General features: G+C 72.2%; 161 protein-coding genes and 4 tRNA genes. 65 read left to right on the forward strand and 100 right to left on the reverse strand.

Annotated features, from left to right (window positions below):
- Positions 1-59 precede the first annotated feature (59 nt).
- Entirely contained in the window at positions 60-701 is a 642-nt protein-coding gene (locus DEI86_RS09885) for a DsbA family protein (RefSeq protein ID WP_111013790.1), read from the reverse strand.
- A gap of 113 nt (positions 702-814) precedes the next feature.
- Between DEI86_RS09885 and pepN the strand changes: the two genes are divergently transcribed.
- The 3 genes from pepN (at position 815) to DEI86_RS09900 (ending at position 5,142) form a co-directional block, all read left to right on the forward strand.
- Positions 815-3,406 (forward strand): aminopeptidase N, encoded by a 2,592-nt coding sequence (gene pepN, locus DEI86_RS09890; RefSeq protein ID WP_111009930.1) that lies wholly within the window; start codon positions 815-817, stop codon positions 3,404-3,406.
- A 186-nt stretch (positions 3,407-3,592) separates the two neighbouring features.
- Entirely contained in the window at positions 3,593-4,630 is a 1,038-nt protein-coding gene (locus DEI86_RS09895) for a mechanosensitive ion channel family protein (protein WP_111009932.1), read from the forward strand.
- The gene (locus DEI86_RS09900; RefSeq protein WP_111049436.1) at positions 4,627-5,142 is read left to right on the forward strand and encodes a globin; all 516 of its coding nucleotides are present in this window, start codon (positions 4,627-4,629) and stop codon (positions 5,140-5,142) included. The genes DEI86_RS09895 and DEI86_RS09900 overlap by 4 nt, the downstream gene beginning before the upstream one ends.
- On the opposite strand, the gene DEI86_RS09905 is transcribed toward DEI86_RS09900, so the two are convergent.
- Positions 5,111-5,815 carry a hypothetical protein gene (locus DEI86_RS09905; RefSeq protein WP_111009935.1) on the reverse strand — a complete coding sequence of 235 codons (705 nt, stop codon included), beginning with the start codon at positions 5,813-5,815 and terminating at the stop codon, positions 5,111-5,113. The two genes, DEI86_RS09900 and DEI86_RS09905, sit on opposite strands and share 32 nt — an antisense overlap.
- A gap of 76 nt (positions 5,816-5,891) precedes the next feature.
- Here DEI86_RS09905 and DEI86_RS09910 point away from each other — a divergent pair, with 76 nt between their 5' ends.
- Positions 5,892-6,779: an acyl-CoA thioesterase II gene (locus tag DEI86_RS09910; protein WP_181439752.1), complete on the forward strand. Its 888-nt coding sequence runs from the start codon at positions 5,892-5,894 to the stop codon at positions 6,777-6,779.
- Positions 6,780-6,880: 101 nt separating this feature from the next.
- Complete coding sequence (locus DEI86_RS09915) at positions 6,881-7,621, forward strand: SDR family oxidoreductase (protein WP_111009937.1); 741 nt, start codon at positions 6,881-6,883, stop codon at positions 7,619-7,621.
- Between the two features lie 61 nt (positions 7,622-7,682).
- Here DEI86_RS09915 and DEI86_RS09920 read toward each other — a convergent pair whose 3' ends face one another.
- The 6 genes from DEI86_RS09920 to msrA form a co-directional block, all read right to left on the reverse strand.
- Positions 7,683-8,150: a thioesterase family protein gene (locus DEI86_RS09920; RefSeq protein WP_258368554.1), complete on the reverse strand. Its 468-nt coding sequence runs from the start codon at positions 8,148-8,150 to the stop codon at positions 7,683-7,685.
- A 17-nt stretch (positions 8,151-8,167) separates the two neighbouring features.
- On the reverse strand, positions 8,168-9,853 hold the full coding sequence (ettA, locus tag DEI86_RS09925) for an energy-dependent translational throttle protein EttA (protein WP_111009941.1): 1,686 nt from the start codon (positions 9,851-9,853) through the stop codon (positions 8,168-8,170).
- Positions 9,854-9,915: 62 nt separating this feature from the next.
- Positions 9,916-10,407, reverse strand: a complete 492-nt coding sequence (locus DEI86_RS09930; protein ID WP_146242799.1) for a DUF6993 domain-containing protein — start codon at positions 10,405-10,407, stop codon at positions 9,916-9,918.
- Between the two features lie 89 nt (positions 10,408-10,496).
- Complete coding sequence (locus DEI86_RS09935; protein WP_111009944.1) at positions 10,497-11,171, reverse strand: single-stranded DNA-binding protein; 675 nt, start codon at positions 11,169-11,171, stop codon at positions 10,497-10,499.
- Between the two features lie 94 nt (positions 11,172-11,265).
- Positions 11,266-11,493, reverse strand: a complete 228-nt coding sequence (locus DEI86_RS09940) for a methyltransferase (RefSeq protein ID WP_111009946.1) — start codon at positions 11,491-11,493, stop codon at positions 11,266-11,268.
- A 54-nt stretch (positions 11,494-11,547) separates the two neighbouring features.
- A complete protein-coding gene (gene msrA / locus DEI86_RS09945) occupies positions 11,548-12,075 on the reverse strand; it encodes a peptide-methionine (S)-S-oxide reductase MsrA (RefSeq protein ID WP_111009948.1) in 528 nt (175 codons plus the stop codon).
- Between the two features lie 204 nt (positions 12,076-12,279).
- On the opposite strand from msrA, the gene DEI86_RS09950 reads away from it, so the two are divergent.
- Together DEI86_RS09950 and DEI86_RS09955 are read left to right on the forward strand one after the other, a co-directional pair.
- The gene (locus DEI86_RS09950) at positions 12,280-12,543 is read left to right on the forward strand and encodes a hypothetical protein (RefSeq protein ID WP_111009950.1); all 264 of its coding nucleotides are present in this window, start codon (positions 12,280-12,282) and stop codon (positions 12,541-12,543) included.
- Between the two features lie 85 nt (positions 12,544-12,628).
- Positions 12,629-13,927: a hypothetical protein gene (locus DEI86_RS09955; protein ID WP_111049437.1), complete on the forward strand. Its 1,299-nt coding sequence runs from the start codon at positions 12,629-12,631 to the stop codon at positions 13,925-13,927.
- A 69-nt stretch (positions 13,928-13,996) separates the two neighbouring features.
- On the opposite strand, the gene DEI86_RS09960 is transcribed toward DEI86_RS09955, so the two are convergent.
- The 3 genes from DEI86_RS09960 to DEI86_RS09970 form a co-directional block, all read right to left on the reverse strand.
- Positions 13,997-14,068, reverse strand: a tRNA-Arg gene (locus DEI86_RS09960).
- A gap of 66 nt (positions 14,069-14,134) precedes the next feature.
- Positions 14,135-14,398, reverse strand: coding sequence for a thioredoxin family protein (locus tag DEI86_RS09965; protein ID WP_111049438.1), 264 nt, complete (start codon positions 14,396-14,398; stop codon positions 14,135-14,137).
- Positions 14,399-14,453: 55 nt separating this feature from the next.
- Positions 14,454-14,744, reverse strand: a complete 291-nt coding sequence (locus DEI86_RS09970; RefSeq protein WP_111009955.1) for an oligoribonuclease — start codon at positions 14,742-14,744, stop codon at positions 14,454-14,456.
- A gap of 111 nt (positions 14,745-14,855) precedes the next feature.
- Between DEI86_RS09970 and DEI86_RS09975 the strand changes: the two genes are divergently transcribed.
- The 5 genes from DEI86_RS09975 (at position 14,856) to DEI86_RS09995 (ending at position 19,335) form a co-directional block, all read left to right on the forward strand.
- Entirely contained in the window at positions 14,856-15,287 is a 432-nt protein-coding gene (locus DEI86_RS09975; protein ID WP_111013794.1) for a MarR family winged helix-turn-helix transcriptional regulator, read from the forward strand.
- Positions 15,288-15,376: 89 nt separating this feature from the next.
- On the forward strand, positions 15,377-16,582 hold the full coding sequence (locus DEI86_RS09980) for an MFS transporter (protein WP_258376520.1): 1,206 nt from the start codon (positions 15,377-15,379) through the stop codon (positions 16,580-16,582).
- Positions 16,583-16,681: 99 nt separating this feature from the next.
- Positions 16,682-17,317, forward strand: coding sequence for an oligoribonuclease (gene orn / locus DEI86_RS09985; RefSeq protein WP_111009960.1), 636 nt, complete (start codon positions 16,682-16,684; stop codon positions 17,315-17,317).
- Positions 17,318-17,419: 102 nt separating this feature from the next.
- Complete coding sequence (locus DEI86_RS09990) at positions 17,420-18,484, forward strand: beta-ketoacyl-ACP synthase 3 (protein ID WP_111013797.1); 1,065 nt, start codon at positions 17,420-17,422, stop codon at positions 18,482-18,484.
- A 47-nt stretch (positions 18,485-18,531) separates the two neighbouring features.
- A complete protein-coding gene (locus DEI86_RS09995; RefSeq protein WP_111049440.1) occupies positions 18,532-19,335 on the forward strand; it encodes an enoyl-CoA hydratase/isomerase family protein in 804 nt (267 codons plus the stop codon).
- A gap of 6 nt (positions 19,336-19,341) precedes the next feature.
- On the opposite strand, the gene DEI86_RS10000 is transcribed toward DEI86_RS09995, so the two are convergent.
- Both DEI86_RS10000 and DEI86_RS10005 read right to left on the reverse strand, forming a co-directional pair.
- Positions 19,342-20,286: an SDR family oxidoreductase gene (locus DEI86_RS10000; RefSeq protein ID WP_111013799.1), complete on the reverse strand. Its 945-nt coding sequence runs from the start codon at positions 20,284-20,286 to the stop codon at positions 19,342-19,344.
- A gap of 104 nt (positions 20,287-20,390) precedes the next feature.
- Positions 20,391-21,374 (reverse strand): NADPH:quinone oxidoreductase family protein, encoded by a 984-nt coding sequence (locus DEI86_RS10005; RefSeq protein WP_111049441.1) that lies wholly within the window; start codon positions 21,372-21,374, stop codon positions 20,391-20,393.
- Between the two features lie 128 nt (positions 21,375-21,502).
- Between DEI86_RS10005 and DEI86_RS10010 the strand changes: the two genes are divergently transcribed.
- Positions 21,503-22,726: a beta-ketoacyl synthase gene (locus DEI86_RS10010; protein WP_111049442.1), complete on the forward strand. Its 1,224-nt coding sequence runs from the start codon at positions 21,503-21,505 to the stop codon at positions 22,724-22,726.
- Positions 22,727-22,744: 18 nt separating this feature from the next.
- Here the strand turns inward: DEI86_RS10010 and DEI86_RS10015 are convergent, their stop codons facing one another.
- Together DEI86_RS10015 and DEI86_RS10020 are read right to left on the reverse strand one after the other, a co-directional pair.
- The gene (locus tag DEI86_RS10015; protein WP_111049443.1) at positions 22,745-23,737 is read right to left on the reverse strand and encodes an amidohydrolase family protein; all 993 of its coding nucleotides are present in this window, start codon (positions 23,735-23,737) and stop codon (positions 22,745-22,747) included.
- A 47-nt stretch (positions 23,738-23,784) separates the two neighbouring features.
- Complete coding sequence (locus DEI86_RS10020) at positions 23,785-24,255, reverse strand: MarR family winged helix-turn-helix transcriptional regulator (protein WP_111049444.1); 471 nt, start codon at positions 24,253-24,255, stop codon at positions 23,785-23,787.
- Between the two features lie 56 nt (positions 24,256-24,311).
- Between DEI86_RS10020 and DEI86_RS10025 the strand changes: the two genes are divergently transcribed.
- A complete protein-coding gene (locus DEI86_RS10025; protein ID WP_111049513.1) occupies positions 24,312-25,214 on the forward strand; it encodes an alpha/beta hydrolase in 903 nt (300 codons plus the stop codon).
- A 7-nt stretch (positions 25,215-25,221) separates the two neighbouring features.
- Here the strand turns inward: DEI86_RS10025 and DEI86_RS10030 are convergent, their stop codons facing one another.
- The gene (locus tag DEI86_RS10030; protein WP_111049445.1) at positions 25,222-25,836 is read right to left on the reverse strand and encodes a TetR/AcrR family transcriptional regulator; all 615 of its coding nucleotides are present in this window, start codon (positions 25,834-25,836) and stop codon (positions 25,222-25,224) included.
- Positions 25,837-25,932: 96 nt separating this feature from the next.
- Here DEI86_RS10030 and DEI86_RS10035 point away from each other — a divergent pair, with 96 nt between their 5' ends.
- Together DEI86_RS10035 and DEI86_RS10040 are read left to right on the forward strand one after the other, a co-directional pair.
- Positions 25,933-26,895 carry a zinc-binding dehydrogenase gene (locus DEI86_RS10035; RefSeq protein ID WP_111049514.1) on the forward strand — a complete coding sequence of 321 codons (963 nt, stop codon included), beginning with the start codon at positions 25,933-25,935 and terminating at the stop codon, positions 26,893-26,895.
- A gap of 51 nt (positions 26,896-26,946) precedes the next feature.
- On the forward strand, positions 26,947-28,029 hold the full coding sequence (locus DEI86_RS10040; RefSeq protein WP_111035585.1) for a spore photoproduct lyase family protein: 1,083 nt from the start codon (positions 26,947-26,949) through the stop codon (positions 28,027-28,029).
- A gap of 60 nt (positions 28,030-28,089) precedes the next feature.
- On the opposite strand, the gene DEI86_RS10045 is transcribed toward DEI86_RS10040, so the two are convergent.
- From DEI86_RS10045 to DEI86_RS10080, 8 genes are all read right to left on the reverse strand, one after another.
- Complete coding sequence (locus tag DEI86_RS10045; RefSeq protein WP_111049446.1) at positions 28,090-29,130, reverse strand: dipeptidase; 1,041 nt, start codon at positions 29,128-29,130, stop codon at positions 28,090-28,092.
- Positions 29,131-29,247: 117 nt separating this feature from the next.
- On the reverse strand, positions 29,248-30,129 hold the full coding sequence (locus tag DEI86_RS10050; RefSeq protein ID WP_111035583.1) for an ABC transporter ATP-binding protein: 882 nt from the start codon (positions 30,127-30,129) through the stop codon (positions 29,248-29,250).
- The gene (locus DEI86_RS10055; RefSeq protein WP_111035582.1) at positions 30,126-31,079 is read right to left on the reverse strand and encodes an ABC transporter ATP-binding protein; all 954 of its coding nucleotides are present in this window, start codon (positions 31,077-31,079) and stop codon (positions 30,126-30,128) included. The genes DEI86_RS10050 and DEI86_RS10055 overlap by 4 nt, the downstream gene beginning before the upstream one ends.
- Complete coding sequence (locus tag DEI86_RS10060; protein ID WP_111049447.1) at positions 31,079-31,987, reverse strand: ABC transporter permease; 909 nt, start codon at positions 31,985-31,987, stop codon at positions 31,079-31,081. Before DEI86_RS10060 ends, DEI86_RS10055 begins: the two co-directional genes overlap by 1 nt.
- A gap of 1 nt (position 31,988) precedes the next feature.
- The gene (locus tag DEI86_RS10065) at positions 31,989-33,020 is read right to left on the reverse strand and encodes an ABC transporter permease (protein WP_111049448.1); all 1,032 of its coding nucleotides are present in this window, start codon (positions 33,018-33,020) and stop codon (positions 31,989-31,991) included.
- A 1-nt stretch (position 33,021) separates the two neighbouring features.
- Positions 33,022-34,587, reverse strand: a complete 1,566-nt coding sequence (locus DEI86_RS10070) for an ABC transporter substrate-binding protein (protein WP_111013809.1) — start codon at positions 34,585-34,587, stop codon at positions 33,022-33,024.
- Positions 34,588-34,615: 28 nt separating this feature from the next.
- A complete protein-coding gene (locus DEI86_RS10075; protein WP_111049449.1) occupies positions 34,616-36,022 on the reverse strand; it encodes an NtaA/DmoA family FMN-dependent monooxygenase in 1,407 nt (468 codons plus the stop codon).
- 150 nt (positions 36,023-36,172) lie between these two features.
- Positions 36,173-36,892, reverse strand: coding sequence for an alpha/beta hydrolase (locus DEI86_RS10080; RefSeq protein ID WP_111049515.1), 720 nt, complete (start codon positions 36,890-36,892; stop codon positions 36,173-36,175).
- A 122-nt stretch (positions 36,893-37,014) separates the two neighbouring features.
- Between DEI86_RS10080 and DEI86_RS10085 the strand changes: the two genes are divergently transcribed.
- Entirely contained in the window at positions 37,015-38,319 is a 1,305-nt protein-coding gene (locus DEI86_RS10085; RefSeq protein WP_111049450.1) for an O-acetylhomoserine aminocarboxypropyltransferase/cysteine synthase family protein, read from the forward strand.
- Positions 38,320-38,345: 26 nt separating this feature from the next.
- Positions 38,346-39,398, forward strand: a complete 1,053-nt coding sequence (locus tag DEI86_RS10090; protein ID WP_111035578.1) for an LLM class flavin-dependent oxidoreductase — start codon at positions 38,346-38,348, stop codon at positions 39,396-39,398.
- Positions 39,399-39,407: 9 nt separating this feature from the next.
- Here the strand turns inward: DEI86_RS10090 and DEI86_RS10095 are convergent, their stop codons facing one another.
- The 5 genes from DEI86_RS10095 to DEI86_RS16700 form a co-directional block, all read right to left on the reverse strand.
- The gene (locus tag DEI86_RS10095; RefSeq protein WP_181439753.1) at positions 39,408-40,712 is read right to left on the reverse strand and encodes an FAD/NAD(P)-binding protein; all 1,305 of its coding nucleotides are present in this window, start codon (positions 40,710-40,712) and stop codon (positions 39,408-39,410) included.
- A gap of 120 nt (positions 40,713-40,832) precedes the next feature.
- Entirely contained in the window at positions 40,833-42,236 is a 1,404-nt protein-coding gene (locus tag DEI86_RS10100) for an LLM class flavin-dependent oxidoreductase (RefSeq protein ID WP_258376511.1), read from the reverse strand.
- Between the two features lie 84 nt (positions 42,237-42,320).
- Positions 42,321-42,770, reverse strand: coding sequence for a Fe-S cluster assembly sulfur transfer protein SufU (sufU, locus tag DEI86_RS10105; protein ID WP_111049452.1), 450 nt, complete (start codon positions 42,768-42,770; stop codon positions 42,321-42,323).
- Positions 42,767-44,119 carry a SufS family cysteine desulfurase gene (locus DEI86_RS10110; RefSeq protein ID WP_111049453.1) on the reverse strand — a complete coding sequence of 451 codons (1,353 nt, stop codon included), beginning with the start codon at positions 44,117-44,119 and terminating at the stop codon, positions 42,767-42,769. The genes sufU and DEI86_RS10110 overlap by 4 nt, the downstream gene beginning before the upstream one ends.
- A gap of 127 nt (positions 44,120-44,246) precedes the next feature.
- Entirely contained in the window at positions 44,247-44,612 is a 366-nt protein-coding gene (locus DEI86_RS16700) for an Rv0909 family putative TA system antitoxin (protein WP_111013816.1), read from the reverse strand.
- Positions 44,613-44,698: 86 nt separating this feature from the next.
- On the opposite strand from DEI86_RS16700, the gene DEI86_RS10120 reads away from it, so the two are divergent.
- Positions 44,699-45,004 (forward strand): hypothetical protein, encoded by a 306-nt coding sequence (locus DEI86_RS10120; RefSeq protein ID WP_111009979.1) that lies wholly within the window; start codon positions 44,699-44,701, stop codon positions 45,002-45,004.
- Positions 45,005-45,073: 69 nt separating this feature from the next.
- Here DEI86_RS10120 and DEI86_RS10125 read toward each other — a convergent pair whose 3' ends face one another.
- The 3 genes from DEI86_RS10125 to ald form a co-directional block, all read right to left on the reverse strand.
- On the reverse strand, positions 45,074-46,366 hold the full coding sequence (locus DEI86_RS10125) for a chloride channel protein (RefSeq protein ID WP_258376512.1): 1,293 nt from the start codon (positions 46,364-46,366) through the stop codon (positions 45,074-45,076).
- Entirely contained in the window at positions 46,357-47,340 is a 984-nt protein-coding gene (locus DEI86_RS10130; RefSeq protein ID WP_111013817.1) for a magnesium and cobalt transport protein CorA, read from the reverse strand. Before DEI86_RS10130 ends, DEI86_RS10125 begins: the two co-directional genes overlap by 10 nt.
- Before the next feature lie 64 nt (positions 47,341-47,404).
- Entirely contained in the window at positions 47,405-48,505 is a 1,101-nt protein-coding gene (ald, locus tag DEI86_RS10135; RefSeq protein ID WP_111035576.1) for an alanine dehydrogenase, read from the reverse strand.
- 278 nt (positions 48,506-48,783) lie between these two features.
- Here ald and DEI86_RS10145 point away from each other — a divergent pair, with 278 nt between their 5' ends.
- Positions 48,784-49,110, forward strand: coding sequence for a hypothetical protein (locus DEI86_RS10145; RefSeq protein ID WP_111009985.1), 327 nt, complete (start codon positions 48,784-48,786; stop codon positions 49,108-49,110).
- A 16-nt stretch (positions 49,111-49,126) separates the two neighbouring features.
- The gene (locus DEI86_RS10150; RefSeq protein WP_111049455.1) at positions 49,127-49,594 is read left to right on the forward strand and encodes a DUF4383 domain-containing protein; all 468 of its coding nucleotides are present in this window, start codon (positions 49,127-49,129) and stop codon (positions 49,592-49,594) included.
- A 66-nt stretch (positions 49,595-49,660) separates the two neighbouring features.
- On the opposite strand, the gene DEI86_RS10155 is transcribed toward DEI86_RS10150, so the two are convergent.
- The 4 genes from DEI86_RS10155 to DEI86_RS10170 form a co-directional block, all read right to left on the reverse strand.
- Positions 49,661-49,900 carry a CDGSH iron-sulfur domain-containing protein gene (locus tag DEI86_RS10155; RefSeq protein WP_111009989.1) on the reverse strand — a complete coding sequence of 80 codons (240 nt, stop codon included), beginning with the start codon at positions 49,898-49,900 and terminating at the stop codon, positions 49,661-49,663.
- The gene (locus DEI86_RS10160; RefSeq protein ID WP_111049456.1) at positions 49,897-50,949 is read right to left on the reverse strand and encodes a glycosyltransferase family 2 protein; all 1,053 of its coding nucleotides are present in this window, start codon (positions 50,947-50,949) and stop codon (positions 49,897-49,899) included. The genes DEI86_RS10155 and DEI86_RS10160 overlap by 4 nt, the downstream gene beginning before the upstream one ends.
- Positions 50,946-52,031, reverse strand: a complete 1,086-nt coding sequence (locus DEI86_RS10165) for an iron-containing redox enzyme family protein (protein ID WP_258370201.1) — start codon at positions 52,029-52,031, stop codon at positions 50,946-50,948. Before DEI86_RS10165 ends, DEI86_RS10160 begins: the two co-directional genes overlap by 4 nt.
- 137 nt (positions 52,032-52,168) lie before the next feature.
- Positions 52,169-53,131: a sugar-binding transcriptional regulator gene (locus DEI86_RS10170; RefSeq protein ID WP_111009993.1), complete on the reverse strand. Its 963-nt coding sequence runs from the start codon at positions 53,129-53,131 to the stop codon at positions 52,169-52,171.
- Positions 53,132-53,387: 256 nt separating this feature from the next.
- Between DEI86_RS10170 and DEI86_RS10175 the strand changes: the two genes are divergently transcribed.
- Positions 53,388-55,133, forward strand: coding sequence for a glycerol-3-phosphate dehydrogenase/oxidase (locus tag DEI86_RS10175; RefSeq protein ID WP_111049457.1), 1,746 nt, complete (start codon positions 53,388-53,390; stop codon positions 55,131-55,133).
- A 37-nt stretch (positions 55,134-55,170) separates the two neighbouring features.
- On the opposite strand, the gene DEI86_RS10180 is transcribed toward DEI86_RS10175, so the two are convergent.
- On the reverse strand, positions 55,171-55,860 hold the full coding sequence (locus DEI86_RS10180) for a histidine phosphatase family protein (protein WP_111049458.1): 690 nt from the start codon (positions 55,858-55,860) through the stop codon (positions 55,171-55,173).
- A 57-nt stretch (positions 55,861-55,917) separates the two neighbouring features.
- On the opposite strand from DEI86_RS10180, the gene DEI86_RS10185 reads away from it, so the two are divergent.
- The 4 genes from DEI86_RS10185 to DEI86_RS10200 all read left to right on the forward strand — a co-directional run bounded on the left by DEI86_RS10185 (position 55,918) and on the right by DEI86_RS10200 (position 59,490).
- The gene (locus DEI86_RS10185) at positions 55,918-56,445 is read left to right on the forward strand and encodes a DinB family protein (protein WP_111009998.1); all 528 of its coding nucleotides are present in this window, start codon (positions 55,918-55,920) and stop codon (positions 56,443-56,445) included.
- Between the two features lie 72 nt (positions 56,446-56,517).
- Complete coding sequence (locus DEI86_RS10190) at positions 56,518-57,636, forward strand: outer membrane lipoprotein carrier protein LolA (protein WP_111013825.1); 1,119 nt, start codon at positions 56,518-56,520, stop codon at positions 57,634-57,636.
- Positions 57,633-58,577 (forward strand): ABC transporter ATP-binding protein, encoded by a 945-nt coding sequence (locus DEI86_RS10195; protein ID WP_111049459.1) that lies wholly within the window; start codon positions 57,633-57,635, stop codon positions 58,575-58,577. The genes DEI86_RS10190 and DEI86_RS10195 overlap by 4 nt, the downstream gene beginning before the upstream one ends.
- Positions 58,564-59,490, forward strand: coding sequence for an ABC transporter permease (locus DEI86_RS10200; RefSeq protein ID WP_111010003.1), 927 nt, complete (start codon positions 58,564-58,566; stop codon positions 59,488-59,490). The genes DEI86_RS10195 and DEI86_RS10200 overlap by 14 nt, the downstream gene beginning before the upstream one ends.
- An 82-nt stretch (positions 59,491-59,572) precedes the next feature.
- Here the strand turns inward: DEI86_RS10200 and DEI86_RS10205 are convergent, their stop codons facing one another.
- The 3 genes from DEI86_RS10205 to DEI86_RS10220 form a co-directional block, all read right to left on the reverse strand.
- On the reverse strand, positions 59,573-60,565 hold the full coding sequence (locus tag DEI86_RS10205) for an NADP-dependent oxidoreductase (protein ID WP_111035567.1): 993 nt from the start codon (positions 60,563-60,565) through the stop codon (positions 59,573-59,575).
- 208 nt (positions 60,566-60,773) lie between these two features.
- Complete coding sequence (locus DEI86_RS10215; RefSeq protein WP_111049460.1) at positions 60,774-61,688, reverse strand: metallophosphoesterase; 915 nt, start codon at positions 61,686-61,688, stop codon at positions 60,774-60,776.
- A gap of 80 nt (positions 61,689-61,768) precedes the next feature.
- Positions 61,769-62,005, reverse strand: coding sequence for a hypothetical protein (locus DEI86_RS10220; RefSeq protein WP_111035565.1), 237 nt, complete (start codon positions 62,003-62,005; stop codon positions 61,769-61,771).
- A gap of 706 nt (positions 62,006-62,711) precedes the next feature.
- On the opposite strand from DEI86_RS10220, the gene DEI86_RS10225 reads away from it, so the two are divergent.
- Positions 62,712-63,071, forward strand: coding sequence for a hypothetical protein (locus DEI86_RS10225; protein ID WP_111013880.1), 360 nt, complete (start codon positions 62,712-62,714; stop codon positions 63,069-63,071).
- 78 nt (positions 63,072-63,149) lie between these two features.
- Here the strand turns inward: DEI86_RS10225 and DEI86_RS10230 are convergent, their stop codons facing one another.
- The 6 genes from DEI86_RS10230 to DEI86_RS10255 all read right to left on the reverse strand — a co-directional run bounded on the left by DEI86_RS10230 (position 63,150) and on the right by DEI86_RS10255 (position 67,876).
- Entirely contained in the window at positions 63,150-63,578 is a 429-nt protein-coding gene (locus DEI86_RS10230; protein WP_111035564.1) for a hypothetical protein, read from the reverse strand.
- 172 nt (positions 63,579-63,750) lie between these two features.
- Positions 63,751-64,215 (reverse strand): hypothetical protein, encoded by a 465-nt coding sequence (locus tag DEI86_RS10235; RefSeq protein WP_111035563.1) that lies wholly within the window; start codon positions 64,213-64,215, stop codon positions 63,751-63,753.
- A 5-nt stretch (positions 64,216-64,220) separates the two neighbouring features.
- The gene (locus DEI86_RS10240) at positions 64,221-65,609 is read right to left on the reverse strand and encodes a hypothetical protein (protein ID WP_146244901.1); all 1,389 of its coding nucleotides are present in this window, start codon (positions 65,607-65,609) and stop codon (positions 64,221-64,223) included.
- A 17-nt stretch (positions 65,610-65,626) separates the two neighbouring features.
- A complete protein-coding gene (locus DEI86_RS10245; protein WP_111049461.1) occupies positions 65,627-65,932 on the reverse strand; it encodes a hypothetical protein in 306 nt (101 codons plus the stop codon).
- A gap of 341 nt (positions 65,933-66,273) precedes the next feature.
- Entirely contained in the window at positions 66,274-67,035 is a 762-nt protein-coding gene (locus tag DEI86_RS10250) for an SDR family NAD(P)-dependent oxidoreductase (RefSeq protein WP_111013834.1), read from the reverse strand.
- Positions 67,036-67,378: 343 nt separating this feature from the next.
- On the reverse strand, positions 67,379-67,876 hold the full coding sequence (locus DEI86_RS10255; RefSeq protein ID WP_111013835.1) for a MarR family winged helix-turn-helix transcriptional regulator: 498 nt from the start codon (positions 67,874-67,876) through the stop codon (positions 67,379-67,381).
- A gap of 323 nt (positions 67,877-68,199) precedes the next feature.
- On the opposite strand from DEI86_RS10255, the gene DEI86_RS10260 reads away from it, so the two are divergent.
- The 3 genes from DEI86_RS10260 (at position 68,200) to DEI86_RS10270 (ending at position 71,544) form a co-directional block, all read left to right on the forward strand.
- The gene (locus DEI86_RS10260; protein ID WP_111035559.1) at positions 68,200-69,345 is read left to right on the forward strand and encodes an NAD(P)/FAD-dependent oxidoreductase; all 1,146 of its coding nucleotides are present in this window, start codon (positions 68,200-68,202) and stop codon (positions 69,343-69,345) included.
- A gap of 199 nt (positions 69,346-69,544) precedes the next feature.
- Positions 69,545-70,546, forward strand: a complete 1,002-nt coding sequence (locus DEI86_RS10265) for a low specificity L-threonine aldolase (protein ID WP_111049462.1) — start codon at positions 69,545-69,547, stop codon at positions 70,544-70,546.
- A gap of 245 nt (positions 70,547-70,791) precedes the next feature.
- A complete protein-coding gene (locus DEI86_RS10270) occupies positions 70,792-71,544 on the forward strand; it encodes an SDR family NAD(P)-dependent oxidoreductase (RefSeq protein ID WP_111049463.1) in 753 nt (250 codons plus the stop codon).
- A 112-nt stretch (positions 71,545-71,656) separates the two neighbouring features.
- Here the strand turns inward: DEI86_RS10270 and DEI86_RS10275 are convergent, their stop codons facing one another.
- Together DEI86_RS10275 and DEI86_RS10280 are read right to left on the reverse strand one after the other, a co-directional pair.
- Entirely contained in the window at positions 71,657-73,312 is a 1,656-nt protein-coding gene (locus DEI86_RS10275) for a catalase (RefSeq protein ID WP_111049464.1), read from the reverse strand.
- Positions 73,313-73,485: 173 nt separating this feature from the next.
- On the reverse strand, positions 73,486-74,019 hold the full coding sequence (locus tag DEI86_RS10280; protein ID WP_111010030.1) for a hypothetical protein: 534 nt from the start codon (positions 74,017-74,019) through the stop codon (positions 73,486-73,488).
- Positions 74,020-74,135: 116 nt separating this feature from the next.
- Between DEI86_RS10280 and pnuC the strand changes: the two genes are divergently transcribed.
- The gene (gene pnuC / locus DEI86_RS10285; RefSeq protein WP_111010218.1) at positions 74,136-74,801 is read left to right on the forward strand and encodes a nicotinamide riboside transporter PnuC; all 666 of its coding nucleotides are present in this window, start codon (positions 74,136-74,138) and stop codon (positions 74,799-74,801) included.
- A gap of 110 nt (positions 74,802-74,911) precedes the next feature.
- Positions 74,912-76,219: a GNAT family N-acetyltransferase gene (locus DEI86_RS10290; RefSeq protein ID WP_111049465.1), complete on the forward strand. Its 1,308-nt coding sequence runs from the start codon at positions 74,912-74,914 to the stop codon at positions 76,217-76,219.
- Positions 76,220-76,547: 328 nt separating this feature from the next.
- Here DEI86_RS10290 and DEI86_RS10295 read toward each other — a convergent pair whose 3' ends face one another.
- Complete coding sequence (locus DEI86_RS10295) at positions 76,548-77,933, reverse strand: sugar porter family MFS transporter (RefSeq protein WP_220035646.1); 1,386 nt, start codon at positions 77,931-77,933, stop codon at positions 76,548-76,550.
- A gap of 500 nt (positions 77,934-78,433) precedes the next feature.
- Between DEI86_RS10295 and DEI86_RS10300 the strand changes: the two genes are divergently transcribed.
- Positions 78,434-79,930, forward strand: a complete 1,497-nt coding sequence (locus DEI86_RS10300) for a glycoside hydrolase family 6 protein (RefSeq protein ID WP_181439754.1) — start codon at positions 78,434-78,436, stop codon at positions 79,928-79,930.
- Positions 79,931-80,001: 71 nt separating this feature from the next.
- Positions 80,002-80,667 (forward strand): DUF4232 domain-containing protein, encoded by a 666-nt coding sequence (locus DEI86_RS10305; RefSeq protein WP_111049467.1) that lies wholly within the window; start codon positions 80,002-80,004, stop codon positions 80,665-80,667.
- 51 nt (positions 80,668-80,718) lie between these two features.
- On the opposite strand, the gene DEI86_RS16705 is transcribed toward DEI86_RS10305, so the two are convergent.
- From DEI86_RS16705 to DEI86_RS10350, 10 genes are all read right to left on the reverse strand, one after another.
- Positions 80,719-81,909 (reverse strand): M20 family metallopeptidase, encoded by a 1,191-nt coding sequence (locus DEI86_RS16705; protein WP_220038508.1) that lies wholly within the window; start codon positions 81,907-81,909, stop codon positions 80,719-80,721.
- Entirely contained in the window at positions 81,906-82,934 is a 1,029-nt protein-coding gene (locus DEI86_RS16710; protein WP_220038509.1) for a ketopantoate reductase family protein, read from the reverse strand. The genes DEI86_RS16705 and DEI86_RS16710 overlap by 4 nt, the downstream gene beginning before the upstream one ends.
- Positions 82,931-83,764 (reverse strand): SDR family NAD(P)-dependent oxidoreductase, encoded by an 834-nt coding sequence (locus tag DEI86_RS10315; RefSeq protein ID WP_111049468.1) that lies wholly within the window; start codon positions 83,762-83,764, stop codon positions 82,931-82,933. Before DEI86_RS10315 ends, DEI86_RS16710 begins: the two co-directional genes overlap by 4 nt.
- Complete coding sequence (locus tag DEI86_RS10320; protein WP_220035649.1) at positions 83,761-85,122, reverse strand: MFS transporter; 1,362 nt, start codon at positions 85,120-85,122, stop codon at positions 83,761-83,763. The genes DEI86_RS10315 and DEI86_RS10320 overlap by 4 nt, the downstream gene beginning before the upstream one ends.
- A gap of 88 nt (positions 85,123-85,210) precedes the next feature.
- Positions 85,211-86,125 (reverse strand): polysaccharide deacetylase, encoded by a 915-nt coding sequence (locus tag DEI86_RS10325; protein WP_111049469.1) that lies wholly within the window; start codon positions 86,123-86,125, stop codon positions 85,211-85,213.
- Between the two features lie 66 nt (positions 86,126-86,191).
- Positions 86,192-87,292, reverse strand: a complete 1,101-nt coding sequence (locus DEI86_RS10330) for an Lrp/AsnC family transcriptional regulator (protein ID WP_111049470.1) — start codon at positions 87,290-87,292, stop codon at positions 86,192-86,194.
- A gap of 354 nt (positions 87,293-87,646) precedes the next feature.
- A tRNA-Arg gene (locus DEI86_RS10335) sits at positions 87,647-87,719 on the reverse strand.
- 162 nt (positions 87,720-87,881) lie between these two features.
- Entirely contained in the window at positions 87,882-88,667 is a 786-nt protein-coding gene (locus DEI86_RS10340; RefSeq protein ID WP_111049471.1) for a dienelactone hydrolase family protein, read from the reverse strand.
- Positions 88,668-88,689: 22 nt separating this feature from the next.
- Positions 88,690-90,066 carry a glucose-6-phosphate dehydrogenase gene (locus tag DEI86_RS10345; RefSeq protein ID WP_111049472.1) on the reverse strand — a complete coding sequence of 459 codons (1,377 nt, stop codon included), beginning with the start codon at positions 90,064-90,066 and terminating at the stop codon, positions 88,690-88,692.
- Positions 90,067-90,177: 111 nt separating this feature from the next.
- Complete coding sequence (locus tag DEI86_RS10350) at positions 90,178-90,960, reverse strand: SDR family NAD(P)-dependent oxidoreductase (RefSeq protein WP_111049473.1); 783 nt, start codon at positions 90,958-90,960, stop codon at positions 90,178-90,180.
- A 156-nt stretch (positions 90,961-91,116) separates the two neighbouring features.
- Between DEI86_RS10350 and DEI86_RS10355 the strand changes: the two genes are divergently transcribed.
- A complete protein-coding gene (locus DEI86_RS10355; protein ID WP_111013849.1) occupies positions 91,117-92,283 on the forward strand; it encodes a Gfo/Idh/MocA family protein in 1,167 nt (388 codons plus the stop codon).
- Entirely contained in the window at positions 92,280-93,218 is a 939-nt protein-coding gene (locus tag DEI86_RS10360; RefSeq protein WP_111010052.1) for a sugar phosphate isomerase/epimerase, read from the forward strand. The genes DEI86_RS10355 and DEI86_RS10360 overlap by 4 nt, the downstream gene beginning before the upstream one ends.
- On the opposite strand, the gene DEI86_RS10365 is transcribed toward DEI86_RS10360, so the two are convergent.
- Positions 93,187-94,941: a 5-oxoprolinase/urea amidolyase family protein gene (locus tag DEI86_RS10365; RefSeq protein WP_258376513.1), complete on the reverse strand. Its 1,755-nt coding sequence runs from the start codon at positions 94,939-94,941 to the stop codon at positions 93,187-93,189. The genes DEI86_RS10360 and DEI86_RS10365 overlap by 32 nt on opposite strands.
- Entirely contained in the window at positions 94,938-95,711 is a 774-nt protein-coding gene (locus tag DEI86_RS10370; protein WP_111049474.1) for a LamB/YcsF family protein, read from the reverse strand. The genes DEI86_RS10365 and DEI86_RS10370 overlap by 4 nt, the downstream gene beginning before the upstream one ends.
- A gap of 164 nt (positions 95,712-95,875) precedes the next feature.
- Here DEI86_RS10370 and DEI86_RS10375 point away from each other — a divergent pair, with 164 nt between their 5' ends.
- Entirely contained in the window at positions 95,876-97,696 is a 1,821-nt protein-coding gene (locus DEI86_RS10375; protein ID WP_111049475.1) for a thiamine pyrophosphate-requiring protein, read from the forward strand.
- Between the two features lie 228 nt (positions 97,697-97,924).
- On the opposite strand, the gene DEI86_RS10380 is transcribed toward DEI86_RS10375, so the two are convergent.
- The gene (locus DEI86_RS10380) at positions 97,925-99,430 is read right to left on the reverse strand and encodes an MFS transporter (RefSeq protein ID WP_111049476.1); all 1,506 of its coding nucleotides are present in this window, start codon (positions 99,428-99,430) and stop codon (positions 97,925-97,927) included.
- 131 nt (positions 99,431-99,561) lie between these two features.
- Between DEI86_RS10380 and DEI86_RS10385 the strand changes: the two genes are divergently transcribed.
- The gene (locus DEI86_RS10385; protein ID WP_111010059.1) at positions 99,562-100,170 is read left to right on the forward strand and encodes a TetR/AcrR family transcriptional regulator; all 609 of its coding nucleotides are present in this window, start codon (positions 99,562-99,564) and stop codon (positions 100,168-100,170) included.
- 41 nt (positions 100,171-100,211) lie between these two features.
- Here the strand turns inward: DEI86_RS10385 and DEI86_RS10390 are convergent, their stop codons facing one another.
- From DEI86_RS10390 to efeU, 3 genes are read right to left on the reverse strand one after another with little or no spacing between them, the layout of a single operon-like run.
- Complete coding sequence (locus DEI86_RS10390; protein WP_258376514.1) at positions 100,212-101,498, reverse strand: Dyp-type peroxidase; 1,287 nt, start codon at positions 101,496-101,498, stop codon at positions 100,212-100,214.
- Positions 101,495-102,721, reverse strand: a complete 1,227-nt coding sequence (gene efeO / locus DEI86_RS10395) for an iron uptake system protein EfeO (RefSeq protein WP_111049478.1) — start codon at positions 102,719-102,721, stop codon at positions 101,495-101,497. The genes DEI86_RS10390 and efeO overlap by 4 nt, the downstream gene beginning before the upstream one ends.
- Positions 102,708-104,324 (reverse strand): iron uptake transporter permease EfeU, encoded by a 1,617-nt coding sequence (efeU, locus tag DEI86_RS10400; protein WP_111049479.1) that lies wholly within the window; start codon positions 104,322-104,324, stop codon positions 102,708-102,710. The genes efeO and efeU overlap by 14 nt, the downstream gene beginning before the upstream one ends.
- A gap of 116 nt (positions 104,325-104,440) precedes the next feature.
- Between efeU and DEI86_RS10405 the strand changes: the two genes are divergently transcribed.
- Entirely contained in the window at positions 104,441-105,244 is an 804-nt protein-coding gene (locus DEI86_RS10405) for a trimeric intracellular cation channel family protein (protein ID WP_258371902.1), read from the forward strand.
- An 18-nt stretch (positions 105,245-105,262) separates the two neighbouring features.
- Here DEI86_RS10405 and DEI86_RS10410 read toward each other — a convergent pair whose 3' ends face one another.
- The 5 genes from DEI86_RS10410 to DEI86_RS10430 form a co-directional block, all read right to left on the reverse strand.
- Positions 105,263-106,135: a glycosyltransferase family 2 protein gene (locus DEI86_RS10410; RefSeq protein ID WP_181439755.1), complete on the reverse strand. Its 873-nt coding sequence runs from the start codon at positions 106,133-106,135 to the stop codon at positions 105,263-105,265.
- 181 nt (positions 106,136-106,316) lie between these two features.
- Positions 106,317-108,086: a Na+/H+ antiporter gene (locus tag DEI86_RS10415; protein WP_111049481.1), complete on the reverse strand. Its 1,770-nt coding sequence runs from the start codon at positions 108,084-108,086 to the stop codon at positions 106,317-106,319.
- A gap of 127 nt (positions 108,087-108,213) precedes the next feature.
- The gene (locus DEI86_RS10420; protein WP_111049482.1) at positions 108,214-110,580 is read right to left on the reverse strand and encodes a DUF3488 and transglutaminase-like domain-containing protein; all 2,367 of its coding nucleotides are present in this window, start codon (positions 110,578-110,580) and stop codon (positions 108,214-108,216) included.
- Positions 110,577-111,800 carry a DUF58 domain-containing protein gene (locus DEI86_RS10425; RefSeq protein WP_111049483.1) on the reverse strand — a complete coding sequence of 408 codons (1,224 nt, stop codon included), beginning with the start codon at positions 111,798-111,800 and terminating at the stop codon, positions 110,577-110,579. The genes DEI86_RS10420 and DEI86_RS10425 overlap by 4 nt, the downstream gene beginning before the upstream one ends.
- On the reverse strand, positions 111,800-112,825 hold the full coding sequence (locus tag DEI86_RS10430; protein ID WP_111013860.1) for a MoxR family ATPase: 1,026 nt from the start codon (positions 112,823-112,825) through the stop codon (positions 111,800-111,802). Before DEI86_RS10430 ends, DEI86_RS10425 begins: the two co-directional genes overlap by 1 nt.
- 113 nt (positions 112,826-112,938) lie before the next feature.
- On the opposite strand from DEI86_RS10430, the gene DEI86_RS10435 reads away from it, so the two are divergent.
- Positions 112,939-113,868 (forward strand): acetamidase/formamidase family protein, encoded by a 930-nt coding sequence (locus tag DEI86_RS10435; protein ID WP_111049484.1) that lies wholly within the window; start codon positions 112,939-112,941, stop codon positions 113,866-113,868.
- A 177-nt stretch (positions 113,869-114,045) separates the two neighbouring features.
- On the opposite strand, the gene DEI86_RS10440 is transcribed toward DEI86_RS10435, so the two are convergent.
- Positions 114,046-114,342 carry an excalibur calcium-binding domain-containing protein gene (locus DEI86_RS10440; RefSeq protein WP_111010079.1) on the reverse strand — a complete coding sequence of 99 codons (297 nt, stop codon included), beginning with the start codon at positions 114,340-114,342 and terminating at the stop codon, positions 114,046-114,048.
- 124 nt (positions 114,343-114,466) lie between these two features.
- The gene (locus DEI86_RS10445; RefSeq protein WP_258376515.1) at positions 114,467-115,621 is read right to left on the reverse strand and encodes a Fic family protein; all 1,155 of its coding nucleotides are present in this window, start codon (positions 115,619-115,621) and stop codon (positions 114,467-114,469) included.
- Positions 115,622-116,296: 675 nt separating this feature from the next.
- Between DEI86_RS10445 and DEI86_RS10450 the strand changes: the two genes are divergently transcribed.
- Positions 116,297-116,385 (forward strand) — tRNA-Ser (locus tag DEI86_RS10450).
- A 75-nt stretch (positions 116,386-116,460) separates the two neighbouring features.
- Here the strand turns inward: DEI86_RS10450 and DEI86_RS10455 are convergent.
- The 5 genes from DEI86_RS10455 to DEI86_RS10480 form a co-directional block, all read right to left on the reverse strand.
- Positions 116,461-118,005, reverse strand: a complete 1,545-nt coding sequence (locus DEI86_RS10455; RefSeq protein WP_111049486.1) for a BNR repeat-containing protein — start codon at positions 118,003-118,005, stop codon at positions 116,461-116,463.
- Between the two features lie 187 nt (positions 118,006-118,192).
- Positions 118,193-119,572, reverse strand: a complete 1,380-nt coding sequence (locus DEI86_RS10460; RefSeq protein WP_111049487.1) for an LCP family protein — start codon at positions 119,570-119,572, stop codon at positions 118,193-118,195.
- Between the two features lie 128 nt (positions 119,573-119,700).
- A complete protein-coding gene (locus tag DEI86_RS10465) occupies positions 119,701-120,576 on the reverse strand; it encodes a LysR family transcriptional regulator (protein ID WP_220035650.1) in 876 nt (291 codons plus the stop codon).
- Between the two features lie 65 nt (positions 120,577-120,641).
- On the reverse strand, positions 120,642-121,331 hold the full coding sequence (locus DEI86_RS10470; RefSeq protein WP_146244903.1) for a GntR family transcriptional regulator: 690 nt from the start codon (positions 121,329-121,331) through the stop codon (positions 120,642-120,644).
- 599 nt (positions 121,332-121,930) lie between these two features.
- Positions 121,931-123,421, reverse strand: coding sequence for an MFS transporter (locus tag DEI86_RS10480; protein WP_181439756.1), 1,491 nt, complete (start codon positions 123,419-123,421; stop codon positions 121,931-121,933).
- Between the two features lie 101 nt (positions 123,422-123,522).
- Here DEI86_RS10480 and DEI86_RS10485 point away from each other — a divergent pair, with 101 nt between their 5' ends.
- Positions 123,523-124,470 carry a DJ-1/PfpI family protein gene (locus DEI86_RS10485; RefSeq protein WP_111049518.1) on the forward strand — a complete coding sequence of 316 codons (948 nt, stop codon included), beginning with the start codon at positions 123,523-123,525 and terminating at the stop codon, positions 124,468-124,470.
- A 93-nt stretch (positions 124,471-124,563) separates the two neighbouring features.
- Entirely contained in the window at positions 124,564-125,583 is a 1,020-nt protein-coding gene (gap, locus tag DEI86_RS10490) for a type I glyceraldehyde-3-phosphate dehydrogenase (RefSeq protein ID WP_111049491.1), read from the forward strand.
- A gap of 8 nt (positions 125,584-125,591) precedes the next feature.
- Here the strand turns inward: gap and DEI86_RS10495 are convergent.
- Positions 125,592-125,676: transfer RNA gene (locus tag DEI86_RS10495), tRNA-Ser, on the reverse strand.
- 360 nt (positions 125,677-126,036) lie between these two features.
- On the opposite strand from DEI86_RS10495, the gene DEI86_RS10500 reads away from it, so the two are divergent.
- Positions 126,037-126,711, forward strand: a complete 675-nt coding sequence (locus tag DEI86_RS10500; protein WP_146244904.1) for a hypothetical protein — start codon at positions 126,037-126,039, stop codon at positions 126,709-126,711.
- 117 nt (positions 126,712-126,828) lie between these two features.
- On the opposite strand, the gene DEI86_RS10505 is transcribed toward DEI86_RS10500, so the two are convergent.
- The 5 genes from DEI86_RS10505 to DEI86_RS10525 form a co-directional block, all read right to left on the reverse strand.
- The gene (locus DEI86_RS10505; RefSeq protein WP_111049493.1) at positions 126,829-127,719 is read right to left on the reverse strand and encodes an HAD family hydrolase; all 891 of its coding nucleotides are present in this window, start codon (positions 127,717-127,719) and stop codon (positions 126,829-126,831) included.
- A complete protein-coding gene (gene serS / locus DEI86_RS10510; protein ID WP_111049494.1) occupies positions 127,716-128,978 on the reverse strand; it encodes a serine--tRNA ligase in 1,263 nt (420 codons plus the stop codon). The genes DEI86_RS10505 and serS overlap by 4 nt, the downstream gene beginning before the upstream one ends.
- A 148-nt stretch (positions 128,979-129,126) precedes the next feature.
- Positions 129,127-130,206 (reverse strand): diacylglycerol kinase family protein, encoded by a 1,080-nt coding sequence (locus DEI86_RS10515; protein WP_111049495.1) that lies wholly within the window; start codon positions 130,204-130,206, stop codon positions 129,127-129,129.
- A 113-nt stretch (positions 130,207-130,319) separates the two neighbouring features.
- Positions 130,320-131,279 (reverse strand): prephenate dehydratase, encoded by a 960-nt coding sequence (pheA, locus tag DEI86_RS10520; protein WP_181434622.1) that lies wholly within the window; start codon positions 131,277-131,279, stop codon positions 130,320-130,322.
- Positions 131,280-131,289: 10 nt separating this feature from the next.
- Positions 131,290-131,802: a MarR family winged helix-turn-helix transcriptional regulator gene (locus DEI86_RS10525; protein ID WP_111010134.1), complete on the reverse strand. Its 513-nt coding sequence runs from the start codon at positions 131,800-131,802 to the stop codon at positions 131,290-131,292.
- A gap of 117 nt (positions 131,803-131,919) precedes the next feature.
- Here DEI86_RS10525 and pgm point away from each other — a divergent pair, with 117 nt between their 5' ends.
- A complete protein-coding gene (gene pgm / locus DEI86_RS10530) occupies positions 131,920-133,542 on the forward strand; it encodes a phosphoglucomutase (alpha-D-glucose-1,6-bisphosphate-dependent) (RefSeq protein WP_111049496.1) in 1,623 nt (540 codons plus the stop codon).
- A gap of 66 nt (positions 133,543-133,608) precedes the next feature.
- Here the strand turns inward: pgm and DEI86_RS10535 are convergent, their stop codons facing one another.
- Positions 133,609-134,322 carry an alpha/beta hydrolase gene (locus DEI86_RS10535; protein WP_181434621.1) on the reverse strand — a complete coding sequence of 238 codons (714 nt, stop codon included), beginning with the start codon at positions 134,320-134,322 and terminating at the stop codon, positions 133,609-133,611.
- Positions 134,323-134,561: 239 nt separating this feature from the next.
- On the opposite strand from DEI86_RS10535, the gene DEI86_RS10540 reads away from it, so the two are divergent.
- Positions 134,562-136,979 carry an MDR family MFS transporter gene (locus tag DEI86_RS10540; protein ID WP_375334764.1) on the forward strand — a complete coding sequence of 806 codons (2,418 nt, stop codon included), beginning with the start codon at positions 134,562-134,564 and terminating at the stop codon, positions 136,977-136,979.
- A gap of 144 nt (positions 136,980-137,123) precedes the next feature.
- Here DEI86_RS10540 and DEI86_RS10545 read toward each other — a convergent pair whose 3' ends face one another.
- On the reverse strand, positions 137,124-137,975 hold the full coding sequence (locus DEI86_RS10545; protein ID WP_375334603.1) for a DNA-methyltransferase: 852 nt from the start codon (positions 137,973-137,975) through the stop codon (positions 137,124-137,126).
- Between the two features lie 139 nt (positions 137,976-138,114).
- Between DEI86_RS10545 and DEI86_RS10550 the strand changes: the two genes are divergently transcribed.
- Both DEI86_RS10550 and DEI86_RS10555 read left to right on the forward strand, forming a co-directional pair.
- Positions 138,115-139,164, forward strand: coding sequence for a biotin/lipoate A/B protein ligase family protein (locus DEI86_RS10550; RefSeq protein ID WP_111010142.1), 1,050 nt, complete (start codon positions 138,115-138,117; stop codon positions 139,162-139,164).
- Between the two features lie 146 nt (positions 139,165-139,310).
- The gene (locus DEI86_RS10555; protein ID WP_146244046.1) at positions 139,311-139,637 is read left to right on the forward strand and encodes a hypothetical protein; all 327 of its coding nucleotides are present in this window, start codon (positions 139,311-139,313) and stop codon (positions 139,635-139,637) included.
- Here DEI86_RS10555 and DEI86_RS10560 read toward each other — a convergent pair.
- A complete protein-coding gene (locus DEI86_RS10560) occupies positions 139,634-139,918 on the reverse strand; it encodes a GNAT family N-acetyltransferase (RefSeq protein ID WP_111049498.1) in 285 nt (94 codons plus the stop codon). The two genes, DEI86_RS10555 and DEI86_RS10560, sit on opposite strands and share 4 nt — an antisense overlap.
- Positions 139,915-140,838, reverse strand: a complete 924-nt coding sequence (locus tag DEI86_RS10565) for an alpha/beta fold hydrolase (RefSeq protein ID WP_258376516.1) — start codon at positions 140,836-140,838, stop codon at positions 139,915-139,917. The genes DEI86_RS10560 and DEI86_RS10565 overlap by 4 nt, the downstream gene beginning before the upstream one ends.
- 124 nt (positions 140,839-140,962) lie before the next feature.
- On the opposite strand from DEI86_RS10565, the gene DEI86_RS10570 reads away from it, so the two are divergent.
- From DEI86_RS10570 to DEI86_RS10585, 4 genes are all read left to right on the forward strand, one after another.
- Positions 140,963-142,114: an inorganic phosphate transporter gene (locus tag DEI86_RS10570; protein ID WP_111010147.1), complete on the forward strand. Its 1,152-nt coding sequence runs from the start codon at positions 140,963-140,965 to the stop codon at positions 142,112-142,114.
- Position 142,115: 1 nt separating this feature from the next.
- Entirely contained in the window at positions 142,116-142,391 is a 276-nt protein-coding gene (locus DEI86_RS10575) for a hypothetical protein (protein ID WP_111010149.1), read from the forward strand.
- Positions 142,392-142,640: 249 nt separating this feature from the next.
- Positions 142,641-143,096 carry a MarR family winged helix-turn-helix transcriptional regulator gene (locus DEI86_RS10580; protein ID WP_220037213.1) on the forward strand — a complete coding sequence of 152 codons (456 nt, stop codon included), beginning with the start codon at positions 142,641-142,643 and terminating at the stop codon, positions 143,094-143,096.
- Positions 143,093-144,439: an MFS transporter gene (locus DEI86_RS10585; protein WP_258376517.1), complete on the forward strand. Its 1,347-nt coding sequence runs from the start codon at positions 143,093-143,095 to the stop codon at positions 144,437-144,439. The genes DEI86_RS10580 and DEI86_RS10585 overlap by 4 nt, the downstream gene beginning before the upstream one ends.
- A gap of 2 nt (positions 144,440-144,441) precedes the next feature.
- Here DEI86_RS10585 and DEI86_RS10590 read toward each other — a convergent pair whose 3' ends face one another.
- Positions 144,442-145,368, reverse strand: a complete 927-nt coding sequence (locus DEI86_RS10590; protein WP_111049499.1) for an alpha-E domain-containing protein — start codon at positions 145,366-145,368, stop codon at positions 144,442-144,444.
- 258 nt (positions 145,369-145,626) lie between these two features.
- Here DEI86_RS10590 and DEI86_RS10595 point away from each other — a divergent pair, with 258 nt between their 5' ends.
- From DEI86_RS10595 to DEI86_RS10605, 3 genes are all read left to right on the forward strand, one after another.
- Positions 145,627-146,634 carry a C4-dicarboxylate transporter gene (locus DEI86_RS10595; RefSeq protein WP_111049500.1) on the forward strand — a complete coding sequence of 336 codons (1,008 nt, stop codon included), beginning with the start codon at positions 145,627-145,629 and terminating at the stop codon, positions 146,632-146,634.
- A gap of 30 nt (positions 146,635-146,664) precedes the next feature.
- Entirely contained in the window at positions 146,665-147,183 is a 519-nt protein-coding gene (locus DEI86_RS10600) for a MarR family winged helix-turn-helix transcriptional regulator (protein ID WP_181435055.1), read from the forward strand.
- Positions 147,184-147,381: 198 nt separating this feature from the next.
- Positions 147,382-147,654 (forward strand): hypothetical protein, encoded by a 273-nt coding sequence (locus DEI86_RS10605; protein WP_111012336.1) that lies wholly within the window; start codon positions 147,382-147,384, stop codon positions 147,652-147,654.
- 117 nt (positions 147,655-147,771) lie between these two features.
- Here DEI86_RS10605 and DEI86_RS10610 read toward each other — a convergent pair whose 3' ends face one another.
- The 3 genes from DEI86_RS10610 to DEI86_RS10620 form a co-directional block, all read right to left on the reverse strand.
- Positions 147,772-148,641 (reverse strand): NAD(P)-dependent oxidoreductase, encoded by an 870-nt coding sequence (locus DEI86_RS10610; protein ID WP_181439757.1) that lies wholly within the window; start codon positions 148,639-148,641, stop codon positions 147,772-147,774.
- An 84-nt stretch (positions 148,642-148,725) separates the two neighbouring features.
- The gene (recQ, locus tag DEI86_RS10615; RefSeq protein WP_111049501.1) at positions 148,726-150,594 is read right to left on the reverse strand and encodes a DNA helicase RecQ; all 1,869 of its coding nucleotides are present in this window, start codon (positions 150,592-150,594) and stop codon (positions 148,726-148,728) included.
- 9 nt (positions 150,595-150,603) lie between these two features.
- Positions 150,604-151,704 carry a CPBP family intramembrane glutamic endopeptidase gene (locus tag DEI86_RS10620; protein WP_111026492.1) on the reverse strand — a complete coding sequence of 367 codons (1,101 nt, stop codon included), beginning with the start codon at positions 151,702-151,704 and terminating at the stop codon, positions 150,604-150,606.
- Between the two features lie 106 nt (positions 151,705-151,810).
- Between DEI86_RS10620 and DEI86_RS10625 the strand changes: the two genes are divergently transcribed.
- Both DEI86_RS10625 and DEI86_RS10630 read left to right on the forward strand, forming a co-directional pair.
- Positions 151,811-152,854: a ketopantoate reductase family protein gene (locus DEI86_RS10625; RefSeq protein WP_111035510.1), complete on the forward strand. Its 1,044-nt coding sequence runs from the start codon at positions 151,811-151,813 to the stop codon at positions 152,852-152,854.
- Positions 152,851-153,351, forward strand: a complete 501-nt coding sequence (locus DEI86_RS10630; RefSeq protein WP_111010166.1) for a GNAT family N-acetyltransferase — start codon at positions 152,851-152,853, stop codon at positions 153,349-153,351. The genes DEI86_RS10625 and DEI86_RS10630 overlap by 4 nt, the downstream gene beginning before the upstream one ends.
- Positions 153,352-153,363: 12 nt before the next feature.
- Here the strand turns inward: DEI86_RS10630 and DEI86_RS16985 are convergent, their stop codons facing one another.
- The 4 genes from DEI86_RS16985 to DEI86_RS10650 form a co-directional block, all read right to left on the reverse strand.
- Positions 153,364-156,435 carry an AAA family ATPase gene (locus tag DEI86_RS16985; RefSeq protein ID WP_111049502.1) on the reverse strand — a complete coding sequence of 1,024 codons (3,072 nt, stop codon included), beginning with the start codon at positions 156,433-156,435 and terminating at the stop codon, positions 153,364-153,366.
- On the reverse strand, positions 156,435-157,589 hold the full coding sequence (locus tag DEI86_RS10640; RefSeq protein ID WP_111049503.1) for an exonuclease SbcCD subunit D: 1,155 nt from the start codon (positions 157,587-157,589) through the stop codon (positions 156,435-156,437). Before DEI86_RS10640 ends, DEI86_RS16985 begins: the two co-directional genes overlap by 1 nt.
- A 143-nt stretch (positions 157,590-157,732) precedes the next feature.
- Complete coding sequence (locus tag DEI86_RS10645) at positions 157,733-159,280, reverse strand: signal peptidase I (RefSeq protein ID WP_111049504.1); 1,548 nt, start codon at positions 159,278-159,280, stop codon at positions 157,733-157,735.
- 178 nt (positions 159,281-159,458) lie between these two features.
- Positions 159,459-160,058, reverse strand: coding sequence for a hypothetical protein (locus DEI86_RS10650; protein WP_111010174.1), 600 nt, complete (start codon positions 160,056-160,058; stop codon positions 159,459-159,461).
- A 206-nt stretch (positions 160,059-160,264) separates the two neighbouring features.
- On the opposite strand from DEI86_RS10650, the gene DEI86_RS10655 reads away from it, so the two are divergent.
- Positions 160,265-160,774 carry a MarR family transcriptional regulator gene (locus tag DEI86_RS10655; RefSeq protein WP_111049505.1) on the forward strand — a complete coding sequence of 170 codons (510 nt, stop codon included), beginning with the start codon at positions 160,265-160,267 and terminating at the stop codon, positions 160,772-160,774.
- 61 nt (positions 160,775-160,835) lie between these two features.
- On the forward strand, positions 160,836-161,345 hold the full coding sequence (locus tag DEI86_RS10660) for a DinB family protein (RefSeq protein ID WP_111010178.1): 510 nt from the start codon (positions 160,836-160,838) through the stop codon (positions 161,343-161,345).
- Positions 161,346-161,422: 77 nt separating this feature from the next.
- Here DEI86_RS10660 and DEI86_RS10665 read toward each other — a convergent pair whose 3' ends face one another.
- A complete protein-coding gene (locus DEI86_RS10665; RefSeq protein WP_111049506.1) occupies positions 161,423-163,594 on the reverse strand; it encodes a DEAD/DEAH box helicase in 2,172 nt (723 codons plus the stop codon).
- 228 nt (positions 163,595-163,822) lie between these two features.
- On the opposite strand from DEI86_RS10665, the gene DEI86_RS10670 reads away from it, so the two are divergent.
- Complete coding sequence (locus DEI86_RS10670; protein ID WP_111049507.1) at positions 163,823-164,878, forward strand: alpha/beta hydrolase; 1,056 nt, start codon at positions 163,823-163,825, stop codon at positions 164,876-164,878.
- Between the two features lie 84 nt (positions 164,879-164,962).
- Here DEI86_RS10670 and DEI86_RS10675 read toward each other — a convergent pair whose 3' ends face one another.
- The 3 genes from DEI86_RS10675 to DEI86_RS10685 form a co-directional block, all read right to left on the reverse strand.
- Positions 164,963-165,217 (reverse strand): hypothetical protein, encoded by a 255-nt coding sequence (locus tag DEI86_RS10675; protein ID WP_146242790.1) that lies wholly within the window; start codon positions 165,215-165,217, stop codon positions 164,963-164,965.
- Positions 165,218-165,284: 67 nt separating this feature from the next.
- Positions 165,285-168,518 (reverse strand): efflux RND transporter permease subunit, encoded by a 3,234-nt coding sequence (locus DEI86_RS10680; protein ID WP_111049508.1) that lies wholly within the window; start codon positions 168,516-168,518, stop codon positions 165,285-165,287.
- A gap of 67 nt (positions 168,519-168,585) precedes the next feature.
- Positions 168,586-169,227: a DUF6518 family protein gene (locus DEI86_RS10685; RefSeq protein ID WP_111049509.1), complete on the reverse strand. Its 642-nt coding sequence runs from the start codon at positions 169,225-169,227 to the stop codon at positions 168,586-168,588.
- A gap of 125 nt (positions 169,228-169,352) precedes the next feature.
- Between DEI86_RS10685 and DEI86_RS10690 the strand changes: the two genes are divergently transcribed.
- The 5 genes from DEI86_RS10690 to DEI86_RS10710 all read left to right on the forward strand — a co-directional run bounded on the left by DEI86_RS10690 (position 169,353) and on the right by DEI86_RS10710 (position 174,306).
- On the forward strand, positions 169,353-170,279 hold the full coding sequence (locus DEI86_RS10690; protein ID WP_111049510.1) for a DUF4097 family beta strand repeat-containing protein: 927 nt from the start codon (positions 169,353-169,355) through the stop codon (positions 170,277-170,279).
- Positions 170,276-170,878 carry a PadR family transcriptional regulator gene (locus DEI86_RS10695; RefSeq protein WP_111026518.1) on the forward strand — a complete coding sequence of 201 codons (603 nt, stop codon included), beginning with the start codon at positions 170,276-170,278 and terminating at the stop codon, positions 170,876-170,878. Before DEI86_RS10690 ends, DEI86_RS10695 begins: the two co-directional genes overlap by 4 nt.
- 63 nt (positions 170,879-170,941) lie before the next feature.
- A complete protein-coding gene (locus DEI86_RS10700; RefSeq protein ID WP_258376518.1) occupies positions 170,942-173,137 on the forward strand; it encodes an APC family permease in 2,196 nt (731 codons plus the stop codon).
- A gap of 56 nt (positions 173,138-173,193) precedes the next feature.
- Positions 173,194-173,997, forward strand: a complete 804-nt coding sequence (locus tag DEI86_RS10705) for a hypothetical protein (RefSeq protein WP_111049511.1) — start codon at positions 173,194-173,196, stop codon at positions 173,995-173,997.
- A 63-nt stretch (positions 173,998-174,060) separates the two neighbouring features.
- Entirely contained in the window at positions 174,061-174,306 is a 246-nt protein-coding gene (locus DEI86_RS10710) for a DUF3072 domain-containing protein (RefSeq protein ID WP_111010194.1), read from the forward strand.
- A 39-nt stretch (positions 174,307-174,345) separates the two neighbouring features.
- Here the strand turns inward: DEI86_RS10710 and DEI86_RS10715 are convergent.
- Positions 174,346-175,107 (reverse strand): pyridine nucleotide-disulfide oxidoreductase (locus DEI86_RS10715; RefSeq protein ID WP_111049523.1); only part of this gene is annotated, 762 nt, incomplete at its 5' end.

The raw sequence follows: 175,107 nt of genomic DNA on the forward strand, positions 1-175,107 counted from the left end.
GGGCGGCCGGGAGGGACGGGGCGGGACCGACCCGCGCCTCCCGGCCGACGGCGGCTGCGTCAGACGGTGTCGAAGATCGGGCCGACGGTGCGGGAGCGCTTGAGCTCGAAGAAGCCGGGGTACCGGGCCGCCGCGACGACGCCGTCCCACAGGTCGAGCGCCTGCTGACCCTTCGGGGCGGGCGAGATGACGGGGCCGAAGAACGCGGTGCCCTCGACGGCGATCACCGGGGTGCCGACGTCCTGGCCGACCCGCTCGATGCCGTCGCGGTGGCTCTCGCGCATCGCGGCGTCGGTCTCGTCGGTCCACGCGGCGTCGGCGAGATCGGCCTCGAGTCCGAGCTCCTCCAGGACGGTGGGCACGACCTGCTGCGGGTCCTTCTCCTGACGGTGGTGGATGTGCTCGCCGAGGGCGTCGTAGAGGCGCTTGACGACGTCCTGGCCGTGGCGGAGGCGCGCCGCGGTGACGAGCCGCGAGTACACCTGGTTCCGGTCGAGCGCCTCCTTGTAGTTCTCGGGGATGTCCTGGCCCTCGTTGAGGACGAACAGGCTCATGACGTGCCACGTGACGTCGAGGTCGCGGTGCTGCTCGACCTCGCCCACCCAGCGGCTCGTCATCCACGCCCAGGGACACGTGGGGTCGAACCAGAAGTCCACAGCGGTCGGGGTCGTCGGGGAGCTGTCCACAGCGGTGTCCGTCATGCCGGTGACACTACGCGCGTCGGTAGGGTTGACGGGTCGCCATCGACGGCGACGACACCCCCGACGCGCCGGGCCCACGACGCCTGCGCGCTCGCAGAAGGATGGAGCGGCCCGTGCCCGGAGAGAACCTCACCCGAATCGAAGCCCAGGAGCGTGCGGCCGTCGTCGACGTCGCCGCCTACGAGGTCGACCTCGACCTGACACGGGGTGACGAGACCTTCGGGAGCACCACGACCGTGCGGTTCTCCGCGACGCCGGGTGCCGCGACGTTCATCGACGCGATCACCGCGGCCGTGCACGCGGTCACGCTGAACGGCACCGCGCTCGACGTGGCGGACGTCAACGACGGCGTGCGCATCCGCCTCGACGATCTCCAGGCCGAGAACGAGCTCACCGTCGTCGCCGACATGCGGTACACCAACACGGGCGAGGGCCTGCACCGCTTCGTCGACCCCGTCGACGGCGAGGTCTACCTCTACTCCCAGTTCGAGGTCCCGGATTCGCGCCGGATGTTCACCGTGTTCGAGCAGCCCGACCTCAAGGCGACGTTCGCGTTCACGGTCACCGCGCCGTCTCGTTGGCAGGTCGTGTCGAACTCGCCGACCCCCGAGCCCCGCGTCGACGGCGACGTCGCGACGTGGAGGTTCGCTCCGACCTCGCGGATCTCGAGCTACATCACCGCGCTCATCGCGGGCCCGTACACCGTGGTCCGCAGCGGACTGACGAGCCGCGACGGCCGCACCATCCCGCTCGGGATCTTCGCCCGGCAGTCGCTCGCCGAGTACCTCGACCCCGAGTACGTCTTCGAGACGACCCGCAAGGGCTTCGCCTACTACGAGGACAAGTTCGACGTCGCCTACCCCTTCGACAAGTACGACCAGCTCTTCGTGCCCGAGTTCAACGCGGGGGCCATGGAGAACGCCGGTGCCGTGACGTTCACCGAGACCTACGTGTTCCGCTCGAAGGTGACCGATGCGATCAAGGAGCGCCGCGTCGTCACGATCCTGCACGAGCTCGCGCACATGTGGTTCGGCGACCTGGTCACGATGAAGTGGTGGAACGACCTCTGGCTCAACGAGTCCTTCGCGGAGTGGGCGTCGACGATCGCGACCGCCGAGGCCACCGAGTGGACCGAGGCCTGGACGACGTTCCAGGCGATGGAGAAGTCCTGGGCCTACCGGCAGGACCAGCTCCCGTCGACCCACCCCGTCGTGGCCACCATCAACGACCTCGAGGACGTCCAGGTCAACTTCGACGGCATCACGTACGCGAAGGGCGGCTCGGTCCTCAAGCAGCTCGTCGCCTGGGTCGGGATCGACGCCTTCTTCGCCGGCGTCTCGGCCTACTTCAAGAAGCACGCGCACGGCAACACCGAGCTGCGCGACCTGCTCGCCGAGCTCGAGGTCACGAGCGGCCGAGACCTCTCCGATTGGTCGAGCGTCTGGCTCGAGACGGCCGGGGTGAACACGCTCCGTCCCGAGTTCACGACGGACGACGACGGCGTGATCACCGCGTTCGCGGTCCTCCAGGAGGCCCCGAGCGACCACCCGACGCTGCGTCCCCACCGCCTCGCCATCGGCGTGTACGCGTTCGGCGGCGACGCCCACGAGGAGGCCGTCCACCCGTTCGGCGCGAACGCCGCGTCCGCCGGTGGCAAGCTCGAGCGCACGCACCGCATCGAGATCGACGTCGACGGCCCGCGGACCGAGGTCCCGGAGCTCGTCGGCGTGCACCGCGGGGACCTCGTGCTGCTCAACGACGACGACCTGGCGTACGCCAAGATCCGCCTCGACGAGCACTCGCGCCGCACGGCGGTGGAACACCTGGCCGCCATCGCGAACCCGCTCGCCCGGTCCATCGTCTGGGGTGCGGTGTGGGACGCCACCCGCGACGCCGAAGCGCCGGCGAGCGACTACGTCCGCCTGGTCCTCGGCAACATCGCCACCGAGACCGAGTCGACGACCATCCGGACCACGCTGTCGCAGCTGCTCCTGGCCGCCCGGAGCTACGTCGCGCCCGCGAAGCGAGAGGCCACCGTCCGCGAGGTCGGCGATGCCCTCTGGCAGCTGGCGGCGACGGCGGAGGCCGGATCCGACGCCCAGTTCCAGTTCGTCAAGTTCTTCGCGCAGATCGCGTCGACCCCGGAGCACGTGGCGACGCTGCAGGGGCTCCGGAGCGGTGACGTCCTGCTCAACGACCTGACGATCGACACGGACCTGCGCTGGGAGTTGCTCGAGGGGCTCGTGCTCAACGGCGCCGCGGGCGAGTCCGAGATCGCCACGGAGCTCGCCGCCGACCCGACGGCGAACGGTGAGCAGGCCGCGGCGCGCGCGCGGGCGACCATCCCCACCGCCGAGGGCAAGCTCACCGCGTTCTCGTCGCTCGTCGACTCCGACGCCCTGCCGAACGCGATCGTGCGGCAGACCGCGGTCGGGTACCAGCACGTCCTCACGCCCGTCGCGCTCGAGGGCATCGTGTCGCGGTACTTCGACGCCCTGACCGAGATCTGGGCCAACCGGACCTACCACATCGCGGAGACCCTGGTGGCGGGCCTCTACCCGGCGCCGCTCGCGAGCGTCGAACTCCGCGACGCCACGCAGGCATGGCTCGACACCCACCCGGAGACCCCGGCGCTCCGCCGCCTGGTCGTCGAGAACCTCGCCGGTGTCGAGCGGGCGCTCGCGGTCCAGGCGGCCGACGCCTGATCGAAGGGAGGGGTGGCGGGATCTCCCGCCGCCCCTCCCTCGGGTACTCCGCCCGCTCCTGGGATCCTCTCCCGGGTGTCATCCTCGTGACAGGCCTCGGGACCCCTGAGAACACCGTGTGACCGCGCCTCGGCCGGGCGCAGCTGAACGTCCGGCCGAGGTCCATCCCCTACCATCGCTCGGACCATGCTCCTCGCCGCGACATCGACCCCATCCCCCACCGACGAAGCGAAGACCATCGTGACGAACGCCTTCACGCAGTTCGTCGACACCTGGCACACGGCGATCACGATCGTGATCGTCGTGGTCCTCGCTGTCGTCCTGCGACTGTTCCTGCGCCGGGTCATCCGGAACCTCGTCGACCGCATCGTCAACGGTGTGAAGCGTCGGCAGAACGTCGAGGACACGCAGGCCCTCATCGCGTCGCCCCTGCAGACCGCGCGTGTGATCCAGCGCACCCGGACGCTCGGCAGCGTGCTCGAGAACGTCGCGACCGTGGTGATCGCCGTCGTGGCGCTCGTCATCATCGCCAGCCAGTTCGGCGCGAACCTGCTGGGGCTCGTCGCGGGGGCGTCGGTGGTCGCCGCGGGCCTCGCCGTCGGGGCGCAGAGCATCGTCAAGGACCTGCTGTCCGGGATCTTCATGATCATCGAGGACCAAGCCGGCGTCGGTGACGTCGTCGACACGGGTCAGGCCACCGGCGTGGTCGAGAACGTCGGCCTGCGGGTCATGCAGGTCCGTGACGTCAACGGGATCCTCTGGTTCGTACCGAACGGGCAGATCCTCCGCGTCGGGAACATGTCGCAGGGATGGTCCCGTGTCCTCGTCGACGTCACCGTCCCGTACGAGACGGACATCGACGCCGTCGAGGACGCACTGCTCGGCGCGGCGGTGGCGATGGCGCAGGAGACCCGCTGGCGGCAGCGCATCGTCGAGAAGCCGGAGATCTGGGGCCTCCAGACGATCACCGACGGTGCGATGGTGTTCCGGCTCGTCATCAAGACGCGCGCTGCCGAACTCGACGCCGTCGGCCGGGAGCTCCGGGTCCGCCTCAAGAAGGCGGTCGACGACCTCGGCGTGACGCTGCCCGCCATGGCGATGATCATGCCCGCCGGATGGGAGAACGCCACCTCGATCAACGGCGCTCGACCCCCGCGCACGCATCCGACGCCCGTCACCCGACCGTCCCGCAAGAAGGCCACGGCGCCCCGGGACCCGGCATGAGCGGCGACGGCACCGAGCGCCCCGCCCACGGCACCGAGCGCCCCGGCGTCGGCGTCGGGCCGCAGCCGATCACGCTCCGCGTCGGCTCGGGCGGCGTGACCCCGGGCGGCGAGCTCTTCCACCGGATCGGCGGCGCCCCGACGTTCGACCGGCTCGTCCGTGCCTTCTACGAGGGTGTCCAGAGCGACCCCGTCATCTGGCCGATGTACCCGGCCGAGGACCTGGAGGGCGCGATCTCGCGACTCTCCCTGTTCCTCCAGCAGTACTGGGGCGGACCGACGACCTACTCGGAGGAGCGCGGGCACCCGCGGCTGCGGATGCGGCACATGCCGTTCCGCGTGACCCCGGATGCGCGGGACCGCTGGTTGCGGCACATGCGCGCCGCCGTCAACGGTCTCGACCTCGCTCCGATGGACGAGGCGATGCTCTGGGCGTACCTCGAGCGCGCGGCGCACGCCATGGTGAACGCCGCGGGCGACGTCAGCGGGACAGGCTCCACGCCCGACGCTTGACGAGCACATGGCCGCGGGTCGTCGTCAGGCGGCTCCACGGCCCCGTCTCGAACAGACGGACGGGTTCACCCTCGGCCAGGAACCCGAGGCTCTCGGCCGCGAACGCGGCTCCAGCGGGCAGGTGCTCCTCACCGTTGACGGGCCTCCCCCAGACCTCGGCGCGGACGCGGCGCACGACGGCGTCGCCGGCGGCCGTCGGGACGGCTTCTGCCACCTCGGCCATGCCCTCGCGCGCGACCCGGCGGAGCGTGCGGGCATCGATGTCGAGCTGCGCGACCCAGCCACCGCGGGGCGGCGAGATCGCGGCCCAGGTCACGGTGTGGACCTCGAGCGGGAGCTCAGCCGTGACGGCGGTCGCCGCGGTCGGGTCCAGTCCGCGTTCCTCGGCGGAGCGGTGCTCCTCGACGAGCGCGTCGAGCCGGTGGACGAACGACGCGATCGGGACGACGGCGTCGAACTCGACCGGGTCGGCCAGCGCGAACGTCCGGAGTCCGAGCACCGTCGGCACCTCGTCGAGCAACCCGACCGGGTAGAGGATCGCCGTGTAGACGGCGAGGACGCCGCCACCGGCGATGAGCCGCACCGATCCGTCCTCCACCCGGGAGGCCCGCCCCAGGTAGGTGCGGAGGTCGCCGAGGGAGGTGGTGTCGGGAAGCGTGAACGACGGGCTCATCAACGGTCGAGGATAACGGACCGCGCCCGCGGACCGCTGGGGCACCCCGCTCGGGTGGCTCGTAGACTACGGGGCGATGAACGGCCCAGCGCACGGAGGCCCGACGACGGGCGAACCGGACTTCATGCCCACCCTCCGGCTCGTGGACACGGGTGCGAGCACCGGCGAGGACATCTTCACCGGCTCGAGCCACTGGTCACCCGGCGGCCGGGTGTTCGGCGGGCAGGTCCTCGCCCAGTGCGTCGTCGCGGCGCAGACCACGATCGACGGGCGGGCCATCCACTCGATGCACGGGTACTTCCTCCGCCCCGGTGCCATCGACGAGCCGATCACGTTCGCCGTCGAGCGGATCCACGACGGCCGCTCCTTCGCCACGCGTCGGGTCCAGGCGTACCAGCGGGGTGTGCCGATCTTCTCGATGATCGCCTCGTTCCAGACGCCCGACACCGGCGTGGAGCACCAGGACACGATGCCCCTGGACGTCCCCGACCCCGAGTCCCTCCCGTCGGCCGCCGAGCTCCTCGCCGGGATCGACCACCCCGTCGCCCGCCACTGGGCGAAACGGTCGATCGACGTCCGGCACCCCGGAGGGCCGGTGTTCATCGAGGTGACCGGTGAGCGCGTCGCCCACCAGGCCGTCTGGCTCCGGGTGGCCGGTCACCTGCCCGACGACCCCGCCCTCCACCGTGCCGTGCTCGGTTACGCGAGCGACCTGTCGATCCTCGAGCCGATCATGCGGCGGCACGGCCTGGCCTGGGGCACGCCGGGGGTCAAGAGCGCGAGCCTCGACCACGCGATGTGGTGGCACCGCGACGGCCGCGCTGATGACTGGGTGCTCTACACGCAGGAGTCACCGAGCGCGCAGAGCGGCCGTGGACTGGCGATCGGCCGGATGTTCGACCGTTCGGGCCGCCTGCTGACCACGGTCGCGCAGGAGGGCATGCTCCGCGTGCCCGGGGCCTGAGCGGGGGTCTGACGGTCCCAGGAAGACCCGACGACTCCCCCACGGCTCCGGGCGCGCCCACGATGCTCATGTCCCCGTCACCAGACAGAGAGCAGAGCACCATGGACATCAACGGACGCAGCGTCTTCATCGTCGGAGGGACCTCCGGCATCGGCCTCGGACTCGCCAGACGGTTCGCCGCGGCGGGCAGCACCGTCGTCGTCGGCGGGCGGAACGTCGACCGTGTCGACGACCTCGAGACCGTCGTCGTCGACGTCACCGATCTGGCCTCCGTCCTCCACGCACGCGACACCGTCCTGCGGGACCACCCGGACCTCGACGTCGTCGTCACGATGTCGGGCGTGATGCTCCTCGAGGACCTCCGCGATCCGGCCCACTTCGCGCAGACCGCGGTGACCGTCGACGTCAACCTCCTCGGGACGATCCGGGTCATCGACGCGTTCACGCCGCACCTCATCGCGCGTGGCGGCGGTGACCTCATCACGGTGACGTCGGGGATCGCGTTCCTCCCGTTCCCCCTCATGGCGAGCTACGCGGCGTCGAAGGCCGGGGTGCACGCGTACTCGGAGGCCCTCCGCGCGCAGCTCGCCGGCACCGGGGTCGCCGTCACCGAGCTCGTCCCGCCCGCGGTCGACACGGGTGACCAGGGCGCGGTCAACCCCGCGGCCCTGCCGCTGGAGGGGTTCCTGGACGAGGTGACCGACCTGCTCACCCAGGACCCGACGCCCCACGAGATCCTGGTGCAGGGCGTGCAGATGCACCGCTGGGCGGAGCGTGACGGCACGTACGCGGACCTCGTGGCACGACGGTCGGCAGCGCTCGCGAACCTGCCCGGGCGCTGACCGGCAGCCGAACCCGGCAAGCGGGTCGTGGGCGGCGGCACGGCCGTCGCCCACGACGGTCCTACGGGCGCGAGAACGCCACGGGCTCCTCGCGGTACGCCTCGCACGCGGCACGCTCGACGTCGGTGAGGCGGCGCGGGCGGTTCGTCTCGGCGTCGACGAGCACGAGCGAGGTGGTCGCCCGGGTGAACACGACGAAGGGGTCGGTACCGGCGGGCGAGCAGACCTCGTACGAGACGTCGATGCTCGCCCCGCCGATCCGCCCGACCCACATCTGGATGTCGAGCGGCCGCCGGAGGTACGGGATCGACTGCAGGTACTCGAGCCGCTGTCCGGCGATCACCGTCAACGTCCCGGATCCGGGGCGACCGTCGATGATCGGCGGCGGCGTCTCGGACGTGCCCTCGAGTTCCTCGGGGTCCGGCGCCCAGAACGCGAGGATGCGTGCTTCCTCCAGGAGCCGGAGCATCGCCGAGTTGTTGACGTGCCCGTACGCGTCGATGTCACTCCACCGGATGCGGACGGGCACGCGCAGTCGTGCCACCGTCAGTCCCGCGTGAGCTTGCGGTACGTCGCCCGGCCGGGCTTGGCGGCATCGGCGCCGAGGCGCTGGATCTTGTTCTCCTCGTACGCCTGGAAGTTGCCCTCGAACCAGTACCAGTTCGGCACGCCGTCCTCGTTCACGCCCTCCCACGCGAGGATGTGCGTCGCGATGCGGTCGAGGAACCACCGGTCGTGGGTGATGACCACGGCACAGCCCGGGAACTCGAGGAGGGCGTTCTCCAGGCTGCCGAGGGTCTCGACGTCGAGGTCGTTCGTCGGCTCGTCGAGGAGCAGGAGGTTGCCGCCCTGCTTGAGCGTCAGCGCGAGGTTCAGTCGGTTGCGCTCACCACCGGAGAGCACGCCGGCCTTCTTCTGCTGGTCCGGGCCCTTGAACCCGAACTGCGACACGTACGCGCGCGACGGGATCTCGGTCTTGCCCACCTGGATGAAGTCGAGGCCATCGGACACGACCTCCCACAGGTTCTTGTTCGGGTCGATGCCGCCGCGCGTCTGGTCGACGTACGAGATGTCGACGGTCTCGCCGATCTTGAGGTCGCCGGCGTCGAGGGGCTCGAGGCCGACGATCGTCTTGAACAGCGTCGTCTTGCCCACGCCGTTCGGGCCGATGACGCCGACGATGCCGTTGCGCGGCAGCGTGAACGACAGGTTGTCGATGATGATCCGCTCGCCGAACTGCTTGTGCAGCTTGGCCGCGTCGATGACCTGCGAACCGAGGCGCGGCCCCACGGGGATCACGATCTCCTCGAAGTCGAGCTTGCGCGTCCGCTCGGCCTCGGCCGCCATCTCCTCGTAGCGGGCGAGGCGGGCCTTCGACTTCGCCTGGCGGCCCTTCGAGTTGCTCCGCACCCAGTCGAGCTCGTCCGACAGACGCTTGGCGAGCTTGGCGTCCTTCTTGCCCTGCACCTCGAGGCGCGCACGCTTCTTCTCGAGGTACGTCGAGTAGTTGCCCTCGTACGGGTACAGCCGCCCGCGGTCGACCTCGGCGATCCACTCGGCGACGTGGTCGAGGAAGTACCGGTCGTGGGTCACGGCGAGGACGGCGCCGGGGTACTGCTGCAGGTGCTGCTCGAGCCACAGCACGCTCTCGGCGTCGAGGTGGTTCGTCGGCTCGTCGAGCAGGAGCAGGTCGGGCTTCTGCAGCAGGAGCTTGCAGAGGGCGACGCGACGCTTCTCGCCACCGGAGAGGTGCGAGACGACCTCGTCCGCCGGCGGGCACTGGAGCGCCGCCATGGCCTGCTCGAGCTGCGAGTCGAGGTCCCACGCATCGGCCGCGTCGATCTCTTCCTGCAGGGTGCCCATCTCGGCCAGGAGCGCGTCGAAGTCGGCGTCCGGCTCGGCCATCTGGGCGGAGATCTCGTTGAAGCGGTCGAGCTTGGCCTTGATCGGGCCGACGCCTTCCTGCACGTTCTCGAGGACCGTCTTGTCCTCGTCGAGCTCCGGCTCCTGCATGAGGATGCCGACCGTGAACCCCGGCGTGAGCTTGGCCTCGCCGTTCGACGGCTGGTCGAGGCCGGCCATGATCTTGAGGATCGTCGACTTGCCAGCGCCGTTCGGGCCGACGACGCCGATCTTGGCGCCGGGCAGGAACGACATCGTGACGTCGTCGAGGATCAGTTTCTCGCCGACCGACTTGCGGGCGCGGACCATTTGGTAGATGTACTCAGCCATGTCTCGTCCAGTCTACTGAGGGGTACGGAGGACAGCGGGGGCGGTGATCACCACCCCCGGCGTCATTGGATGCTCTCGGTCTTGCCGATCAGGCACTTGCCCGTGCTGAGCACGGGAGCCGTCTCGCTCACGAACGCCGCGCCGCGGAACTGACCGATGAGGCAGGTGGACCCGACGAGCACCGACACCTGGATCGAGTCGGCGGCGCGACCGATCGAGGTCGTGTCCGGCGTGATCTGCATCGCCTTCTTCGGGAACCCCGCGTTCACGAGGGAGTTCACGATCGCCGCGTCGTCGGGGTGCGCGTTCGACGTGGTGAGCGTGTGCGCGGCGTCGTCGAACCGGCCCTTCGCCGCGATGGCGGCGGCGTCCATCGTCGCGGTCGGGACGGGGACGTCCGTCGGGGTCGAGATCGCCGTGGCCGTCGTGCTCGCGGAGACGCTGCTGCTCGGCGGTGCGGACACCGTGTCGTGGTCACCGCCGCCCGTGCAGGCGCTCACGCCGATCCCGGCGAGCATCGTGATCGCCAGGACCATCGGGAGCCTGCCTCGCATGGACGCGTCCTTCCTGCGACGGCGGTCCCCCCGGCGGCGCCGCACCAGTGTACGGGCAGGACCCGGGCGGGCCGGGAGACCACTGCCCGTCACGCCGTGGCGTCCACCGCGAGGGCCGAGGGGTCGTGACGGTCCGGGCCAGGGGCCGGTGCGGCGTCGTCGTCGGGCACGACGCCGTCGGGGCCCACGCCCGCGAACTCCGGTGCCACGAACATCCCCGGTGTCGAGGCGAGACCGTCGCCATCCGGGCCGCCGTCGTCCAGGTTCCCGTCCATGGAGCCAGCGTCGTCGGCACCGGGCGTCGCCCCCAGCGCGCCGGCTGCGACCTCGACCGCGACGGCACCGGCCACCGCGCGTTCCTCGGCCGACGGCGCGTCACCCGGAGCCGCCATCTCGTCGGCCGTCTGCCGCGGCGTGCGGCGCCACTGACCGCGCCCGTAGGCCAGGTCGTGCCCGATCGCGTCGGCGTCGATCTCGACCGCGAGCCCCGACCGGTCCTGGCGCTCCCACGTCCGGACCCGCAACCGCCCCGCGACGAGCACCCGGTCCCCCTTGACGACGGAACCGGTGCAGTTCGACGCCAGGCTGCGGAACGCGGTGACCGTGAACCAGTTCGTGTCGCCGTTCACCCAGGCGGAGTTGGCGCGGTCCCACCGCCGCGACGGCGACGCCAGTCGGAAGCTCGTGATGGCCAGGCCGGTCCCCGTGACGAGGTGCCGTGGTTCGGTCGCGACGATGCCGCGGATGGTGATCGTGTCGTTCATGCCCCGATCGTCGGGCCTGGCCCGACGCGGCGAGGCGCTGTCGACCACACCGGTGGACAACCGCCCCGACCGGTCCCTTGGGGACGACGTCCGGTCAGTGGGCGCGGAACTCGGGCCGCTCGGCCAATGGCCCGAGCGCCGCGTGCACGGCACGCTTCGCCGACTCGAGCGTCGGGTACGACGCGTGTCGGTCCTCCCGGCCGTACAGCGCGACGCGGAACCCGGCTTCGGTGCGGTGGATGCTGCCCACCGCACCGGCCGGTCCGATCGCGACCCAGGTGTCCGTCGTGCGTGTGGTGACACGCTCGTCCGTCGTCGTCATCGTCGACCACCTCCTCGTGGTCCCGCGCCGTCCGACGACCGGATCGGTGTCCGGCTACGACGCCAGGATGTACTGAGCGTACGCCCGGCGCACCTTGTTCACCTTGGGCACCGCGACGGCCATGCAGTAGCCCTGACCCGGGTTCTTCGCGAAGAAGTCCTGGTGGTACTCCTCGGCCCGGTAGAACTCCGTGAGCGGCTCGATCGTCGTGACGATGGTGCCGTCCCAGATGTCAGCCGCACGCTCGATCGCGCGCTCGAACAGGGCACGCTGCTCGTCGTCGGCCGGGAACATCGCCGACCGGTACTGGGTGCCGACGTCGGCGCCCTGACGGTTGAGCTGGCGCGGGTCGTGCAGCGTGAAGAAGACGTCGAGGATGACGTCGGCGGGGATCACGGTCTCGTCGAAGGTGACGGCGACCGCTTCGGCGTGCCCGGTCCGGCCGGTGCACACGAGCTCGTACGAGGGGTCGGCGACCGTCCCGCCGACGTAACCGGACACGACGTCCTGCACGCCCTGGAGCGTGCGGTACACCGCGTCGAGACACCAGAAACAACCACCTGCGAGCACGAACGTCGTCATGGGGGCAACCTACCTTCCGCGGCCGGGCGACTCCCGGCTGGGTGGTCAACGACGACGGGCCCCTCGCCATTCCCCGGCCCGCCCTCCACACGGGAGGCACGGCGCCCGTCGTCCACACCGGTCGCGGTCGCGCGCTGCGCTGTCGGCGGGTGCTCCTAGCGTCGTCGTCGAGCCGGGAACCGCCTGGCGGACGAGGAGGCGACATTGGAGACGACAGCAGCTCCCTGGCGGATCGGGACGCCACGGCCGGTCGCGCGTTCCCGTGGCGGCCTCCGCGTCCTCGACGTGCGTGAGGACCTGAGCCGGGTGACCCGCGCGAACGGCGAGATCGTCGGGTACGTGGACCGCGTCGAGGTCGCGGGCGCTCCGGCGTACCGAGCGCGCCGATACGTCCCCGCCGAGCGTCGCTTCGTGGCGCTCCCCACGGTGTGGGACCCGGACGACGCCGTCGACTGCCTGCGCTGGTGACACCGATCGGACCCTCCGCGGGGCGGTTCTCCGCAATGGCCTGTCGCACGCCGACGGCGCCGTGAGCCATGGATATGGTGCGCACATGCAATGGTGGAACAGCTTCATCGACTGGTCGGGTTCGGCCCATGGTTGGCGACTCATCTCGGGCGCGATCATCCCGTTCGTCGCGATCGTCGTCGCGGGCATCGTCGCGGCCCTCATCGGTCGCGGTGCCACCAAGCGCGTCGTGGCGATGCAGGAGCGCGAAGCGAAGAACGCCGCCGTCGCCGGCGTGATCTCCGCCGCCCGCAAGGCGGCGACCTGGGGTGCGCTGGGCCACGACGAGCGTTCCTACGCGGATCACCTGGCCGAGGACGCCGACATCCGGCTGCGGCTCCTGCCCGTGGTCGGTGCACCCGTGGCGGCGAACTGGGCGCAGCACGAGATCGCCGACATCAAGAAGCACTCGTCGACCTTCAGCTTCCAGGCCGAACAGTCGCTGTCCGAGTTCCGTGACCGGATGCTCGAGTGGCAGGCGCGGCCGTCCAGGGCACGCAAGCTGTTCCGCGCGGACCTGGAGCGCTGGAAGTTCGAGAGCCCGGACCCCGACGCCGACCTCGTCAAGCGCCAGCAGGAGTGGAACGCGGACCAGACCGACGCGGTACGGGCGGGATCCGGTGCCGAGCGCGGTGCCACGACGACGCCCCTCCCCGCCGGGCGCTCGGACGCGACGGGCACGACCGCGACGGGCACGACCGCGGCGAGCGGGACCGCCGACGGCGCCGCCGGTGGGGTGACGGTCGGTTCGGGGACCGCTCCGCGTCCGGCGCCGATCGCACCGGTGCTCCCCCGTGTGGATCGCAGCCCCCTGCCCGACCGCAGTGCTTCGGCAGCTCGCGGCACACTGACCGACCGCAGTGCTTCGGCAGACAGCAGCAGCGCCCCGGCGGACCGCGCCCCTTCGGCACGGCCGGTCGGGACACCGGAGCGCGAGGCGGGAGCCGACGGATCGGCAGCGGTGGCGCCGTCCGGCACGGCAGTGTCCGGTACCGGCGGGACCGAGGCGGACCGGCAGACGGCCGTGATGCCGGCAGTGGCCCTCGCACGACCGTCGACGTCGGAGCGTCCGGCGACCCAGTCCCCGACCGCGGCCCCGGCCCCGGCCCCGGTCGCCCCGGTGAGCGCGGATGAGTCCGGCGAGCAGGGCCGACCGGCGGGCGAGCTGACGGACCCGAAGGTCGACGCGGCCGGGCCCGCGACCACGAACACGACGTCGATCCCGACCCGCATCGCCGACGCGCCGGTCGAGCCGGCCGATCCCGACGAAACAGACGAGGCGCCGTACGGTTCGCCGGTCAGCGCAGCGGAACTCCGGCGCCGGGCCGACCAGGACGACGACTGATCGAGCGCGCGCTCAGACGGACCACATGGACGGCCGCTCCCTCGACGGGGGCGGCCGTTCGTCGTCGCGCGCCCCCGGCAGGATTCGAACCCGCGACAGGATGGGTAGAAACCATCTGCTCTTCCACTGAGCTACGGAGGCCTGCGAGCGATTGTACGGCGTGGCCGTGGACGGCGACGGGTCGCGTGCCGGGACGGCGGGGACGCGTCAGGGCAGCGCGCGGGCGAGCGCCGTCAGCAGCTGGTCCGGTCGTGGGACCCCTGCGGCACGGAACACCTCGTCACCGTCCGCCCCGCTGATGACGATGGTCGGCGTGGAGCGGATGCCGAGCGCCTCGAGCCGGTCCGGGTGCGCCGCGACGTCGAGCTCCCGCACCTCTAGCGCGGGGACGAGCCGCTGTGCCTCGCCGACGACCCGTCGTGCCGCGGCGCAGGGGGCGCAGAACGCGGACGTGTACAGGTCGAGGTGCATGCGGGGCGGAACGCGATCCGGCCGGCCTCCATTCCCGGAGGCCGGCGGACGCGGGTCAGGGGCGGTCGAACTCGCCGGTGCGGTCGCCCCGGTTCTCGAGTGCGTCGACGGGATCCGAGTGCTCGGCGTCCCAGCGGTAGTCGACGTGCACCTGGTCGACGACCTGCTTGGCGTTCTCGGCCTTGTAGGTGAACGCGGTCTCGAGCCCGTCGACGATCGCGAACGCCGTCACCTCGTCGTCCCACGTGTCGCTCGTCGCGGTGCGGGTGTCCGTCGTGCCGTTGAAGGGGCCGTCGTGGTAGATGGCGGTGTACTCGTCGCCCTCGTGGATGGTGATGTCGCTCATTCGTCCCTTCTACCAGTCGGGGGCATCGAGCGGCCCGCGCATCGGGCACCACGAGGACGGTCGGGACGGCAGCCCTTGTCGGATACATAGCTCGGCTATAGAATTGTCGGCATGGACGATCGCGAGGCCACCATCGAGGCGCTCCTCGTGTCCGTGAATCGACTGATCCGTCGCGCTGCCCGCGCCAGCGGCAACACGACCTCGTCGGCCGTGTGGCGGACCCTCGGCATCCTCGACAGCGACGGCACGATGCGCCTCGGCGAGCTCGCCGCGGTCAGCCGGGTCAGCCAGCCGACGATGACCAAGCTCGTCGCGGGCATGGTCACGGACGGCCTCGCGAGCCGGACCACCGACCCGGAGGACTCCCGGGCCGGCCTCATCACGATCACCGACGCCGGTCACCAGGCCATCCGGGACTGGCGCGCCACCCTCGCGCGCGAGGTCGGTCCGCTCTTCGCGGACCTCGACCCCGACGAGTGGGACACCCTGCACCGAGCAGCGACCCTCGTCACGGCGAGGGTCAGGACGGAGACACCCGCGTGACGGATCACGCAGCACCGACCGGCACCGGCCACGGCCCCACCGGCCACGGCAGCAGCAGCAGCAGCAGCAGCAGCAGCAGCAGCAGCAGCATTCTCAAGCAGTCCTCGGCGGTCTGGGCGATCGCCTTCGCCTGCGTCGTGGCGTTCATGGGCATCGGGCTCGTGGACCCGATCCTCCCGGCGATCGCGCAGTCCCTCAAGGCCACGCCGACGCAGACCGAGCTCCTGTTCACGAGTTACCTCGCGGTGACGGGCGTCGCGATGTTCTTCACGAGCTGGGTCTCGAGCCGGATCGGCGCGAAGAAGACGCTCATGATCGGGCTCGCGCTCATCGTGCTGTTCTCGGTGCTCGCCGCCACGTCCGGCAGCGTCTGGCACATCATCGACTTCCGCGCCGGGTGGGGGCTCGGCAACGCGCTCTTCATCTCGACCGCGCTCGCCACGATCGTCGGTGCGGCGTCGGGCGGGACGGCCTCGGCGATCATCCTGTACGAGGCGGCGCTCGGGCTCGGCATCGCGATCGGTCCGCTGGTCGGCGGGCTCCTCGGGTCGATCAGCTGGCGCGGGCCGTTCTTCGGCGTGACGACGCTCATGGCGATCGCGTTCGTGGCGATCCTCGTGTTCCTCCGGGGCAACGGGGTGGAGAAGCCGTCGCCCACCCCGCTGTCCGCCCCGTTCCGCGCGCTCGGTCGTCCGGCGCTGGCCGCCCTCGCCGCGACCGCGCTGTTCTACAACATCGGCTTCTTCGTGCTCCTCGCCTACACGCCGTACCCGCTCGGCTTCGGCGCGCTCGGCATCGGCTTCACCTTCTTCGGTTGGGGTGTCGGCCTCGCGGTCACCTCGGTGTGGGTCGCGCCGATGCTGACGGCCCGGCTCCGGCGCACGTCGGTGCTCCGGCTCGCGCTGCCGCTGCTGGCGCTCGACCTGTTCGCGGCGGCGGTCGTGGTGCACAGCCAGGTCGGCCTGGTGATCTGCGTGGTGATCGGCGGTCTCGTGCTCGGCGTGCTCAACACCGTCCTCACCGAGAGCGTCATGGAGGCCACGGACCTGCCCCGTGCCGTTGCGTCGAGCGCCTACTCGGCCGTCCGGTTCATCGGCGGCGCGGTGGCCCCGCCGGTCGCGACGCTGCTCGCGGACGCGATCGCCCCGAGTGCCGCGTACGTCTTCGCCGGCGCGTCCGTCACGGTCGCCTTCGTCGTGACGCTCGTCGCGGCGCGCGCACTCCGCCGCGTCGACGACGGACCCGAGCCCCAGCGCATCGAGGCGGAGGCCGTCAGCGCCGGCGAGGTGAGCTGACCACCGGACGTCCGCCGCGCCTCCCGACCGCACGCGGCCCGGCCGGGAGGCCCGACCCCGCCCCCAGGACCGTCACCGGACCGGCATAGGATCGAGCACATGTCCACGTCACACGACCGCCTCGTCTGGATCGACTGCGAGATGACGGGGCTCGACCTCGACGCCGACGAACTCGTCGAGGTCGCGGTCGTCGTCACGGACTTCGATCTCGAGCCGGTCCACCCGGGCTTCGACATCGTCATCAAGCCGAACCAGTCGGCACTCGACAACATGAACGACTTCGTGCGGAACATGCACACGACCTCGGGCCTCATCGACGAGATCCCGAACGGCGTGAGCCTGGCCGACGCGGAGTACCAGGTGCTCGAGTACATCCTGCGGCACGTCCCCGCCGAGGGCTCGGCCCCGCTGGCGGGCAACACGATCGGCACCGACCGGTCGTTCCTCGCGCGGTACATGCCCCGGGTCGACAACCACCTGCACTACCGCAGCGTCGACGTGTCGAGCATCAAGGAACTCTGCCGCCGCTGGTTCCCGCGCGTGTACTTCAACGCACCGGAGAAGCACGGCGGCCACCGCGCCCTGGCCGACATCCTCGAGTCGATCCGGGAGCTCGAGTACTACCGGCGCGCGGGGTTCGTCGCCGAGCCGGGGCCGGCCACCGAGGACGTGCGCGGGATCGCGGAGCAGGTCGTCGACAAGTGGGAGTCCCGGCTGGCCGCACCGCAGGCCTGACCGGCAGCGCGGCGCCGGACTGTCCGCTCGACGCGGACGCCCCGGACTGGGGTCACCAAACCCCGAGCCGGGCCGCCTCGAACACATAGCGTGTCCAGCACCATGCGCAGCGCGACCACCACCACGGCCTCCCGCATCATCAGCGTCGGGGGCGTCCGCGGGGACCTCGTCGTCCCGAACGACGACCTCGTCGGTCCCATCGACTCGTCCGACGAGTGGATCCGCCGCCGCACGGGGATCGTCACGCGTCGGCACGCGCGCAAGGAGGTCCTGGTCGAGGACCTCGCCGAGCAGGCCGGGCGCAGTGCGATCGAGGCCGCCGGGATCGACCCCGAGCAGGTCGACGTCGTCATCGTCGCGAGCATCTCGTGGATGCAGACCACGCCCGCGATGGCGCCCCTCGTGGCGCATCGGCTCGGCACCGGACCCGGCACCGCCGCGTTCGACGCCAACGCCGCCTGTGCGGGCTACTGCTACGGGATCGGCCAAGCGGATGCGATGATCCGCTCGGGGCTCGCGAGGCACGTCCTGGTGATCGGTGCCGAGAAGATCTCCGACTTCATCGAGCCGACCGACCGCACGATGTCGTTCATCATGGGTGACGGCTCGGGAGCCGCACTCGTCGGACCGAGCGACACCCCCGGCATCGGCCCGACCGTGTGGGGGTCGGACGGCCGCCTCAACGGCGCGATCGGGCTGACACACTCGTGGCTCGACTTCAAGTACGCCGCCGACGACGAGCGTGTGCCGTGGCCGACCGCGCGCCAGGACGGACCGAGCGTGTACCGGTGGACGCAGACGGCGCTGCCGGAGCTCGCGCTCAAGGCGATCGCGGACGCGGGCCTGACCCCGAAGGACATCGAGGTCTTCGTGCCGCACCAGGCGAACCTCCGGATCGTCGAGGGACTGCACGACCGGCTCGGACTCGCCGACGACGTCATCGTCGCGCGCGATATCGTCGACACGGGCAACACGTCGTCCGCGTCGGTGCCGCTCGCGACCGAGCGGCTGCTGCGTGAGGGACTCGCGCAGCCGGGCCAGATCGCCCTGCAGTTCGGGTTCGGCGCCGGGCTGGCGTACGCCGCGCAGGTCGTGCGGCTGCCCGAGCACGTGGGCGTCGCCGGACCCGGCGCGCCCGTCCCGGTCGCGGAACCGGTCGCCGTGTGAGTCCCTGGACGTCGGCGGGCGCCGCGCCTGCCGAACCGAGGAGCACCGTGACCGCCGAACAGCCCACCGTCGTCGTGACCCGCCCCGCGCCGGGCGTCGTCCTGGCGACGCTGTCCCGCCCGGAGCGGCTCAACGCGATCACGGTCGGGATGTTCGCCGAGCTCGAGGAGCTCGCCGCATCGCTCGCCCGCGACGAGCACGTCCGCGTGCTCGTGCTCACGGGCGCCGGCCGGGGGTTCTCGTCCGGCTACGACCTCGACGAGGCGAAGGAGCTCCCGCAGCTCACCGCCATGGGGATGCTCGCCCGCCAGGAGGCCGCGGCACGCGCGCTCGTCGGCCTCCGGTCCCTGCCGATCCCCGTCGTCGCGGCGGTGAACGGTCCGGCCGCCGGTGGCGGGTTCTCGCTGGCCCTCGCGGCGGACATCCGACTCGCCGCCCCCACGGCCACCTTCGTCGCGTCGTTCGTCCGGATCGGCCTGTCCGCCGGTGATCTCGGGTTGTCCTGGCTCCTCCCACGCGTGATCGGGTCGGGCCGCGCCGCGGAGATCACGTTGACCGGTCGCGCGGTCGACGCCGCCGAGGCGGAGCGGATGGGACTCGTGTCCCGCGTCGTCCCGGCGGAGTCCCTGCTCGAGGAGGCGCTGGCCACCTCGGCCGCGATCGTGGGGAACTCGCCGTCGGGCGTCCGGTTCTCGAAGCGAGCGCTGCAGCACAACCTCGAGATCGGGTCGTACGCCGCGGCGGTCGAGTACGAGAGCCGAGGACAGGCGCTGCTGTCCCGGACCGCGGACATGGCCGAGGCGCTCGACGCGTTCCTGAACCGGCGCCCGCCCGAGTTCACCGGGCAGTGACCGCCCCTACCGCTGGTCGGCCCCGGCACCCTCCGCCTGCTGCGCCTTCGTCGCGGCCGCAGCGGCCTTGCCCCGAGCGCGGATCGCGGCCCAGTCGTCCGCGGTGAGGTGGGTGAGGTCCGAGAACGTCGACGGTCCGGCGAGCCGCTGCCCGCCGTCCATCGCGATCGTCTCGCCGGTCAGGTAGTCACACGCGTCGGACAGCAGGAACATGACGAGGTTCGCGACCTCGTCGGGGCGCCCGAACCGGCCCGCGGGGACGCCGCGCACGTCGGTGGCCCCGATGACCGAGCTGTCCCCGGGGTCGAGGACGTCCCAGGCGAACTCCGTCGGCACCGGACCGGGCGCGACGGCGTTCAACCGGATCCCGTAGTGCGCCCACTCGACGGCGAGCGACATCGTCATCGCGTTCACGGCGGCCTTCGACATCGCCGACGGCACGACGTAGGCCGAACCGGTCTCGACCCACGTGGTCAGGAGGGACACGACGGCGCCGGGGAGGCCCTCGCGGATCCATCGGCGACCGACGGCGTGCGTGACGTGGAACGAGCCGTTGATCACCGTCGAGGTCACCGCGGCGAACGCGCGCGCGGACAGCGACTCGGTCGGGGCGATGAAGTTCGCGGCGGCGCCGTTGACGAGCCCGGTGAGGGGACGACCCCCGGCGTGCATCCGGTCGACCGCGGCGTCGACGGCCTCGGCGTCACGCACGTCGACCGAGTCGACGACGATCCGCGACGGGTCACCGAGCATCGCGATCTCGCTCGCGGCGGCGTCGAGCACGGCACGGCGGCGGCCCCAGAGCACGACCTCGGCCCCGTGGGCGACGAGGGCGCCGGCGATCGCCTTGCCCAGGCCGGACCCGCCGCCGGTCACGAGGATCCGATCGCCCTCGAGGAGGGTCGGCGAGTAGGGATCGCGCCGCTCACCGTCCGCTGGTCCACGTGCCAAGGTCCACCACCGTTCCGGTCCACCTGGCAGCCGGTGTCGTTCGGGTCGACACCGTGTCACTGCCGTTCAGCACGCTACCAGGAGGGCGGTCCCCGCCCGTCCGGTCACGGGCCGGTGACGACCACCTTGCCGAGGGCGTCGCGGGACTCGATGAGGCGCATCGCCTCGGCGGCCTCGACGAACGGGAACACACGCCCGACGACGGGGTGGATCCGTCCCGCCGCCATGAGGTCCTGCACGGCGTCGCGGACCATGCGCAGCGTGCCGGGGTACTCGGCGTCCATGGTGTCCATCGAGATCCCCGTGACGGACAGGTTCCGCAGGAGCAGCCGGTTCACCCGGACCTCGGGGATCGAACCGCCGGCGAACCCGATGACGACGAGCATCCCACCCGTGCGGAGCGCCCGCAGCGAGTCGGTGAAGCGGTCGCCGCCGACGGGGTCGAGCACGGCGTCGACCCCGTGGCCGTCGGTCAGGCGCAGGACGTCGTCCTTCCAGGGGCCGTCCGACCGGATGACCTCGTCGGCACCCGCCCGGCGCGCGAGCTCCGCCTTGTCGTCCGACGAGACGACCGCGATCGCGCGGACGCCGAAGGCGTCGGCGAGGTCGAGCAGGGCTGTCCCGACGCCGCCGGCCGCGCCGTGGACGAGCACCGTGCCTCCCGGACGGACGCCCGACCGGTGCAGCGCGAACCAGGCGGTCGAGTAGTTGAGGTACACCGCCGCCCCCTGGGCGAACGACATGTCGTCGGGGAGTTTCGCCGTGTAGTCCGGCGCGACGACCGCCCGCTCGGCCATGCCGCCCCAGAACACGATGCTGCCGACGCGGTCGCCCTCCGCGAAGCCACTCGCCGGGTCCGCCTCGACCACGACACCCGCGATCTCGCTGCCGAGCACGTAGGGGGTGGGCGTGCCGTACTGGTAGCGGCCCCGGCTCTGCAGGACGTCGATGACGCTCAGGCCCACCGCACGGACCTCGACGACGACCCGGACGCCGCCCGCACGGTGGTGGTGGTGTCCGGGTTCCGGGACGTCTCGGACGACCGCCGCGTCGGGACCGTCCAGCCGCTCGATGACGATCGCCTGCACCCGTCGAGCCTAGCCGCGGCTCCGAACACGGCGGGACCGCTCGTTGGAGGATCACCACCGTCCGGTCGCCGAACCGTGGTGGGACCTCCACCGATTCGACCCCCGGACCCGCTGCGAGGATGGACCGCATGACCAGCACCCGCGTCGCCGTCACCGGCCTCGGCGCCGTCTCCCCCGTCGGCGCCGACGCCCCGAGCACCTGGGCGGCGTTCCTCGCCGGTCGCTCCGGTGTCGCCCTGATCGAGGACGACTGGGCGGCGGACCTGCCGGTCCGCATCGGTGCGCGCGTCGACGCGGACCTCGGCGCGCACCTGACGGTGCGCGAGACGAAGCGCATGGACCGCGCGGAGCAGATCGCCATGGTCGCTGGCCGGGAGGCGTGGGCCCACGCCGGGTACGACGGCCCCCTCACGGACGACGACCGGGACCGCGCCGCCGTGGTCGTGGGCACCGCGATCGGCGGCCTGCACTCGACCATCGAGCAGCAGCACGCGCTCGAGCGGTCGGGATCCCGCAAGGTGCTCCCCCACACCGTCACGATGATGATGGCGAACGGCGCCGCGGCCTGGCTCTCGATGGCGATCGGCGCCCGCGGCGGGGCCAGTGCGCCCGTGTCCGCGTGCGCGTCGAGCACCGAGGCCCTCGGGCAGGCGCGGATGCTCATCGCGTCCGGCGCGGCCGACGTCGTGCTCGCCGGCGGCACCGAGGCCTGCGTCGAGGGCCTCACGCTCGCGGCGCTCGCCCAGACCCGCGCGTTGTCGCGGCGGCAGGACGACCCGAGCCGTGCCTCCCGGCCGTTCGCGGCCGACCGCGACGGCTTCGTGCTCGGCGAGGGGGCGGCGATGCTCGTGCTCGAGTCCGAGGACCACGCCCGCGCACGCGGCGCCCGGGTGCTCGCGTGGCTCGACGGGTCGGCCGTGACGAGCGACGCCCACGACATCGTCCAGGCCGACCCGGACAACCAGGCGCGCACCATGACGCTCGCCCTGCGGGTGGCGGGTGTCCCCGGGTCCGAGATCGGGTTCGTGCACGCCCACGCGACCTCGACGCCGCTCGGGGACCTCAACGAGTCACGCGCGATCCTGTCGTCCGTCGGGGCGCACCCCGTCGTGACGTCGACGAAGTCCATGACGGGGCACCTGCTCGGGGCGTCCGGCGCGCTCGGGGCGGTGGCCGTGGTCGAGGCCCTGCGGACCGGGACGGTCCCGCCGACGACGAACGTCGACGCCGTGGACCCCGAGGTCGAGGTCGACGTGGCGACGACACCGCGGACGGTCGACACCGGGGTCGCCCTGCTCAACTCGTTCGGCTTCGGCGGCCACAACGCGTCGCTCGTGTTCGCGCGCGCGTAGGGCGGGCCTCCCGCGGAGCTACCGCGCCACGTCGTCGCCGAGCCCGAACACCCGCCGTGCGTTGCCGCTCGTGAACGCCTCGCGGTCGGCGTCCGAGTCGAACTCGCCGAGGAACCGCTCGACGTCCGCGCGCGTGGGCCGCTGGAACGGGTAGTCGGTCGAGAACACGAGGCGGTCGACCGACGTGACGGTCAGGGCGTGCCGGAGGAGCGCGGGGTTGAACATGCCCGACGTCGTCACGACGACGTTCGACCGCAGGTACTCGACCACCGACCGGTCGAGCCCAGCGGTGCGCGCGAGGCTCTGGATGCGGTCGACCCAGAACAGCAGGAGTTCGCCCCAGTGCCCCAGGACGATCTGGAGGTCCGGGTGCCGGTCGAACGTGCCCCGGGCGATCAGACGGAGCGCCGCCACCGCGGCCTCGAGGTGCCAGCCCCACCCGAAGGTCGACAGCGCGAGGTCGGTCATCGGGTCGAAGCCGGAGTAGGACGCCTCGCGCACGGCCCGCGGTGGGATCTGCGGGTGGATGAACACCGGGAGGCCCCGGGCGGCCGCCGCGGCGAACAGGTCGTCGTACCGTGGGTCGTCGAGGGGGACGTCGCCCGTACGGCCGTAGACCATGGCCCCGACGAAGCCGAGGTCGGCAGCACGCTCGAGCTCGGCGACGACCGCGCTCGGCTCCGCCATCGGCAACGTCGCCATCGCACGGAAGCGCTCGGGACGGCGCGCGACCGCGGCGGCCGCTGCGTCGTTGAGGTCGCGGCTCGCCGCCACCGCGTCGGCGGGGTCGAGTGGTCCGGTCGCGGGCGGGGCCACGGACAGGACCTGCAGGTCGACCCCCTGCTCGTCCATGACGGCGAGGCGCGCGGCGTCGAGGTCCTCGAGCAGGGCGAGGGTGTCCCCGTGCTCGTTGAGGACGAGGCTGTCGTCCCGACGGTCCCCGGGGAGCCGTTCGAGGGCCTCGCGGAGGTCGGGGGTCGTCCAGTGTTCTTCGATGGCGATGACGGTCACGCTCCGGAGCCTGCCACGTGGGCGCGCCGCGGGTTCGTGGCGCGCCCCTAGCCCACGGGGACGCCGATGCGGTCCGCCTCGAGCGACCGCCGGAGCGCGGCGAGCGCCGCGCCCGTCGCGGCGACCTGGTCGTCGTCGAGCACCGGTGCGAGGAGGGAGTCGAGCAGAGCGTCGAAGGTGCGCTCTGCCTCGGCGACCAGCTCCGCCCCGCGTCCGGTGAGCCGGAGGAGCGAGGACCGGCCGTCCACCGGGTTGGGGACGCGCGTGACCCAGCCCCGGCCCTCCAGGCGGTCGACCCCCTTGCTGATCGCGCCGATCCCGGCGGCGACGGTGCGGGCGACGTCACCGACCCGTGCATCGGGGTGCGCGCGGAGGTACCGGAGCATCTCGAACTGGGACGCGACGATGCCGTGGTCGGTGCGGAGCCGGTCGGTGAGGGCGTTGTAGACGCGGGTCTCGCACCGCACCAGGTCGTCGAAGAGCGCCGCGCGGCGGGCGGTTGCCGAAGTACTTGCCATGGCATACAGTCTACGATGCATGCCGCGGCATGCAGTTTCCGAACGAGGAGGACGACATGACGAGAGCAGCACGACGGGCCCTGGACACGGCACTGCGGGCGACGGCGCACGCGGACGAGCCGGGATCGATCGAGGAGATGCGCGCCGACTTCGCGGCGCTGATGGCCCGGTTCCCGGTCCCCGGGGGCGTCCGGCGCAGCGCGGTCGAACTCGGCGGCCGCCCGGCGGTCCTCGTCGAACCCGAGGGTGAGGCCGGTCCGGGGACGATCCTGTACTTCCACGGCGGCTCCTGGCTGCTCGGCTCCCCCGACACGGCGATGGCCCTGACCACGGAGCTCGTCCTGCGGACCGGGGTCCGAGCCGTCTCGCTCGACTACCGGCTCGCGCCCGAGCACCCGTTCCCCGCCGCGATCGAGGACGGTGTCGCGGCCTTCCGCGACCTCGTCGACCAGGGCGAGGACCCCGCGACCATCGCCTTCGCGGGCGACTCCGCGGGTGGCGGCCTGAGCGTCACGACGAGCATCGCGGCGCGGGACGCCGGCCTGCCGACGCCCGCCGCGATCGTCGCGTTCTCACCCGGACTCGACCACACCCGCACGGGTGCGTCGATGACCACGAAGGACGGCGTCGACCCGTTCCTCACCGCGGCCGGCATGCGCCGGACCGGCGCGCTCTACCTGGCGGGCCAGGACCCGTACCAGCCGTTGCTCGCCCCGGCGGTGGTCGGCGACCTGACGGGCCTGCCGCCGATGCTCCTGCAGGTCGGGACGAACGAGGTGCTCCTCGACGACGCCGTCCGCCTGGCCACCCGGGCCGTGGAGGCCGAGGTCGACGTGGTCCTCGACGTCACCGCCGACGTGCCGCACGTGTTCCAGACGTTCGTCGGGACGCTCGACGAGTCGGACCGGGCGCTCGACCGAGCCGCGCTCTTCCTGACGCAGCACCTCGGGCGGGGCTGACCGGCGGTCAGCGGCGGGGCACGACGATCGCAGGTGGTGCCGGGGGGAGCGACGCGTTCGACCGGGAGGCCCGGAACGCGTCGAGCACGAGGGTCGCGGACCGCCGCGCCACGGCCTCCCGGTCGGCCGTCGCCACGGACGGGGCGGCACGTCCGGCGATGAGCACGAGGACGACATCGTCGACCCCCACGTCGATGCGCAGTGCGCCGACGAGCTGCGCCCGCCGCACGAGATCGGCGATGATCCGGAGCAGTGCCGTGCGGTGGGTGTGCAGGGCCTCGCCGGACGGGTGGGCCGCCGTCATCGCTTCCGTGAAGCCCCGGTTCCGCGCGTTGAGCACGGCCAACGCGACGACCATCGAGCAGAAGCCGTGCCACGGGTCCGGATGGGCCGCGCCGTCCTCGACGGCCGCACGACAGGCGCGGAGCTCGTCGGCGAAGGCGGCGTCCATGAGCGCCTGCTTCGTCGGGAACCGGCGGTAGAGGGTCGCCGGCCCGATGTCGGCGCGTCGAGCGACCTCGCGCATCGTGACCGCGAGGCCGCGCTCGGCGAACAGGGCACGCGCGGCGTCGAGTGCTCGGTCGCGGTTGTCCTGGGCGTCGGTCCGCAGGATGTGAGGCAATCGATCCCCCGTGGTTCCCACTTCGGCGAAGTGGACGGGAGCGTCCACTACCGTCCCGAGCGTACCGCGGGTGCGGTGCTCGGAACGGAGGACGACGTGCGTGCAGTTGTGATCGAGCGGTTCGGCGACCCGGACGGGATGGTGGTGACGGACCTCCCGGCCCCGGTCGCCGGACCGGGGCAGCTCGTCATCGGGACCGAGGCGATCGGCGTCGGCGGGGTCGACGCGGTCATCCGGCGCGGCACGCTCGGCGGCCGCGGAGCCGGGGGCGGCCTGGTGCCGGGCAGCGAGGTCGCCGGCACCGTGACGTCCGTCGGCGACGGCGTCGACACCGCGTGGATCGGCCGCCGGGTCTGGGCGTTCACGGGCCGCGGGGGCGGGTACATCGAGCAGGCCGTGGCGAGGATCGGGGACGTCGTCGCCCTGCCGGCCGATCTCACCTCGACCGACGCGGTGACCCTGGGGAGCGCCGCCCCCGTCGCGCACTTCGCGCTCGAGCACGCCCGGCTGGTGCCGGGAGCGTCCGTGCTCGTCCGCGGTGCGGCCGGGAGCATCGGCATCGCCGCGGTGGAGCTCGCCGTCCGTGGTGGTGCCGGCACCGTCGCGGTGACGACGTCGTCGGCGGAGCGGGGGCAGCGACTCCGCGCGCTCGGGGCCACCCATGTCCTGGATCGCGCAGGCTCGGGCGATGCCACGGCGCCCGATGCGTTCGACGTGGTCCTGGACGTCGTCGGCGGAGCGGACGTCGGGCGGTTCATCGACCGGTTGGCCGCGAACGGCCGCATGGTCATGGTCGGCGCCGTCGCGGGGATGCCCCCTGCGGACTTCGGTACGGCGCTCCTCCGGTCGTTCCAGCGGTCACGCTCGTTCGCGACGTTCAGCCTCGACACGGTCCCGACCGCGGCACGGGACGCGTTCCGCGTCGACGCGTTCGCGGCCGCCGCGCGCGGGGAACTCCATGCGGTGGTCGACACGGTGCTGCCGCTCGAACGGGCCGCGGAGGCGCATCGGCGGATGGACGACGGCAGCGTCTTCGGGCGGATCGTCCTGACACCCTGACGGCACATGCGCGCCCTGGGCGTGTCGGTGGTCCGGGCCACGATGGAGGCGATGACCGGCACCACGACGACCGCCCCGCGGCAGCTCCTCGACGTCCGACGCATCTACGCCGAGCCGGCCGCGCTCGCGATGCCGCGCGGGGCCGAGATCGTCGCCGAGTGGCCGGACGCCGAGGTCGTCGAGGTCCCGTCGCACTGGCAGATCCCGGAGGTCCACGGCGACGAGACCAACGTGCGCCGGTGGGTTCGGATCAAGACCGAGGCCCTCGTGCTCGGCGTCAAGAAGTCCCTGGTCACGCGTCCGAACGGGCGCAGCGCCGACTTCATCGCCCCGTCGACGGCGAACGGGTGCGCGATGGCGTGCGCGTACTGCTACGTCCCGCGGCGCAAGGGGTACAGCAACCCGATCACCACCTTCGTGAACATCGAGCAGATCCAACGGCACATCGCCCGCCACGTCGCCAAGCAGGGGCCGAAGGTCGAGCCGAACCAGTGCGACCCGGAGGCCTGGGTCTACGACATCGGCGAGAACTCGGACTGCTCGGCCGACGCCCTGGTGAGCGCGAACGTCCACGACCTCGTCGACCTGTTCCGCATGATGCCGACCGCCAAGGCGTCGTTCGCCACGAAGTACGTCAACCGCGACCTGTTGGACTGGGACCCGATGGGACGCACGCGGGTCCGGTTCTCGCTCATGCCGGCCGAGCTCGCCAAGCTCACGGACATCCGGACGTCACCCATGGCCGAGCGCATCGCGGCGATCGACGACTTCGTCGACGCCGGGTACGAGGTCCACCTCAACTTCTCGCCGGTGATCCTCACACCGACGTGGGAGCAGGACTGGCAGGCGCTGTTCGAGCACCTCGACGACGTCCTGTCCCCGCGGACCAAGGCGCAGCTGGCGTGCGAGGTCATCATGCTCACCCACAACGAGGGTCTGCACGGGGTGAACCTCGGTTGGCACCCCAAGGCCGAGGACGTCCTGTGGCGCCCCGAACTGCAGGAGACGAAGGTGTCCGAGAACGGCGCCGTGAACGTGCGGTACCGGCGGGAGCTGAAGCGGGCTGCGGTGGACCGGTTCACGACGCTGCTCGCCGCGACCATGCCGTACTGCCGCGTCCGCTACGCGTTCTGACGGGCCCGGCCCCGCGCCTCCCGTCCGTCCGTCCGTCGTCGGTTCGCGACGAACGCTGCGTCAGCCCCCGACGAACGCCGCGTCCGTCGCGGCGAGCACCCGGAGCACGTTGCCGCCCGCCAGCGCGCGGAGGTCGTCGTCCGACCAGCCGCGCCGCCGGAGCTCGTCGGCGAGCACCGGGTACCGCGAGACGTCGCGGAGGTCCGGGGGCAGGACGGGCGTGCCGTCGTAGTCGCCCCCGAGCCCGACGTGCTCGATGCCCGCGATCTGGCGTGCGTGGTCGACGTGGTCCGCGACGTCGGCCACGGTGACGATCGGGCCGTCGGCCGGGCGGCTCGCCGGGTCGGCGGCCTCCCACGCGGCCCAGGCCGCGGAGACGAACGCCGGCACGAACGTGATCATGACGACTCCCCCGTTGTCGGTGAGTCGGGCGAGCACGTCGTCGGGGACGTTCCGCGGGTGGTCGTTCACCGCGGTCGTCGACGAGTGGCTGAACAGCACCGGGGCGGTGGCGACGTCGAGCGTGTCGCGCATGGTGTCGGGGCTCGTGTGCGAGAGGTCGACGAGCATGCCGATCCGTTCCATCTCGGCGACGACCGCGCGCCCGCGGTCGGTCAGGCCGCCGTGCGCGCGCGCCCCCGTCGCGGAGTCCGCCCAGGCCGTGTCCGCGGTGTGCGTCAGCGTCATGTACCGGACGCCGAGCCGCGCGAACGTCCGGAGCACGGCGAGGTCGTCGCCGATCGCGTGCCCGCCCTCGGCCCCGAGCAGGCTCGCGATGCGTCCGGCCGAGACGGCCGCGCGGACGTCGTCGGCCGTGAGCGCGAGCCGGAGGTCGTCCGGGTAGCGGGCGATGAGGCGGTGGACCAGGTCGATCTGCTGGAGCGTCGTGCGGACCGGGTCCGGCTCGTCGACGTCGACGTACACGGACCAGAACTGGCCGACGACACCGCCCCTACGGAGCTTCGGCAGGTCGGTGTGGAGCGTGAGCGCGGTGCCGTCGACGCCCTCGACGGACGAGCTGCGCCGCATCTGACACTCCCACGGCAGGTCGTTGTGGCCGTCGATCACGGGGAACGGCAGGGTCGCGAACGGGTCCGTCATGCTGCCGACGGTACTGGAGGCACGACGACCCTCCGCGAGATCGCGATCGGTGCCGTTCTGGCACGCTCCGGAACGACACCGACCGCGATCTGGCGGGCGGGGTGCGCCTGCGGCGCGTCAGCCGGCGTCGACGCGGGCGCGCAGCTCGTCCCGCCAGGCGCGGGTGGCCGCCTCGGTGCCGAGCGTCGGCGCGGACCCCACGAGCAACTGCGTGTACGGGTGCTGCGGGTCGTTGATGATCGCGTCCGTCGTGTTCGTCTCGACCACCCGACCGCGATACAGCACGACGACGCGGTCGGTGATGCCGGCGACGGAGCCGAGGTCGTGCGAGATGAACAGCAGTGACACGTCCGGCCCGGCGAGCCCCTGGAGCAGTTCGAGGATCTGCACACGGTTCGCCGAGTCGAGGGCGCTGACCGGCTCGTCGAGGATGAGCAGCCCGGGTCGGGTGACCAGGGCGCGGGCGATCGCGATCCGCTGCCGTTGCCCGCCGGAGACCTGCCCGGGGAGCCGGTCGAGCAGGCGCTCGTCGAGCCGCACCTTCGCCAGGTACTCGCGGACCGTCGCCGCGATGGTCGTCCGGTCGTACCGGCCGCTCGTCACGAGGGGTTCCGCGATCGACTGCTCGAGGGTGAAACCGGGGTCGAGGCTCCGCATCGGGTCCTGGAACACGTACTGCACCCGGCCGGAGCGGCGGAGCCCCTGCCGCTGCTTCGCGCTCGCGCGGGTGACGTCCTGTCCGTCCAGGATGATCCGGCCCCCGCTCGCCGGCACGAGTCCGAGCACCGCGCGCGCGAGCGTCGACTTGCCGGACCCGGTCTCGCCGATGAGTCCGACCACCTCGCCGGGTGCGATCGTCAGGTCGGCGTCGTGGATCACCTGCTGTCGCCGCGCACCGCGTCCGTACGACACCCGCAGACCCTCGATCTGGAGGACCGGGGCGGCTCCGTCGGCGCGGGTGGCGGTGCCACCCGCGGTCGCGTCGGTCGTGGTGCTCATGCAGGGGCCTCCGTCCGGGAACCGCGGCCGACGCTGGCCGCCGGGTCGTCTCCGGGGGCCCGGAGGAACCGCTCGAGGCCGAACCGGTGGTGCTCGTCGAGCAGGAGCTGCGTGTACTCGTGCTCCGGCCGGTACAGGATCTGCTCGGTGGGGCCCTGCTCCACGACGACGCCGTTCCGCATGACGAGCACCTCGCCGCAGAGCTGCGCGACGACCGCGAGGTCGTGCGAGACGACGATGAGTGCGAGCCCGAGGCGGTCCTTGAGGTCGGTGAGCAGGTCGAGGATCTCCGCCTGCACGGTGACGTCGAGCGCCGTGGTGGCCTCGTCGGCGATGAGCACCGCGGGTTCGCAGGCGACCGCGGCGGCGATGAGGATGCGCTGGAGCATGCCGCCGGACAGCTCGAACGGGTACTGGTGGAACACGAAGTGCGGGTCGCGGATGCGCACGGCCTCGAGCAGGGCGACCGCGGCGTCCTCCGCCTGCCGCCGGGGCACGCCCTTCTTGACGCGGAGGATCTCCTCGAGCTGCTTCCCGACCGGGATCGATGGGTTGAGGTAGGTCGCGGGGTCCTGGAACACCGCGGAGATCGTCGTGCCGCGGAGCGCCGTCCAGTCCTTCCGGCTCAGCGTGGCGGTGTCGCGGCCGTCGATCGTGACCGAGCCGGCCGTGACCTCGAACAACTCCGGGAGCACGCCGAGCAGCGCGCGGCACGTGATCGTCTTGCCGCTGCCGGACTCACCGACGATGCCGAGCGCCTGCCCGGGGCGCAGCGAGAACGTGACCGACTCGACCGCGACGACGTCCTGCAGGTGGTCGTGGATCCGCAGGCTGTCCACGACGACGACCGGCGCGGCGGTGTCGGTCGTGTCGGGCCTCCCGGCCGTGCCGTCGGTGGACGCGCGCGCCGCGCCGGACGTGGGAGCGGGGCGGGGCGTGGGAACGGACATCAGGAACCGGCCTTCCGGACGACGGGGGCGACGGGGGTCGCGATGCCGCGGGCGCGACGCCGAGCTCGCTCCAGGGCGCGTCTGCGGAGCATCACGCGGCCGGACTCGCCCGACGCGTCGCGGAGGACGTCCGCGAGCAGGTTGAGGGACCACACGGTCGCCATGATGAGCACGATCGGCCACACCGGCGCGTACGGCTGGTACGACAGGTACCCGAGGTCGGACGCGAGCATCCCGCCCCAGGTCGGTGCCGGTGGCTGCACGCCGATGCCCAGGAACGTCAGGCTCGCCACGATGACGAGTCCGACCCCGGTCGCGTTCGCGAAGGCGATCCCGACCGGCGCGACGACCTTCGGTGCGATGTGCTTCCGGAGCACCCAGCCCGTGGACGCGCCGCTGAGCACCGCCGCCTCGACGAACTGCGAGCCCGACACGGACAGCGCTGCCGCGCGCGAGACACGGTAGAACATCGGGGCGAGCAGGATGCCGACGCTGAACATCGCCTGCGTGAGCCCGTTGCCGAGCAGGGCCGTCATGGCGACCGCGAACACGAGGAACGGCAGCGCGATGAGGGTGTCGACGACGCGGAGGCTGAGCCACTCGAACACGCGCCCCAGGTACACGGACAGCAGGCCGGGGACCGTGCCGACGACGAGCGCGATGGCGGCCACCTCGAACGCGCTGAGGACGCTCGCCGGGGCGCCGGCGAGCAGGCGACTCAGGACGTCGCGACCGAGGTAGTCGGTGCCGAGCGGATGCGCGGCCGACGGTGCCGCCAGGAGCCGCGACCCACCCTGCAGGGGATCGTGCGGCGCGAGCAGGTGGCCGAACACACCGAGCAGGACGACGAGTGCGAGGACCCCGGTGCCGACCCAGAACGACGGGAGCCGGATGAGGCGAGCGAGCATGTCAGACCCCTCTCGCGGCGGACGGCTGGATGCGGTTCAGCGCGATGTTGACGAGCAGGTTGAACCCGACGACGAGCACGATCGACACGACGAGCACCCCCTGCACGCTCGGGACGTCGCCGTGTAGCGCGGACGTGCTCGCGAAGACGCCGTACCCGGACAGGCCGAACACGGTCTCCGTGACCACCGCACCGCCGAGCAGGTTCGGGAACGTCAGTCCGAGGAGCGCGAGGGCCGGCCCGCCGCCGTTCCGGAGGACGTGCACGAAGAAGATCCGCCGCGGACTGAGCCCGTGCACGGTGGCGCCGAGCACGTAGTTCTCGTCGTACGCCGACACGAGTCCCGCGCGGAGCTGCCGTGCGATGCCGGCGACCATGTCGAGGCTCAGGGCGATCGCGGGCATGATCACGTGCGACAGCCAGGGTCCGAAGCCCTGGCTGAGCGGGATGAACCCCGCGGACGGCAGCAGGTGCAGCTGGACCGCGAACACGGCGACGAGCACGATGCCGACGGTGAACGGGGGCATCACCGAGATGAACGACGTGAACGCCGTGATCGTCCGGTCCACCCAGCTCGTCGCGGTGACCGCCGCGAGCGCGCCGAGCAGCGCCCCGACCAGCACGCCGATCACGAGTGCGACGAGCGCCACGGACAGGCTGATGAGGATCCGCTGACCGATGAGCGTCGAGACCGGGATGCCGTCGAGCCAGCTCGTGCCGAGGGACCCGTGGAGCAGGTCGGTGAACCACGTCCAGTACTGGACGAGGAACGGCTTGTCGAGGCCCCACTGGTGGTTGAGCCGGGCGACCGCCGACGGTGTGGCGGCGTCGCCGAGTTGCACGTACGCGGGGTTCAGGCCGGTGATCGCCCCGAGCAGGAACGTGATGAACGTCCCGAACACGAACACGGGCACGAACACCGCGAGGGGGCGGAGCACCGCCAGGACGACCCGTTTCCAGTGCAGGCCGCCGGCCGACCGCGCCCGGAGCGCGGGGACGCTCCGGACGCGGGGCAGCTCGATCTCGCTCGCCATGTCAGCTCCCGCTGATGGTCACGCCGGTCCAGGTGATGTACGCCGGGATCTTCGGGATGCTCGAGACCGCCTTCGTCTTGACGAGGATGTTCGGCACGCTGTCGGTGAACACCAGGCCCGTGTTGGCGAGCCCCGCGGCGGTCGCCGCCTTGATGTTCCCCGCGTAGTCGGGCGAGTCGAGCGGCGTCGCGAGCGCCTTCGAGACGGCCGCCTGGAACGCACTGCCGGCGTCGACGCCCGACGAGTTCAGCGCGCCCTGCGCACCGAAGTGCGCCTGCAGCGTCTGGATGGGCGAGTCGCGGCCCGTGGTGCTGTAGGTGGACAGCGGCAGCTTCTTGGCGAAGAACGAGGTGGCCCAGTTCGGGTCGACCTTCAGCGTCGCGTCGATGCCCACCTTCTTGAGCTGCGCCTGCACGAGTTCGTTCTCGGCGCTGTTGTTGAGGACCGTCATCGTCACCGTGACGCCGTTCGGGTAGCCAGCCTCGGCGAGGAGCTGCTTCGCCTTCGTGGGGTTGTACGGGTACTCGTTCGCCGACGCGGCGTCGTACGCGATGTAGCCCTTCGGGAACGGCTCACTCGTCGCGGACCCGTAGCCGAAGTCGACCTGCTTGACGATCTGGTTCCGGTTGATGGCGAAGTTCACCGCCTGGAGCACCTTCGGGTCGTCGAACGGCGCCTGCGTCGTGTTCACGCTGACGTTGGCCGCGTTGAACCCGGGCTGGAACACGACGTCGAGACCGGCGGACTTGGCGGACTTGACCTGGCTCGCCGCGAGGTCGGCGAAGTTGTACACCCCGCTCTGCAGACCCGACACGATGCTCGAGGCGTCGACGCCGAACGAGACCGTCACGTTCTGAATGTGGATGTCCTTCGCGTCCCAGTAGCGGGGGTTCTTGACGAACGTGGCCTTGGAGCCGGCGACGATGCTCACCGGCTTGAAGGGACCCGCGCCGTCGGGCTTCTCGTTGAGCTCGGTGGTGGTCTTGTCGGGATTCGTGATCTGCCCGACCCGCTGCGCCAGGACCAGCGGCAGCTGGTAGTCGGCCTGGCTCAGGTGGAGCACGACGTCGGTCGCGTTCGGGGTGTCGATGGACTTGATGACCGAGATGCCCTCGCCGACCAGTGCCGAGTTCTCCTGGGTCTGCGCACGGGTCAGGTACTTCGCGACGGCGGTGGAGTCGAGCGCGCTGCCGTCGTCGAACGTCAGACCCTTCCGCAGGTGGAACGTCACCTGCGTGCCGTCCGCGTTGTAGTCCCAGCTCTTGGCGAGTCCGGGCACCGCCTCGCCCTTGGTGTTCGTGTTCGTCAGGGACGCGTAGGCGAGCGCGGTGATCCGGAAGGACGCGCCACTGCCGTTGACCACGGGGTCCCAGCTCGACGGGCCGTACGACGACGCCCAGTTGAGCGTGCCGGTGGCGGCGCCGGACCCGGAGGCGGAGCTCGAGCTGCCGGTCGCGGTGGAGGACCCGGAGGAGCATCCGGCCAGGACCGTCGCGGCGACGACGGCCCCGGCACCGAGTCCGAGGATCCTCGCCCAGGTGGGTCGGGAGCGGAGGTGTGTTCTCACTGACGTCCTTCGGGGGTTGGGGTGGTGGTCAGGCGGCCGCGCCGGCGGTGGCCGGCTGCTGGGTGGCGTCGACCGGGAGGGACGGTGCGGTTCCGTCCGCCGTCCTCCGTGCCGCGGTGTACCGGTTCTCGGGGATCGGCAGTCCGAGGTTGCCGCGGAGGGTCGAGGCCTCGTACTCGCTGCGGAACAGCCCGCGCTCGCGGAGGATCGGCACGACCTCGGCGACGAAGCGGCGGAACTGGGACGGGGCGGCCATGTGGAGCAGGAACCCGTCGGTGCCCCCGCCGCGGAACCACTCCTCGAGTCGGTCGGCGACGGTCGTCGCGCTGCCGACGAAGTACCCGGGCTTCGGCGCGCTGACCCGTTCGACCGTCTGGCGGAGAGTGAGTCCCTCGGCCTCGACGAGCGCGCGGATGCGGTCGGTCTGGGTCTTCCAACTCGTCTCGCCGAGTGCGGAGGTCTCGGCGGGGAACGGCGCATCGGGGTCGTACTGCGAGAAGTCGTGCCAGCCGAACGAGCGGCCGAACTCGGCGAGTGCGCGGTCGAAGTCCCAGTCACGGGCCTGCGCGGCGCGCTCGAGCTCGCGGCCGTGCTCGTCGGTGTCGCCGATGAACCACTGGATCCCGGGCAGGACGAGCACCCCGTCGGCGTCACGGCCCTTCGCCGTGGCGCGGGAGCGGATGTCGTCGCGGAACGCCGTCGCCTGCTCGAGCGAGCTCGCGTGGGTGAAGACGCCCTCGCCGATCGCGGCGCCGAGGTCCCGGCCCTGGTCGGAGTCGCCGGCCTGGAAGATCACCGGCTGCCCTTGCTCGGATCGCACGATGTTGAGCGGGCCCTCGACGTCGAGGTACTCGCCGTGGTGGTCGAGCCGGTGCTGTCTCGTCGGGTCGAGGAACTGCCCGGTGGCGCGGTCGCGCGGGAACGCGTCGTCCTCGTAGGAGTCCCAGAGGCCGCGGACGACGCCGACGTGCTCGTGCGCCCGGCCGTAGCGGTGGTCGTAGTCGTAGTGCTCGTCGCGGCCGTAGTTCCTGGCCGTCCCGCCGTCACCCGTCGTGACGACGTTCCAACCGGCCCGGCCGTGGCTGATGAGGTCGAGCGACGCGAACTGCCGCGCGAGGGTGAACGGTTCGTTGTACGACGTCGTGGCCGTGCCGACGAGGCCGATGTGCGTCGTCCGGGCGGCCAGCGCCGACAGGAGCGTCAGCGGCTCGAGCCGGTTGAGGTAGTGGGGCGGCGACGACGGCGTGATGAACTGCGAGTCGACGATGAACACGAGGTCGAACCGGGCGTCCTCCGCCAGGCGTGCGTACTCCGTGTACCAGTCGACGTCGACGCTCGAGTCGAGGGGCAGGTCCTCGTCGAGCCAGGTCTTCGGGTGCCCCGGGCCGCCGGCACCGGTGAGGACGACCCCCAGCTTCATCGTGGACTGCGTCATGGTGTCTCCATTCCCGCTCATCGGTGCTTGTGATCACCGATCGCGCTTCTCGATCAAAGACGGTACGGCGGACGGGTAAGAATTTCCTCAGGTCGGCGATGAACGCGTCATGAACCGCAACACAGCGCCGCCCGGGCTGGGCCGGCGGACTCAGATCGTGCGGATCCCCGCCTCCGGCGTGCGCAGCCGCTCGACGTACTCGACGACCGCCGCGGCGACCGTGCGGTGTGTGACGTCGTTGAGCACGTCGTGCCGACCGCCCTCGACGACGCGCACGCCGCCCGGAGTGCGCCCGACCGCCGGAGCGAGCACGTCGAGTGCGGCGTCGACCGGACTGACGCGGTCGTCGGTGCCGTGGAAGGCGAGCACCGCGACGGGCAGCGCGGCGAGCTCCGCCCGAGCCACCACGTCCTCGGCCTCGGGACGGGTGAGCTGCCCGGCGACGAGCACCCCGCCGTCGCGGAGCCGTGCCCCGTGCACCGGGCAGGCCGTCCGTGCCGCCACCTCGTCCTCGTCGTCCGACACCGACACCGCCGCGTCGGTGAGGACCCCGGCGAGCACGACACCGTCGACGCGGACCGCGCCGCCCAGGACGGCACGCACCGCGCGCGCGGCCGCGGCGTCAGCGCCCACGAGCACGGCGGGACCGGCACTCCGTTCGTCGAGCCAGGTCCCCGCCGCCACGAGCTCCGCCGGGTCGTCGGCCCGGACGGCGAGGACCGCGTACCCGTCGAACGCGATCCGGGTGGCGAACCGTTCGTACACGTCGGGGTGCTCACCGCGGCCGGTGAGGACCACGAGGCGACCTCGCGCCGGTGTCGTCGGGGAGCGCAGGAACGGAGCGGTCGCGATGGGGTCAGCAGTCGTCATGGCCGCGATGCTGGACCCCCGGGCCGGACCACCGCACCGATGTGACGCGTCCGTCGTCACCGTGTTACGGACCGTGACCGTCCTCGTCGTGCCGAGCCGCGCCTCCCGGCCAGGGTGGGGGCATGACGACGACCGAGCAGATCGCGACGACGCAGATCCACGGCGGGGTCCAGACGCCCGTGGCGCAGAACGCCGTGGCGCCGGCGATCTACCAGACCGCCGCGTACGAGTTCGCGTCGACGGCGCACGCGCGAGCGGTGTTCGCGCTCGAGGAACCGGGCAACCTGTACAGCCGCAACGCCAACCCGACCGTGGCCGTGCTCGAACGGCGGATCGCCGCGCTCGAGGGCGGGGTCGCCGCGGTCGCCACCGCGTCCGGGCAGTCCGCCGTCGCGGTCGCGCTGCTCACGCTCGTCCGCGCCGGTGGTCACGTCGTCGCCGCCCGACGCCTCTACGGCGGGACGGTCGACCTGTTGACCGACGGGTTCATCGACTTCGGCATCGACGTGACGTTCGTCGAACAGGACGACCTCGACGCGTGGCGCGACGCCGTGCGCCCCGAGACCCGGGCGTTCTTCGCCGAGACGATCGGCAACCCGCTCGCCGACGTGCTGCAGGTGCGTGAGGTCGCCGACATCGCGCACGCGGCCGGTGTGCCGCTCGTCGTCGACGCGACGCTCGCCACCCCCGCCCTGCAACGCGCCGGCGACCACGGCGCCGACGTCGTCGTGCACTCCGCGACGAAGTTCCTCGGTGGGCACGGGACGTCACTCGCCGGCGTGCTCGTCGACATCGGGTCGTTCGACTTCGGCGCCGACCCCGCGCGCTGGCCGCAGTTCACGGGCCCCTACCCGCGGTTCGGGGGCATCGTCCTGTGGAACCGTTTCGGTCCGGGTGCGGGCGGCAACGGCAGCGCGTACACCGTCCTCGCCCGCACGAAGTGGGTGCACGACCTCGGCCCGTCGCTCGCGCCGTGGAACGCGTTCCAGATCCTGCAGGGCGTCGAGACCCTCGAGCTCCGGGTCCTCCGCCAGGCGGCGTCGGCGCTGCGGATCGCGGAGGTCCTGGCCGAGCACCCGGCCGTCGCCCGCGTGCACCACCCGGGCCTCGCGGGCTCACCCGGGCACGACGCGGCCCGGCGGTACCTGCCCCGCGGTGCGGGCGCCGTGTTCTCGTTCGACCTCGCCGCCGGACCCGACGCCGTCGCGCCGGTCGTCGACGCGCTCGAGCGGTTCGCCCTCGTCGCGAACATCGGCGACGTCCGCTCGCTCGTCATCCCGCCCGCGTCGACCACGCACGGGCACCTGTCGCCCGAGCAGCTCGCCGCCGCGGGCCTGTCCCACGCGACGATCCGGCTGTCGGTGGGCCTCGAGGACCCGGACGACCTCGTCGCCGACCTGGTGCAGGCGCTCGACGCCGCCCACTGACCCGACCAGCACCTCGGAGGAACGACATGGAACTCGGCTACTGGACCCCCGTCTACGGCGGGTTCCTCCGCAACGTCGGCGACGAGGGCATGCCCGCGACCTGGGACTACATCCGTCGTGTGTCACGACAGGCAGAGGACCTCGGGTTCACGACCACCCTCGTGCCCGAGCTCTACCTCAACGACCGGAAGGGCGTGGAGGCGCCCTCGTTGGAGGCCTGGTCGCTCAGCACCGCGATCCTCGCCGCGACGGAACGGCTCCGCGTCATGACCGCGGTCCGCGCCGGGTTCCACCTGCCGACCGTCATCGCCAAGGCCGCCGCGACGATCACCGACATCGCGGGCGGTGATCGGTTCGCGCTCAACGTCGTCGCCGCGTGGTGGGCCGAGGAGGCCCGGCAGTACGGCGGGGTGTTCGCTCCGCACGACCGCCGGTACGAGCAGGCGGAGGAGTTCGTCGACGTGCTCCGGGCGTTGTGGACGGAGCTCCCGGCCACCCGACGTGGGTCGTTCTACGACGTCGTCGACGCGGTCTTGTCGCCGAAACCCGCCGTGCCCCCGCGGGTGTTCGCCGGCGGCGAGAGCGACGCCGGCCGTGAGTCCATCGCCGGGTTCGCGGACGCCTACGTCACCCACGGCGGCACCGTCGAGGAGCTCCGCGAGAAGGTCGCCGACGTCAACGCTCGTCGCGAGCGGTTGCAGGGCGCCCCGTTCGCCGAGATCGGCATGGCGGCCTACGTCATCGTGCGCGAGACCGAGGCGGAGGCCCGCGCCGAGCTCGAGCGCATCACCACCGTCGATCCCGCGTCGCCCGGGTACGCCTCGTTCGAGGAGTTCCGGGCGAACTCGAACCTCGACGTCGAGCTGTCCCGCCGCGAGTACTCCGTCGGGACGCGGGGGCTCCGTCCGGACCTCGTGGGGACGCCCGAGCAGGTCGCAGAGCGGATCCTGGCGTTCGCCGACGCGGGCGTGACCCTGCTCCTCGTGCAGGCGTCGCCACTCCACGAGGAGCTCCCCCGCATCGCGCGGGACGTCCTGCCGCTCGTGCAGGCGGGGTCGCCCCGGCTCGCGCTGACCTGACAGTCCCACTCAGGCAGAGACGGCCGCGACCGTGTCGAGGGCCCGATCGGCGACGCGGTTCGCGATGATCCGGATCTCGCCGATCGCCGTCGTCTCCCACAGCGCCCCGCGCAGCGCGTGCCCGATCGCCAGGAGCCGCCCGTCCACGTCGCCGTGGTCGTCGCGGACCGCGCCGGACCAGTCGGCGTCCAGTCCGAGTCCGAGGGGCTCGGGCAGGATCCTCCCGCGCTCGAGCAACGCATCGACGACGGGACTCCAGCCGGGTGTCGTCACGGCGGTGGGGCCGGTGCAGAACACGACGGCGTCGAACCCGGACGGGTCGGCGTCGGCCACGAACCGGAGGACGCCGCCGTCGACGAGCCCCTGGAGCTCGGCGTGGACCGACGGCGCCATGCGGTGCCGGTGGACGTCCCACCGGCGCGCGAGGTGCTCGACGAACCGGCGGCGGTCGGCCTCGTCCATCCCCGTCCAGTGCTCCATGAGCCGAGGGCGCATGCCGTCGATCACCGCCTGCCACGGTGTGGCGGCGTCCTCGGCGGCACGGAGCTGTACGCCGAGCTCGTGGGCGAGGCCGCCGAGCGTCGACACGGTCGGGTCGAGGCCCGGCCCGGGCGCCACCGGAGCCGACAGGTGCTCCGCCGGGAGCAGGAGATGGCGACTCGTCGCGGTCATGGTGATCCCGGCCTCCCGGCGGGCGAGCGACGTCGCGACGTCCACCATCGTCAAGCCCGTCCCGACGAGCAAGACCCTCGAGCCGTCGGGCACACGGTCGAGCGCACCGGACGCCCACGGGTCGCCGATCTGGACCGCCGCTCCCGTCGGCCAGGTGGCAGGCGGCGGGTTCCCGAGCGCGAGGACGGCGACGTCGGCGTCGATCGTCGAGCCGTCCGCGAGGACCACGTGCGCGCCGTCGTCGTCGGTCGTGCAGCCCACCGCCTCGCCCTGCACGACGTGCACCGGGTGGTCCGGGTCGGCGACGAGGTGCTCCGCGACATCGACGAGGTAGTCACCGAACAGCCGGCGCTCGACGTAGTCCCCCGGCGCGACGTCGTACCCGTGGTCGGCGCACCACCGGACGAAGTGCGCAGCGTCGCCCGCGGAGACGCTCATCTTGCCCGCAGGGCTGTTGAGCCGGTGGTGCGCCTCGGCGTGCCCGTACGCCAGCCCCCGGCCGACCGGCGTCTCACGGGCGACGATCGTGACGTCCGGTGCGGGCAGGTCCCGCGCTCCGGCGCGCTCGCGGAGCGCGACCGTGACGTACACGGCGCTCGCCCCGCCTCCGATGACGACGACCGACGTCCCTGTTCCACTCACGAGCACGCTCCTGTCCGGCACGCGCTGTCCGTCGGCGTGCTCACCTCGACGCTAGCGGGTGCACCACAAGAGCCCGATGCGTGCACGCGGAGGGCGCTCGTCGAGGCGGTGTCGACGCACTCACACGGCTGCCGTCCGCGCTCCCACCCGGTGGGACGCGCCACGGTGCTCGTCCGGCAGCCGGTCGCCCCGACCGAACAGCTTGTCGCGCAACGACCCCGCTCCGGATGCCTCCGGATAGGCCCCGCGGGCCCGGAGCTCGGGCACGACGAACTCGACGACGTCCTCCCAGGTCCCGGGGGTGACCGCGTACGCGAGGTTGAAGCCGTCGACGTCGGTCTCGCGCACGATCTCCTGGAGGCGGTCCGCGATCGTCGCGCCGCTGCCCACCTCGACGGGCCCCAGCCCACCGATCGCGGTCCGTCGCGCGATGTCCCGGACGGTCCACGTCGAACCGTCCTCGCCGGTCGCGGCCGAGAGGTTCGCGGCCGCGGACTGGATCGCGTTCGACTCGATGTTGCCGAGCGGCTCGTCGAGGTCGTACTGCGCCAGGTCGACGCCCATCCACCCGGAGTTGAGCACGAGGGCGCCGACCTCGGACGCGTAGGACAGGTAGTCCGCGTACTTCGCCCGTGCGAGTTCGTCCGTGGCGTCGGTGATCACCGTCAGCAGGGTGTAGACGCGCGCGGCGTACCGGTCGCGACCCGCCGCCTCCAGTGCGTCCCGGATCTTGCCCACGGTGGCCGCGAGCTGCGGGATCGTCGGCGCGCCGACGAAGATCGCCTCGGCGTGCTCGGCCGCGAACCGGATCCCCCTGGGGGACGCACCGGCCTGGTAGATCACGGGCGATCGCTGCACCGACGGTTCGGACAGGTGGATGCCCGGCACGTCGAAGTGCCGGCCGTGGTGCTCGATCGGGTGCACCTTCGCGGGGTCGGTGAAGACGCCGGTCTCGACGTCGGCGACCACCGCGTCGTCCTCCCAGGAGCCCTCCCACAGCTTGTAGAGGACCTCGAGGTACTCGTCGGCGACGTCGTAGCGGTCGTCGTGCGCGAGCTGGTCCGTCTGTCCCATGTTCCGCGCCGCACTCGGCAGGTACCCGGTCACGACGTTCCAGCCGATCCGACCCTTCGTCAGGTGGTCGAGCGTCGACATGCGTCGGGCGAACGGGTACGGGTGCTCGTAGGCCGTCCCCGCGGTGATGCCGAAGCCGAGGCGCTCGGTGACGGACGCCATCGCCGACACCAGGAGCATCGGGTCGTTCACGGGGACCTGCGACCCCGTCCGTAATGCGGCCTCGTTCGATCCGCCGTACACGTCGTACGTGCCGAGCACGTCGGCGATGAAGATCCCGTCGAAGTCCCCGGACTCGAGCAGCCGTGCCAGGTCGGTCCAGTAGGAGAGGTCGTTGTAGTGGCGGGAACGATCACGCGGATGGCGCCACAGCCCGGAGGACTGGTGCGCGACGCAGTTCATGTCGAACGCGTTGAAGCGGATCCGTCGGACGTCCTGGAGTTCGGTCACGCTCCGACGCTACGGCCGCCCCCGACCCCGCTGCCGGGTGTGTGACCTCGTGTGACGGGGGCCGACCGGGAGGGACGGGTCGGGTCAGCGCGCCACGGCCAGCTCCGCGGACGCCTCGGTGGCCACCCAGGCGAGCATCGCGCACTTGACCCGCATGACGAACTTCGCGACCCCCTGGAACGCGACCGCGTCGCCGAGCAGTTCCTCGTCGGGCTCACCCACGCCCCGCGACCGCAGCATGGTCCGGAACGCGTCGGCGAGCGCCGTGAACTCCGCGACGGTCCGGCCCGGCGCCATCTCGGCGAGGACGGACGCCGATGCCATCGAGATCGAGCACCCGGCGCCCTGCCAGCGGAGGTCGGCGATGCGGTCGGTACCGGGCTCGAGCCGGATCCGCACGGTGATCTCGTCTCCGCACGTGGGGTTCCGCTCGTGGTGCTCGGCGTCCGCGTCGGGCAGCGGACCCTCGCCGGTGCGGGCCTTCGCGTGGTCGAGGATGACCTGCTGGTAGAGCCCCGCGAGCGCGTCGCTCATCGGTCCACTCCGACCTCGACCGGCGCGCCGGCGTCCGCCCGGGCGTCGGCGTCCGACAGCCCGAAGTACGCGCGGACGCCCGCGACGGCCTCGAGGAACCGGTCGACCTCGTCCTCGGTCGTGTACACGTACGTGCTCGCACGGCTCGTGGCCACGAGGCCGAGTCGGCGGTGCAGCGGCTGCGCGCAGTGGTGCCCGGCGCGGACGGCGAACCCCTGCGCGTCGAGCACCTGCGACACGTCGTGCGCGTGGACCCCGTCGACGTCGAACGCCGCCAGTCCCGACCGCGGGACGCCCACCCCGGGCCCGACGACGCGGACGCCCGGGATCGCGGTGAGTCCTCCGACGAGGCGCTGGGCGAGGGCCTCCTCGTGCTCGCGCACGCGCTCCATCCCGATGCCCTGCAGGTAGCGGACGGCCTCGGCGAGCGCGACGGCCTGCGACACCGGCTGCGTCCCGGCCTCGAACCGCTCGGGCGCGGGCATGAACTCGGTGTGCTCCATCGTGACCGTCGTGATCATCGACCCACCCGTGCGGAACGGCGGCAGCGCGTCGAGGAGTTCCTGGCGTCCCCAGAGCACCCCGATGCCGTTCGGGCCGAGCATCTTGTGCCCGGAGAACGCGGCGAAGTCGACCCCGAGGGCGCCGACGTCGAGCGGCCGGTGGGGTGCGGACTGACAGGCGTCGAGCACGACGACGGCGCCGACGCCGTGGGCGAGCGCGACGACCTGCTCGACGGGCGCGATCATCCCGGTGACGTTCGACACGTGCGCGAACGCGACGACCCGGGTCCGCGGGCCGATCACGGCGGCGGCGTCCTCGGCGGTCCAGCAACCGTCGTCGTCGACGGGGACCCAGCGGAGCGTCGCCCCGGTCGCGGCGGCGAGCTCCTGCCACGGCACGAGGTCGGCGTGGTGTTCGGCCTCCGTGACGACGATCTCGTCGCCGACGGTGAGCCGGAAGCGCTCGGCCGCGGGCCCGCCCCGTCCTCGGCTCGCGTTGCCCATGCCGTACGCGACGAGGTTGAGCGCGTCGGTGGCGTTCGCGGTCCACACGACCTCGGTCGCGGCAGCGGCGCCGATGAACCCGGCGACGGTCGCCCGGGCCTCCTCGTACGCGTCGGTGGCGAGCGCGGCGAGCGTGTGTGCTCCGCGGTGGACGGCGCTGTTGCTCGTCTCGAGGAACCGCCGTTCGGCGTCGAGCACCTGCGACGGCCGTTGCGCGGTCGCACCGGAGTCGAGGTACACGAGCGGGACGCCGCCGACCTCCTGACCGAGGATCGGGAAGTCGGCGCGGATGGCGCGGACCTCGGCGTCGGTGAGCGGGGCGGTGGTCACGGTCGTCGTCACGGTGGTGCGGTCCTCCTGGCGCCCGGGTGGGCGGTGTCGCTCGGCACGGTGCCGGCGACGTCGTCACCCGAGGGCGACCCGTCCATGGTCCCCGCTGTTCCGGATCCCGTCCAGTCGGTGACCGCGGTCAGGCCTTGTGCTTGCCCGATCCGTCGCCGTGGTGCGGTCCGCCGTCGTGCTCCTGGTCCGGTGCGCCGTGCGCCGCGTGGCCCCCGTGACCCGCCACGCCGTGGTCGCCGTGTGCCTGCGCGTCGTGCCCCCGGTCGTCCCCTCCTGGCCCCACGACCTTGCCGATGTGCTTGTCGGCCTGGTCCCGCGCGCCCTTGAGCTGGTCGCTGTACTTGCCGCCGGTGGCCTTGTCCACCGCGCCCTGCACCGCGTCGAGCACCTTGTCGCTGAGGCCCTCGGCCTGCTCGCTGCGGAGGGCGTTCTTCACCTTGTCGTTGCCCAGGAACTCCTGGGCCTTCTTGCTGATGTCATCGAACCCGGCCATGCGCGCGATCCTAGGCGCGATGCCCTGGACGGACACCCGCCGGACGGAGCAGACTCGGGGCACACCCCGAACGAACGAGGACGCCCATGCGCAACGAGCGGTCCGCACGCGTCGCCCGCCGCGAGCGACCTCCACGGCTGACCATGCCGCTCGAGGAGGCCGAGCGGATCTCGACGAACGCGGCCGACGGGCTGCTCGACACGTCCGATCCGGACGTCGCGCGGGTCGTCGCGCAGGCCAACCGGGTCGTCACCCGGTCGCAGATGTGGGGCTCGACCCCGGACCTCCCGACCCGCCGCTGGCGGCGCCTGACCGTCCTGGGTGGCCTGCTCTTCGTGCTCATCTGGGTGGCCGGGCTGATGCTCCCCCTGCTGGCGTCGCTCGGGAAGTAGGCCGCGCCGGCCCCGGCGCCCAGCGAGGACCCCGCCGTCACGAACGGCGCACCCGTGGCCGCTCCGGCGCTACGCCACCCCGACCAGGCGACGCCGCCCGAGGACGTACCCGACGGCCACGGCACCGCCGACCGCCAGGAGCGCCGGGATGAGGATCGTCGGCCCCTGCCCGGTGAACTCGACGACGAGGACGAGCGCCGTGAACGGGGCGCGCATCGTCGTCGCCAGGAACGCGGCGGCGCCGATGAACGCGAACGCGGCGAGCCCCGACCCCGGCCAGACGAGCAGCCACGCGCCGCCGAGGAACGCCCCCGCGGTCGCACCGATCGCGATCGACGGGGTGAGCGTGCCACCGGCGGCCCCGGCACCGATGGTCGCTGTCGTCGTCGCGGTCTTCGCCAGCGACAGGACGCCGACCAGGAGGACCGGGGCCAGTCCGAGCACCGCCGCGTCGTGCAGGTGGGTGCCGAACGCCGCCTGTCCGAGGGCGCGACCGTTGCCGAGGACCTGGGGGAACCAGATCGCGACCGCTCCCACACCGGCGAACACGACGGGCATGACGACCATGACGCGCCACCCGCGCGATCGTGCGGTCTGCAGCCGGTTCGTCAGGCGGACGAACCCGATCCCGGCGAAGCCGAGCACCGGTCCGACGAGCACCGCCCACACGACGAGCGACGGCGACAGGGTGAGCGTCGGCACCGTGTAGAGGGTCTCGACGGGCACGACGGCCCGGGCGACGAGCGCGGCGATCGCACTCGTCGCGAACGCGGGCAAGGCGGTGGCGAAGGTGATCTCACCGAGCAGGACCTCGACGGCGAACAGCGCTCCGCCGAGCGGCACGTCGTACACGGCGGCGAGTCCCGCCGCGGCACCGCAGGCGACGAGGATCCGCGTCTCGCGGCGGGTCAGCCCGGCACGGTCGGTGATCTGCTGGCTGAGCCAGGCCCCGATCTCACGCGGTGCGACCTCCTTGCCGATCGAGGCTCCGAGTCCGACGATGACGATCTGGATCCCGGCGTTCGCGACCGTGACGAGCGACGGCATGTGCCGGCCGTCGACCGCGCCCTGCACGGCGACGACGGGGCGGCCCCACCGGCGGAGCGCCCACCACGCGACCCCGGCCAGGAGGCCCGCGGCGAAGACCGCCAGGAACCGGTGCAGGGCGTCCGGCTCGTCCGCCGCCTCGTCCCCCGTGTGGAACGGGAACCCGAACGCGACGACCTGGATGAGGTGCAGCGCGACCCACACGCTGATGCCAGCGACGCCGCCCGCGACCCCGACGAGCGCGGTGACGACGACGATGCGGAGGGTCCAGTGCGGCGTGGAGTGCGCGCGCGGCCCGGCTCCGGTCAGAACCACCGCTTGACCTTGAAGACGACGAACAGGACGACCGCGAACACGACCATCGCGACGATCGACAGGGGGTACCCGTACCGCCAGTGCAGCTCGGGCATGTTCGTGAAGTTCATGCCGTAGATCGCGGCGATGAGCGTCGGGGCGAACAGGATCGCGGCCCACGCCGAGATGCGCTTGGTGTCGTCGTTCTGCTTCTGCGCCGCCAGGGTGGCGTCGACCGTCAGCGCGTTCTGGAGGAGCGCACGGAACGTGTCGGCGCGGTCCGTGATCCGGATGACGTGGTCGAGCACGTCGCGGAACCGCCGCTGGAGCTCGAGGGGCATGTGGTACTTGTCGGCGCCGCGGTGCAGCGCCTCGAGCATGGCGACGAGCGGCCGGGTCGCACGCTGGAAGTCGACGACCTCGCCGAACAGCTCGTAGATGCGTCGCGACGTGTTCGCGACGCCGGCGAACAGCTGGTCCTCGATCTGGTTGATGTCCTCCTCGAGCCCGTCGGCGACGGGACGGTACCCGTCGACGATGGAGTCGAACAGGGCCCAGAGCTGTGCCTGCGGTCCCGCGCCGACCAGGCCGGACTTGTGCGCCAGGCGGGTGAGGGCGGTGGTGATGGCGACGGACCCTCGCGGGTCCTCCTTGACGACGGCGACGAAGAAGCGGGGACCGACGAACGCGTGGATCTCGCCGAACCGGACGACCTCGTCGGCGTCGACGTAGAGGGCGGGACGCAGCACCGCGAACAGGGTGTCCCCGTAGCGTTCGAGCTTCGGCCGCTGGTGCCCGTGGGCGGAGTCCTCGACGGCGAGTTCGTGCAGCCCGAACGCCACGGCGACGTCCCCGAGCTCCTCGGGCGTGGGGTGGTCGAGGCAGAGGCACGCGGCGGCCTGGTCCTCCGCCACCATCCGGAAGGTCTCCTCGAGCGAGGTCGAGGAGATCGGGGCGATCTGGTCGACGAAGACGGTGTTGAGCGCGACGGGCATGGGTCCTCCGCCCCGAAGCGTACGGGACCGCTCGCGCTGGGTCGGACCACCCACGCCCCAGCGGTCAGGCCGTGGCGACCTCGAGGCCGTGCGCAGCGGCGACGGCCGCGTTGACGACGGCGCCGGCGTGCACGTTGAGGCCCTTCGCGAGCGACGGGTCCGCGGCGAGCGCCCGCTCCCAGCCGGCGTCGGCGATCGCGACGGCGTACGGCAGGGTCGCGTTCGTCAGCGAGATCGTGCTCGTCCGCGGCACCGCGCCGGGCATGTTCGCGACGCAGTAGTACATCGAGCCGTGCACCGCGAACGTCGGGTCGTCGTGCGTGGTGGGCCGGGAGCCCTCGAAGCAACCGCCCTGGTCGATCGCGATGTCGACGAGCACGGAGCCGGGGCGCATGTCCGCGACCATGGCGTCGGTCACGAGCTTCGGCGCGGCGGCCCCGGGGATGAGCACCGAGCCGATCACGAGGTCCGCGTCACGCAGGGCCTCGGCGATCGCGTAGCTGCTCGAACGGAGGGTGGTCACGCGGCCGTCGAACCGCGCGTCGAGGGCACGGAGGCGCGGGAGCGCGATGTCGATGACGGTGACCTCGGCGCCGAGCCCGAGGGCCATCGCCGCCGCGTGTTCGCCGGCGACCCCGCCGCCGATGACGACGACGCGGCCCTTCGGGGTCCCGGGCACGCCGCCGAGCAGCAGGCCACGACCGCCCGCGGTGCGCATGAGCTGGTTCGCGCCGACCTGTGCGGCGAGCCGCCCGGCGATCTCCGACATCGGCGAGAGCAGGGGCAGCGACCGGTCGGGCAGCTGCACCGTCTCGTACGCGATCGCCGTTGCGCCGGACGCCCGGAGCGCCTCGGTGAGCGGCCGGTCCGCCGCGAGGTGCAGGTAGGTGAACAGCACCTGGCCGGGCCGGATGAGCGGGTACTCGCTCGCGACGGGTTCCTTCACCTTGAGCACCATGTCCGCGGCACCCCAGACGGCGGCGGCGTCGGGGACGACCTCGGCACCGGCGCCCGCGTACTCGTCATCGGTGAAGGCACTGCCCGCGCCCGCGCCACCCTGCACGAGCACCCGGTGCCCGTGCAGGGTGAGCTCGGCGACGCCCGCCGGGGTCACGGCGACCCGGAACTCGTTGTTCTTCACCTCGGTGGGGACACCGATCAGCATGGAGACTCCTCGTGGTCGTGCCCGCGGCGGCCCGCGGGGTCGAAGTCATTCAGGCATCCGTTTCGACCGGCCGTGTCACAGCAGCACATCGTTCGGTCGCACGCGCTGATCGTGCTCGTCAATTCGGTCCGGGGCGCCCCGCACGGGCGTGCGCCGAAGGATCGACCGGTGGCGGGCCTCCCGGCCGGACTGTCCCCCGTTCACTGCGCGACCGGGCAGTCCGATCCGGGTACCGTCCAGGCCACTCGACGACGAGCCGTCGAGGGGAAGGACCTGTGATGACCAACGAGGAACTCGCGATCCCCGACTTCGACCACGTGCCGCTCGGGGCGCTCCGGGAACGGATCGTCGCTCTCGATCGCTCGGACCTGCAGGCGCTGCTCGACCACGAACGGGCCCACGGCGACCGCCTGCCGGTCGTCGAGGTCCTGCGCCACCGGCTCGAGGCCCTCGACGCCGGCGCCGAACCCCACGGCTCCGTGCCGGACCACCTGCCGGAGGTCCAGGCCGGCGTGCCCGGGGGCGGCGTGACCCCCGCGACCTCCGGGCCGCCGATCAACCCGCCGTCACACGGCGATCCCACCAACCCGGCCATGCCGCGCTGATCAGGAAGGAACTCCCATGTCCGACTCCTCCGCCCACCCGCCCTACGCCGCGACCGCCGTCCAGAAGGGCGCGCTGATCGTCGGGATCGTCTTCCTGGTCGTCGGGATCGCCGGGTTCATCCCGGGGATCACGACCGGCTCGCTGAGCGGTGCCGGATCAGGCTCGATGGCGATGTTGCTCGGCGTGTTCCAGGTGTCCGTGCTCCACAACATCGTGCACCTGGCCTTCGGTGTCGTCGGTGTCATCGCCGCCCGCGGTGCCGGTGCTTCGCGCGCGTACCTGATCATCGGCGGCATCGTCTACGCCGTCCTCTGGATCTACGGTCTGTTCACCGCGAACCACACGAGCGGGGCGAACTTCGTGCCGCTCAACACGGCCGACAACTGGCTGCACCTCGTGCTCGCCGTCGGCATGATCCTGCTCGGCTTCGTGCTGCCGCGCTCGCGCAGCCGCCGGGACGACCGCATCCGCACCGTGGGCTGACAGCCCCGGACGCACGACAGCGGGCCCGCGACGATCGTCGCGGGCCCGCTGTCGTCATGGTGACGGTCAGACCGGGTCGGCCGCGACGTCCGTGGCGGGCAGCTCCGGCTCGGTCCGGAAGCCGATGATCTTGTGCGTCCCGTCGCAGTACGGCTTGAGCATCGACTTGCCGCACCGGCAGAGCGCGACCGTGCGTCGGCGGCGGGGCAGGTCCTCGCCGTCGGGGTTCGTGATGCGGACGTCGCCGCGCACGAGGAGCGGCCCGTCGGGGCACGCGACGATCTCGATGTCGGGGTCGTGGGTCATGGGCGGGGTCCCTCCGTCGGGGTGTCGGTCACGGAGCCGACACCGGCGAGGCGTCGGCGGAGCAGCGGCAACGGGCTGGCCGCGCGCGGGAGCCGTTCGCCCGCGTACCGCACGCCGCCGCGGGCCCGGGCGACGACGGCGAGCCAGGAGCACACCGCGCGCTCGGCGAGCCACAGCGGCGACCACAGCGCCGCGGTCGGCGGGAACACGGCGGTCCCCCCGGCGCGGCGGCGGCCGAGTTCGGCGAGCCCGACCACGGCGACCGCCCCGCCCACGAGCCACCGCGGCCGACGCACGGCGAGCAGCACCGCGGGCAGGACGGCGAGTTCCAGGGCGAGCCGGAGCGGTTGCGCCCACGAGTCGTACGCCTGGCGCACGCGTTGCCCCAGGAAGTGCCGGACGGTCGGCGGACGGCGGGAGACGAAGCAGTCGTCGAGGCGGACCTGTCGGCCCCCGACGGCCAGCACGGTCCGGACGAGCTCGCAGTTCTCGAACAGGACGTCCCCGTCGTACCCGCCCGTCGCGAGCAGCACCCCGCGTCGGACGCCGAGCGTCCCGGGCCAGTCCGACCCGAGCGCGCGGTTGAGCAGCGTGCGGCCGGTGTCCCAGCGGGCGTGCCACGGCGACGGGTGGAAGTGGTTCTGCGGCCGGACGACCTCCGCGTCAGCGAGCTGCGCGACGACACGGGCGAGCGCGGGCTCGTCGTACCGGACGTCGTCGTCCGCCACCACGACCGCGTCGTGCCGCGCCGTCTCGACACCGGTGACCACCCCGCGGACCTTGCCGTTCCTCCCGGCCCGGTCCCGTGGCGGCAGCAGCCGGACCCCCGGCGGGAACGCGGCGCGGTGCCGTTCGACCGCGACCGTCGACGAGCCGTCGACGACGGTGACGTCGACGACCCCGACGAGGCGCGCCAGGTAGGCGGCGAGTTCCGTCGGGTCGGTGTCGTCGTCCCACCGGAGCGGCAGGACGTACTCGGCCGGCAGGCGCTCGGCGCCGCCGTCGGCGGCGTGGCCGACGGGACGGGGACCCCCGCCGCGTGCGGTCATCCGGCCTGGAGGGACGGTGCGGCCACCTGCACCGGTGCGCGGAGCGAGGACCGCCCGGCCTGGTACGCCTCGAGCAGTTCGGCGGCGGCCCAGCCGTCGACGGTGAGCGACGCGGCGGCGCCGAACAGCACGTCGTCGAGGAGCGCGGGCTCGGCCTCGACGAGGCCGCCCGCGAGGTCGCGCCCGGCGATCTGCTCGTGGACCGCGTCGGCCTCGACGTGCTCGTCGAAGTACCACGTGGCGTCCTCGTCGAAGCCGAGGCGCCGGAAACCGTCCCCGTACAGCTTGTTGGGGATGGACGAGGTCATCTCGTACGCCGCCAGGTGTCCGACAGTCGCACCGCGCAACCGACGGTGCTGCCCGAACAGGCTCATCATCGTGTTCGTCGCGAGCGTCAGCGCCGACACGGCGTCGACGTACGCGCCGTAGGAGTCGTCGAGTCCGGCGGCACGGACGGTGCGGGCGAAGATCGCGGAGTGCATGCGCTTCGGCCGGCCCCCGCCGTACTCGTCCGACTGGATCTCGACGAGCGCGGCCTTGGCGCGGCCGGTCAGGCGCGGGATCGCCCAGGAGTGCGGGTCGGCCTCCTTGAGCGTGTAGACCGTCCGGTTCACGAGGAGGTCGCGGACCTGCTCGAGCGTGGCCTTCCGGGCGACGTAGCGCGAGAGGCTCGGCCCCGAGTCGGCGGAGGTCATCGCGAACAGGGCCGCCGCGACGGCGTCCGCGGTCGGCTCGGGTCGCTCGGGCATCGGCACCCTGCGGCGGAGCTCGGCCTCGAACGCCTCCTCGAGCACGGCACGCACCGCGAGGAGGTCCGGGTCCCACTCGAAGCGGTCGTCGACACCCTGGATGCCCCCGTAGGCGAGCTCCTGGAGCACGAAGAGGCTGCTCTGCACGTCGTCGTCGCGGATGAGGTCCTCGGCGTCGGCGATCGCGCGGCGGGCGGTGTCGGTGAGCGCGGATCGGTCGGCCTCCGGACGCTCGGTGAGCACGGCGCGGATCGCCTCGCCGAGCGGCCCGCGCGGTGCCGGGTACGGCATCGGGGTCTGGGTGAGGACGTCGGCAGCGTCGAGGACGGCCATGGAGGGCTCCTTGCGTGGTCGGACAGCTCGCCATGCCTACGCCCGCCCAGCTGGGAACACGTCCGGGTTCGTCCCCCGACCCGTGTCCCCCGACGGGTCCCCCGTGACCCGGCTTCGGCGGTCGGCCTCCCCGTCGCTCAGGAGCCGAGCAGCGCCTGTCCCGCGCTCTCGTCGACGATGAGGTCCGTCACGAGCCCGGCCGCCAGCGCCCCCTCGAGGCTCGTGACCTTCGAGCGCCCCGCGACGACGCAGATCCGCCGCGGCGCGCGCTTCAGGGTGTCGAGGTCCGGCGCACCGGCGCGGGCGTTCAGGCCGATGTCCCGCCAGGAACCGTCGGCCCGGTAGAACACCGTCGTGACGTCGCCGACGACGCCGTCGCGCTTGAGCTCCTCGCGGTCGGCCGGGTCGAGGTACCCGCCCGAGTACACGTGGCTCGGGACGAGGGCCTGGGGCGAGCCGACCCCGAACAGCACGAGGTCCATGCGCTGATGCAGGTCGAGCACCGGGCGGAGGCTCCGCTCGCGGAACAGCGCGGCCTTCGTCGCCGGGTCGTCGAAGAACGCGGGGACCGGGAACTGCTGGACGACCGCCCCGTACGCGTCGCCGAAGCGGCGGAGGATCTCGCTGGCGTAGACGATGCCGGTCGTGCGTGTGTTGGCCGCACCGTTCACCTGCACGATCGTCGAGCCGTGCGTCGCCTTCGGCACGAGGTACCGGCTGATCGCACTCACCGTCGAGCCCCACGAGATCCCGATCACCATGTTCGAGTCGATGTACTGCGTCAGGATCCGGGCGGCGGAGAGCGCGACGCGTTCGAGCCGGTCGACGTCGCTCGTGTGGTCGGGCACGGGCACGACGTGCGCGTGCACGTCGAACCGGGTGCGCAGGGCACGGCTCAGGGCCGCGGCCTGGTCGAGCGGGGACCGGATCTGGATGTCGACGAGCCCGGTGTCGCGGGCGTACTTGAGCAGCCGCGAGACGGACGACCGGGACGTCCCGAGTTCGTCGGCGATCGCCTCCATCGTCAGGTCCTGCATGTAGTACAGGTGCGCGGCGCGGAGCGCCTGTTGCGTCCGCACCGCCTGTGCCGCGTCGCTCATCGTGCGTCCTCCGCGTTCGTGTGCCGTGCAGCGGCACCAGCGTCGCGCGGCACCATGCTCGCGCGCCCTGCACGCACGTGCAGGGCCGCTGGCTCCATTCTCGCCCCCAGCGGACGTGCGTTGCCACCGGTCGGCGCCGCTCTGGAGGCCCGGTGCACGTTCGTGCAGGCGGGTTGCCCCTCCTGTCAGTGGCGCGCACCATCGAGGAGTCGCCGCGGCGAATCCGGCCGCGTCGCTGAGGAGGAAGACGAACCACATGTCGAAGAAGACCGCGCTGCGACCGAACGTCGCGGCCATCACCGACCGGCCCACCGCCCAGGTCCTCGTCGTCGGTGGGGGCATCAACGGCATCGCGACCTTCCGCGACCTCGCGCTGCAGGGCGTCGACGTCGTGCTCGTCGAGCGGAACGACTACGCGTCGGGGGCCTCGGCCGCGTCGAGCCACATGATCCACGGCGGCATCCGCTACCTCGAGAACGGCGAGTTCCGGCTGGTCCGCGAGTCCGTGCAGGAGCGCAACGGCCTCATCAAGATCGCCCCGCACTACGTCAAGCCGCTGCAGACGACGATGCCGGTGTTCTCCACGTTCTCGGGGATCATGAACGCCCCGCTGCGGATGCTGACGCACAAGCAGCGGTCCACCAAGGAGCGTGGCGCGGCCCTCATCAAGATCGGCATGACGCTCTACGACTCGTTCTCGCGTGACGGCGGATCCGTGCCGAAGCACCGCTTCCTCACGAAGAAGGCCGCGCTCGAGGACATGCCCGCCCTGAACCACGACCTCAAGTACACGGGCACCTACTACGACGCGTCCGTGCACGAGCCCGAGCGCCTGGCGCTCGACGTCCTCAAGGACGGGCTCGCCGCGGGTACCGGGAACGGCAGCGTCGCGACCGCCCGCTCGGCGAACTACGTCGAGGCCGTCGCCACGCGCGACGGCGGCGTCCTGCTCCGCGACGTCGAGTCGGGGACCGAGTTCGTCGTCACCGCGCCGGTCGTCGTCAACGCCTCCGGGCCGTGGACCGACCTGACGAACGCGGCGTTCGGGGGCGAGACGGCGTACATGGGCGGCACGAAGGGCTCCCACATCGTCGTCGACAACCCGGAGCTGCTCGCGGCGACGAAGGGCCGCGAGATCTTCTTCGAGAACGACGACGGCCGCATCGTGCTCATCTACCCGCTCAAGGGCCGGGTGCTCATCGGCACGACCGACATCGACGCCGACCCCGCCGAGCCCGCCGTGTGCACCGAGGAGGAGGTCGACTACTTCTTCGACCTCGTCCGGCACGTGTTCCCGCAGATCGCCCTCGACCGCGAGCACATCGTCTACCGCTACTCGGGCATCCGGCCGCTCCCCCGGCACGAGGACACCGCCCCCGGGTTCGTCTCACGTGACTACCGCATCGTCGAGACGCCGATCGACGGCCTCGGGTCCGCCACGGTGCTCTCGCTCGTCGGCGGCAAGTGGACCACGTTCCGCGCCCTGTCCGCGCACCTGTCGACCGAGGTGACGAACCGCCTCGATGTCACCCGGAAGGTCGACACGACGGGTATGCCGATCGGCGGCGGCAAGGACTTCCCGACGACCGACAGCGACCGCGCCCTGTGGGTGCAGACGCACCGCGACGGGCTCGACCCCGCAGCCGTGGACCGGCTCCTCACCCGGTACGGCACCCGGGCGACCGAGGTCATCGACGTGCTCCTCGACCAGCCCGTCGTGCCGCTCGAGACCGACCCCGAGCTGACCACCGCCGAGGTGGCGTTCTTCGCCGAGCGGGAGCACGCCGTGCACCTGTCCGACGTCGTGCTCCGCCGGACGAACCTGGCGTTCGTCGGCGGCGTGACGATCGAGCTCCTCACCGAGCTCGCCGACGTCCTCGCGACGGCGCTGCAGTGGACCTCCGAGGAGCGCGACGAGGAGATCGCCGCGACGCTCGAGGAGCTCCGCGTCGCGCACGGCGTGGTCGTCCCGCTCGGATCGACCCCGGTCGCGGCGCGCTGACCCTCGCCCCGGCCGGCCCCCGACGCCCGTCTCCCGATCACCGGGAGGCGGGCGTCGCTCCGTCCGGCGGCGTGAACGCCTCGCCCGTGGGATCGGGCGCGCTGCGGTCCGCGACCTCGTCGCCACCGACGGGCTGCCCCTCCCAGCGGACCACGGTCCACCCGCTGGCGGGGTCGCCGTCGAGCTCGACGATGCCGGTGTTCTCCAGTGTGTGGCGCGCGAGCGCGTGGTCCGCGAGGTTCGTCGCGGTCCCACCCGCCCAGCTCCGGATGGCCGCGCCGTGGCTGAACGCGGCAGCGGTGTCGGCGCCGCCCGCGGCGATCGTCGACACGGCGGCGTCGAAGCGCGCGAAGAACGCGTGCCCGTCCGGTCCGCCCGGCATGCGCCGGTCGCGGTCCCCCTCGAGCCACGCGGAGACCGTGCCCATGTACTCGAGGACGGAGGCGCGGTCGCGCTTGCCCTCGAGGTCGCCCGCGTCGATCTCGTGGAGTCCCGGGAGCTCGACCGGCTCGAGTCGGAGCGCCTCGGCGAGCGGTGCCGCCGTCTCGTGCGTCCGGACCATGTCCGAGACGAACACCGCGCCGACACCGCGGTCGCCGAGCGCCTCGGGCAACCGGGCCGCCTGTTCCCGGCCGAGCGCGGTGAGGCCCGGCCCGGGCACGAGCGTGTCGAGCACCCCGTCGACGTTCGCGGGAGTCTGACCGTGGCGGATGAGCAGGAGACGCATGCGCCGAGCCTACGGACCCCGGTGAACGGGCGGGCCCCGGTACGGTAGCGTCCCGCCATGCCGATCGAACCCGACACGAAGAACTGGACCTGGGTGCTCGAGGACCGGTGCCCCGAGTGCGGGTTCGACGGTCGCACCGTGACGTTCGACGAGGTCCCGGGGCTCGTCCGTGCGAACGCCGCCGCGTGGCCGGCCGAGCTGGCGCGCGACGACGTCCGCGAGCGTCCGGACGACGCGACGTGGTCACCGCTGGAGTACGGCGCCCACGTCCGCGACGTGCACCGCGTGATGGCGGGTCGGCTCGAGCTCATGCTCGCCGAGGACGCGCCCCGGTTCCCGAACTGGGACCAGGACGCCACCGCTGTGGAGGACCGGTACGGCGAGCAGGACCCGGCCGTCGTCGCCGAGGAGCTCCTGGCCGCCGCCGATCGGACCGCAGCCGCCTTCGCCGCGGTGCGCGACGACCAGGTCGACCGCCCGGGCCTCCGCTCGGACGGCAGTGCGTTCACGGTGGAGTCCCTCGCCCGGTACTACCTGCACGACCCGGTCCACCACCTGGCGGACGTCCGCCGACCGCGCGCCTGATCCGCACCTCCACAGCGGACGTTCGGGCTGTGGACGTACCGTCAGCGGACCTGCAGTCGAAGGGGATGCGTCATGAAGAAGAAGTCGACCTGGCTCCCGGCCGTCGTCGCGCCGGTCGTCGTCGCCGGGGCGGTCGCCGCCCCGCTCGCCGCCAGCGCCGCGACCCCGTCCCCCGCCACCACCGGCAGCCACCCCACCGCGGCGCAGGTGCTCGCGAGCGTCGCACACAGCGACACCCTGTCGTACTCCGGGCGGATCAGCCAGACGAGTGACCTCGGTCTGCCGTCGCTGCCGTCGACGAGCGGCTCGTCCGGGGCGTCGAGCGCGCAGTCCGGCGCATCGGACGTGCTCGATCTGCTGACCGCGTCGCACGAGGCGCGCGTCTACGTCGACGGTCGCAGCAAGGCCCGCGTGCAGGTGCTCGACCAGCTCGCCGAGCGCGACGTCATCCGCAACGGGCGCGACGTCTGGACCTGGGACTCCAAGGCGGACAAGGCCGTGCACGTCACGCTCCCGTCGTCCGCCGCGGCAGCGAACGGCACCGACACGGGGTCCGCGTCGCCCGCCGACATCGCCGCGCGGGCGATCGCCGGGATCACGCCGAGCACCCACGTCGGCACGCCGACGACCACCTCGGTCGCCGGGCACGCCGCCTGGCAGGTGCGACTGACCCCGAAGTCCTCGTCGACGCTCGTGCACGACGTCGTCATCGCGATCGACAAGTCCACCGGCCTGCCGCTGAGCGCCCGGATCGACGCTCGCGGGCAGTCCACGGCAGCGGTGTCGGTGCGGTTCAGCGCGCTCTCGTACGGCGCACCCAAGGCGTCTCTGTTCGACTTCACGCCGCCGAGCGATGCGAAGGTGACGACGAAGGACCTCTCCGATGCCGCGGAGCACAGCTCGACGGCCAAGCACCCCGGCCTCGTGGCCCCCGGTGACGTGCGGGCCTCCGGCGCACCGACCCCGAGCGTCCAGGGCGACGGCTGGTCGAGCATCGTGACCCTGCCCGCGGGGACGTTCCCGAAGCGCCAGCTCGACGCCGACGGCTCGCAGCTGTTCGGGCAGCTCACCAAGGCGGTCGACGGCGGCCGCGCGGTGCAGACCTCGCTCGTGTCGATCCTCATCACGGACGACGGCCGCGTCCTCGCCGGCGCGGTGCCGGTGTCGGCGCTCGAGGCCGCAGCCGAGTGAGCACCGCGGACCTCGCGATCCGCACCCAGGGTCTGCGCAAGGTCTTCCGACGGCAGCACGCCGTCGACGGCATCGACCTGGCGGTGCCGCGCGGCTCGGTGTTCGGGTTCCTCGGCCCGAACGGCTCCGGCAAGACCACGACGATCCGCATGCTCCTCGGCCTGACCGCGGCGAGCGCCGGGACGATCGAGGTCCTCGGTGAACGCATGCCTCGCGCGCTCCCCAGCGTGCTGCCGCGGGTCGGCGCGCTCGTCGAGGGTCCCGCGTCCTACCCGTTCCTGTCCGGGCGGGCGAACCTGCACCGGTTCGACGCCGCCGATCCCCGCTCCGATCCGACCTCGCGCACGCGCCGGGTGGACGCCGCCCTCGACCGCGTCGGGCTCACGCACGCGGCCGACAAGAAGGCCGGCGCCTACTCCCTCGGCATGAAGCAACGGCTCGGCCTCGCGAACGCGCTCCTCACGCAGCGTGACCTCCTCGTGCTCGACGAGCCCACGAACGGGCTCGATCCGCAGGGCACGCGTGAGGTCCGGAACCTCATCCGGTCGCTCGCCGACGACGGCACCACCGTGTTCGTGTCGAGCCACCTGCTCGCCGAGATCGAGCAGGTGTGCACGCACGCCGGTGTGATGCGCGCCGGCAGCCTCGTCGCCCAGGGTTCGCTCGACGAGCTCCGACGGGTGGGCACCGCGCGGGTCACGGTGCAGACCCCGGACCGGGGCGATGCGCACATCGTGCTCACGCGGCTCGGCCTCCACGTCGACGCGACGAGCCGGTCCGACGGACTCGTGGCGGACCTCCCGGACGAGGTGCCGGCCGAGACCGTCACCGCCGCACTGGTCGAGGCCGGCGTCCGCGTGCGCGGCATCGCCGTCGGCGGCGGCACGCTCGAGGACCGCTTCGTCGCGCTGACCGGGGAGGGTTTCGATGTCGCAGGGTGAGGCAGCGGGCACGGGCCACCGCGCCGCTGACGGGGGCGCGGTCGCGGTGGACGGCACCGCCGTCACGCCGACCGGGAGGCCCGACACCGGTCGCCGGGGCACGCGCGCCACCGCGCTCCTCGGCTCCGAGGTGCGCGTGCTGTTCCGCCGCTGGCGCACCTGGGCGATGCTCGGCGCGCTCGCACTCGTACCGATCCTCATCGCGGTCGCGGTCCGGGTCGCGACGCATCGGACGTCGGGCGGCCCGGCGTTCCTGTCCGACATCACGAACAACGGGCTGTTCGTCGCGTTCACGGCGCTGACGGTGTCGATCCCGCTGTTCCTGCCGCTGACGATCGGGGTCGCGTCCGGGGACACGATCGCGGGCGAGGCCAACCTCGGCACCCTGCGCTACCTGCTCGTCGCGCCGACCGGCCGGCTCCGGCTCGTGCTCGTCAAGTTCGTCGGTGCGGGTGCGTTCGCCCTGGCCGCGACCCTGACGATCGTCGTGGTCGGTGTCGCGATCGGGGCGGCGCTGTTCCCGATCGGTCCGGTGACGCTGCTCTCCGGCACCCAGGTCGGCGGCGTGCAGTACGCCGTGCGGGCGCTGTTGCTCGTCGCCTACGTGACGCTGTCGATGCTCGGGCTCACCGCGATCGGGCTGTTCGCGTCGACGCTCACCGCGGTGCCCGTCGGGGCGATGGCCGCCACGGTCGTCCTCGCCGGCGCCTCGCAGATCGCCGACGCGCTCCCCCAGCTCGACTGGCTCCACCCGTTCCTGTTCTCGCACCTGTGGCTCGGCTTCGGGGACCTGTTACGCGACCCGCTGTCGTTCGAGTCGTTCGGGCACAACGCGCTCCTGCAGGCGGCGTACGTCGTGGTCTTCGGCGGCCTCGCCACACTGCGGTTCGTGCGGAAGGACGTCCTGAGCTGACGTGGACGCGGGCATGCGTCCGCGCTGACGCAGGGGTACGCCTCCGCGGAGGTGCTCGCGCTCGCGCTCGTGCTCGCGCTCGTCAGCGCTCCGCCATCGTGCGCGCCTTCTCGGAGCGGTACCACTCCTGCCGCATCCCGGTCTCGACGGGCTGCATGCCGACGACGACCTTGCCGCGGGAATGGCCCGCTGCGAGGTCCTCGTAGGCGTCGACCAGGTACTCGAAGGGGTAGAACCCCGACACGAGCACCCGGAGCTGGTGCGCCTCGATGCGCCGACCGAGGTCCTGCATGATCGTCGCGGGGTCGGTGTCATCGCCGCCAGCCTGTACGAAGTGCAGCTCGACGTCACGGCGCCGCTCGAGCGACACGAACCGCGCCGGGTCGACCCCGAGCGCCGTCGACAGGGCCGCACCGTCGCCCCGGTTGTCGACGAACGCGGTGACCGGGTGCCCTGCGGCAGCCTGACGGATCCGCTCGACCATGCCATCCCCGTACGTCACCGGGAGCACGCCGATCTGCCGGAGGTAGTCGTGGTTCCGCTCACCGCAGGTGCCGATGACCCGGGCGCCTGCTGCGAGCGCCAGCTGCGCCTCGATGTGCCCCACCCCACCGGCGGCGGCGGCGATCACCACGACGTCGTCCGCGGTGATCGCGAGGTCGTCGATGATCCGCCAGGCCGTCGTCCCGGCCAGGTACAGACCGCCGGCCACCTCGAACGGGATGTTCTCCGGCTTGCGCACGATCGCCGCCGCCGGGACGCACACCCAGCTCGCCTGGGCGCCACCACCGACGGCGTGGCCCATCACGGCCTGCCCGGCGTGCACCCCGCGCACCGACCGCCCCTTCGCCCGGACGATGCCCGCGAAGCACGATCCCTGCCGCGAGGGGAACACTGTCGGAAGCCGGTCCGCCAGGGCCCCTTCGCGGGTCGCGATCTCGATGTGGCTGAGGCCGGCCGCCACGACCTCGACGACGACCTCACCGTCCGCCGGGGTCGGTCGTTCCTGGTCGACGAAGTGGAGCTCGTCGGTCCCGCCGTACCGGTCGAACTCGACCGCTGATCCCACACGCATGGCACGCTCCTGCTGTCGGCACCGTCGCCGTCGCCGTCGCAACCGTGATGCGGTACCGCCGAGCATGCGCTCCCCTGGCTGGGTCCGCGGCCGGTTCCGCGGGTGCGGGTGCAGCGGCTGCGGCTGCGGCTGCGGCTGCGGCTGCGGCTGCGGCTGATCGTGCCGGCGTCCGTGCCCGGTGGGGCTGCTCAGCGTCCAGTGGAACTCCTCAGCGGCGCGGGCCGGACTCCGCCGCGATGCGTGCGACCCGCGCCTCGTCGAACGTGAAGAGCTCGCGCCCCTCGTCCGGCACGGGGACGTGCACGGGCGTCGAGAGCACGGTGCCCTCGGCGGGGACGTCGACCACGAGCGCTCCGGCGCCGGCGAGGATGCGCTCCCGCTCGTAGACGCCCGCGATGTCGGTGTCGTTCGCGACCCCGGGCGCCACGAGCACGGGGACCCCCGTGATCGTGCCGACCATGTGGTGGTGGTAGTGCCCCGCGAGGACGACGCGCACGTCGCTCCCCCGCAGCGCATCCGCCAGCTCGTCCGGGTTCTGCAGTCGTAACGCCTCGTGCAGGGCGGTCGGCGCCGGCAACGGCGAGTGGTGCAGCACGAGGACGGTCCCGTACGGAGCGGGATCGGCGAGCAGCTCGCGGAGCCGTTCGAGCTGCTCGGGCCGCAGCAGGCCGTAGCCGGCGCCGGGGACCGAGGTGTCGAGCGTGATGATCCGGCGCCCGGCCACCATCGAGACGCCATCGACCGGGACGCTCGGCGCAACGTGCTGCAGCGTGTGCGCGACCGGTGCCCCACCTTCGGCGAACACATGGCCGTTCCCGAGGACCTCACGGAACCCGGCGCGCCCGTCGTGGTTCCCGGGCACGGCGACGACGGCCGTACCGTGCGCACGCGCCCAGGCCCCGACGCGGTCGAGCAGGGCCTGGTACGAGGCGGGCGTGCCGTCGTCCGAGCAGTCCCCGGAGACGACGACCAGGCCGACACCGGGGACGTCGGCGACCCGGGCGAGGACCGCGCCGAGTGTGGCCGCGGTGTCCACCACGCCGTTGTGCAGCGAGCCGTCACCGGTCAGGTGGGTGTCGGACAGGTGGAGGACGCGGAGGGCGCCGGGCGCGACGGGCAGCATGCCGTCACGATAGCGACCGCCGGCGACAGCAGCGATGCGACAAGAGCGCCGGTCTCCGGCGCGACCGGGAACGGCTTCCATCACACGATGTACGGCAGGTCGAAGAGGTTCGACCCATCGCGGCGGATCGGTCGGAGCCGGTGAGGTTCTTCTGCGGTGGATCGCGCAACGTCGGGTCGTTCTTCGAGATCTTCGACGAGCTCTTCATCCTCACGGTCGACCACGCGATCCGTGAGCGGCGACTCGACGCGCGGAACGACGATGCTCGGGCAGGAGCGGGCCGACTCGAAGAGCGTGCGCTCGTCCGCCGGCTGCACTCGACCGGAGCTGACACACCAGCTGGGTGCGAATCGAGACGACCCAGCCCCTCGAAACCGTCGTGGATGACCCGCTCTACAAGTGCGGCCTGACCGAGCGCTGATCCGCGCGGCGCTCGGCCTCCCGCCAGCACCCGACCGGCGATCCGTCAGCGGGCGCGGCGCCGGTCGAGGAGCTCGAGCAGCCAGGTGCGCTCACCCTTCGGCCGTGTGATGCCGATGTAGTCGAGTACGCCGCGCAGGGTCATGCTCTGAACCTACGTCGACGTCTCGATGACCGACCGGCGACCAGTCCGGTTGCCCTGCTATCGGCGAGCAAGCTCAACGAGGTCTTCGTCGAGCTGAGCGAGGGCGGGTACGGGTGCTTCACGTGCCCAGACGTCATGAAGCCACTGCTCTGCTTGCACGAGCTCGCTCCGGCTACGGTCCTGCTGGACGACGTGCGTGTGCAAGGTCTCAGCGGCGAGTTCGAACGCACCGGGATCGGGAACGACGTTGGTCCCCGATCCCCTGCGCCCGAACGCCGATGGATCGCGACACATCCAGGACCGCCTGCACGGAGCGTGCGACCCTGCTCGACGCAGAACGATGTGTACGCCAGCCGCTGTTCCTGACCCTCCGCCAGCCGGATGCGATCGATGCCGGCCCCGTCGGTGCCGATGTCGTGGTCGTCGCGGCACCCAGCGGCAGAACCTACCCTGGGCGGATGCTCTCGAGACGTGACGCCGCCATCCGGCTCGACATCCCGATCGAGATGGCGACCCATCACGGGATCCCCTCGCGCCTCAGCGAGGCCGACCTCGCGGCGATCGAGCAGGATCCGCCGGCCTGGCTCGTGCAGTCCAGGGCCAACCGCACGGGCAAGAAGGTCTGGGTGCACCTCGAGTGCGTCGTCTGCGGATTCAGCGAGGATGCGCGGCCCAAGAAGTGGTGGCCCGACTGGGACTACCTGATGTGTGACTACCACGCGGGGTACCAGGCGCCGGAACCGGCCGCAGGGCTCGTGCGGCACGAAGTGGACGGCGTGGGCACGCGATTCGTCGCCCTCGTCGACGAGGCGCCCTAGCCCGAGCCGCGCTCGAGGACACGCCATCTCGAACCCGCGCGAGCGACGGTCCTGGCACACGTGCGACGAACGATCGTGTCAGTGCCGGGCGCTCTCGTTGAACTCGGGGGTCGTCGCTGAGCACTGCACACGCGCTCCTGGCGTGGTGGATGTCGCGGTCGCGATCACGCGTTTCCCGTCGAGCAGGATCCGGCAGGTCGCCGTCGCGCCCTCCCCGGGCGTCGCGGTCACCGACGCTCGTTGCTCGGCCAGGACCACGGCGTCGTGCGTCCACCGCGACCCGTCACCGTCCGTGCGGTCCGTCGTGGCGGACCCGAGCCGCTGGATCTCCGGGGCGTCACCACGCTCCCTGGCACCCTCGACCTCGACCTCGGTGAGTTCCGCGCCGGTCGGTCGGTCGACGTGGATCTCGTACGTGACCGCCCACGCGTCACCGATCTGCTGGTGGATGTAACTGCACCCGGTACCGAGCAGTGCGACCGACGCGGCGATGGCGATCGCGGTCATGGAACGGAGACGGGAGGTGCTGGATCCAGACATGTCGTCAGCCTCCACCTGCGGCCACAGCCGCGTCGCCCGCCAGCAGGAGCACGTCCATCCGACGATCGGCGGATCCGGCCTCCTCCGCCCGACGGAGGACCTTCGATGTCGACGAGGGGTGCCCCGGCTCGGGCGGCGATCACATGTCGTCGATGAGGCGGAGCGTGTACTCGTCGGGCACGGTCCGGTGCCGGAAGTAGTGGTGGAAGATCCGTGCCGCCTCGTCCGCGTCGAACAGTTCCGCCGGGTGCCGTGGTTCGTGGGCCGACTGCACGTCGAGGGTCTCCGTCAACGGCTCGGACAGGTCGTGCTGCCGACCGACGACGTAGAACCGCAGCTGCCCGTCCGCCTCCGCTCGTCGGAGTTCCACCCCCATGCGCTCGGCGGTGCCCCCGGCCTGCAAGTACTGGTCTTCGTACTCGACGCCGTTGTCGTCCTTCGGCCGGTCCTGCCAGCGGAGGCCGTCGGGCAGGTAGTAGAGGACGTACGCGAACCTGCGGTCGTTGTCCAGCAACCCGAGTTCGCGGCGGATCTGCTCGTCGTACGGGCGGAAGCTGTTCGACAGTGTCGTCGTGCTGCGTCCGGGCCAGTCCGTGATGTACATGGTTCCTACTTGACGTTGATGAGCCGAGTCGAGGTGATGAGGATCTTCTTCCCGTCCAGTGTGGCGGTTGCCGGGTTGTCATAGCTGACCGCGTCGTCGAACTCCTCCTGGCTCGTGGACTTGGTCGCGGTCCCGCTCTTCACCTCGACCCCTTCGTAGGTGCCGTCGGGCTTCTCCGCCAGGCCGTCGAACTTCCGGGTGTGTCCGACGCTGTCCACGCGCGCGACCACTTCCTTCGGGTTCGGCGTGATGCCGGTCTCCTCTTCGTAGTCATCCAGCCCCCGCTGCTGCTTGTCCGCGGAGTCCGCTCGAGCCTTGTCGTTGTCCTCGGATCGGTAGCGGCCCTTCTTGTCGCGACCTTCGTACTGCTCGTTCTTCTCCCGCCACCGCTGGACGTGGTCGGTCTGGTTCGGGCTCACGCGGTCGTCGGTCATCGCGTGGACGCCCAACTGCGTCGCCCCGGTCGCCGCGAGACCGGCACCGGCTGTCATGACCGCGGCGCCGGAGATGTTCAGCGGGACCCCGGCGATCGCGCCGACCCCCGTGATGTCGAGCACGACACCGCCGCCCTCCATCGCGGCACCGCCGACCATGGTCGCGATACCGCCGAGGAGCTCGAGCATCTCGTCCGGGTGATCGACCATCGCGTTGCCCAAGGACGCGAAGACGTTCCCTGCGACCGCTGCGGCGTCCTGCATGTGGGGCCACGCTGCCGCTGCCTCCGCACCGATCACCGCGCCGCCGACGCCGACCGCCGCCTTCGCGGTGTCCCATGCACGCTCGAACCAGTTGTGGTCGCCGCCACCACCCGCTCCGGAGACGTGCGCAGCCGTGTGCACGGGATGAGCGTCCACGGTCGAAGGGCTGATGCCGTCGAGCTGCGTAGCGATGCCACTGAGCGTCGCAGTGACGTTGTCGTTGTGCGCTCGGACCTTCATCCGCAGCCCGAGCTCCTCGCCGACGAGCTCCGGCACCTGCTGCCAGTTCGTCACGACCGTACCGACCGCGCCGAGCAGGTCACCGCTCGCGGCTTGCTCCGCCGCCGCCGCGGCGACCTGCCCCGGCGCGGAGGCGTGGAACTGCGCGATCTGCCGCACGAGCCGGTCGTGCTCGTGCGCGAGGTCATCGATGCTGTCCGCGGCGCGGGTGGCGACGCGGAGGAACTCGTGCGCAGCGACCTGCATCTGCTGCGCCTTTTGCAAGGCCGGGTCCATCAACGGTGTCAGCGCCGGCTGCAGCGCGTTGGACGAGAACACCGCCGGCAGCCCCGACCATGACCGAGATGCGTTCGTGGCGGCGTCGAGGACGCCGTCCGCCGCGGTCGAGAACCGGCGCGCGGCCGAGCGGAGACCGTCAGCGTCGTCGGGAACGTCCGTGACGTCGTCGGCGGTCAAGGCGCCATCCAGGACGCTCACCGTTCGATGCCCCGGGCCGTCTCCGCGAGGGCGCTGTCCGTCGTGGTGAGGGCGTGTCCTGCGGCGGTCAACGACGTGCCGAGGCTGGTCATCCTCGTTCCGATGTCGTCGGAGCGCCCGCTGAACCGCGCCGCCAGCCTGCCCATCGCCCCTGCGAGCGGGGCGGACGACACCGCCTCCTCCGCGGCAGCGAGCGCCGCGTCCGCCTGTGCAGCGTGCTCGCCGCTGCTGCCGCCATGCACCTGCAGCCCCCGGGCCAGCGACGCCAGCCCGTCCTCATCCAACCTCAGCTCCCCGGCCATGACACCCCCACTTGACGGGACCGCGTTCCGCAGAGGCCACCATACGACCGCCAGCGAACGACCGCACCCTCGCCGAGGGGCACGCGAGCACCACGGAGGGCCGTTCCCGACGATGTCCGCGAGCGCCCTGGCGCGCACGTCCTGGCATCGGACCCAGCGCTGACGTGCGCACTCGGTCAGTGCGGGCGTGTTGCGGATCAGGTCGAAGATCCCCGGCGCACAGGACCACCGGGCTCCACTCCCCGACGTCGCGCTCGACGGGCTACAGCGGTAGAGCTCGTTGGCGCCTCAGCATCGGCTCGGCGCGACCGACCCCCGCCGGCGCCGCGTCTCCGTTCCGGTCAGCGGGCCGTCCAGCCCCCGTCGATCGGCAGCGCGGTTCCCGTGATGAGCGAGGCGCCCTCGCCGGCGAGGAACGTCACGGCGGCGGCGACCTCGTGCGGTTGTCCGATGCGGTGCAGTGCGGCGATGCGCTCCACCGTGTCGTCCCGGAACGCCTCGTCGGACAGGGCTGGGGCGGTGCCGTCCGTCTCGACGAAGGTCGGCGCAACGGCGTTCACACGGATCCCGTACCGGCCCCACTCGACCGCCAGGCACTTGGTGAGGTGGATCACGGCGGCTTTGCTCGTGCAGTAGGAGGACTCGCCGGGCAGCGCGACGAGCCCGGCTTGCGAAGCGACGTTCACGATCGACCCTCGACCCGCGGCGCGCATGTGGCGCGCGACGTACTGCGAGATGAAGAACGTCGACTTGGTGGTGAGCGACCAGACGGCGTCGAAGTGTTCCTCGGTGACGTCGAAGGCGTCCTCGACGATGCTGCCGCCGGCGTTGTTCACCAGGACGTCGATGGTCCCGAGCTCCTCGACGACCTGGTCGACCGCCGTGCGGCACCCCGCGAGGTCGGTCACGTCCATCGCGACGGTGACCACGCGCCTCCCGAGTGCGCGGATCTCGTCGGCGAGCGGCGAGGCGGCGTCCGGATCGCGCACACCGAGGGCGACGTCGGCGCCGTGACCGGCGAGGTCGAGCGCGATCGCGCGTCCGATCCCTCGGGAGGCTGCGGTCACGAGCGCGACGGATCCGCGCAGGGGTTCGGTTGTCATGGGGGGTCCTCCCGGATCGGTGAACGGTGGTGGCGACCGGAGCCGGACGTGAGCCGCCTGCTGACCACGCTGGGCCTCCAGTCTGCCGGTCGCACGCGAACCGGTCGTCGATGCTCCGGGGTCTGCGATCCCCTGCGAACCCGGGGCGTTCACCAGCCCAGGAAGCGTGTTGACGACCGGGAGCGCGCGACGCCCTTGGCGGTCAGACGCAACGCGGCCCGTTCAGGGACGTCGACGAGCCCTGAACCCACCAGCGGCCCTACGACACGCTCGCGAACGTCTACCGCGCCGCCGTCGTCCTCAACGCCGTCATCGCCTGGGCGAAACGACGAGGAGACGCACCCTAGCTCGGTTCAGTCTCGGATTCCGCTGCCGCTGCACGCACGTACGTCTCGAGCACGGACTGCAGGCGGGCGGCGGCGCGGCTGAGCACGTCGATCTCATCGGGGGTGAAGGCCCCGAACGCGTCATCGAGTTGCCGGGCAAGGGGTTGGAAGTAGGCGTCCGCGGCGTCGTTGATCGCCTTCGTGGAGCGCAGGGTCACGACGCGTCGGTCGGCGACCTCACGGGTGCGCTCGACGAATCCGGCGGTCTCGAGGCGGGAGAGCAGGATCGAGGTCGCTCCGGGCGAGAGACCGATGCGTTCGGCGAGGCGCGCAGGGGTGAGGGGACGGCCACGGTCTTCGTGTTCGATGATCTGCACGACAGCGGCCGCGTCGGTGGAGTGCATCTGGTTCTGGCGGGCGAAGAGCCGCATGAGTTCGTTCTGCGCCGCGCTGAACCCGAGGAAGCTCGCGATGATCTGCTCGCGGCCCGTCGGCTGCGGGGTGACCTCGCTCATCGCTGCACTCATCTCCTGGCCGGTCCGAACGACAGAGTTTAGCGGCAGAACATTCCGGTCATCGTCATCGGAGCGTCCAGGGCAACGGCAACTCGTCGAGCGCGTCGACCCGCTGAGTGTGGTCGATGACCTCGCCGAGTGAGGTCCACGGCCCACTGGTGAGCAGACACAGCATGTCGACGGGCGAACCCGGAAGGGCGAGTGGGGCTGTCCAGGGGAACCGCTTGCAACCTGACTATTTTGTCGCATAATGATTATGCAGCATTTATCACATTGGACAGCCCGTCGGGCGTCCTCCGGCCCACAAGGGAGACCAACCAGTCATGAAGCCGATCGTCATCATCGGAGCCGGCCTCGCCGGGCTCACGCTTGCTCGCGTCCTCCACCTCAACGGCATCCCCGTCGCCATGTACGAGGGGGAAGAGTCCCTGAACGCACGGACCCAGGGCGGTCAACTCGACATCCACGACTTCAACGGGCAGGTCGCCCTCGAACAGTGCCAGTTGATGGACGAGTTCCGGTCGATCATCAACATGGGCGCTGAGGCGATGCGGTTCCTCGGCGCCGACGGTGAGCTCGTCGGGGAGATCCCGGACGATGGCGAACTGACCAACCCGGAGGTGCTCCGGGGAGAGTTGCGGCGCATCCTCGTCGAATCGCTGCCCGAGGGAACCATCCACTGGGGTCACAAGGTCGCGTCGGTCCATGCCGACGCCGGAGCGCACCGAGTCGTCTTCGCCAACGGCGACTCCGTCGACGCGGACCTGCTCATCGGCGCCGACGGAGCCTGGTCACGAGTCCGGACCTACCTCAACGGTGCCGTGCCGGAGTACACCGGCACCATCTGGGCCGAGACGTTCCTCCACGACGTCGAAGAACGCCACACCGCCAGTGCAGCGCTCGTCGGTCGAGGCGCGATGCTCGCAATGCAGCCCGGCCGGGGCATCTTCGGGCACCGCGAAGCGGGCGACGTCATCCACAGCTACGTCGTCATGAAGAAGCCGCTCGCCTGGGCAGACACGCTCGACTCCAGGAACCGTCAGGAGGCGCTCCGACTGATCGCGGACCAGCTCGGCGAGGGCTGGGCTCCAGAACTGCGCGAACTCATCACCGCCGGCGACACCGACCCCGTGATCCGGCCGATCTGGGGTCTCCCCCTCGGTCACACGTGGGACCGCATGCCCGGGGTGATGCTCGTCGGTGACGCCGCGCACCTGACACCGCCGGACGGCGACGGCGCGAACTGGGCCCTCTTCGACGGCGCCGAACTCGGCGCGCTGATCGTCGAGCACGCAGGAGACATCAACGCCGCGTTCGACGCATTCGCCCAACGGATGCTGCCCCGCAGCGCCGAATCCTCCCAGGAGGGCTACCAGTCCTTCGAGCGCACCTTCGGCTACAACGCACCCGACAATCTCCGGAACATGATGGAAGGCGTCAAGACCTACGGCCGCGAGTACCACGAGTAGCCAGCAGTGAGCCGACCGACCGAATGACATCGACGAACGGGGCCGCGTCACATCCCGCGGTCCCGTTCGTCGCGCAGCAGGCGCCGACGTCCTGGCTGCCGCCGTGCCGCCGTCTCCACAGCCGATACACCGCGGGGAAGGCCGGTCACACCACGATCCGGATGCGGGGCTCCACGACCGGTCGGAGTACCGTCATCGGGTGCCCATCGACCTGCGCTCCGACACCGTCACCCGCCCGACCGCCGCGATGCGCGCCGCGATGCTCGACGCCGAGGTCGGCGACGACGTGTACGGCGAGGACCCGGAGGTGAACGCGCTCGAGGCCGAGGTCGCCGATCTCCTCGGGTTCGAAGCGGGCCTCTACGCGCCGTCGGGCTCGATGGCGAACCAGTTGGGACTGCGGATGCTCGTCGCGCCCGGTCAGGAGCTCGTCTGCGACGTCCAGGCCCACGTGGCCCGAGCCGAACTCGGCGCCGCCGCGGTGTTCTCGGGGATCACGACCCGGACGTGGGCGACGCCGTACGGCCGCCTCGACCACCGGGCGGTCGAGCAGATCGCGGAGCCGGACGCCGGGTCGTACATGGTGTCCACCGCTGCGATCGCGATCGAGAACACCCACAACTTCGGCGGTGGCACCGTGCAGCCCCAGAGCGAGGTCCGCGCCGTGCAGGAGTACGCGCGGACGAACGGGCTCGCGGTGCACCTCGACGGCGCTCGGCTGTGGAACGCGCACGTCGCTTCGGGCACGCCGTTGCGCGAGCTGGCCGCCGGGTTCGACACGGTCTCGGTCTGCCTGTCGAAGGGCCTCGGCGCCCCGGTCGGGTCGGTGCTCGTCGCCTCACAGGAGCGCATCGACGCCGCCCGCATCTGGCGCAAGCGTTACGGCGGCGGCATGCGGCAGGTCGGGATGCTCGCCGCGGCCGGCCGGTACGCCCTCCGGAACCACGTCGACCGCCTCGCCGAGGACCACGTGAACGCCCGACTCCTCGCCGCGGCCGTCGGGGTCGACCCCGCGACGGTCGAGTCGAACATCGTGTTCGCGGACGTGTCCGACGCGGCGCGGTTCGCGCACGAGGCCGAGGCCCAGGGCGTGCGCGTGATGCAGTCCGGCCGGACGCGCATCCGCATGGTGACGCACCTCGACGCCACGGGCGACGACATCACCCGCGCGGTCGACGTCCTCCGCGGCATCCAGCGGTAGGGACACCGAGCGGTAGGGACACCGAGCGGTAGGGACACCGAGCGGTAGGGACACCGAGCGGTAGGGACACCGAGCGGTAGGGACACCGAGCGGTAGGGACACCGAGCGGTAGGGACACCGAGCGGTAGGGACACCGAGCGGTAGGGACACCGAGCGGTAGGGACACCGAGCGGTAGGGGTCCGCACCGGCCACGCAGGCCGGCGCCGCCGGGCGCCGGGAACCCGCCGGCGAGTAGGCAGGTGGCATGGCAGATGACGAACGGCCCACGTCGGAACCGAGCCGGGAGGGACGGGTCGCGCTCGTCACGGGCGTCACCGGTGGCATCGGGCGGGCGGTGACCCGGGGCCTCCTCGACGCGGGGTACGCGGTGGTGGGCACGGTACGCGACCGCAGCCGCGCCTCCACGGCCGAACTCGACCCGGGGCGCACGGGCCGACTCGTGCTCGTCGAGGCGGACATGACGGACACCGAGCGGCTGCACGCGGTGGCGGAGGCCGCCGCGGACCCGTTCGGACCGGTCGACGTCCTGCTGCCGATCGCCGGCGTCGGCGACGTCCGCGCGCTCGACGAGATCACCCCTGAGGACTGGGAGCGCGCACTCCGCGTCAACCTGACGGCGCCGTTCGTCCTCGCGCAGGCACTCCTGCCCGGCATGGTCGAGCGCGGCTGGGGACGGATCGTCTTCACCTCGAGCGTCGCCGCGTTCACGGGCGGGTTCGTCGGCCCGCACTACGCCGCGTCGAAGGCCGGGCTGCACGGGCTCGTGCATGCGCTGTCCGCGAGGGCCGCCGCGCACGGGGTCACGGTGAACGCGATCGCCCCGGCGCTCATCGCCGACACGGGGATGATCGACGGCATGCCCTCGTCGGTCCCGACGCCGCCGGTGGGACGGCTCGGGCGTCCGGACGAGGTCGCCCAGCTCACGCTCGCCGTGCTCGGGAACGCCTACCTCACGGGGCAGGTGCTCCTGCTCGAGGGCGGCTCGCGTCCGTCCTGACGTGCGCGGTCCTGCTGTCCGCGTCCAGCGCGGCGTCGCACGACGCCGGACGCACGGGAGGCGCGGTGCGGGACGGACCCGCACCGCGCCTCCCGGACGACGGACGACCCGATCAGGCCATGACGGCGCGCTCGTCCGGTACGCAGTGCGTCATGAGCAGCCCCTCGACGTCGCGCGGGCCGTTGTGCCCGAGGTTCCCCAGGCGGGCGAGCTCGTCGTCGGACAGGGTCTGGGACTGCAGCGGCGGCAGGTCGGCGACCTCCTCGAGGGTGATGCCGAGGCCCTCGCCCACGCGCTGCCCGAGCTCGTCCTCGACCATGTAGAAGTGCCAGAGCATGCGCTCCTGCACCGGGCGGGCCGCCTGCGAGATGAGCGTGACGAAGTTCTGGACGAGGTCGTCGCGCTCCCAGTCCTCCATGAGCCGGAAGCGCTGCCCGGCCTGCGTGTAGTCGTTCGTGCGTGGGATCCGCTTGCGCGTCAGCCGCCCGACGATCTCCGGCCCCTGCTCGTCGTGCGTCGGGTACTCGGCCTCGCGGAGGCTGCCGTCCGTGATCGAGGGCTCGTAGTTGACGTGCGGGTTGGGTCCGCCGCCCTGGTGGTAGGCCATCTGCCCGTCGCGCTGGTTCGTGTGCACGCGCGCGTTCTTCGGCTGGTTGACCGGGAGCTGCAGGTAGTTCGGCCCGACGCGGTAGCGCTGCGTGTCCGAGTACGAGAACGTGCGGCCGACGAGCATCTTGTCGTCCGAGAAGTCGAGGCCGTCGACGAGCACACCGGTGCCGAACGAGATCTGCTCGTTCTCGGCGAAGAAGTCCGACACGTTCCGGTTGAGCACCATGGTGCCGACCTTCTTCGGCGGGAACTCGTTCTCGGGCCAGAGCTTCGTGTCGTCGAGCGGGTCGAAGTCGAGCTCGGGGTGGTCGTGGTCGTCCATCATCTGGACGCGGAGTTCCCACTCCGGGTACTCGCCGCGCTCGATCGCCTCGTGGAGGTCCTTCGACGCGTGGCCGAGGTCGCCCGCCTGGACCGCGGCGGCGTCGGCCTCGGTCATGCTGCTGACGCCGACCGACGGGATCCAGTGGTACTTGACGAGCTTCGTCTCGCCCTCGGCGTTGACCCACTTGTAGGTGTTCACGCCGAAGCCCTGCTGCGTCCGGTAGTTCGCCGGGATGCCGCGCGGGCTGAACAGGTTGACGAGCATGTGCATCGACTCGGGTGTCTGCGACATGAAGTCGAAGATGCGGGCCGGCTCCTGGCGGAACGTCTGGGGGTCCGGCTTGAGGGAGTGGATGACGTCCGGGAACTTGATGGCGTCGTGGATGAAGAAGACGCCGAGGTTGTTGCCGACGAGGTCCCAGTTGCCGTCCTCGGTGTAGAACTTGACGGCGAAGCCGCGCGGGTCGCGGGCGGCCTCGGAGGAGTCCCGGCCACCGATGACGGTCGAGAAGCGGATGGCGACGTCGGTGCGCTTGCCGGGTTCCTGGAACAGCTTGGCGCGCGTGTACTGCGCGATCGGCTCGTCGCCCCACTGGCCGGTCGCCTCGAAGTACCCGAAGGCGACGAAGCCACGGGCGTGGACGACGCGCTCCGGGATGCGCTCGCGGTCGAAGTGGCTGATCTTCTCGAGGAACTGGTAGTTCTCGAGCGTCGCGGGCCCCCGGGCGCCGACGGTGCGCTGGTTCTGGTTGTCGTAGACCGGGTGGCCCTGACGGTTGGTGAGGACCTCGCGGTCGTCACCCTCGGCGGGAGGCTGGGAGGAGACGTCGGTCACGGGTTGTTCCTTTCCTGGACGGCTGCCTTCCCAGTGTCCTCCATCGGCCCCGGGGCGCCTGCACGGCCGGCACCCGGGCGTGCCGCAGCCGGCCGCCCGTCCCCCTGTCCGCGAGATCGCAGTCCCTGCCGCTCTGGCTCCGGTGAGAACGGCAACGACCGCGATCTCGCGCTTCAGGCGCCCTCGGGCGGATGGACGAGCAGGTCGACGCGGTCGGCGAGGTACTGCGCGAGCGGCAGGGCATCGCCGTCCGCGACGGCGGGGCTCCAGCGGACGACGACCTCGCCGTCGCGCACGGACAGGGGACCTGCGGCGCCGCGCAGGTGCTCGTCGAGCGGGATCGGCACGGTGCCGTGGTTGACGGTGTCGCCCGCGCGGAACCCACCCTTGACCGCCGCCGCACGGTACGCCCGACGGATCTCCGCCGACGTCGACTGGTACTGCGGTCGGCCCGGCTCCGTCACGCGGGTGATCAGGCCCGTCGCGCGGACGGTGCCGACCCGGTCGACGAGCAGCACCCCGAGCCGCCACGCGCGCCCCAGGTCGCGCATGGTCGGCTCCCGCCGGATCCCGAGCACGCGGCGCGGTTCGACGTACTCGCCGACGGCCTCGTCACGCGCACCGGCGGCCTCGAGCCGCTGCACGGCCTCGGCGATCGCGGTGCGGGCGCGGGTGATCGCGTCCGCGTCGTCCGTCGTCGCATCCACGCCGACGAGCGTAGGCCGGGTGGCGGGAGCGGGACGCGCCGCCCGGAATGCGACCACGCTGGATGCGGTTGCATGGACCGGTGCGGTCCCGACCCGTGGACCCGGAGTGGAGCAACATGGCGTTCCTGCGGTGGCTGTTCGACGCGCAGCTCGTCATCGGCGACCAGACCGTGCTGTGGCGCGAGATCGTCGGCAACGTGTTCGGCCTGCTCAGCGCGCTCGGCGGCATGCGCCGTCGGGTGTGGGCCTGGCCCGTCGGCATCGTCGGCAACGCGCTGCTGTTCACGGTGTTCATGGGCGCGGTGTTCGACACCCCGAACCCCGTCAACCTGCTCGGTCAGGCCGGGCGACAGATCATGTTCATCGTGGTGTCCGTGTACGGGTGGTGGCGGTGGACGCGGCGACCCGAGCCCGGCGACGCCGTCGTCGAGCCGCGGTGGGCCTCGTGGCGGACGCGCGCCCTGCTCGCTGTCGGCATGGTCGGCGGGACGCTCGTGCTCACCCCGATCTTCCGGGCGCTCGGGTCGTACGAGCCCGTCTGGAGCGACGCGTGGATCTTCGTCGGGTCGCTCCTGGCCACCTACGGCATGGCGAAGGGCTGGGTCGAGTTCTGGCTGATCTGGGTGGCGGTCGACGTCGTCGGGGTGCCGCTGCTGTTCTCGGCTGGCTACTACGCCTCAGGTCTCATGTACGTGTTCTACGGGGTGTTCACGCTCACCGGGTTCTTCGTGTGGCGGCGCACCCGGACGAAGCCGCCGGCAGCCCCGGTGACGGTCGGCTGACCGCGCCGCCCCTCGGCGAGATCGCAGTCGTCGCCGCTCTGACCGATCCCAGAACGGCAACGACTGCGATCCCGCGGAAGGGGGCAGAGGCCGGTCGGTAGCGTGGGCACGTGGACCAGAGCAGCTTCGACGACCGCTACACCATCCGCCGGTTCTCGCCCGGCCTGACCCCGGAGGGCACGGCCGACGCGCAGACCACCGCGTTCTTCGCGAGCGTCGACGCCGGGTTCCACCAGCCCGAGGTGGCCCCCGACCGTCTCGGGCGGATGGTCCGGCACGTGATCGACGACCGGACTGAGCTGCTCGGCGTGCACCGGCGCGACCCCATGCCCGACTCGCTCGAGGTCGACGCTCCCGTCGGCACGTTCGGCAGTCTCCCGAAGCGCCTGAGCTGGGGCGACGGCACCGAGATCGACACCTTCGCGATCGCGTCGGTGACGGTCCGTCCGACCGAACGCCGACGCGGCATCCTCCGGCGCATGATGACCGACTCCCTGCAGCGTGCCGCGGACGAGGGGTACCCGCTCGCGAGCCTGACGGCGAGCGAAGGCACGATCTACCGCCGGTTCGGCTTCGGCGCCGCGATCCGCGAGCGCACGATCGACGTCGACCGATCCGCGGCGCTCCCGCTGCTGGTGCCGGCCAGGGGCGAGATCGCCCCGGTCGACACCGCCGTCCTGGCCCAGGGGCTCGCCCGACAGGTGTACGAGCGGTTCCACGCGCGGACGCCGGGCTCGATGACCCGGAACGAGGGCACCTGGAACGCCCTCCTCGGTCGCCAGGGCGACGGTGAGCCGAACCGGGCGGTGCGCGCGGTCGTGCACCGGCCCTCCCGGTCGGAGCCCGTCGACGGCTACGTGACGTACAAGGCGGAGCAGACGGAGCGGCACGCGGTGCGGCTCGAGATCGTCGACCTCGTCGCCGCGACGGACGAGGCGTACATCGCGCTCTGGCACCACCTGCTCGCCGTCGACCTCGTGCGCGTGGTCCGGTACGGGACGGCCCGCGTCGACGACCCGGTCCTCCACGTGCTCGCCGACGACCGTGCGCTGTCCACCGTGTTCGAGGAGGACCACGTCTGGTTCCGCGTGCTCGACCCGGTGGCGACGTTCGCGTCCCGCCCGTTCGCGGTGGACGGCACGGTGACGATCGGCGTCCACGACGCACTCGGGTTCTCGGACGGGACGCTGCGGTTGTCGGTGGTCCAGGGCCGTGCGACGGTCGAGCGGACCGCGGGCGGACAGGACGAGGCCGACGTCGAACTCGACGTCGCGGAACTCGGCGCACTCGTGCTCGGCGCGGTGGACGTCGGCACGCTCGTCGCCGCTGGCCTCGTCCGTGCGGAAGCCGGGGCGGCCGCGCGGCTCCGCGCCATGCTCGTCCCCATCCGGACCCCCCACCAGATCGCCTACTTCTGACCCCGGCGACGGACGGGAACGCTCCGCGCAACCCCTTGTCTCCGGACCTGGACACACGTACAGTGCGCTGTTGGGACGGTGAATGCGGAACTCGAACAGTTCCGGGTCGGCGTCTCACCGACAACCACAGACGTTCCTCGCGGCCGATCGGGTCGCGAAGGCCGACCATCCCCGTTCCGGTCGGCGCCTCCCGTGTCCCTGGACCACCAGCAGGACACGGCGGCGAACGGCGGGTGTCCTCCCGTGACCCGAAGCGGGAGGACACCCGATCCTCGTCGTCGGACGGGAGGAGCGGTGCGGGTCCGCACCGCTCCTCCCGTCGCCGGTCCTACGCCTCCTCGAGCTGGCGCTCGATGTCCTCGAGGCTCCGACCCTTGGTCTCCGGCAGGATCTTCCACATCGTGATCGTGCCCGCGATCGCGAAGACCGCGAACGCCCAGAACAGGGTCGTGGCGCTGAGGCCCGAGATCACGCTGAGGACCACGAGCGAGATGATCAGGTCGAGGCCCCAGTGGGTGACCGTGCCGAAGGACTGCGCCTTGCCACGGACCCGGTTGGGCAGGACCTCGCTGTTGACGAGCCAGATCGCGATGCCGAGGCTCGCGGCGAACACGCCCTCGTAGATCATGAGGCCGATGACGAGGAGCACGCCGACCGTCGACGACTGCGGGAACAGGTAGAGCGCACCGATCGCGGCGAGCGCGATGGCGACGATCAGGGTCCCGCCGATCAGGAGCCAGCGGCGGCCGAGGAAGTCGACGAGCAGCAGTCCGATCAGGGTGAACAGCAGGAATGCCCCGCCGATGCCGACCGAGCTGAGGATCGCGGACGAGTCCCCGAATCCGGCGGACTTCAGCATGGTGGGCGCGTAGTAGAGGATCGCGTTGACCCCGGACAGCTGGTTCGTGGCCGCGACGACGACGCCGATCACGATGCCGCGACGGACACCGCGGGTCCGGAACAGCGACCGGTAGCTGACCGCGTGCTCGGACTTGATCGCGCCGGTGATGTCACCGAGCTCCGCCGCGGCCTCGGCCACGGTGGACCGGATGCGCTCGAGGACGGCGCGGGCGTCGTCGACCCGGCCCTTCGCGGCGAGCCAGCGCGGGCTCTCGGGCAGCGGCAGGAGGCCGACCAGCATGACGACGGCCGGCACGGCGGCGAGGCCGATCATCCAACGCCAACCCTCGATCGGGGCGAACGCGTAGCCGACCAGGTAGGACACGAAGATGCCGAGCGCCACGAACAGCTGGTTGAACGACACGAGGCGGCCACGGATGCGGGCCGGGGCGATCTCGGCGATGTACATCGGCACGACGAGCGAGGACGACCCGACGCTCAGGCCGAGCAGGAACCGCGACACGTAGATGAGCGGGAGCCAGCCGATGAGCGAGCTGCCGAGCGCGCCGACGATGTAGATCGCGGCGAGCAGGATCAGGGTGCGGCGTCGACCGAGGCGGTCGACCACCGGACCACCGCCCATGACGCCGATCACGGCGCCGGCGAGCAGGATCGCCACGAAGAACTGTTGTCCGAACTCACCGAGGTGGTACTCGGGCGCCACGTACAGCAGCGCGGCCGACACGATGCCCGTGTCGTAGCCGAACAGGAACCCTCCGAGCCCTGCGATCACCGAGGCCCACACCACGATCCCCCTGCGGTGGTGCCCGGTCGTCCTGCGGGCGTCCCGCGCGGTCATCTCCGTCGATGTCATCACAACTCCGTCGTCATCCCATCCGCCGAGTCCGGTTGGCTCGGCGCCCGGTCGAGTGTACGTCGAGGTGAGCGCTCACAGTGAGCGCTCACTCCCCGTTTCGAACGCTGACGGCGAACGTGACCGGCGATGGGCCGTTCGACGCAGCGTTCTGTCCAGAGCACGCCGGGACGGCTGCGTGGTCGTTCAGCCGGGCCGCCACAACCGTCCGTCATCGGGCGGCGCGCCGGGTCAGGACGTGCGCGGCCACCGGGACATCACGGCGACGATCCCCACCGCTCGCGCCGGGGGTGGCGGTCGACCCCCGTTCTGGGGCAGAACCACCCCCCGAACGGAGGCTGCCCCGACACCGGGAGCAGGAGCGATCCTCGATGTCGGCCAGGGGCCGGACCGCTGATCAGGAGCGGCCCGGCCACCGCTCCGGCCGACTCCCCCCGCCCTCCCCCCACCACGGAGCACCAGTGTCGAACCCCTGTGCGCCGCGTCTCCGGCGCGCCCTCGTGTCCAACGTCCGCACGGTCGTCGCCCTCCTCGCGGTCGTCGTGGCCGTCCTCGCGGCGGCACTCGCCCGCCCGGGCGCCGCGTCGGCGGCGACCACCTACACGGGCTACGTCCGCTACGCCTCGGCGCCCGCCGAGGTGATCGGCAAGACCGCCGCGGGCTACCGTCTGCTCACGCCGGCCGAGGCCGCCGCCGTGCCGCCGGACGCCGTCACGTACCTGGCGAACACACAGTTCCTCCGGGTCGGGACCACCGGCCCGATCTACAAGGTGTCGAGCGACCTCGTCAGCACCGTCACCACGGCGCAGTGGACGGCCCAGGGCACGCCGACGCCACGCATCGTCGACCGGGTCCCGGCGATGGAGTACTCGAGCTACGCGTCGAACCCCTCCGAGATCATCGTGCGCACCCCGGTCGGGGTCTGGCGGCACGCCACGGCCGCCGAGACCGCGAGCATCCCGGCATCGTCCGTGACGTACCGGGCCGACACGTACTACCTGAGCAGCGTCGGATCGTCGCAGGTGGTCAAGCGGGTCGCCGGGGTGAGCACACCGATCACGACCGCACAGTGGCGGGCCGAGGGCTCCCCCACGCCGATGGTGCCCCCGGTGCCGAGCGTCGGCACGGACCCCTTCACCACCGCCGCGCCCTACGTCGACCCCGACTACCCCTCCGTCGCCGCCGCTGCGGCGCTCCGGGCCAGCGGCGACACCACCGACGCCGCGGTGCTCGACCGGATCAGCGCGCACGGCGGCACGCGGTGGCTCGGGAGCGGCAACACGATCGCGACCGTCGCCGCCACCACGTCCGCGTACGTCGGAGCCGCCGTCGCCGCGGGCCGCACCGGGACGCTCGTGGTCTACGGGATCCCCGGCCGCGACTGCGGGAGCTACTCGGCCGGGGGCTTCTCGGCGACGGACTACCCGAGGTGGATCGCCCAGATCGCCGCGGGCATCGCGCACCGACGGGTCGCCGTCGTGCTCGAACCCGATGCGCTGCTGCAACTCGGCCGATGCCCCGACGTGCAAGGTGACCGCACGGGCCTCCTGCGCGCTGCGGCGACCACCCTGACCGCCGCGGGCGCCACCGTCTACCTCGACGCCGGGACGAGCAACTCCGGCGTCGACACCGCGACGATGGTGTCCCGCCTCCTCGCCGCCGGCGTGCAGGGCGTGCGCGGGTTCGCCGTGAACGTGTCGAACTACAAGTCGACGAGCGACGTCCAGGCCTACGCCGACGAGGTCTCCCGACTGCTCGGCGGCGCGCACTACGTCATCGACACGTCGCGCAACGGCAACGGCTCCGACGGCGAGTGGTGCAACGCCCGGGGACGCGCGATCGGCCAGGCACCGGCGGCGAGCAGCCACGGCAACGAGGACGCCGCGTTGTGGATCAAGACCGTCGGGGCCTCCGACGGCACGTGCAACGGTGGACCGGCCGCGGGGACCTGGTGGAACACCATCGCGCTCGAGCTCGCGCGGAACGCCGGGTACTGACGTATCGATTCCGCATCGGAGCCTCCGAGTCGCATCGTGGTCCGTTCCAGGCCGGCGCTAGGGTCGGCCTGGTGAAGACGACGACGATGGTGCTCACGTCCGCAACCGCCCTGGCCGCGGTGATCGCCCTGACCGGCTGCGCCGGCTCGGGCAGCGGCTCCGACCGACCGACGGTCACGGCCACGCGGACCGCCACGGCGACCACGACCGCGACCGCCAGCCCGTCGGTCACCGCCGGCGGGAGCGGCACCGGTGGGAGCGGCACCGGAGACTCGGACGGCTCGACCTCGGCCGCCGGCGGCCGCTGCACCACGGATCAGCTCAGCGGAGGTACCGCGGAAGGCACCGGCGGTGCGGCCGGCAGCGTCGGCATCGTCCTGACGCTGACGAACACCGGCACCACGCCGTGCACCCTGCAAGGCTGGCCTGGCGTGTCCTTCGTCGGCGGCGGGGACGGCGAGCAGATCGGCGCGCCGGCCGAGCTCGACCGGACCTCCGAGCACGACACCGTCACCCTCGGGCCGGGAGCGCAGGGTCAGGTCGCGCTCAAGATCACCCAGGCCGCCGCGTACGACGCCGCCGAGTGCTCGCCGCAGCCGGCCGACGGGTTCCGGGTCTACCCGCCCGGGTCGAAGACGTCGCTGTTCATCAAGGACACGGCGTACACGGCCTGCGCATCGGGCACCGTGCACCTGCTGACGACGGGCGCGGTCGTGGTCGGGCCCGCCCACCCCTGACACCGGCGGACGGGAGGCCTGGCCTCCCGTCCGCCGTCCTGCTCGCGGGACTCAGCGTCGCACGTCGGTCCCACTCGCCAGGTCGACGAGGACGCCCGCCGCGAGTGCGGTCCGCTCCACCATGCCCTGCACGCTCGCCCACTCGTGCCGCGCGTGCGCTCCGTCACCGACGGCGCCCAGTCCGTCGAGCACGGCGCGACCGAGCGCAGAGGCGAAGTTCCCGTCACTGGCGCCGCCGACCGCCGTCTCCTGGACCGTCAGCCCCATGCCGCGGGCGACCGACTCAGCACGTGCGAACAGCGCGACGTTGGCCTCGGTGCGCTCCATGACCGGTCGGTTCCACCCACCGTGGACGGTGATCGTCGCCAGTGGGTCCTCCGGGGTGAGCGCCGCGAGCACGCCGTCGATCCTGTCCGCCTCCTCGGACGACGAGACGCGGACGTCGAGCGCCGCGGACGCGTGTCCCGCACGGACGTTGGGACGGGTCCCGCCCGCGACGACACCGACGTTGCAGCTCGTCCCGGCCTCGAGGTCCGTCGCGCCGTGGAGCGTCAGCACGACCCGGGCGAGCTCGTCCACCGCGCTCGCCCCGGCGCGGGGGTCGAGTCCCGCGTGCGCCTCGACGCCGGTGATCTCGATGTCGAACAGCCCGACGCCCTTCCGGGCGGTCTTCAGTGCGCCGTGCTCTCCGGCGGACGCCTCGAACACCAGCACGGGCCCGTCGGTGCGCCGGACCGTGTCCTCGATGACGGTGCGGGAGCCCTTGCTGCCGACCTCCTCGTCGCCGTTGAGCAGCAGGCGGATGTTCGGACGCGGGAGTGCGGCGGCGTCCACGGCACGGATCGCCCACGCGAGCTGCACCAGTCCGGCCTTCATGTCGTAGACCCCGGGTCCGGTCATCCGGTCGCCGTCCACGGCGGCAGGACGCGCAGCGATGGTCCCGGCGGCCCACACGGTGTCGTAGTGACAGAGCGCGGTGACCCACACGTCGGAGCCGAGCGGCGCCTCCAGGTCGAGTACCGCGACGTCACCGTGGCCGTCGGTCGGGTGCACGGCGCGAGCAGTGGGAGCACCGACCGTCTCGCCGAGCCACTGCTCGACCCACGCGAGGCCCTCCGCGAGGAGCGCCGGCGCGTCCGAGGGCGTCTCGATCCCGACGTACGCCAGGACGTCGCCCACCATCGCGTCGCGGTGCCCGGCGACCCAGTCGAGCAGATCGGTGGTCGTCCCGGTGGCGGTCATCGCGCCTCCCCGACCGTCGACGGCGCGAGCGCGGCGATCGCGGCCTCGTCCATCGCACTCTCGCCCTCCTCGAGGCGCACGATCGCGGTGATGAGCGCCTCGATCGCGGGCAGCGCGACGCCCTGCGCGGTACCCATCTCGACGACCGGGCGGTAGTGCGCCGGCACCTCGGTCCGCCGGTGCCGGACGGCGATGTCCCGCCAGATGCCGGACCGCGTCTTCGACTGCGTGGCGAGCCAGGCGACGAGGTCGTCGAGGGCACGCTCGGTGGTCGCCGGATCGGCACCGGAACGGAACGCCTGCGGGTCGAACGCGTCGAACGGCTCGAGTGCGATCCCCCGGCCGTCCGCGACGTCGAACACCTCGCGCGCCAGCGTCGTCATGACGGCGCGGTTGCGGTCGATGAGGTCGCTCATGTCGTCGTCCGCGAGCGCGGTGGCCGTGAGCATCGCGCCGAAGCCGAGCTTCGACCAGAGGAAGCCCTCGACGTTGGCGGACACGACCGGGCTTCCCCAGTGCGCCAGATCGGCGGCCAGGTCGCGCACGCGGTCACTCGTCCCGCCGGCGAACTCGCCGAGGGCCATGCCCCCGTGGCCGCCGTCCTTGACGACCCCCGGCTCCATCACGTCCGCGAAGAGGTCGACGAAGGCGATGACGGTCCGGTCGACACCGACGTGTCCGGCGATGGTGGCCTCGTTGAGTCCGTTCTGGAGCGACGCCACGAACCCGTCCGAGCGGAGCCGCGGTGCGATCCAGGCGGCAGCCGCATCGGTGGCGAGCGCCTTGACGGCGAGCAGGACCCGGCCGAGCTCGTCGGGCGCGTCCTCGAGCGTGTACGCGGGCACGTGCGCGGTCGTCGCCCCGTCGGGCGTGAGCAGGGTGAGCCCGCGCTCACGGATCGCTGCCACGTGGGCGGGATCGGCGTCGACGAGCTGGACCGGGACGCCCGCGGCGTCGAGGTGCACGGCGAGGGTGCCCCCGATCGCGCCGGCGCCGACGATCGTGGTGGTGCGGTCGGTGGTCATGCGGATGTCTCCTCTCGGATGGGCTGGTCGTCCGTGTCGGCACGCGCGTCGACCGGGTCCCAACTCAGGGGCAGTGCGTGAGCTCCGGTCGACGATCCGCCGTCGACCCGGAGGATCGAGCCGGTCACCCACTCGGCCGCCGTGTCGTCGGCCAGCCAGACCACGGCGTTCGCGATGTCGGTCGGGCGGCCTCGACGACCGAGCGGGTTGGCGGACACCGCTGCGGCGTACTCGTCGGTGACACGGTTGACGTCGCTGTCGACGTCGACGAACCCGGGTGCGACCGCGTTGACGCGGATGCCGGCGGCGCCGAGCTCGAGTGCGGAGGCACGGGTCACCATCTCCAGCGCGGCCTTCGACGTGCTGTACGGGGCCGCGCCGGGACGCGCACGCAGCGCAGAACCGGACGAGATGTTCACGACGCACGGCCGCGTCCCCGCCGTCTCGGCCCGCCGCGCGAGCGCGACGGTGGCGAGGAGCGGGGCGCGGACGTTGATCGCCTGGACCGCGTCCCACGTGGCCGCCTCGAGCTGGAGGAACGGGGTCGCCGGGTAGACGCCCGCCGCGTTGACGAGCACGTCGACGACCGCCCGGTCCCATGCCCTGTCGACGACCGCGGCGGGCCCGTCGGGTTCGCGGAGGTCCGCGGTGATGGTGACCACCGCCTCCCGACCGAGTGCGGCGACCGACGCGACCGACGCGGACGCCGCGTCGAGTGGCTCGGCGCGGAGGTCGACCATGGTCACGAGCGCGCCGTCGGTCGCGAACCGGGTCGCGACCGCGAGACCGATGCCGCTCGCGGCGCCGGTCACGAGCACGTGCCGCGTCACTTGAGGACCTTGCCCTTGGTCTCGGGCATGGTCAGGTAGACGACCAGTCCGATCGCCGCGGCGATCGCGCAGTAGACCCAGACGACGTGACCGAGACCCGCGCCGCTCATCCAGGTGGTGATGTACGGCGCGGTTCCGCCGAAGATCGCGACGGCCAACGCGTACGGCAGGCCGATCCCGGTGGCTCGCACCTCGGGCGGGAACTGCTCCGCCATGATCACGGCGCAGTTCGCCGAGTAGCCGAGCAACAGCACGATCCCGATCACCTCGACGAGGACGAGCATCCAGAACGATCCGTTCAGCATCGTGAACGCCGGCCAGGCGAACACGAGGAACCCGCCGGCGAAGATCGACATCGTCGGCTTCCGTCCGATCTTGTCGGACAGGAGACCCGCGAACGGCAGGAGCACCAGGAACACGACCATCGCGATCACGTTGGCCAGGAGCGCCTCGTTGAGCGGCAGGCCCGTCGTGACGGCGGCGTAGGTGGGCATGTACGAGACCCACATGTAGTACAGGAGCGTGCCCGCGATCGTGACGCCGAACACCCGTGCCGTGGCACCGGGGTGGTCGCGGAACATCGCGACGATCGGGTTGCGGCGCCGGACCTCCCCGGCCTCGTCGTCGCGGCGCTGGGTGGTGAACGAGTCGGTCTCCTCGACGCTGGTGCGCAGCCAGATCCCGACGAGCCCGATCGCGGCGCAGAACACGAAGGCGGCGCGCCAACCCCAGGCGTCGAGGGCGCTCGCCGAGAACGTCGAGGTGATGATCGCGCCGATGCCGGATGCCACGAGCACCCCCGCCCCGACGGAGACCTGCTGCCACGAGCCCGCGAACGCCCGGCGGCGCGGTGCCGCGGACTCGACCAGGAACGCGGAGGAGGAGCCGAACTCGCCACCGGCCGAGAACCCCTGGACGAGCCGGGCCAACAGCAGCACGATCGGCGCGCCGATCCCGATCACCGAGTAGCTCGGCGTGACGCCGATCACCAGGGACGCGGCCGCCATCAACCCGATGGTGAGCATGAGGCCCTTCTTGCGCCCGTGGCGGTCCGCGAAGGCCCCGAGCACCGCCGCACCCACCGGGCGCATCACGAACCCGACCGCGAACACCGCGAGCGTCGCCAGGAGCGCGGCGGCGTCGTCACCGGACGGGAAGAAGTGGTGCGAGAAGACGGACGAGAACGTCGTGTAGACGGACCAGTCGATCCACTCGACGACGTTGCCGATGCCGCCGGCGAGGATCGCCTTGCGGCCACGGCGGGACAGCTTCGTGTCACTCGTCGCGACGGGCGGGGGTGTGCTGGTCGCCGTCGGTGCGTTGGGCAGCGCTGCTGCGGGGGTTGCGTCCTGGGTCACGATGACCCCTTCTGGTCGGTGGAACGGGACGGGGTGGATGGGCGGGTGGAGCGGTACGCGGTCGACGGACGGGGTGCTCGCCGGCGACTCAGTCGGCCAGGCCGGGCGCCACGTGCGCGGCGAGGTCGGCGTGTGTGGCGAACCAGACGTCGTCGTGCGTGCGGATGTGGGCGAGCAGCTCGTCGAGCACGAGCAGCCGCGACCGGTGCCCGATGAAGTGGGGGTGCATGGTCAGCTGGAACACACCACCGGCCGCGTACGCGGCGTCGAACTCGTCACGCCAGATCCGGCCCACCTCGCGCGGCGGCGTGTACGGCCGGAGGGACTGGAACCGCTCCATCATCAGGTACGGAGCGTCGTCACGGATCCAGTCCACCGGGATCTCCACGATGCCGGTGCGCTCACCGTCCTGCAGGATCTCGTAGGGGTCGTCGTCCGCCATCAAGGACGAGTCGTACGTGAACCCCAGCTCGCGGACGACGGCGAGCGTCGAGTCCGAGAAGTCCCAGGACGGCGTTCGGATGCCCGTCGGGCGCACACCCGTCTGCGACTCGAGCACCTCCATCGCACGCCCGAGCAGATCGAGCTCGTCGTCGTGCGCCAGCAGCGTGTTCCGCTCGTGGATCCAGCCGTGCACCGCGACCTCGTGGCCGTGCTCGACGTACGTCGGGGCCTCGTCCGGACGCAGCAGCGCGCAGACCGCCGGCATGTAGAACGACGAGGGCGCCTCGTACCGGTCGAGCAGTTCGAGGATGCGTGGCACTGCTGCACGGGCCCCGTACTCCCCTTGCGCCATGCGCCCGGGTGACGTCTCGCCGTCGCGGAGTGCCGGGGTCTCGTGATCCGAATCGAACGAGATCGCCACCGCGACGCGTGCCCCGTCCGGCCAGCGGCCGGGGCCCGCTGGGGGCAGGAGGCTGCGGCCGGCCCGCACCCGCTCCACGTGGCCGCGCCAGACCTCCTCGGGCCAGCGCCAGGGCTCCTGCTGCTCGATCTCGCTCATGGGGTCACTCCTCGTCGGGTGGGTTGGTCGGAGCGGCGACCCCGGTCGGGGCCGCCGCGGTGCCGGTCATGTCAGCACGGGGGCCTGCGCGTCGTCGGCGTCGACGAACCGGCCGTCCTCGATGCGGCGCCACATGCGCTTCCTGGTGGTCAGTTGCACGGTGACGTCGACCTCGCGGACACCCGGCAGCGCTCCGAGCACGTCCGTGGCGAAGGTGTAGACCGCGGCGAAGTCCCGGAGGAACGCTTGGCCGATGAGGTTGTACCGTCCGAGGGTCGCGGCCGCGTAGTGCACGGCGGGGTGCTGGGCGAGCTGTCGTGCGGCCGCACCGAGCAGGTCCGGCGCCACCGAGATCCAGACCATGAGCTCGGTGCCCAGGCCGAGCAGCGCCGGCGCGACCAGTGGTCCGACGCGGACCCGCCCGGAGGCGATGAGCTGCTCGAGCGCGCGACGCGTGGCGGTCTCGGTTCGATCGAGGTGCCGCGCGAGGTCGTTCAGCGGCGTCCGCCCATCACGGACGAGAGCGCCGACCATCGCGCGCTCGAGCGGCGTCGCGGCGACCTCGGTGGGCAGCACCCCGTCATCGGCGCCGAGGTCCGGAGCAGGCGCGTTGGCCGTCGCGCTCAGGGGCATCGGGAGGGACTTCCCCGGGAACACCGTGAAGGGTGCCGTGAACGTGCGGAGCACGGGCAACGCCTCGGTCTCGACATCACCGCCCGGCGCGATGTCGGCGAGCAGGGGTCCGATGTCCGCGATCCGCTCGACCACGAGCTCGGCGACGCAGTCCGCAGTGCCGGTCAGCGTGGCGAGGAACCGGACCTCGGGGCGGCTCTGCAGTCGTGCGACGAGATCGGCCGTCCGGCTCGCGCCACAGCGCATCCGGACCATCGCCGACACCCCGAACCCGGCTGCGAGCACGTCGGTCGCGGCGATGATCCGGACGAAGCCCAGCACGTTCAAGCGACCGACCCGCCGCTGTGCTGTCGATGCCGAGCATCCGGATGCCTCGCCCAGGGCGGCCCAGGAAGCGCGACCGTCCGCAGCGAGCGCTGTCAGGAGCGCGAGGTCGATCGGATCGGGCGTCCCAGCGTTGCCGTCGGCCGGGGTGCCATCGACGTCCCCCGCGGCCGGTGGCCCAACGGACCCGCGATCACCCGAACTCGTCATACGGCGACGGTAATCCGTCACGGAAGCGGCGTCCAGTGCTGAAATCGGTCACGGCAAGGCTGTAACACAGAGTTTTCACGCGCAGGGCGGGACCGATGCGCGCGGATACCGCCGATCAGCGACGCCGTCGTCCAGCGGGCGGCCTCCTCGCGTGGCCGTCCCGGCTCCGGTCGAGGACCGCTGCGCACGGACTGCGGACAGCAGCCGCTCTCGAGCAGCGCGGACGCGGCGGCCGCTGGGCGTCGCCACCAGGACGTTCGACGCGACGTCGCTCCGGTTCCGAGATCACCGGGACAACGAAGAACGCCCCGGCGATGCCGGGGCGTTCTCGTTCACTGCTGTCTCAACACAGTGTGCGCTCGAAGGGACTCGAACCCCCAACCTTCTGATCCGTAGTCAGATGCTCTATCCATTGAGCTACGAGCGCAGTGGCCGAACGGCCGTGGAAGACTCTACCAGGCTCGGGACCCGGCGCGCCAATCGGGGCACGGGACCCGGGGCACGGGACCGGGCGCGCCGATCGAGGCGCGAACGGGTGGTGCCAGCGCGGCGCCGGACGGGAGGCACGCCGCACCTCCCGCCCGGACGGTCAGGCCGCGAGCTGCTCCGGACCGAACACCTCGGTCAGGAAGTCCTCGAGCGCACGCCAGGAGCGGTGGTCGGCGAGCGCCTGGTACTGCGCGCCGTGGTCGGGCGCGTCCGTACCGGGGACGGCGAACGCGTGCATCGCGTTCGCGTACGACACGAGCTGCCAGTCGACGTGCGGCGCCGCGCGCATCTCGTCCTGCCACGCGTGGACCTTGTCGTCCCCGACCATCGGATCGGCAGCACCGGTCAGCACCAGGAGCTTCGCCCGGATGTCGCCGGCGTCGGACGGATCGTGGGTGATCAGACCGCCGTGGAACGACACCGCCCCCACGAGGTCCGCACCGGTCCGAGCGAGTTCCAGGGCCGTGGAGCCGCCGAAGCAGTACCCCATGACCACCACGCGCGAGGGGTCGACCTGCGGGTCCTCGAGCAGGCGGTCGAGTCCGGCGAGAGCACGGGCACGCAGGAGCCCGAGGTCCTGGTAGAAGCTGCCGGCGACCTCTCCGGCCTCTGCTCCGGTCGGGCGCACGCCCTTGCCGTAGATGTCGGCCGCGAACGCGACGTAGCCCAGGCGGGCCAGCATCGTGACGCGGGCCTCGACATGTTCGTTCACGCCGTGCCAGTCGTGGACGACGAGCACGGCGGGACGCCGACCGGTGAGGTTCGCGTCCTTCGCGAGGATGCCCTCGAGCGGAGTGCCGTCGTGGTCGTACTCGACGATGCCGGTGCGGACGTCGGCCCCGACGGGCTCGGGAACGGTGTTCAGGATGTCTTGGATGGTTGCCACGCGTCCGACCGTACGCCCGGGATCAGTGGAGCAGGTTGTCCCAGTTCGACGGACCGTGCGAACCGGCCGGGTACTCGTCGATCGGGCTCTCGCCGTTGCGCCAGGCGTCGATGACCGGCTGGACGATGCGCCAGCACTGCACCGCGCTGTCACCGCGCACCGAGAGCGTGGCGTCGCCCTCGAGCACACCGGCGAGGACCTCGCCGTACGCCGTGAGTCGGCCCGGGTTGAACTTCGTCTCGAGCTTCGCGCGGTCGACGACGTACGGGTCGCCGGGACCGTTGACGTTGAGTTCGAGGCTCATCTCGTCGGGGGCGATCCAGATGCGGAGCCGGTCCTGCTCGTGCTCGCCGCCGACGCCGTCCGGCACGTGCGGCGAGGGGCGGAAGTTGATGACGATCTCGCGCCGCGGTTCACCCAGGGCCTTACCGGAGCGGAGGGTGAACGGAACGCCGGCCCACCGCCAGTTCGCGACCTCGACGGTCATCTGCGCCAGGGTCTCGGTCTGGTTCGCCGGGTCGACACCGTCCTCGTCGACGTACGACGGCAGCTGGCGGTCTCCGACGGTACCGGCGGTGTATCGGGCGCGCTTGCCGGCGGTCGCCGGGTCGTCACCCCACGGCTTGACGGCGCGGAAGACGAGCTGCTTCTGCGTGCGGAGGTCGTCGGCGTCGAGCGTGGCGGGGGCCTCCATCGCGACGACCGCGAGCACCTGCAGCAGGTGGCTCTGGATCATGTCCGTGAGCGCGCCGGCGTGGTCGTAGTACCGCGCGCGGTTCTCGAGGCCCAGGGTCTCGTCGTAGATGATGTCGACGCTCTCGACGTGGGTGGACGACAGCAGGGGCTCGATGATCCGGTTCGAGAACCGCAGGCCCAGGAGGTTGAGCACCGTCGAGCGGCCGAGGAAGTGGTCGACGCGGTGGATGCGCTCCTCGGGGATGAACGAGTGGAGGAGCCCGTTGAGCTTCTCGGCGCTCGCGGCGTCGGTGCCGAACGGCTTCTCCATCGCGAGCCGCACACCGTCGGGCAGGTCCATGCCCTTGAGCTGTTCGCACGCCTGCTCGGTGATCGCCGGCGGCAGGGCGAAGTAGATCGCCGGCGCGTGCGAGCACTGTGCCAGGAGCTCGCCGAGGTCGTCCGCGCTCGTGACGTCCGTCTTCCGGTAGTGGCTGGCCGCGATGATCTGCTCGAAGCGGTCGCCGGAGCACTCGGCGCTCGAGAAGGACTCGCGGACGCGCTGCTTCCAGTCCTCGTCCGAGAGCTCGTCGACGCCCGCGCCGATGAGCTCGATGTCCCAGTCCTGCTTGACGTCGAGGAGTGTGGCGAGGCCGGGCAGCAGGAGCCGCTTCGTCAGGTCGCCGCTGGCACCGAGGATGAGGAGGGTGGTCTGGATCGCCATGGCTCCGAACGTACCGACGCACCGCTGATCTGGTTCCGACCGCCGGCCGAACTGTGGAACCTCGAACGGGCCTCCCGGCTGTTGAGGACCGGGCGCGGTCGCGACCGGTGGTCAGCCGACGACGTGCGCCTGGCCCGTCGACGCCGTGGTGCCTCCGTCGACCGGCAACGTGACGCCCGTGATGTAGCGGGCGTCGTCGCTGGCGAGGAAGAGGAACGCCGGCGCGACGTCCTCGGGTTCGCCGATGCGTCCGAGCGCGGTCCGCTGGGCGTGTGGGGCGACCACGTCCGGGTCGGCGAAGTGCTCCGCGTTCGCCGCCGTACGGGTCAGGGCCGGCGCCACCGCGTTGACCCGGATGCCGCGCGCCCCGAGGTCGAGCGCCAGCGACTGCATGAGCGTCGTCATGGCGCCCTTCGTGGCGTTGTAGACGGCCTGGCGCCAGTCCCCCCGGAGCCCGGAGGCGCTCGTCGTGAACAGGATGACGCCCCGCGCCCGCTCGAGGTGCGGGAGCGCTTCCTGCACGAGGTGCACGGTGCCGTCGAGGTTCGTCGCGACCATGGAGCGGTAGTCGCCCTCACCGAGTTCGTCGATCTCGCCCGCCGTGTAGGCGGCCGCGTTGCTGACCACGACGTCGATCCGACCGAAGCGATCGGCGGCGATCGCGACGAGGTCGGCCACGCTCTCGCGGTCGGTCACGTCGGTGGGCACCGCGATGACGTGCTCGGCCGGCGCGCCCTCGGCGGTCTCGGCGAGTGCGTCCTCGCGCCGTCCGGCGAGGACCACGTTGCAGCCCTGACCGATGAACGCGCGCGCGATCGCCTGCCCGATCCCGGAGCCCGCACCCGTCACGATCACGGTCCGACCCTGCAGCTGGTAGTCCCCGGACACCGTCATCGTTCCTCCACACTCGTCCGCCGAGAACGATCGTCCACCACACGGGGCGGCCAGCGGCACCTGTTGGGGCCCGACGTTACGCTCGCCGGTGAGTCCTTGAACGTGGCCGTGCGTCACCAATACGCTCACTCCGGAACCGAGGAACGCAGAGCATCCATGAACACACCCCCGCTGCGCGTCGCCGTCATCGGCACGGGCATGATCGCGACCGTCCACGTACGATCGGCGCGCGCCGCCGGTGCCGTGGTCACCGGGGTCCTCGGACGCACTCCCGAACGCTCGGCACAGGTCGCCGAGCACCTCGGGCTCCCGCGCGGCTACGCCGACCTCGACGAGCTCCTCGCCGACGCACCCGACGTCGTGCACGTGTGCACCCCGAACGACCAGCACCACCCGCAGACGATGGCGATCATCGCGGCGGGGATCCACGTGGTGTGCGAGAAGCCCCTGGCGGTCGACGCCGCACAGGCCGACGAGCTCACGGCCGCCGCCGAGCGTGCCGGTGTCGTCGCGACCGTCCCGTTCGTCTACCGCTTCCACCCGATCGTGCGCGAGATCCGGTCGCGGATCGCCGGCGGCGATCTCGGACGCGTGCTCGCGATCCACGGCTCGTACCTGCAGGACTGGATGCTCGACGAGGGCTCGTCGAGCTGGCGGGTCGACGCCGGAGCGGGCGGTGTGTCGCGCGCCTTCGCCGACATCGGGTCGCACTGGTGTGACCTCGTCGAGTTCGTCACCGGCGAGCGATTCGCGACCGTGACGGCCACGGCCGACATCGTCTACCCCACGCGCCCGGCGTCGTCGGGGCCGTCCTTCTCCGGCGCCCCCTACCCCGATCCGGTGCCGGGAGGCGCGGTGCCCGTCGCGCAGGCCCCCGTCACCACCGAGGACACCGCGGTGGCCACCTTCCGCACGACCCACGGCCGGATCGGGAACGTCGTCGTGTCGCAGGTCGCGGCCGGACGCAAGAACCGCCTGTGGTTCGAGGTCGACGGGACCCGCTCGAGCGCCGCGTTCGACCAGGAGCAACCGGAGTCCGCCTGGTTCGGCACCGAGACCGGCGCCACGATCCTCGTGCGCGACCCCTCGCAGGGGTCGCCGGACCAGCGGCGGTTGGCCGTCGTGCCATCGGGTCACCCGCAGGGGTACCTCGACGCCTTCACGGCGTTCGTCGGCGACACCTACGCCGCCGTCCGTGCCTCACGGGACGGCGGCGTGTGGCCGGAGGGCCTGCCCACGTTCGCGGACGGCGCGCGCGCCGCCCACGTCATCGACGCCGTCGTCGCCAGTGCCGGTGACGGAGCCTGGAAGGACATCGCATGAAGCTCGGGATGCTCACGGCCTGCCTGCCCGGATGGGACCTCGGCCGGATCGCGGAGTTCGCGGCCGCTCAGGGGTACGAGCGACTCGAGGTCGCCGTGTGGCCGAACGTCGGCGGCCGCGACTTCGAGGCCTCGCACCTGCCCGTCGCGACCTTCACCGACGAGGACGCCAGCGCCACCGAGGACCTGATGGCGCGCACGGGACTCGAGATCAGCGCGCTCGCCTACTACGAGAACAACCTGCACCAGGACCCCGAGCGTCGTGACGCGGTCCGGACGCACCTCAAGCACGCGATCGATGCAGCGCAGCGGCTCGGCGTCCCCTACGTGGGCACGTTCATCGGCCGGGACAACAGCAAGAGCGTGCGCGAGAACATGGCAGAGGGCGACCGCGTGCTGCCCGAGCTCGTGGACTACGCGGGCGAGCGCGACGTCAAGCTCATCATCGAGAACTGCGTCATGGAGGGCTGGCACCCGGACGGCTACCCGGGGAACATCGCCTACAGCCCGGAGCTGTGGGAGTGGGTGACGGGCCTCGGGTTCGGCCTGAACTGGGACCCGTCGCACCTGACGTGGATCGGCATCGACCCGGTCGAGACGATCCTGCCGTTCGCGGAGCACATCGTGCACGCGCAGGCGAAGGACGTCGAACTGTTCCCGGCGCGGCGCGACCGCTACGGCTTCTTCGGGCTCGTCGACAAGGGCGACGACCCGTGGGACATGGGGTGGTGGCGCTTCCGCGTGCCCGGTCGTGGCGTGGTCGACTGGTCGCACGTCGTGGACCGCCTGTACGAGGCCGGGTTCACGGGCACGCTGTCGGTCGAGCACGAAGACCCGCTGTGGAGTGGCCCGGACGACAAGGTGCTCGAGGGGCTCCGGATCGCGCACCGGACGTTACGTCCGCTCATCGCCGAAGAGCACTCGCCGTCGGTGTGAACCGGATCGCGCCGCCGACCGGTACCTGCGCGACGAGCCCGAGGTCCTCGGGCACGACGACGCCGACCACGGGGTAGCCGCCCGTGACGGGGTGGTCGGCGAGGAACACGACCGGTCGACCCTCGGGTGGCACCTGGATCGCCCCGGGTACCGCCGCCTCGCTCGGCAGCTCGCCGCCCACGCTCCGCGCGAGTGCGTGCTTGCCCGCGTCGAGCCGCACCCCGACACGGTTCGAGCGTGGCGTCACCCGCCAGACGACCGCGTGCAGGGCGTCGGCACCCCCGTCGATCCAGTCGTCGCGGGGTCCGGGCACGAACCGGACGTCGACCACGTCCTCGACGGTCGGGAGGACCGGGCCCGGTTCCGCCGCGTCGGCCACCGCCGCCGCCGTGTCCGACCCGATGGGCAGGACGTCGCCGGCCCGGAGCGGTGCCGGCCCGAGACCGGACAGCACGTCGGTCGCGCGTGATCCGAGCACGGGCGGCAGGTCGAGTCCACCGAGGACGGCGAGGGTCGCGACGGCCCCGGTCGTCGGCGCACCGAGCACCAGGACCTCACGGTCGTGCAGCGCGAACGGACGGTCGGGCTCGATCGGCACCGCCCGGCGCGCGGGCTCGTCGTCGCCCGGGAGCAGCACCGATCGCTCGTCGAGCGTCCCTTCCGCCGTGGGCAGGACCTCGATCGCGCCGACGCCGCCCGTGACCGCCAGGACGAGCTCGCCACGAGCCCGCACGGTGAGCCCTCCCCCGACGTGCTCGACCGCCGCGGCGCCCGCCGCGTTCCCGACGAGACGGTTCGCGCGACGGTGGGCGACGCGATCGAGCGCACCGGAGCGGGTGACGCCGAGGGCCGCGCGGCCCGGTCTGCCGAGGTCCTGCACGGTGCTGAGCAGCCCGGGCGACAGGACCTCGAGGCCTCGCCTGGGAGCGGTCGGACGCGACGGCTCCGTTGGAGCGGGTCGGGCCTCCCGACCGACGGCGGTCAGGCGTGCGGCCGGGGACACTGCGGCGGATGACGCAGCGGCGGATGACGCAGCGGCGGATGACGCCGCGTGGACCGCGCGGAACCGGACGCGCATGCCGGGACGGAGCAGGGCCTCCGCCCCGATCCGATGGGGGTCCCACATCACCAGGTCGGTGTGCCCGAGCAGATGCCAGCCGCCGGGGCTCGGCCGCGGGTAGATGCCGCTGTGGCCGCCCGCGATCGCGACGGAACCGGCGGGGATCGCCGTGCGCGGACTGCTGCGCCGCGGCAGGTCGAGGACCGTGTCGCCTCCGACCAGGTAGGCGAACCCCGGCGCGAACCCGGTGAACGCGACCGAGTACTCCGGCGCGGTGTGCCGGCGGACGACCTCGTCCACGCTGAGGCCGGTGCGGTCGGCGACGTGGTCGAGGTCCTCGCCGTCGTAGACCACTGGCACCACGACGAGACCGTCGGCGGCGGGCGGCGGCGCGTCGAGCGGTACGCCGCGCAGCGCGGCGGCGATCGCGTCGGCGGTCGTGGCGCCCGGTGCGAAGCGGACGGCGACGGTCCGCGCGGCGGGCACCAGTTCGGTCACCCCGGGCAGGTCGAGCGTCCGGAGCGCGGCGTGCAGGGCGAGCGCGGCGGCCGTGTCGGGGACCTCGACGAGCACGCCGTCGACGCCGAGGCGCAGCACCCGGGGCGCCCGGGCGCCGGAGTCGGTCACGCGCCCGGACCCGCTCTCGCCCTCCGCGCCGGTCACGCCGCTCGGACCGCCGCGAACGGCGCCAGGACCACGCCCGCTGATCCGAGTGCGGACCGGACGGCGAGCGCCGCGGCGACCGCGCCGGGCGAGTCCCCGTGCAGGCAGATCGACGCGGCGTCGATCGGCACGCTGGTCCCGTCGACCGCGGTGACCGCCCCGCCGGTGACCATCGCGACGACGCGCTGGGCGATCTCGGTCGGATCGTGGAGCACGGCCCCCGGAAGGCGTCGGGACACGAGGGACCCGTCGGCGGCGTACGCACGGTCCGCGAACGCCTCGGCCACGACGGGCAGCCCGGCATCGCGAGCGAGGTCGAGGAACGCGGACCCGGCGAGACCGACGACCGGGAGGCCCGGGTCGACCGCCAGGACCGCCTGCACGACCGCCTCGGCGTGCGGTCCGCCCTCCGCGATGGTGTTGTAGAGGGCGCCGTGCGGCTTGACGTAACGGACGGTCGTCCCGGCTGCCCGGGCGAGGGCGGCCAGCGCGCCGATCTGGTAGATCACGTCCGCTGCGAGTTCGTCCAGGGAGGCGTCCACGTACCGCCGTCCGAACCCGGCGAGGTCCCGGTACGCGACGTGCGCGCCGACCGACACCTGCCGTGCGGCAGCCTGCTCGAGCACGGACCGGAGCGACAACGGGTCGCCCGCGTGGAATCCGCACGCCACGTTCGCGCTCGTGACGACATCGAGCATCGCGGCGTCGTCCCCGAGGGTCCACCGGCCGAAGCCCTCGCCGAGGTCTGCGTTGAGATCGATCGTGGTCATGCTGCCCGTTCCTCCACATCCGGTCCGCTCCCCCGATCCTCCACCACCGGGCGACGGGCTGGGAACCCGGCCCCGTGGAGGGAGCACGCTGGAGACACGAGGACGGCCCCGTCCCACCACCCGAGTCCCAGGCGCCCGACCCCGGCGCCGAAGAGAGGTACGCGATGACCACCGTGAGCGAGTTCCTGATCGAGCGGATCAAGGACCAGGGCGTCAGCCGGATCTTCGGGTTCCCCGGCGACGGCATCGGCGCGTTCGACGGAGCACTCGGCAAGACCGATCGTGCGGGGACGGGCATCGAGTACATCCGCCCGACGCACGAGGAGATCTGCGCGCTCATGGCGACGGCGCATGCCAAGTTCACGGGCGAGGTCGGCGTGTGCGTCGCGACCTCGAGCCCCGGCGCGTTCCACATGCTCAACGGGCTGTACGACGCCCAGATGGACAATCAGCCGGTCGTCGCGATCGTCGGGCAGCAGGGTCTCGACTCGATCGGCACCTTCACCCAGCAAGAGAGCAACCTCGAGCGCGTGTTCACGGACGTTGCCTGCTACGTCGAGACGATCGTGTCGCCCGACCAGGCCAGCGCCGTCATCGACACCGCCTTCCGCACGGCCCGGCTCCGTCTCCAGCCCGCGGTCGTCGTGATCCCCCACGACGTCCAGGCGATGACCATCAAGGCAACGCCGTCGGCCCACTGGGTCTCGCGCTCGAGCGAAGCCATCCCGTCGACGGCGATCACGCCCCCGATGGAGCAGATCCGCCAGGCGGCGGACATCATCAACGCGGGCGAGAAGGTCACGTTCCTGGTCGGCGCGGGTGCGACGGGCGCCACCAACGAGGTCCTCGCCGCCGCCGAGAAGGCCGGAGCGGGCATCATCACCGCGCTCCGCGGCAAGGACGTGATCCCGTCCGACGTGCCGTACCACACGCAGCAGGTCGGTCTCCTCGGGTCCCTGCCGAGCCTCCACCAGATCAAGCGCTGCGACACCATCGTGCTGCTCGGCACGAACTACCCGTACGGCGAGTTCCTGCCCGCGACGGGCCAGGCGCGTGGCATCCAGGTCGACCTCAAGCCCGAACAGCTCGGCGTGCGCTACCCGACGGAGTTGAACCTCTGGGGCGACGTGAAGTCGACGCTCGAGGCCCTCCTCCCCCTGCTCGAGCAGAAGGCCGACCTGTCCTGGCAGGAGCGGATCGCCGCCGAGATGCAGGACTGGGAACAGGAGATGCACGCGCAGGCACAGAAGGAGTACCACGACGGGGTCAACCCGCGGCGCGTGACCGAGGCCGTGAACGCGAACCTGCCCGACGGGGCGATCGTCACCGCGGACGCCGGGACGACCGCCGACTGGTTCGGGCACCACATCCGCCTGAAGCGGGGCATGCGCGGCGACCTCTCGGGCCGCCTGGCGACCATGCTCGCGGCGATGCCCTACGCGGTCGCGGCGAAGCTGGCCCACTCCGACAAGACGGTGGTCTGCACCATCGGTGACGGCGCGTTCCAGATGCTCGGCATGAACGAGCTGATCACCGTGAAGAAGTACATGCAGCAGTGGGAGACCAAGCAGTTCATCATCGTGGTCATGCACAACGACGACCTCGCGCAGGTCTCGTGGGAGATGCGCACGGAGGACGGCAATCCGCTGTGGCGCGGCTCGCAGGACGTCGAGTCGATGGACTACGCCGGCTACGCCGAGCTCCTCGGGTTCCGGGGCGTCCAGGTGCGCAGTGACGACCAGGTGGAGTCCGCCGTGGCCGAGGCCTTCGCGCACGACGGGGTCACGCTCATCGACGCCTACGTCAGCCGCAACGTCCCGCCGCTCCCACCGCACATCACCCGTGAGTACGCGCTCAACACGGCCAAGTCGTTGCTCAAGGGCGACCCGATGGAGGCCGGCGTGATCCGGGACTCGGCATCGGCGCTCGCGACCGAGGGCATCGAGCGGGTGAAGGACGCGCTCCACATCGGCGATCGGAAGTAACGAGGCGGGTGGAACGAGGCTGCTCGTCTGCCGCACCCTGTGTTTTCGGCAGCGGCGGCGGTACCCTGAGGCGTCGCATGGCGACGGCGCCGCTGCGGTGTCCTCTCATCCCGGGCGGTGGTTCCGCCCGACGAACCCGGCGGCGCGGGTGCCCTCCGTCTCCAGGGAAACGGCGGAGGGCACCCCTCCTCCCCGCCCGGATGCACCGGCAGCGTCGAGCTGACCTCGTCAGCGCTCGTCGACGACAGCGTCGATGTCCTCGACGCCCGCCGCGATGGCGTCAGCGCGACGCTTCCGCATGCCGGGAGCGGCGAGGGCGCCGACGATCGCGAGGGCGCCGACCCCAGCGCATGCCCAGAAGCCGATGGTGAACGCCGCGGCCCCAGGGAGCCCCACGTGCCCGGTGGGCAACGTGAACACCTTCGTGTGCGACGAGATCAGCGCGGCGATGATGGCCGTTCCGACGCTCGAGCCGATCGTCCGGACGACGGTGTTGGCGCTGATCGCCTCACCCGTCTGCTCGATCGGCACGCTCTCGATGATCGCGTTGGACGCCGCCGAGAGACCGAATCCGATCCCGGCACCCGTGAGGATGCCGGACACCAGGATCTGCCAGACCTGATCGTGCGCGAGCCCGGGGAGCACGAACGCCGCGGTGAGGAGCACACCCCCGATGACCAGCGGCGGCTTCGGACCCGTCCGTCGGACGAGGGCCCCCGCGACCGGTGAGACCACGATCATCATGAGGACCGTCGGGAGCAGGAACAGGCCGGCCTGCGAGGCGGTCTTGCCGAAGCCGTACCCGGTGAACGACGGCAGCTGGAGCAGCGTCGGGACGAGCACGAACGTGCCGTACATCGCGAACCCGAAGACGAGCGCGACGACGTGAGCGGTCCAGACGCCACGGATGCGGAAGAGCCGGACGTCGATCAGCGGCGCCTTCACGCGGAGCTCGACGACGATGAAGACCACGAGCGCGACGACGCCGACCGCCAGCAGACCGATGGTCTTGACGTCACCCCAGCCCCAGGTCTCGCCCTCGCTGACAGCGAGCAGCAGCGCCACGAGGGAGATCGAGAGGATCGCCGTCCCGGCGAGGTCGAGGCGCCCGGGCTTCCGGACGTCCGATTCCGGCATCCCGAACACGATGCCGGCGAGCCCGACGACGATGAGCGCGAGCGGCAGCCAGAACAGCCAGTGCCAATCGAGGTGCTGCACGATCGGTCCGGCCGCGACGATGCCGATACCGGCCCCGATGCCGAAGATGCCCGACAGCAGACCGATCACGACGCTCACCCGGTCCTTCGGGAGTTCGTCGCGCACGATGCCGATCGACAGCGGCAGCACGGCGCCGGCCGCACCCTGCAGGCAGCGGGCCACGATCAACGTGGCGAGGTTCGGCGCGAGGGCGGCGACGACGGTGCCGACGAGCAGGAGGCTCATCACGACGATGAGGATGCGCCGCTTGCCCATCATGTCGCCCATGCGGCCGAAGATCGGCGTGAGGACGGACGCCGACAGCAGGTAGGCGGTGATGATCCAGCTCACGTTGCTGGTCGAGGCCCCGAGGTCCTTGCCGATCGTGGACAGTGCCGGAGCGACGAGCGACTGGAGCACCGCGTAGGCCAAGCCGCCGAGTGCGAGGTACACGACGATGAGGGTTGTGTTCGGGCTGCTGTGTCGCTCCGCGACGGGGGTCGAGCCCGTGCGGGGGCCCTCGGTGACTCGGGACATCGTTCTCCGTGATCGAAAGACGTAAACAAGCGCTTACAAGTCGTGAGCCTACTGCTCCTCGCGCGGAAGTCAAAGCGCGTTTACACCGCACCTCCCGGTGCGGGTACCGTTGCGGAGATGGAGAGGACGTCATGACGCTCGAGTCGCAGGTGCCGTCGAGGACGCGCGACGCCGCGAAGACCCGGCAGCTCCTGGTCGCCGCGGCTCGACGTCGGTTCGCGTACGACGGCTACTCCGCGACCACCGTCCGGGAGATCGCAGCCGACGCCGGAGTGAACGTCGCGCTCATCAACCGCTACTTCACGAGCAAAGAGGGCCTCTTCGAGGCCTGTCTCGAGCGCGCGGTGGAGGACCTCGATGCCCCCCGGCCGGACGACGACTCGGTCGAACGGATGCTCCAGAGCCTCGTCGAGCGGGTGACGAACGCGCCGACCGGGGAGCACGCGGTCGAGCTCCTCCTGCTCATCCGGTCCTCCGGAGACGAGCAGGCCGACCGGATCCGCAACGCGACACTCACCTCGTACGCGGAGCGCATGGCGCGCATCGCCGGGTGGGACCCCGATGACGTCGACACGAACGGCATCCTGCTCCGCGCCGAGGTCGCGCTGGCCACGGCCTTCGGCATCACGCTCCTGCGTGCCTCCACCCGGCTCGGCCCCCTGGTCAACGCGTCGGCGAGCGACCTGACCGGCCCGTTCAGCGACGTCGTCACCGCGTTGCTGGCGCCGGACCGGCGGTAGGCCGGACCGGCGGTAGGCCGGACCGGCGCCGGCCCCACGGTTCAGCGGAAGAGCCGCTCCCCGATGTACGAGCCCTTGCGCGGTGCCGGCGGCACGGCGAACACGGCCGAGCCGATGTGCGAGATGTACTCGTTCAACCGGTCGGACGCTCCCAGCCGACGCTGGATCCGTGTGAAGTGATCGGGGTCGTTCATGAACGCGGTGAACAACAGCCCGGCGTCGAGCTGCCCGTACTGGTTGAGCCCGTCGGTGTAGTTGTACGGGCGACGCAGGATCTTGACGCCGCCGTTGTTCTCGTGCGCGGCGAGGGCGACGTGTGCGCGCGCGTCGATCTTCGTGTCGCCGGCATGGTCGGTCGCGTGGAAGTCGGGCGTCGTGTGCTCGGTTCCCCCGGAGAGCGGCGCACCCTCGACCTTCGTGCGCCCGAACACCCGCTGCTGGTCGCTGATCACGTCGGCGTCCCAGATCTCGATGTTCATCTGGATCTTCCGCGTGACCTGGTAGGTGCCGCCCGCCATCCAGTCCGCGTCGTCCCCGAGCCGTACGAAGCGCTCATAGTCCGCGTCGGTGGTGATGTTCCGTGTGCCGTCCTTGAACCCCATGAGGTTCCGGGGGGTGGTCTGGTTCGCTCCAGCCGACGCACGCCCGAACCCGAGCACGGTCCAGCGCACGGTCGCGGTGCCACGGGCCATGCGGGCGAGGTCGCGGATCGCGTGGTAGGCGACCTGGGGGTCGTCGGCGCACGCCTGCAGGGACAGGTCACCACCGCTCAGGGCGGGGTCGAGGGCGTCGCTCGGCAGCGCGGGGATCTGGGCGAGCGCGGCGGGCTTGTGGGCCGCCAGGCCGAACCGCTCGTCGAACAGCCCGGGGCCGAGCCCGACGGTGACGGTGAGCGATGCCGGGCCGAGGTCGAGGGCCTCCCCGGTGTCGGCACCGACGCCGTCGGCGTGCGCGGGGACCACGGTGCCGATGGTGCCGCCGGACTGCAGTTGCGCGATGGCGGCGGACCACCGGGCGAGCAGGACCTGCAGGTCCGTCGCCAGGGTGGACGCCATGTCGAACGTCATGAAGACGCAGTACCGCTGGGGTTCGGTCCGGATCCCACCCTGCGGCTGCCCCGCCGCGGTCGCGTAGAACGGATGGATCCGCGACAGGTCGATGGACTCGTCGTCGGGGGCATGTCCGGCGGCTCCCGCGGCGAGGCTGCCACCGATGCCCGCGAGCGCACCGACACCTGCTCCCGCGGCTGCGAGTCCGCCGATGAGTCCGCGGCGCGACACCGACGGACGAGACGACGCCCCGCGCATCTGCTCCTGCTCTCGGCTCACGCGGTGGCGACCTTCTCGGCGAGCCGGGACAGCGGGTCCTGCAGCGCCTGGATCGTCTGCGAGATCGTGTTCGCGTCGGCCGTGCGGGTGGCGGCGTCGTAGGTGCGGAAGCCGCCGAGGGCGGTGCCGTCCCGGTAGCCGTCCATGAGCGTGTCGACGCTGTCGAACTGGGTCGCGATCTGCTTCGTGATCGACGGGTCGAGCTTCTGCAGTCCGGGCTTGAGGTACGCGAACGCCTGCCGCGCGCCCTCGACGTTCGCTGCCAGGTCGACGAGGTCGATGTGACTGAAGCCCTCTTCCTCGCCGGTGATCTTCTCGGACTGGACCTCTTCGAGCAGGCCGGCCGCGCCGTTGGCGAGGTCCTCGGGCTTGTAGGTGAGCGTCGGGACGAGCTTGTCGAGCAGGGTGACGTTCTCGGTGAGCTCGGCCGCGAGCTGCTTCGTGCTCGCGGTGATGGCGCCGCCCTGGAACAGATCGCGCTCCACGGCGTGGAACCCGTGCCATCCGACCGACGGGTCGAGGTTCGAGGCGCGCATGTCGACGAGGTAGTCGAGGTTCCCAGCGTTGTCGGTCGCCTTGTGGCCCTTCTTGACGAACCCGTCGACGTCGCTCTCGACGTGCTCGTAGTACGGGCGCGCGTTCGCGTAGTCCGTCTTCGCGGCGGCGAGGTCCCCCGCGTCGACGTCCTCCTGCAGCTGCCGCACGGCGGTCACCATGTCGTTGACCTGGGCGTCGACGTAGTCCGCGTAGCCCTTGGCGCCCTGTCGGAGGAGGGTCGCCGCGCTGCTGTTCGCGGTCGATGCGGCCGTGCCGGTGACGGTGAAGGTCGTGAGCTCCTTGGTCGCTCCGGGGCAGTACACCTGGTACTTGCCGCCGCCGAGCGTCACGGTGAACTTGACCGGATCGAGTCCGGGAGCCAGGTTCTCCTTCTCGCCGAGGATCTTCTGGTCCTGCAGGAGCTCGACCTCGGTGATCGCGGTCGACGAGGTGTTCCGCACGGTGAACGTCACCGGTCCGGCGGGCACCGAGGTCGTCGACACGGCGCACTTGTCCGAGCCGTCGTTCGTCAGGGTCACGGCGACGCGGTGCACCGCGCCGGACGGCGTCGCGGCGTCCTCGGCCGAGGACGACGCGGTCGAGCAGCCGGTCAGCGCGAGGGCTGCGGCGGCGAGGGTCGCTCCGAGGACGAGGACGGATCGGGTGCGGCGGTCAGCGAACGGCATCGGCGGTCTTCCTGCTGGTCGCCCCGTGCCGGTCGGCGACGGGGGTCGTGGTGGTCGGTCGGGAGGAACGGGTCGCCGCCCCGAGTCGGCGGCGGTCCCGCAGGGCGAGCAGGCACTGGGCGATCGCGGCGATCGCGAGCGCAACGGGGAGCCACGCCTTCCAGAGGAGCGCTTCGCGGTCCGCGGAGGCGCCGCTCGCCATCGCCTCGCCCGCGGCGGTCACCCGGGTGGCCGGGACCGCCCAGGCGGTGGCGTCGAACGAGTAGGTCCGGCTGCTCGGCAGGCCGCCGCCCGACACGGTGAGGACGGCACGCTCGGTCCGGCGCGCGTCGAGGAGGCCGCCGTCGACGGCCCAGAGCGTCCGGGTCGCGGTCGAGGTCCAGTGCGCGGTGAACGGGCCGGGCTGCTGCGCGGGCGAGATGCCGACGGGCACGCGTCCGAACAGGTCGGTGAGCTGGTCGAGGGTCAGCGTCGCGGGTCGGCCGGTGCTCGGGACGCGCGTGGTGGCGCGCCAGCGGTCGGCGGTGACGCCGGCGTGCGTGGTGGTCGTGTGGTCGGCGGAGGAGAAACGGGCGCGCTGCACGGTGTCGCCGGCGCGGACGACGAGGGTCGCGCTGGCACCGTCGACGGTCGCCGTCGCGGTGTGCCGCGTGGTGGGGTGCGGGTCCGCGGCACCGGTGGCGAGGGTGGCGGAGGTGGGCAGGGCCTCCCGGCCGGTGGGGACGGCCACCGCGAGCGCGACCGCCGCGACGGCGAGGCCCGCGGCGACGACGACGCGCACCCGCGGGACGCGAGCCGGCGACGGGCGGAGGGACCGCGGCCAGAGGCTCACGACGAGCACGGGGACGAGGTAGCCGACCCAGCCGACGACCTCGACGACGCGGGGGTCCGCCGGGATCCCGAGCACACCGGTGACGAGGGCGGCCTGCACGGACCCGGTCGGCGCGAGCCACGACAGGTCCACGGTGCGCTGCTGCCCGATGGTCACCCAGCCGGCCTCGTGCGCGGTGCGGAGTGCGGTGAGCACGAGCCCTGCCGCCACGAACACCAGGAACACGCCGGTGCCGGTGAAGAACCGCCGGAGGTCGAGACGGACCCCGCCCGTGGAGATCCCCCAGCCGATGAGCACGGCGACGAGCACGCCGATCACGGCGCCGAGCGCCGCGGCACCCGCCGAACTCGCGGCCTGGAACGTGGCGAGCAGGAACACCGAGGTCTCGAAGCCCTCCTTGAGCACGGCGAGGAACGCCATGCCCGCGAGCGCCCAGGCGGTGCCGCGACCGACGGCCGCGGCGGCGCTCGCCTCGAGGTCGCCCTTGAGGTCGCGGGCGTGCGTCCGCATCCAGATGATCATCCCGGTGACGAACACGACCGCGACGGCCCCGATCACGGACTCCATCGCCTCTTGCTCGGACTGCGGGAGCGCCTGCTCGAACGCCTCGAGCCCGACGCCGACGGCGACGCTGAGCACGACGGCGAGGGCGATCCCGCCCCACATCGGCACGAGCGAGATGCGACCGCGGCGGAGGAACGCGGCGATGATCCCGACGATGAGGGTCGCTTCGAGGCCTTCGCGGAGGCCGATGACGAGCGTGGCGAGCATGGAGTGGGATCCCGGTGGGGTGAGGGGCGACGACCCCGCGGAGTGGAACGGAGGTAAGGCTAACCTAAGAGCGCGGGTGTCGTCCACGGCCCGGCCCGAACCGCGAAGATGGACCGGTGCAGTTCTCCTCCGCTGACGCACTGGTCGTCCCCGCGCACGCGCTCGCGACCGTGACGAACGTCCTCGACCTCGCGGGGGTGTTCGCGTCCGCGCTGCTCGGCGGGTCGCTCGCGCGCGAGATGGACTTCGACCTGTTCGGGTTCCTCGTGGTCGGGTTCGTCTCGGGGCTCGGCGGCGGGATCCTCCGCGACGTCCTGCTCCAGGACGGCCCTCCGGTCGCGCTGACCGACCCGCTGTACGTCCCGGTGGCGCTCGTCGGAGCGCTCGTGGCGTTCTTCGTCTCGATCTCGGAGCGGGCGTGGGACCGCCTGTTCACGGTGCTCGACGCAGCCGTCATCGGGTTCTGGGCCGTGGTCGGCGTGCAGCGGACCTTCGACGCGCACCTGGGCTGGGGTCCGGCGATCATCATGGGCACCGTGACCGCGGTCGGGGGCGGTGCGGCCCGTGACCTCCTGCTCCGGCGGGTGCCCGCGGTGCTCGGCGGGAACGCCCTCTACGCGTCCGTCGCCGTGGCCGCGTCGATCGTCATGGTCGTCGCGTCGGCGTTGCACGTCCCGACGATCGGCATCGTCGTCGCGATCCTGCTGTCGCTCCTGCTCCGGCTCGGCGCCGTCCGGTACGGCTGGGGGCTGCCGAACGGCCGCGACTGGCAGCCGCAGTCCGCGCTCGCGACGCTCTTCCGCCGGGGTCGGCGGCCCGAGCGCATGCGGCTCCTGCGCCGGTCCCGACGCGGCCGCGAGCGCGACGACCAGGACGGGCCGGCCTCCGCGACCTCGGACGGGCCTCCCGAACACCCCTGACGGCCGTCGCCGTCGCCGTCAGCGCAGCAACGCCCGCCGCTCCATGAGCGCGACCCGGCGGAGCAGCGGCCGCCGCTGTCCGGCCGGGAGGACCGCCACCGCGCCCCGGAACCGCCGCAGCTCCTCGCCGATCCCGTCCGGCGCCCCACCCGCCGGCAGTCCGGCCCGACGCCACGCGAACCACGAGGGATGGAACCCGACGGTCGCGAGCGCGAGCGCGTCGAACGCCTCGTGGACGAGCTCGGTGTCCGCGCGGGCGGCCCGCCACCACGACTGTGCCGTGATCTGGCCGGGGTGGCGTCGGTAGAGGACCGCCGGGACCCGGTCCCGCACGAGCCGGAGCCCCGCACCGGCAGCGCGGAGCCAGAGGTCGTAGTCCTCGGACGCGACGGATCGGCATCCGCCGAGGTCTCGGATCACCCGGGTGCGCGCGGTCATCGTCGGGTTCATGAAGGGGTTCTCGAGCAGCAGCGCGAACGGCGCCGCCGCAGCGGACAGTCGCCGGAGCGGTTGCGGGCGCGCGACGGGTGTGCCGGGGAGCCAGTCGACCGCGGGCGCGAACACGAGGTCCGCGGACCGCAGCAGGGCGAGCTGCCGCCGGAACCGGAACGGCGCGCACACGTCGTCCGCGTCCATCCGTGCGACGACGGGCGCCGTGACCTCGTCGAGCAGGGTGTTCATGCCGGCGGCGATCCCGACGCTCGGCCCGACCAGGACGCGGAGCCGGGCGTCCCGGATCCGCTCGAGCACCCCGAGCGTGTCGTCCGTGCTGCCGTCGTCGCGCACCAGGAGCTCGCCGTCCTCGGGGAGCGCGCGGAGGACCGTCCGCACGGCCGTGCCGACCGTGCCGGCCGCGTTCCGGGCAGGCATGACGCAGGTGATCGTGGGCATGGCGGTCCTCCTCGGCGTTCCGGGCATGCTGCCGGGACCGCGGCGCGCCGCATCCGCCGGGAGGCGCGGCACCACCGGTCCGCGCCCGTCGCGTCACCCGCGGCCTCACCCGGAGCGGTGGGGATCCGCCGGAGGGCCGTCGCCCGCCGTCCCGGTCCGCCGCCATCCGCTCGGGCTCGGTTCAGTCGTCCTCGCTGATCGCGGCGAGGCGGAGCTCCTCGACGTCGAACCGGCCCTGCACGCGACGCATCACCGCGTCGTCGATGGCCCGGGAGCGTCGGAGGTCGTCGACGGCCGTCCGCTTCGCTTCGAGCAGCGCGAGCCGCAGCGCGATGTCGGCCTGCTCGGCCTCCCGTTCGAGCTGGATCTCGTCGGGCTCGCCGTCCGTCGCATCCTCAGCAGCCCCGCCGATCGGGTCCTCCTCCGCGTCGGGGCCGTCGGCACCTGCAGCCATGGCTTCGCCGGCCGATCCGCCCGTGCCGCCGATCACCGCGGCGGACACGGTCACCCCGGCGTCCGCCGCCGCCCGACTCGCCGCCGCGGCGTCGCCCTCGGCGGCCTCCGCATCGCGCCGCAGCCGCTCGAGGCGGCGCCCGTAGTCGGCGCGCAGGTCCTCGCGGACCTCCTCGGGCGACTCGAGCCGGCTCGCGACGTCGTCGAGCGAATCGAGCGCCCCCTGCAGGGCCGCCCGCTCTGCCTCGATCTCCTCCCGTTGCTCCTCGGGATCCTCGGGCAGGCGTGCCCATCGCACGATCACGGGCATCGTGAGTCCCTCGACCACGAGCGTCACGAGGATGACGACGAACGTCGCCGCGATGACGAGGTCGCGGTCGTGGACCGGGCTCCCGTCGGACATGGTGCGCGGGACACCGAGCGCGGCCGCGAGCGACACCGCGCCCCGGAACCCGGCCCACGCGATCGGCATGCGCTCCCGGAAGTGCAGGTGCCGGTCGCGCTCCCCCGCCCGCCGGTCGAGCAACCGGCTCGCGTACGGGGTCGTGTTGACCCAGAGGAACCGCATGCCGATCACCGCGGCGGTGCTCCCGAGCCCGAGCGCGAGTGCCGTCACCCAGTCGTCGTGGAGCACGGCGAGGAGCGTCGGGTGGAAGTCGAGTCCGACGAGCACGAACAGCGCGCCGTTGAGTAGGTAGGACGTGACCTGCCAGAAGCCGTACCCCTGGATCCGCGCGTGCGCACTGATGACGCGGTGCCCGATCTGCGTCAGGAGCAACCCCGCCGTGACCACCGAGACGACCCCGGAGACGCCGAACAGCTCGGCGGGCAGGTACGCGAGGAACGGGGTGAGCACGCTGAGCGTGTTCTCGAGCAGCCGGTTGTCGAGGTACCGCCGCACCCAGTAGACGATGAGACCGACCGCCAGGCCGATCGCGATGCCGAACCCGTACGAGGCGAAGAACCGCACGACCGCGCCCCACACGTCGATGTCCTGCCCGCTCACCACGGCGCCCACGGCGACCGAGTAGAGGACGAGCGCGGTGCCGTCGTTGACGAGGCTCTCGGCCCGCAGCGTCGTGATGAGCCGCCGGGGCAACCGCGCGGCCACCGCAGCGACCGCCGTGGCGTCGGTCGGGGCGAGGACCGCGCCGAGCGTGATCGACAGCGCCCAGGTCAGCCCGAGCAGGTGTGCGACGACCGCGACCACCGCGGCCGTGGCGAACACGAGACCCACCGCGAGCAGCGCGATCGTGCGCAGGTTGCTCCGGATCTCGCGCAGTGACGTGTTGAGGGACTCCCAGTACAGGAGCGCGGGGAGGAACAGCAGCAGCACCGCTTCGGACGGCAGCCGCACGCCGCCGAGCCCCGGCAGGAACCCGACCCCCGCGCCGAGCACCAGGAGGACGAGCGGCGCCGCGACGCGGATGCGTTGGGCGACCACGCCCCCGACGAGGATGGTCGCGCCGAGCACGACGGCGAGCTCGAGTCCGTCCACCCGTCCTGTCTACTCGGCGGCGGGCCGGGACACCGCCTCGGGGTCGGTTGCAGCACGTCCTCAGCAGCGCGGCGGGGACCTCCTCGGCGGGTCGCGACGGGACCTCCTCGGCGGGTCGCGACGGGACCTACTCGGCGGGTCGCGGCGCCTGCGGTGCGGCATGTCGGCGCCCGCGACCGGTCCACGCTCTCGACGGCGCGAGAGACGGCGGCCACACCCGGGACAGCACCCGGCGCCAGGGTGACACGGCTGCGTCGAGCCCGACCCGGACCTCCCGAACGGCGTCCCGCAACCGGTCCTGGTCGACCGGTGCGGTACCCGGTCGTGCGTAACGCTCGCGGTCGAGCGCGTCGACCACCGTCCCCAGCGGCGTCAGCGTCGCCGGCGGCAGGGTGGCGCCCAGGCGCGTCAGCACCGCTCGGGCCGTCCGGGCCGCGAGCGCGGGATCGTCCGGCGGCACCGTCGCCGGCGTGAACCCGTGGTCCGCGACGTCGTCGATCACCTCGCGCCAGGCGTTCGCGGCGGGATCGCGACCGGTCTGGACCAGTCCGAGACGACGACGACGACGGAGGGTGCGGAACAGTCCCGGCCCGACCAGCGCACCGAGCGCCACGAGGACCGCCAGGGCGATCTCCCACGTCGCCGAGCCGCCGTCCGATCCGCCCGTGCCAGCGCCGGACGCAGCATCCGGCGTCGGCGACGCCGACGAGGGCTGCGCGGTCGGCTGGTTCGCGGGCGCGGAGCGGAGCGGCGTGACCGTCGGGAGCGAGGTCGGCGACGCGGTGGCGGGCAGCTCGGCGTCCGACTGGTCCTGTGCGACCGGCGTCGGCTCGAAGCCCACCCAGCCGGCACCCTTGATGTACAACTCGGGCCACGAGTGCAGCTGCCGGTTCGAGACGACGTACTCGCCGTCCTTCTGCGTGCCGCCCGGCCGGTACCCGACCGCGATGCGCGACGGGATCCCGAGCACCCGGGCCATGACCGCCATCGCCGAGGCGAAGTGCACGCAGTACCCGGCCCGCACCTGCAGGAACTTCGCGACGACGTCCATGCTGTCGCCGTCGTACCCCTGCTCGACGGGCGCCGTCTCGGAGTAGGTGAAGCGGCCGCTCCGGAACCACGACTCGAGTGCGCGTGCCTGCTCGTACTGGTCGCCCGCCGTCCCGGCGACGCGCTCGGCGGCGGCGCGGATGCTCCCGGGGAGGTTGCGCGGCAGCTGGAGGTCGGTGCGGAGCTGGGCGGACGTCGGACGGTTCCAGTCGCCACTCGCGATCATGCCGAAGCGACCGTGCTGGGCGATCGCGTCGAGGTAGGGGTTGGCGAACGTCGCGACCCCGTACGCCTGGTAGACGTCGCCGCGGCGGGTCGTCTGCCCGGTGGACCGGACGGTGTTCGACCGCCCCATCCACCGCCACTGGGTGAGGTCGAGCGCGGTCGACCGGGACTGGATCCCGACCGCACCCGACGGCAGCGGCAGGTACTGGCTCGACAGCCCGGTGACCCGGACCTGGACGTCCTCGCGGCTGGCGACCCGCGGGTTCACCCCGGTGGCGAACTGGCCCTGGTCGGCGCTCGGGGCGGTGCTGGCATCGACCACCGAGGGCACCCAGTCGCCCGTGCCGAACTCGTCGAGGTCCGCGAGCTTGAGGTACTCCGGCACCCCCGTCGTCGTCCGGTAGCGGAACACCTCGATCTCGCTCGGACGCCGCAGGTCGTCACCGAGTTTGAGGAGGGTGCCGGGGCGCCCGGGGTTGATCGGGGCCTGGATCGCGCCCGTGACCCCCGACAGCCAGCTGGCGTCGATCGGGACGACGGTCGGCAGGCCCACCGCGACGACGAGGGCGACCGCGCCGATCACCATCGCCGGGAACGCCTGCTGCACGGGCCGGACCGACAACCAGAGGACGAGCAGGAACGCCATGCCCGTGAGCACGACGAGCACCACGCTCGGCGCCGTTCCCGTCACGATCCCCGGGACGACGAGTGCGACGAACGCGGGCACGGCGGCGAGGGCGGCCGTGGGCGCGATGACCGCGACGAACAGGGCGACGCCGGCGGTCCAGACGAGCGTCACGGACACGACGAGCTGCACCGCGTCGGTCTCGGGGAGCGGCGCGGGGTTCACCTTGATCGCGAGCAGCGCCTGCCCGAGCGCGCCGCTGCGGTCGAGCCACCCGAGCGGCTCCGTGCCGTCGAGGATCGCCAGCGCGCATGAACCGCCGACGAGGGTGACGACGAGCGCGACGAAGCGGGCCCACCGCGGGCGGGTGCGGACGGCGAGCATCACGCCCACGAGCAGGGCGGTGACGACGAGCGCGGAGACCCACCACGCGATCCCCTGCACGAGCGGGCGGACGGCGAGCGACGCCACGACCACGGGCAGCGCCGCGGCGGCCACGAGCATGCGGCTCGGCGTGCCCGGGTCCTCGTCGGTGCGGTCGTCGCGCTCGAGGACGTCACGGCCCGTGACCGGGCGACGGGCGGTGTCGGTCATCGGGCACTCCCGCCCACGGGAACCACGAGGACGCGCCATCCGGCACGGTCGAGGACCCCGCGAGCGGCGGCGTCCGGTGGCGTGATCGCCACGAGGAGCCCGCGCGAGGCCGGGGGCGTGCGAGCGACGAGCTCTGACGCCTGCTCCGCCGTGCACTGGCCCGTGACGACCGCGGTCATGCCGTGCACGTCGACGGCACGGACCTCGGGCAGGACCTCGGCCACCGGGCGCGCGTCGGAGCGCAGCGTGACGTCGGCGAGTCCGACGAGCACGGACGCCAGGTCCCCCGCGGGCGACGGCTGGACGTCGTCCGCGGTGACGAGGGCGACGCGGGACGTCCGCGCGGCGAGCACCCGTGCGACGCTCGCGGCGACGACGACCGCGTGCTCGAACGCGGCGTCCCCGGCCATGTCGGACAGCTCGGCGAACGGGTCGCGGCCGAGCTCCTGGTAGGAGGCGCGGCGCACGTCGAGCAGGACGGTCGCCTCGGGCGGCTGGGCCTGTGCGGTCTGCCGGACGTGGAGTTCGCCGCGCTTGGCGCTCTGCCCCCAGTGCACGCGGCGGATGGGATCGCCCGGTCGGTAGGGCCGGAGTTCGCTGTCGTCCGCGGACCCGCCCTGGCCGGTTCGTCCGGCCTCGGCCGAGACCGCGCCCGAGAGCACGCCCGTCTCGATCGCGCCGAGCACCGTGGTGCGGGGCACGACCACGATCTCCTGCGCCGCCACGACGACCCGGTCGACGTGGACGAGTCCGAACGGGTCGGCGACACGGACCGTCGCCGGACCCAACCGGGGACGACCGCGGCGCGCGGCGATGGCCTCGACCGTGAGCCGCGCCGGGGGACGACCCGACCCGACGTCGACGAGGGCCTCGAGGTCCCCTGCCGATGCGAAGTGGTCGTCGAGGCGGTCACGCACGAGCACCCGCACGACGCCGAGCGCCCGCTGCCGACCCTCGACCAGCAGCGTGGCGCGGAACACGGCACCGGCCTCGATCGTCGTACGCGGGACCTGCCGCGTCGCCCGGATCGGTCCGGCGGCGACCATCGCGACGACGGCGCCGAGGACGACGAGCACGAGGACGAGGAGCCCGGCCGTCACCGCGAGGCTCGTCGTCGCCACGAGCCCGGCCCCGACCAGACCGATGCCCACCGCGACCGTGGTCCAACCGCGCGAGGTCGGCCGCGGCAGGGCGACCCGACCGCGGCGGGTCCCGGGCATCAGGACCGCACGGCCGCGGCGCCGAACGGCACCGCCGTGTCGGCGACGATACGGACGACGACGTCACGAGCGGCGTCCTCGGCACCGCCGCCGAGGTTCCGGGCGACGGGCACGAGGCGGTGCGCGAGCACGACCGGGGCGAGCGCGGCGACGTCGTCGGGGGTGACGAACGGACGACCCTCGAGCGCGGCGCGAGCGCGTGCGGCGCCGGCGAGGTGCAGGGTCGACCGCGGACTCGCACCGAGCAGCAGGTCCGGGTGCCTCCGGGTCGAGCGGACGATGTCGACGACGTAGCCCTCGACGTCGGGCGCGACGTGCACGGCGTGCACGGCCCGGATCATCGCCGCGAGGGTCGCGACGTCGACGATGGGCCGCAGTGCCGACATCGGGTCGCCGACGCCACGGCTGCGGAGCATCTCGCGTTCGGCGTCGAGGCTCGGGTAGCCCATGGTGATACGGGCCATGAAGCGGTCACGCTGTGCCTCGGGCAGTGGGTACGTGCCCTCCATGTCGATGGGGTTCTGCGTGGCGACGATCATGAACGGCGACTCGAGGGGCCGTGTCACGCCGTCGACCGTGACCTGCGACTCCGCCATGGCCTCGAGCAGGGCGGACTGGGTCTTGGGGCTCGTCCGGTTGATCTCGTCACCGATGACCACGTTCGCGAACACGGGCCCGGGGGCGAACCGGAAGGACCCGGACGCCTGGTCGTAGATGTTCACGCCCGTCACGTCGGACGGCAGCATGTCGCTCGTGAACTGGATGCGGCTCACCGACCCACCGACCGTGGCCGCGAGGGCCTTCGCGAGCACGGTCTTGCCGACACCCGGGACGTCCTCCACGAGCAGGTGCCCCTCGGCCAGCATGACCGTCAGCGCGGTGCGGATCGCCTCGGTCTTGCCGTCCACGACCGTGCCCACCGCACGCACGATCGCGTCGCCCGCGGAGCGGATCTCGTCGACCGGGAACGATGCCCCCGCCCCGCCCGGTCCCCCCGGATCGGCGACGTCAGCGCTGTGTGGCAAGCCGGACCTCCAGGCTCGTAGGACGTGTCCGGGAATGCTACCTCGGGCCGATGGCAGCCCCCTCCGCGACGGCGGGCGCCGTCCTGTACCCCTCTCGGTGGCAGGATCGGTGCATGGCGGACCACGTTCTCGAGCCCACGACCGACACGGCGATCGACGTCTTCACGGCGGAGCGCGCGCCCGTCCTGCGGGCGTCCCCCGGCGACACCGTCACCGTCCGCACGCTGAGCGCGGCCGGGTACCTCGAACGGCAGCAGGAGCCGGGCCAGGAGGTCCCGACACTCATCACGAGCCGCCGCGGCCACTGCCTCGTCGGCCCCGTCGCGCTCACCGGCGCGCTGCCCGGGCAGGTGCTCGCCGTGCGGTTCGACGCCCTGGTCCCCGGGACCTGGGGCTACACCGGCTCGGGCGGCGTCGACAACGAGCTGAACCGGGCCCTCGGTCTCGCCGACGCCGCGACGCGGGGGCCGCTGCTCTGGGACATCGACGCCGAGGCCGGGGTGGCACGGAACCAGCTCGGCCTGGGCGTCCGGACCGCACCGTTCCTCGGCGTCGTGGGCGTGCCTCCCGAGCCGACCGGCGAGCACTCGACCATCCCGCCGCGGCCCGTCGGCGGCGGGAACATCGACTGCCGCGAGCTCGTCGCAGGCGCGACGCTGTACCTCCCGGTCACCGTGCCGGACGCGCTCCTGTTCGTCGGCGACGGCCACGCGGCGCAGGGCGACGGCGAGGTCTCGGGCACCGCCGTCGAGTGCGACATGACGACGACGATGACGCTGTCCCTGCTCGACACGGCACCGGTCCCGGGCGTCCACGCCGACACCCCGGCGGGTCGGATCACCTTCGGGTTCGACGCCGACCTCAACGCGGCGACCGCCACGGCCCTGAACGCCATGGTCGACTGGATCGCTGCGCTGCACGACGTCACCCGCGCGCAGGCCCTGGCGATGGCGAGTGTCGCCGTCAGCATGCGGGTCACCCAGATCGCGAACCAGACGTGGGGCGTGCACGCGCTGCTGCCGCACGACGCGATCCTCGTCTGAGGCGGCGCACCGCCTCCGCCGTCGCGCGGCGTCGCACCGACTCGCACCGACGCGCACCGACGTCGCACCGACGTCGCACCGACGTCGATGAGCCGCGGAACGGACTGTGAACCGGGGCGATGCGCGGCTCCTGGTCCGTTCCGCGGCTCATCCCGCTGGCGCGGCCGCCGCGCCGGGTCAGTCAGCCTCGCAGGCGATCCCGTCCTTGTCGGCGTCGAGCTTGCTGTTCGCCGAGTACAGGGCGTTGTCCTTCTTGACGGTGCCCTTGAGCTTGCGGTGCTCGACGGTGCCGTTGGTGTGGTGCACCGTGTTGTACGTCACCGAGGTCTTGGCGATGCCGCCCGAGTAGACCTTGTGCACCGCGGTGCAGTTGGCGTACTTGGTGGTGGCTGCCTCGGCGGCGGTGGCGTTGCCCACCCCGGCGACCGCGACCGCCGTGAGCACGAGGCCGATGGTGATGGCGCGCTTGCGCATGTTCCCCTCCGTGCGCCGCCGGGTTCGGGTCCGCGGCGCTGCGACCGGATCCACCGATCAGCGTCAGCATAGGGGTAGCGAGGAGTCCTCGCGTACCCCCGAAGTGGCGGTGTCCGGAGGGTCGTCAGTACGACGGATCCTGGCGCCGGCCGCTCCGCTCCGCGAAGGCGTCGAGGGCGTCGAGCACCTCCGGGTTCAGCCACACCCGGTTCCGCCGCTGGCCGTTGACCATCCGGAGGATCCCGCGCTCGGTCAACTGCTGCAGCGCGTTGTCCACCGCCGGTTGGCTCGCGCCCGTGCGCTCGCGTGCGAGCCGAGCGTTGAGTGCCGGGTGCTCGATGGACACCCGCGCGAGCCGTCGCGCCGTCGAGTCCGCACGGAGGCCCGTCAACCGACCGTCCCACTCGCGCTGCAGTCGCGCCAAGTCCTCGGCGAGCACGGTCGCGTTGCGGAGCGCTGCGAGTGAGGCCGTCGCGAACACAGCCACGATCGGGGCCACGTCCCCCCGCCGATAGGCGTCGAGCGCATCGAAGTACGCGTCGACGTCCGTGAGGATGCCGCTGCTGACCGGGATCGTCATGTGTCGGATCAGCCGACCGTTGCGGAGGATGGCCTGCACGAGCGCGCGGCCCGTCCGGCCGTTCCCGTCGGGGAACGGGTGGATGGTCTCGAACTGCGCATGTGCGACGGCCGCCTGGACGAGGACGGGGAGGTCCGTCCGCCTGGTGAACGCGACGAGATCGGCCATCGCATCCGCCACGCGTTCGTGGTGCGGCGGGACGAACGCCGCGTCGTGCGGGAGTGCGCCCCCGATCCACACCTGCTCCGCGCGGTACCCGCCGACCAGCCGGGGTGCGGAGCTCTCGAGCAACTGGCGGTGCATCTCGATGATCGTCGCGTCGCTGATGTCGTCGGCGAGGGCGATCGCTGCTTCCATGGCGCGGACGTTGCGCACGATGAGCGGCGCGTTGCCCTGGATCCGCTCGTCGATCTCCGCCTCGGCGATGGCTCGAGCGCCGGAGGTCAGGTGCTCGATCTGCGAGCTCGACGCGGACTCGCTGCGGAGCAGGACCGCCGAGAACGGCGCCGGGAATCCCGCGAACTCCGCATCGAACCGGGTGATCATCCTGGACGCGTCATCGACCTCGGCGAGGACCTCGGTGGGGATCGTGAAGGGCATCGCGGCGATCGCCGGTGGAACGGCGGCGAGGTAGGACGCGCGACGCCGCTCGGCTGCTCGTCGCGAGAGCAGGTCCGGGTTGTGCACAGGCGGGAGCACGCGCTCCTCGTACCGCACCGCCGGACCGTCCTGCCCTGCCGGACTCGCTCCTGAACTCATCGGTCGCCACCCCCTTGCATAAGGTTATGGCACGACCTTATGTAAGGCCGGCGCAACGACAAGGCTCGGATACCCAAGCGACCCACGGACGCCAGCGGCATCTTCTCAGCATCGCGACTACAGCTCACCCTGGTCCCACAACCCCTCGCTCCGTTGCTCGCGTCGCCATCGTGCCGATCTCGCCGCGGTGATCCGGCGACCCCGTTGGGACGCGAGTCGACATGGCGTCGGCGGCAGGCCGAAGCAATCTGCGGGGCTCGCACACGACGCGCGACGGGCAGCGGCACAGGAGGGGACGCGACACGACGGCCGCGCCCCCTCGAGCCGCTCCCCACCCCGCGCATGCCGATCGGATACGGCCGCGCCCTGGGGCTCGCGAGGAGCGACGCCTCTGCTGTGTACGTGTCCGCGCACCGGATCAGACGACCCGGATGTGATCGCGCGCGCGACGGAGCCGATGCTACGAGTCCCCAGAACGGCGGACAACGGGCGCGTTGTCCCCATTTCGAGGGTCTGCGTGGCGCGGCTCAGGCGCACCGGTCCGGGAGGCGGTGGTCCCGCCCGTCGCTCGGCTCCCCTATGATGGTGGTCGCGTGCTCGCTCCGGTGGGCACCGGGAGACGTCGCATAGTCAGGCCTAGTGCACCACCCTGCTAAGGTGGAGTTCCCTTTTGGGAACCGTGGGTTCAAATCCCACCGTCTCCGCCGTGTCCGGCGTCGAGCTCCACGGATCCCTGCTCTACGGGTTCTGAGCCACCGCTGCCCGCCCCGCCCGACCGCCTACCCCGCGACCCCCGAGTCGTCCACGTCGGTGAGCACCAGCGTCAGGGGCGACCCCTCGGCCGGGAACGCGACGTCGGGCGCCCGCCCATCGTTCCGGTACGGCCCCGCGTCCCACCGGAGCGTCCACGCGACACGACGGCCGCCGTCGTCGAAGGCGTCCGTGACGGCCGTCCGCACGGCCAGACCGGGGTACCGCGCGGGGTCGACGGACCGCTGTGTGAGTTCGGGCGGGGTCGCGGTGGTCGAGATGGGTGCGTCCGCGACGCCGCGTGCGCTGCCGACGCTGGCACCGCTCGCCACCGTGATCGCGCGGGCCGCCCCGTTCGACCGCGCATAGCCGATGACGGCGTCGTCCGGTGCCGCCGCCGGGACCGGTGTCGACACGCTCGTCACCGCGATGCCCTGCTGCGCGGTGCCGAGTCGGGCGAGGTCGTAGGCCCCGCTCCAGGCCGAAACCTGCGTCACGACCCACTGCCGGGAGGCCCCGTCCGGCCTGGCCACGAAGAGCTGCGTCGTCCGCCCGCTCCCGCTGCCGACGTACTTGTAGTAGGCGATCACCGGTCGCCCTGCGCGGTCGAACCCGATGCGCGTCGCGTCGTTGAGCAGACCGCTCCCGGTGAGCGGGAGGTCGTCCACCACGACCCCAGACGTCCCGAACGTGATGGTCGGCGGGAGCGTCGTCCCGTCGAGGCCGTACCACTGGCGCAGGTCCTGGCTCCGCGCCGCCGAGAGCCGTCCGTTCGTGTCCGCGTCCGTCGGGTCCCCGCGCCAGACCCACACCATCCACCACCAGCCGTCGGGACCAGGCACCGGCAGGGTCGGGTAAGGACTGACGTCGTTCGACATGCCCTCGAGCAGGATGCGGCCGTCGGGGTACGGCGCGTACCGCATGTCCTCCCCCGCGACGCTCACCCACCGCTTCGACGACTCGACGTACTCGTACAGGAACTGGTTGCCGCGGCCGGACTCCCCGTTCCGCCACGACAGGAACACCTGCCCCTGGGGGCCTCGGAAGAACGTCGGGTAGCTGCAGGCGCCGAGCTCCGCACCGGCGTCGAGGTACCGCCGGACCTCGGCACCCGTGCGGTCCTTCGCCACCCAGACGCCGTCCATGGGCCCCGGCGCGTCCTTGCTCCGGAGCGTGGTCGGGTCGTCCGCCGACGTGGTCCGCCAGTACCGGAGCGCGGTGTTGTGGTTGTTCCCGGTGACGTGCAGGTCCCCCTGCCGGTCGACGACCGCGGACACCAGGTTGTGCGAGTCGTTGATGTTCCCGTTGCTCGCCGTCGCCGTCGCCTGCCCCTGGTCGAACACGACGGCGGCGCCGGCACCGTCGAGCAGCGTGGTGTCCGATCGGGTGCGGGCCGTCGCGCCGGAGACGTCGACGTCGAGCACGCCCATCGTCCGGTCGGCCCGGTACCGCGCGATGAGGACGTGCCCGTTCCGGGGGTTCCGCACGACCGCCTGCGGGATCATCATCCCCGCCCAGCAGTGCGCGGGACTCCCGTCGGGGGCCGGGACGCTGACGGTTCGGACGACGCTCATGGCACTCCTCCTGTCCGAGCCGACGATGTGTCGACTCGGGCAGGACGGTACGACGAGCGCACCGGCCGGGAGGCCCGGCTCCGGCCCCGCTCACCCCGCACGTCACCTCGTGGTCGCGTCCGCGACCCGAGTGTTCCTCCGGTCACTCGGCCGCGACCGATTCGGCTCCGCTGCCCGATCCGGCTCGTCAACCGGCCGCGACCGCGCAGGTCCGCTGCTGCGCGGTCTGACCGGTCACGCCGCTGATCGTCTCGGGACGTGCGGAGGCCGAAGTCCCCTCGTGCCCCGCGCCTCCCGACCCTGCCGAGCCGGAGCCGGAGCCGGAATCGGCGCCGGAGCCGCCGGAGCCAGCACTGCCGCTGCCGCCTGAGCCACCGCCGCTCGCACCCGAGGACCCGCCCGCCGCGCTGGACACGCCCAACCCGCTCGACCCACCCGACCCGCTCGACCCACCGCTGACCGACTCCGACCCACGGCCCACCGACCCCGCGGCGAGCGAGAACGACCGATCCGAGCGCACCGCCGCCATGAGCTGGCGGGCGGTCGTGGAGTCGGGAACGACCTTGCCGGGGTGGTCCGGGTCATCTGTGGCGCCCGGGTACTGCACGAACGTGATGCGGTCGAGTCCGATGCCCTGGAACGTCCGCGCCATGGCGACCATGGTCGACGGATCCGTGAGTGTCGTCGAGAGCTTGACCGTGTGCGAGGCGACGCGGGCCAGTCCGTACAGCTTCGCCGGATCGCCGAGCGTGCCGTTGCCCTTGACCTTCCGCACGAGCGACGACAGGAACTGCTGCAGGCTCGAGATCCGGGACAGGTCGCTCTGGTCGCCGATCCCGTGGCGGTCGCGGAGGAACGCCAGCGCGGTCGCCCCCGACACCGTGTGCTCGCCGGCGCGTAACCGGAGGCCCGTGTACGGGTCGTCGACGTCGTCCGTCACACAGACGGGGACACCCCCGATCGCGTCGGAGAGTCCGATGATGCCGTCGAAGCTCATCTGCGCGGCGTACGGGATGCGCAGTCCGCTGACCTGCTCGACGGTCCTCACCACGCAGCCCAGACCGCCGCGCCCGTACGCCTCGTTGAGCGGGGTGTCCTGCACCGCGGCAGTCGTCGTCCCGTGGCTCGTGCAGGCCGGCTGGTCGACGAGCAGGTCGCGGGGGAAGCTGATCGCGACGGCCTGCGTGTGGTCCGCGGACACGTGCAGCAGCACGTTCGCGTCGTTGAGCGTCGCCTGCCGGACCCCGTACTCGGTGCCCTGCCCGGGGTCGTTGTCGGCAGCCACGGCCAGGACGTTGAACGCGCCGTCGGTGCTCTGCCCGCCCGCTCCCCCGACGTCGACCGCGTTCTGGGCGATCCGGTGCCCCAGGTCGTAGGCGGCGTAGGCAGTGAGTGAGCCGGCGGTCACGACACTGATGCCGGCGAGCATCGCCACGCCCACCAGGAGTCGCGCCGGCCGGAACCCGCGGTGCCGTCGACCGTGCCGTGCGCCGATCACACGACCGCCCGGACCTCGGAGGATCGTCGGCTCCCGCCGCGGGTCGGTGAGGTCGTCGAAGTCGGACACGACGCTTCCTCCTGGCAGTTCGGGCGGACGGCTCGGGTGCCGTCGTCCGCGGGGACGATACCCGAGCGGGTGGCCACCGCCGGGATCCCCTCGGCGTGCCCCCGAATGGGGGTCACGTCGAGGGAGCGTCAGGCCCCCGCGCGCGCGATCGAATGCCCCTTGATGACGCGGTCCGCGCCCGTACGGATCGCGTTCACGAGTTCCGACATCGCGACGCTCGGCGGTCCGGCACGCGACACGAGCGTGAACTCCGTCCAGCCCGGGTCCGGCAGTCCGGTCAGTGGGACCAACCCGGCCGGGAGGATCGACCCGGGGTGCACGGTCACGCCCAGCCCGGCGTACACCGCTGCCCGGATGCCCTGTTGGCTCGCGGACACGCAGGTGATCCGGTAGGGCCGGCCAGCACCCTCGAGCGCGGCGACGGCGGCATCACGGGTGACGCTCGTGCCGGGATAGGTGACGAGGTGCACGGGTTCGTCCGGGTCGACGACCTCACCCTCGCGCCCGGCCCACACGAGCGGGTCGCGGAACACCAGGTCGCCGACGTCCTCGCTCGGACGGCGCTTGACGAGGGCGAGGTCGAGCCGGTTGCTCCGGACCTCTTCGCGCAGTTCCGCCGTCAGCCCGACCCGGAGGTCGAGGTCCACCGAGGGGTACGCGTTCCGGAAGTCGAGCAGGATGTCCGGCAGACCGGTCGCGACGATGTCCTCGGACGCACCGAACCGGATGTGACCGGCGAGTCCGGTGTCCGTGAAGTACGCCTCGGCCTGTCCCTGTGCGGCGAGGATCTCGCGGGCGAAGCGGACCATGGCCATGCCGTCCGGTGTCAGCTCCACGGCGTGCGTGTCCCGTCGGAACAGTTGACGACCGGTCTGTCGCTCGAGTCGGGCGACGTGTCCGCTGATCGTCGACTGCCGCAGACCGAGGTCCTTGGCAGCAGCGGTGAAGCCCCCCGTGCGCTCCACGGCGAGGAAGCTCGTGAGCAGTGCGGTCTCGAACATCATGGGCCCTCCTATCACGATTTGCGATCACGGTAGCAGCGGTAGCCGAGTTCCGCGATGGCGGTCGTTCAGTGGAGGTCGCGTCTGTGGGTCCCTCGGTCGAACGCAGCGAGCGCGTCGGCGAAGGCGTCGAGGTGACGGATGGCCGCGACGAGGTCCTCGTCCCACACCGCCCCGAGCGCTGACGCCAGCGAGCTCGCGCGTTCCGCGGCCCCGACGGCGACGTCCAACCCGTGCCGGCCGGCGACCTCACGCATGTAGAAGGCGTCGAGCACGGGCAGCTGCGCCGCGAGCCAGTCCGCACTCACCGGGCGATCGAGGCGCCGGAGCGTCCACTCGGCGAGGACGGCGAACCGGCCGGCGTCGGATCGGCAGGCCCGGAGCGCGGTCGCATCGAACGCCCCGACGTCGACCGGCGGGTCGCTCCGATGACGCTCGATGGACGATGTCGGGTACGGCACCGCGAGCAGACCCTGCGCGATCTGCACCCGCTCGACCATGTGCGCCGGCGTCCAGGGCGCGATGACCACGCCGACGTAACGCTGTACCTGGACGAGCCGCAACGCCTCGAGCGGGACCAGGGCCTCGCGCACCGGAGTCCGGGACACCCCGAGTTCGGCGGCGATCCCGTCGAGCCGCAACCGCTGCCCGGACCGGTACTCCCCGCGCAGGATCCGGTGGACCAGCCGCGTGAACACCGCGTCGCGCAGGAGGTCACGGCGCACCGCGCCACCCACCCCTGCGTCCGGACCGGTCATGCCCGCACCCGGCGTCTCGTCGATCGGCTCGACGCCGGTGTCGGGCCCGGCAGCATCCGCGCGCGTCGCTGACCGACCGAGCCCGGCGGCTGGTGCAGCGTTGGTCCGCGCACCACCATCGGCGGGGGACGTCGTCCGTCCACCCGGGACCGGGGCGCGATCTGAGCGGTGCATCACGACACCCTCGCTCAGCGGCATCGGCCCGTGCCCCGCTGGATGTGCCGACTCGGGACGAGCGCACTCGGACCCTCGATGTGGACGGGGCAGCACCTCAGATCGCGGGCGCTGCCGCAGCTGCCGATGGCAGCCGTCCGGCCGACCCCGACGACGGTCGTCCGCGCCACCGCACCCGTCCGCGCCACCGCACCCGTCCGCGCCACCGCACCCGTCCACGCCACCGCACCGACCTGGATGCCCCGCGCTCGCCCCGGTTCGACTCCGCCCTGCGCTGACCCCATGTCGCCTCCGCCCCTGGTCCGGAGCGCGTGGCTTCCACACGCTCGAACCGGAAGGCTGCCAGGCGACCGTTCGATGCGCCAAACATCCTGAATACGGGATACGAAGTACGAAGTCGAACCCCGAGCGGCGCGGAGCCGCGCCTACCGGCGCGCGCGAGCCCGGTCGGCCCGGTCGCTCGTGCGCGCCCCGCCTCCCACGACCGAGAGCGGCTGCGTGACGGACTCCAGGCCCTTCCGCGCCGCGTCCACCCCGAAGATCAGGGCGATCACACCACCGAGCACCATGATCGCGGCGCCCATGAGGTACCCCCAGAACAGCGGGGTGCGGCTCGACCCGTCGCCGATGAACGCGCCGTAGATGAGGGGCGCGACCGCGCCGAAGATCTGCGCGAGGGCGAAGAAGTACGAGATCGCCTGCGACCGCAGCTCGAGCGGGAAGATCTCGCTCACCGTCAGGTACGCGCTCGATGCACCGGCCGAGGCGAAGAAGAACGAGACGCACCAGAACACCGTCTGCCAGGTGGCGCTGATCGCGTCGGCCTGGAACAGGAACGCCGAGACGGCCAACACGATCCCCGACACCAGGTACGTCAGGAAGATCATCTGCCGACGGCCCCAGGTGTCGAACAGCCGGCCGAGCACGAGCGGCCCGAGCAGGTTCCCGATCGCGAACGGGAAGAAGTAGATCGACGTCTGCGAGGTCTGCAGGCCGTAGAAGTTCGTGAGCACGAGCGCGTACGTGAAGAAGATCGCGTTGTACAGGAACGACTGCGTGATCATCATGGTCGCGCCGACCAGGGTCCGCGTGGGGTACTGCCGGAACAGCACACCGACGATCGTGCGGAAGCCGACGCGGTCGAGCGGCGTGACGTCCATCGCCTTCGACTCGTCGACCCGCTCGAGGGGATGCCCCGACTCCCGCTCGACCTCGGCCTCGATCCGGGTCACCGTGTCGTCGGCCTCCTGCTCGCGCCCGTGCGTCATGAGCCACCGCGGACTCTCCGGGATGTGCCGCCGCAGGAAGATGATGAGGATGCCGAGCACCGGGCCGATGAAGAACCCGATGCGCCAACCGACGTTCTCCGAGAAGTTCGCGGTGTTGAGCAGGTAGATGTTCGCGGCCGCACCGATCGCGGCGCCGCCCCAGTAGGTGCCGTTGATCGCGATGTCCACGTGTCCGCGGAACCGCGACGGGATGAGCTCGTCGATCGCGGAGTTGATCGCCGCGTACTCGCCACCGATACCGAGGCCGGCCACGAACCGGAACACCGCGAGGAACGCGAAGTCCGGCGCGAACCCGGCGATGCCCGAGCCGACCAGGTAGATCGCGAGGGTCAGGAGGAACAGCTTCTTCCGGCCGAGTCGGTCCGACAGGCGCCCGAAGACGAGTGCCCCGATCACCTGCCCGAACAGGTAGATGGTCCCGAGGTCGGCGACCTGCTGGGTCGAGAGGCCGAGCGGCTTCTGGAATCCCGCGTTCGACACGATCTGGATCTCGAGGCCGTCGAGGACCCACGAGATCCCGAGGCCGACCACGATCGACCAGTGGAACCGGGTCCAGGGCAAGCGGTCCATCCGCGCCGGGACGAGACTCCTGGTGGGCTGATCACGAACGGCGCCGGTGCTGCTCATGTCGGTGTTCCTCCTCGCACGGCCGCCCCTCGGCGGCACGCACCGGTGACCGTACGCTGGACGCGCGTCGAGTGTTCGCCGGTTCGGGCTACCGTCGCAGGATGGCTGTCCGACCGCACCGTGTGGCGGTGCTCGTGTTGCCCGGCGCGAAGCCGCTCGACGTCGGGATCCCCGCCCAGGTGTTCGCCAACCGGCCGAGCATGCCGTACGAGGTGCGCGTCTGTGGCCCGAGCGTCGGCACCGTCCGCGGCGGGGACGGCCTCGCCTACGCGGTGGGACGCGGGCTCGAGGCCGTCGACTGGGCGCAGACCGTGTTCGTGCCCGGGTACCGGTTCCCGGCGGACACGCCGCCGCCTCCCGAGGTCGTCACGGCACTCCGCGACGCGCACGAGCGCGGCAAGCGTGTCGCCGCGATCTCGACCGGGGCGTTCGCGCTCGCTGCGGCGGGCCTCCTGGACGGGCGCCGGGCGACGACCCACTGGCACTACACGCGCGTGCTGCAGGACCGGTACCCCGGCATCGAGGTGGACGAGGACGTGCTCTTCGTCGACGAGGGGTCGGTGCTCACGAGCGCGGGGGCGGCGAGCGGCATCGACCTCTGCCTCCACATCGTCCGACGCGACCACGGCGTCGGGCTCGCGAACCACGTCGCCCGACGGCTCGTGAGCGCGCCCCACCGGAGCGGCGGCCAGGCCCAGTACATCGAACGGACCGTGCCGGACCCGACCGACGACACCTTCGCGACGACGCGTGAATGGGTGTTGCGTCACCTCGGCGACGCCCTGACGCTCGACGCCCTCGCCGCGCACGCGAACGTGTCCGCCCGGACGTTCTCACGCCGCTTCGTGGCGAGCACCGGCTCCACGCCGATGCAGTGGGTGCTCCGGGCACGCGTCGACCTGGCGCGGGAGCTGCTCGAACGCTCGGACCTCGCCGTCGACCAGGTGGCCGCGCGGGTGGGGCTCGGGACGGACGCCAACCTGCGTCTGCACTTCCGGCGGATCCTCGGCATCTCCCCTACCGCTTACCGTCGCGTGTTCCAGCAGTAGCCCTGGCGCGATCCTCCCGGATCATGACGTTCCTGCCACTGGAGCGGGCCTCCCGGCTCGATGACGATGAGCGGAGGAACGGAAGGAACCCACATGACCCGCATCGGCATCAACGGATTCGGCCGCATCGGCCGCAACACCCTGCGCGCGCTCCTGGCCCGCGGCGGCGAGGACCTCGTGGTCGTCGCCGTCAACGACCTCACCGCACCCGCGACCCTCGCCCACCTGTTCCGCTACGACTCCGCACTCGGCCCCTTCGATGGCACCGTGGAGGTCGACGACGACACGCTCGTGGTCGACGGTCAGCGGATCCGCGTGCTCGCCGAGCGCGATCCGTCGGCGCTGCCCTGGGCCGACCTGGGCGTCGAGGTCGTCCTCGAGTCGACCGGCCGCTTCACGGCACGGGAGGCCGCTGCGCAGCACCTCGAGGCCGGCGCCCGTCGCGTGCTCGTGAGCGCACCGGCCACCGGGGCGGACGTGACGCTCGCCTACGGCGTGAACACCGACGCGTTCGACCCCGCCACGCACACCGTCGTCAGCAACGCGAGCTGCACGACGAACGCCCTCGCGCCGCTCGCGAGCGTCCTCGACGACCTCGCCGACATCGAGCACGGGTTCATGACGACCGTGCACGCGTACACGCAGGAACAGAACCTGCAGGACGGCCCGCATCGGGACCTCCGGCGAGCCCGGGCCGCAGGCGTGAACATCGTCCCGACGACCACCGGCGCCGCGAAGGCCATCGGACTCGTGCTCCCCCGACTCGACGGCAAGCTCTCGGGCGACTCCATCCGGGTGCCCGTCCCCGTGGGGTCGATCGTCGAGCTGAACACCGTCGTGGCCCGTGACGTCACGGTCGACGAGGTGAACGCCGCCTACCGTGCGGCTGCCGACGGGCCACTCGCCGGGGTGCTCGCGTACACGGCGGACCCGCTCGTGTCGACCGACATCACGGGGCGCCCGGAGTCGAGCGTGTTCGACTCGCTCCTCACGCGCGTCGACGGCGGCCGCCACGTCAAGGTCGTCGCCTGGTACGACAACGAGTGGGGGTTCTCGAACCGGGTGGTCGACACGCTCGGACTGCTCGCGCGCGCCGCCGCGGACGCCGCGTAGCCCGTCGGCGGAGGGTGTGGGATTCGAACCCACGAGACATCACTGCCCACTTGTTTTCAAGACAAGCTCCATCGGCCGCTCGGACAACCCTCCTGGCTGGACCACCTGACGGTGGCGACCGGCGCGTGCGAGTCTAGCGAGCCTCGCGGCCGGGAGGCACGGCCTCGGCCAGCCGCGCCGCTCGCCCTGCCGACCCTCCCGTCGAGATCGCAGTTGTTGCCGCTCTGAGCACCCCCAGAGCGGCACCTTCTGCGATCTCGCGATGCGGTGGACGAGCGGCAGCCGGGACGGCCGGGAGGCGCCTCCCGCACCCCGTGACGGAACCGTGATCGGTGTGACGGAACCGTGATCGACAGGCCGCGGCGCACCGACGACGGAACCACCAAGATGAGCGTCGGGGGACGTGGAGCGGATGCCACGGGGCACCGGCGTCTCCCGGAACGGAACGCCTCGATGTCCACCACACCGCGGTCCGCGATCGTCCTGATCGCCGCGACCGCTCTCGTCGTCACCCTCGCCGGCTGCAGCACCTCGACCCCGGCCGACACCGCCACCACGGTCGGCCACACCGGACGCCCGAGCGCATCGGCCACCACGACGACGCCCATGCCCAGCACGACCGCGACGCCCACCACGCCGCCGGCCGCCACACCACCCGCCTCCCCGACGCTCGACCTCGCCGACCCGACGACGTGGACGATCACGGGTGCCGGCGTCGGGCCGCTCACCATCGGCGGTTCGGTGACGGCCGAGGGCGCGTCCATGACCGCGTACACCCGCTCGGACGACTGCCCGAACCCCAACATCGCGATGTGGCGGCGGACCGGTTCCTCCGTGTGGACCCAGGCACTGCCGGACGCGCGCGACGTCGTGCACGGGATCCTCCTGCAGGGCGCGGGGGCCTCCTCGCCGAAGACGGCGCAGGGCGACACGCTCGGCACACCGCTGGCGACCCTCGAGGCGCACCACCCCGACCTCGTGCAGATCCGCGAGGACGACCAGGAGGACTACCGCGGCTACCAGGACCGCGGCGCCTGGATCGTGTTCGACGTGCGGTCGACGCCGCAGCAGGTGCGGTCGATCTGGGTGAGCACGGACCGGGTGCCGCCCTACGAGTTCTGCGGCTGACGGCGCGCCATCCCACCGGGATCGCAGTCGTTGCCGCTCACACCACCGTCGAAACGGCAACGACTGCGATCTCGCGGAACCGGGAACCGGGAACCGGGAACCGGGAACCGGGCCGGGTCAGCGCGGGAGCGTCGCGAGTGCGGGGGCCAGACCGTCCTCCGCGACGCTCCCGGTGACCTCACCGCCGGCAGCGACGACGTCCTCGGGCGCCTGGCCCATCACGACGCCGCGGCCGGACTCGGCAGCCCAGTGCAGCATGTCGATGTCGTTCCGGCCGTCGCCCGCCGCGAACACCCGCGTCCGTGGGACGTCGAGCACGGACCGGACCCGCTCCATCGCGCTGGCCTTGGTCACGCCCTCGGGCGCGATGTCGAGCCAGGCGGTCCACCCCACGTTGTAGGACACCTTGTGGAGGCCCATCCGGTCCACCGCCCGCAGGAAGTCGTCGAGGTCGTGGTTCGGCGAGATGACGACGACCCGGGTGGCCTCGACGCCGAAGAGGTCGTCGAACGCGACGTGCTCGACGTCGGAACTCAGGCTGCCCTCGGGGAAGATCCCGTGCACGCGGTAGTGGCCGGTCTCGTCCTCGACGCCGAACGCGGCGCCGTGCAGGGACCCGCGGATGGTGCGGAGGACCTCGGTCGGGTCGAAGGACTCCACGAACGCGCGGCGGTAGCCCCCGTGCTCGGCGTCCTCGGGGGCGTCGCTCCGCTCGAGCGTGATCGCGCCGTTCGCGCACACCAGGAACCGTGGGCGGATCCCGAGGGCCGCCACCACGGGCAACGTCATGGAGGCGCTGCGACCGGTCGAGAGCATCACCTCGTGTCCGGCCTCCACCGCAGCATGGACGGCCGCGCTCGTCGCGTCGGTGATGACGCCGTCCTCGCGCATGACCGTCCCGTCGATGTCGAGCGCCACGAGCCAGTGGTCCGGCCGCGGCGCCGTCGACGTCGCACCCGAGCTCGCCCCGGGGTCGGGGACGGCCTGCTCGCGGAGGTCGTCGGTCATCGCGGCTCGATCACCTCGGTGCCGCCGAGGTACGGGCGGAGGACCTCGGGCACGACGACCGTGCCGTCGGCCTGCTGGTGCGTCTCGAGGATCGCGACGAGCCAGCGGGTCGTGGCGAGCGTGCCGTTCAGCGTCGCCACCGGGGCGGTCTTGCCGGACTCGGTGCGGTGCCGGATGTCGAGGCGGCGGGCCTGGAACGTCGTGCAGTTCGACGTCGAGGTGAGCTCGCGGTAGGTCCCCTGCGTCGGCACCCACGCCTCGATGTCGAACTTGCGGGCGGCGCTCTGCCCGAGGTCACCGGCGGCGACGTCGATGACGCGGTAGTGGAGTCCGAGCGCGCCGAGCATGTCCTCTTGGTAGGAGACGAGCCGGTCGTGCTCCGCCTCGGCCTCGTCGGGGTGCACGTACGCGAACATCTCGAGCTTGTTGAACTGGTGGACCCGGAGGATCCCGCGGTTGTCCTTGCCCGCGGACCCGGCCTCGCGTCGGTAGCACGTCGACCACCCGGCGTAGCGGAGGGGCCCGTTCGACACGTCGAGGATCTCGTCGGCGTGGTAGCCCGCGAGCGCGACCTCACTCGTGCCGGTCAGGTACAGGTCGTCGGCGGGCAGGTAGTAGATCTCGTCGGCGTGCTCACCGAGGAACCCCGTGCCGGCCATCGTCTCGGGGCGCACGAGCGTCGGCGTGATGAGGGGCTCGAAGCCGTGGGCGATCGCCCGGTCGAGCGCGAGGTTCATGAGCGCGATCTCGAGCCGCGCCCCCATGCCGCGGAGGAAGTAGAAGCGCGAGCCGGACACCTTCGTGCCACGCGGGATGTCGATGATCCCGAGGTGCTCGCCGAGGTCGGCGTGGTCCTTCGGCTCGAAGTCGAACTCCGGCTTCGTGCCGACGGTGCGCAGGGTGACGAAGTCCTCCTCGCCGCCGCTCGGAACGCCCTCGATGATCGGGTTCGCGAGCTTCCCGACGGTCGTGCGGAACGCGTCCTCGGACTCGGTGACGATCACCTGTGCCTGCTTGACCCGGGCGGCGAGCGCCTGCGCCTGCTGCACGAGCGCCGCCTTCTCGTCCTTCGGTGCCTTCGCGACGGTCTTGCCGAACGCGTTCTGCTCGGCACGGAGCGCCTCGAACGACGAGATCGCGAGCCGACGTGCGGTGTCCGCGGCGAGCGCTTGGTCGACGAGCTCCACGGAGTCACCACGGGCCGCCTGCGATGCCTTGATCCGGTCGGGGTGGTCGCGGAGGAGCTGCGGATCGATCACTGGAGCATCTTACCGACCGCCCCCTCGCGCCGGTCCGGCGCCGATCGGACGGGAGGGACGGCGCGCGCCCGTCCCGCGCCTCCCGGCCGTCGCACGGATCGTGCAGGAGATTGGTGGGTGCCGGACGTCCGTCGTCGGCGGCCGTCGCTCAGTGCAGGACGTGCCCGACCGGCACGCGCACGGTCAAGCCGCCTTCGTCGATGCGCGCCCGGAACGCCCGGATCCGACCCACCGGGTCGCCGTCGATCTCGAACTCGTCGGGCGTCTCGAGCCGCACGACGATCTCCTTGCCGCGCATGTACCGCAGCGGACGTTCCTCACGTGCCCGGGCGATGATCCGCTCCCCCACCGCGGTCTGGCCGATCTTGGTCGATCGCGCACGCCGCAGGATCGCGTTCTCCCACATCAGGCGGGCGCCGATCCGGGCCCAGCCGAACACGGACTTCGGCCGCAGCGCGACGACGTCGAACACGCCGTCCGTGATCGTGGCGTCGGGCAGCAGGAGGATGCCGGCCTGCAGGGTGCCGCAGTTGCCCACGATGAGCGTGTGGGCGCGGAGCGAGCGGTTGCCGGCACCGTCGAGGTTGTAGCGGGCCTCCATGCTGTCGGAGTCACGGAGCGATCGGGCCACGGCGTCGACGTAAGCGAGCCAGCCCACCCGTTTCTTGAGCTCCGGGCGCGTGTTGGCGAGCATCCGGGCGTCGAGCCCGAGCCCGGCCATGACGAGGAACCCGAAGTCCTCACGCTCCCCACCCTCACGCTCGACGGTGAGCATGCCGATGTCGACCGCGCGGTCCTCGCCGTGGAACAGGGTCTGCACGCTCGTGTCCATCTCGTCGAGCGGGAACCGCATGTTCCGCGCGAGCAGGTTGCCGGTGCCGCTCGGCAGCAGCGCGAGCGACGCGCCGGATCCGTGCACGACCTCGGCGACGATCCGCGTCGTGCCGTCGCCGCCCGCGGCGGCCACCACATCGGCACCGGCCTCGAGCGCGGCCCGGGCCATGCCGGCGCCCGGGTCCTCCTCGGTCGTCGCGAACCAGAGGGTCTCGCTCCACCCGGCCTCACGTTCGTAGCGGCTCACGCTCTGGCGCAGGGCCGGCAGGTCCACCTTGATCGGGTTGTAGACCACGGCGGCGATGTGCTGGCTCGTGGCCGAGTGGGCGGCGGTCGAGGGCACCGCGGCGACGTCGTCGCGCGGGGCCGCATCGGTCTCGGGGGGCGTCGTCATGCGGCAACGCTACCGGGACCGCCTGATCCGTCCTCTCGGCCCCCGGCTTCTGTGCACGGCCGGATCGTTCCACAGGCGCCCACCTGGTGGGTCACCGGGTCGGCCCGGCCGGGTCAACCAGGCTCGCCCGCGACGATCCGTCGGAGCCACTCGCGTGCCTCGGTGAACGCTTCGTCCCGGTACCGGGCCTGCACCTCGGACGCGTGGCCGTCGGCCCTGGGGTACGACCCGAGGAACGTCACCCGGGGGCTGAACCGCCGGAGGCCGAGGAGCGCGTCCGCCACGCGCTCGTCGTGCACGTGGCCGTCCAGGTCGATGACGAAGCGGTAGCGGCCGAGCTCGTCGCCGATCGGCCGCGAGCTGAGGAGCCCCATGTTGATGCCCCGGGTGGCGAACTGCTCGAGCAGGTCGACGAGCGCACCTGCGCGGTCGTCCGGCAGCTCCACGACGACGCTCGTCTTGTCGGCGCCGGTCCGGGCCGGGATCGCCAGGTCCCGCGACACGAGGACGAACCGCGTGACGGCGAACGGGTTCTCGCCGATGTGCTCGGCGAGGACGGCGAGGTCGTGGTGGTCGGTGATGCCGGGCGGGGCGACCGCGGCCTCGGCGAGCGCCCCCGCGGCCGGGTCGAGGAGCGCCGCCGCCGCCGCGACGTTCGACGACGCCGGGATGTGTCCGTGCCCCGGGACGTGGTCCTCGAGCCAGCGGTAGGTCTGCCCGTACGCGACCGGGTGGGCGTTCACGGTGCGGACGTCCGCGAGCACGGTGCCGTGCCGGGCGACGAGGACGAAGTCGACCGGCACGAGGTACTCGCCGATGATGCGGACCCCCGGGATGCGCGCGAGGGCGTCCTGCGTGGCGGTGACCCCACCGTCGACGCTGTTCTCGATGGCGATGACCGCGCCGACGCTCCGTCCGCTCATGACGTCGTCGAGGGCCTCGCCGACGTTGTTGACCGACCGCCAGGGCTTGCCGGCGGCCGCGGCGACCTGCTTGAGCGCGGCCTCCGTGAAGGTCCCGGCGGGTCCGAGGTAGCTGTACGTGTCGGACGCGGAGGCATCGGGCTCGGCCATGCGGCCGACTCTATTGCACGGGCGGGCGGCCATCCGGGTCGGTGAGGGCGGCGAGGCGACCCTCGGGGTCGAGTCGGCGGAGCATCGCGCGGAGGTCGGCGTCGAGCTGCCGGAAGCGGTCCTCGCCGATCGCGTCGACCACGAGGTGGCGTGCGTTCCGGACGTGGCCGGGGGCAGCTGCGACCACGGCCTCCCACCCGGCGTCCGTGAGTCGGACGTCCGTTGCCCGCCGGTCGTCCGTCGACGGACACCGCGAGACGAGCCCGCGCTTCTCGAGGCGGGTGACGACGTGGGACAGCCGGGGCAACGAGCTGTTCGTGGCGGCGGACAGGGCCGTCATGCGCAGCGTGCGGTCGTCGCGTTCGGAGAGCATGGCGATGACCATGTAGTCGAAGTGCGTCAGGTCGGAATCGCGCTGCAACTGCTGGTCGAGCGCCGCGGGCAGGAGCTCCATGACGGCGACGAGGCGGATCCACACGCGGACCTGCTCGCGGTCGAGCCAGGGCACGTCGTCCGTCGTCATCCCCCGATCCTACGGAATGGTTGTCGATTCAACCGGTGTCATTCCTCCCTGGACCCCGTCGGGCGCCGGCCTGTGGACAGTCGGGCACAGGACACGGCGCGGTGCCAGGATGGGCGCATGAACGACCGTGCCGGAACGCCCGCGACCGCCGAGGACCTCGTCGATCTCCAAGAGCTCGTCGACGCCTACTACTCGCGGGTCCCGGACGCATCGAACCCCGAGCAGATGGTGGTGTTCGGCACGTCCGGCCACCGGGGCTCCTCGCTCGACACCGCGTTCAACGACGCACACATCGCCGCCATCACCCAGGCGATCGTCGAGTACCGCGCGCAGCAGGGCACCACGGGGCCGCTGTTCATCGGCCGCGACACGCACGCGCTGAGCGGTCCGGCCGAACGGACCGCGCTCGAGGTCCTGGCCGCGAACGGCGTCACCGTGCTCGCCGACAAGGACAACGGGTACGTGCCGACGCCCGCGCTGAGCCACGCGATCATCCGCTACAACCGCGAGGGCCACGACGACACCGCCGACGGCATCGTCATCACGCCGAGCCACAACCCCCCGCGCGACGGCGGCTTCAAGTACAACCCGCCGCACGGTGGGCCCGCGGACAGCGACGCGACGAAGTGGATCGCCGACCGGGCCAACGCGATCATCGCCGGCGGTCTCGTGGACGTGCAGCGCCAGGAGCAGGCGAGCCCCGGCCGGTACGACTTCCTCGACACGTACGTGCACGACCTGGCGGACATCATCGACATCGCGGCGATCAAGCGCGCGGGCGTCCGGATCGGCGCGGACCCGCTCGGCGGCGCCAGCCTGCCCTACTGGAACCGCATCCGGGACCACTACGGCCTCGACCTGACGGTGGTGAACCCCGACGTCGACCCGACGTGGTCGTTCATGACCCTCGACTGGGACGGCAAGATCCGGATGGACCCGTCGAGCCCGTCCGCCATGGCGTCGGTGCTCGCCCACAAGGACGAATTCGACGTCCTCACGGGCAACGACGCCGATTCCGACCGGCACGGGATCGTCACGCCGGACGGTGGGCTCATGAACCCCAACCACTACCTGGCGGTGGCGATCGAGTACCTGTACTCGCACCGTCCGCACTGGCGACAGGACGCCGCGATCGGCAAGACCCTCGTCTCCTCGACCATCATCGACCGCGTCGCGGAGTCGCTCGGCCGGACCCTGTGGGAGGTCCCGGTCGGGTTCAAGTGGTTCGTCCCGGGCCTGATCGACGGCTCCGTGGGCTTCGGTGGCGAGGAGAGCGCGGGTGCCTCGTTCCTCCGGATGGACGGCACCGCGTGGACGACCGACAAGGACGGCATCATCCTCGCGCTGCTCGCGTCCGAGATCATCGCCGTCACGGGCAAGACCCCGTCGCAGCTCTACCGCGAGCTCACGGAGCGCTTCGGTGACCCCGTGTACCAGCGCGTCGACGCCGCTGCGACGAAGGCCCAGAAGGCGGCGCTCGGCAAGCTCGACGGCGACGCGATCCAGGCGGACACCCTGGCCGGCGACCCCATCGTCGCGAAGCTGTCGAAGGCACCGGGCAACGGCGCGGCCGTGGGCGGCGTCAAGGTCGTCACGGACCGCGCGTGGTTCGCCGCACGCCCGTCTGGCACCGAGGACGTCTACAAGATCTACGCGGAGTCGTTCGTCGGGCAGGAGCACCTCGAGCAGGTCCAGCGCGAGGCCAGGGAGATCGTCGACGCCGCACTCGGCGACGCCTGACGACCCGGGGCACTCGGTCGGGAGGCACGGTGCGGCTCCGCCCCGCGCCTCCCGATCAGCTGACGGTCAGAGCACGCGCTGGTACCGCAGCCAGTTCTCGCACAGGCGCGTCCACTGCGAGGTGTGCGGTTCCTTGACCGCGGTGCCGAGCCCGTGCCTCCCGTGCGGGAACAGGTGGAACTCGACCGGCACCTCGTTCCGGACCAGGGCCTCCACGTACGCGAGTGCGTGCGTCGCGCGCACGATGCGGTCGTCCGCCGTCGTCCACACGAAGGTCGGTGGCGTCCGCGCGTCGACCCGGGTCTCCATGGACAGCTCGCGCCGGAGCCGCCACGACGGTGCATCGCCGAGCAGGTTCCGCATCGGCCGGGTCCGCGTCGGGTGCTCCATCGAGACGACCGGGTAGTTGAGGACGCAGAACGCGGGCCGGTCGTCGTCGGGGTCGTCGATCCCGTTCGCCAGGCACGCGGCGAGGTGCCCGCCGGCGCTCGAACCGACGACACCGACGCGCGCCCGATCCACGTCGATCGGCGCCGCGCCCGACCGCAGCCAGCGGAACGCCGCCCGTGCCGCGTCCAGGGGTTCGGGGTGCCGGTGCGGGGCGACCGGGTAGCGCAGCACGACCCCGTGCACGCCGATCCCGGCGAACCACTCGGCGAGCAGCTCCGAACTCGGGCGGCCGTGTTCCTCGTACCCACCACCGGGCAGCACGAGGACCGTCGGACGGGGGCCGGGCAGATCCGCGGGTCGGTAGGTGAGCCCGGCGGGTTCGGACACCATGCGGCAGAGCCTACCTGCGCATCGGCACAGATCCGGGGCCTCCGTCCACAGGTCGCCCGGAGCTCGATCAGGTCGGAGCGACGGGGAATACCCTGGCGTGATCGTCGCGTTGTCGCCTGAGTTGCGTGACCTGTAACTTTGCACGCGGCGCAAACTTCTCGGCAACGGCGGCCCGATCGATTCGAGCACCGAGCGCCGCCGGACATCCCAGACCCCGCACCAGACGGAGAACCAGCACAATGACCCAGACCGCGACGCAACGGGCCGGCACCTCGTCGTCCCCCACCACGTCATCGAACGCGGTGATGTCGCACCGTCAGATCCTGCTCGTGATCTACGGCCTCATGGCCGGCATGTTCCTGGGCGCCCTGGACCAGACGATCGTCGGGACCGCGATCCGCACCATCGGTGACGACCTGCACGGGCTGAACGAGCAGGCGTGGGTGACGACCGCGTACCTCATCGCGTCGACGATCATGACCCCGATCTACGGCAAGCTGTCCGACCTCTTCGGGCGGCGACCGCTGTTCCTGATCGCCATCGCGATCTTCATCATCGGCTCGTTCGCCGCGTCGTTCTCGACGTCGATGGTCATGCTCGCCGCGTTCCGTGGCGTGCAGGGCCTCGGTGCCGGTGGCCTCATGTCGCTGCCGCTCGCGATCATGGGCGACATGTTGGCCCCGCGTCAGCGCGCCAAGTACCAGGGGTACTTCCTCGCGGTGTTCGGCGTCTCGTCGGTCATCGGCCCGCTCGTCGGTGGTCTGTTCTCCGGCGCCGCGCAGATCCTGTTCATCACGGGCTGGCGCTGGGTGTTCCTCATCAACGTGCCGATCGGCATCGCGGCGCTGATCATGGTCATCGTCTTCCTGCATCTGCCGCGGGTCGGTGACAAGCGCAAGGTCCGCATCGACTACTGGGGTGCCGCGCTCGTCGTGGTGACCCTCGCGCCGCTCCTGCTCGTCGCCGAGCAGGGTCGCGACTGGGGTTGGACCTCGGTCGGATCGTGGACCTGCTACGTCATCGGCGGGCTCGGCCTGCTGGCGTTCATCCTCGTCGAGCGCGCGATGCGCGACGACGCGATCATCCCGATGAAGCTGTTCCGCTCGCGGGTGTTCTCGATGTCGACGATCCTGGGTGTCCTCGTCGGGTTCGGCATGTTCGGCGCGCTGCTGACGCTCCCGCTGTACCTGCAGATCGTCAAGGGCCTGACCCCGACCGAGTCGGGGTTCGCCACCCTCCCGATGGTCCTCGGACTGATGATCGCCTCGATCACCTCCGGCCAGATCATCTCGCGGACCGGCAAGTACCGGATCTTCCCGGTGACGGGCACCGCGGTGACCTCGATCGGCTACATCGTCCTGACGTTCATCACCGTCGACAAGCCGCTGTGGTTCCTGCTCATCGCCATGTTCTTCATCGGCCTGGGGCTCGGCCAGCTCATGCAGACCCTGACGCTCGCGTCGCAGAACTCGGTCGGTCCGCGTGACATCGGCGTCGCCACGAGCGCGTCGACGTTCTTCCGGCAGATCGGTGGAACGCTCGGCACGGCGATCCTGCTGTCGGTGCTCTTCGCGAGCATGCCGACGAACATCTCGACCGCCATGGAGAACAAGAGCACCCTGACGAACGGCCTCGACGCAGCCCTCACGCCGTCGGTGGCCAGCGCGTCGAAGAACGCCGGCGTCATGAAGCAGATCTGGAACCCGATCGTGACCCCGGTCAAGAAGAAGATCCAGAGCCAGCTCGACCAGGGCGCGACCCAGGCGAAGGGCCAAGCCGACCAGGCCGTCACGAAGCAGGTCACGACGGCCGTCCAGCAGCAGGTCAGCGCCGGCAAGGTCCCGGCGGCTGCCGCGCAGTCGGTGATCCAGCAGCAGGTCGCCGCCGCGCGGCCCGCCGCGGAGCGCAAGGCACTGCGGGCCGCGGCCGCACAGGCGCACGCCTCCGTCCGCAACGGCGGGCTCCGGATCGACTACGCGAACGCCTCGCAGCGGAAGCACGTCGTCACCGCGGTCGCGCCGACCATCATCAAGCAGGTCAAGAAGGGCTCGTCGAACGCGAAGAGCACGACGAGTGACACGAGCGACACGTCGTTCCTCAACGGCGCCGACCCGCGCTTGACCAGGGCGTTCCTGACCGGGTTCAACAACTCCGCCGTGCAGATCTACTACGTCGGCCTCGGCGTGCTCCTGCTCGCGTTCATCCTGACGTGGTTCTTCCGCACGCCGCCGCTCCGCAAGGTGTCGGCTCTGCAGGAGCAGGCGAACGACGCTGCGGGGTCCGTGCCGAGTGGCGCTGCCGGACACAACGGCGGGAGCGACGACCTCGACGTCGGCGCTCAGGGTTCGGCCGCGTCGATGGGTTCGCTCGTGTCCCCCGACACCGGCGCGGTCGACACCGTGCCGACCTCACCGGACGTGTCGCTCGACAGCGGTGAGACCCGCGCGCCGCTCGCGGATGCGCCGACGCACGGGGCACACTCCGCCGCCGCCGCGGTCGACTCCCCGAGTCGTGTGCACAACGAGTCGGACGCGCCCAAGCACGCCGCACCGGTCCTCGAGGCCGAGCGGGGCAGGGTAGCCGCCCCCGCCGCCTCGCCGACCGACGGCACCACCGACGTCGGCCACGCCGAGCGGCACGGCAAGCACAGCGCCTGACGTCGCACCTCGACGACCACGAACGCCCCGGAGACCACTCCGGGGCGTTCGTGCGTCTCGGAGCGTTCGTGCGTCTCGGAGCGGAACCGCCGAGCGGCGCCCGGGATTCGCCGACATCGGGGAACTCCGCGGGGACGCCCGCGGTCAGACGGCCGGGTCCTCGACGTCCGCGGCGGGCGGCTCGGCCGTGGTGAACACCGCCGCGGGCAGACGTCGCCGCATCACGGCGATCGCCTCGGGGTTGTCGTCGACGAGCAGGAACCGCCGTCCGAGCGCCGCCGCGACGGCCCCGGTCGTCCCGCTGCCGGCGAAGAAGTCGAGCACGAGGTCCCCGGGCCGACTCGACGCCTGGACGATCCGGCGGAGCACCCCCTCGGGCTTCTGCGTCGGGTACCCGGTCTTCTCGCGACCCGTCGGCGACACGATCGTGTGCCACCACACGTCGGTGGGGAGCTTGCCGCGTTCGCGCTTCTCGGGCGTGACGAGGCCGGGCGCCATGTAGGGCTCGCGGTCGACCGCCTCCGAGTCGAAGTGGTACCGCTCCGGGTCCTTGACGTAGACGAGGATCGTGTCGTGCTTCGTCGGCCAGCGGGTCCGGGACTTGGCGCCGTAGTCGTAGGCCCAGATGATCTCGTTGAGGAACGCGTCGCGGCCGAACAGCGCGTCGAGCAGGACCTTGGCGTAGTGCGCCTCGCGGTAGTCGAGGTGGACGTACAGCGTGCCGTCGTCGGCGAGCACCCGCCAGGCCTCCGCGAGCCGCGGCTCGAGGAACGACCAGTAGTCCTCGAACCGGTCGTCGTACCGCATGAGGTCACCCCGGACGCGTTCGTACGACCGCCCCTGGAACCCCCGGACGGGGCCGTCGACGGCGCGGACCGCCGTCGACGCACGACGCGTCTGGGTCCGTCCGGTGTTGAACGGCGGGTCCAGGTAGACGAGCGTCGCGAGCCCGTCGGGCAGCGTCGCGAGGACGTCGAGGTTGTCGCCGTGCACCACCCGGTCGGGCTCGACCGCGGGGCGGGGCTCGACGTCGGTGACGGGGACGGGGTGCACCCGCTCATCATGACGCGCTCCGCGGGCCGGGAGGCACGCCCCGCGCCGCTCGCGTGCGTCGCGTCCGGCATAGGCTGACGGGATGCACGGCGAGTACAAGGTCCCCGGAGGCAAGCTCGTCGTCGTCGACCTCGAGGTCGTCGACGGCCGGATCGACGGGTTCCGTCTGGCGGGGGACTTCTTCCTCGAACCGGACGACGCCCTCCCCCGCATCGACGCGGCGGTGAACGGCCTGCCGGTCGAGACCGACGCCGCGGGCATCGCGGCCGCCGTCCGGGCCGCCCTGCCCGAGGGCGCCGTCCTGCTCGGGTTCACCCCGGAGGCGGTGGCCACGGCCGTGCGTCGGTCCCTGGCCCGGGCCTCGACCTGGCAGGACCACGACTGGGAGATCATCCACGAGGGCCCCATCCCGCCGAACGAGCACCTGGCGCTCGACCAGGTCCTCACCGAGGAGGTCGGTGCCGGACGCCGCGGTCCGACCCTGCGGATCTGGGAATGGGACCAGCCCGCCGTCGTGATCGGCAGCTTCCAGTCCCTGCGCAACGAGGTCGACCCGGCCGGCGCGGCGCGGTACGGCGTCGAGGTCGTCCGCCGCATCTCCGGCGGGGGCGCGATGTTCATGGACGCGGGCGCGATCATCAGTTACTCGCTCTACGTGCCGGCGGACCTCGTGCAGGGCATGAGCTTCGCCGACTCCTACGCGTACCTCGACGAGTGGGTGATCGAGGCGCTGAAGTCCCTGGGCATCGAGGCCTGGTACCAGCCCCTCAACGACATCACCTCGGCGAAGGGCAAGATCGGCGGTGCCGCGCAGAAGCGGCTCGGCACGGGCGCGATCCTGCACCACGCGACGATGAGCTACGACATGGACGGCGAGAAGATGGTCCAGGTCCTGCGCATCGGCCGCGAGAAGATGAGCGACAAGGGCACCACGAGCGCTGCGAAGCGGGTCGATCCCCTGCGGTCGCAGACGGGTCTGTCACGCGCCGAGATCATCGACCGACTCATCGCGACGTTCACCCGGCTGTACGGCGCGCACGAGGGCCACGTCACGCCGGAGGAACGTGCCCGCGCGCAGGAGCTCGTCGCGACGAAGTTCGCCACTCGCGAGTGGCTCGAGCGCGTCCCCTGATGCAGGGCGTGGCGTCCGGGAGGAGGGGACTCCCGGACGCCACGCGAGCATCGTCGACGCCGGACCAGAGACGGGGACTCGAGGATCATGAGAATCACCCGCGCGGCTGATCCCCCGCGCGGACGACGCACGTAGCCTCGGTGCTCGTGAACTGGTTGATCCTGCTCGGCGCGGTGGCGGCGGCCGTGCTCGCGACGTGGGTCGCGGACCGACTCGGCTGGGTCGACCTGTCGAACAAGGCGAGCCGGGGCGGGTCGTCCGGTGGGGCCATCGCGATGATGGACGAGGTGTTCGCGCCGACCCGTCACGAGACGCAGGCCGAGTTCGATCGGCAGTCGCGCCTCCCGGTCGAGGCGCCGACGCCGGCGGACGACGACCACGACCTGCTGAGCGGCCACGTGCTCATCCGGGTGCCCACGGTCCGTGCGGACCGCGGGCCGGCTCGTGCCGGGGCGCACGAGCGCAGCTTCTAGACCGCCAGGAGCTCCTGGTAGTCCGGGTGCTTCTCGATCCAGGCGTGTACGTAGGAGCACTGCGCGACCACCGACCGGTCGGATCCCGCACGGACGTCGTCGAGCGCTCCGCGGACCAGGATGGACGCATTGCCGCCGCCACGGCGCTCGGGGTCGACCTCGGTGTGCACGAAGCGGATGACGTCGCCGTCGATCTCGTACGCGGCGAAGCCGATGACGGCACCGTCCTCGACGAGTGAGTACTGGTTCTGGTCGGCGTCGTTCCGCACTTCGGTCGTCATCCGGCCGAGGCTACGCCCCCGCCCCGGACGTCCGCAGTGCGGGCGTGAGCGTTCAGCCAGGCGACCAGGTCGGCGATGACCTCGTCCCGGTTCGTCTCGTTGTAGACCTCGTGTCGCGCGCCCTCGTACACGTGCACCCGCACGTCGGTGAGGCCGGCGCGGCCACGGTACGCGCGGGCCAGTCGGTGGACGGAGCGCGGTCCGCCGAGCGGGTCGTCGGACCCGACCTGCAGGAGCAGCGGCAGGTCGTGCGGGATCCGACGCCGCGGGACGCCGAGCAGCCGGAGGGTGTCGGCGATCCCGAACAGCCCGATGACGTCCGCCTCGGCCGCGAGCGGGTCACCCGCCATCGCCTCGATGATCGCGCGGTCGCGGGTCAGCCACTCGTACTTCGTCGGCCCGAGGTGCGCGTGCCGCTTGTTGAGGTCGCCGCCGTTCATCCAACCGGGCACACGGTAGGCGGACCCGGACAGCACGAGGCCGTCGTACTCGCCGCTGGCGGTGTTGACGATCTTCTGCGCCATGATCGATCCCCACGAGTGGCCGAGCAGGACGATCGGGAGCCCCGGGTGTGCCTGCCGCGCGACCTGCGTCATCTGCTGGACGGCGGCCACGGCGGCGCGGAGACCGCCGGGTCCGAGCCGGCCGAGCTGCGTCCGGTCGTCACCGTGCTGTCGGAGGCCCGTCCGCCCGTGCCCGCGGTGGTCGTTGACGACGACGGTCCACCCCGCGGCGACGAGGTCCCGGGCGAGCGACGCGTACCGCCCGCCGTGCTCCCCCACCCCGTGGGCGATCTGCACGACGCCGTGCGGGTCCGCCGCGCTCCAGGTGTCGTGGACGACGTCGATCCCCCACGCGTCCCTGAACGTCGCCTCGATCGGCGCACTCGGACCGGGCGGTGTCGGCTGCGGTGCGGTCACCGCACCATCTTGCCGCGCCGACGCCCGAGTTCACCCGCTGTTCACCTCGGCGCGTGCGGCACTCGCCTAGCGTGGCGCCCGTGTCGGCAGTCCCGCTGCCGACGCCCTCACGACAGGAGGCAGCATGGACGTCCTCGTCACCGTGGTCCTCGTGATCGTCGTCGCCCTGGTGTTCGACTTCACGAACGGGTTCCACGACACCGCCAACGCGATGGCCACGTCCGTCGCGACCGGTGCCCTCAGACCGCGCACCGCGGTGCTCATCTCGGCGTCGCTCAACCTCGTCGGCGCGTTCCTGTCCACGGAGGTCGCCTCGACGGTGTCGCAGGGGATCATCAACGAGGGACAGAGCGGCATCGAGATCACGCCCGTCATGATCTTCGCCGGCCTGGTCGGCGCCGTGCTCTGGAACCTCGCCACGTGGTACCTCGGCCTGCCGTCGAGCTCGACCCACGCGTTGTTCGGCGGTCTCATCGGTGCCGCGGTCATCGGCGCCGGGTTCCAGTCGGTGAGCTGGACCACCGTGGTGTCGAAGGTCGTCCTGCCGGCCCTGTTCTCCCCCGTGATCGCGGGCGTCATCGCACTCGTCGCGACGTTCGTGGCCTACCGCTTCACCCGGAACGCGACGACGCACGGTGCTGCGACGGGGTTCCGGCACGGGCAGACGATCTCGGCGTCGCTGGTGTCCCTGGCCCACGGGACGAACGACGCGCAGAAGACGATGGGCGTCATCACGCTCACGCTCGTCGCGGCGCACTACCAGGAGTCCGGGACCGGCCCCGAGCTGTGGGTGATCCTCGCCTGCGGCCTGGCGATCGGCCTCGGCACCTACACCGGCGGCTGGCGGATCATGCGGACGGTCGGCAAGCGGATCTCGGACGTCCAGTCGCCCCAGGGGTTCGCCGCCGAGACGAGTTCGGCCGCGACGATCCTCATCTCGAGCCACCTCGGGTTCGCCCTGTCGACGACGCACGTGACGAGCGGGTCCGTCGTCGGGTCGGGCCTCGGCAAGCGGCTCGCCGACGTGCACTGGGGCGTGGTCGGGAGGATCGCCTCGGCCTGGGTGATCACGCTGCCCGCCGCCGCGGTGGCCGGCGGCATCGCGACCTGGATCGCGTCGTCCTCGGCGATCGGGCTCGTCATCGTGGCGTTGCTCGCGGTCGCCGGTGGCGGGACGTTCGTCATGCTCGCCCGACGCAAGCCGATCACGCACGAGAACGTCAACGACGAGCCGGCCCCGGAGCGCGAGCCGGTCGCCGCCGGAGCGGAGGCCTGACATGGGGTCCACCATCGACTGGAGCGCCATCGGCGAGGTGTTCGGCGTCGGGTTCGTCGCCGCGGTGGGCATCGTCGTCGTCTACACCCTGGGGCTCCGCCTGCTCGGGGTCGGCCAGCCGCAGGACCCGCGCGGTGAGGCGACGACCTCCGACCAGGAGGCCCCGCGTTCGGGCCGCACGCCGCCCGCGGCGATCGCCGGTGCGGGACTGTGCTTCGCGGTCGGCGCCGCCGCGGTGCTGTTCGGGATCTGGCTGACGGTCCCCCAGTTCCACTGACGGCCGCCCCGGCCAGGGCTGGCCGGCCCGGCCAGGGCTGGCCAGTCCTCCAGGTCCGGCCGGCCCTCCAGTTCCGTCGAGATCGCAGAAGTTGCCGCTTTGGCCCCCTCCGAAGCGGCATCTTCTGCGATCTCGACGCAATGGGGGCGACCCCATGGCGACCGGTGGGCGCGGGCGACCGCGCGGGCACGCGGCTGCGCCCTCCGCGGAACCAGTTCGTTCGCCGAACTAATTTGATAGGCTAACGATGTGTCCGTCGAAGTCCCCGCTCGCCCCGACCGGGCGACACCGCACGCATCGCTGAGCAGCGACCTGCGGATGACCGTCAACCGCCTGTCCCGGACCCTCCGCGCCCAGAAGGCCGACGCCTCCGTCCCGGATGCCCAGTTCTCCGCCCTCGCGCAACTGCACCGGAACGGTCCTCGCTCCCTGGCCGACCTCAGCGATGCCGAGGGCATCACGCCTCCCTCGATGACGAAGACCGTGAACGCCCTCATCGAACGTGGGCTGGTCCGGAAGACCGAGGACGCCGTCGACAAGCGCAAGGTCCTGATCAGCGCCACCGATGCCGGTGCCGCCTTCGTCCGGGAGACCCGTCGTCGCCGCGACGCCTGGCTCGCGCCCCGCATCGCCAAGCTCACACCCGCCGAACGGCGCACCCTCGCCGACGCCACCGACATCCTGAGGAGGCTCACCCAGCAGTGACCGCCATGTTCAGTTCCCTCTCGGGACGCAACTACCGCATCTGGTTCTCCGGCGCCCTCGTGTCGAACGTCGGCACGTGGATGCAGCGCACCGCGCAGGACTGGATCGTCCTGACGCAGTTCACCCACGACAGCGCCGTCGCCGTCGGTATCACGATGGCGTTCCAGTTCGGGCCGCAGCTCGTGCTCATGCCGATCACCGGACTCGTCGCCGACCGGTTCGACCGCCGGCGCACCCTGATGGTCACGCAGGCCCTCATGGGAGCGCTCGGTCTCGCACTCGGGATCATGGTGGTCACGGGCGCTGCCTCGCTCCTGTCGGTCTACGGGTTCGCACTCGCGCTCGGCATCGTCGCCGCCTTCGACACCCCCGTGCGCCAGGCCTTCGTGTCGGACGTCGTCCAGGGCGAGAACGTCGCGAACGCCGTCGCACTCAACTCCGCCTCGTTCAACGGTGCCCGACTCATCGGCCCCGCGATCGCCGGCGTGCTCATCACCGCCATCGGTTCCGGTTGGGTGTTCGTGATCAACGCGGCGTCGTTCCTGGCGGTGCTCATCGCGCTGCGGTTCGTCGACCCGGCACAGCTCGCTCGGCATATCCGGCCGAAGCGCGGCAAGGGTCAGATCCGCGCGGGGTTCACCTACGTCCGCACCCGCCCCGACATCGTCGTGGTGCTCTGCATGATCTTCATGGTGGGGACGTTCGGCCTCAACTTCCCGATCTTCACGTCCACCATGGCACGCGTGGAGTTCCACCGCGGCGCGGGCGAGTTCGGGCTGCTCAACTCGGTCATGGCGATCGGTTCGGTGCTCGGTGCACTCCTGTCAGCCCGTCGCGAACGTCCGCGCCTGCGCCTGCTCGTCGTCGCGTCCGCGGGCTTCGGGCTCGCATGCGCCGTCGCCGCGGTCATGCCCACGTACGCCACGTTCGCGATCCTGCTCGTGTTCGTCGGGCTCTCCGCCATGACGTTCATGACCACCGCCAACGCCCTCGTCCAGACGACGACCGAACCGGCGATGCGCGGCCGGGTGATGGCGCTGTACATGGCGATCTTCGCGGGTGGCACACCCATCGGAGCGCCGATCGTCGGCGCCGTGGCCGACTCCTGGGGTCCCCGGTGGGCGCTCGGCGTCGGGGCCCTGTCGGGGTTCGTCGCCCTCGCGATCGCGCTCGTCTGGTTGTCCCGGTTCCAGCACCTCCGACTCCGGTACGACGCGGACAGTCGGCTCCACCTGGCCGTGACGAGCTCGATCCCGGTGGTCGGCGGGCGTCGGGCGCGCGCGGCGATGCAGGCCGAGTTCGCCTCGGAGGAAGCCGTCGCGAACCGCACCAGCTCCGCCTGAGGTCAGCGGCCTCCGGCCCAGGACGGGGCCGCGTCCGTCGGGAAGTACCGGGCACGGATCGCGTCGGACACCTCCGTCGTCGCCTGCCGCACCTGTTCCATGCGGCTCGGCAGGTCCTCGAGGATCGCGGCCACGGGCGCGACCTCGAGCGACGACCGGATCCCACCGAGGAGGCGCTGGGCATCGTCCTCCGTACCGGCCCGCTCCGTCGCCGCCTCGACCTCGCGGAGGCACTGCTCGGCGCGGCGCACCGAGAACAGGACGGAGCGCGGGAACGACGGGTCGAGCAGGAGGAACTCGGCAGCAGTCCGCGCCGACGGCACACCGCGGTGCGTGTGCAGGTACGGCTCGTAGGCGCCGCACGAGCGGAGGATCGTGGTCCAGCTCGGCCCGGCGACCTCGGTGAGCATGCGGCTGGCGAGCAAGCGCGCGGTCAGGTCGGCCCGCTCGATCGAGCGGCCGAGGGTGAAGAAGTTCCAGGTCTCGTCGTGGCTCGTGGTGGACTCGATGATCCCCACCGCGAGCGCACTCCGCTCCCGCACCCACCCGAAGAACTCGTGCACCTTGTCGCTCGCGACCTTGCGGGGCATGCGCGCCCGCGTCGTGTTGAGGCACTCCCACAGCTCGGTCGACACGAACTCGCGGGCGCGGCGTGCGTCCTCCCGGGCCGCGCCCAGGGAGTACGCGATCGAGGCGGCGTTGTGCCGGTCGATGGCGAGCATGCCGAGCACGTCCGCACGGGTGAGTCGCTCGTCGTCCGGCACCGATGCCCCCAGGACGCCGAGCAGACTGCGGCAGGCGAGGTCCTCCTCGATCCACGGCTCCTCGTTGAGCAGTTGCAGGTGGACGTCGAGGAGCCGGGCGGTCCCGTCCGCGCGTTCGACGGAGCGGCCGATCCCGAAGACGCTCTCGGCGGTGCGGCTCAGCACGTCGCCTCCTCGGACGCTCCGGACCCGTCGGCCGCAGCGGACGGAGCGGCCATGCCGAGAACATAACGACTCGTGATTGCCGCGGTGTTTCATGCCCGGGTCACGGATGTTGCGGATGCGTGGGCGCGTCCGCGATGTCCGGAGGCGCGCCGGGCAGCAACGACGTGCACGAACCGGACGTGCCGGTCGCAACGGGAGTGGGCGGGGAATGCTGTGCCGCCTATGAGGGTTACATCGGCACCCGAACAAGGAGCCAAGATGACCACCACGACGACACTGCGACCACGATTGCCGCTCAACACGTTCGGGATCTCGTTCGGCACGGCAGGTATCGCCGGTACCTGGACCACGGCCGGCGACCTGCTCGGAGCGCCGGCCGCCATCGGCGAAGTCCTGTGGGCCGCCGCGGCGGTCGCCTGGGTCGTGACCATCGTCCGGTACCTGCGCCGACCGGGCGGGATCCGAGCCATCGTCGCCGACCTCCGCCACCCGGTCCTCGGTCCGTTCGCCGCGCTCGTGCCCGCGGTGGGGTCGCTGCTCGCGGTGCACGTGTCGACGTGGGCGCCGACGGTCGGGGCGGTCGGCGTCTGGGCGATGCTCGCGCTGACCACGGTATTCGGTGCGTGGTTCGTGACCGACCTGCTCACCACGCCTCGCGACCCGGGAACGCTCCACGGCGGGTACCTGCTCCCGACCGTCGCCAGCTCGCTGCTCGGCGCGCAGGCGCTCGCGACCATCGGTCACCCGGCACTCGCGACGGGCTTCTTCGCGACCGGCGTGCTGTTCTGGCTCCTCGTCGGCGCCGTGCTCCTCGTTCGGTTCGCGACCGGACCGGCGATCCCGGCCGTACTCCTGCCCACGCTCGCGATCGTCTCCGCACCGCCGGCGGTCGCGGGCAACGCCTGGTGGGTGCTGACGGGAGGCACCCCGTCCATCGTGCACACCGCCCTCGCCGGCGTCATGGTCGCCTTCCTCCTCCCGCACGCCTTCCTCGTCCGTCGCTACCTCAGGTCCGGGTTCGCGATCGGCTTCTGGGCGATGACCTTCACGACAGCCGCGAGCGCCACCTACGGGATCCGGCTGCTCACGTCCACGGACCTCGGGACGCTCGGCATCGCGTCGGCCTGGGTCGTCGTGGCGCTCGCGACGGTGATCGTGGGCAGCATCGCCGTGCGGTCCATGGGGCTGTTCCTCCAGCGACCCCATGATGCAGCTGCAGCTGCGGTGCCCGCGGCCGATCGGCGACCCGGCAAATCCCTCGACTGACTAGCTGCTAGATGATCTAGCATGTCCTCCATGTCCGAGCCAACGACGCAGGCCCGGGGCTTCTGGGACAGTGCCTCCCCGGCATCGGTGACCGACGTCCTCGAGGCGCTCCGTCAGCTCCGCGAGGCCGAACAGCGCGCCCACCGCCGAGCGTGTGCGTCCCTCCACGTGGGCGAGAACGGCCTGCACGCGTTGCGCTTCCTGCTCGAGGCCGGTGCCGTCGGGCAGGACGTCAACGCGAAGGACCTCGCGGTCCGGCTCGGGGTGACCGCGGCCTCCACCTCGGTGCTGGTCGAGCGCCTCGTCCGGAGCGGGTACGTCGAGCGTCACCCGGACCCACAGGACCGCCGTGGCGTGCTCCTCACGGCCACCGGCCCGGCCGCCCACCGCGCCCGTCGCGTGATCGCGGAACTCGACGCGACACGGGGTCGAGCGGTGGCGGACCTGCCTGCCGGAGCCGCTGACGTGGTCCTGCGGTTCCTCACCGAGATGGCCGATGCGGTGGGCGCCGAAGATTCCGTACCCGCGGGTATGGACAATTCTAGTTAGGCCATCTAGATTGTGACCCGCGAGGCAAGAGGTGCGGCGCCGTTCGGGTCGGAGCCGGACCTCTCTCCTCCCTTGGACGGTGCGGCCTCGTTCGGGTCGATGGCCGCACCGTCCCCCTTCTCCTCGCCGCTCGCGGGACTCGGTCCGTCCTGCCACGCTCCCGACCGGTGTCCATCCGCCCGGCGGTATCGTCGGCACATGGGGCACGACCAGGCAGACGAGGGATCGGACCCCGAGCGCGTGCCCGACCCGCATCAGGAGCGGACGGCGGAGCACGAGCGCAGCGTGCATCCCGAGGACGCCATGCCCCTCGCCGAGCTCGATGCACACGCTCGCGCCGAGGCGGCACTCCGGCGCATCGCGGCCGGCAGCGACCCGGGGCGCGAGGCCTTCGACCTCGCGAACACCCTCAACGACGAGACCGTCGCGCGCGTGCGCGCTCGACTCACCCGCTGGTTCCGGCGACACTGACGCGGTCACCGCCGCACCGCCGCGAACGGCCTGGAGGCGCGCACACCGCCGGGCCGACCCCGTCCGGTCCGGTCCGACCCGGCCCGCCGCGTCCTTGTGGGTCGGCGACGCTCGCGATCAGTCGGCCGCGCCCTGCGGCCGGAACCCCGTGACGACGGCGGCGATGTCGTCTCCACCGTGCCCCGCGGCGCTCGCCTGGCCGTAGACGGCCACGAGGGCGTCGAGCAGCGTCGTGCTGACGCCGGACTCGTTCGCCGCGTCGACCATCAGGCCGATGTCCTTCCGGAGTCCGTCGAGCGCGAACTGCGGGTCGAACCGGTCGGCGATCATCGCGGCGCCCTTGGTGTGCGCGTACTGCGAGTCGGAGGCGCTGCCGTCGATCGCCTGCAGGAAGAGGTCGGGGTCGAGTCCGAGTGCGGTGGTGAGCGTGAGCGACTGCGCCGTCGCGGCCGTGATCGAGGCGATCCAGGCGTTCGCGGCGAGCTTCAGTGCGGTCCCGGCCCCGACCGCGTCCCCGGCGACGACGATCTTGACGCTGATGGCCTCGAGCACCGGCCGGACGCGGTCGAGGAACTCCTGCGGACCGGCGGCGAGCATGGTGAGCTTGCCCTGCTCCGCCGGTCCCTTCGTCCCGAGCATCATCGCCTCGACCAGGGTGATCCCGTGCTCGGCGGCGACGCGCACCACGCGCTCCGTGCCCTCGAGGCCGATGGTCGAACTCTGGACCCAGATGGCCGACTCGGGGGCCGCGTCCGCCGCCTGCCCGAGGACCTCGAGCACGGCGTCGATGTCGAACAGCGTCAGCAGGACGACCTGCGCCGATGCCACGGCGTCAGCGGGCGAGGTCGCGACCGTGGCGCCCTGTTCGCCGAGGGGCTGCGCACGCTGGGCGGAACGGTTCCACACGGTCACGTCGTGCCCCTCGCGCAGGAGCGACCCCGCGACGCCGGCACCCATCGCACCCGTCCCCAACACCGTCACCCGCATGCGCGCCTCCTCCGTCCGGTGCCCGGCTCGGTCGCCGCGGCAGCGCCGCCGACGCTACGCCGAGGAGCCCGCGAGGACGGCGAGTCAGGCTGCGTTCGCCACGACCTCGAGCACACCCTGGCCGTAGGCCTCGAGCTTCGCGGCCCCGACGCCGCTGATCTGCGCGAGCTGCTCGAGCGTCGCCGGTCGCGTCGCCGCGATACCGCGCAGGGTGGCGTCACCGAACACGACGTACGCCGGCACGCCCTGTTCTCGCGCGCGGGTGCTCCGCCACGCGCGCAGGGCCTCGAACAGGCCGGTGGCCTCGCTCGGGAGGTCCGTGGGCGCCGCCCGACGCCGGGTCGCCCGCACGGGACGGGGCTGTTCGCGCCGGAGCCGGACCTGGACACGCCCGGCCAGGACGTCGGCGCTCGTCGGGGTGAGCACGAGGGTGCCGTACCCGTCGCCCGAGACACCGACGAACCCCTGCGCCAGGAGCTGCCGCACGACGCCGCGCCACTCGCCCTCGGACAGGTCCTGCCCGATCCCGAAGGTCGCGAGGGACTCGTGGCGCAGCTCCTGCACCCGCGGCGACTGCTTGCCGACCAGGATGTCGACGATGTGCCCCGCGCCGTACCGCTGGCCGCGCTCACGGTCGAGCCGGACCACGGTGGACAGGAGCTTCTGCGCGGGCACGGTGCCGTCCCAGGCCTCGGGCGGGGCGATGCACGTGTCGCAGTTGCCGCACGGCGTGGACTCCTGCCCGAAGTACGCCAGGAGTCGCACGCGGCGGCACTCGACCGTCTCGCAGAGGGCGAGCATGGCGTCGAGGTGCATGCTGAGCCGTCGGCGGTGGGCGGCGTCGCCCTCGGACTGGTCGATCATCCGACGCTGCTGCACCACGTCGTTGAGTCCGTACGCCAGCCACGCGGTCGACGGCAGGCCGTCACGTCCGGCACGGCCGGTCTCCTGGTAGTAGCCCTCGAGCGACTTGGGCAGGTCGAGGTGGGCCACGAACCGGACGTCGGGCTTGTCGATGCCCATGCCGAACGCGATCGTCGCGACCATGACGACGCCGTCCTCGCGCAGGAACGTCGCCTGGTTCCGGGCGCGCACCCCGGCGTCGAGTCCGGCGTGGTACGGCAGCGCCGGCACCCCGCGTTCCACGAGCGCTGCGGCGGTCCGCTCCACCGACGCCCGGGACAGGCAGTAGACGATGCCAGCGTCCCCGGCGTGCTCGGTGGTGATGAACTTGAGCAGCTGCTGCAACGCGGCTGCCTTGGGCTCGATCCGGTACTGGATGTTCGGGCGGTCGAAGTCCGCCACGAAGTGCGCGGCGTCGTCGAGGCCGAGCCGGGCGGAGATCTCGCGGTGCGTTTGTGGCGTCGCGGTGGCCGTGAGCGCGATCCGGGGCACGCTCGGCCACCGTTCGTGCAGGACGCTGAGTTCGAGGTAATCCGGCCGGAAGTCGTGCCCCCACTGGGCGACACAGTGGGCTTCGTCGATGGCGAAGAGGCTGATCGCCGCGCGGTCGAGCAACGCCCGCGTCGACTCGAGCCGGAGTCGCTCGGGCGCCAGGTAGAGCAGGTCGACCCGACCGTCCACGAGGTCGCGTTCGACCCGGGCACGTTCGTCGGGCGTCTGCGTGGAGTTGAGGAACGCCGCGCGCACGCCGTTCGCGGCGAGGGCGTCGACCTGGTCCTGCATGAGCGCGATGAGCGGGGACACGACGACGCCGACGCCGTCGCGCACGAGGGCGGGCACCTGGTAGCACAGCGACTTGCCGCCGCCGGTCGGCATGAGCACGAGCGCGTCGCCGCCACCGACCACCTGGTCGATGATCGCCGCCTGCTGCCCGCGGAAGGCGTCGTACCCCCAGACGCGCTGCAGGACCTCGAGCGGCGCCGACCGCGCACTCGACGCGTCTCGCGCACCGGAGGCCCCGGGCGCGCGGACGGACGAGGGACTGCTCATGCCGGCAGCCTACGGGCGTCCGCCGACACGGTCCTCCCGGTCCGTCCCGGTGTGGGCGATCACGCTCGCGTCCGAGGTGGGGAGGACGTCCGCGGTGGTGGGCACGGCCTCCCAACCGGGCTCGACGGTGCTGCTCCAGATCGGCGTCCGCCCGCGGAACCGCGGACCCTCCGCGCCCGGGCGTCGACGGTCCAGCCGCGACCGCCGCGCGAGCAGGTCGACGAGCAGCGCGTAGATCCCCATGGTGACGATGGTGACGATCGCGCCACCGGCCGAGCCGTCGGAGGACGTGGTGTCGAGCCGCGACCACCCCGGGGCCTGCAGCAGGAAGATGACCACGTTGTTGAGCGCGTGGGCGAGGATCCCCGACTCGAGGCCACCCGTCCGCCAGGCGAGGATCGCCGCGATGGCGCCGAACGACCCCACGTCGACGATCCCCCACACGTCGTACCCGTTCGGCAGGTGCAGCAGGGCGAAGCAGATCGTCGACACGAGGACGGCCGGGATCGGGTTCCGCACCCACGAGCCGATCGTCTGCATGAGGAACCCGCGGAAGATGTACTCCTCGGCTGCGGCCTGGAACGGCACGAGCACGACGACCATGACCACGGTCACGATGAGCGTCGTCGAGGACACCGTCTGGTGCCCGAGCTGCCGTGTGCCGAAGGTGAGGAAGCCGGCGCCGGGCGTGTGGAACATCGACCAGCCCTGGATGCCGACCGTGAGGACCGCGAGCACGAGGAGCGGGAGCAGACAGCGCGCCATCCACCCCCAGCGCACGCGGAACCGCACCGAGGACAGCTGACCCCACGGTCCGAGCCCGGCGATCCGGACCGCCGCCATGATCGCCGGCAACAGCAACACGAGGGAGGCGAGCGTCAGCCCGAGCACGAGCGGATCCGTCGACGACAGCGCGTCGTGCTGGATCTCGTGCGCGAACCGCTGGAGGCCCGACACACCCGATCGCGCCAGGATCGGCACGAAGAACCCGATCGCGATGAGCACCTGGCTGACGAGGTAGAACCCGAGGAACACGGCGAGCGCCACCAGGGGTCGCCACCACCGCCAGCGCGAGTGGACGCGGAACAGGCGGTGGTAGGGGACGCTCACGCCGGAAGGCTACCGGGCCGACCTCGCCGGACACTCCGCTCCGGCGGCGGGACCCGCGTCCGCGTCCGCCCGGAGCCTGCCGGGAGGCCCGTGGTACGCATGACGTGTGCGTTACGTCATCATCGGGGCCGGATCGATCGGCGGCGCCCTGGCGGCCCGCCTCGCCCGCCACAGCCCGAACCCGCCCGTCCTCGTCGCCCGCGGGGCCCGGGCCGCGGCCCTGCGCGACCGCGGGATCCGGCTGCGGACACCCGACGAGGACGTCACCGTCCCGGTCGCGGTCGTCGAGGCCCCGGACGAGGCCGCGCTCCGCGACGACGACGTGCTCGTCCTGACGACGAAGACGCAGCAGGCGGACGAGGCGCTCCGGACCTGGGCGGACGCGCCCGTGCACGACGCCGGCGGCACGGTCGTCGGTACCGCGGGCGACCTGCTCCCCGTCTGCACCGCACTCAACGGGGTCGAGTCCGAACGCATCGCCCTCCGGTACTTCGAACGCGTGTACGGCGTCTGCGTCTGGCTCCCCGCGGTGAGCCTGGACCCCGCCGAGGTCGTCGTGAGCATCGCGCCGACGATCGGCATCCTCACCATCGGCGCGTACCCGGCCCGCCCGGTCGACGACGACCCGGTCGTGGCGGCGTTCGCGGCGGACTTCCGCGCGAGCGGCGTCGACGTGTACCCGGAGGCCGACGTGATGGGGTGGAAGTACCAGAAGCTGCTGTCGAACCTGGCGAACGGCCTCCAGGCCCTGCTCGGTCCGGACGGGGCGTCCTGGCGGGACCTCGCGTCGGCGCTCCGCGAGGAAGCCCTCGGGGTCTACGCCGCCGCCGGTGTCCAGGCGGTGTCCGACGCGACCGAGAAGGCCCGACGGGGCGACACGTTCCGCTCCCGCCCCGTCCCCGGCGTCGAGCACGAACTCGGCGGGTCGTCCTGGCAATCGCTCGTGCGCGGGTCCGGCTCGATCGAGACCGACTACCTCAACGGCGAGATCGCGCTGCTCGCGCGGTCGGCCGGCACGCACGCACCGCGGAACGCGCTCGTGCAGCACCTGGCACGCGTCGCCGCCCGCGACCACCTCCAGCCCGGAGCCGTCACACCCGACGAGATCCGCAGCCGGTTCGCGACACTGGCGGCGGGGGTGGCGGCGTGAGCGCGCTGGACGGCATCCAGGTCCGGCCCGGCACCGCGATCGAGGCGGACGCGTGCGTCGACCTCTGGTTGGCGGCGCTCACCGACCGCGACGGCGAGGACCAGGGCGCGCCCGTGCGGGAACGCGCCCGGTCCAAGTTCGCCCTGCCGGGGGCGGAGCTCCTCGTCGCGACCCGCACCGGTGACGGCGGCGCCGGGTCGGAGATCGTCGGCTTCGCGGTGACGAGTGACCGGGGCGACGCGGTGGTCGGGCTCGAGCTGTTCGCCACGCGGCCGGATGCCAGGGGTCTGGGCGTCGGACGCGCCCTGCTCGAGCGCGTCCTCGCCGAGGCCGAGGCCAGCGGCGCGGTGCTCGTCGAGCTCGAGAGCCGGGTGACCAACGCCCGGGCCATCGCGGTGTACGAGGCAGCGGGGTTCCGGCCGGAGGGCGACCCCGTGCCGCATCCACTCGGCGGCGACCCCGTCGTCCGGTACGCGTTGCCGGTCGTCGGGGCCTGAGCTCCGCGCGGGTCACACCGTCGTCCGCACCGTCGACCCTCCGCCCGGTGCTCGCCGGACCTCGATCCGGTCGGGGATCCGCTGCTTGAGTTCCTCGACGTGGCTGACGATGCCGACCTGGCGTCCGCCGGCCGTCAGACGCGTCAGCTGCCCGACGACGCCGTCGAGCGTCTCCGGGTCGAGCGTGCCGAACCCCTCGTCCACGAACAGGGTGCCGAGCTCGACACCGCCGGCCTCGGCCTGGACGACGTCGGCGAGGCCGAGCGCCAGACACAGCGACGTCGTGAACGTCTCGCCACCCGACAGGCTCCGCGGGTCGCGCGTCCGTCCGGTCTCGTGGTCGCGCACCGCCAGGGCCAGACCCGTGCGACGGGCGCGCGAGGACGCCTCGCGTTCGTCCGAGGCCTCGAGCGCGAACCGGCCCCCGAGCATCGCGCCGAGTCGACTGTTCGCGGCGGCGACGACGTCCTCGAACCGCCGCATGAGCACGTACGTGCCGAGCGTGATGCCCGTCGGGTTGACGCTCGACGCCGCGGTCGCGATGTCGGCGAGGCGGACCACCGCGCGGCTCTCGGCCGAGGTCTCCTGTCGTGCCCGCACCGCCCGGGTGAGGTCGGCGCGTCGAGCCGAGGTCGCGACCGCACGGGCCTCCGCGGTCGCCGCCGCACCGGTGGCGGCCTGGAGGGCCTCCTCGGCTCCGTCGGCACGCGTCCGGACGGCCTCCAACTCGGCTCCGTCGACGGCGTCGTGCTCGGCCGCGGCGACGTCCGCCTCGGCGAGGCCGGCCTGCACGACCGCGTGCTCGCGTTCGGCTCCCGCGACCTCGGACCGGAGCCGCGACGCCTCGTCCGGCCCGAGCCCTGCGGCGCGGGCGGCGTCGGCGTCGGCGAACCCCGCGTCCCCCAGCGCGCGCTCGACCTCCGCTGCGCGGGCCAGCACGTCACGGTCGTCGCTCCGCAGTGCGTCCGCCGCGGCGGCGACGGCTGCGTAAGCGGCCGCGTCACGATCGAGCGCGGCGACGGCCTGGTCGAGCGAGCCGGTGCCGACACCGCCGGCGTCGACCACCGAGGCACGGCAGCGCTCCACGGTGGCCTCGTCGGCGGCGAGCGCGGCGGCATCGGCGGCGTGGCCGGCGCGCCCGGCCGCCACCTGCGCGGCCAGCGTGCTGCGTTCCTCGGCCAGGGCGCGGGTGTCGCGGTCGAACGCCTCGAGTCGCTCCTCGGCCCGGGCGACCTCGGCCGCGGCAGCGTGCGCACGCGCGATCCGGTCGCGCAGCGCCGACGCGGTCGCGGCGACGGACTCGGGCGTCGCCGCACCGATCGCGGTGGTGAGCCGGTCGCACTCACGCCGCGCGACGGCCTGCCGAGCGGCGGCGGCGCGTTGGTCGACGTCGGCGGTGGCGCGGGCGTCGGCGGCGGCCTCGATGTCGTCGTCCGTCGGGTGGCCGTCGAGCGGCGCCGCGACCGCCGGGTGGTCGACGGAACCACACACCGGGCACGGCTCTCCCGGCGTCAGGACGCCGGCGAGCTCACCCGCGAGGCCCGCCGCCCGCCGTGTCCGCAGGTCGGCCTCGTGCGTGATGGCCGCCTGCGCCCGGAGCGACGCGGCGGCAAGGTCGGCGTCGGCGGCGGTCGCGTCGGCCGCGGCGCGGTCCCGGTCGTCGAGCAGGGCCCGCACGGCGTCGAGGTCGGCCAGCGCGCGCTCCGCGACGGGTCCGTCGGCGGCCCGGTCCGCGGCCGCGCGGGAGATCGTGACGAGCGCGAGCCGTTCGGCGGGCCGGGCGTCGAGGAGGGGTTCGAGCGCGGCGCGGCGCTCCTCGGCGCGGGCGAGCTCGGTGCGGGCCGAGGCGAGGGCGGCGCGCCGGGCCGGCAGATCGCGCTCGAGCGCGACGGCGTGCCGCGCACCCGCGACGACGTCGCGGAGCGCGGCGGCGTGCGCGGCGAGCGCGGTGGTGTCGACCGCCGGCATCGACTCGAGGTCCTCGAACACGCTGCCGTCCGCGTCCAGCGGCGCGCCACCGGCTCCGGCGCCCACCCCGACGGTGTGGCGTGTGAGGGCGTCCCGGTGCTCGGCGACGACCCGCGCGAGATCCGCGCCGCGACGCTCAGCACGCGTCCGGGCGGTGTCGAGGCCGACGATCAGGCCGAGCACGCGACCGGCCCGTTCCGCGAGCTCGAGCCGGGCCCGGGCACCGGCGACCTGCTCCGCGCGGTCCGACAGCGCGGCCTGTCGGCGGAGCAGGTCCGCCCGGCGCCGGAGTGACCGCGCCCGGCGTTCCGCGTCCGCCAGGTCGGCGCGAGCGCGCGCGGCGGCACCCGCCGCGGCGTCCCGGGCCGTGGTCGCCTCGTGCGCGGCGGCGGTGACCTCGGCGACCACGGCATCGGCCGCGAGTTCGTCGACGGTCTCGAGGCCCGCCGCCTCGGCGAGGCGGTTGAGCGCGTCGTGCACGGCGGCGTCCGCACGCTCGACCGCCGCGGCGGCCGCACGGCGGCGAGCGACGAGTTCCTCGGTCGTGCGCTCGTACACGTCCGTGCCGAACAGCGACTGCAGCAGTGCACGACGGTCCTCACCGGGAGCGCGCAGGAAGCGGGCGAACTCCCCCTGCGGCAGCACGACGGTCTGCACGAACTGGGCGCGGTCGAGCCCGATGATGCGCTGGACCTCGGCGCCGACCTCTTGCGTCGCGATCGACAGGGGTTCCCCGACGGCGTCCCCGGGCGCGGCCAGCCGCCACAGGCGGGCTGACGCGTTCTGCCGCGTCGTGCCGCCTCCGCTCTTCTTCGGGCGGTCGTGGGCGGGGGTGCGCCGGACCCGGTGGACCCCTGCCGCGGTCTCGAACACGAGCTCGACGAACGGCTCGACCCCGGCGTCGGCGTGGTGGCTGTGGAGGCGGTCCTTGCTCGCACCCTCGCCCGCGAGCGACCCGTAGAGGGCGAACACGACGGCGTCGATGATCGTCGACTTGCCCGCACCCGTCGGCCCTTCCAGCAGGAACACACCCGAGGCCCCGAGCGCCGCGAAGTCGATGTCGACCGTCTCGGCGTACGGACCGATGGCGGCGAGACGGAGGTGGTGCAGGTACATCAGCGCTCCCCTCCGGCGGCGAGGGCGGCCTCGTACGCGTCGCGCAACACGGCGGTCTCGGCCTCGGTCGCCGGGCCACCGGTCGCGAACGCCACGAAGTCGGCCGCGACCTCGACCGGGTCCGACGCGGCGGTGACGGTCGCGGCGGTGCGATCGGTGGTACCGCCCGCGGGCTCGTGGAGGATCGACAGGGCGTGGGGGAACCGGTCCTTCACCCGCGCGTACATGCGATCCGGATGCACGGTGTCGGTGACGCTCACACGGACCCAGGCATCGGCGTGCTCGGCGGCCGCCCCCTGCTCGATCTCGGCCATCGTCGCCCGGACGTCGACGAGCCGCCGCGGCACGGGTGCGGGGAGCAACTCGACGGACACCCCGCCGTCCGCACCGAGCTCCACGAGGGTCACCGACTTGCGCTGGTGCCGCTCGCCGAACGAGAACGCGAGCGGCGAACCGGCGTACCGGATGCGGTCGCCGTCGCCGACCCGCTGCGGGCCGTGCAGGTGCCCGAGAGCGACGTAGTCGATGCCGTCGAACACGCCCGCGGGCACGCGGTCGACACCGCCCACGCGGATGTCCTGCTCGCTCTCGCTCGGTGCGCCGCCGCCGACGAACGTGTGCGCGACCACGACGCTCCGGACACCGGGACGGCGACCGAGGTCGGCGCGGACCCGGTCGAGTGCGGCACGGACGACGGCCTCGTGCGAGCGCGCGAGCGGCGCGTCGGGATCGGCCGCGAGCGCATGGCGCACCATGTCCGGCGCGAGGTAGGGCACCCCGTAGACGGCGACCGTGCCGTGGTCGTCGTCCAGGAGGACCGGCTCGTGCAGCCGCTCGACCTCGGCGAGGATCCGGACCCGTTCCGCCATCACGCCGGCGCCGAAGCCGAGGCGCACGGCGGAGTCGTGGTTGCCGGGCGTCACGACGACGGGGGCGAGGGCGCTCAGTCGCTCCAGCACGCGGGACAGCATGCGGACGGCGGGTACGGGTGGGACCGCTCGGTCGTAGACGTCGCCCGCGACGACGACCAGGTCCACCGCGTGCTCCTGCACGAGATCGACGAGGTGGTCCAGGAAGGCCGCCTGGTGGTCGAGCAGGTCCGCGCCGAGCAGTGTCCGCCCGAGGTGCCAGTCCCCCGTGTGCAGGATCCGCATGTGCCCCCTCCGCCGCTGCGCCCGGAGCGTCCGGACCAGGTCACGGTAGCGGGCACCGCGGACATCGCCGGCTGCGCCGGGGTGGGGGGCCCGCGGTCACGGTGCCGGTCAGGGACACCGCGCACCGCGGGGGTCTGGGAGGATCAGCGGCCGGCGGAGTAGAGCGCGCTGACCTGGGCAGCCGACAGGGCCGAGTTGTAGACCGCGACGTCGTCGAGGTCGCCCTTGTAGTAGTTGCTCGTGGGCGCGTTCTGCCAGCCGCTCAGGTTGTCGTACCCGATGCGCCACCAGCCGGAGTCGGGCTCGGCAGCGGTGTTCGTGTTCGTGGCGACGCTGACGCCGTCGACGTAGAGGACCATGCCGCTCGACGACATCGTGCCGACCACGTGGTGCCACCGGCCGTCCGTCACCGTCTTGGTCGACGTGAGCGTGATGTTGCCGCTGTTGTAGACGCTGAACGAGACGGCGCCCGCCGAGTTGATGTACAGCTGTCGGTCGTACGCGCTCGAGCTGCCCGTCTGGCTGTTGCCGAAGCCGATGACCTTGCCCGCGGCGGTGGAGGTCCGGATCCACGCCTCGACCGTGAACACGGAGGGGGCGGTGATCTTGGTGGTGGACGTCGAGGTGACCTGACCGGTCGCGCCGTCGAGCGTGACGTACGGGCTCGAACCGCACGTGCCGGCGACGCGGGTGACACCGCTCGACAGCGTGGCCGTCGTGCCGCTGGAACCGAGGTCGGTCTCGCTCGTGCCCGACGCCGCGTTGAACGCGTAGTTGATCGTCGGCGAGTAGGTCACGGTGCGACCGAGGCAGGAGAACGACGAGGCGGCCCCGAAGGACGCGCTCGTGGAGGTCATGGCGCCGAAGGGCGCGGCCTCGGCCTTGCTCGGCAGGAGCAGTCCGGTCCCGACGGCGGCGAGCGCGACGGCCGAGCCGACGATGAGGGCGAACAGGCGAGCGGGGAGACGGCGACGTCCCTCCCGGCCCTGTGCCGCGGGGGCACCGGACGGCACGTCCGCGTCGTCGTCCTCGTCCTCGTCGACGAGGACGGGGATGAGCAGGTCGTCGACGTCGTCCGGGAGGCCCTCCCCGGCTTCGTCGTCGTCCGTCGCGGCGACGACGGGGCCGCGACGGAGCGGCGCGTCGATCGTGGACAGGAACGCCATGGCGGTGAGCGCGAGGACGAGGATCGCGACCTTCTTCCACTCACCGTCGCGGAGCCACATGACGGGCATCCCGATGTACGGCACGCGGATGAACCCGACACCGTGGACGGCGCTGCGCGTGATCGGCGTGGAGTCCGCCTGCGGGTTGGCGTCGCCCTTGGTGATGATCTGGCCGTCCTCGCCCGCCTTGTGGAAGCGGTGGAGACGGAGCTCGCCCGGCTGGTCGGGGTCGTCGTACAGCAGGACCTGACCGAGGTGGAGGGAGGTCGGCGCGACCGGCTTGGAGACGACGACGTCGCCCGGCTGGAGGCGCGGCTCCATCGAACCCGTCATGACGGTGGTGGGGTGCCAGCCGATGACGGCCGGTGCCACGGCCCAGAGCGCCATGCCGAGGATGGTGGCGATGACGCCGCGTGCGACGGTGGCGATGACCAGGCGGTTCCAGTCGCGCAGGTCACGGAGCCGGTCCACGCGCACCGCGGGCACCGCGGCGGGGGCCGGGATGGCGATGTTGGTCGTGGTCATGACTCGTTCCTCGGGGGCGGCACCGCTGGTGGTGGATCGGGCTGGTGGGTGGTGCTGGGTGGGAGGTCGTGCCTCCCGGTCGACGGTGGTGGTGTCGGCGGGACCGGGCGCAGTGGGGGCGCGCCCGGTCCCGCCGGTCCTGACCGCTCGCCGTCACGGGCGGTCAGGAGGTGGGGGCTCAGCTGTTCTGGGCCTCCCAGGTGAGGCCGAGCGCCGCCGTGCCGGCCTGCGCCGAGTTCGGGGTGGTCGACGAGACCGTGTAGGTGACCTGGTAGACGCGCGACTCCGAGGCGGAGCCGGTCGGGGTCCAGGTGCCGAGGCCGTTGCTGTAGTTCGTGTACGAGGACGCGAAGTTCGCGAGCGTGCCCGTGTAGAGCGTGCCGTTGGTGCTCGAGGGGGTGAAGCCCGTGCAGCTGCCGAAGCCGCCGCCGGTGCCCTGCTGGACCGAGATGTTCACGTAGGACGAGAGCCCGTTCGTGGTGGCCGCGCTCGTGCCGTAGAGCTTGACGGCCGAAGCGAGCGAGCCCGTCGAGGTGACCGTGATGCAGTTCGAGCCGGTCGAACCCGGCTTGAGGTTGGTGGCCGAGAAGAGCGCGGTGTTCGCGTCGTCGTCCGAGAGGGCGACGGTCCCGGCGGTCCAGTTGCTGGTGGGGTTCACCGTCGTGGCGGAGAAGGCCGAGTACGAGGCGGTGGAGACGACGACGCCGGAGGCGATCAAGGCGGCGGGGATGGCGATCCAGGCGGCGACACGGGCGGTGCGGGGGCTGACGCGGGGCATGACGGTACTCCTTGCGATGTGGTCTGCGATGCGGGATTTGGTACGACCATCAAGTTACTTTGTCGTCGTGCTGCTTACAAGCCGAGCCATACCCCCACTGCTGGGGGCATGGCTTGATTATCAAGATACTTGCTCATCGAGATGCGCCGGGCGAGGATGGAGTGCCGGCGGGAGCACGCTCGGCGCCGCCGACGATCAGGGACGACATGACGGACACCACCACCACGGCCACGGACAGGGCCCCGGGCACGGACGCGGCGGCACTCTCCCGCGTGCTCAACGCGTACCGCCTCATGCAGGTGCACCACGCCCGCGTGCTGACCCGCGAGAGCGCCGCGCGCGGACTCAACGCCACGGACGCGCGCTTCGTGTTCTTCCTGTCGGTCGCGGAGGCCGGCGTCACCCCGAAGCAGGCGAGCGAGTACCTCGCACTCTCGACCGGTGCCACCACGAACCTCGTCGACCGCCTGGTCGACCGCGGGCACATCGAGCGACGCCCGAACCCGGAGGACCGGCGGAGCGTCCTCCTGCAACTCACGCCGACGGGGGCCGAGACCGCCGAGCAGATCGGGGTCGTCTACCGCGCAGCGTTCGAGTCCGGGATCCCCACCGAGTACCTCGTCCCGCTCGCGCGGGCGTTCGAGCAGGTCGCCGCGCGCCTGGGCGAGTGCGCCAGCGCCGACGGCTGCCCGGACGCCGTCCACGCCGCGGGCTGATCCTCCACAGCGTCCCGGGTCCGCCCGTCCACCGTCGGCGCCCGGGGCTAGCGTGGCGGACATGACACCAGCAGAACTCCTCGCCGAAGCGTTCGCCCGCGTCCCCGAGACCGTCGAGCGCGCCGTCCGGAACCTGTCGGAGGACCAGCTCGCCGCTCGGCCCGCCGCCGGTGCGAACACGCTCGCCTGGCTCGCCTGGCACATCGCCCGCGGGCAGGACGCGCAGATCGCCGACCTCACCGGCAGCGAGCAGGTGTGGACGAGCGACGGCTGGTACGACCGGTTCGGCCTGCCGTTCCCGGCCGACGCGCTCGGGTACGGCATGTCCCGCGACGACGTCGGACGGGTCCGCGCATCGTCCGACCTGCTGCTCGGTTACCTCCGCGCGACCACCGCCCGGACACTCGAGTACGTCCGGGGCCTCGCACCCGAGGACCTCGACGCCGTGGTCGACGAGGCATGGGACCCGCCCGTGACCGCCGGCGTCCGCCTCGTCAGCATCCTCGACGACTGCGTCCAGCACGCTGGACAGGCCGGGTACGTCCGCGGACTCCTCTTCTTCGTGTCCTGACGCGCAGGTGGGGAACGACGGGAGGGACGGCGCGGGTCACCCCGCACCGTCCCTCCCGTCCGTGATCGCGCCCGGCGTCAGCGCTGCGCGAGCTCCGTGACGAGCGCGTCGCCGGGAGCGACGGGCGTCATCGGGGCGTCGATCTCGGCGCGCTCGAGCATGCCCTCCATCTTCCGGACGCGGTTCCGCGTGACGAGGGTCACGACGGTGCCCTCCTTGCCGGCACGGCCGGTGCGCCCCGCGCGGTGTGTGTACGTCTTGTACTCGTCCGGCAGGTCCGCCTGGATGACGAGCGAGACGTCGTCGACGTGGATGCCGCGCGCCGCGACGTCCGTGGCGACCAGGACGTTCACCCGGCCGCTCGTCAGGAGCGACAGGTTCCGGGTGCGTCGGGACTGGTTGAGGTCGCCGTGCAGGCTCGTCGCCCGGATGCCGGCGTCCTCGAGCTGGTCGGCCAGACGCTCGGCGTAGGCACGGGTCCGCGCGAACACCACGGTCTTGCCGTCGCCGCTCGCGAGTTCCTCGATGACGCGGTCCTTCTCGCGCTGCTCGACGACGAGGACCTGGTGGTCGATCGTCGAGGACGCCTGGTCCTCACCGAGGACCTCGTGCACGGACGGCTCGACGAGGAACTCGTCGACGAGCGCCGCGACCTGGGTGTCGAGCGTCGCGCTGAACAGCAGCTTCTGCGCGCGCGCACCGGTCGGCGTGACGTCGGCGGTCGCCTGGAGGATGCGCCGGACGGGCTCGAGGAACCCGAGGTCGCACATGTGGTCGGCTTCGTCGAGCACGGTGACGACGACCTCGCTGAGGTCGAGGCGGCCCTGCTCCATGAGGTCCTCGATGCGACCCGGCGTGCCCACGATGATGTCGACACCGCGCTGCAGCGCGCCCACCTGACGGCCCTGCGGCACCCCGCCGTAGATCTGGGTCGTGAACAGGCCCACCGCACGGGCGATCGGCTGGACGGTGCGGTCGATCTGCAGCGCCAGCTCGCGCGTCGGCGCCAGGATGAGCGCACGGGGGTTGCGGCCCATCCGGCGGTTCTTGCCCCCACCGTTCTCCATGAGCTTCTCGACGAGGGGCGCGCCGAACGCGATCGTCTTGCCGGAGCCCGTGCGGCCTCGACCGAGCACGTCCTTGCCGGCGAGGACGTCCGGGATCGTCGCGGCCTGGATCGGGAACGGACGATCCGCGCCGAGCTCGGCGAGCACCCGCACGATGTTGGAGCCGATGCCGAGGTCGCCGAAGGTCACGCCCTCGACGTCCGCGGCGACGGTGGCCTCCGCCTGGAGCTTCTCGAGCTTGACGTCGTCCGCGGGCACGTAAGCGGGACGGTCCTCACGGGCGTCGCCGAAGTGGCGGCCCGAGCGCTCTGCGGCGCGCGGGGTGCGACCGGTCCGGTCATCGCGGTCGAACGAACGCTGCGGCCGGTCGTTCCGGTCGTTCCGGTCGTACGAGCGCTGCGGCCGGTCGTTCCGGTCGTACGAGCGCTGCGGCCGGTCGTCCCGGTCGTTCCGGTCGAACGAACGCTGCGGCCGGTGGTCCCGGTCGTTCCGGTCGAACGAACGCTGCGGCCGGTCGTTCCGGTCGTACGAGCGCTGCGGCCGGTCGTTCCGGTCGAACGAACGCTGCGGCCGATCGCTCCGGTCGAACGAACGCCCACCACGGTCATCACGGTCATACGAACGCTGCGGCCGGTCGCTCCGGTCGAACGAACGCTGCGGCCGATCGCTCCGGTCGAACGAACGCCCACCACGGTCATCACGGTCATACGAACGCTGCGGCCGGTCGCTCCGGTCGTACGAGCGGCCGCCCCGGTCGTCCGAACGCTGCGGCCGGTCGCTGCGATCGAACGAACGCCCACCACGGTCATCACGGTCATACGAACGCTGCGGCCGGTCGCTCCGGTCGTACGAGCGGCCGCCCCGGTCGTCCCGGCCGGACGAACGGCCGCCGCGGTCGTCCCGGTCGGACGACCGCGCACCGCGCCGGTCGTCGCGCGGGAACCGCCCGCGGCTGCGGTCGTCGTCGTTGCTGCGCGGCTCCCAGTTCGGGCGGCCGGAGCGCTCTCCGGACGCGGCGCGGTCGCGGCGCTCCGCCGCGTCCCACCGCGCCTTCTGGCGACCAGCGGACGGCTCCTCGGCACGGTAGCCGCGGTGCTTCGGGCTCCGCGAGGCAGGGGTGCCGTTCGCGTGGCGGGCGGTGTTGTCGGCGCGCGAGGGCGCGCCCTTCTTGAAGGGGGACATGCGAGTTCTTTCCGGCGTGCAGACATGCCGCAGGACCCGAGGCGCCGTCGGCCGGATCGAAGTGCGGGGAGGGGGTCCGTCCCGTCGTGATCGACGTGACTCCAGCCCTCGAGACACACACACCCGTCGCGGCCACATGCCGCGCTGTCGAGAGCTGACCTCCCTACATTAGTCGCGAACCCGGAGGGACGCCAGCCCCGCACGGATGCTCCCGATAGGTTGGGCGCGATGCCGTCTCCCGTCCGTCAGCGCCGTCACGCCCGCGGTGTCGCACGCGTCGGGAACCACCGACGGCTCCCGGCCCTCACCACGGTCGTGCTCGCGCTCGTGCTCGTGCTCACCGGATGCGTCCAGGGCCCCACCGGCGACACGAACGCCACGGTCGACGCGGGACCGGTGATCTACCCGCTGTCGCTGCGGTACCCGGACGTCCGGACCGTGTCCGACGTCGCGTACGGCGAGGACCGGCTGCAGCGCCTCGACGTCTGCCTGCCCGCCGGGCACGCGGCCGCCGCGGCGACCGCGACCGCTGCTCCCCTGCCGGGTGGCGGGGTCGGCGCGCAGGCGGGACAGGGCAGCACCGACCGCCCTGCCGTCATGATGATCCACGGCGGCAGCTGGTCACACGGTGACAAGGCGACCGCGGCCTACCACGCGGTGTGCGAGTACTTCGCGTCCCAGGGCTTCGTGGTGTTCGACGTCGACTACCGCCTGGCGCCGACGGACCCGTTCCCCGCCGGACTCGACGACGTCCGGCGGGCCCTCGACTGGGTGTTCCGCGCGACGACGCTCACCCGGTTCCGCGTCGACCGGGAACGCGTGGGGGTGTTCGGCGGGAGCGCCGGCGGGAACCTCGCCGCGATGCTCGCGGTGCAGGACCACGCGTCGACCGCGTACGCGAACGGGGACCGGATCCGGGCCGTCGCGGAGCTGAGCGGGCCCTCGGACCTGACCGCGGCCTCCACGGGCGCCGGCGGCGTGACGCCGTCGTTCGCTCGGAAGCAGCTGCTCTACCTGGGATGCACCCGCTACGCCGACTGTCCGGCGGCGCGGCGGGCCTCCCCCGTCGACGACGTGACCGCGCAGACCCCGCCCTTCTTCATCGGGCACAGCACCCACGAGTTCATCCCGCTGTGGGAGTCGCAGCACCTGGCGCGCGCCCTGCGACGGCACGGCGTCCCCGTGACCCTCGTCGAGGTCCGCGGCACCGCGCACTCGATCGCGCAGCTCGACCGCGCGATGAGCGAACGGGTCGTCGCGTACTTCCGTCGCCGACTCGGCTGACGCCCGACAGGGCGCGGGGCGGGGGGGACATGACGACGGCCCCGCTCCTCCCGGGAGGAACGGGGCCGCTTCCGTGGGAAGGTGTCAGTCCCAGCCGCGCGGGTCCTCGTCGGTCGCGGTGACCCAGTCGAGGAGCACGGCGGCGAGGGAGCAGATGAACGCGATCGCCGCGACCTCCGCGACGATCGAGCGGTGGTGCTCGACCACACCGAGCGCGGCGAACACCACGGTGACGATGAACGAGATGCCGAGCAGCAGCTCCGCACCGGTGTGGATGTACGTCATCCCGGACCACTCGGTGGTCGCGCGCTGGGCTCTCGGGACGTCGCGGATGGTCACGACCACCAGTGTCGGCGGTGGGAGCACCCTGTGACAGTCCCGAGAGCGGGTGCCGCTCGATCGGGGGTCAGTGCCGCGGGTGGTGGGCCTCCCGCGCACCGGGGACCGACACGGGCACGCTCGTCCGCACGTCCGTGAACCGTTCCCGCCGACGCTCGACCACGTAGTAGAGCGCCGGGAGGACCACGAGGGTCAGGAGCGTCGACGACACGAGGCCTCCGATCACGACGAGCGCGAGCGGCTGCGAGATGAACCCGTTGTGTCCGGTGATGCCCACCGCCATCGGCACGAGCGCGAAGATCGTGGCGAGTGCCGTCATCAGGATCGGCCGGAGACGTCGGGCCGCGCCCTCCACGAGCGCCTCGCGGACGCGCAACCCCCGTCGCCGGTACTGGTTGACGAGGTCGATGAGCACGATCGCGTTCGTCACGACGATGCCGACGAGCATGAGCACGCCGATGAGCGACGCGACGCCGATCGGGATGCCCGACGCCACCTGCAGCAGGATCGCGCCGGTCGCCGCGAACGGGATCGACACGAGCAGAAGGAGCGGCTGGAGCAGGCTGCGGAAGGTCGCCACCATCACGACGTAGACGATGAGGATCGCGATGAGCGCGGCGAGGAGCAGCTGTCGGAACGCCGACGACTGGCTCGATGCGACACCGCCGATGGAGGCCTCAGCGCCCTTCGACAGGTGGAGGCCGTCCACGGCGTCGGTCACGGACTGCGTCGCGGCGCCGAGGTTCGTCGCCGACGGCGTGACCGTGATCGTCGCCGTGCGCACCGCGTTCGAGGTCGTGACCGTGGTCGGACCGTTCGACTGGTCGACCGTGGCGACGGACGACAGCCGCACGGCACCTGCGGCAGTCGGGATCGACAGGTCGCGCAGGGCCTGCGCGCTGGTCGGCGGGTGCGGGTTCTCGATGTACACGTCGAGTGTCTGGTCGCCGAACTCGACCGTCCCCTTGTCCTGCGGCGACACCGATGCCGCGACGATCCCGCCGACCTGGGTCTCGGTGAGGCCCGCCGCGGCCGCCTTCGCGCGGTCGACACGGACGGCCAGGTAGGGCTGCGCGGCGGACAGGTTGCTCGACGCCCCCGTCGTGTTCGGCACGTCCTGCATGGCGTGGAGCACCTGCTCGGCCGCCGACCGGAGCCGCGCCTGCGTCGGGGCGGTCACGTCGACGTCGATGTCCGACGTCGACCCGAAGCCCGAGGTCGAGGCGAGCGAGACCGTCCCGACGCCGGAGAGCGCCCGGAGCCGGGCACGCGCCCGGGACTGCAGGGCCGTCTGGTCCGCGCTGTCGTCCGTGGTGACGGAGTACGTGATCGACGCGCTCCCCCCACCGCCGAAGGCGGCCTGGATCGAGTTGCCGCTCGAGCCGATCGTCACCTGGACGGTGTCGACGCCGTCCACGTCACGCAGCGCGCGCTCCACCCGGCGCGCCGAGCGGGACTGCTCCGCGAGGCTCGTGGCCGGTGCGAGCGACTGGCTCACCGTGAAGGTGTTCTGCCCGGAGTCGCCGAGGTAGTTCGTCTTGACGAACGGGAGCGCAGCCGCGGTGCCACCGAGGACGAGGACGGCGAGGACGAGGACGAGCGCCGGGAACCGCAGCACCCAGTCGAGCACGGGCAGGTAGCCCCGGCGCAGGCGGTCGCGGTGCCCGGCGTCGTGCAGGTCCGCGGCGCTGCCGAGCGTCGTGTCGACGGACGAGGCCCCCGCGGCGAACCGGGACTCGGCCGCCACCAGTTCGGCGGGCGCCGCGCGGTGTGCTCCGACGGGGTCGACCGGGGCCGTGTCGGCGGTCGCGGACTGGTACTGCCCGGATCCCCGTCCGGGCCGGAGCCACCAGTACGCGAGCACCGGCACGATCGTCAGCGCGACGAGCAGCGACGCGGCGAGCGCGATCGACACGGTGAGCGCGAACGGCCGGAACAGCTCGCCGACGAGCTCCTGCACGAACGCGACCGGCAGGAACACCACGACCGTGGTCAGTGTCGACGCGGTCACGGCACCGGCGACCTCGCGGACGCCGTCGAGCACCGCGCGCAGCCGGTCGACGCCCGGTTGCATGTGCCGCTTGATGTTCTCGATGACGACGATCGAGTCGTCGACCACGCGGCCGATCGCGATCGTCAGGCCGGCGAGGGTGATGATGTTGAGCGTGTACCCGGCGGCCTCCATGCCGATCGCGGTGAGCAGCACGCTCGTCGGGATCGAGATCGCGGTGACCAGGGTCGAGCGCCACGACAGCAGGAACACGAGGATCACGACGACCGCGAACCCGAGTCCGAGCAGGCCCTCCTCCGCCAGGGAGTCGATGGACTGCTCGATGTAGGGCGCCTGGTCGAACACGACGGTGAACCGCGGCGAGCCGTCGACCTTCGCCTCGATACCGGGGAGCGCGTCCTGCACGGTGCGGGAGACGTCGACGGTGTTGGCCTCTTGCGTCTTCGTGATGGCGATGGTGAGCGCGGGCTTGCCGTTCACCCGGCTGATCGACGTGCGCGGGGACTCGACGAGCCTCACCTCGGCGACGTCGCCGATCGTGGTCGCGACGCGGGCGCCGGCCAACGGGAGGTCGCGGATGTCGCCGACCGACCCGAGGCTCGACCCGGTCTGCACCGACAGGGTCCGGCCGTGCTCGGTGATCGTGCCGCCCGGGACGAGCGTGCCGTTGTCGTCGAGGGCGTCGCTGATCGCGGTCTGTGCGACGCCGCGCTCGGCGAGTTCCGTCTGGTTCGGCGTGATGACGATGCGGCGTCCGGGGTTGCCGTAGACGTCGGCCTCACGCACCCCGTCGAGCTTCTCGAGGTCCGGCACCGCGGTCTTGTTCAACCGCCCGACCAGGGTCTGCTCGCTCGTGCCGGGTTCGGAGACCGCGAGCTGGAGGACCGGGATGTCGTCGAACGACCCCGTGACGATCTGGGTCTGGACGCTGTTGGGCAGGTCGAGGGCGTTGACGACCGTCTGGATCTTGTCCTCGGCGCTGGCGAGGTTCGACCCGTACTGGAACTCGGCCGACACGACGCTCTGGCTCGTCGACGACGTCGCGGTGGTGTCCTTGAGATCGGGGACGGCCTGGATCCCCTGCTCGATCTTGGTCGACACGTCGTTCGACACGACCTCGGGCGTCGCGCCGGGGTAGGTGCTGACGATCGCGACCTGGGGGAACTCGACGCTCGGGATCAGCTCCTGCTTGAGGCTCGTGAGGGCGACCCCACCGAAGATCGCGACGACGATGGTGACCAGCGCGATGAGGGCGCGGTTGCGCAGGCTGAGAACCGAGAGGAGGTGCACCGGTCGATCCTCCCAGCGGGGCCTGACACCGCGCCCGGCCGGACGTGCCCCGCGGGTCGACCGCCGGTCAGACCACGAGGAGCGCGCCGAGCACGCCGGCGGCCCCGACCACGCCCGTCCCGAGCGCGACGACGCGGCCGATCGGGCTGCGACCGGCGACGACCGCGGCGACGACGCAGAGGACGCCGCCGACGACCTCGGAGGTCCAGGCCGTGCTGCTCGTCGTCGCCGCGACGACCAGGAGTCCCCGGATCCCCTCACCCACGAGGACGGCGCCGACCACGCCGGCCGCCGCACCGCGGACCCGGCCGTCACGGGACACGACGCCGACGGCGACGAGTCCGGCGAGGACGCCCGCGGGGACCCCGAGGAGTTCCCATGTCCCGAACGGGGACAGCGCGTCGGGTCGACCGGCGAGCACGGTCGCGGCCCAGTAGCCGACGTGCATGAGTTCGAGACACATGACCCCGAGCGCCGCCGCCCAACGCGCGCCGGGTCGGACCACGAGCACCAGGAGGACCGCGGCGACGAACCACGGGCCGGCTGCGTTCGACAACGTGGCGACGAACGCCGACCCGCTCTGGCCGATGCTCGTGAGCATCCCGACGAGCAGGGCCCCGGCGAGCGCGACGACGACCCCGGCGGGACGCGGGAGCGCGCCGGATCGCGGGGGGACGACGACGCGACGGGGCAGGACCGGTGCTTCCATGCCTCCAGGATCGGCGAGGGCGGCTCGCTCGGCATCCGCCGGACGGATGACCCTTGATCGCCCCGTCCCAGGGGCGTACGGTTGCCGGCACGACAACGCGATACATCGCGAGATCGGAGTGCACCATGGCGCAGGAGAAGTGGCTCGTCGACGAGCCGAAGGTCATCGACACCGGGGTGGTCCGGCAGCTCAAGGTCGGCCTCGTCGGGGGTCAGGTCGACGTCGTCGCGCACGACGAACCCACGGCGCGGGTCGAGGTCCACGCCGTCTCGGGGCGGCCGCTGCGGGTCGAGATGGACGCGGGCGTGCTCACCGTGGACCACGCCCAGGTCCGCTGGGACGACCCCCTCGGCTTCCTCCGGGCCTTCCGCGGTCAGGAGTCCGCGGACGTCAGCATCCTCGTTCCGCGGCAGGTGGCACTGACGCTCGGGGTCGTCTCGGCCGGCGCACTCGTCTCGGGGCTGACGCACGACGCGGCGCTCCACGCGGTGTCCGGCGACCTCGTCGTCGACCGGGTGAGCGGCGACCTCCAGGTCAACAGCGTCTCGGGCACCGTGACCGTCCGCGAGCACGCGGGCGCCCTCGCCGTGCGGACGGTCTCCGGCGACGTCGCCGCCACCGGCGCGGTCACCCGGCTCACGGCGGACGGCATCTCGGCCGACGTCCTGCTCGACCTGCAGGGGGTCCCGGACGGCGTCCGGGTCAGCACGGTCTCGGGCGCGGTGAGCCTCCGGCTCGCGGACGGCGTGGGGTACGCGTGCTCCGTGACCACGGCGACCGGACGCCTCCAGTTCGACGACGACGAGGTGCGGGGTGTGCACGGCCCGTACACCCGCCGGTCCGGCACGCTCGAGGGGCGCTGGGCCGACGTGCGCGTGGCCACGGTGTCCGGCCGGTTCGCGCTGTTCCACGCGGACCCGGAGCCGAGCGCCGCGAGCCCGACGGCGGGCGCGACGGCGGGCGCGACGGCGGGCGCGACGGCGGGCGCGACGGCCACGGACGACACCGACGGCACGTGGACGACGGACGGCACCGAGGGGCTCGGCGCATGAGCCCGGTGTTCGCTCACGGGCAGCTCCGCCTGTACCTGCTCGTGCTGCTCGCGGAGCGCCCGATGCACGGCTACGAACTCATCCAGGCGCTCGGCACCCGGTTCGGCGGCGTGTACGTCCCGAGCGCCGGGACCGTGTACCCCCGTCTCGGCAAGCTGCAGGAGGACGGCCTCGTGACCAGCGAGGCCGACGGCCGCAAGACCGTCTACGCGATCACCGAGGCCGGTCGCGACGAGTTGGCCGCGCGCCAGGACGAGGTCGCCGACCTCGAGTCCGGCGTCACCGACTCGGTGCGCTCCCTCGCGGACGGCGTGCGCGCCTCGGTCGGCGAGGCGATGCGGTCGCTCCGCGCCGACCTCGCCGCGTCCGCTCGACCGGCCGCCCCGCACCGATCGGGTCCCCACCCGGCGGGGGCGCCGACCTCGACGCCGAACGAGGGCGCCCGGTCCCTCCGCGAGGTCGAACTGCTCCTCGCGACGTTCCGTCAGGAGGTCCGGGCCGAGGCCCGCCGACGCGCGACCCGGGGCACGCTCACGCCCGAGGTCGTCGCCGCCCTCCGCCGAGGACTCGACGGGATCCGGTCGACACTCCGGGACTGATCGGGAACAACGGGGACGGGTGCCGTGTTGACAGCCCCTCCATCCTGAGTAGGTTGTCCCCTCGTGACGAACGAGATCCGGTCGCTCAAGGCCCGGTTGATCGGGGATCCACTGCCCTCGCAGCAGCTCGAGGGTCAGCTCCTCCCGAAGCACCTCGCGCTCCCGATCTTCGCGAGTGACCCGCTGTCGAGCGTCGCCTACGCGCCGCAGGAGCTCCTCATGATCCTGCTGCTCGGCGGGATGTCGTTCCTGACGTTCGCGCCGTGGGTCGCGGCCCTGGTCGTGCTCCTGCTCGTCGTCGTCGTGGCGTCCTACCGCCAGCTCATCAAGGCGTACCCGTCGGGCGGCGGGGACTACGAGGTCGCGCACCGGAACCTCGGCGAGAAGGCCGGGCTCGTCGTGGCCTCCGCCCTGCTCGTCGACTACGTGATGACCGTCGCCGTGTCGGTCGCCTCGGGCGTGGACAACATCATCTCGGCGCTGCCGATGCTCGACGAGTTCCGCGTCGAGCTCGCGCTCGTGTTCGTCGTCCTGCTCGCCGCCGTGAACCTGCGCGGGGTGCGCGAGTCGAGCAAGGCGTTCGCGATCCCGACCTACCTGTTCGTGGCGAGTGTGTTCGTCATGGTCGTCACGGGCCTGGTCCGCACGGCCCTGGGGCACGCCCCGGTCGCCGAGAGCGCCGGGTACACGATCGCGAACACCGGGAGCGTGACGCGCGCCGCGTTCGTGCTGCTGCTCCTCCGCTCGTTCGCGTCGGGGTGCTCCGCCCTCACCGGCGTCGAGGCCATCGCCAACGGGGTGCAGGCGTTCCGCCGCCCGAAGATCCGCAACGCCCAGACGACGCTCGTGTTCATGGGCGGCATCGCGATCGTCCTGTTCGTCGGCCTCGTCGCGCTCTCGCTCATCGCGCACGTGCACTACGCCGAGAGCGCGTGCGACCTCCGGGGCTTCGCGCACTGCACGACGACGCCCCAGCGGTCCCTCATCGCGCAGATCGCCGCGGCGACGTTCGGTGGGGGCAGTGTCCTGTTCTTCGTGATCCAGGCGACCACCGCGGCCGTGCTGCTCCTGGCGGCGAACACCGCGTTCAACGGGTTCCCGCTGCTCGGGTCGATCCTCGCCCGCGACTCGTACGCCCCGAAGGCCCTGTCGACCCGGGGCGACCGGCTCATCTACTCGAACGGCGTGATCGTCTTGGCGCTCGTCGCCGCGGCACTCCTCATCGTCTACCGGGCGAACGTCACGGCGCTCATCCAGCTGTACATCATCGGCGTGTTCGTGTCGTTCACGTGCGGGCAGACGGGCATGGTCCGGCACTGGCTCCGGCTGCTCGCGACGGACCCGCCGAACCGCGGGCAGATCTGGCGCAGCCTGTCGATCAACGCCACGGGCGCGTCGTTCACCTTCGTGGTGCTCGTCGTCGTCACCATCACGAAGTTCACGCACGGCGCCTGGCTCGTGTTCGTCATCATGCCGGTACTGTTCCTGCTCATGCTCGGCGTGAACCGGTACTACCGCGACGTCTCGCACGAGATCGCCGCCGACGACGAGACCCGGTTCGGCGCCACGGGCGACCACGCGATCGTGCTCGTCAACAAGCTGCAGAAGCCGGTGATCAAGGCCCTCGACTACGCGATCGCGGCCAAGCACGCGTCGTTCGAGGCCGTGCACGTCGCCATCGACGAGGCCGACGCCGCGACCCTGCAGCAGCAGTGGCGCGACTACGGCATCACGTGCCCGCTCACCATCGTGCCGAGCCCCTACCGCGACATCTCGATGCCGCTCATCAAGCACATCAAGGCGCACCGCCAGGAGCACGGCGCCGAGGTCGTGACCGTCTACACGCCCGTCTTCGTCGTCGGACACTGGTGGGAGGCCCTGCTCCACAACCACCGCGGGCGCCGGATCCGCAAGAAGTTGCTCCTCGTGCACGGTGTCACCGTCGCCCTCGTCCCGTGGCTGCTCGACTCCTCGGAGCTGCTGTACGGCCGCCGCTCGCGGCCGCTGCCCGGCCAGGAACGACGCGGCGAGCCGATCCGGCCGCAGGTGCACCGCGGCGCCGAGCAGACGAACCGCGGCACCGAGGACCTCCTCCGGACCGACCGGCTGCTCCGCTCGGACCAGCGGAACAGCGTGCACGTCCGCCGTGCGACGCGACCGGCGGGCCCCGCCGAGGGCGTGGACCCGGCGGGCGACTGCGGCGAGCTGCCCGCGCTCGTCCCCGCCGCGCACGGCCGCACCCCCGCTTCGCACGACTGACCGGGTCCGACCCGGGCCCGGACCCGGACCCGGACCGGGACGTAGGATGGCCGACCATGACCGACTGGACGACGAGCGCGCCGGAGGCGCTCCGGACCTACGCGACGCTCGACAGCCACGGCGGCAAGGTCTCCAAGCGGGTCGAGGTGCTGACGGACGTGCTGTCCTCGGCCGCTGACCGGCGCCACGACGGCATGGTCGCCGTCCGCGGCCCCTGGCCCACGGGCGCGCTCGACGAACACGCCGAGGACGGCGCCGAACTCGTCCGCGGCACACCGACCGTCGGCTGGGTCGACCCCGCGACGCTCCGCGACTGGTACCGGCCCGACCTGGTGATCGTGCCCCTCCCCGAAGCGCACGGTGCCGGACTGCGCCCCGGGCTCTTCGCGGACACCCGCACGCGCGGTCGCGTCCGCATCGACGACCGGGAGGGTCACGTCGGCCCCGACGGTCGGCCCGCGTTCCGCGCGTTGGCCGGGTCGCCCGGGGACCTCCGGCTCGACGCTCCCCTGCCGCGGGACGAGGTCGTCCGCGTCGTCGAGGTGCGCGACGACGCCCGGACCGAGGACGGTGCATCGGCCGTCGCGGTGCTCACCACGCCCGTGTTGCCCGTGCTCGCGCCCGGGGTCTACCCCGACCACGCTGGCGACCGCGCGGGTCTACCGCCCGCGCCCGCACCCGGGTCGGTCCGTGTCCGTGCCTTCTGGGTGGAGCAGGGCGAGCGGGCCGAGATCGTCCGCCTCGACGCCCCCGCGAACACCATGTGGGTCGACCGCGGCCACCGGGGTCCGGTGCCCGTGGCGGTCTCCGGCGTCGGGCCCGACCTGGTCCGGTACGTCACCGAGGCCGTCGCCGCGTAGGCGTACCCCGCTCGGTCCCGGCCGTCGAGGTGCGTGTCGGGGGTGCGGCGTAGCCTCCCGGGCATGAGCAACGCAGACGACCACGCCGGCGAGACCCTCGGCGGCCCCCGCCCCGACCCCTCGACCACCGCGAGCAAGGACCCGTCGGACTGGGTCACCGGTGACGAGCCGATGACCGGCCCGCAGCGCAGCTACCTGGACACGCTCGCGCGTGAGGCCGGTGAGGAACTCCCCGCCGACCTGACCAAGGCCGAGGCGTCCGAGAACATCGACCGGCTGCAGCAGGAGACCGGGCGCGGGCAGGACTGACGCCGCTGCCGGTGCCGGTGCCGGTGCCGTGTCTCCGGCTCAGGACGCCCCGCGCTCGAGCCGGGCGAGCACGCGCCGCGCGATCGACCGCCCCGCACGGTCGGCCCCGAGCGTCGACGCCTGCGGCCCGTACCCCGCCAGGAACACCCTCGGGTCGCGGATCGCCTCGCCCTCGGCCACCTCGATCCCGCCCGCCGGGGTCCGCAGCCCGAGCGGACCGAGGTGCCGGACGTCCGGCCGGAACCCCGTGGCCCAGATGATCGCGTCGGCGTGGTGGAACGACCCGTCGGCGAACCGCACGCCGTCGGGCTCGATGCGCTCGGGGACCGGGCGCGGGACGAGCACGCCACGATCCAGGCCACTCCGGATGCGCGGTGACACCGGAACGGCCGTCCCGTGGACGATGCTCGGCAGGACCGAACCCGCTCGGGCAGCTGCGTCCTGCTCGGCCACGGCGGCCACGGCGGACTCCACGCCGAGCGTCGACTCGTCCCGCCAGTCGACCGGACGGCGGGTGCACCACGTGACCGAGGCCGCCACGCCGTCGAGCTCGAGCACGAAGCCGATCGCACTCGTGCCGCCGCCGACCACGACCACGTCCTGGCCCCGGAACTCCTCGGCGCTGCGGTAGCCCGTGGTGTCGAGCTGCCGACCGGCGAACCGGTCGCGGCCCGGGTACCACGGCACGAAGGGCGTGCCCCACGTGCCGCTGGCGTTCACGAGCACGGCGGTCCTGAGTTCGCCCGAGGCGCCGTCAGCTGCTCGGAGGGTCGCCACGAGGTCACCCGCCCACCCGCGGTC

The organism is Curtobacterium sp. MCBD17_028 (assembly GCF_003234875.1).
Classification (GTDB): domain Bacteria; phylum Actinomycetota; class Actinomycetes; order Actinomycetales; family Microbacteriaceae; genus Curtobacterium.

Bases quoted from the DNA above. Each gene is read 5' to 3' on its own strand.
- DEI86_RS09885 (WP_111013790.1), bottom strand. From the start codon at position 701: ATGACGGACACCGCTGTGGACAGCTCCCCGACGACCCCGACCGCTGTG.
- DEI86_RS09895 (WP_111009932.1), top strand. From the start codon at position 3,593: ATGCTCCTCGCCGCGACATCGACCCCATCCCCCACCGACGAAGCGAAG.
- DEI86_RS09900 (WP_111049436.1), top strand. From the start codon at position 4,627: ATGAGCGGCGACGGCACCGAGCGCCCCGCCCACGGCACCGAGCGCCCC.
- DEI86_RS09905 (WP_111009935.1), bottom strand. From the start codon at position 5,815: ATGAGCCCGTCGTTCACGCTTCCCGACACCACCTCCCTCGGCGACCTC.
- DEI86_RS09910 (WP_181439752.1), top strand. From the start codon at position 5,892: ATGAACGGCCCAGCGCACGGAGGCCCGACGACGGGCGAACCGGACTTC.
- DEI86_RS09915 (WP_111009937.1), top strand. From the start codon at position 6,881: ATGGACATCAACGGACGCAGCGTCTTCATCGTCGGAGGGACCTCCGGC.
- ettA (WP_111009941.1), bottom strand. From the start codon at position 9,853: ATGGCTGAGTACATCTACCAAATGGTCCGCGCCCGCAAGTCGGTCGGC.
- DEI86_RS09930 (WP_146242799.1), bottom strand. From the start codon at position 10,407: ATGCGAGGCAGGCTCCCGATGGTCCTGGCGATCACGATGCTCGCCGGG.
- DEI86_RS09935 (WP_111009944.1), bottom strand. From the start codon at position 11,171: ATGAACGACACGATCACCATCCGCGGCATCGTCGCGACCGAACCACGG.
- DEI86_RS09940 (WP_111009946.1), bottom strand. From the start codon at position 11,493: ATGACGACGACGGACGAGCGTGTCACCACACGCACGACGGACACCTGG.
- msrA (WP_111009948.1), bottom strand. From the start codon at position 12,075: ATGACGACGTTCGTGCTCGCAGGTGGTTGTTTCTGGTGTCTCGACGCG.
- DEI86_RS09955 (WP_111049437.1), top strand. From the start codon at position 12,629: ATGCAATGGTGGAACAGCTTCATCGACTGGTCGGGTTCGGCCCATGGT.
- DEI86_RS09965 (WP_111049438.1), bottom strand. From the start codon at position 14,398: ATGCACCTCGACCTGTACACGTCCGCGTTCTGCGCCCCCTGCGCCGCG.
- DEI86_RS09970 (WP_111009955.1), bottom strand. From the start codon at position 14,744: ATGAGCGACATCACCATCCACGAGGGCGACGAGTACACCGCCATCTAC.
- DEI86_RS09975 (WP_111013794.1), top strand. From the start codon at position 14,856: ATGGACGATCGCGAGGCCACCATCGAGGCGCTCCTCGTGTCCGTGAAT.
- orn (WP_111009960.1), top strand. From the start codon at position 16,682: ATGTCCACGTCACACGACCGCCTCGTCTGGATCGACTGCGAGATGACG.
- DEI86_RS09990 (WP_111013797.1), top strand. From the start codon at position 17,420: ATGCGCAGCGCGACCACCACCACGGCCTCCCGCATCATCAGCGTCGGG.
- DEI86_RS10010 (WP_111049442.1), top strand. From the start codon at position 21,503: ATGACCAGCACCCGCGTCGCCGTCACCGGCCTCGGCGCCGTCTCCCCC.
- DEI86_RS10020 (WP_111049444.1), bottom strand. From the start codon at position 24,255: ATGGCAAGTACTTCGGCAACCGCCCGCCGCGCGGCGCTCTTCGACGAC.
- DEI86_RS10025 (WP_111049513.1), top strand. From the start codon at position 24,312: ATGACGAGAGCAGCACGACGGGCCCTGGACACGGCACTGCGGGCGACG.
- DEI86_RS10040 (WP_111035585.1), top strand. From the start codon at position 26,947: ATGACCGGCACCACGACGACCGCCCCGCGGCAGCTCCTCGACGTCCGA.
- DEI86_RS10045 (WP_111049446.1), bottom strand. From the start codon at position 29,130: ATGACGGACCCGTTCGCGACCCTGCCGTTCCCCGTGATCGACGGCCAC.
- DEI86_RS10050 (WP_111035583.1), bottom strand. From the start codon at position 30,129: ATGAGCACCACGACCGACGCGACCGCGGGTGGCACCGCCACCCGCGCC.
- DEI86_RS10055 (WP_111035582.1), bottom strand. From the start codon at position 31,079: ATGTCCGTTCCCACGCCCCGCCCCGCTCCCACGTCCGGCGCGGCGCGC.
- DEI86_RS10060 (WP_111049447.1), bottom strand. From the start codon at position 31,987: ATGCTCGCTCGCCTCATCCGGCTCCCGTCGTTCTGGGTCGGCACCGGG.
- DEI86_RS10065 (WP_111049448.1), bottom strand. From the start codon at position 33,020: ATGGCGAGCGAGATCGAGCTGCCCCGCGTCCGGAGCGTCCCCGCGCTC.
- DEI86_RS10075 (WP_111049449.1), bottom strand. From the start codon at position 36,022: ATGACGCAGTCCACGATGAAGCTGGGGGTCGTCCTCACCGGTGCCGGC.
- DEI86_RS10080 (WP_111049515.1), bottom strand. From the start codon at position 36,892: ATGACGACTGCTGACCCCATCGCGACCGCTCCGTTCCTGCGCTCCCCG.
- DEI86_RS10085 (WP_111049450.1), top strand. From the start codon at position 37,015: ATGACGACGACCGAGCAGATCGCGACGACGCAGATCCACGGCGGGGTC.
- DEI86_RS10090 (WP_111035578.1), top strand. From the start codon at position 38,346: ATGGAACTCGGCTACTGGACCCCCGTCTACGGCGGGTTCCTCCGCAAC.
- sufU (WP_111049452.1), bottom strand. From the start codon at position 42,770: ATGAGCGACGCGCTCGCGGGGCTCTACCAGCAGGTCATCCTCGACCAC.
- DEI86_RS16700 (WP_111013816.1), bottom strand. From the start codon at position 44,612: ATGGCCGGGTTCGATGACATCAGCAAGAAGGCCCAGGAGTTCCTGGGC.
- DEI86_RS10120 (WP_111009979.1), top strand. From the start codon at position 44,699: ATGCGCAACGAGCGGTCCGCACGCGTCGCCCGCCGCGAGCGACCTCCA.
- DEI86_RS10130 (WP_111013817.1), bottom strand. From the start codon at position 47,340: ATGCCCGTCGCGCTCAACACCGTCTTCGTCGACCAGATCGCCCCGATC.
- ald (WP_111035576.1), bottom strand. From the start codon at position 48,505: ATGCTGATCGGTGTCCCCACCGAGGTGAAGAACAACGAGTTCCGGGTC.
- DEI86_RS10145 (WP_111009985.1), top strand. From the start codon at position 48,784: ATGACCAACGAGGAACTCGCGATCCCCGACTTCGACCACGTGCCGCTC.
- DEI86_RS10150 (WP_111049455.1), top strand. From the start codon at position 49,127: ATGTCCGACTCCTCCGCCCACCCGCCCTACGCCGCGACCGCCGTCCAG.
- DEI86_RS10155 (WP_111009989.1), bottom strand. From the start codon at position 49,900: ATGACCCACGACCCCGACATCGAGATCGTCGCGTGCCCCGACGGGCCG.
- DEI86_RS10160 (WP_111049456.1), bottom strand. From the start codon at position 50,949: ATGACCGCACGCGGCGGGGGTCCCCGTCCCGTCGGCCACGCCGCCGAC.
- DEI86_RS10165 (WP_258370201.1), bottom strand. From the start codon at position 52,031: ATGGCCGTCCTCGACGCTGCCGACGTCCTCACCCAGACCCCGATGCCG.
- DEI86_RS10170 (WP_111009993.1), bottom strand. From the start codon at position 53,131: ATGAGCGACGCGGCACAGGCGGTGCGGACGCAACAGGCGCTCCGCGCC.
- DEI86_RS10175 (WP_111049457.1), top strand. From the start codon at position 53,388: ATGTCGAAGAAGACCGCGCTGCGACCGAACGTCGCGGCCATCACCGAC.
- DEI86_RS10180 (WP_111049458.1), bottom strand. From the start codon at position 55,860: ATGCGTCTCCTGCTCATCCGCCACGGTCAGACTCCCGCGAACGTCGAC.
- DEI86_RS10185 (WP_111009998.1), top strand. From the start codon at position 55,918: ATGCCGATCGAACCCGACACGAAGAACTGGACCTGGGTGCTCGAGGAC.
- DEI86_RS10190 (WP_111013825.1), top strand. From the start codon at position 56,518: ATGAAGAAGAAGTCGACCTGGCTCCCGGCCGTCGTCGCGCCGGTCGTC.
- DEI86_RS10200 (WP_111010003.1), top strand. From the start codon at position 58,564: ATGTCGCAGGGTGAGGCAGCGGGCACGGGCCACCGCGCCGCTGACGGG.
- DEI86_RS10205 (WP_111035567.1), bottom strand. From the start codon at position 60,565: ATGCGTGTGGGATCAGCGGTCGAGTTCGACCGGTACGGCGGGACCGAC.
- DEI86_RS10215 (WP_111049460.1), bottom strand. From the start codon at position 61,688: ATGCTGCCCGTCGCGCCCGGCGCCCTCCGCGTCCTCCACCTGTCCGAC.
- DEI86_RS10225 (WP_111013880.1), top strand. From the start codon at position 62,712: ATGCTCTCGAGACGTGACGCCGCCATCCGGCTCGACATCCCGATCGAG.
- DEI86_RS10230 (WP_111035564.1), bottom strand. From the start codon at position 63,578: ATGACCGCGATCGCCATCGCCGCGTCGGTCGCACTGCTCGGTACCGGG.
- DEI86_RS10235 (WP_111035563.1), bottom strand. From the start codon at position 64,215: ATGTACATCACGGACTGGCCCGGACGCAGCACGACGACACTGTCGAAC.
- DEI86_RS10245 (WP_111049461.1), bottom strand. From the start codon at position 65,932: ATGGCCGGGGAGCTGAGGTTGGATGAGGACGGGCTGGCGTCGCTGGCC.
- DEI86_RS10250 (WP_111013834.1), bottom strand. From the start codon at position 67,035: ATGACAACCGAACCCCTGCGCGGATCCGTCGCGCTCGTGACCGCAGCC.
- DEI86_RS10255 (WP_111013835.1), bottom strand. From the start codon at position 67,876: ATGAGCGAGGTCACCCCGCAGCCGACGGGCCGCGAGCAGATCATCGCG.
- DEI86_RS10260 (WP_111035559.1), top strand. From the start codon at position 68,200: ATGAAGCCGATCGTCATCATCGGAGCCGGCCTCGCCGGGCTCACGCTT.
- DEI86_RS10270 (WP_111049463.1), top strand. From the start codon at position 70,792: ATGGCAGATGACGAACGGCCCACGTCGGAACCGAGCCGGGAGGGACGG.
- pnuC (WP_111010218.1), top strand. From the start codon at position 74,136: ATGGCGTTCCTGCGGTGGCTGTTCGACGCGCAGCTCGTCATCGGCGAC.
- DEI86_RS10295 (WP_220035646.1), bottom strand. From the start codon at position 77,933: ATGACATCGACGGAGATGACCGCGCGGGACGCCCGCAGGACGACCGGG.
- DEI86_RS16705 (WP_220038508.1), bottom strand. From the start codon at position 81,909: ATGACCGCCACCGGGACGACCACCGATCTGCTCGACTGGGTCGCCGGG.
- DEI86_RS16710 (WP_220038509.1), bottom strand. From the start codon at position 82,934: ATGACCACCGACCGCACCACCACGATCGTCGGCGCCGGCGCGATCGGG.
- DEI86_RS10325 (WP_111049469.1), bottom strand. From the start codon at position 86,125: ATGAGCGAGATCGAGCAGCAGGAGCCCTGGCGCTGGCCCGAGGAGGTC.
- DEI86_RS10330 (WP_111049470.1), bottom strand. From the start codon at position 87,292: ATGACGAGTTCGGGTGATCGCGGGTCCGTTGGGCCACCGGCCGCGGGG.
- DEI86_RS10345 (WP_111049472.1), bottom strand. From the start codon at position 90,066: ATGGCGATCCAGACCACCCTCCTCATCCTCGGTGCCAGCGGCGACCTG.
- DEI86_RS10350 (WP_111049473.1), bottom strand. From the start codon at position 90,960: ATGACGGTGTCCGGGGACTACCAGCTGCAGGGTCGGACCGTGATCGTG.
- DEI86_RS10355 (WP_111013849.1), top strand. From the start codon at position 91,117: ATGAACACACCCCCGCTGCGCGTCGCCGTCATCGGCACGGGCATGATC.
- DEI86_RS10360 (WP_111010052.1), top strand. From the start codon at position 92,280: ATGAAGCTCGGGATGCTCACGGCCTGCCTGCCCGGATGGGACCTCGGC.
- DEI86_RS10370 (WP_111049474.1), bottom strand. From the start codon at position 95,711: ATGACCACGATCGATCTCAACGCAGACCTCGGCGAGGGCTTCGGCCGG.
- DEI86_RS10375 (WP_111049475.1), top strand. From the start codon at position 95,876: ATGACCACCGTGAGCGAGTTCCTGATCGAGCGGATCAAGGACCAGGGC.
- DEI86_RS10380 (WP_111049476.1), bottom strand. From the start codon at position 99,430: ATGTCCCGAGTCACCGAGGGCCCCCGCACGGGCTCGACCCCCGTCGCG.
- DEI86_RS10385 (WP_111010059.1), top strand. From the start codon at position 99,562: ATGACGCTCGAGTCGCAGGTGCCGTCGAGGACGCGCGACGCCGCGAAG.
- efeO (WP_111049478.1), bottom strand. From the start codon at position 102,721: ATGCCGTTCGCTGACCGCCGCACCCGATCCGTCCTCGTCCTCGGAGCG.
- efeU (WP_111049479.1), bottom strand. From the start codon at position 104,324: ATGCTCGCCACGCTCGTCATCGGCCTCCGCGAAGGCCTCGAAGCGACC.
- DEI86_RS10410 (WP_181439755.1), bottom strand. From the start codon at position 106,135: ATGCCCACGATCACCTGCGTCATGCCTGCCCGGAACGCGGCCGGCACG.
- DEI86_RS10420 (WP_111049482.1), bottom strand. From the start codon at position 110,580: ATGACCGACACCGCCCGTCGCCCGGTCACGGGCCGTGACGTCCTCGAG.
- DEI86_RS10425 (WP_111049483.1), bottom strand. From the start codon at position 111,800: ATGCCCGGGACCCGCCGCGGTCGGGTCGCCCTGCCGCGGCCGACCTCG.
- DEI86_RS10435 (WP_111049484.1), top strand. From the start codon at position 112,939: ATGGCGGACCACGTTCTCGAGCCCACGACCGACACGGCGATCGACGTC.
- DEI86_RS10440 (WP_111010079.1), bottom strand. From the start codon at position 114,342: ATGCGCAAGCGCGCCATCACCATCGGCCTCGTGCTCACGGCGGTCGCG.
- DEI86_RS10455 (WP_111049486.1), bottom strand. From the start codon at position 118,005: ATGAGCGTCGTCCGAACCGTCAGCGTCCCGGCCCCCGACGGGAGTCCC.
- DEI86_RS10465 (WP_220035650.1), bottom strand. From the start codon at position 120,576: ATGATGTTCGAGACCGCACTGCTCACGAGCTTCCTCGCCGTGGAGCGC.
- DEI86_RS10470 (WP_146244903.1), bottom strand. From the start codon at position 121,331: ATGACCGGTCCGGACGCAGGGGTGGGTGGCGCGGTGCGCCGTGACCTC.
- DEI86_RS10480 (WP_181439756.1), bottom strand. From the start codon at position 123,421: ATGAGCAGCACCGGCGCCGTTCGTGATCAGCCCACCAGGAGTCTCGTC.
- DEI86_RS10485 (WP_111049518.1), top strand. From the start codon at position 123,523: ATGGCTGTCCGACCGCACCGTGTGGCGGTGCTCGTGTTGCCCGGCGCG.
- gap (WP_111049491.1), top strand. From the start codon at position 124,564: ATGACCCGCATCGGCATCAACGGATTCGGCCGCATCGGCCGCAACACC.
- DEI86_RS10500 (WP_146244904.1), top strand. From the start codon at position 126,037: ATGTCCACCACACCGCGGTCCGCGATCGTCCTGATCGCCGCGACCGCT.
- DEI86_RS10505 (WP_111049493.1), bottom strand. From the start codon at position 127,719: ATGACCGACGACCTCCGCGAGCAGGCCGTCCCCGACCCCGGGGCGAGC.
- DEI86_RS10515 (WP_111049495.1), bottom strand. From the start codon at position 130,206: ATGACGACGCCCCCCGAGACCGATGCGGCCCCGCGCGACGACGTCGCC.
- pheA (WP_181434622.1), bottom strand. From the start codon at position 131,279: ATGGCCGAGCCCGATGCCTCCGCGTCCGACACGTACAGCTACCTCGGA.
- DEI86_RS10525 (WP_111010134.1), bottom strand. From the start codon at position 131,802: ATGACGACGGACGACGTGCCCTGGCTCGACCGCGAGCAGGTCCGCGTG.
- pgm (WP_111049496.1), top strand. From the start codon at position 131,920: ATGAACGACCGTGCCGGAACGCCCGCGACCGCCGAGGACCTCGTCGAT.
- DEI86_RS10535 (WP_181434621.1), bottom strand. From the start codon at position 134,322: ATGGTGTCCGAACCCGCCGGGCTCACCTACCGACCCGCGGATCTGCCC.
- DEI86_RS10540 (WP_375334764.1), top strand. From the start codon at position 134,562: ATGACCCAGACCGCGACGCAACGGGCCGGCACCTCGTCGTCCCCCACC.
- DEI86_RS10550 (WP_111010142.1), top strand. From the start codon at position 138,115: ATGCACGGCGAGTACAAGGTCCCCGGAGGCAAGCTCGTCGTCGTCGAC.
- DEI86_RS10560 (WP_111049498.1), bottom strand. From the start codon at position 139,918: ATGACGACCGAAGTGCGGAACGACGCCGACCAGAACCAGTACTCACTC.
- DEI86_RS10570 (WP_111010147.1), top strand. From the start codon at position 140,963: ATGGACGTCCTCGTCACCGTGGTCCTCGTGATCGTCGTCGCCCTGGTG.
- DEI86_RS10575 (WP_111010149.1), top strand. From the start codon at position 142,116: ATGGGGTCCACCATCGACTGGAGCGCCATCGGCGAGGTGTTCGGCGTC.
- DEI86_RS10595 (WP_111049500.1), top strand. From the start codon at position 145,627: ATGACCACCACGACGACACTGCGACCACGATTGCCGCTCAACACGTTC.
- DEI86_RS10600 (WP_181435055.1), top strand. From the start codon at position 146,665: ATGTCCGAGCCAACGACGCAGGCCCGGGGCTTCTGGGACAGTGCCTCC.
- DEI86_RS10605 (WP_111012336.1), top strand. From the start codon at position 147,382: ATGGGGCACGACCAGGCAGACGAGGGATCGGACCCCGAGCGCGTGCCC.
- DEI86_RS10610 (WP_181439757.1), bottom strand. From the start codon at position 148,641: ATGCGGGTGACGGTGTTGGGGACGGGTGCGATGGGTGCCGGCGTCGCG.
- recQ (WP_111049501.1), bottom strand. From the start codon at position 150,594: ATGAGCAGTCCCTCGTCCGTCCGCGCGCCCGGGGCCTCCGGTGCGCGA.
- DEI86_RS16985 (WP_111049502.1), bottom strand. From the start codon at position 156,435: ATGTACCTGCACCACCTCCGTCTCGCCGCCATCGGTCCGTACGCCGAG.
- DEI86_RS10640 (WP_111049503.1), bottom strand. From the start codon at position 157,589: ATGCGGATCCTGCACACGGGGGACTGGCACCTCGGGCGGACACTGCTC.
- DEI86_RS10645 (WP_111049504.1), bottom strand. From the start codon at position 159,280: ATGACCACGACCAACATCGCCATCCCGGCCCCCGCCGCGGTGCCCGCG.
- DEI86_RS10650 (WP_111010174.1), bottom strand. From the start codon at position 160,058: ATGCCCCGCGTCAGCCCCCGCACCGCCCGTGTCGCCGCCTGGATCGCC.
- DEI86_RS10655 (WP_111049505.1), top strand. From the start codon at position 160,265: ATGACGGACACCACCACCACGGCCACGGACAGGGCCCCGGGCACGGAC.
- DEI86_RS10660 (WP_111010178.1), top strand. From the start codon at position 160,836: ATGACACCAGCAGAACTCCTCGCCGAAGCGTTCGCCCGCGTCCCCGAG.
- DEI86_RS10665 (WP_111049506.1), bottom strand. From the start codon at position 163,594: ATGTCCCCCTTCAAGAAGGGCGCGCCCTCGCGCGCCGACAACACCGCC.
- DEI86_RS10670 (WP_111049507.1), top strand. From the start codon at position 163,823: ATGCCGTCTCCCGTCCGTCAGCGCCGTCACGCCCGCGGTGTCGCACGC.
- DEI86_RS10685 (WP_111049509.1), bottom strand. From the start codon at position 169,227: ATGGAAGCACCGGTCCTGCCCCGTCGCGTCGTCGTCCCCCCGCGATCC.
- DEI86_RS10690 (WP_111049510.1), top strand. From the start codon at position 169,353: ATGGCGCAGGAGAAGTGGCTCGTCGACGAGCCGAAGGTCATCGACACC.
- DEI86_RS10695 (WP_111026518.1), top strand. From the start codon at position 170,276: ATGAGCCCGGTGTTCGCTCACGGGCAGCTCCGCCTGTACCTGCTCGTG.
- DEI86_RS10705 (WP_111049511.1), top strand. From the start codon at position 173,194: ATGACCGACTGGACGACGAGCGCGCCGGAGGCGCTCCGGACCTACGCG.
- DEI86_RS10710 (WP_111010194.1), top strand. From the start codon at position 174,061: ATGAGCAACGCAGACGACCACGCCGGCGAGACCCTCGGCGGCCCCCGC.